Consider the following 230,686-nt stretch of genomic DNA (forward strand, 5'->3'; position numbering starts at 1 on the left):
CCTAGTAGTTTTTTTATACACCGATAAAAGGGAACGTAACATGGCAAATTCGTGGCGACATTCTGCACTTGCTGAGAAGCATCGAGCTCTTGGTTCAAAACTGGAAGATTGGAACGGTATGGGAACTCCTTGGAGCTACGATAGCGATTTATCGCTTGCTCATGAAGCGATCCGTACGAAAGCAGGCTTGATGGATGTATCAGGCTTAAAAAAAGTACACTTTGTTGGCCCCCATGCCGAAAGCTTACTTGAGTATACGTGCACCCGAGATATCACCAAGCTGTACCCCGGCAAATCCGTCTATGCCACGATTCTGAACGAATCCGGTAAGTTTGTTGATGACTGCGTTATCTACCGCACCGGCCCTAATGCCTTTATGGTGGTGTTTGGCGCAGGTAATGGCTATGAAATGCTGGTGCGCGCTTCCCAAGGCCGTCAGGTAAGCGTGTTATTTGATGATGATCTGCATGATCTATCATTACAGGGCCCTCTCGCGGTCGATTTTCTGGCTGAGCATGTACCGGGGATTCGCGAACTACCTTACTTCCACCATCTGCAGACCCGTCTATTTGGCTTGCCCGTGATGATCTCCCGCACCGGTTATACTGGCGAAAGAGGCTATGAAATCTTCTGTAAAGCCGCCGACGCCCCCGCTATCTGGGACACCATTCTGGAACTCGGTGCACCACAAGGTATCATTCCTTGCGCCTTTACCGCCTTGGATATGCTGCGTGTAGAAAGCTATCTGCTGTTTTATCCCTATGACAACTCTGAGATGTACCCTTTTGCCGATGAAGCGGCGGGCGATACTCTGTGGGAGCTGGGCTTAGACTTTACCGTCTCGAAAGATAAAACCGACTTCCGCGGCGCCAACGAACACTTTAGGTTAAAAGGTCAAGAACGCTTCAAGATTTTTGGCGCGCTATTGGAAGGTGATCAAGCCGCTCAAGAAGGTGATACGCTATGGGCCGATGGTAAGCAAGTGGGTGTTATTACCTGTGCTATGTATTCACGCTTGACTGAAAAATCGATGGCGCTAGTACGTTTTGATACCGACTATGCCGTGCAAGGTACCCCTTTGGAAGTTAAAGGCAGCTTGAGTGTTTCGGCGATTGCTCACTCATTACCCTTTGACGATCCCGATAAGAAAAAACGTACCGCTAAAGGCTGAGTCAATAAGCCTCATACTCATCTGTTCAATAGAGAAAGGGGCCATACTGATTCTCGCTACCAGGTCAAAGCCTTCAGCTGTTAATATGATTAGCTTTACAACGCTTAAAAAGGCTTTGACCTCTCTGTTATGATTAATGATCTACAACATCTACTCCCTACGAATAAATAGAAAATACCTAGAAGCCGTGCCCTCACGGCATTATGGCAAGCAACCATCATACGACCCACAACCTCAGCGGTGTATTTTGTTCTAGCAAGCCGTTATGCTCAGTGTAAAAATACCGACCAGCTTTTCAGCCAGCCTTGCGCTGATTTATAGCGGGTAAACCCCATTCATTAACAGCCAATAAAAAACCACCCTAGACCACAACAGAGAATTAGAGTGACGACAGCAATCGAATCCATTGACCCAAGCTTATGCCCTCTGTGCAAACAGGCTAACCACTGCGGCAACCGGTCAAGCTGTGGCTCGCAACCCGACTGCTGGTGCTACACTAGCGACATAGCGTTCACTCAACCGCTATTGGATCAGGTGCCACTAGAGGCCAAAGGGAAAGCCTGTATCTGCCAAGCATGCGCGTTAGCGCATACAGCCAATCACGACTAAATCACCATAGACGCGCAACCATACAAAGCTCTGCAAACCGCTATTGGCTAACGTGCTCTGCCTAAGATACCGGTGATACAAAACCTTTAGGTTTGATAGCCAACACCGAACAGCGTAACTGCGGCAAAACATTCTCCGCCGTATTTCCGATAATCACCCCCGCGATACCGGTACGCGCAATTGTTCCCATCACCACGAGATCAACATTAAGCTCATTCGCTAAGCGTGGTAGTTCTCGACCCGGAGGCCCCTGAACGATATGGGTTTGTGGCGATAAGTAATTATAAGATTCAACGCCAACCTTCGATTTCAAGCCATTCATCAGCACTCTCATTTTCTGCTGTTTATCACGGGATTCAGCATCAAATAATTGACTGTTCACTCTATCGGGCTGCTCTGCCCACAGGCTAATAAACCCGGCTTGAGGCACATCGTAGGCGCTCACAACATGCAGCATGGTAAATTCAGCTAATGACAGCGAACAAGCAAACTCGAGTATTTCTGAATTCAATTCATCGTTACAGCGATCGCTTTCATCGGTTAAATCAACCGCCGCCATAATATGTTTATATTGGGTATTATCATCTTTTTTCATCAACCATACCGGACAGGGGCATTTACGCAGCAAATGCATATCATCGCTCCCTAGCAAGCGATCGAGCCAATCGATATCCTCAATCTCTTTAATCACCAGATCGAAATCTTGCGCCTTAACCAGACGAATAATCTCAATGTATGGAGTGCCAATTTTCTGTTCCATTTTTAAACTGAAATCCACATCTAACGAGGCAATAAGCTGTTGCAGCGTCGCTTGTTCCTGCTGCAAAATTTTAGCGGCTAACTCATCAGCACCGCTATCAAGAGCTTGGGCGATAGGTGAAACATCAGGCAACATCTGTAACAGCGTAAGGTCTGCTTGATTCGACTTCGCCAGTGCTACAGCCCGTAAGAGTGATGCCGAAGACCGATGCGTATCATGATTGAGCACATAGAGAATATTTTTAAACTGTTTCATCGCGAGCCTCCGATGGATGTGGGAGATTGAAAAGAGGGGTTATCAATGCCTTCAAGCAATAACTCCGTCGCTCGGTCGGCGGCATCCTGAAAAGGCTCCAGCACTAGATCAATACCGAGCAGTTGTAACTCTTCGGTGTCTGCTTTACTGTGCGACACCGTGGCTAACTTGCCCGAAAAGCCTGCGGCTAACGTTAATTGAATAATTGTTTTGCGGGTGTCCTCTGACGACAGCCCAGTATGATGTTGTGGAATAGTGGAGACAATCCATTGGGTATGTTTGAGCGGCAGTTCGGCGATAAATTCAGGATCAGTCACATCACCGTACTCAGTCTCTAAGCCTAAATACTGCCAATGCTTAATGGCGGCAGGGTTGAAGTCTAATCCTAAAACACTCACGCCCTGCTCCTGTAAACGTGCAGCAATCTCAGTGCCCAGCCGACCTAAACCGAAGATAACCACTTGATAAGCGCTACCCGTATGGTGCTCCGTTGATTGCTCCCGCGGCGCACCCGTCCGTTCAAAGATGCCAATAACCGGTTCAAAAAAAGCATAGAGCTGATGGGAATAGGTAATCATGTAAGTCGATGCGGTAATCGTAACGATCCCAACGAGGGTGACTAAGCCGAGAATATCATGCTGCACATGGCCTAAACTGACTCCCATAGTGATGAAAATAAGTGAAAACTCACTGATTTGTGCAACGGTTAAGCCCGCGAGAAAACCGGTTCGTTTGCGATAACCCATCGCCCCCATAATCGCCAAAACAATCAGAGGATTACCGATAAGTACGAAGAGTGAGAAAATCGCAGCCCCTGACAGGTGCGATCCCAACAACGATAAGTCTAAGGTAGCGCCCAAGGCGATAAAGAAAAACAGTAATAAGAAATCCCGTAAGGGAGCCAACCGAGCAGCAATACTTTCACGATAAGGTGTTGAGGCTAATGCCACCCCTGCCAACAAACCGCCGACTTCCATACCCAAGCCAATAATATTACCGACTGCAGCAAACAGTGCCGCCTGAGCGATAGCGTAAATAACCAATAGTTCAGGTGTTTTGGCCAATTGCTGGGTCAGTGGATTAGCGATGAAACGCACAAAGAAGATCACAAATAACAGCAACCCCATGCCCGCCAAAGCCACCTGCCAGATGGAGCTATTCGCATCACCGCCATGTCCTGTGCCGATGCCAATGGTCGCCAACACAATCATCGCCACCACTACGACCAGATCTTGCACAATCAAAAAGCCGAGAGCGATTTTACCATGAAGGGAATCGATCTCTCGTTTATCCGAAAGCAGCTTGACGATAATAATGGTCGAAGAAAAAGTAAGGGCTACAGCAACATAGATGCTGGTGATGTGATCTAGGCCTATCCCAAGGCCGATGAAATAACCGACTATCGATGTAAAGGCTACCTGCCCAAGCCCGGTCATAATCGACACCGAACCGATAGAACGAATAAGCTTCACATCCAGCTTGATACCGACCAAAAACAGCAGCACTGCGATCCCTAATTCGGACAGTAGTTGGATCTGTTCTTTGGAGTGTACGATGTCTAAAACGGAGGGCCCCGAGATTAATCCCACGGCGATGAAACTCACGATAAGAGGCTGCCGCAAAAATAAACCCGCAAACCCCATAATGGCAGCCAGCACCAGTAGCGCAGCCACTTCAGTAAAAGATGACTGTGTGATTAGTTCTATCAATTGATGCTCCTTATCGGTTGCTTATAGTCCATTATTCATTGATCAACGCTTCTAACCCGCGGCCTCAAATGCCAGCCCGAGACACACATAGGTTTAGCGAATAAACAGTTCTGCTTTATTGTCAGTCTACCCAAGCCTCATCGGATTAAGGTTGATCTCTAGCAAAAGCCAAGGCGATGCCACCTGATAACACGAAGACTCAGTTGAGCACCACTTTAAACGCCATAAATATATGATCTTCTAAACTCGAAAAGATTCACTCATCGCTCAACAAATAGGCAACTATTTAGATTGTTTAGTAATGACACCATCGAGCAGTATTTGAATCTCATCTATCGGATGAATGAGAATGGATCAACGTCAAACTGACGCTCACTGTCTGACAAACAATAACGTAAAGCGAAGGCTTAGGCTGCAGAGAGAATAGGAAGTGTCGCGACCGCTGCCCACTCAACTCATATAACCTAACTGATAGACAAGCCTGACGAGTCGCTTGCTCGCATTACCCACTAAAGATCGTATCTAGAGCGACCACCTCCCCACAATCCTCCGGTGAATACCCTGGCAGTTGCTGTACGGCAGTCTGAAATACCTCACGACGAATACTGGCTAACAAACGCAGCATCGCCTCCTGTTTAAGGGTTTTATGGTGACACACAAACAGATAATACTCAGAGGATAACGGTATAAAATCAAGACCGAACTGGCTCGCTGCTGCCTTCACTCCCATGCCGACATCTGCCATCCCTGCACCGACGAAAGCCGCCACCGCTGAATGGGTGAATTCCTCATCGGCAAAACCGTTAATCCGCTTGCTGTTTACCCCCTCGCGGATTAATAGTTCATCAAGCAGTGCCCGGGTACCGGAGTCCTTCTGACGATTGATAAACTTAACGTCTTTACGTACTAAGTCCTGCAACCCGTTAATCTGTTTAGGATTACCGGGTTTGACCATTAGCCCCTGCTGGCGAGTTATAAATTTAACGATCTTATGCACCCGTGGTTTCAGGTGACGGCTATAGGTTTCATAGAGGGCATCGCTCATGCCCCCTGCCCGGCCATTTACCGGCACATGAAAACCCGCCACATCACAGACGCCCCGGTTGAGTGAGGCCAGTGCTTCTTCAGCACTTTTGTACTGCAGATCCAGTTGAATATCGCTGCTGAAATCGGGTAATAAAGCCACCGCATAACCGTAGCTCGCATGGACGCGTAGCAAGGGGTTAACCCCCTCCAGCGCTCGGTGGATCTCTAAATTAAGTTCGGAGGCTAAACTCTCTAATTGTGGTTCTAACCTTGCCAATACACGCTGTTCGGCCCAGAGCAATTTTTCACCTAAGGCCGATAGTGTCGCCCCCTTACCTTTTTTCATATCGACCAGCGGCAAACCAAAAAAGGCCGCCCACGTATTCAACAGGTTCCATCCATGGCGGTATGAGATGCCAATTTTTTTAGTCGCCGCGGTCAGCTTGCCCGTCTCATGTATCGCCCCTAACAGCGAAAATAATTGGGGATTCAACTGGTTACCGCCAGCATCGCGAAAAGACCAACTTGGAACAACTTGAATACGTTTCATATGCACAATATTTCATATTTCGTAGAAGACCAACTAATGCTACTTTAAACACCACTATAAAGCACATATTTTGGGCTTCTAAGACACTCGAATAGCAACATATGAACTCCACTTCATATGTTAAGTGAGAATAACAAAATGACCGCAGCCAAAGAGCAGTTATTATCGGTAGTAAACGACGCCATTACCGGTCTGAAACATAAACCGGGCGCTTTGCTGCCTATCCTTCATGAGATTCAAAATCGTTTGGGCTTTGTCCCTCCCGAATCAGTGCCGCTGATTGCGGAATCCTTAAACCAATCCCGCGCCGACATTCACGGAGTCATAAGCTTTTATCATCAGTTTCGCACCACAGCACCCGGTAAACATACCGTTGAAGTGTGCCGCGCTGAAGCCTGTCAGGCGATGGGGGCGCGTCAACTCGAAGCCCATGCCAAAGCGACTCTCGGGGTGGATTATCACGGCACCACGAGCGATCAGACGATCACCTTGGAAGAAGTTTACTGTCTAGGCAACTGCGCTTGCTCCCCTTCCGTGCGGATTGACGATGAGATCGTTGGCCGAGTGACCCCCGAAAAATTTGATCAGCTAGTTGATGGGCTGCGTTCACAAACGCTGGAGGTACACTGATGAGCGTAACCAAACTGTATATTCCGCGTGACACCACAGCCCTAGCAATGGGTGCCGATCAGTTGGCGCTAGAGATCGCTGCCGAAGCTAAGCAGCGCGGCGAAACCATTGAGATTATTCGTAACGGCTCCCGCGGTCTCTTCTGGCTGGAACCTTTAATCGAAGTTGAAACAAGTGCTGGCCGTATTGCCTATGGCCCAGTCAGCAGTGCTGATATCGATAGTCTGTTTGACCAAGCCTTCGTTAGCGGTGCGACTGACCACCCACTGTGTCAGGGGTTGACCGAAGAGATTCCTTATCTGAAACAACAGCAACGGCTGACCTTCGCCCGCGCAGGCATTACCGATCCCGTTTCATTGGATGATTATTGCCAGTTAGATGGTTTCAATGGTTTGAAAAAAGCCTTACAGCTGGATGGTCAGCAGATTGTTGATGAGGTCAAAGCCTCTGGATTGCGTGGCCGTGGTGGCGCAGCGTTCCCCACCGGCATCAAATGGCAAACCGTATTGGATGCAATATCCCCTCATAGCCCACAAAAATATATCGTCTGTAATGCCGATGAGGGCGACTCCGGCACCTTTGCCGACCGTATGGTGATGGAAGCCGATCCCTATATGCTGATCGAAGGCATGACCATCGCGGGTCTGGCGGTGGGTGCCGATCAGGGGTATATCTATCTGCGCTCAGAATACCCGGTTGCCTATCAGATTCTAAATGAAGCGATTGCCAATGCCGAAGCCGCCGATTATCTTGGCGAGAATATTCTCGATAGTGGTAAAACCTTTAAGCTTGAAGTACGCCTAGGTGCTAAAGCCTATATCTGCGGCGAAGAAACCTCGCTACTGGAAAGTCTTGAAGGGAAACGTGGCATGGTGCGAGCGAAACCGCCGCTACCTGCCATTGTCGGATTATTTGGCCAGCCCACCATCGTCAATAATGTATTGTCACTGGCAGCGATACCTTACATCCTCTCGCAAGGTGGCCAAGCCTATGCTGATTTCGGTATGGGCCGCTCCCTCGGCACATTGCCATTTCAGCTAGCGGGTAATATTAAACGCGGCGGCCTGATTGAGCTGGCCTTCGGTGTCACCCTACGTGAACTGCTGGAAGAATACGGCGGTGGTACCTTCAGTGGACGGCCAATGCGGGCGGTTCAAGTGGGTGGGCCACTCTGTGCCTATCTGCCGGAAAGCCAGTGGGATACACCGATGGATTATGAATCTTTTCAGGCCATCGGCGCGGGTCTTGGCCACGGCGGTATTGTGGTGTTTGATGACACCGTGGATATGTCTGCCCAAGCGCGCTTTTCCATGGAGTTCTGCGTCGCTGAATCCTGCGGTAAGTGTACCCCTTGCCGTATCGGCTCTACTCGCGGTGTCGAGGTGATCGACCGGATTCGTAATGATGAAAACCGCGCTGCCAACATGGAACTGCTGAGCGATCTCTGTGACACCATGATCGATGGCTCACTCTGTGCTATGGGCGGCATGACCCCGTTCCCCGTACAAAGCGCCGTTAAACACTTCCCGGAAGACTTTAATCAACCTGCGCAAAACAACAAGGGAGCCCGGTCATGATTCAGATCTTTGATCCTAACAGCACCGATTATCATAAAGATTATGGCACCCCCGCGAGTGTTTCCGAAAACCTGATCACCCTTGAGATCGATGGTAAATCAATCACTGTGCCTGAAGGTACTTCGGTGCTGCGCGCTGCTGCCGAAGCCGATATTAATATCCCTAAGCTCTGCGCTACCGATAACCTTGAAGCCTTTGGTTCGTGCCGCATCTGCGCGGTTGAGATCGAAGGCCGCCGGGGGACGCCAGCATCATGCACCACACCGGCTGAAGCGGGCATGAAAGTCACCACTCAGAATAAACGGTTGGGTAAGCTACGCCGTAATATTATGGAGCTGTACATCTCCGACCACCCGCTGGACTGCCTGACCTGCCCGGCCAATGGTAATTGTGAACTGCAGGATGTGGCGGGTGAAGTCGGCCTGCGAGAAGTGCGTTACGGCTTCGAGGGAGAGAATCACCTCGACGCAGAAAAAGACCATTCCAACCCCTATTTCAGTTTTGATCCGAGCAAATGTATCGTCTGCTCCCGCTGTGTGCGAGCCTGTAGCGAAGTGCAAGGCACCTTCGCCCTGACCATCGATGGTCGCGGCTTCGATTCCAAAGTATCCCCCGGACAAAACAGAAGCCTTTCTTGATTCAGAATGTGTCTCTTGCGGTGCTTGTGTGCAAGCCTGCCCCACCTCAACACTGATGGAAAAATCAGTCATTGAAGCGGGCCAACCGGAACACAGCGTGGTGACAACCTGTGCCTATTGCGGTGTCGGCTGTCAGTTTAAAGCCGAAATGAAAGGCGCTGAAATCATCCGCATGGTGCCTTATAAAGGTGGCCAAGCGAACCATGGTCACTCCTGTGTTAAAGGCCGCTTTGCTTTTGGTTATGCCACCCATGGCGACCGCATCACCAAACCGATGATTCGGGATTCAATCGATCAACCTTGGCAAGAAGTTAGCTGGGATGAAGCGCTCACCTTTGCGGCCAACAAACTGCGCGGTATCCAAGCGAAATATGGCCGTGAAAGCATCGGCGGTATCACCTCATCCCGCTGTACCAATGAAGAAACTTATTTGGTGCAAAAACTGATTCGCGCCGCCTTCGGTAATAACAATACCGACACCTGTGCGCGAGTCTGTCATTCACCGACCGGCTATGGTTTGAAAGCCACCTTAGGGGAATCCGCCGGGACACAAACGTTTGATTCCGTGATGCATGCCGACGCCATTATGGTGATCGGTGCCAACCCTACCGATGCCCATCCGGTATTTGGCTCATTGCTGAAAAAACGTCTACGTCAGGGTGCCAAGCTGATCGTTGCCGATCCACGGCGTATCGACCTAGTGAAGACGCCCCATGTCGAAACCCATCACCATCTATCACTGCGCCCCGGTAGTAATGTGGCGTTTGTGAATGCTATGGCCCATGTCATTATCAGCGAAGGCTTAGAAGACAAAGCCTTTATCGCCGAGCGCTGTGCAACCGACGCCTTTAACGCTTGGCGCGACTTTATCAGTGAAGCGCGCCACTCACCGGAGAACACCGAATCCATTACCGGTATTCCCGCCGCCGAGCTGCGTAGTGCCGCCCGGATCTATGCCAACGCAAACAATGCAGCCATCTACTACGGTTTAGGTGTTACCGAACACAGCCAAGGGTCAAGCATGGTCATGGGTATCGCCAACCTCGCACTGGCGACCGGTAACATTGGCCGTGATGGTGTGGGTGTGAATCCACTTCGGGGACAAAACAATGTCCAAGGGTCCTGCGATATGGGTTCCTTCCCCCATGAACTGCCGGGCTATCAACATGTCTCCGACGATGCCGTACGGGCGCGCTTTGAAGCCGTCTGGGGTGTTGAACTCGATAATGAACCGGGCCTACGTATTCCCAATATGTTTGATGCTGCGATGGATGGCACCTACAAAGGAATGTATTGTCAGGGCGAAGATATTGCCCAGTCAGACCCGAACACCAACCATGTTCACGCCGCAATGCGGGCGCTGGAATGTCTGGTGGTGCAGGATATCTTCCTTAACGAAACCGCTAAATTTGCCCACGTATTCCTGCCCGGCTCCTCTTTCCTTGAGAAAGATGGCACCTTCACCAATGCCGAGCGACGCATCAACCGTGTACGCAAGGTCATGCCACCGCTAGCAGGCAAGCAGGATTGGGAAGTCACCCAAGCGCTGTCCAACGCCTTGGGCTATCCGATGAACTACAACCATCCATCCGAAATTATGGATGAGATCGCCCTGCTAACGCCGACCTTTAGCAATGTTAGCTATGAACGCTTAGAAGAGATGGGCAGCTTACAATGGCCATGTAACGACAGTGCCCCCGAAGGCACCCCGATCATGCATTTGGATAGCTTTCCGATCGGTAAAGGTCAATTTGCAATCACCGAATATGTCGCCACCGAAGAACGCTCTACCCGTAAATACCCATTACTGCTGACCACCGGCCGTACACTGTCGCAATACAATGTTGGCGCCCAGACCCGGCGTACCGAAAATCAGGTTTGGCATGATGACGATGTGCTTGAGCTGCACCCTCAGGATGCCGAAGATCGCGGTATCAAAGATAACGATTGGGTGGGGATCACCAGCCGTTCCGGTGAAACCGTGATGCTGGCGAAGATCTCCGACCGGATGCAACCGGGCGTCGTGTATACCACCTTCCACCACCCTCACAGTGGCGCAAACGTGGTCACCACCGACAACTCTGACTGGGCGACTAACTGTCCGGAATATAAAGTCACCGCGATTCAAGCGATCAAAGTGTCCGAGCCGTCCGAGTGGCAGCAGCGATATCATGCCTTCCATAAAGAACAGATTGGTCACCTCGATAGTGCCCGACAGGAAAAAGGGCACGGTAAACCGGCCTCGGCTGGAGGTTAATATGGCCTTGAAGCAGCCCAAGACAACCACATCCGACAACCTAACGCTGAAACTGGATGACTGTTATACACAAGCGGCGGTTAACCGTTGGCAAGAGGGTCAAACGCTGGATGCGTTAGATCAGATTGCCGATGAGATTCCTGTGGCCATGGTCTATAACGGCATCTCCCACGCGGTAATGATGGCCAGCCCCTGCGACCTCGAAGACTTCGCGTTGGGCTTTAGCCTCAGCGAAGGCATTATCAAAACAGCCGATGAGATCTACGGGCTGGAGTTGGTGATGGCTGAGCCGGACAACTTAGCCGCAGGAATCGAAGTTCAATTATCGATTACCACTCAACGCTCGATGCAACTCAAACAGCGCCGTCGTAATCTTACCGGTCGTACCGGCTGTGGGTTATGCGGCACTGAATCACTGCAACAGGCCATTCGACCGGTCAAAGCGGTGCCCATTCAGCCAGCCCCATCTGCCGCAGCGGTTGAACGGGGGTTGCAGCAACTGAAGAAAAACCAACCCTTGCAAGCGCTCACGGGTGCCTGTCATGGGGCCGCATGGTGTGATCAGCAGGGCAATATTCAACTATTGAGGGAAGATGTTGGCCGACATAACGCGCTGGATAAGCTAATCGGCGCACTTAAACGGGCTAAAACCAACCTGAATGAAGGCTTTGTGCTGGTTTCCAGCCGTGCCAGTTATGAGATGGTACACAAGGCCGCTAGCTGTGGCGTTAGTACCTTGGTGGCCGTATCCGCCCCCACGGGACTGGCCCTGACACTGGCAAAACAAGCTGGACTCAACCTAATCGGCTTCGCCCGTCCCGGCCGCCACGTTATTTATAACCGGGCGGTCAATACCGATTCAGCGCAACCATCCGATGGTTCAGAGGAATTATAAACATGGGAAATCATCAACTCACCAGTCTTATCCGCATGGCCAACCAGATCGCCGCCAATAACACCCACATCGGCGATGATCATGCTGAAGCCGCTATGGTCGCAGATCATATGACCAAATTCTGGGCCCGCACCATGAAAGCACAGATAAGGGAATATCTAGAGCAGGATGGTAGCGAGCTGCTGCCGATAGCCAAGCAAGCGGTGTTGATGCTGAAGCATTGAGTGAAATCCGTCGTTCAAAAAAGCCAAATGCCCAGCAGTGATGCTGGGCATTTTTTTACCCACAGCAACCAAACGAGCCGTTTACCACACCGAGTCCTCCTTGGTGTCGCTGCGCGATTAATTCGATAAAGCACCACGTTCAGGTTCGGATCTGTTTTAGTGACCTGTGTGAGTCAATCCTTCGATAGAATCACGACAGGTATGACCGCACCATGTAGGAGACATGCCCCCACGCCGATGCTTTCATTTACGGCGTTTATCGGCACAAGGGCGTGCTCGCTACCGAGATGAATCGCGACAGGTATGGCACTATCATGTAGGAGGTGTGCCCTGCGCCGATGGATGCCGTTTATACATTTAAACGAATCATCGGCACGGGACACAGCCTGTGGATAAAACCCTTAAATTGCCACCGAACCAAAACTGGGCTCTGCCTGGGCCGAATTAAGCACCGCCACCGAGCGCTTCATACTGGCAAAGAAACCATCACTGTGTTGTGGTTCGCTATCACCCTGCGCTGACACTGGTAATACTCCCTTACGTTCATCCCTAGGCGAGATACCGATATGTTTACGGTAGCAACGACTGAAATGGGGCGTTGAAACAAAGCCACAGGCGGTGGATATCTCAACAATGGGCATACCCGATTGCTTTAATAGCTGCCGAGCTCGATCGAGGCGCAGTTTGAGATAATAACGGGACGGCGAGCAGTTAAGATATTTCAGGAACATCCGTTCCAACTGTCGCCGGGAAACACTGACAAAAGCCGCTAGCTCATCCAAGCCTATCGGCTCTTCAAGATTATTTTCCATCAGTTCTATCACATCCACCAGCTTCGGCTTGCTATCACCACCGTTGTGTAGCTGACGCAGAGGCACCCGTTGTTGATCAAATTCGCTACGAATACGATCGCAGATAAACATATCTGAAACCGCCATGGACAACTTTGGCCCATGCTGCAACGACACCATATGTAACAACATATCCATGGGCGAAATTCCCCCGGATGAGGTCATACGATTACGATCGATAGTGAATAGCCGATTATTGCAGTTCACCTTAGGGTAATGCTCTTGCAATGATGCCATGCATTCCCAGTGGGTGCTGCAGTCATAACCATCTAACAGCCCGGCATGGGCTAGCAGATAAGCGCCGGTACAGATACCGCCAAGCGTGACGCCACGGCGGCTCATTAACTGTAACCAGCTCACCTGTTTAGGTGTAAAGCTGCGGGTGATATCCACGCCACCACAGACAATTATGAGATCCAACTCCGGCATATCGGCAACCGAGAAATCCGGGGCGAAGCTGAGACCGTCGCTGGCACTCACCGGCGTACCCGTCTCTGAAATCATATGCCAGCTATACAACTCAAAGCCAGACAACTGGTTCGCCATACGCAGTGGTTCAATGGCCGATGCCACCGCAATCATGGTGAAGTTATCCAGCAGTAAGAATCCCACCCTAGTTACTTTTTGGTAGTCTTTAATTGGCGCGAACGCAGTCGAAGATGTCATGATAGTGCCCCTTTTAACGCATAATCAATACTGGATGCAAAGAGCTAAGCAGCGTCGCACCGATGCTAATTACTCACGTTATTTTTTATTTTTTTGGACATTTAAGGGAGGCCAGCGAACCCACAGAGAGTTAATTCACAGACCATTTTTATCGTTTTTATTCAGTCGTTTTTATGACCTAAGTCTGATGTTGTTAACCGAACGATGGGATCAATATTATTTGATTTATATCAAAGGAAGAATACCTAAAAACGACTTAAGGAGTTTTTTATTTATCTGTAAACGACGCGCTTTTTTGTCTTGCCTCTTCACCTGCACGCGCGTCCTTAGGCCCTACCAAGTAGTACCCTTTGCTAGCGTCACTTAAACCCGGATATCAGCGTTCAATAAGCTGAATTATGTCGGTTATGATCAATTCCTGCGCGGTGCTAGGCAGTCACCACCCTAACCACAAGCCTACTATGTCCTGACACCCATTACCGGGTGAGACGAATACAAAAATAACAGGAGTGTGACCATGTGTAGCAATCATGCCAACCGTGGTGTTGTTTATAAAGGTGCGGGCGAAGTTGCGATTGAAGAGATCGCCTTTCCAGAACTCTCTTTGGGTAAGCGTAAGTGCAACCACGGCGTTATCTTGCGGGTACTCACCACCAATATCTGTGGTTCCGATCAACATATGGTGCGAGGCCGTACGACTGCTGAAGCCGGTTTGGTGCTCGGTCATGAGATCACCGGACAAATTATCGAATGCGGCAACGATGTCGAATTCCTCAAGCCCGGTGATATCGTTTCAGTTCCCTTTAATATCGCCTGTGGCCGTTGCCGCAACTGCAAAGAAGGCAATACCGGCATCTGTCTCAACGTTAACCCTGCCCGTCCAGGTGCTGCTTACGGCTATGTGGATATGGGCGGCTGGGTCGGTGGTCAAGCAGAATATGTGATGGTGCCCTATGCTGACTTCAATCTACTGAAGTTCCCCGATTCTGATCAGGCGATGGAGAAGATCCGCGATCTGACTCTACTATCCGATATCTTCCCTACCGGCTTCCATGGCTGTGTCACAGCGGGCGTTGGCCCAGGTTCCACTGTCTATATCGCCGGTGCCGGCCCAGTTGGTTTGGCTGCCGCCGTATCTGCGCAGTTATTAGGTGCCGCCTGTGTGATAGTCGGTGATATGGTTGATGAACGTTTGCAGCAAGCGCGCAGTTTTGGCTGTGAGACCATCGATCTGCGTCAAGATGGCGATATGGCCGATAAGCTGGAAGTGATTCTCGGCGAACGTGAAGTCGATGCCTTTGTCGATTGCGTAGGTTTTGAAGCCCATGCCTGTGGTTGTAACCATGGTGCAGAAGCGCCAGCGACCGTGCTTAACTCGGCGATGCAGATGACCCGTGCTGGGGGCGCAATTGGTATTCCTGGTCTGTATGTAACAGAAGATCCTGGCGCCATCGATGATGCGGCTAAACAGGGTGCGCTGAGTATGCGCTTTGGCTTAGGCTGGGCGAAATCCCATTCGTTCCATACCGGTCAGTGCCCGGTGATGAAATATCATCGACCACTGATGCAGGCGATCCTGTTTGATAAAGTGGATATCGCTAAAGCGGTTAATGTGCAGATGATTTCACTCGATCAAGCACCTGAAGGCTATGCCGATTTTGATGGTGGAGCCGCGAAGAAATTTGTTATCGATCCACACGGAAGTGTTGCCGCTTAATGAGGCTAATGATTAGCTAGCAGCTTAATCATAAAAACCACCAGATCACCTGGTGGTTTTCTCTTATTTAACGATTGCTCACCCGTCACCCTATCGCCCACTAAACCCTTCAATTATTCTTAAGTCGTTAATCAATCAGATCCACAATTCACTCAACTGTGTCGCCTCACTGTAACGGTGCAGCACCTGTGCTTGCAGCAACTCTGCCGTGGCAATGGCATCGGTCAGCGCATGGTGTTGACCATAGTGTGGCAGGTGATAACGCAACCGACTATCGCCTAAGCGAATCGATTCTAGCCGCCAACCGATCAAGCGTTTCAATCGATTCAAGATACCGCGACGATACAGCATCGCTTCTAGCTCCATCGTATCGATCATTGGAAAGATGATCCCCTCCCCTAAGCGTTTTTTAATCGCGCTATCGAGGAACTCTCGTTCGATATTGCGGTAGTGTACCACCACAATTTTGCCAGCAATCTCGTCTAATACCGCTTCTAATATCAGGTTTAAATCCGGTGCCGCAGACAACTGCGAGTGGGTAATACCATGAAAAGGCACAGAGGTTTCGGTCAGCCCTTCATTCGGTTTAAGCAACCAATAGCGGCTTTCTCGCAACCGTATCCGATGCAAATCAAAAGGTACTAAACCAATACTGATGATCTCGTTCTTTTTGGCGTCTAGCCCCGTGGTTTCAAAATCCAACGCCACAAAGGGGACATCCACCAATGGTGTATCCGCGCCAACGACACCCTGCTGATAGAAATGCTTTAACCGCTCATCAGTGGCTTTTTCCGCCCGCTGCCGAAACAGCACCGGCCAATTGACGCTATGACTACCGATCATAGACACCCCTAACGGCCCGCAAAGGGATAACGGAATTTAAGAAAGCGCTGGCTATTACTCAATACCTTGAAAGCCTCTTTCAGATTACGCCGATCAAAATCCGTCAGCGTTTCCGGTTTAATACTGTTAGAAGGCTCTCGACCCGCTTCCACATCTGCCGCCTGATGACGAATACGCACCATCGAAATAAATTCTAACGCATCGCGCAAATCAGCGGCCCGGCCCGGCGGTAGAATGCCCGCTTCAGAGACATCATTGAGGCGCTCAAAAGAGTTTTGTACTTTGGAGCCAACCGCTAACGCATGCACGCGGATGAGATCCGACAGTGGCGCCGTTCCTCGACGCTTGAGATTGATCGCATTACCGTGCTGCCCATCCTTCTCCATCACGAAGTCTTTAAAAAAGCCCAATGGCGGGGTGCGATTCAGCGCATTACGGGCCAAGCTGGCTAAAAACTTAGGCGAACGCTGCGCTTTATGCGCCACAAAACTATTCAGCTGGGCGGCCCAGTCCACTTTGCCCCAGACACCGTCCAGATCAAAGAAGATTGAACAGTTCAACAATGCATCCGGGGATGGGTTCTCGATCCAGTCGGTAAAGGTTTGCTGCCACTCTTTGCGGGTTTTACGCCATGTTGAATTGGTTGCCATAATATTACCGGTACAGTACACATAGCCGCAGCGATCCAGCCCATCACTGACAAACTTGGCTAGCTGAGCAAAATATTCACCATGTTGCTCTGGCTGATAGCGGTTATCCAAAATCAAAGCATTGTCCTGATCGGTCACCACTAATTGTTCATCCCTCGCCATCGAGCCCAAGGCAAGAAAACAGTAAGGCAGTGGTGCAGCCCCCAGCTCGGCCTCTCCTAACTCAAGCAGACGCTGTTTAAAGGTGCGCCCAATCACCGACATCGCGCTGCCGATCATATGAGAGTTAGCACCCTCGGCCACCATGCGGACAAAACAAGCGTTGATCTGCGGTTGTAGTTCCGCCAGCTCATCAATACTGGTTTGACGCATAATGGTGCTAACCATATACAGGCTACTCTGGGATTCGTAACGGATAATATCCGAGGTCGCTAACACCCCCACCGGATAATCATCCTCGAGAATGGGCAAATGATGCAGGTTATAACGCAACATGGTCAGCATCGCCTCAAAAGCATAGGCATCGACATCAAGGCTGACCGGTTCAGTGGTCATCACCTCCGTCACCGGAGAATCCAGATCCAGTCCCGGTGCAACCACTCGGGTACGTAGATCCCGATCGGTAATAATACCGGCAAGCAGTCGGTCAGAGGTATCACTCAACTCATCACCGTCAGGCGACACCGGTCGGTTTAACAGGTTCTCGGGAGAGTGCATAATCAGCAGCGAAGAAACCCCCGCTTCGGTCATCTTCTGCGCCGCTTGGCGTATTGTCGCCGAGGTATCGGCCATTACCGGGGTGCGTGAAATCAGGGTAGTCACTTTAGACACCATCAGATCACTTTTTTCCTGCTTATCAGACACCGCCTGATGCAGCAGGTTATCATCCACCTCAACAAAATAAGCGAAGGAATCGTAACGTTCACACAGTGACATAAACAGCGCTTCGGGGATAAAGTAGATCAGCGAATCTTCGATCGTCCGCGCCGGTAAGCGAACCTTCTGACTCATCAGCAAGCTTAACTGACCAAACACCTCGCCCTCACTCAGCCGATTATAGAGGTCTCCATTGCGACGATAGATCTCTACCGCCCCGCTGCGTATAACACTCAGCTCATGGATTTCATCACCAAAGAGGTAGATATCGGTACCCGCACGAAAATAGCTGATCTCCACCTGACAGGCGATTTCATCCACCTCCGCTTCCGGTAACTCATCAAAGGGGGGATATTGTTTCAGAAATCCTGCAATCTCAACCTGTTCTGCCTGCATCGGTCATTCCGTTTATGTCTGATGGCACTATTATGAGCGTAAAAAACAAAAAAATCGCCCATAACGGCCCCTAAACAAGACCCTGTCAGTTACGTTGACAGAGCTTATTTAGACGGCGATTACAGGCGATTTTATCGGCGTACGCAGCGCTTAGTAATCAATCACAACATCGGTCACCGGCACGCTACAACAGGACAATACATAGCCTGCGGCAACATCCTCCTCGGTAATACCACCGTTGTGCTCCATATTGGTTTCACCGGCTTTGATCAGCACTTTACAGGTACCACAGATCCCCATACCACAGGCTTTCGGAATCAGCAGATCTAGCTTAGAGGCGGCGGCGTGTAGCGTTTCACCCGGTGCGATCTGAATACTCTTACCTTTCCCAGCAAACTCAACTCGCAACATATCCGCCTGAGTCAGCGCATCGGCTTCTTCCTGAGCGATTTCCGCATTTTCAATCGCATCTTCTTCCACCTCAACCGGCGTCGCACCAAACGACTCCTCATGATAATGGGACATATCAAAGTTATTATTCTGCAGCAGTGTTTTAACCGCATTCATATAGGGTGCCGGGCCACAACAGAACACTTCACGCTCCATAAAATCAGAGGCGATAATATCGAGTTTCGTCTGATCGAGATAACCCCGATAACCATGCCACGCCTGACCGCTTTCAATTTTCTCGCAAATCAGATGCAGACCAAAGTTACCCACCCGGGAAGACATATGATCCAACTCCCTAGGGTAGATGATATCTTGCGGGGTACGAGCGCTATGAACAAAGGTGATATCCACATCGGCATTGGTATCAAACCACCAGCGCGCCATCGACATCATCGGTGTGATACCCACGCCACCGGAGAGCAGTAATACTTTTTTAGCCGGAAAATCAATACAGTTAAATAAGCCGACCGGGCCATGCACCGCCAGCTCATCACCTTCTTTCATGTTGTCATGCAGCCAACTTGAAACCAAACCGTTCGGGTCTCTTTTCACCGTAATCGAAAAGCTATAGGGCACCGAGGGTGAGCTAGAAATGGTATAGGAACGCATCACCATCTCACCGTTAATCTCCAGCTCTAGGGTGACAAACTGGCCCGGTTTAAAGAAGTACATCACTGGCTGTTCAGACATAAAACAGAAGGTGCGCACATCCCAAGTTTCTTGAATCACTTTGACACAACGGACATTGTGTCGACCATTAACCCAGGTTTGGGTATTAACCGGAATAAAACTCTCGGAACCAACGGTAGCAGGAATGGTAGTCGTCATGGTGTATCTCTCATCAGTGCGCGGTAATGCATCGGTTCAGTTACTGACTCAACTGCTTGCCCCCTAATGCCATTACACGGCGGTGACAGAAACAGTGACTCATCATTTCATATTCATTCATTGCATTGTCTGCCGACACTGCCTCGCGCTATTAACCATAAACGACACTTAATTGCTTAATGCGACCATATCCATGACAAAGCTAACGCTAGCGGCACAACAGCGCCTGCAATAGGTCGAAAAAGGTACTGAATCCTGTCGCGAATAGTCAACCTCGGAAACACAGCTAGGTAGAAGATGACTCCATGCAATACCTCTACTCCGGTCAGGGTTAATCCTGATCAACTATTTAAGCAGCACAGAGTGCTTTGAAGGAAGATCCAACTGATGAACCAAAATGACCTACTCAATACAACCTGCGCGACGATCCATGAAGCGCGTGAGGAAATGGCGAATCTACTTGAAGCACGGCCGGCAAACTACTCACTAGCCCAACCATTGTATAACGATCCGCTGATGTTCCGGATTGATGTGGAAGAGGTGTTCCAGAAAGAGTGGCTGTTCGTTGGCATGACCAGCGAAATCCCGTCCCGTGGGGACTACTTGACGGTGGAGGTTGCACAAAATCCGGTGCTGGTTATCCGCGATGCTGACGGCAGCATCAACGCCTTTCATAACACCTGTCGCCATCGTGGATCACGCATCTGCACCGAACACCGGGGCAAAGTCGCTAACCTTGTGTGCCCTTACCACCAATGGACCTACGACCTAAAAGGTAACCTGCTGTTTGCCGGTACCGAAATGAATGAAAGCTTTGACAACAAAGAACACGGCCTGAAAAAAGCCTTCTGTAAAACCGCCGGTGGCTTTATCTTTGTTTGCTTAGGAAAAGACGAGCCCGAAGGCGACTTCGATGATTTTTTAGCCACCCTTGAAGAATATATGGCCCCTTATGATGTGGAAAACACCAAACTAGCGGTGGAATCTAACATGTATGAACAAGCCAACTGGAAGCTGGTGCTAGAAAATAACCGTGAATGCTATCACTGTGTCGGCAACCACCCTGAGCTACTGAACACCCTGCTCGAATGGGATGACACCAATGACCCCCGTGCCTCACAAGAGTTTATCGATCACTGCAAAGAGCAAGCTGCCCGATGGGATGCCGAAGGTATTCCCCACGAACACCGCAGTTTCGGCCCCGGTCTGCGCAACCGTATTGTGCGTATGCCTCTGAAAAAAGGCACCCAAGTGATGACCTTAGATGGCGAAGCCGCCTGTAACAAACTTCTAGGGCGCATTAAAAACCCCCAGCTTGGCTCCATGCGTATTCTGCATCTACCGAACTCTTGGAACCATATGCAGTCCGATCACTTTATTGTATTCCGCGTCTTGCCGATCTCGGCTCAGGAATCGATTGTGACCACTAAGTGGTTTGTCCATAAAGATGCCGTAGAAGGGGTTGATTACGATCCAGAACGTCTCCGGCAGGTGTGGGATGCGACCAACGATCAAGACCGTATTCTGGGGGAAGAAAACCAGCGCGGTATTAACTCTATCGGCTATCAGCCAGGCCCATACTCAGAAACCTACGAGTTTGGCATTGTTAACTTTATGGAATGGTATAGCGACACCGTGCAGAGCAATTTAAAGCAGCGTTAAGTGGGCTTACACTCAGCCTTTACGTTAATGATAAAAAAGAATACCCGCATTGTTTGCGGGTATTCTGATCTTAATCGTGTCGTAAACCTGTTTACTTGGCTCACTTAGCATAGGCTGACTCTACCGCCATCATCGGCGCCCACCAATAGGCAAACGTATGCAGCTCACCCACCACCATCCGTTCACCAATTTTAGGCACGGCTAACGCAACTGAAGCATTCCACGCCAGTTCGCTTATGCGCTCCAAAGGTTCATACCAAGCATGCATAGCCAAATCAAAAGTGCCGTTATGCACCGGCATCATCACCTTGCCCTGCAAATCTTTATGGGCTTGCAGACTTTCCTCCGGCGTCATGTGTACCTCGGACCAAAGCTCATTGTAGGCCCCGTTTTCAATCATCGTCAGATCAAAGGGACCGAAGCGATCACCGATCGCCTTGAAGCCGGCAAAATAGCCACTATCGCCACTGAAAAAGAGATTGTGCTGCGGCGTTTTGATCACCCAAGATGCCCATAGCGTTTTATCGCGATCATTAAGCCCTCGGCCAGAAAAATGCTGTGCAGGCGTTGCGGTTAACTGTACCGCACCTAACTGCACCGATTGCCACCAATCCAGTTCGGTGACTTTTTCAGTGGTTACTCCCCAGCGAGTCAGGTAGTCTGCCAACCCTAAGGGAACAACAAAATAATCTGCCTTGCCAGCCAACTGGCGAATACTCTCTTTATCCAAATGATCATAATGATCGTGGGAGATCAACACCCCAGCCAAGGGTGGTAGCTCCGCAATCGTGATCGGCGTTTCATGGAATCGTTTTGGCCCGGCCCAATTCACCGGAGATGCCCGCCTTGAAAAAACCGGATCAATGAGCCAATACTTCCCCTGCACTGCTAGTAGTAGTGTTGAGTGACCTAAGCGGTAGATAACCGTGTCGGCGTATTCCTGCAATAACGACTGAGAATCGATGGGCACGATCGGCATCTCGGTCGATGGGGTCGCTTCGGCATGTTTCTCAGTCATAAAACGCCAAGCAATTTTAGCCACTTGCATCACACCGTCTTGGCGAATGGGGGTCAGATTATGAAAACGCCCTGTCTCAAACTGAGCTGAATCAGGGTAGCTCCGCTTCGACTGACTCAATGAACAACTAATACCCGCCATCATGATTCCTCCAATAAGAACTAACACAAGCCCGCGCATAACTCGGCACCAAAAGTAAACTATACGGTGTAGTTTATATTTATATCTTTAAAAGTAAACTACTTAGTGTAATATTTAAAATATCATCACTCATCTATCACTCTTTTAAGTAGCTATCGATGAATCAACGCGAACGTAAACAAGCGGCCATTCTTGCCGCCGCCATCAGTGAATTCCAGGAAAAAGGCTTTCAAGGCAGCAGCATGGATGCTATTTCATTGCGAGCAAAGGTATCCAAGCGAACGGTCTACAACCACTTTGAGAATAAAGAGGCGTTGTTTCAGGTGATGGTTCAGCAACTATTTGAACTCAGTGCCGAACAGCAGGACTATCGCTACTATGCCGACCAGTCACTCAAACAGCAGCTCAGCACCATTGCGGAACGTAAAATCAAACTGTTTAACGATCCGCATATGAACAACCTTGTTCGGGTTATTTTTTCTGAATGCATCCACTCGCCAACATTAGTACAAGATGCACTGCAGAAATTTCAACAACAGGAGTTGGGATTAGAAAGCTGGATTAGCGCGGCGATTGCAGATAATCGGTTAAAAGAGGTCGACCCCCACTATGCCTCAGAGCAGTTTATGGGGTTAATCAAGAGCGTCACCTTCTGGCCTCAACTACTGATGAACCAGCCATTACCCGAAGCGCAGCAGTGTCAAAAAATTATTGATGACTCGGTGAGTATGTTTCTCAATTTTTATCAGTGTTAATTCACTACGCTCAGCAAGCCCTAAGCGCTTTCAAGTAAGCACAAGGCCTCTTGCACCACCGGCAACATAATCGGACGCTTCGCATTAAACTCAGTAAATGCTGCTCTAAACTCGGCACGTATCCCATCATTCTGAGCCTCAAGCCAGCGCAACGCCACCTCGCTACATTCGGCCGGTGAATCGATCTCTGCCGGTAAGGGAATGCCTACCTGCATCAACCAGTCACGATAATCATCTTGGTCGATCAATTCGGTAATCATCATAGGATATCTCCCGTTAAACTCGATTTAAAAAGGTTTATAGCACGCGATTAAAACAAAAAAAGCTGGCACATCGCCAGCTTTTTAAAACATTAAAACAGGCTAACAAAAACCGTCTTAGAGCTCGGTTTTTAAACCTTTGTAAATACTAAAACACATCAATAACAGAATCGCCGTAAACGGTAACCCTGTGGTCACAGCACCGGCTTGCAAAGCTTTGAGCGCTTCAGCACCACCGCCATACAGTAGTACTGCGGCAATCAAACCCTGTAATACCGCCCAGAAAATCCGTTGCGGTACGGGGGCATCCACTTTACCACCGGCGGTGATCGAATCGATCACCAGTGAACCGGAGTCCGATGAAGTGATAAAGAATACCAACACCAGAATAATTGCCAAGGCTGAAGTAATCGCCGTAAACGGCAGGTTTTCCAACATCTGGAACATCGCCAGTGACACATCGGTCAAGCCGTTCGCCAAAGCACCCGTACCACTTTGTACTTGATCCAACGCCAGTGCGCCAAACGCAGCCATCCAGATGGCGGATACAATCGTTGGAATCAACAGCACAGCGATCATAAACTCACGTACTGTACGGCCTCTAGAAACCCGCGCGATAAACATACCGACAAAAGGAGACCAAGAAACCCACCAAGCCCAGTAGAAGACAGTCCAACCGTTATAGAACTTGTCATCTTCGCGGCCAACCCAGTTACTCAACGGTACAATATCCGTAGCATAGTTGGTGACCGTCATGACCAAGTTGCTAAAGAACCCGGTCAGTGACCCGGCGAGAATCACAAACAGCAACAGCACGCCGGCGATCCCCATATTGATATTACTCAATACTTTTACGCCGCCTTCCAAACCACGAATAACCGAGAGAATGGCAATCCCTGAAACCGCGGCAATGATAATAATCTGCGTGGTGATATCGTTATCGACCCCAAACAGAAAATGCAGACCGGCAGAGGCTTGAGACGCGCCCAACCCCAGTGAAGTAGCCAGACCAAAGATCGTTGCCAGCACCGCCACTATATCGATAACATGGCCGATAGGTCCCCATACGCGCTCTCCCAAGATGGGATAGAAAGCAGAGCGGATCGTCAGTGGTAAACCTTTATTGTAGGTAAAGAAAGCCAAGGCCAGTGCGACAACACCATAGATCGCCCAAGGGTGTAGACCCCAATGAAACAGGGTTGCGCCCATCGCAGCCGCAGCACCTTCAGGTGTATTCGGTACCGCATTTAACGGTGTGCCCCACCAATCGGTATAGTAAGCCACCGGCTCGGCAACACTCCAAAACATCAAACCAATGCCCATACCCGCAGCAAAGAGCATAGAGAACCATGACATGCGGTTAAAATCGGGTTTGGCATCATCGCCACCCAAACGAATACGGCCCACGGGCAGCACAATCATCAGTAAGCAAAACAACACAAACACATTACCACCGATCATAAATAACCAGTCGAAGGTTTCTGTTGACCAAGTACGTGCGCCTTCAAGCATCTCTTTCGCATCAGCAGGGAAAACCAGGGTTAGCACAATAAACACAATAATAGCCAACGCGCTGGTGGTAAACACGGGGTTGTGGATATCCATTCCCAACACCTGAACGTTATCCTGACCGGCCTTATAATCAGAGGTGTATTCCGCTGATTTCGGACCGCTTTGAACTTTATGGTTCATAGAATTACTCCAGATTCTTTTTTATAGAACTGTCAAACAGGGTGCAGAATTACCAGTAAACCATCAGAGCCAACAGGTTCCATACTCAGCAACCTCACGCAACAGTGCCTGGATCAATCTCAGATTAAGAAGACAGTTATTACCTTCAACGAAAAAGAGATCGCAGGTTGCATCGATATTACGAGTATTGGCCGATTGACAACTGACTCGTTACGACAGAAAAAACGACAAAATGCCTGTTTTCGACAGCGCGTTATACTAACGGAAAAAGGGGGTGAATAATGATGAAAAGCAAAAAAAACCACTTCGAAGCCGTGAACCCTCGAAGTGGTGAACAATAACCTGATGATCAAATTTAATTACAGATTCGATTTTGGGTCAGGCGGCGGTAAAAAATCACCAATAATGAAGCATCCTCATCATATAAAAGTCGTTCTCAAGACACTCCTCATTTAGCGGCATTTTTTAACGTATTAACGACATTTAACCGCTTATTGACTGCTGATAGCATCACGAGGATTAACGTAACACACCCTCTTCTATTAACAGATCAACAATAGCCTGCGCTTGTTCACCGGCGGATTCCTGCTTCATTATCCGGCCCCCTTCAGATTGAGACTTAGCCGTCGCCGCTTTAAATCGTTCAGCTGCCGTTTTAGCCTTAATCACCTTCAATCGTTTAGGCCGTTTTTTGGCCACCGCTTCATGCCACGATTGACGTAACGTATCGGTTTCAGCATCGACAACCGTGACCGTCATTGCCGCTCGTTGAGCCGGACCGAAAGCGCTTTGACGTGCCATCGGTGCGGCCGTATCAATGCTAGCAATAAAGGGGAGTCGCACCTTGACCGCACGGCGCTGGCCCCGAGGTAACGCCTGTAATACTTCGGCGACGCCCTCTTTAACAGAGACAATATCCGCGACGCGAGGGACAATAGGCCAACCGAGTTTTTCTGCCAATTGATATGGCAGCATACCCGAGCCTTCACCGCTTTCGGCACGCACGCCGGTCAGGACAATATCCACATCGGACTGCTGTAGCTGTTCCCCTAAAGGCGCGACCGCATCCGCCACCGGATCAAGCTGTAAAACATTAATCGCGGTCAGCCCCATGCCAGCATAACTTCTCAAACTTGGCTCGTTGGGATCACCGGCATGCAGCACCACCAATCCATCGGCATGATCCGCCGATAGTCGCAGGCCTAATTCGACCGCTCGACTGTCTTGATCAGCACGCCGCACCCGACCCGACTGTGGATGTTTTCCCACCGACACTAAGGTGACAATTTTTAGCTGTTGTGATGAATTAGGCTGCATCCTGATCTCCCTCTATCGATGGCTGTGCACGAAACGCCTGCACCCGCTTTATCAGTTCACCTAGAATCTCTTCACTATCACCGATAGCACTGAGCGACGCGCGTTTAACCATATCGCAGCCGGCATCGGTATTGATCGCAATGACCTTATCGCACTGCCCGATACCCTGCATATGTTGAATCGCACCGGAGATACCCACCGCCAGATAAACCCGCGCGGTCACCCAAGTACCGGTCGCGCCGACTTGGCGGAAACGTGGCATAAAGCCATCATCCACCGCCACTCGGCTGGCACCTTCTGTCGCACCCAACACCGCCGCCGCCGCATGAAACTGATCCCAGTCATGGATGCCATTACCGGCCGACAGAATAAATTCAGCCTCAGCTAATGCAACCGCATTAGGATCAACAGCCACGGGCCCTTGATCGTGCAACTGCGACATTACTAACGGCCTTGACGTCAATGTCACCGGCAGGGCTTCATGTCGAGTTTCATCGATCTGATCCGCACACTCCTCAGCTAACATCAGTAACCGTGGCGTGGCACGGGTAATATCCATCGTGCCACCAGCACCACGACACACCGCTGTTTGATGATCCACCTGCCACGCCTGTACTGCTGGGCGTTCATAAAGTCGCGCCGCCAAACGAGACCCCAGATCAGTGCCACCATTGACACTATCGGGAAATAACCAGTGGCGCGGCTGATACTCGTTTTCGACCTGTAGCAGTGCCGCAAGACGCTGCTCTGGGCAATATCCCTCATAAATATCGTCATCGAGCAGTAACAGTCGATCCACACCGGCGGTATCGAAATGTTCCTCTTTCGAGGCCCCAAAGCCGACGGTTAATACTGCGCCGGCACCTTCAATGCCTGCGGTCAATTTATGTGCTTGGCCAAGCACATCTTTATCATGGCCCGTGAGCCGGCCGCCCACCATATCCGCCACAACAACGATATAGAAATCAGGGTTTTCAACCCGGTGTAACGGCAGCTGAACCTCTTGGGAAGCACTGCGTCGTCCTTTACCAGAGGCCGCGGCATTACCTTTCAGGCGATCGATACGCTTAATACCGTTCGGCCCAATAAAGCCGACACGATGAGGGTTTTTACGCAATAAACCACTTGGTCCACGTACCTCAGCGGCATCATCACTCACCAGCGTGCCATGTAACGGATGTAACCGGTTACGGGCAATCCATTCTGCACGAGGGTCACGTCGCACGATATCTAACAAATTATGATTGGACATCAGTGCACCTCCTTAGCTAAGCCGTTGGCAGCAGGATCAACCAACTGATCCACTAGGATCTCAGCAATATCTTTCACCTGCGGACGCGGTTCAACCACCCCTTCGAGCATCGCTGTGCACTGTTGACAGCCTACCGCGACAAGCTCGGCACCTGTCTCATTCACATCTTCCATCCGCATATCGGCAATACGACGATCACCCGGGATATCCGTCACCGGTGCGCCACCGCCGCCGCCACAACAGCGGGAACGGAAACCGGAACGCTCCATCTCCGCGATTTCAATACCCATCGAACGCAGCAGTTCACGGGGCGCTTCATATTCACCGTTATAGCGTCCCAGATAACAGGGATCGTGATAGGTCACTTTGCCACCGATGAATGGATCTAACTGTAAACGCCCCTGTTGCACCAATGAATTCAGGAAGGTCGTATGGTGGAACACCTCAACCCCCTCTAATGCATCCGAGCCGAAATCGTTATATTCATTGCGTAAGCAGTGAAAGGCGTGCGGATCGGTGGTAACAATTTTGCTGAACTTATATTGAGAGAGTACCGCTAGGTTACGCTTCGCCAGATTTTGGAAAGTCGCATCATCACCCAAGCGACGAGCAACATCGCCGCTATCGAGTTCTTCATCTCCGAGTACCGCAAAATCAACCTTCGCTGCTTTCAGCAATTTCACGAAGGCCCGCAGAATACGCTGGCTGCGCATATCGAAAGCACCATCGGACACCCAAAACAACACCTCAGCTTCACGTACCTCTTTCATCAATGGCAAGTTTTGATCCGCCGCCCAGTGTGTCCGACTCGCGGGTGCATAACCGTTCGGGTTATCCGTGGCAATAATGTTATCCAGCACTTCAGCGCCCTTGTTGGGAGTGCTGCCCTTTTCCATCGTTAGGAAGCGGCGCATATCAACAATGGCATCGACGTGCTCGATCATCATCGGACACTCTTCCACACAGGCACGACAGGTAGTACAAGACCAAAGTGTTTCTGGGTCTAATAAGCCTTCCGTAATGATCTGATCCGGCCCACCTTGGGCATGACCTACCTCTTTCCCAGGATAGGGACTACCGGCATACTTCGCATCGCTGCCACCCGCTAGGCCAACCACCATATCTTGAATCAGTTTCTTCGGATTCAATGGCTGACCGGCGGCAAAAGCAGGACAGACCGCTTCGCACTTACCGCACTGCACGCAGGCATCAAAGCCGAGCAATTGATTCCATTTAAAATCGGTCGGTTTAGCGACACCCAACACACCACCAACCTCAGTGGCCAGCGATAGATCTACCGGTTTCAAACCCGTTGAACGACCACCACCAAACCTTTCTTGCCGCCGATGGAATGCCAAATGTAACGCCCCAGCAAAGGCGTGCTTCATCGGACCACCCCAGGTCATGCCAAAAAACAGCTCGCCCATGCCCCAAATAATCAGCGCCGTCAGCACCAGCGTTAATAGAACCCCACTGGTCTGTGCCATAAAACCATCAGACAGCACACCGGCCGCCGGTAGCGTCAACACAAAGAACCCACCGGCAAAGGCCAGCAAGCTTTTCGGTAGACGCATCCACGGACCTTTGGAGATCCGACTAGGCGGATTCAAACGACGTTTAAAGACAAACAGCGCGCCGACAAACATCAACGTCAGCGAGGCCAGCAACGCCCATGCCAATAGCTGGCTATCGACACCTAGCAGATGTACCAGCATGATCAACAATGCCGACAAGACAAAACCGCCGCCCGTGGCCGCATGGGTTTTAGACATGTATTTGTCACGTTCGACAATATCATGCAGATCATGCAGGTAACGTCCAGGCATCGCCATCAAGCCCGCCATCAGATCAATCTGATCTGGCTGACCCGCACGCCATAACTTAACCCGACGTACAGCACCGATCACTGCCAGCAGCAGTGCCGTTGCAATCAATAAAGGATTTAACCATTCGAAACTCATACTTCACCCTCGTAACTCAGGCGGAGAGCAATGACTACTCTCATAATCTGACATACCCGTTTTTTCGAACTGAAACCGTAACGTTGATAAGCGTCATGAGCGCAGTAAGAGCAAGGTAAACGTCGGCGGCGGAGCTGAGCATAGCCCTGCTATCTAAGCAGCCACCGACCTTTAACACAGCGATTACAAACGCAATAGCTCAAACGGATTACAAGTCCTTGCACAATCTCAAGGCATCATACATCGCCGCATGAACGTTACGCTGCGACACACAATCACCTAAGCGCCACAGAATCATGCCGTCGCCAGATTCACTCAATACCGGTTGCGGTTTGATATCAAACAGCGCCTCATTATTGATCTGCCCCTTGTTGCGAGACGCCTCTTTCAGGTCGTAATACAGCTCTTCATTCGGGCGAGTACCGTTTTCAACTACCACCTGATCGACCACACGTTCTTCACGCTGACCGGTGTATTCGTTCTCCAACACCGCCACTAAGCTATCCCCTTCGCGATAGACTTTTTCCAGCAAGAAATCTGAGGTCATAATCACCTCTTTCTCATACAAAGAACGGTAGTACGTGGGGAAGGTGGTACCGCCAATACCGACACCGGGCTTAATATCATCGGTGACAATCTCTACTAACGAGCCTTTAGCCGACAGGTAATCCGCCGCCGACAGACCCGAAAATTCGCAGATAGTATCGTAGATCAACACGTTCTTACCCGGTTCAACCTTGCCACTAAGAATATCCCAGCTAGACACAACCAAGCCCTCTGCAGCACCCCATTCAGGGTTCTGATCGATAAATGGCCGACCGCCTGTCGCGAGAACGCAAACATCCGGCTTTAGCTCATTAATCAGCGCTTCATTGGCGGCCGTGCCTAAACGGACATCCACACCGAGACGCTCAAGCTCCATTCCTAACCAACGGGTAATACCGGCAATTTGATCCCGCTGCGGTGCTTTAGCCGCTAGGGTAATTTGTCCGCCGAGTTCGTCAGCTTTTTCCAGCAGAATAACCTCATGGCCCCGTTCCGCCGCAACCCGAGCAGACTCCAATCCACCTGGCCCACCACCGACCACGACGACCTTACGAATCGGCCCAGTGGTTTTCTCGATAATATGTGGCAAGCCCATATATTCACGGGACGTTGCCGCGTTCTGGATACAGAGCACATCGAGGCCCTGATATTGACGGTCGATACAGTAGTTAGCACCGACACACTGACGGATCTGATCCACCTGATCGTTTTTGATTTTGGCGATAATATGCGGATCGGCAATATGCGCCCGGGTCATACCGACAAAATCGACATAACCGGCTTCAATAATACGTTTCGCCTGATTTGGGTCTTTAATGTTCTGGGCATGGATCACCGGCACATCAACGACTTCTTTAATACCGGCGGCCAGATGTAAAAACGGCTCCGGTGGATAACTCATATTTGGGATAACATTGGCCAAGGTATTGTGCGTATCACAACCGGAGCCGACCACGCCGAAGAAATCCAGCTCGCCAGTCGCATTGTAATAGACGGCTATCTCTTTCATATCCTCATGGTTCAAGCCGTCGGGATGGAATTCATCACCGGTGATACGCATGCCCACGACAAAATCACGCCCTACTTCGGCCCGCACCGCTTTGAGCACTTCCATACCGAAACGCATACGGTTTTCAAAGCTGCCGCCCCATCGGTCGGTACGTTTGTTAACCCGTGGTGACCAGAATTGATCGATGAGGTGTTGGTGTACGGCAGACAGTTCAACACCGTCTAGGCCACCCTCTTTAGCGCGACGTGCTGCCTGAGCGAAATCACCCACCACCCGCCAAATCTCTTCTTCTTCAATCACTTTGCAGGTGGCACGGTGAACCGGCTCACGAATACCAGAAGGCGACATCAGGTTGGGCCAGTTTTCACCATCCCAACGGGAACGGCGACCCATATGGCTAATCTGAATCATGATCTTACCGCCGTGCTTATGCACCGCGTCAGCTAGATTCTGGAAATGTGGGATAATCCGATCTGTCGATAGGTTAACCGAACTCCACCAGCTTTGTGGACTGTCGATGGACACCACACTGGAACCACCGCAGATACAGAGGCCACAGCCACCCTGGGCTTTTTCCTCATAGTATTTAACGTAGCGATCCGTGGTCATACCGCCGTCGGTCGCATACACCTCGGCGTGAGCCGTACTGACAATACGGTTACGAATAGTCAGATTATTAATCTTTAAAGGCTCAAACAGAACATCAAACTGGGACATGATATCTCACCCCGATTACCATTAATTAGGAAGGCTCAACTAGCCCATTGGCGGACTAATCGATCCCTTATGCTAGGCATAATCATTGTTATAAAAAGCAGTGCAAAGGCCGCTCAACTCGGTGAGATCTGTTGCACCGAGCCGATCTTGTTATTAACCGTTAGCTACAGCGGTTTGACCTCAAAATAACCCACCTCGCAACCCTCTTCGGCAGCGCACTGTGTTTGTTCAGATTGCGTGCGAACCGGATAGCCTAAACTCTCGGCAACCTGGTCCAGCGCACCGGCAAACCAACCGGTAAACATATAGTCCACCTTACGATTCACCTGACCGTACTGATAAACGAAGCAAGAGTTTTCCAACCGAACGGTGGCCGTGCCCGCTTCAACATCCAGCGCTTCAGTGATAAAGAATCCCCACCCCCGCTGAGACAAACGCTTCAGATAGTGATGCCAAATATCCGCACCTTCGAGACCATGCTCTTCGGCCTCCTTTTCACACCAGTAATAAGCTGATTTGTAGCCGGCTTTATAAAGAATATCGGCATAACGTTCGGCGCCGATCTCCTCTTCTATACCCATATGGTTGTTAACGAAGAAGTGACGCGGCACATATAGCATCGGCAGTGCGTCGGTGGTCCATACGCCGGTTTCATCATCAACAACAATTGGCATTTCGGGTGCGTGTCCACTCATGATTCTCTACCTCAAAACTCTCTATCAATTCTGTTTATCTCAGCCGATCAAATCGGCTGAAAAGTCTAATAATGGTGTCGATTGGGTAAGGTCAGCCGGTAACTAATCTTGGCTACAATTACTCGCCCCAAACATCTTTCAGCAGGGTTACCCAGTTCTCACCCATAATCTTGCGTACTTGGGTTTCAGAGAAACCGTGGCGTAACAGCGCTTCAGTCAGATTAGGAAACTCTCCGACCGTACGAATACCCTTCGGGTTGACGATTTCGCCAAAGCGAGTCAAACGACGGGCATAACCTTTATCGTGGGTTAGGTACTCAAAGAAATCGTGGCCGTGGCCTTGAGTGAAGTCAGTGCCGATACCGATCGCATCTTCACCAACGATGTTGTACACATATTGAATCGCTTCGACGTAATCATCGATAGTGGCGTTAACACCCGCCTTCAGGAAGGGGGTAAACATGGTGACGCCGACAAAACCGCCTTTATCCGCAATATACTTCAGCTCTTCATCGCTACGATTGCGCGGGTGTTCTTTCAAACCCGATGGTAGGCAGTGGGAGTAACAAACACGTTGCTTGGATTCGTCGATCACCTCTTTTGCGGTATTCGGGCCAACGTGGGATAGATCACACAGTAAACCATGCTTATTCATCTCAGCGACGATCTCTCGACCGAAACCGGACAAACCACCATCACGCTCATAGCAGCCGGTGCCAACGAGGTTCTGGGTGTTGTAGCACATCTGTACAATGCCCACGCCTAGATCTTTAAACGCCTTAACGTAGCCGATCTGATCTTGAAACGGATTGGCATTCTGAAAGCCCATCATCACACCGGTTTTACCTTCCCGCTTGGCGCGTTTGATATCTTCGGTGGTGCGCACCTTGATCAGCAGATCACTGCTCTCTTCGATCAGGTTATTCATCTCAACGATATTTTGTACGGTGCCTTCAAAGTTTTCCCAGAAGGCCACGGTACAGTTCGCCGCCGTTAGGCCGCCTTTGGCCATATCTTCAAACAGTGCGCGCTCCCATTTGGCGCAGATCAAACCGTCGATAACAATGGCGTCTTTGTGTAGATCAGCTGCATTCATTGTCGATATCCTTATGAATCAGAGTTAAGGCCCCGGCACATCAAGCTCAGGCCCTCAGGTAAAAAGACCTTTGGCGGCCTTTCATCATTAGGATCAGTGTAGTTTTTCATGAAGAATCAAAAGGGGCTGGAAACGACTTACACGCTACTAAAAGCGACGGGGGAGGGTAAGATTGTCCGCAGAAGCTCAAAGGTAAACTAAAAAAGTTAAGCTCACTTAACCTAAAAGCCGACGATCGCTTGCACTACTTGCACTAAACGGTATCGACATTTCAGGCTTTGCTGAACAAGTCTTCGATGCCAGATCAACGTAACGCCCGCTAAGCTATACAATGGGCATGTATTTAGCGATCAGAAGCAAGAAAGGTTATTTTACACATGAGCATCTGAGATTTTTATTTAACTATTCCTTTTTTAAGAACTGTAGAATTTCAAAGGCGCTATCAATCAATTAAACTTCAGGCCAACTATTTTTATGAATACAGCATCCATTCCATCTCAGTGGACTTAAGCGCCTCTTCAACTTCAGTGAAGTTTGTAATTAGATCACCCAAGCTTTCAGGATTCATAATCGATGTATTGGCTCTCATTTTTTTTGTATCAACCGAAAGAAAATCGGTTATTTTTCGTTGTACTGATGATAAGGGATCAACAAGATCTTCGTAGAAGATTTCTAGCACCTCATGATCTGAAAACAACTCATTGTAGCGCGACCTTCGGTGCTCGTATAAATTTGATAGATTTACCACCTCATCGATACTTAAACCTATCTTCCTAGTAGAAATATCAGGCCTTTTTGCCTCACTCTTTAGCTGAAAAACCCTTGTTTTTTGGGATATAATTTCGGAAACATGCGACCTCAAAACATTGCGGCGATGCAAGTGTATTATTTTAATATCAGAATCAGCTTTAATAAGGTCCCAAGTGATATCGTGATTCGCACCACCAGGGTGATTGTAGTGCAACTTAAAACCAACAGCTTTAACATGCCGATACTGAGGTGAATAGATATTATTTATTTCATCTCTAGGCTCACTATCCGGATCTTTTAAAATCTCGCCTTTACATTTTATCTGAGAATGTGAATCGAGCATTCTCGTCAACATAGAAGAACCCGTTCGTCCTTTGCAGATGATAACAAACTTTTGAAAAGACAGGTTTCGCTTTAGTATGTCCATTTTCTCACCAAGTAAATATCAAACAAAAACTTTTCACAATAGTGAGCAAAAAACATGCTAAAAAGTCATTATTTATGGGAATGATTAAAGCATATCTGAAATAATTAGATCAAGCGTTGCAACACGCTCTCCATTGTTATTAGTGACTTTTCTTCCTGATACAATATTTTGTACCTCCAACACTAATAACCAGCTCGTAATAACCTTCATAACAGTAACACTGATAAACGGTTTAGGAGCGTGTAGGGATACAAAAGCCTTGCTAATAGTTACAGCGGCGAACCTTCAGCAAAGCTCGTCCAGAATGATCACAACCAATCGCTTAGTTTAACCCCGACACCTAGGCTATTCGAGTAAGCGTTATAGTCTATCAAGCTTTCACCATAACCATTGAACCACTGTACATAGCCACTCAGGTTATCCGTTAACGGGAAGGTCCAGCCCAATTCAGCCGCACCATGGCTATCGCTAAAATTGAGATTATGACGGGTTTTCAAACTAAAGGAGTGTGTGCCCCATTTATAAATACCGGTCAGTTCAAAGTTGCCCATATAATCTTCAATATCAGGATTATCATCATCGTCGAAGTCTTCAGATAAACGGATCCAAGGTTTAAACGAAAAATAGGCATTCCCTTTTTCAATAATAAAATTAGCATAGACTCGGTTCCAGCTGCGAGATAGCGACCCCGCCTGACCGTTAGACTGGTGGACTAAACCCGCCATGATGAGTGAATTACGAAAGTCCCATAACTCAGCATCATTATTAAAGGCGATCCACAGCTCCGGTTCATGATCGGTTTCACGAAACGGTGACGAGCTACTTTTATTAAACTGCTGCCAGAAAAACCGCCCTGTATAGGCTGCATACAGATCCCCATTTCCATCCCATAGCCCTTTAGCCAAAGGGACTTTCACACTGATCTGAAACTTAGTTTCCAAGGGTTCAAGGTTGATATCGCGATTAGGGAAAGCGTTTTTAAACGGCTCGTCATTCGGCTCAGCAAAGTTATGACTGACGATAATATAGTTTGGGTTATGGGGAATAAGACTAAACATCGAGTCTTCATAGTGCGCTTCAATCTCTAACCGATTTTGCACCGCTGATTCTGGATTTTCCCCGGCAAGCGAAGTATCGCCGAATACTGAACCAGCAGACACTAAGCCATTATCCTGATCATCGAGCGATCGTTGACATACGGCTTTGAGTTGTCCTACTGTCTGATCATCCGCCGCATGCGCTAGCTGCTCTTGCAGACACTGCGTCAGTGCATCAGCAGCCGTTGCACTCTGCCAAGGCAACTGGACTAAGCTTGCCACCAATATGCTTAAAACCATTTTCATCGAAATATTGTCTCGCCTTAGACTAAACAGTGCGTTACCTAACGTAGTGAGAAGCTTATTGGAATCTTCGCCAAACTGAAACCCAAATTATAAACGCCACTGCCGACCGATGGACCACGAGGTGCTCTACTAGCCCCGCCAGGTTACTTTTTACCCTAGTGCATCGGCATAGCAGTGAAAGGTATTACGCCCCGCTTCTTTTGCCTGATACATCGCTTTATCGGCACATTTTAGAATGTCATCCACCCCAGTCTCGTGACCGAGAAAAACAAACACCCCAATACTGGCTGAGCAATGATGCTCAACCCATATCTCAGCTTCATTCTCACGACTCACATGCAACTGGTACAGTTCGGCTAGCCTAACACGTATTTTTTCAGCAACCCTCTTAGCATATACGGTAGAGGTCTCGCGATCCGCCACGAGATCACCCAATAGCACGATAAACTCATCACCGCCAAAACGAGCCACCGAATCCATCTCACGCACACTGGCCGTTAATCGATTAGCCGCCTCAATAAGCAACAGGTCACCCACAAAATGCCCTTGTTGATCATTGAGCGGTTTAAAGTTATCCAGATCGACAAACATTAAGGCGCTATAGTGACCCGTGCGTTGGCTAGCAAGTTGCGCTTGAGTCAGGCGATCAATCAGTAAACGACGATTAGGAAGTTGGGTGAGTGTGTCATAAAATGCCAACTGTCGGATCTGGTCCTCCATCTGCTTACGTTGGGTAATTTCCCGCGTAATGCCATGAAAGCCGGTAATATGCCCCTGCTCGTCCAATACGGTGTTTGAAAACACCTCACCCCAAATAACGCTGCCATCCTTACAGCGATGGGGGGCCTCAAATTGAGCAAAACCCTCAACATGACCCTCACGCTCAGCTTGCTGTCGTTGGCGAAGAACCTCGGTGACGATGGCCACGCCCTCTTGACTGAATAGCTCAAACACATGATGCCCAATCACCTCCTCGGCCTTAAAGCCTCGATGGAACTTATCGGAGGGGCTGATATAGGTGATGCGAAGCTCCCTATCCGTACGCCAGATAACATCCATCGCATCTTCCGTTAGCAGTCGATAGAAAGACTCCCGTTCATTTAACTCTCGAGTCCGTTGTTCAACCAAGGCTTCCAGTGCCCGATTACGCTTTGACAGATTAGTGAGTGGATAAACTTCGCTACCCTGCACTAAATGATAGGGAATGGAGATGCCACTATGGACAATTTTCCACGCCTTACCTTCAAGGCGAAAGATCAACACTAATCGTGCCACTTCATGGGATAAAATATGTTCGGGAATCGGCAGTTGAATATTGAAAAAAGCGGTCACCGCGACAACCGTCTCGCTCAAATCCTGTATGGCAATATCCAGCAGGTCGATATGTATTCGCCCAGAGACCTCAGCAAAGTCTTGCCGGGTGATTTTGACCCACTCATCACGATCAGTGATTAGCGTTGTACCGCCCCCCGCATAGCCACTGAAGTCGTCGCTAAAAAGGCTAGTTAAACGATCATCGCGAGCAGCGTAAAGCTCGATATACTCATCAAACAGCGCACGAATGAGTTGTCCGCGGTCCGAGTGAACAACGATCTTGGTCATAAAAAGTACCCAAGGCTTTATACCAATACATCATTACGACACCATTGGCTTGTGCCTACAAGTGTACTTGAATCACTAGCCGTTAAACTACGCACGGAGATCAAGTGATATAAGCTATTTTGACTCTTTTTTATCACCAAGGTTAACCGAGCCAAAAGTGGACTCAGTACGCGCGATAGACAAGTTATCCCGTGGTGTTTCTCGAGCAGGCAGCTCATCAACAGTACTTGGATTCTGCGCATTAAGCGGCTTTATACCGGCATCGTCGATGATTTTTCCATCCTGCTGGCGCAGCATGGCGCGTTCTTCTCGGGGAGGAATCCCCATCTGTTCACGATAGCATTTACTGAAATGCGGGCTGGAAACAAAACCGCAGGCGGCAGCAATATCAATAATCGACAGTGTGCTTTGTTTCAACAGTTGTCTGGCGCGGAGCAACCTTAGGCGCAGATAGTAGCGTGAGGGAGAGCATTCGAGGTATTTCTGAAACAACCGCTCCATCTGCCGGCGAGACAGATTGACATAACCAGCTAGCTCATCCATCTCGATCACTTCTTCAATATTCGCTTCCATCAATGCCACGATTTCCAGCAGCTTTGGCTGGGTCGTCCCGAGCACATGCTGTAACGGAACCTTTTGCTGATCACTCTCGTCGCGAATACGATCACAAATAAACATCTCGGAGATCGCGGTCGAGAGCTGATAGCCATGCTCTAGCTTGATCATGTTCAGCATCATATCCAGCGGCACTGTGCCACCGGTACAGGTCATCCGGTCACGATCAAAACTGAATAGGCGGTTAGAACACTTCACCCGGGGAAACGCTTCCTGCAACGCGGCAAGATATTCCCAGTGAGCGCTACATTCATAACCATCCAATAAACCGGCATCACCTAATAGATAGCTACCGGTACAGATCGCCCCGAGTTTAGTGCCTTGACGGGCCACCAGTTGTAACCAACTGATGTGCTCTGGCCCATAAGCCCGTGTCACATCCAAACCACCGGCAACGATCACGGTATCAAATACGGGGCAAGATGAGACACTCATATCTGGCGTGATGGTGATCCCATCACTGGCGCTCACCGGCTGACCATCCAACGTCAGAGTATGCCAATAATATAACGCTTCGCCGCTCAACTGATTCGCCATCCGCAGCGCTTCAACCGCCGACGCCAACGAGATCATGGTGAAATTATCTAATAGCAGAAAACCGATAGCACGGGACTGGCTACCGTTCACTTCATCGATCATAAGGAGACACGCACCTACATCAGTTGTGTGACATTGTTAACTAGGTTATTCATGAAGTCATTTGAAACAGCCAAGCCAAAAAGGCGCTATGCCTAGTCGTAAAAGACGGTCTAAAATACAGCCCTAAAAGACATCGGATCTCTTATATCGGCCTAAGCTCATTTTTACCATCAATTGCGGGGAATGAGAACACTTTATCCACTACAGTCCACTGTAAATAGGTGTCGCTAATGATTGCGCTAATCAGCGCAGTCTAACAAACGACTCTAATTCACCCATAATGCTAAAGCCATAGTGCTGCCCCCTTGATCCTTTCACAACCGGCCTCTCTGGACTCATTTGCACCGTTTTAAAAGTCTAAACATGTAAAACCTTGTAAACAATATGTAAACAGACTTGCCAACACCCCCTAAAAAGCACTACTTTCAGGGCACGAGTTCATCTTTACCCGAGAGATTATAAAAACAATCAGGCACAGAGGTATTACCCATATACCGGTGCTGAGGAAAATACGCTTTTATGAGCACAGATGCCCGCATTCTTGTAGTCGACGATGAAGAGCTAACCCGGCACTGCCTGAGAAGTTATTTCGAAGAAGAAGGCTACAATGTGTTTACCGCAGACACGGCCGAACAAGCTGAAGCGATTCTTCGCAGCGAAGCGATCGACGTCTTGCTGTTAGATATCCGCCTACCCGGCAAAGATGGCCTCACCCTCACCCGAGAACTCAGAGTCAGTACCGAAGTTGGTATTATCCTAGTCACGGGCCGACAGGATGAGGTCGACCGTTTAATCGGTTTAGAGTGCGGCGCCGATGAGTATGTCACCAAACCCTTCAACCCCCGTGAAATCCTTGCCCGCACGAAAAACCTCGTACGTCGGGTGCGCCACTGCACTGATCAGAAACCCACCGATTCCCTCCCCCATAGCTTTAAAAGTTTCGATCGCTGGAAATTAAACCTAGACCGACGTCAACTGATTGATGAGCAACAACAGACGACACAGCTGACCGAAGGCGAATTTCAACTGCTCAACACACTGATGGTTAACGCCGGTAAAGTGATGAGCCGGGTACAGATATTGGAACAGATCCGCAATCGCGAATGGATTCCCAGTGATCGTACCGTTGATGTGCTCATTGGTCGGCTGCGACGCAAACTCAATGACGATCCCGCTAACCCCAGAACGATACTAACGGTGCACGGTACCGGCTACCTATTCACGCCCAAGCCTGTCGATATGTCATGATGTATCGTGGGTCGATATTACTGAGCGTGTTACTAAGCGCGGTACTAGTGCTATTACCCTCCAACAGTCATAGTCGCACCCTAAAAGCCTGCGGCCACCCCTTTTATCCACCGGTCTCTTGGATTAACGATAAACGCTTAATGGGACTTGCCCCCACGGTAACTCAGCAACTCTTTGCTGAATTGGGTTACCGGGTGGAGCTAAGAGCAGGCTATAACTGGAAACGCTGTCTACTGGAAGTGCAACAGGGTAATGCAGATATCGTGGTCGCCGCCTATCATATTCCTAGCCGAGACTCTTATCTCTGGTTTAGCCGTGTACCCGTGATTGCCGACCCCATCACCCTGTTTGTTAACCGTCAAAACCCAATCGTGTATACCAGTCTCGATGATTTACGGGGGAAGGTGACCGGCTTGCTTCTCGGTGATAGTTTTGGCGAGGAACTAGACCAATTCCTATTAAATAACACCCGTATTGAGTATGTGTCCCGTAATCGACAGAACTTTGACAAACTTGTCCACCAAAGAATCGATTTTATGCCGATCGGTTTGCTCAGTGGCCGCCTACAAAGTCGAAAAATGGGTTTTCATGAGCTGATCATGCCGCTGGAAGAAAAAGTTAGCACCGAGCTCTACTTTCTGGCAGTCGGTAAGAATAGTGGTTTGCAAAAGCACCTACCCTTTATCAACGATCGATTAAAAGAGCTGCACCAAAATGGCACAATCAAACGATTAACCAATCAATATAGCCTGCAATATCTCGACCAAATAGCCACGGAGCCCAATCAATGATCCAGCCTAAAGGGCTGATACCGAAAATAACCCGCTATTCCAGTCAACACCCTCTGGGATACCGCATTATGTTATATGTCTGTAGCTGCAGCTTTTTATTCATCCTCTTTTCCACCGCCCTACAACTGACCCTCGATTATCGCCGTGAGTTTCGCGCCATTGATCAACAGGTACAGCTGATTCGCAGCAGTTACCTTGCCAGTCTGGCGAAAAGTCTTTGGGATGTGGACCATGCGCAAATCGCACTGCAACTCAAAGGAATACATAACCTCCCAGATGTTAGCTACTTAGTGCTTAAAAATACCGATACCGGCGAATCTATCAGCGAAGGGGACGCTGATCTCTTGTCCGACAGCCCATTACAAACTCAAAGCTTTGATCTCATTCACCAGACGCCAGAACAACAGCGCAAACTTGGACAGTTAGAAGTTAGCTTCGACCTAAGAGCCGTCTACCAAGGGATCTGGAGCCGAGGCTTTAGCATTCTGCTTACTCAGACCCTCTTGGTCATCCTGATTGTACTGGTCATATTGATCATCTTTCATCGGCAGATCACGCGCCACTTGGAAGCGATGGCCAACTACAGCCGAGATATCGGTGCCGGACAACTAGAGCACAGCCTTACCCTCGACCGACAACCGCCCAGCAGTAGTGACGAATTAGATCAGCTAGTCACCGCCCTGAATGAGATGCGTCAGTCTATTCGTCAAGAGATTGATCACCGCGAACAGGAACAGCGAGAACTTCGCTACAACCGAGATCAACTGCAAACGATGGTTGAACGACGCACCGCTAGCCTATTGCAAGCGAAAGAGGCGGCCGAAGAAGCCAGCAATGCAAAATCCCGTTTCCTTTCAACGATGAGCCATGAAATCCGCACGCCTATGAACGGCATGTTAGGAATGATTCAACTGTTAGAAAGCTCCGCCCTAAATCCGAGTCAGCAGCAACATATACAGGTACTCTTCGATGCCACTAATGCACTGCTGGAAACCTTTAATAATATCCTCGAATATGGCCGATTAGTTGAAGGCGCTTACAGCATCAGTCCGTCTCACTTTTCTCTCAAACACTTACTGCATAACCTAACCGCCCTGCTAACCCCCGAGGCGAACCGTAAACAACTCAACCTCCAGTTAAAATACGGCCATGACATTGCCGAACAGTTTTATACTGAAGAGAGCAGCCTACGACAGATCATCACCAACCTACTCAGCAATGCTATCAAATTTACCGACCAGGGCGATGTTATCCTGAGCGCAAAATTAGTTTCTCAGGACGCGAACCAACAACGCATCAAATTCAGTATCCGCGATTCAGGTATTGGGATTGAACCCGAACTACAACAACATATTTTTGATCGTTTCACCCAGGCCGATGAAACCATTACCCGTCGTTTTGGGGGAACCGGCTTAGGCTTGGCCATCTGTAAGGAGTTGGCAGAGCATCTCGGAGGAGAGATTGGAGTCTCCAGTAACGTGGGCACGGGCAGTACCTTTTGGTTTGAATTAGATCTGCCGATCGCAACGCAGAGAACTTCAGTCGCGACAACCGAACCTGTATGGCAAGACAATACAGGGTTACATATCCTAATGGTTGAAGATGTCGATATCAATCAACAGGTCGTACTGGGATTATTGGCTGACACTCCCCATCAGGTAACAATCGTCAGCGATGGTATCAAAGCCCTCGAGCTTGGCCGGAGTCAACATTTTGACCTTATTCTCATGGACATGCACCTACCGGGACTCAGCGGTCTGGAAGTCAGCGGCCGACTCAATAACGACCCCGACTGTATTAATTACCATACCCGCATCATCGCCTTAACCGCCAGCGTCAGGCCGGAAGATATCCATCGTTATCTTGAAGCAGGTATTAGTAGTGTCATCGCTAAACCTGTACGCAAAAAACAACTACTCGACGCGATTTCAGGCGGGCAACAGATTACCGTCGCGCCAACACCAACAGAGACACAACCGTTACTCGATCAGGCTGTTATTCAGGTTCACCAACAGATGCTCGGACCGGAAAAACTCGCCACTCTGATGCAGGGCTATTGCAAAGTCCACTGTGATCTCTGGCCGACACTGCAACAAAGCCTGCAAGCCGAGGACGACTATGAAATTTCGCAGCAGGCACATAAGCTCGCAGGGGCTTGCGACACCATCGGTTTTACCCATGCTAGTCATCTACTCCGACAGCTTGAGGAACTGGCTGAAAACGGTGACATAGCACTCCCTTCATTCCTCGAAACACTCCAGCAGGTGATGGCGGATACCCTCAAACTAGCGCAACAGTGGAAAGCTTAACTAAGCACTTACTCCTCCTGTATCCCGCTAGTCTATTGATGCCTAAACCCCATCAGTCTTAAAAACCTACAAAAAAGCCCCTAAGTTAAACACTTAGGGGCTTTTGTTTTGCTCTCATGGCCCATGGCCTAACGGGAACGATTAACCAAAGAGCATCTCCGGTAGAAAGAGTGATACCTGTGGAATATACGTAGTGATAATCAGTGTTGGAATCCAGGCAAACAGAATCATAATCAGTGTCGGTTTGAGCATCGCACTGACTCTAACACCTGTAACCCGAGAGCCGAGATAAAGAAGTGGCGCAGTCGGCGGTGTGATATTACCCATACCTAGATTCACCCCAACAATCGCCGCAAACTGAATCGGATCAATACCCAACTCAACTACGATCGGGAATAGCAACGGCGATGCGAGCAGTACACCGCTGACATCATCCATCAACATACCAATCAGAATCATCACCACGTTGATCATAATCAGCACAATTATAGGATTATCCGATACGGAGAAGATCAGCTCTTTAGCTAGATCAGGGATATCTTCAAAAATCAGCAGACGGCTGACAATCATCACCATAAAGAACATCACCATCACCACACCGGTGGTGGTCGCTGACTGTACTAATGCTTCTTTAAAGTTAGCTATATTCAAACCACGGTAGATAAAGAAACCTACTGGGATAGCATATACGACTGCGATACCTGCCGCTTCAGTCGGCGTCATGATACCACCGTAAATACCGCCCAAAATCATAAACGGCATCAACAGAGCAGGAAAGGCAAAACGGGTTTTCTTGGCCACCTCTTTAGTGAAGTTATCGGATTTTGGCAGCACTTTAATATCTTTGTGTTTACGTAACAGCACGTAGTTAACAACGCAGAGCAGGAACACCAAAATCAGACCCGGAATAATCGTCGCTAAAAAGCACTTGAGTACCGATTGCCGAGTGACCCACGCATAGATAATCTGAATAGCACTGGGAGGAATTAACAAACCCAATGGTGCAGCATTGGTGATCAACGCCGCTGATAGCCCTTCCGGATAGTTGGCTTTGCGTAGTTGCGGCATCATAATGCTGCCGATACAGGTGAGCGTAGCCGTCGCACTACCAGCAATCGAGCCGAAAATGGCACTCGCACCCACCGCAGTATAAGCAATACCGCCTTTGAAACGACCGACAAACAACTCAGCCAACTCAACAAGGGGCTCAGCAATCTTACCCCGTTCCATAATAGTACCCGCCATAATAAACAGCGGAATAGCCAGTAGCACTAGAACATTCATACGCCAGTGACCGGACGTCAGAAAACCAGCCGGATCATGATCACCGGTCATAGACATGTAGATCAATGCCAAGCCAAAGGCGAAAGGGACGGGAATACCCACCGCCAAAGCAACACAGATCACTAAAAGTGTCAGTAAAATCAACATAAGGAATACCTAAATTAGATATGGGGTGGCGCTTCGTCCGAAGCCCATTCTTCGGTTGGTCCATCCCGTAAACCGCTCCAAAGATGCAACGCGCTGTAGAATGACATCAGGACAAAACCCAGAAAGATGCCTAGCTTAGGAATAAAAAAAGGCAGTTCCAGTCCGGTGGTACGTTGCCAATCTGGGTAAGCACTAATCTCTTCCCACAACATCAGCCAGCCCCAGTAACAGAGGACGATACCAATCATGATTTCCAAGAGCAGCGTACAGTTCACAACAATCCATTTAGTACGCACATTGTCGATCACCGATAGCAAAAAATCGGCTTTTACATGGGTGTTTTCATAACTACCCATTGCTCCCCCTAGGAAATAAACCCAGAAGGCGATCATTAACACCCATTCTTCGTAGGCAAACAGATCAGCCTGAAACCAATAACGAAGGATGACGACAAAGAAAAAGACAAAAGCCATGATCAAACTGGCCGCTGCTAATATATATCCTTGGCAACGGATCATCACATTGACCAACGAGCCCAATGGGCGAGGTATATTTAGATGCATAAAATTACACTCTTATTTTTGAATATATCGACGACAGGTAAAATTCTTTTAAAAACATTTTTTCATATGTATTAATAAGAATATTAAATAGTATCGACGTAACACTCCCCACTGTAAGGCGGAGAGTCAAGAGTAAAACTTACAGGTCGGCTTTTACTTTTTCTAAGATATCTTTACCTAATCGATCTTCCAGTTTAGGCCAAGTTTTAGCACGAATTTCAGTGGCAATCGCACTTCGTTCAGCATCGGTCAGCGGTAAGATCTTAACGCCAAACTCTTCAAGCTTTTTCAGGTTAGCGGCATCGTTTTCACGGCTCCAGTCAACAAAGCCTGCTGCTGCTTTGGCAAACACTTCGGTAATCACTCTACGCTGCTCTTCGTTTAGCTTTTTCTCCCAAGTTTTCTTACTGGCATAATAAGCGTAGTTTTCAACAAAGGCGTTGTAAGGAATATAGTTTTCTATCGCTTCTTTAAAGGTTGTGTAAGCGGCTTCAGGTGTTGCACCAATCATGCCGTCAACCACGCCCTGTTGAATCGCAGGAAACGCATCACCCCAATCGATGGTAGTGGTGTTATAACCCATATCTTTAGTGGCTAACTTAGCAGACTGAGCACTCCACACACGGATATTCTGGCCTTTAGGGCCGATGGTTGTATAGTTCTCCGGCATAGAAGAGGACATCACACCGATAAAGCCTTCGGCCGTCACGCCCAGCAATTTCAAGCCCATCTTATCCATACGCTGATCGAATATACCGTAGAAATTAGAACCGGGGCTAAATACCTTCTCCATTTCATCGTAGTTAGATACCAGATATGGCAGCGAGTTAATCTCCAACACGGGGTCTTTATGGCTATAAACAAATGAGTGAACAATATCGATACTGCCACGTACTGCTTCACCGATCAGTTGCTCACCAGAGCCAAGCTGACCTGCCGGATAGAGTTTGATTTTCAAATCAACGCCGGCACCTTCCAAGTCGGCTTTAATCTGACGTAATACTTGCGATGCATATTGATCGGGCGCGTGCTGACTAGCAATACGCAGGGTGGTAGCAGAGGCAACAGGTGTCGCCAATACAGCGCCTAATACTAGGCTGGAGGCGATAACTGATTTTAAGCTATAGCGACTATTGATTTTTTTCATTGTGGTCTCCGCGTTTTTATAAGCAGGTTATTTTTATGTATTAATTAACATAGACATCAAAAAAGCCATCAATTTATCGTCGGCCTTAATCAGTCTTTTAAAAAACGAACATCTATTTTATACAGGGTTAAAACTCAGTTAAAAAGCCCCTAAAAAACCACAAAAAATGCATGAAATTTATTCATAAAAACAAATGTAAACCAAAAAAAACAAAACTATTCCTAGACGACCTAAACGGCTAAATCAACCCAACAACAGTTATATAAATATTACAAATAACAATGAGATTCACAGTATAAATCTATCAAATAAATAGCTATTAACATCTATTTACAATCTTTTACACTATTAGAAAAAAAACACATCATCTAATTATCACCACGAGGATAAAGCTGATATAACACAGACATAATAAAAGAGTTAAGCCATGACCATCATAAAAGACAAACGACATTTTAGTGCACTGATGCGTGATACGAACAGTGCTTTTCTGCCACCAGACAGACAGGATGAAGCCACCGTAGAAGTTGGTTTTATTCTTCAACAGCACTTCTCTCTCGCCAGCTTTACCGCCGCGGTCGATACACTGGTCACCGCTAACCTCGTCTGTACGACACCGTTATTTCACTATCAAACCTATGCTGCTGAAACCTCTCCGGTGTTGAGTGACCTTGGCATCGAGATAACCTCTCAGGGGTCGCTCAGCACCCTGATTAACCAGCCACTACCCGACCTGTTGATTATCTGCGGTGGTTACCGTTGTTCAACCCAACCGGATGCTACCCTCACCCGCCTACTTAAGTTAGCCGATAGCCAAGACCGATTGATTGGCGGCCTTTGGAATGGCGCGATTGCGTTGGCTCATGCCGGATTATTAGATCAGTTAAGCTGTGCTTTACACCCAGATAATCATGCCTATATGCGCGAACAGTTTCCAAAGGTGAAGGTCAGTGAACAGGTGAGCATCATCGAAGGAAAACGCCTTAGCAGTGCTGGACCGATGAGTGCAATGGGGATGATGTTACAGTTGATCAGCCAACTGCGGGGCAAGGATATCACCCGCGCTATTCGCGAGATTATCAGTTGTGATCAGCTCTCAGAAAGTAGCCATGTGCGAATTAATCAGCCAGGGGACAACCCCTGTTTGCCGCAAAACTTACGCGATATTATGGCGTTAATGGCGGCTAATATTGAAGAGCCGATGAGCGTTGAAGAGTTAGCCGCTTGTACCGGCATCTCACGTCGACAAATCGAGCGTTTATTCCAGAATCACCTAGAGACATCGCCGGGACGTTACTATTTAGAGCTGCGCATTACCCATGCTCGTCGTTTACTCTTACAGAGCAATGAATCAATCACCAATATTGCGCTAGCCAGTGGTTTTGTCAGCACCAGCCATTTCAGTAATTGTTACAAAGACTATTTCGGTGCCTCCCCGAGTCATGCACGGGAACAAGCCAAACGCAGTCATGGCGTAACAACCATGATGCCAAAGGCAGCCGTTAACCTAGGTGATTGACATCGATTAGCAGCGTATCAACTAAAACGCCCCTAAAACTTCAATGCCTTAGGGGCGTTTTAATTGGTGGTATTAAACAACACTCACTACCAATCAACACTCAATCGCGTTAACCGCCAGTCCTCCCCGCGAGGTTTCTTTATATTTGTCCTGCATATCCATGCCGGTATCCCGCATGGTTCTAATCACCTTATCCAGAGAGATAAAGTGTTTACCATCCCCACGCAAAGCCATCTGAGCGGCATTGATCGACTTCATCGCACCAATCGCGTTACGTTCAATGCAAGGCACTTGCACTAAACCGCCCACGGGATCACAGGTCAGCCCTAGGTTATGCTCAAGACCAATCTCAGCGGCATTTTCAACCTGCTCTGGGGTACCGCCAAGTACTTCACATAAGCCCGCAGCAGCCATGGCACAGGCAGAACCCACCTCGCCCTGACAACCCACCTCGGCACCCGAGATCGAGGCATTTTTTTTGCACAACGCCCCAATCGCAGCGGCGGCTAGCATAAAATCAACGACATTTTCTTCGGTGGAGTGCGGGGTAAACTCGGTGTAGTACATCAACACAGCCGGTAGAATGCCCGCTGCGCCATTGGTGGGTGCAGTCACCATACGACCACCGGCGGCATTCTCTTCATTCACCGCTAACGCATACAGATTAATCCAATCCATCGCCCCCAATGTAGACGAGATAATATTGGGTTTAGTCGAGCGGATCAGTGATTTATGCAAACTCATTGCCCGACGCTTAACGTTTAAACCACCCGGTAGAATGCCCTCGCTATGCAGACCATTGGCGATACAGTCTTTCATCGCCGCCCAGATATCCATCAGGCCATCACGGATCTCCCGCTCTGTACGCCAAACCTTTTCGTTCTCCATCATCAACTGACTGACCGAGAAATGATTCTCTTCACAAAGCTTTAGCAGCTCTACGGCATTATTAAACTCATAGGGTAGATCGACTTGCGGCACCAGATGCGCATCGGCCGTTGCCTCGCTTTCGTCAATCACAAACCCACCGCCAACAGAGTAATAAACATTGTCATACAGCAGCGCTTCATCGACACCAAAGGCACTTAGACGCATGGCATTCGGATGATAGGGTAGGTTTTCTTCTAGCAGATTCATATCTCGCTGCCAGATAAACTCGATGGGGTATTGTCCCAGCAGTTGAAGTGTATTGCTCTCTTTCAACGCAACGATAGCGGGTAGAATCATCTCCGGATTAATGGTCGCAGGACGCTCCCCCATCAAACCGACAATCACAGAGTTATCCGTGCCATGCCCAATACCGGTAGCACTTAGTGAGCCATACAGATCAACCTGAATATGGACTACAGCAGATGCCAAGCCCTGCTGTGCTAAATGCTCCGCAAAGTTAGCCGCGGCGACCATCGGGCCAACGGTATGGGAACTGGACGGACCAACGCCTATTTTAAAAAGATCAAAAACAGAGATAGACATAGAGGCTCCACCGCGCATTCTGTGCGCTGTATTTATACTTAAAAGAAACCATTATGGGCTGATATCAGTGTAGCTGTATGTCAGTTTACGACCTGATATTTTCCAACAGCGTTTTATATCAGTTTATGTCAGTAACAACAGCAAAGAAAAAGAGGTTGGCCAGGATGAGCCACACACTCATACCTCTCTGGAAGAAGTAATCCCGACGAACCTCGAAAAGGATACATTACTCAACAGGGGAAATGCTGAGTAACGCGATAAACGTTAACCTCTAGCTAGAAAACACCACCGTACGGCCACCATTAAGAAACACGCGTTTTTCAATGTGATAACGGATAGCGTTAAACAGTGTCACCCGCTCAACATCCTGCCCTTTAGAGATCAGATCTTCCGCATAGAGTGCATGATCAACGGTCTGAATACCTTGGGTAATGATAGGCCCTTCATCGAGATCATTGTTGACATAGTGCGCGGTTGCCCCAACCATCTTCACGCCTTTTTCCCAAGCTTGATGGTAGGGTCTAGCGCCTTTAAAGCCCGGCAGCAGTGAGTGGTGGATATTGATCGCTTTACCGTTTAGCTTGTCGCACATCCAAGGCGAGAGCACCTGCATATAACGGGCTAATACGGTCAGTTCAATATCATACTCTTCCAGCAGCTTAACAATCTCAGCTTCCTGTTCCGGCTTGGTCTCCGGCGTAATCGGCAGGTGGTAATACGGAATATCATGCCACTGTGCCAGCGACTCAAGATCCGGGTGGTTAGAGATAATCACTGGCACTTCGATATTCAACTGGCCGGTACGATAACGGTACAGTAGATCGTTAAGACAGTGATCATATTTGGATACCATAATCGCCACCCGAGGGCGGTGGTCAGGTCGAGTTAGCGTCCACTCCATGCCAAACTCAGTGGCTCGCGGGGCGAACTCAGCATCGAATTTAGCCTCACTAAAGTCATCACTAATGGGCTGAAACTCAATACGGATAAAAAATTGCTTAGACACGCGGTCATCAAATGAATGAATCTCATCAACATAGTAGCCCGACTCCGCCATAAAGCGGGTGACTACGTCCACGGTGCCCAACATACTTGGACAGCTTGCAGTAAAGATCCAGGGTTTTGATTTTGTTATCGTTGTCATAAAAGACTCCTGATCTGTTGTATAACGCGAAAGAAACATTTTCATGTGTTTATCAAGTAAACACCCGAGTAAACAAACAAAGCCAGCCCCTTTCAGGACTGGCTTTTACTCAGTTAAACCAGTCGAGTGTTAGGCTTCAACGACTAGACCAAACTCAAGGCTAGCGTCTTGAATCCAGAGCCAGATATAGTCTGAAAACGAGCGACGAATCACCAGCTCAAAGCGTTGTTCACCGGTACGGCGAATGGTCGCGGTGCTTTTAGCAAACAGCGTAGACACCACCTTACCCACCGGAAACGATTTAGCATGCAGATCAACCGATGTGGCTTTTTTCAACAACTCCACCGCATTCTCACCGGACAGCTCTAATACCGTTGAACCACCGCTGCTGTTAACCAGCGAATAGTGATCAGGCATCTCATCACGGAACTTTGTTTCAATGTCGAAGGTTTCTAACCCCGGCACCAGAATCAACCACTCATCCGGTGACATCCAACGAATCGAGTAATTACCGTTTTCGGTAGAGGTCAATGGTTGTAGCGGTAACGCTACCCCCAATACACGCTCCACCGCGGCTAACTGATCAGCATTAGCGGGATTGCAACGCAGCGTCAAGTGACCCAACAGCTTAAGCTCACGCAGATGGACACCGCCCGTTTTAGGCCCCTGCTTCGCAAGGCTGGCAAAATCCGCATGATGCAATGGCGACTGTCCCTCAATTTCAGGACCCGGTACCTGATTCATCACCGCGGCTTTGGTGGCTGCACTCTCTGCAGCCGTCATGTTATTTAGATCAGACATTTTGACGCTCCCCTTTCGGATCAAAGAAGATCGGGCTGCAAATTTCAGCTTCAATCACACTGCCATCGGCCAATGGGTAATACACCGTTTCACCCATTTTATCGAGACCGCCTTTGATAAAGCCCATGGCGATCGAATGACCCAATGTTTCACTCCAATAACTGGAACTAATATGCCCTTGGATTTCCAGCGGCTTAGGCCCATTAGGATCCAATACCGCGGCGGAGCCTTCCGGAATCACCTGCCGAGGATCTTTGGTTTTCAGACCTACTAACTGTTTCCGATTAGCACGAGTGCAATCCGAACGATTCATGCCCCGCTTACCAATATAGCTGAACGGTTTCTGGTTAGAGACGCACCAACCCATACCCAGATCATAAGGATGAACCGAACCATCGGTATCCTGACCGGCAATGATAAAGCCTTTCTCGGCACGCAGGATGTGCATGGTTTCTGTACCGTAAGGCGTCAGACCATATTTAGCTCCCGCTTCGATTAGTTGCTCCCATACAGCCATGCCGTAGTTCGCCTGCACGTTGATCTCAAACGACAGCTCGCCGGTAAAGGAGATACGGAATACCCGAGCAGGAACACCCGCCACGGTAATCTGTTTCCAATCCATATAACGGAAGTTGTCATTACTCACATCAAAGTCAGTCAACTCTTCCAACAACTTACGGCTGTTAGGGCCGGTGATTGTCGCAGTAGACCAATGATCGGTGACGGTGTTGAAGTAAACTTCCAGCTCTGGCCATTCAGTCTGATGGTAAATTTCCAACCATTCATACACATGTGCCGCACCGCCGGTTGTGGTAGTCATGACAAAGTGGTTTTCACCGAGACAAGCGGTCACACCATCGTCAAACACCATGCCGTCTTCGCCACACATCAGGCCATAACGACATTTACCGACGGCCAGCTTAGCCCAAGCATTCGAGTAAACACGACCGAGGAATTCACGCGCATCTTTACCCTGAATATCGATCTTACCGAGAGTTGATGCATCCAAAATACCAACAGAATTACGCACTGCCATACACTCACGATTAAGTGACTGCTGCATGCTTTCACCTTTCTGCGGGTAGTACCATGGACGTTTCCATTGGCCGACATCCTCAAACATGGCGCCTTTCTCGACGTGCCATTTGTGCATCGCTGTGTAACGTTCAGGTTCAAATAGCGCTCCGCAGTTACGGCCAATAATCGCACCGAACGCAATCGGCGTATAGTTTGGACGGAAGACGGTGGTGCCGGTTTCAGGAATCGACTTATTTAGCGCTTTGGCCGCAACCGCCATGCCGTTGATGTTACCCAGCTTACCCTGATCGGTACCAAAACCCATCGCGGTATAACGTTTCACGTGCTCGATCGCTTCAAAACCTTCGCGGCAAGCGATTTCAATACCCGCCGCCGTCACATCGGTTTGATAATCGACAAACTGCTTAGGTGCCTGAGAGGTCGGTTTTATATGAGGAATATGGAACAAGCTCATCGGTGCAGCGACTTTCAGGGTTTTCGCTTCGGGTAGAACCACATCAGCAGCCGCTAGGCCTACTTCAGCTAACGCTTTCTGACCGGCATCTAAGCCTTCTTGTAAAGCGATCGCCGTTTCATACTGGCCATTAATGCCACCCGCGGTCAGTTGTTTCTGCACAGTCGGTCCCGGCAGGAAACCGACGACGGAATCACTCCAAACAGGGCGACTACCGGTATGACAAGACAGGTGAATAACCGGACTCCAACCGCCAGACGTTGCTACTGTGTCGGCTTTAAGCTTCGTCACGGAACCGATCACTTTCGCGCCACTAGCACTCAACCCTGCGACCGATACACCAGTTACACGTTTAGTCCCCTGCACTTCAATAACTGCAGAGCCAGAAATAATATTGAGACCACGCTGACGCGCCGCTTCAGTACGATCACCGACCGCCGCTTCACGGGTATCAACAATAGCGACAACTTTACGCCCTGCATCAGCCCAATCTAACGCCGCTTGATAACCATAATCGTTGGTGGTCATCACCACCAACTCGTTACCCGGGACGACGCCATAACGGTTGATATAAGCTGATACCGCACCGGTAATCATGCAGCCAGGCACATCATTATTGGCATACACCAGAGGACGTTCATGGGCGCCGGTTGCCAGTACAACCCATTTAGCCCGTACCCGGTGAATCCGTTGACGAACCGTATTAACAGGGGCGATATCCGCCAAATGATCAGTACGACGCTCATGAACGGTGAGGAAGTTATGATCGTGATAACCGTTTACCGTTGAACGCGGCAACAGCAAAACATCATCGTAAGTGCTGAGTTCTTCAACCACGGCACGAACCCACTCAGCGGCAGGCTTGCCATCAAGCTGTTCTGTGCTATTTAGCAGGCTACCACCAAACTCATTCTGCTCATCGGCAATAATCACCCGAGCACCACCACGTGCAGCGGTCAATGCAGCGGCCAAACCGGCAGGCCCGGCACCGACAATCATCACATCGCAGTGCTGATTGATGCTGTCATAAGTATCGGGATCTCTTTCCCGGGGTGCACGGCCAATACCGGCGGCTTTACGAATCATAGATTCGTAGGTATCCCACAGGGATTCAGGGAACATGAAGGTTTTGTAATAGAAACCCGGTGGCATCATATTGCCACCCATTTTACCGATCATACCCATCACATCGGTATCAACACTCGGCCAACCATTGGTTGATGCTGACACTAAGCCATCAAACAGCTCCTGCTGTGTGGCGCGTACATTAGGTACCTGTGTCGCTTCAGTCGCACCCAGTTGCAGGACCGCATTCGGCTCTTCTGCACCACAGGCAACGATGCCGCGAGGACGGCTATATTTAAAACTACGGGCGACCACGTCGATGCCATTTGCCAGCATCGCTGATGCCAGCGTATCACCCTTAAAGCCTTTATACTGTTTACCGTTGTAGGTAAACGTTAGCGGTGTGGAACGGTCAATACGACCTCCGCTACTGAGGCGGTTCTGCTGTGTCATGATTCCGCTCCTGTTACTCAGCGACTACAGATGGCTGTTCGCCGATCTTGTAGACTTCTTTAATTTCGTAGCTCTGGGTATCGCGAGTCATATTGAAAAACTTCCGACAACCGGCCGCGTGCACCCATAATTCATGATGAAGACCCCGTGGGTTCTTACGGAAAAACAGATACTCACCCCACTCCTGGTCAGAACAAGCTTCTGGATCTAGCGGGCGGGCGATATGTGCCTGACCAGCGCAGTGAAACTCATCTTCTTCACGGTATTCCGCACAATGCGGGCAGTAAATATGTAACATGTTAAGCCCCTGTTAGTGTGCGACGCCGGCAGCGCCATGTTCATCGATCAATGCTCCGGTATGGAAGCGCTGCATGGAGAAAGGTTCAGCAATCGGATGTGGCTTACCATCAGCCAAGGTATGTGCAAACAGATTGCCAGAACCCGGCGTCCCTTTAAATCCGCCAGTTCCCCAACCACAGTTGAAGAACAGGTTCTTAATCGGTGTTTCAGAAATAATCGGGCTCGCATCTGGGCACGCATCGACGATACCGCCCCACTGGCGGTTCATGCGTACTCGGCTAGTGCAAGGGAACATTTCCACAATCGCTTGAATGGTATGTTCGATAATGCCGTAAGAACCGCGCTGACCATAACCGACCCAGCCATCAATACCGGCACCGATAACCAAGTCACCCTTATCAGACTGACTCATATAACCATGCACATGGTTGGACATCACTACGGTATCAAGGAAGGGTTTGATCGGTTCAGACACCAACGCCTGTAGCGGATGAGATTCAACCGGCAGTTCGAAACCAGCCATTTTCGCCAGTACGCCACTGTTACCCGCGACAACACAACCGACACGATCGGCTTTCAGTACACCGTACTGCTTGGTTTTAACACCGGTGATTTTGCCGTCACTGATCTCCATATCGACCACTTCACAGCTTTGAATCAGATCGACACCTAAAGCATCTGCGGCACGGGCATAGCCCCAAGCCACCGCATCATGACGTGCGTTACCGGCACGACGCTGAACCGAAGCACCCATAATGGGATAGCGGGCATTTTTAGAGCAATCTAGCGAGGGAATCTCTTTTTGCAGCTGTTCGGCATCTACCATTTCGTTGTCGATACCCTGCAAACGGTTAGCCGCGACCAAACGCTCGTTGCTGCGCATATCCTGTAAGGTGTGACAGGTATGATAAACGCCCCGCTGAGAGAACATCACGTTATAGTTCAGTTCTTGCGCCAAGCCTTCCCACAGCTGCATGGAATGTTCATACAGTGCAGCAGACTCATCCCACAGATAGTTAGAACGTACAATCGTGGTATTACGACAGGCGTTACCGCCACCCAGATGACCTTTTTCGAGCACCGCCACATTGGTGATACCGTGCTCTTTCGCCAAATAATAGGCGGTCGCCAAACCATGGCCACCACCACCGATGATAATCACGTCATATTTTTTCTTTGGCGTAGGGTTGCGCCACACGCGCTGCCAGTTTTCATGATGCGTCAGACTGTGTTTAAACAGCCCGAAACCTGAATATTTCTGCATAACATCAGCTCCAATTTAATGGGCGGCCAGTCACTCAAACAGGGGCCGCCGGGTGTTTAAATCATTACTTATAAACCGGGTATTCAGCGCACAACGCCTTAACCTGCTGTTTCACTTCAGTGATTTTGGCTTCCAGCGCTTCAGGCTGACTCAGTACATCGAGCAGATCAGCGATCCAGCCGGCGAGTACGCGGCACTGCTCTTCTTTAAAGCCACGGGTGGTAATCACAGGAGAACCGATACGCAGACCCGAGGTTACAAACGGTGACTGTGGATCGCCCGGTACCGCATTTTTATTAACGGTGATATTGGCAAGACCCAGGGCTGCATCGGCATCTTTACCCGTCAGGCCCTGCTTGATCAGGCTCAACAGGAATAGGTGGTTTTTAGTACCGCCGGAGACAATTTCATACCCACGCTCGGTCAATACATCAGCCATCACACTGGCATTTTTGATCACCTGCGCTTGGTAGACTTTAAATTCAGGTTCTAAGGCTTCTTTAAAAGCGACCGCTTTCGCTGCAATGACGTGCATCAGTGGGCCGCCTTGGCCACCGGGGAATACCGCTGAGTTCAGTTTCTTTTCCAACTCATTGTCACGGGACAGAATCAAACCGCCACGGGGGCCACGCAATGTTTTGTGTGTTGTCGTGGTAACGACATCGGCAATCGGTACAGGGTTTGGATAAAGACCCGCCGCCACTAAACCAGCCACGTGAGCCATATCAACAAACAGATAAGCCCCGACTTTATCCGCGATTTCACGGAAACGGGCCCAGTCAACAATCTGTGAATACGCCGAGAAACCGGCAACGATCATTTTCGGCTTGTGCTCTAACGCCAGACGTTCAACTTCATCGTAGTCGATCTCGCCGGTCGCTTCGTTTAGTCCATATTGAACCGCATGATAGATCTTGCCGGAAAAGTTAACATGAGAACCATGGGTCAAGTGGCCACCGTGGGCCAAGCTCATACCTAGCACCGTATCGCCCGGAGCACACAACGCCATATAAACGGCAGCATTCGCTTGAGAGCCTGAGTGTGGCTGAACATTGGCATATTCGGCACCGAACAGCTCTTTAGCACGGTCTAGCGCCAGTTGTTCGACCACATCAACATATTCACAACCACCGTAATAACGCTTTTCAGGATAACCTTCGGCGTATTTATTGGTTAAAGCAGAGCCTTGCGCCTGCATTACCCGAGGGCTGGTATAGTTCTCAGATGCGATCAACTCGATATGATCTTCTTGACGCACTTCTTCGTTACAGATCGCATTCCACAATACGTCATCATACCCTTGGATCAAGTCATCTTTCTTAAACATCTGAACCTCCACGCCAGACCAAAGCAGGCGAGCCTTAATATCAATTTATCGTTATGTCTGCGAATACCCTGCATGGCCATCATGCAAATTAAAGCCGAACTAGGTTTCTTAAAATTGATAGTAGCGGGTCTGCTTAAAGGCGCTATGCTCGAACACGCCTCGGGAATGTCCAATTACGACAGAGAAAAGAAAAGTGACTTTAGCGACCCAAGTCTAAGGCCTTATAAGGGATTCCCGCAAAGATAAAAGAACGGGGCGGGCCGAAAACATCCTCTAGCGATAGAGATGTACCGCACCGCCGAATTTGATACGACAGGTTAATCTATCGTGAACGGCTCGCGTTCAAACTGCCAAGTGGCGGGGTTCATGCCATAACCACTATGAAACACTCTAGGCTGCTGTGTCACTGGGTCGATAAAACGTAGCTGTTGTGCCAAGAGCTGCAAAGGCTGAGCAAGATTATCGGCAGACTCAGGCTGTAAGCTGGGGTAATAACGATCATGCAAGATAGGCCATCCCAGCGTTTGCATATGCACCCGCAGTTGATGGGTCTTACCGCTCACGGGGTTTAGTTCAAATAACGCTTTATCCTGACAGCGATCGATACAGCGAATACGGGAGTGGCTGTTCGGCTCGCCGTCAACAACCGTCATCAGAAAACGTGGCTGTGACGATTGCAACCGATTGATCACCTGCCATTGTTGACCGATCTGCGGTTCATCAGCCTGCGGATCTATTTTAGCGATCGCTTGATAGGTCTTATTGACTTGTCGGGTCTCGAATAGCCGATGATAGAGGTGACAGGTTTGCGGATTAACCGAAAAGATCACCAACCCCGCCGTCACCCGATCGATCCGGTGTACCGCCTGTAGGTTGTTTAGGCCGGTCGTCTGGCGCAACCGATTTTGCAGACATTGACTCACATATTTACCACCGGGGGTGACCGGAAGAAAAGACGGTTTATAGGCCACCAGAATATCCGCATCTTGAAACAAGATGGTTTCAGCAAACGGAATAATCGGTTCACACTCAACCTCGCGATAATAATACACTCGCTGCTGAGGCCGGTAGAGGGATTCTGAATGAATGAGCGTGCCGTCATGCCAATGCAACTTGCCATCGATCGCCCGTTGTCGCCATACCTGAGCATCGACCTGTGGAAACTTGCTAATCAGATACTCTAATACCGTCTCAACCCCAGGATTAACCTGCGGCAAAGTTAATTTAGATGGCGATTTAGCAATAGCCATTCACGCCCCCTAAGGCTGAATAATATACGTTCAACTTAACTCCCTACTCAACGCTAGACCCACCCCTACTCACATGCGCGCCATCGCTGCGATTCACCTCCGAGCAACAGACGCCAACGACTAACGGTGCTAACTGGTCAGATAGCGCAATAACCACAGACAGATCATGCCACCCGCAACGGGCCAAAAAACACTGCGGCTAAACCGAGCAATTAAGATAGCGATAAGGGCAGCGATCCATTGAAAATAGTCCGGCTGATACGCCGTTAGGGGACGGGTAAAAACAATCGCCGGAATACAGAGCGCGGCTAAAATCGCCGGAGGTAACAACGTTAAAACATGCTTACTGCGGGCGATCAGCGCCTCAGCACTACCATGAAATTGAATAAAAGAGAGCCGGATCAAAAAGGTACCCAAGCCAACGGCCACAAACAGTAACCAGAGTTGCAGGTTATCACTCATGGGTCCCCCTCATTTTCAACCAACCCGGTAACAACCAACCCCCTAGCACGCCTGCCACCACAGCAACAATAAAGCCGCTATTAAAAGGCAACAGCTGAAAAGCGATGGCACAGCAGCCGGAGAGCACGGCCACCATCAATAGCAGACGACTCGTAATGGTGGTGACCAACATCGCCAGAAAAGCCAAGGGAATAGTAAATTCTAGCGACCAATGGGCAGGAATCCCCGCGCCTAATACGATCCCCAGTATCACCGATATCATCCAAGTAACGTAGAGCGCTAATGCCACCCCGGCTAAATACCAAATCCGTTCCGAGCGATTCTTAGCCATCTGCACCGGCATTGAGCAAAGCCCATAGACCTGATCCGATAAGATATAGGCTAACGAAAAACGGTAGCGTTTGGGCAACGGCCCCAGTATCGGGGCAAAAGAAGCGCTATAAATCGCAAACCGCAGATTAATCACCATCGTAGTCGCCACGATAATAATGAATGGCGCATTGTCTTGAATCAGTGAATAAGCCGCCAATTGCGCAGATCCCGCAAAGAATAGCGCCGTCATTCCCACCACCATCCCAGGGTCCATACCTAATGACATCCCAGTAGCGCCGGTAATCAAACCGAACGGCAGCACCCCTGACATCAATGGCAGCAGATCCCGCACGCCCAACCAAAACTGTCTACGATCGTTCTTCACACTTAATCCCTTAAAGCAAAAACCTTAAAGCAAAAACAGGGCCGAAGCCCTGTATTGAAGTAGCGATTATTACACTAGATGACGAAATTAGTAATCAATTTCCATATTACTCTGTACTTGAGTACAGCAAGACAAAACATATCCCTGAGCAATTTCCTCGTCCGTAATGCCACCATTCTGTTGCATATCATATTCGCCGGAGATCACTCTCACTCGGCAAGCACCACAGATACCAACACCACAAGCCTTAGCGATATTAACACCCGCCTCGGCTGCCGCTTCATTCAGATTGACCCCAATAGCAACGGAGGTCGATTTGCCCGCATCGGTGAAACACACTTCAACGAGGTCTTTAGGCTCCAACGCCTCAACTTCAGCTTCATCAGCATGTTTTTCGGCCCGTTCGACATCCTTAACAGGGGTCGCACCAAAGGATTCTTCATGGTAATGATCCATGTCGAAACCGGCCTCCTGCAACATCGCTTTAACCGCCGCCATGTAAGCTTCAGGGCCACAGCAAAAAACCTCCCGTTGCAGAAAATCCGGCGCAATCAAGTTCAGCATCGGTAGATTAAGATGACCTCGATAGCCTCCCCACACTTGGCCTATTTCTGTATGGGCACTGATGAGATGTAAACGGAAGTTTTCCACCCGTGTGCTCATATATTCCAACTCACGGGCATAGATAATATCTTTTGGTGTTCGGGCGCTATGGGCGAACACCATATCGACTTCAGAATCCGTATCAAACCACCAGCGTGCCATCGACATCACCGGCGTAATCCCCACACCGCCGGAAAGTAGTAACACTTTATCGGCAGGGAAATCCATACTATTAAATTGCCCTACTGGGCCGTGAATCGCGACCTGATCACCTGATTTCAGGTTGTCATGCAACCAATTCGATACGGTACCGCCCGGTACTTTTTTAACCGTAATCGAAAAACTGTAAGGGATCGATGGCGAACTCGATATGGTATAAGAACGCATTAAACGCTCGCCATCGATCTCCAGCTCTAGGGTCACAAACTGACCGGGTTTAAAGAAAAACAATACCGGCTGATTCATACCAAAGGTAAAAGTTGTGACGTCATGGGTTTCAGCAATCACTTTAACGCAACGCACCAGATGACGACCGTTAGACCAGGTCTGAGTCATCATTGGGTTCATAAAATCACTGGTATTAAATTCACTCATCAGTTTCTCCCATCCAGTTATTGGCTGGTGTTTATCATTATTATTTAAACGCTGTTCGGGATATCCCTTCAGAGTTCAGTACCGGCCATCCACTCTTTCCAGCGCATGGTCACATTAGCCCCTAACGATAAAAAAGGTTCAGGGGGTAAACGTTTAGGCTGTTGATGATCAAGATAATCGGTTAACAGATCTGAACGGCCTAATACCGCTATCTCCGCTGCCATCATGCCTGACAATGTGCCTTTAACAGTACCGAGCCCGTTCTGACAGCAAGCCGACCAGACCCGCTCTTCAATCTCGCCAAACGCGGGCATGGAGTTCAATGACAAACAGAGTCGTCCACCCCAGCGATACTCCATCTCCACCCCTTCAAGCATCGGAAAACGATTAGCAAAGGAGCGATCCTGTAAGCCCGCTGCCCGCTTCATATTGTTAGGGCTGACTTCAATCGACTGATTCAGGGTTGCATGGTTACGGATCACTATCCGGTTGCCACTGCCTCGGTAATCTGAGCTGCGCCGAACCGTGGTGCCCATCGGATCGGCAGGTAAAATCCCCCAGTCTTCCACGCCCCCCAAACGGGTGACTTCCTGCGGACTCAGCGCCCGAGTCATCGATGCATAGGTAAACACATGCAACAACCGGCTAGGGAAAAAGCCAAAGGATTGAATATGCCCATTGACCGCCAGAATCACCCGCTTAGCACGTACACTTCCGCCCGGTGTGATTAAACGATGCTCCACCCCAAACTGCATCGACGTTACCGGGCTATTCTCATAGATAGATACCCGCTCACTCATGCCTCTCGCCGCTTGTCGCACAAAGGCGGCGGGCTGAATCATCACCGCCCCAGGGGTGAATAATCCCTGTTGATAAAAATCGCTACCGGTCCAATCTTTCATATCGGCGGCACTTTTCAGTTCATAGGCTTCGCCCAGAGCATCCAAGTGGCCGCGATAACTTTCGATATGCGCCATACCTTTGGCTGTGCCTGCGGCGGTCATTTTTCCGCACGGATCGAATACCTGACGCCCCATGCCGTAGGCTTCTGCCGTTTCACGGGCAAACTCAATCGCGGCACGGTTAAGACGAATCTGTTGTTGATCCTGATGCTGAGTGCCAGCATAAGTATCCGAATTTAGCTCATGGGGCAGATCAATCATAAAACCACTGTTACGACCAGCGGGGCCATCGGCTATCCGGCTGGCTTCCAGTACCACTATGGATTCATCCCCCACTAACTGACTGAGACGACGTGCCGCCGCTAATCCGGCAAATCCGCCGCCGATCACCACCCAATCCGCATGAATATCATCCTTCAGTGTCGGATAACCGGCGGATGATGGCAGAATACGATTCCACGCGGCGGGACCTGGGTCTTTCGGCAATCGTTTTACATTTATCGTGTTCTTCATAACTTTTTCCGCCCCTATCATCAGGCAAGCGCCTCCCGTGAGCGAACCCCTTTACAGTGGTTCGCCCTGAATTTTTTACCTGAATATAGGGTGCTTTAGCTGTCAATCAGCGCAACGATCTACGCTTCATCACCGAGATCGACCCAGATTGTTTTCAACTGCGTAAACTGATCATGGGCATGAATGGAGTTATCACGGCCACCAAAACCGGATTGCTTGTAGCCACCGAATGGCGTGGTGATATCACCTTCACCAAAGCAGTTAACCGTAACCGTACCCGCCCTAAGTGCCTGAGCGGCACGCATAGACTTACGCGCATTCGCCGTAAAGACAGAGGCGGCCAGACCATATTCAGTATCATTGGCAACGGCGATCGCTTCTTCATAACTGCTCACGGTGATGACCGAAAGCACAGGGCCAAAAATCTCTTCTGTGGCTAAACGATCACTGTTTTTAACACCGTCGTAGATCGTCGGCAGAACATAGCAACCATCAACAGACTCGCCACCCATGATTAGCCGGTGCCCGTCTTGTTTTGCGATGTCGAAATATTCGGTAACCTTATCGAAATGACCTTTATCGACCAGCGCACCTAATTGATTGCTAGGATCGAGGGGATCACCCGTTTTCCACTCTTTGGCATGTTCTACAATTTTCGCCAGCAGTGCCTCTTTAACCCCTTCCTGCACTATTAAGCGAGAACCCGCAGAGCAGTTTTCACCCATGTTCCAGAAAGCCGCAGCAACCACTTGCTCGGCAACGGTATCGAGATCTTCCGCATCATCGAGCACTACACAGGGGTTTTTACCGCCCAATTCCAGCACGACTTCTTTGATATTAGAGTCCGCAGAATAGTTAAGGAAACGGCGTCCAGTGACGGTAGAGCCCGTAAAGGTCACCATATCAACATCCATATGACGGCCAATCGCCTCGCCTACGACACGACCCGAACCCGTCACCACATTGAACACGCCCGCAGGCACGCCCGCTTCGGCCGCCAATTCAGCCACCCGAATGGCTGTCAATGAGGTCTGCGCAGCAGGCTTCAACACCACTGAACAGCCTGCCGCCAGTGAAGGGGCCATTTTCCAAGCGAGCATCAAAATGGGGAAGTTCCACGGCAACACCGCACCGACCACACCGACCGGCTCACGCACTACCATAGCCATCGCACCAGAGCCAACAGGGGCCGTCTGATCATAAATTTTATCGATCAATTCCGCATGCCAGCTAATGGTATGCACCACTTCAGGAATATCGATGGTAACGCAATCAGAGATGGGCTTACCCGAATCGATAGATTCCAAGACCGCCAGTTCATCACCGTGCTGTTCGATCAACTGAGTTAGCTTAATCAAGATGCCTTTACGTTCAGACGGATGCATCTTGCTCCAGCAGCCACTTTCAAACGCCGCACGCGCACTTGCGACCGCATAATCAACATCCTCAGTGGTGCAGGCGGCAATCTCGGTAATCCGCTCGCCGGTCGCTGGATTGGTCACCGCAATGGTGCCGCCATCACTGGCTGGCCGTAAGCTACCATTAATAAAACTCATAGACGGCGGCGTCAGCTGAGCCGCAATCGCTTTATATTCATCATGTGTCAGTAAATCAGCCATCGCTTAACCCTCCGCAACAATGTTGGCAATATTCTCTTTTAGTTGAGCGACAACCTGAGCCATCGCCTCTTTCTCTGCATCATCTAGCCCCAGCAGCGGCTTACGCACTTCCCCGCCAACACGACCGTCCAGTGTGACACCATACTTAACGCTCTGGATAAACTTGCCACCCTGTTCCAACACATGCATCAGCGGCATCATCTCAGCCATAATACGACGGCCTTTGGCAAAGTCATTATCGACAACACAGGCTTGATAGAGAGCCTTATGTTCCTGCGGCAAGAAGTTAGATCCAGCACACACCCAGCTTTTAGCGCCCCAAGCGAAGAACTCCAGCGCCTGATCATCCATACCACAGGCAACCTGAATGTTTGGATAGTCATTGATCAGCATATGCAGACGGTTGATGTCGCCTGAGCTCTCTTTAATGCTGCAAATATTGCTGCAGTCGGCGATGCGATCGAAAAACTCAGCTTCCATATTCACACCCATGCGATCTGGGTAGTTATAAAGCATCGCGGGTAGGTTAGCGGCCCGGTCAATGGTCAATGCATGTTCAGCCAGCTCTTTCTGAGTTGGCAAAGAGTAAGGCGGCGTAGAGATAAGAATCACATCGGCCTGATACTTAGCGCCATCTTCGGCTAATTTGATCGACTCAAGAGGATTAAGAGAGCCGGTACCAAAAATAATTTGTAGCTTATCACCGCAGATCTGGCGCGCTATCTTCAGCAACTCAACCCTTTCCGCATGGCTCTCAACATAGTATTCACCCGTGGTACCACCAATCATCAGGCCCTGAACGCCGGAATCAAGCAGATACTGTACATGTATAGCATAAGCATCATAATCAACCGTATAATCTGCTTTAAATGGCGTAACAACTGGCGTATAGATCCCTGCAAAATACATTTCATTTACCTTCGTTATCATTGTTATATGACCGGATTCTTCCTACTGAATGGGCTATCCGAACTTACTAAAATGGTAACGACAGGGCCGATATCTCCGCAATCAACCTTTTTTGCGCGCTATTCATAACTTTAGGTTATGAAAATAAATGATAAATCAGCTGACTAATGGCACCACGGAGAACGAAAAAAAGCGCTAGGTCGCCGATAACTTCTCTGGAAACACAGCCTCCCAATACCTATACTGTTGCTCAATAAATATTCTAAAAATAAAAAGAGACCTCACCATGTGCCATATATTTGCTGGTCAGAACCCTGAGAATTATAAATTCATATCCCGCTCACTCCGTCTAGCTGGCCACTCGACAAGCGTTAAGTTGGAAGCTAAATTCTGGAATATTCTCGATGGGGTCGCCGCTGAGCAGGTCATGAGTACACCGCAATTTCTCTCCAAGATTTATGATGAGGCACTGGTTATTAATGGCGATGTCCCTAATTTCGCTTCATTGTTACGTTGTGCCTGCGCCCTCTACCTAGAACAACCCGACGAAGTCATGACAACCGCCCACGAGCAACTGTCGGTAGCGAGCTAAACCATCTTTTTTCTGACTAACCTTCCCTGTGGTACTCCAGTACCACCAAGCTTGCGCGGAAAGAATTAACCTCTACTGTATCAATCAGATGAGGTTTATTCCGCCATGGCAAAAGCTATCCACTCAATGATCCGAGTGTTCGACTTAGATCGCTCACTCTCTTTTTACCAACAGGCGCTAGACCTGAATATCGCAGAACGTCTCGATTTTGACGATTTCACACTGGTGTACCTGCGTAACGACGAAAACGATTTCGAATTAGAACTCACCCATAACCACAACCAAACCGAACCCTATTCCCATGGCTCCGGCTACGGCCACCTCGCCGTCTGTGTTGACAATGCCGCCGCCTCGCAAGAGAAACTCACAAAACTAGGCTATCAACCTGCTGAGGTAAAAGAGTTTCACCGTGATAATCAATTATTAGCGCGTTTCTTTTTTGTCACCGATCCAGACGGTTACAAAATCGAGTTTTTAGAAAAACATGGCCGCTATCAATAGAGACCCGTTACACCATTCCGAAAGACCACAACAATAAAAGTCCGGAGTTGAGTATGAAAAAGCAAAGCTTGAGCCGTAGAAGCTTCTTAAAAAAAGGCACGATTACCGCGGCAAGTGCGGTTGCGCTCGCCCTATCAGGCATCAGCATTAGTCCCAGTGCGTGGGCAATGACGCTGACAACCATCGATAATACAACCGGCAAGAGCCTCTCGGCTTTCTGTCGAACGCTATACCCTCACAGCCAACTGACTGACGTCTACTATGACGCTTGCGTTGAAAGTCTGGATGCGAAAGCCAAAAACGACCCTGCATTGCTGAAATTGCTTAACGAAGGCGTAAAAACCCTCAATTCACACAGCCAAGACAATTTCTTAGCCTTGTCTGCCGAGCAGCAACTTATTGTCGTAAAGCAGATCGAAGGCAGCCCTTTCTTTAATCAGGTACGTAGTCACATCGTGGTGGCACTGTATAACAATGACAAGATCTGGAGCCTATTCGGTTATGAAGGCCCATCCTTCCCTTACGGTGGTTATCTAGAACGCGGTTTCAACGATATCGACTGGCTGCCAAACCACTAAAAAGATTGAGGATAATAACAATGAAAAAATTTGATCTAAACGATAGCGGTGTTGTGGTTGTCATCGGCTCCGGTGCAGGTGGCGGTACACTCAGTAATGAATTAGCACAGAAAGGCATTAACGTTGTCTGTCTCGAAGCAGGTAAGCACCTCGATTTTAAAACTGATTTCGTCAACAAAGAGTGGGAAATGTTTTCCAAAGAAGCATGGCTGGACAAACGCACCGCGTCCGGCGAATGGCGAGTGGCTAAAGACTTTCCTAACCTACCCGCTTGGATCTGTAAAACCGTCGGCGGTTCGACGTTGCACTGGGCAGGCGCCAGCTTGAGGTTTCAAGAACATGAATTTAAAGGTCTTAGCACCTATGGCCATGTTGAGGGCGCTAACCTATTAGATTGGCCTATTACGCTTCAAGATCTAGAGCCTTATTATGATATGGCCGAAGATAAAATGGGCGTCACGCAAACCAACGGCATTCCTGCACTACCCGGCAACAATAACTATAAGGTGATGGAAGCCGGCGCAAAACAGCTTGGCTACAAAGAAGTTCACACCGGACGTATGGCCATCAACTCACAGCCCCGAGATGGCCGAGCATCATGCCGCCAGCTAGGGTTTTGTTTTCAAGGTTGCAGAATGGGCGCGAAGTGGTCAACGCTTTATACCGAGATTCCTAAAGCACAGGCTACCGGCCATTTTGAACTGCGAGCCGAAGCGCATGTATTAAAAATAACCCATGACAAGGCGGGTAAAGTCGACGGCGTGATTTACGTCGATGCTAACGGTCAGCAACACAACCAGAAGGCTCGCGTTGTCTGCGTCGCCGGTAACTCAATTGAAAGCCCACGCCTATTACTCAATTCCGCCAGCGCATTATTTCCAGATGGACTGGCTAACAGCTCAGGTCAGGTAGGCAGAAACTATATGCGCCATGTGACCGGCTCCGTTTATGGCGTATTTGAGAAACCCGTCAATATGCATCGCGGCACCACCATGGCAGGTATTATTCAGGATGAATCCGAACATAATCCAAAACGGGGTTTTGTCGCAGGCTATGAAATGGAAACCATATCACTCGGTCTACCCTTTTTAGCCGCTTTCCTGAACCCAGGTAGTTGGGGCAAAGAGTTTACCGGCGAATTGGACAACTATGAAAATATGGCCGGTATGTGGCTCGTTGGTGAAGATATGCCGCAAGAAACCAACCGTATTACCCTAAACCATGAGGTCAAAGACCAATATGGCCTACCGGTTGCCAATGTTCATGTGACCGATCACCCGAATGATGTTGCCATGCGAGAACATGCTTACAAGCAAGGGGCCGCGGTATATGAATCGATTGGTGCGCTCAATACCATTCGAGTGCCTCCATACCCTAGCACCCACAACCTTGGCACCAACAGAATGAGCCTCAACGCCAAGGATGGAGTTGTTAATGGCTGGGGACAGAGCCACGATATCGATAATCTTTTTATATCCGATGGTAGTCAGTTCACCACCGGGGCGACTGAAAACCCAACCCTCACCATTGTCGCGTTAGCCATTAGGCAATCTGAATACATTGCCCGTGAAATGGCAGCCACGAATATCTAAAGCTCGCTTCACTCGATCCTGACTGATCGCCATTCGGCGCAGTGCTTACTGTGAGACGATTGGTCAGCGATCTAATCTAAGTGACTTCCCCCCGTTTCGGGGGGCTTTTTATCAAAGATGATAGACAAGTAATGTTTGAGTGTTAACTCAGCAACTTTACTCACCCACCCAAGTTTCTTCTGCTTGGATAACCTCCAAAAACCAGTCTCTGAATGAACGAAAAGCGGGATTATCCTTTCTACTTTCGGAGTAGGTCAAATAATGAAGCTTTTCTCGATAATCCGTATCAAACTCACCGACCCGTACCAGCCAGCCCTGCTCGATCATCGGTTTCACTAACTGATTCCAGCCGAGGCTAACACCTTGATGGTTGAGCACCATCTGAATCAGCATATTGTAATCATTGGCATTGAATACATGCCGACGGCCATCGGCATCAATGGACACCCCTTGACTAGCCAACCAGACTTCCCAATCAACATGCTCGGCAATCTGAGAACGGCCATAGGGGCTAAGATTGAGTAAAGTGGTATTTAACAAACCATCCAGCGTGACAATATCCGGGTTCTGTTTCAGAAACAGAGGTGAACATACCGGATAGATCAGATCATAAAACAGGGGGATCGAATGATAGCCTTCGCGGGGGTCACTCACTTTATTGATAAAGATATCTGGATGAACACCCGGCTCCATCTGTAAAAAATTATTGGTGGTGACAATATTCACATCAATTTCAGGATGATCCGCAAAAAAACTGGGTAAGCGACTCGATAACCAAAACGCCGAAAAGGCAGGCGAACAACAGATAATAAGTTCCTGTTTACGTTTATCGCTATTTTTAATCCGCTGGGCTGCCTGAGCAATGTTAACGAACGATAGGTAGGCCGCATCATAAAAAATGGTGCCCGCTTCGGTTAGTTCAACGGCTCGACCTGCTCGTTTAAATAAACTAACCCCTAGAGAGGCTTCCAACTCTCTAATTTGACGACTGATTGCCGCCTGAGTAACACACAATGCTTCTGCTGCACGGGTGAAGTTTTGATACTTCGCGGCTGCAACAAAAGACCTAACCGCTCGCAACGACGGCATCTTCACCAAAATCTGATCAGGCTCTACATGTTTAACCATAACGTCAGGTATTCAATTCTCTTAATAAAAAGTCGCTTTATCGGTTTCTCACCCGGCCATAAACTGAGATCACAAATATAAACAGGTTTCAGTTTACTAACAGCAGTTTAAACCGTGCTGCAGCTTTCGTCACTCAGCCTTACGACACCGGCATGAACGTCAACGACAGCAGCACCAGTGTAACTTCGGCGGCCGATAAAGCCATAACAATAAAAACCTACCGCAGTGTAGGGTCATAGGAACCATAGTAATGACTAGCAAAACCAAAACTCTGGCGCTCATCAATCAACGTAAACCTCGGCACGCACTGACCCGCGAGATCTATCGTGACGAAGAGGTCTATCAGCAAGATCTAGAACAGATCTGGCATAAAGAGTGGATTTTTGCCGGTCATACTTTTGAGATCGAAAAGCCTGGCGAGTATTTGACCATTCAGGTGGGTGATTACCCTGTCGTTATTGTGCGTGACGATCAAAATAATGTGCGCGCCTTTCATAATGCTTGTCGTCATCGGGGTTCGCGCGTTTGCTCTGAAGCCAAAGGTAAAACCGCTAAATTAGTCTGTCCTTACCACAAATGGACGTTCGGCCTCGATGGTAAACTTCTATTCGCGGGTAACATGGGTGAAAAATTCAACAATGATGATCACGGCCTGATGCCGGTACACTGCGAGATCGTCAACAGCTTCATCTATATCTGTGTTGCAGAGCAGGCTTCGGATTTCGAGCAGTTTCGTCAGGATGTTTCCCCCTTTATTGCGCCACACAACTTAGAAAACTGTAAAGTCGCCCATGAAGCCAACTTGCTTGAAAAAGGCAACTGGAAACTGGTATTTGAAAACAACCGCGAATGTTATCACTGCGACAGTAACCATCCAGAGCTGCTAAATTCATTCGTCGAAAACCTCTCGGTTGCCGGTGTTGGCGGTAGCGATGATCCAGAACTGACCGCTCATTGGGATAAGTGCGAAGCAGCGGGTTTACCAAGTCGTCTAGTGATGGATGAAGCGGGCCAATACCGCATGACCCGCATTCCACTGGCCACCAAAGCGGTGAGTTACACTATGGACGGCAAGCCAGCGGTCAACGGTCGTTTAGATAATACCGATGTTGAAGATATCGGCGCACTGCTCTATTTCAACTACCCATCCACCTGGAATCACTTTTTGGGCGACCATGCACTGAGCTTCAGGATATTACCGCTATCTTCCGGTGAAACATTGGTCACCACCAAATGGATCGTGCCGAAAGATGCCGTTGAAGGTGTCGATTATGACCTCGACACACTCACCAAAGTTTGGCTGGCCACTAACGATCAGGACCGTCAGCTCGTCGAAGAAACCTTTAGAGGTGTTAGCTCGCCCTCTTATATCCCTGGTCCATTCTCTGAAGTTGCCGAAAATGGCGTATGTCAGTTTGTCGATTGGTACTGCGATACGATGAAAAGCAAGTTGAGTTAAGCAACAACTGTCCACCACCCAGCCTGTTTCTGCAGGCTGGGTATTTCTGTTTATACTCTTCAAGATAGCCCTCAAGACAGTCCTTAAATAGTTCTAAATACCGCATTCGCCACACTCACGCCCTGCATATGACGATAGAGCTGATTCACCCTCTCGCCCCTGCTTTCCCCCATTTTTAGTTATTAATACAGTTTTAAGCTGCATTTTTATCATCACTGATAACCAAACGTTATGGTTTTTACGGAAAATTAGTCGTTGGACGATTTTTCTTAAACCCCTTAACTTAAATGGGGTGAACAACGAACAATAAGAAAAATGCTGCACCGAAAATTGATCATCGAGACGATCACCTGGCGGTACAGCCATTAAAGGACTGACGGAGACGCTCACCGTAGTTCATAAAGATAACAATCATAAAAATTGATAGAGGGCAGCATGACAGACTCCACAAATATTCTGTCTATCAGAAACGTCTATAAAGTATTCGGCGACCAACCGGATACGGCAATGCAGATGCTCCGTAACGGCGAAAGTAAAGATCAAATTTTTGATAAAACGGGTCAGACGGTCGGTGTTTTCGATGCGTCATTTACCGTTAAGAAGGGTGAAATTTTTGTCATCATGGGCCTTTCAGGCTCAGGCAAATCAACCATGGTCCGGTTGCTCAATCGGCTGATCGAACCCACCGCTGGCACCATTGAGTTAAACGGTAAGGATATTACCGCCCTAGGTGATGCCGACCTGCTGGATGTTCGCCGTAAAGAGATGAGCATGGTGTTCCAGTCCTTCGCACTGATGCCACATATGTCAGTGATGGAAAATGCCGCTTTCGGTCTGGAGATCTCAGGTATCGAACGCCACGAACGCGAACGCAGAGCCCTTGAAGCACTCGAACAGGTGGGCTTAGGTGAACATGGCTCGAGCTTCCCACACCAGTTATCCGGCGGTATGCAGCAACGCGTAGGCTTAGCACGCGCGCTGGCAAATGACCCGACCATTCTCCTGATGGATGAAGCCTTTTCGGCACTCGATCCATTGATTCGCTATGAGATGCAAGGTGAACTGATCCGGCTGCAGAAAGAGCAAGAGCGCACCATTATTTTCATCTCCCACGATCTCGATGAAGCGATCCGTATCGGCGATCGTATCGCCATTATGGAAGGCGGCCGAATTATTCAGGTCGGTACCCCGAAAGAGATTATGAGCAACCCCGCTGATGAGTATGTTGAAACCTTCTTCAAAGGTGTCGATGTCAGTAAGTTTCTTAAAGCCGGCGACATTGCCTGTAAAGAAAGCAGTTGCACCATTCGCATCAATGGCGCTGTACAGCCGTTTAATCCAGCCAATAGCCAGTTTGGTTATCTACTGGATGGCCAGGACAAGTTACAGGGAGTTGTGCCGCTTAACGAGGTTGACGCCTCCGATAGTGTTGATGCCCTCCTCTCCCGGCAGGTCAAACAGCATCAATCCATTTATAGCGACGACATGATCAAAGATGTGATCAAAAAAGTCGCCAATTCTAGCTATCCGGTGCCGGTCATCGCTCGCAACGGCAGCTTCTGTGGTGTGATCTCCAAAGATTTACTGCTGCAAACACTGAGCCACAGCTAATCACTCTTTAATAACAATAATTCGGGGAAGAACTATGTCAGAATTTAACCTGCTAGACCCTTTTCAGTTTCTCACTATCCCGCTGGGTGACTGGGTCGAGAGCATTCTTAACTATTTAGTACAAAATTTTCGTGAATTTTTTCGCGCTATCCGCTGGCCAATTGATCAGGTCTTAGAGTTCTCCGAAGCGATATTACAATCGATTCCACCACTGATCGGTATCATCTTATCGTCACTCTTGGGCTGGCAACTCGCCGGCAAAAAAATGGGGCTATTTTGCGCCGTTACTCTTTTCAGCCTCGGTTTGATCGGTGTCTGGTCGGAATCAATGACCACCCTCTCACTGGTGCTCACCTCACTGTTTTTCTGTGTTGTATTCGGCGTGCCACTGGGCATTCTGTCAGCCCGTAGCGACCGCGTAGAAAGAATCGTCCGTCCGTTGCTCGACGCTATGCAAACACTGCCCGCATTTGTTTATCTAGTGCCGGTCGTCATGCTGTTTGGTATTGGTAATGTGCCCGGCGTATTGGTCACCATCATCTTTGCCCTGCCACCGCTGGTTCGTCTTACTAATCTCGGTATCCGTCAGGTGCCCGAAGATAAGATTGAAGCCGCCCGCGCATTCGGCTGCACACCCAAACAGATGCTCGTGAAGGTTCAGCTTCCCTTAGCCATGCCCACAATTATGGCTGGCGTAAACCAAACCCTAATGCTGTCACTCTCAATGGTTGTTATCGCTTCAATGATTTCGGTCGGCGGGCTTGGGCAGATGGTATTACGAGGTATCGGTCGTTTAGATATGGGACTGGCAACCGTTGGCGGAGCAGGTCTGGTACTGCTGGCCATCTTCCTTGATCGCTTAACACAGGCAATGGGCGAACGTTCCGATACAAGCAATACCTTGCACTGGTACGAAACCGGTCCCGTTGGTTTTTTCGTGCGTGGCTATCGCAGCATGCAAACCCGCTAATCCGTTAGCTAAATGATACTCAACTTAAAAAAATAAATGAGGATTTAAACATGATCCAGTCACACCTGAAAAAGCTCAACCGCTCTATGGTCAAACTGACCGCAACCGCTGCCCTCGCAGCATTGACCTTCAGTGCGACCAGCCAAGCGGAATCCATGCCGGGTAAAGGCGTTGAAGTCACCCCCATCTTTCCCAGTATTGCCGAAGAACGTTTTCGTGGCGAAATAGCCATTGCCGGATTGGAAGCCCTCGGTTACGAAGTTGAAAAGCCTAAAGAAACCGAATATGCCACCATGATGCTGGCGCTGTCTTATGGTGATGCAGACTTCAGTGTACACATGTGGGATATCCTCCATGACAGCTTTTATCAAAAAGCCGGTGGCGATAAGTACATGGTTAAAGCAGGGGATATCATTCCCGGTGTTTTACAGGGTTACCTGATCGATAAAAAGACCGCCGATAAATACAACATCACCAAGCTGACCGATCTTCAAAAGCCGGAGATTGCCAAACTATTCGATGCCAACGATGATGGTAAAGCCGATCTAACCGGTTGTAACCCCGGCTGGGGCTGTGAACTGGTGATTAACCATCATATGAAAGCCTATGATTTAGAAGACACCGTTAGCCACAATCAGGGATCTTACTTTGCCTTAATGGCCGATACTATTACCCGTTATAAAGAAGGGCAGCCAGTATTCTACTTCACTTGGGTTCCACAATGGATCGCTGGTGTACTGGTAGAAGGTGAAGATGTTGTTTGGTTGGAAGTGCCTTACACCTCACTCCCCGATGGCAACAACGATGTTAACACCAGCTTCGAGGGTAAAAATCTTGGTTTTGCTGTCGATCAGGTGAAATCTGTCTTGAATCGCGAATTCGCTGAAGAAAACCCAGTCGCCACTAAGTTCCTATCATTGGTACAGATCTCGGCTGGCGATGAAAGTGCACAAAACTTGAAGATGCAAAATGGTGAAAAATCCGTTGCTGATATCAAGCGTCATGCGCACGACTGGATTGCCGCTCATCAAGCTAAGTTTGATAGCTGGTTAGCCGCTGCCCGCGCCGTGGCAAAATAATCTCACCCTACGCTAAACAAAGGCACTTTCGAGAGACGCTTTCGAGAAGCTCTTTCGAGTGCCTTTTTTACCCTCTACTGAGTCTTTATCAGCAGGATTACTTGTCATGAATTTGTATCACTTTGTGCAAACGCTGAGTTTTTCTAACCTACCTGAAGCAACCCGTCACCGTGTCAGCACCTCATTGCTGGATATCATTGGCGTGCTAGCGGGCGCCATCAATAACCAAACCAGTCAGAACATCCGCAACTATGCCCAACAACACTACCCTGGCGTCAATCATAGCGCTCGGCTACTGTTTGACGGACGTTCAGTCCATCCTCTCGGTGCAGCCTGGGCCGGTGGTTTCAGTGCCGATAGTTTGGACGCCCACGAAGGCCATTTCACCTCTAAAGGTCATGCTGGCGCGACGGTCGTACCTGCCCTACTGGCACTGGCCGATGCCTATCGTCAGCAGGGTCATGAGATCAGCGGTGAAACTTTCTTGTCCGCGTTGACCGTGGCCTATGAAACCGGACTGCGTGCCGGTGTTGCACTGATGCACAACGCCCCTGTTTACCATGCATCGGGAGCATTTTCCGGGATCGGCGTGGTGTGCGGCGCAGCCCGTCTATTGAACTTAGATGAAGACACCTTTATGCACGCATTGGGAATCGCCGAATACTTTGGCCCACGCTGCCCAATGATGCGTTTAGTTGATTTTCCATCCAACCTGCGCGATGCCCATGGTGCGGGTGCCTATGCCGGTCTTAATGCCGTTTTTATGGCGCAATCGGGTATTACCGGCGCACCAGCAGAAACCGTTGCAGACGAGACGATCGCCCACTGCTGGGATGACCTAGGTGAACGCTGGGAGATCGATGCCCAATACTTTAAGCCTTGGCCCGTATGCCGCTGGGCACAGCCATCACTGACCGCCGTTACAGAACTACTGAACGAGCATCCAGAGATTAACGGCGACAGTGTCAATAAGATCGAAATTGAAACTTTTCACGAGTCGATGCGACTCCAAGGGCATTTCCCGCAAAATGCCGATGAAGCGCAATATGGGCTGGCCTTTCCGGTCGCCGCCTTAATTGCCAGGGGTCAGGTAGGCCCGTCTGAAGTAACCGGGGACGCTATCTTTGCCGATGATATTCTAGCGATCAGTGGCAAGATCGAGATTAAAGAAGCGGCTGACCTGTCTGCACGGTTTCCGCAAGAGATCCTGTCCCGCGTTACCCTAACGCTGAAAGACGGTCGCTGTTTCACTAGTCCGATCACCCAGGCCAAAGGTGATCCAAACACACCGATGAGTGACCTCGAGTTTAAAGAGAAGTTTGCCCGACTCGCCGGTGTTAACCTTGACCTAGCCCGATGCCAGCAGATAGTGGCCGCGGTTGAACAATTGGATAATGCCCCACACTGTAACACGCTATTTAATCTAATTATGCAACCCTAAAAAGGTTGTTGGAACGTTTTTCCAACCCCACACAACCCGTTGATAAAGCGAGATAAAAAGCCGTTAAGGTCGCAATGACTACATCTATTGTTAAAAATAACAGTACAATTACCTCCTTAAACGGCCCATCTTTTCATCTATAGAGACGCGATCAATGACAGACTCACCGACCAAACGAGACTTCAGCAAAGCGATCAGTGATACCAACAAGGTATTTTTAAACGAAAATAACGCTGAGCAACAGCTGGTTAAAGTCGGTTTCATTCTGCAGAAAAACTTCTCGATGGTGGCCTTTACTGGGGCGGTCGATGTGCTGGTAACCGCCAACCTCGTACTGCCGGGGCAGCGCTTTGATTATATGACCCTCGGGATCGATTCCCGTATGGTCACCAGTGATCTAGGTATCGATATCGCCACCGGCGGCACCATTGAAACCCTGCCTATTCAACATCGTAATGAGCTGGACATACTGGTTGTCTGCGGCGGTTTTCGCTGCTCACTGGCCCCCAATGCAAAACTTACCACCTGCCTAAGAGCGGCTGATAAACTGGGCATCACCTTGGCTGGCCTATGGAACGGCGCCATTCCACTGGCCCATGCCGGCCTAATGACACAACAAGCGTGTGCCGCCCATCCAGACAACCATGCTTATATGCGCGAACAGTTCCCTAATACCAAGGTGTCCGACAAAACGCTGGTGATTGGTGAAAAACGCGCCACCTGTGCCGGGCCCGTCAGCGCCCTAGAGATGATGCTGAAACTGATTGCCCAACGGCAAGGTAATGACATTGTTCGTGCCGTAAGAGAGATTCTGAGCTGCGATCAGGTTGCCGAAAATCAAGAATCAATTCCGTTACAGGTCGGTGATAATCCAACCTTTCCAGAAACGCTGCGCAATATCATGGTATTGATGCGCAATAATATCGAAGAGCCTCTCAGCCTTGAAGAGCTGGCTGATTGCATCGATATCTCCCGCCGCCAGATGGAACGTCTGTTTCAATCACACTTAGAAACCAGTCCATCACGCTATTATTTGGAACTACGTATCACCCATGCCCGCCGCTTGTTGCTACAGAGCAATGAGAGTATTACCAATGTGTCACTAGCCTGCGGTTTTGTCAGTACGAGTCATTTTAGCAACTGCTTTAAAGACTATTTCGGTTTATCACCCAGCGCTGCTCGACAAAAGCAGAATAGCTGAGCATAAAGAGAGGTGCGGCCTTGAGTATCCATGTTAGCTTTATACTACTGCCAGGGTTCGCCCTAACCTCCTTTTCACTGGCGATTGAAGCCCTCAGCGTTGCTAATCAACTCAGTGGTGAAGCGCTATATGAATTCACTATCTGCTCTCCTGAAAGCAGCCCTCACCTCAACCATATTATCAGCTCTAATGGTGTACCCGTTGAAGTAACGGCAAGCTTAGATAGCAGCTATCAAAGCGATCTTGTCTTTATTGCCGGCTATCAACATTGCGCCCGCTATCACAACGACGCGTTAACCCATCTGCTCAAACAATTAAACCGACAGGGTCGTCGAATTGTCTCGTTGAGTAGCGCCAGCTTTATTCTTGCAAAATGTGGTTTATTACAGGGTAAGAGCTGTACCTTAGTGCCTGAACATTTGAATATTTTTGCTGAGCTTTACCCGCAGATTGCTCTACAGGAAAATCTCTATACGGTCACCGATAACATTTTCACCAGTGCCGGTGGCACTGCCACTCTCGACCTGATGCTCTACCTTATCGGGCAAGATCAGGGACGCGATTTTATTTATCAAGTCTCGCAGCAATTTATGCAAGAAAGAGTCCGTAGTAGTGCTGAGATGCAGACCACTTGCCAGCAAGTCAGCTTGCGAATTAAATCACCCAGCTTAGGGGCGGCGGTCGAACTCATGAAGAAACACCTTGATAACCCCTATCCCATTGCCACACTGGCCAAGCGGATAGGCACGACGCAGCGCAATTTAGAAATGGTGTTCCAAAAATATGAACAAACAACCCCCGGCCGTTACTATATTCAACTGCGTTTACAGCAAGCCAAACAGTTACTGGAAGAAAGTCACCTGAATCTCAGTGCCATTGCTCAGGCCACCGGATTCAGTTCACAAAGCCACTTTGGCAAATGCTTTAAAGAACGCTACGGCTGTTCCCCCTCGGCCCTTAGAAAACATTAATTTCTCGCTTTTACACGCTATTATTTCGCTTTGGTGATAGTTCATACACCCCCTCATCACTGACACTTAAGATCACAGAAAAAAACAATTCAGACCATCATTTTAGGGGTGATATCGTGTCTACTGCAGCCGCCATTCAAATCGATCCAGCACTACAAAGTAAAACCACAACCTTCAACGAAATACCGGTCATCGATATAGCTCCTCTGATCGATGGCAGTAACCCTCAGCAAGTCGCCGAAGAACTGGCCTTTGTCTGTGAACATGTCGGTTTCCTCTATATCAAAAATCACGGTATTGATAAGCAGCTTATCTCACAGATGTATGCACAAACAAAAGCCTTCTTCGATCGCCCCATGGAAGAGAAGCAGAAACTCAATATTATTCATTCAGGGCCAACATTACGCGGCTATATTCCCATGTATGGTGAAAATGTAGATCCAGACAATACCCGTGATTATAAAGAAGTCTTTGATTTTGGCTTGCACGAGAATAAGGTCTCGCCCTTCTTCGGCCCAAACCTTATGCCCGAAAATGACCCCGACGGTTTTCGCATCATCACCGAACAATACCATCAAGCCATGATGACGCTAGGGCGAACCTTAGTCAGTGGTATCGCATTAAGCTTAGGCCTACCGGCTGATTATTTTGAAAAGCTACAACAAAACCCCATCACCATTCAACGCTTACTCCACTACCCTCCGCAGGCAGGCGCGGTGAGTCAGCGCGAGATTGGTATCGGTGCACATACCGATTATGGTTTTCTCACCATACTGTCGCAGGATAATGTTGGCGGACTTCAAGTACAGAATGCCCATGGCGAATGGATCAGTGCGCCCCCAATTGACGATACCTTTATTGTTAATATTGGTGATCTAGTGCAAACGTTTACCAATGACCGTTATATCTCTACGCTTCACCGAGTGGTTAACACCAGTGGCCAAGAACGCTACTCAATCCCCTTCTTCATGGATCTGGATTTCAATGCTGAAGTGAAAGTGATTGATCAGTGTCAGGGGGTAGATAACCCACCACGCTATCAGCCCTATACCTGTGGACAACATAAGTACCGCCGCTTTGTTGATAGCTATGAACACCTTAATGACTATCAAGCACACTGATCGATAGGCATAAATCAGGGCGGGTCCGCTTTTTAAGCGGACTCGCCCAACGTTGATGTGAGCCAAGCATGGTCGAGCGGCTCACATCTCAAATCATTAACATCGATCACTCAAGAGCTATAATACAACTGCCAGACTCTCTATCCCTTATCGATAAACCCTCCAGATAACCCTCTCATTGAGACTGACGATTAAGCCCGAATGTTAACGCCAGAGCATTCAGCAACGTCTTCGCCCAGATATTCAACGATAAGTCGCAGTTAAAAACCGTCAAACGACATGAATCAGAAACGACATATCCCCTAATAGTCAATATACCGGCGTTAAAATCACTGACCGTTCACGTCATGAAAATATCTTTTTGCGACATTTCGCCTCTATCAGCTAAAAATCAACCTAAAAACCTAAATAAATTTATTTCTTTAAAATCATGCATTTATTTTAAAAATAACGACTACTGTTTAAAAAGAACACACTCACTTATTGTCGATTAAAAAATTTAAGTTCTAAAAACGACACTTTTCACTTTTGACATTTGCTCACTAAATAGCCAGTATTATTTTTAATTAAACGATCAATCAATAAAAAATGATCGTTCCTGACAACGCTAACAACAGCCTTTTTCACCGGGTTCGTTGTACATAACCAATGCCTGTCCCCATTAATGGCATCGTATAAGCGAGACTAAGCCCCATGCAAACAGCTCTATATATTAACGGTCGCTATCAAAACGCGACCTCCGGCGAAACCTTTAACAGCATCAACCCAGCCACGGGTGAGGTGCTTGCCGCGGTGCAACAGGCTTCTCTCGCCGATGTTGATCTAGCCGTTACCGCCGCCCAAGCGGGCTTCAAGGTGTGGTCGGCAATGAGTGGGGCCGAACGGGGCCGAATTCTTATGCGCGCAGTAGCTATATTACGTGAACGTAACGATGAGTTAGCTTTGCTGGAAGTGCTCGACACCGGGAAACCACTGCAAGAAGCTAACTGTGTTGATATCGCCACCGGCGCGGATGTGATCGAATATTATGCGGGTTTGGCAGCAACCATTCATGGACAACAACAGGATCTAGGCGGCACAAACTTCTTTTATAGTCGTCGCGAACCGCTCGGCATCTGCGCCGGTATCGGTGCATGGAACTACCCTATTCAGATTGCCATGTGGAAATCAGGCCCAGCGCTCGCTGCCGGTAACTGCATGATTTTTAAACCATCTGAAGAAACGCCGCTGAGCGTACTTAAACTGGCGGAGATCTTTAGCGAAGCGGGCTTGCCCGATGGCGTGTTTAATGTTGTGCAGGGTGATTATCGTGTCGGCCAAGCACTATCCCGCCACCCTGATATTGCCAAAGTATCCTTCACCGGTGAATGCGGTACGGGCAAAAAGGTTATGGCCGATGCTGCCGGATCACTCAAAGAGGTCACCATGGAGTTAGGCGGTAAATCACCTTTAATCGTGTTCGCCGATGCCAATATTGAAAACGCCGTCGCCGGTGCCATGTTGGCGAACTTTTACACTCAGGGCGAGGTGTGCACCAATGGTACGCGGGTATTCGTCCACGAGAATATCTATGATGAGTTTGTCAGTAAGATCGCTGCTCGTACCGAGCGAATGATTATTGGCGATCCTACTGACCTCAATACTCAGGTCGGAGCGCTGATCTCAACAGACCATATGGAAAAAGTGCTGGGATTCATCTCTGCGGCTAAGGCCGCCGGTGCCCGCCTTGTATGCGGTGGTGAGCGGGCCACTGAAAACGGCCTTGAGAAAGGCTGCTTTGTAAAACCAACCGTGTTTGCTGACTGTACCGATGAGATGCCAAATGTCAAAGAGGAGATCTTCGGGCCGGTGATGTCGATTCTACGCTTTAGCGACGAAGACGAGGTTATCCAGCGGGCCAACGATACCGAATACGGACTAGCAGCCGGGGTTTTCTCAACAAATTTCTCCCGTGCCCATCGAGTCATTGCACGCCTTCAGGCAGGTATTTGTTGGATTAATACATGGGGCGCTTCGCCCGCTGAGATGCCCGTCGGTGGTTATAAACAATCTGGGGTTGGCCGGGAAAATGGGATTGAGACCCTCAATCATTACACCCAAGTTAAGAGCGTCTATGTTGAGTTGGGTGATGTCGAGTGCCCTTACGAATAGCGCTTCCCCATCGTTCTTAACAATCGTCCTTTTAAACAGAAAGGGCGTCACGAAACGATGAAATGGTATGGCACCGAGTGGCCAGTATATTCAGCTTATTTTTCAGCGGTAGACCTATGACAGATAAAAAACAGTACGATTACATTATTGTTGGCGCAGGTTCTGCGGGTTGCGTTCTAGCCAATAGACTGACCGAGGATGGCAAACACAGTGTGCTGATCCTTGAAGCGGGCGGTAGTGATAAAAGTATCTTTATTCAGATGCCCACCGCGCTATCCTACCCAATGAACACCCCCAAATACGCTTGGCAGTTTCATAGCGAGAACGAACCGCACCTCGGTTATCGTTCGATGCACTGCCCTCGCGGTAAAGTGCTCGGGGGCGGCTCGTCTATAAATGGCATGGTGTATGTCCGTGGTCATGCCTGCGACTTCGATGAATGGGAAGCTCACGGTGCGGCTGGCTGGGGTTATCAACAGTGTCTGCCCTACTTCAAAAAAGCAGAGAGCTGGGATCATGGTGGCGATCAATACCGAGGCGGCAACGGCCCACTCACCACCTGTGGTGGTAATGATATGCAGCTCAACCCCCTTTATCAGGCCTTTATTAATGCTGGAGAAGACGCAGGCTACCCCACCACTGACGATTACAATGGTTATTGTCAGGAAGGCTTTGGCAGCATGCATATGACCGTTAAAAACGGTGTGAGGGCGTCCACGTCAAATGCTTACCTGCGTGATGCCATGAAACGCAGTAACTTGACGCTGCTCAGCGGTGTATTGACCCGCAAGGTGGTTATGGATGGTAAACGTGCCGTCGCCGTCGAATATGAACAAGATGGTCAAATCACCGAAGTCAGCGCATCTAAAGAGATTATTCTTGCAGCAGGTTCCGTCGGTTCACCTCAACTGCTGCAACTGTCCGGTATCGGTCCAGAAAAAGTGCTTCAAGACGCTGGCGTTGAGGTGATACACGACCTACCCGGTGTTGGCGAAAACTTACAAGATCATTTGGAAGTCTATTTCCAATATCACTGCAAGCAGCCCATCACCCTAAACGGCAAACTGGATTTAATCAGCAAAGGGTTGATCGGCGCCCGATGGATGCTATTTAAAGATGGCCTAGGAGCAACCAATCACTTTGAGTCTTGTGGTTTTATCCGTTCGAGAGCCGGGCTGAAATGGCCCAATGTGCAGTATCATTTTCTACCCGCGGCCATACGATACGATGGCGGCAAAGCAATTGATGGACATGGTTTCCAGGTGCATGTCGGGCCTAACAAACCCGAAAGCCGTGGCCGAATTCGAATAACATCTGCCGACCCTAAAGCAAAACCGAGCATCCTGTTTAACTACATCAGTACCCCACAGGATAAACAGGACTGGCGCGATACGATTCGCCTAACCCGTGAACTGCTTAACCAGCCGGCGATGGACGCTTACCGGGGCGATGAGATTCAGCCCGGCACTGACATTGAATCCGATGAAGCGATTGATCAGTGGGTGCGGGAAAACGTAGAAAGCGCCTACCACCCATCCTGTAGCTGTAAGATGGGGGCGGATAACGACCCTATGGCTGTACTGGATAACCAGTGTAAAGTCCGAGGAATCGAAGCCCTGCGGGTGGTTGATTCATCAATCTTTCCCACCATTCCCAATGGCAACCTCAACGCCCCAACCATTATGGTGGCCGAAAAAGCAGCAGACCTCATTCTCGGTAAGCAGCCATTACCCGCGGCCCATGTTGATGTCTGGATTGATGATGAATGGCAAAATCATCAACGTCTAGGTAACGCCAAAAGGCCGCTCATAAACGCTCATTAATCGACACCGGCAGAATATTGTTCTGCCTTGCTGCACAGGGACTGTTGCAGCGTTCAAAGAAACACAACAGAAGAGAACACTAGCGCATCTAATTTAATGACAACAAAGGTATTCACGCATGAATGTACAACGGAAAAACACCAGTTCAACACCGATGCTTAACCGCTTCACTCGCGTATTAGGGCTTACCGTCGCCAGCCTAACAGCCTCCACTGCCTTTGCTGGACAGTGCGATAATATTCGTTTCTCAGATGTCGGTTGGACCGATATCACCGCCACCACCGCCGTCGCAAGCGAGGTTGTTACTGGCCTAGGTTACACCCCATCGACCCAACTGTTGTCCGTACCCGTCACCTACACCTCATTAGCCAATGGTGATATCGATGTCTTTCTGGGTAACTGGATGCCCACCATGGAAGCGGACATCGCCAGCTACCGTGAAGCAGGCACCGTTGAAACCGTTCGCGCTAACCTAGAAGGGGCAAAATATACCCTAGCCGTGCCAAAATATGCTTATGACGCTGGTCTAAAAAGCTTTGCCGACATTGCCAAATTTAAAGACCAATTGAAAGACCGTATCTACGGGATTGAACCGGGCAACGACGGTAACCGTCTAATCCAGAGCATGATCGATGATGATGCCTTCGGTCTAAAAGGCTTCAAGCTGGTTGAATCCAGTGAAGCGGGTATGATCTCCCAAGTCAGCCGTTCGGCAAAACGTGAGCAATGGGTTGTCTTCCTAGGCTGGGCACCACACCCGATGAACGCCAATATTGATATGGAATACCTGTCCGGTGGCGACGACTTCTTTGGGCCAAACTATGGTGGCGCCAGTGTGTATACCAATGTACGCCAGAATTACACCCAAGAGTGTCCTAATGTCGGTCACCTGCTAAAAAACCTCTCTTTCAGTCTAGAAATGGAAAACCAGATCATGGGCGCTATCTTAGATGATGGTATGAAACCTGCTGCCGCAGCCCGTGCTTGGTTAAAAACCCACCCTGAAGTACTGAACAACTGGCTTGACGGTGTCACCACACTGGATGGTAAAGCGTCATTGCCTGCTGTGCGCCAATATTTAAAACTTTAACACGCTGGGTCTGTAACACCTGCAACACTCTTCAAGCCCTATCGGATTAAGTATCAGCATACTTAATCCGATAGTCAGGTGATCTTTACCCGTCGGTATTCACAACGCTAACCTGAATATCGGCAACCCAACTATAAAAAGGCAGTCGTATGAACTGGATTACAGAACATAAAATCCCTCTGGGTAGCTGGATGGAAGCTTTTGTCGACTGGCTGACGTTTAATGCAGCTGGATTCTTCGATGCTATTTCGATATCCCTCGAGTGGTTGATCCTCTCGGTGGTGGATATTTTTCAGTGGTTCCCACCCTATGTGCCGATGATCATGGCAGCAGCGGTTGCTTGGGCGATACACCGCAGTATTCCACTGGTGATCTTTGTCGTGGTTGCACTGCTATTAATTCTCAATTTAGGTTATTGGCAAGAGATGCTAGAAACCTTTGTGCTGGTGTTAACCGCCACCACCATTTCGGTCGTAGTCGGTATTCCTATCGGTATCTTGGCTGCACACAACCCGAGACTCTACACCTATCTGCGGCCCATCTTGGACATGATGCAGACTATCCCCACCTTTGTTTACCTAATTCCAACCTTGGTACTGTTTGGCTTAGGTGTGGTACCGGGACTGATCTCTACCATTATTTTTGCCATCGCCGCACCGATCCGACTCACCTATTTGGGTATCAGCAAAGTACCGGACGACCTGATCGAAGCGGGTAAAGCCTTTGGTGCGACGCCGTCGAAACTACTGTTTAAAGTCGAACTACCGGCGGCGATGCCAAGCATTATGGCAGGCATCACCCAATGCATCATGCTGTCACTATCCATGGTAGTCATTGCAGCATTGGTCGGCGCAGATGGTTTAGGCAAACCAGTCATTCGAGCACTCAACACTGTGAATATTTCACAGGGATTTGAAGCGGGCCTCGCAATTGTCTTGGTGGCGATCATCCTCGATCGTATCTTTAAAAATCCCGGTTCTAAAGAGGAAGGCTAAACATGTCGGCTATCAGTATTCGTAATTTAGATGTGGTATTCGGCGACAATGTCGAAACCAGCCTAACGCTACTGGATCAGGGTAAAACTCGTCAGGAGATCATCGACCTAACGGGCAGCGTTGTCGGTGTTCATAACGCCAATATCGAGGTCGCTGAAGGCGAAATCTGTGTTCTAATGGGCCTTTCCGGCTCAGGTAAATCGAGCCTGCTGCGGGCCGTCAACGGCTTAAACCCTGTAAGCCGTGGTGAGTTGCTGGTGCAAGATGGCGATCAAATGGTCGATATCGGCTCTTGCGATGAAACAACCTTGCGCCATATGCGTACCCGTCGTGTCTCAATGGTATTTCAAAACTTCGCCTTGATGCCCTGGTTAACCGTGTTGGATAACGTCGCTTTTGGTCTAGAGATGCAAGGGATGGGCAAACAAGCACGTCGCGCCAAGGCGATGGAAAAACTAGAAATGGTTGGACTACATGAGTGGAGCGATAAATATGCTCATGAGTTGTCCGGCGGTATGCAGCAACGGGTTGGTCTTGCCAGAGCCTTCGCGATGGACAGCGACATCTTACTGATGGACGAACCCTTTTCGGCGCTAGACCCTCTGATTCGTAGCCAACTTCAGGATGAGCTGATTGAGTTACAGCAGCGGTTGAATAAAACCATCCTGTTCGTCAGCCATGATTTGGATGAAGCGCTAAAGATCGGCACAAACATCGCCATTATGGAATCTGCGGAGATTATCCAACATGGCAAACCAGAAGATATCGTGCTCAACCCCGTGAATACCTATGTGGAAAACTTTGTCGCCCACACCAACCCTCTCAATGTTCTCAAAGGCCGCTCGCTTATGACCGAGGCGGCAACACTAGAACGCCTTGACGATATGTTGATACTAAGTCGCAATGACAACACCCGCATCAGCGTCGATGGTTCAGGGCAAGTATCCTCAGCCCTGCGTCAAGATAAACCGCTAGTGTTACATCATTGGCAGACGGGGCAAGAGATTGAGCAACTAACGGAGGGAATGCTGGTCATTGCCACCCCTGAGATATCGATGCGCGATGCGATAGAGATCCGCTACCACACAGGGCTCCCGGTCTTGCTCAACGAGCAGGACCGCCTGGTTGGCATTCTTTCCGATAAAGACTTCTATCATGCCCTGCTGGGCAAACACTTCACCACAACAGAAGCCGATGCAATGGACCGCTAACCCAAACAGATAAAACGGCACGCTGACCCGCACCACGTTCAATCGTTTAAAACGCTGTTTAGTCACTACCTGATCCGTCAGGTAGCGACCAAGCGCGCGCTAAATTCGGCAAAATACAGCTGAACAGTATAAAGATAACGACAAAACCCTTTTAATCTCGGAGATTTAACATGTTGAAAAAAGCACTCTATACCGCTCTGGTTGCCTCATCCGCCAGCTTTGCATTACCGGCTCAAGCAGATGTTTCAGCCACCGTCTCACTGGTATCTGACTACGTCTATAACGGTGTTAGTAGCACCGATGGTGATGCGACTCTGCAAGGCAGTGTCGATTGGTATAACGATGCCGGTTTCTATGTCGGAGCCTGGGCTTCAGGCTTAGATGATGTTGGCTACAGTACCGCTGAAGTCGAGATCGATTATTACGCAGGCTATGCCGGCAGTATCAATGACGACTTCGGCTTTGATGTAGGCTATGCCTTCTATACCTACCCCGGTGCCAACGATGCCGGCGGAGAGTTCGATTACGGTGAACTCTATGGCGCCATTACCTATAAAGAAAACACCTCCGCTAAAGTACTCTATTCTGATGATTATTTCGGTGAAGTTGGTAACTCAATCGTTATCACCCTGAGCCATACCATCAACCTGCCAGCAGACTTTGCACTGACGCTGGACGCTTCGCACACCAAATTATTAGAAGACGGTGGAGACTACTATTTCGGTTCTAATGTCGATGACGATTCCTACAATCATTGGGGTATCTCTGTCGCTAAATCTCTTGCAGGATTTGATCTAGCGCTAGGTTATACCGACACGGATATCGAAGATAACTACTGGGGTGACACCGCTGATGCACGGGCAGTCTTTAGCATCAGCCGTACGTTTGAATAAACCTACCAAGAATACGGCAACGTAGATATAAAAGCCTATAAGCGCCGTGCGTGCTTTATATTGAAGCCAAAAAAAAGCCCTAATTAACGCTGGGGCTTTTTATTCAACGCACCTAAAGCTACACCATTTTATCAAATACTTACGAATTCAACTCGAAGTACGACACACAAAAACGTGCAAAGTTATCAGACTAACTGACGTGTTAAATAATCAGAAATCATTCGCTGCGCCAATTCAGCATTAATACCCTCAGGCGACAACGCGCCTCGCAACCAGATACCATCGATCAATGCCGCAATCCCCTGCGCGACAAAAATCGCTTTCTCCGCAGGCAATAGCTTTTTTAACTCTAGTTGCAGATAGGAAAGCAGCCGCTTTTCGTTAACGCGCTGTAAGCGAAACAGCGCGTCATCGTGCATCGATTGAGACCAGAATGCCAACCAGGTTTTTACAACTTTACTCTCCATCTGATCCGACGAAAAATTACCGCCAACGATCGCCTGAATCCGCAATACCGCATCATCGGGGTCGGTGTTTTGTAAACGGGTTTTAACGCCTTCGGAAAGTTGTTTCAAAACTGAGCGCATCGTCGCTTCAAGCAAACCACTTTTGCCACCAAAATAATGGTTAATAATGGCGGGGGATACGCCGGCATAACTACTGATCATCACTACACTGGCTTTATGTAAACCCACCGCATTAATCGCATCCATCGTGGCATTGATTAACTGTGGCTTTCTTATTTCAGACATTCCCACTTTAGGCATTAATCGAAATCCGTATACTTAAATAGTCGTTTAATTAAAAATGCTCTTCTGACCCTAGACTGTCAACCCATAATCAGGCGCTATCACCGCTAACAGACAGAAATAAGTAATGATCTACCAAAGTGAGTTACGGTTTAAGCGGCAATAACTTTTTAACTTGCGCCTGTTCCGAGGCACTCAGCTCACCGTAAGGTTTCAAATAGGGCCAACCATAACCCCAGCGAAACTGAGTCGGCCAAAAAGGACTGCCACCCACTCTGACGCCCGCCAGCATTAATAGAGCGACTTCCGGCTTACCAACATCAGCCACACAGGCTTTTAACGCCTTATCCGCCTCTAGGCGCTGTTGATAAGTACCGCCTTGCCAGTAAGCTAAATCATGTTGCTCACAACAGGAAAGCCAAAGCGTATTCTCAGCCCGAGTGCCATTAGGGAACGAGCTGCAGCCATCACTGGTAAAGGGTTTCAATTCTTCGCTGCCGGAACACCCGGACAACACCGCCATCAAGACCAACACCATCAGATGCCTCATCCTTGAAATCTCCTTTCGCTAAATTAATTAACCGCACCAAGCCAATGTATGAATAAGAATAGCCCCACTTGAGTCTAACGCTCGTTTAATTGGCTATTTTTTAAGCAAAGCAAGAAATATTGCCTATACTTCGGTATCCCTGAACTAACAACCAGCGAGCAATTAAGATGAAACCCCTGCGTCAACGAAATATTCCTAAGCCACCTGCCGCCCATGAAACCCACGAATCTATTCGCCAACAAACTCACCAGTTTTTACAACAAGGTGGCGTGGTGACAGAGGTGCCATCCGGGTTTAGCGGCATCCCACACATGCAGAGTGCGCAGCAAAAAGACAATAGCCACTAAGCAAAGCAGAAAACATTATTTAGTCCGCCAGTTTTGCCTGTAACTCAGCAACGGTTGCTTCAAGTGTGGCGAGACGCTCTTCCAGCGCTTGGATCGTATCGGGACTCACTCGGATATTTTGCGCTGGTGCGTTATATTCCGCTGGATCAGCGGCTTCCACTGTCCCACTGAACAAATGAGCATAACGAGATTCCCGCTTACCCGGCTCTCGCGGCATACGCACCACCAACGGATACTCTTCCCGTTCACTCATTTTTTGCAACACAGTCTCTGTTTCATGCACATCACGAAAACTACATAAACGATTGGTACGACTACGCAGTTCGCCGGGGGTTTGTGGTCCCCGCAGAAACAGCGTACAGATAATCGCCAGCTCTTGTTCACTTAGCTTCAATTCAGAAAATTCGGTATTACAAAAACGGTGTTTATATTTCGCTACCCGACTGCCAAAGCCGGTTTCTTCACGCACCAGACGCTTCTGACTCAACTCATCAATCACCGTCTGCACATCCGTATCCGACAGATCCATCACCGGATCACGATTACTTTTCTGATTACAGGCCGTAGTCAAAGCGTTCAGCGTGAGAGGATACTGATCCGGCGTGGTTTTCTCTTTCTCAATCAGACAACCAATCACTCGGGTTTGCAAAAGACTCAGATCCATATCCATGTTCTACCCTCATTCAGTAAATTATTAGCACTTTCATAAGGTTACCCTATTTCCAGCAAATGGCATCCAAATAGTTTGAAATACTCAGTTCTTGAAGAAGGAGGTTCTTAAAGAAAGTTCCTAAAGAAGGACAGGCTCGCTTAAAAAAATCAATAAACCATTGAATTAGTATTCAGATATTTATATCTGATAGGTTTACGTTTCGGGTTAGTAACTTAAAAATCAACCCCATAATCGGGTGTTATCCGAAATTTTCTGATGTTGGAGCCTCAGTACAATAACTGATCATTAATTAGCAAAGATAGCTTTTGGTGAGCCTTAAGCAGTCAGCCTTGACCGTCGCTTAGGTCGTCTTTTGGCTGCAAATTTCTTCGGATAGAGTTGTTCAAATTCAGTGGCGTTTCTAAGCCAATTTTGTGAGTCTAGCCTCAGTCGTTCGAGGATAGGAGGGTGATGCAGTGGGATAGCACCTCGTTTGTTATTTTTGACCACACGGCCGGTGCTGTCGACTAGCTCGAGGTAGTCTTTTAAACAGCATGAAATGCCCATCTGTTCATCATTCTTGATGCACTCTTCAAACACTGCAAGGGGCTTTATTGGATGTTTAAAGCGTTGCAGAGACTTCTGTTCTTGTTGTGATGTAATCGCGTCATGCTGATTAAATTTTGATTTGATTCGTTCTTTAATACTGGTATGTGCTGAATCTTCCGGCGTTTCTGCTATTCCGGATCGTATCGGATTTAGATCCACATAGGCCATGCAGGATAGCAGGGCTTCTTCACTTAATAAGGCCTGGGATTTGAAACGTGATTCCCAGAAATGGCCGGTGCATTGGTCTTCCTGATTGGCTTGTCGGGCAATAGGTTCATTTAAGCATTTCATAAACCAACTAAGGCTGCTCAACCGCTCACGATAAACCGAGATGATATGACTAACGGTTTCTGCTTCTGAAGCGGTTAAAGGCTCACCAGACATCCACTGACGTACCAGTAGTGGGCCTTTGAATAAACTAGTCCAACGGCTTGCAACATCAGTATCCGTCCAGGACAGGGCTTGATCAGAGCATATCTTCACGACCAGATGATGGTGGTTAGACATCACCGCATAGGCACAAACATCAATCGCAAAAAGAGAGGATAGGATCCGGATACGATCTTCGATCCATTGACGCCGGTGTTGATAATCTTTACCGGAAATAGGATCAACACCGCATAGATATGAACGGCGCACGCAGCGGGAGACGACATGATAATAGGGAGTGTCTTGAAGAGATACGAGTTCCTGTCGAGGTCGAGTCATCGGTAAAGTCCTTTTAACGATGTGTGAATCAATGCTGATTTTGAGCTTAGGGTTGGCATATCGAGTTGTCAATTTTACAGCGCCTGTCCATTTTGAAAGCCATGTGTCAATTAAGGGTGCCTGTCCCATATAAAGAACTTGAGTCAATTAAGTAGTGCCTGTCCCTGTTTAAAAAAGCGGAAGTGCTTGGGGTGGTGATTTGAAGCACGTAACTTTAGAATGATTGTCTTATAGTAAGTCATGGGTAATGAGTGATGGATAATAAAATAAAGCAACTAAGCTCTCCTGTTGAAGGCCTTTATATTGGCCAGTTATCGACTATCGGCCCGGCAAAGACGCCTACCGGTATTGTTAAAATTCATTCAGACATAACCCATGAAATTAGTGAGATGGGGTTGAATGGTGATATCCAGGTGGATAAACGGGTGCATGGTGGGCCAGAAAAGGCGATCTATCATTACCCCGCTGAACATTACTCACTGTTACAAGAAGCACTGCCCCATCTCAGTGATAGCTTTATACCGGGCTCTATCGGGGAGAATATATCGACCCATGGGCTAATCGATACCGAGGTTCATATCGGTGATACCTTTCGGCTTGGCAGTGCTATTGTGCAGGTATCCCAACCTCGCCGCCCCTGTTGGAAGGTCAATCATAAATATGGCAATGCACATATCGCCTCATTGTTGATGTCCGAAGCGATTTCTGGCTGGTATTACCGAGTATTAGAAGCCGGTCAGCTCCGTCTTGGAGATAACATTGAGTTTCTCGAGCGGCTGGATAACAGTATCCCGGTGGCAGAGATCTGGCAGATATTGTTGCAACGCTTGAATAAACAACCGGGACCTTTAGTGAATGCTAAGATCCCAGGGCTGTCGGATGAGTGGCGTTTTGAATAGAAGCGTTTAAGAGTCGGTAAGCGCCCCTAAAAACGCCCTATTATTTAACTAAGCATCGTCGAGTTGCTTAAGTTTGCGATACAGGGTTGCTCGGCTGATACCGAGTTCTGTGGCGGTTGCCGAAATATTCCCCTCATGCTGTTCTAGCACCTGTTGAATAGTTAACAACTCGCTGGTTTTCAATGTGCCACCGCTCTGGTGCTGCCCTAAGCAGCCCATCGCAGCGCCCTGCCCACTCAGCTCTTCAAGAAAGTCATCACTGATATGACTACTATCGATTTTCACCTCATCGGGCTCCATAAAGGCGATCGCCACTCTCAGCGTTGTTTCCAACTGGCGGATATTACCCGGCCAATGATAATTCAGCAGTTGCGCCATCATCTCTGCATCGATATCTATCTGGCGGCCATCAGGTGTCAATTGCTGCAAGAAATAGCGAATAAAGTCTTCTTTGTCAGTGCGATCACGGAACGCCGGAATACGCAGACAGACACCATTGAGACGGTAATATAAATCTTCGCGAAACAGGCCGTCCGCCACTAAGGATTTTAGATCCCGATGGGATGCACAGATCACCGCGATATCCAATGCAATCTCATCCCCCCTCCCAATGGAGAAATAGTCCGTTCCTGCAAAACCCGCAACAACCTCGCCTGCAATGCCAGCGGCATATCGCCGATCTCATCGAGAAACAGTGTGCCGCCCTGAGCCTGTTCCAGACGCCCAACCATGCCGCCTTTTCGTGATCCGGTAAATGCACCTTCACGATAGCCAAATAGCTCCGACTCTATCAGCCCTTCGGGAATGGAGGCACAGTTAACCGCGACAAACGCTCCTCGGCTGCGGCGGCTATCAAGATGCAGAGATTTAGCCATCACCTCTTTACCGGTACCGGTTTCCCCCTGAATCAAGACTGGCAGTTCATGGGACAGTGCTCGGCTGCCCATCCTGACACCTTTCTGTAACCGTGGATCTTGGCCTGCCAGTTCGCTCAAAGGTGGTGCATGCAGTGGCGCCGGTGAGGCTTTATGGCGACTCGGCTTGAGTGGAGCGTTATAAGCGGTCGGTAAACTATTGGGGAAATGCAGTAACTCACAGTAGAAATCACCACCTCGAGTGCGCAGCTGACCACGCCCCTTACGGTGTAGATCGGTGAGTAGCACTTCAGCGCGCACACCAAACAGCTCTTCGAGATTGCGTCCTACCAACTGTTCCCGTTTCCGGTTAAGTAATTGACAGATCTGCTCGTTAGCCGCTTGAATATGACCGTCCAATTCCAGCGCCAACAAACCTTGCCAAGACGAACGAAGGTATTCCGGTCTTGAATGTACACTCAGCACAATATGCTGTTGAAATTGACCGCTAAAGATACGGTTTTCGATAGACCGTATCGCCTGCTGTACGAGGCTGAGGTTGGGCGGTAAATTTTGGTAATCCGTTGGTGATGTCAGATCGAGTACGCCGAGAAGCTCCCCTTTAGGATCAGAAATAGGGGCTGAGCAGCAAGAGAGATAACCAATAGAGTCTAAGAAATGTTCATTGCCGCGAATCATCAGCGGTGAGCGATTCACCACCGCCGTGCCTGGGCCGTTCGTGCCTCGTAACTCTTCCCCCCAGTTGGCACCAGGAGCTAAAGCATAGCGGGTGCTGCTGTCCAGATGACGGGTTTCGCCTTTGACTTTAAGAATGGTAGCCGACTCATCGGTCAGCATGACCAAACCGCCATCGGAACGAAAATATTCGACCAGTTGTTTAATTTCGGGATGCGCGGCTTCAATCAGCCGGCGATTTTTATCTCTCAGGTCATCGATACCGTCTTTGGACAGGTTTTCTAGATCTAACGGCGCATCGCAATTAAGCCCGGCATTGACACTGCGTAACCAAGAATCTTCTATTTCGCTACGCAATACCCCACTGGGCACCTCACCCTGCTCGATAAGGCGACTGCGCGCAATTTCCACCGTCTGAAGTTGATCGGTCGTCGGGGCTGTAACGGCTGTTTTTTTCATTATTATAATCACTCACCACGTCTAGACTTAACGAGTCACATACACACCATCTAATTTTTTACCGTATCACCTTAACGATAGCAACCCAAGCGTCTTCATACGAACCGGCCAACATCTGCTGATGGCTCATATAAAATGCCCGTCTATAACAGACTAAAAAACCCACGACACTGAAACAGCGCGTGGGAAAGCGATATCGAGGCAAGCAATAAAACCTGTTATCGCGGCTGAAGGAGTAGGGCCTCCTCAATCATGAATAATAAACACTCAATAGAAGTACATCAGCACCGCTTGCATATACACATTGCTGTCATCATTCGCCTGATTCGCTACCACAGCGGAACCATCCGGTGTGTAATAACCAATCAACGGACTAAAGACAAAGTTGTCGTTAATCGACCAGAGGGCATACAGATCAACTTCATGGCCGGACATATCCCCAGCATCATCCTGTTTGCCAAAATCCCAATACTGCATACCGAGAGTCAGATCGTCCCGAGGTTGCAGCAGCAGCTCTAAACGATCAACATCATTACCGCTGTTCGCAGGCCCGGCATAGTTAGAGGCCACTTCACCCTGAAACCAAGTACCAAAGCCACGGGTGAAACCGAAAAATAGTGGATCGAAGGCTTCATTATCGCTGGTAGCGCTATCATCACCAGAGAACTTCGCATGACGATAATTAAGCGTTGGCGACCAAGGTAGATCGGCAAAGGTCCAACCGCCTTCAACATACCAAGCATTCGCATCATTTTTAACCGCCGTATCGCCACCCTGCTCATCGACATATTCAAACGATAGAAACAGGTTCTCAACCCCGGCATTCCCCTGTCCACGCAGGCTGACCACATCCATCCCCTTACGCTGATCCCAAAGACCAAAACCAGCGCCTTGATCGACATCCAGCACCGACATATAACTCAGCCCCAGTGTGCCATGAGTCTCATCGACCCACTCAAGGTTAACCCCAGCAAGCTCGGTATCCTGATGATAGGGGTTGTCTGACTGTAACCAAAATAGATCACTGCGTAATGGGCCTTCCGGGTCAACTTTGAGTATGGCGGTTTGCTTAAAGCTTTTTTGACCCGCTAAATAGTAAGCACCACCGCGATCCACATCCACACCGGAGATCCCCATATCCCCTAAGCTGATGGCATCGCCGGCTAAGATAAAGCCATCGCCAACGGTGAAGGCTTGACGTCCGATAGAGAGATCAAACAGACCGGTACGGCTCTGCCAACCGACGAAAGCGTTCTCTACCTTCACTTCACTCTCACCACCGCTGGTATAGCCTCCCGCATCGCCATCACCACCGGTACCCAACGCAATCAACCCTAAGCCGCTGTAAATCGTGCCATTTGCGGTCGCCTGACGGCCAACCAGATCCCCTTTGATATAACCTTCTTGCCAATCGTTACCGCCATTATCGACGCCATCATAGTTTTCGTTGGTGGAAAAAACACCCGCCATCCCTTCCACATTAAACTCAACCGTTTTGCCATCTTGTTCATATACCGTGGCCGCGTGAGCCATGCCGGTGGCGAACAGTGCGCCAACCAAGGCATTCACTTTAACAAAGTGTCTTTTATTATTTTTCATCATCAAATCCCAGACAACGCGGTGCCAATAGCCTTGTTAAAGCTTCAACAAAGCGCCCATACACACCGCTGCGATAGTTTTCAGGCAAAGCTCCCCCAAAGCCGCTCATCAAGAGCGCACAAAGGGGAGTTACCGTATTAGAGAAATCGTTTAGCGAATAAACACCTGAGCCGTCGTGGTAGACATATCGCCACCCGGTAGATCAATGGTATTTAAACGTTCAAGGGAGTCAGCATCAAACACCGCCACATGATTGGAAGTACCCGCTAGATAGACTTTGCTACCGGTCTGGTTGACCGTTACGCAATAGTAGGAGTGCTCCAGCTCGGCCGCTTTAACCAGCGTTTGTTTCTCAATATCATATTTGGCTAACCGGTTGAGTACACCATACATAATATTAGGGTCTTTAGGTGAACGAGTACCGGTAAAATAGATCTCCGTTAATGGGCCAAAATCTTTGGTTTCGGTAGCACCGGTTTCCAAATTGATATTGAAATAACCATAGATCCAATCCGCCGTATTCAGATCATCAGAACCTTTCTGAAAACGGGCCGTGGTGTAGAGAATGGTGAAGTCTTGGGTCGGCGTTTGCACCGCCCAGACGTTCAACACATCCGGCTGAATATAGCGTTCCCGTTGCCAGTTACGACTTGGCACCGCGACTTCATACTCACCGGTTTGTACATCCATTTTATAAATATCGGCACCGGCCAAGTATAAGCCACCATCTTTACCCATCTGCATCGCCGTAACCAGTCGAGGAGTTGGTAGCATCCGGGTTGGCTTAGCATCCAAACCAGCATCGGTGTTGTAAACCGCCAACCGGGTTGGCTGCACAACATAGTGATCTCGCTCCATCAGCGTTGGATTTTGCACCGCGTATAGCTCTTTACCATCATAACTCAGGGCAAAGGCATACATAGTCTTCGTCCGCTCTTTGTGGCTCTGTGCCATTTTGGCGTGGAACTTAACCTCGCAAGTATCCATATCCACACCGTAGATATCTTCATAGCCATTATTAAGGATATAAGCGGTTTTTTTATCCGGAGCCACCTGCAGTGCCCCCGGGCCAAACCGCCCGGGCATATCACAGGTTTTGTAAACACTCTCGGTTTGCAAATCCAACACATGCATCTGATTAGGGTAATTAGCCACTACCATATATTCGTTGCCTGGCTTCAGTGCAGGCCCCTTGGCAGCAACCGCCAAACCACTGGTTAAAGTTGTTAATCCCAACGTTAACGTCGTCAGCATGATGGTCATACTGCGAGGAAGCATCGTTCTTTTTCTCATCGTAAGCATCCTGTTCGGTTAGTCTTTATCAGCAGGGAACACAGTTCCCAAGTTGCGCCAGTTTTCGCCGGAGCTCGCTGCTTTCTCATTCCAGTCCGGATAGGTATTCATCATGTCGGGCACCTGAGCAGGCCACCAGCATGGATCGGCACAACCATAGAGGTCGGATTCCATCGGCTGACACAGGGACGTTACGCCCCCAAAAGCATCGATTTCCCAACCTGGATCGGTGGTCGCGGTACAGCCCGCAATCGATTGCATCGCCACGACTTCTTCGACCTGATCGTCGGCTACGGCTTTAGTGAGAGTGTGTGCTTTGTTATTAACAGGCTTGAGATGTTTCATATCAATGAGCCCTCCGGGGAGATATGTAGCTGTCGATAAAGGCCGGATTTTCGGCCATGATGCGGCTGTAAACTTCGATACCGAAGTCCACCCAGTCGCGCATCAAATCGCAGTAGTGATAAACAGGTTGAGTGGGGTCTTCAAAACGGGCGTAGCTTTCGTGATAACAGCCGCCGGAGCAGAGGTTACGAATACGGCAACTAGAGCAACCGGTGTCGGTGCGATCCAAACGCTGTTCAAGGAAACCGCCGAGGCGCTCCTTATCGATACCGGTCTGCACATCACCAAAGGTATCCAGCCCTGATCCGGTAAAACGGTGACACAGGTTTAAACCGCCTTCATGATCGACCGCCAGTAAAGCAACACCGGCACCACAGGGTAACGCCTTCTTGTTGCCTTCATGGAGATCCGTAATCAACTGATGCATATTAGAAAAACCAATATTTCGGTGCTCCAGTGCCGCTTCAAGATACTCTTTACCAAGCTCTTTCATGTTGTGGAAAACATCCACCAGCTCGGCATCGCTCAGGTTGTAATAACTGATATCACCTGAGGTCACTGGCGCAAAACCCACCTCGGCAAAGCCCAGCTCGTTGAACAGGTGATGCCAAATCTGACGCACATCGGTGATGCCCTTAGTCAGCGTCACACGGGCACCGATGGGCCGGGCACGGAAGCGAGATAGCAACATTTTGGCTTTGCGACTGACCACATCATAGGTTCCCTGGCCACCCACGGTGATGCGGTTTTTATCGTGAATCGCTTTAGGTCCATCCATACTGACGGACAGACCAAAACGATGTTCATTAAGCCAGTCGGCGATATCCTCTGTCAGCAAAGTGGCATTGGTGGTCATGGTAAAGTCCACCGGTTTACCTAGCTCGGCAAAACGCGCTTCGCAATAGGCCACCACATCTTTGATAAGCCCCAGATTCGACAGCGGCTCACCACCGAAGAAAACGATGTTATAGCGCTGCTCTTGAGGGGATTCTGCAATCAACATTTCGATCGACTGACGCGCCGTATCGAACTGCATCTTCTTACCTTCAGAGGGCTTATCCAGATCTTCTTTATAACAATAACTACAGCTGAGATTACAACCGGTGTTCACATTCAATACCAAAGTATTTAAGGGAAACTCGGTGATCTTTTTCAGCGCAATTTCAGGCGTTAATGGCGAACCATCACTCACCAGTTCCAGTGCAATCAGCTCTTGCAGCGTTTCCGCCACCTGCGCAGTGGGATACTGGTTGGCCAGCTCACCAATCAACTGCTCTGCAGTCTGCTCTGGCCGGTTACGCAGTAACTCAATGAGCTGTGCGGTCAAACCATCCAGCTCAAACAAGCTGCTTGATGGAATATGGAACAACATCTGCCGCGAACTGACGGCGACGAGATGCAAGTTTTGCTCTACCAGATTTAATTGGGCGCCCATAGAACGACCCTCCTCACTATTATTATTTTCAGGATGCTGCCGGGTTCACAACATCGCTTATCTGTTAGTCAGGAACGGCTTATGGCAGTGGTGGATTATTCCAACGCTGCACCGTCACGATCATCTGACCTTCGGCATTCAGCGCCTTGTCCCCATCCATTACTTCAGCAATGACTTTGAGATTACCCGCATTATTGGTCGACATACGCCGTTCAGGGTTGGGTCCTGCCCCGGCGGTGATGAAGACACCGGTTTTCTCATTCATACGGCCGGTAAAGTGAACATCCCGATCCGCTTCAGCCTGCTCATTGAATGCTTCAACATGCCATTTAGCCGGTAGATAACCGATGCGCATATCATCCGCCGTACCCGGCTGACCATCGGCACCATTCATCCAGGCTTCCGCTTGAAAATAAGCATTATATTTCGGCGTTGAACCGCCATTGCCACCGACACGCGCAACCGTGAAGTCAGGCACGACATTGATGCGATCAATTTTGTTATAGACGTTGAGTGTGGCGCCTTCCGCTTTACCCGCATCCACCTTGCGTGGGCCCGGTTGTGCCTTATTGTTAGCCGTGGCTTGCACCACCACTTTGTTATCATCACGATAGATTTCACTGACTACGCTCACACCATCGCCGAGAGAGATCTGCTTGCCTAAGCCGGTTCCCACCAGCGTTAACACCTCTGTGCTACCTGCGCGGATATAGTTAGGCTGCACCGAGAGCAGTGTTGGTGTGCTACCGCTACGCACCGCGGAGAAATCCATACCGGCTTCATCATGCACCGTTTCAAACATACGGCCGGTGAGTTCATCACCATCGGCAGACAAAGCAAACACCTGGCGCATTTTGACACCATCGACGGTCAAGTTAGCACGCCATTCATAACCGGTATAAACCACTGCGCTACCGCTACCCTTCAGTGCCGAACCATCCGCATACTCGCCATCAACACTGACTTTATACTGATCCCCTTTACCGCCAGAGATCGTCATCACGCCACGGGCATTACCTTTGACAGGCATCTGTGCACTAAAACTCCAGCGACCACTCACGGGTACCTTAGTGACTTTTTGCCAGTTATCCCAACTGGTTGATTGCAGAGGGAAATTGCTGGCGAGTTCCGGCACCATCTTATTCAGTGCCAGCCCCATCCAATCACGGTCCCGTGCCTGGGCTTGATATTCAAGACTCGGCCACTGGCCTAAATGGAAGTTCACCAGATGGGTCCACTCAGACGCCGAACGGCGCTGTAACTGCACCCGCGCACCTGAGTGACATCGGGCACACATCTGTTCAAAGTCAGTCGATTCAAAGCTTTCCATGGTAGTCAGACGACGTTCTAAGGCATAACGAGAACCTTCGGTCTCCTCGGGTGCCAGCCCTTGCTTATCAGCAAAGTATTTCACCAAGGTTCGCCGCTCATCATCGGTGACCTCAAGACCATGCATCACCTGCATTCTGGCGATGGTCATCAACCAACCCTCAGGGGTTTTCCGTTGATGGCTCATACGGCTCATCTGCAAAGGTTCAGCTTTCTCTTGGGTATGGCACGCCACACACTTCGTTTGAATAATGGCTTCAGCATCAGCCGCCTGTATGGCTCCTGTTGGTAACATCAACCCCAGCAGAAACCCACCCGTCAACCGGGGTAGTTTAAAATTCTTCATCAAGGCCAGACTCCTTTGTTGTTAATTTAATTGGGCAGCCTCACACCGCTCATAGTTCTAACCTGTGAAGATATGTAGCACGGCGTGTGCCAAGAGAAATAATTCTATATTTTTCAATCATCTAGCTAGAAATAAGGGTAAACCACTAGGAATAAACGGCTTGGCGAGTGTTTTATTACGTAACACCGCTGTACAAAAATGTAACAGTATCGAGATACCCCTTGCGCTTTTCACCGCATCGTTGATCGAGAAAGCAACCCTTAAAAGACAACCCACCTCAATACAGCGCCCTCTCTGCCCCCTCAGCCCATGATCCGCCCGATATAGGGCGCTTATCTCGCCTATACGCTGACCGCCTCCATGAACAGCAGTCGTACAAACAAGCCTGCCAACTGACTTATTTTTTAACACTCTGTCTCAGAGTAAAACAGTTGGACGCTGTCAAAGCTCGCCTAAAAATCATGAACAAATGCATATAAAACAATCAGTTAATTGCATTTAATAACTCTGGCACAGCCCTTGCGATAGCAACTCTACTGAATAGCCATCCCACTGAGTTGCGGATTGTCTGTATAGGATTTCAGACCTCGGTCACAAAAAACATAACGATAATAAGGTTTATAAATATGAGCGAAACACAATTCTCCCCTTCGACAGCAGCGCTAGATTTTATTCAACGTCAGCATAAATTTTTGATCGGCGACCAATGGCTTGATGCCGAAGATGGCCGCACTCTACCGGTTATCAACCCTGCCAATGGCGAACAGATGGCCACCGTACCGAGTGGCAGCAAAGCGGATATTGATAAAGCGGTCGCTACAGCCCGTAAAACGTTTGAAGATTCAGAATGGAGCCGTATCAAGCCCGTCGATCGTCAAAAACTGTTATGGAACTTCGCCGATCTGATTGAAAAAAATGCGGGCTTGCTGGCTGAAATCGAAACACTGGATAATGGTAAAAATGTCGCCGTCGCAGAACATGTGGATATCCGTCTGGGTATCGACTTCCTGCGCTATATGGCTGGTTTTGCCACTAAAATCGAGGGGCGTAGTGTTGATGTTTCCGTGCCCTTTATGCCGGATGCTCAGTTCCATGGCTATACCCGTCGGGAAGCGGTCGGTGTGGTCGGCGCTATTGTCGCTTGGAACTTCCCTCTGCTACTCGCCTGCTGGAAACTCGGCCCAGCACTCGCGTCAGGTTGTACCGTGGTACTGAAACCAGCTGATGAAACACCACTCACCGCCCTGATGCTAGGTAAACTGGCACTGGAAGCGGGTTATCCACCGGGCGTCTTGAATGTTGTTACCGGCACCGGTATCGAAGCAGGTTCAGCCCTATCTCATCACCCCGATGTGGATAAACTCACCTTTACCGGTTCGACAGAGGTCGGCAAGCTCATCGGTAAAGCCGCGATGGATACCATGACACGGGTGACACTGGAACTCGGTGGTAAATCCCCCACCATCGTTTTAGAAGATGCCGATATCCCTACTGCAGCGGCCGGTGCAGCCAATGCCATCTTCTTTAACCAAGGGCAGGTATGCTGTGCCGGTTCACGTTTATATGTGCACAAAAAACACTTCGATAACGTCGTTGCCGATATCTCAAGCATTGCCGAAGAGATGACCATCGGAGCAGGCCTAAACCCTAATACGCAGATGGGCCCACTGATCTCGGCGAAACAGCAACAACGAGTGTGTAACTATATCGATCAAGGACGTCAGAGTGGTGCCACTATTACCACCGGTGGCGGTGCCGTAGATGGCCCGGGTTTCTTCGTTAAACCAACAGTGATGGTGGATGTCGACCAAAAATCTGCGGTGGTACAGGAAGAGATCTTTGGCCCGGTACTGGTCGCGATGCCTTTTGATGATATTGAAGAAGCGGTACGTATCGCGAACGACAGCCAATACGGCCTCGGTGCCAGCATCTGGTCAAACAACCTCTCGCAGGTACACCGGATGATCCCGCGCATCAAATCCGGTTCCGTCTGGGTTAACTGCCATACCGCACTCGATCCGGCCCTACCGTTCGGTGGCTATAAACAGTCAGGCCTAGGCCGGGAGATGGGCAGTGATGTGATCGAACATTACACCGAAGTAAAATCGGTATTGATGAGCATCTAAACCCGATCAGCACTTAACAAAAAGAGTAGCGGAGTGATCTGTTGCTCTTTTTTCACCCTGACCATAGTGCAACGACGCTTAACACGACTATCCACTTTCACTTTTCCCCCTTTGACAACGAATCCTCTCGCCTGACAAAGCAACCGTCACCCCACGTAAAAACAACGCTTTCCCTCAAGCAGAAAAACCGCTAATTTAATACTTTAATTTAGTCAGTTAAGGACTCTAGGCTAACCGCTAATCAGCCTTGAAATACCCACTCGACGACTCACTCAGCCTAATGCCGCTAATCCTACTGCTGTTAGGTAAACACCGTTAGTCACTTGGAAAAAACATGTTTTTTAAACCGAAAGAAGAGAAAAAGCGCCTAACAGTCAACCGCGGTGACCCGAATAATCCACTGGCATCATATTCAAAACACACATTTGAATTGGATGGTTATGAATGGCCTTCGGTAGAACACTATTATCAGGCAATGAAATTTGGTGATGCGGAGTATGCTAAGCAGATTCGTCAGGCGGCCACACCGACAGACGCGGTGAAGCTCGGTAAAAGCAGACAACACGATAAACGCAAAGACTGGGATAAGATTAAGGTCACCGTCATGACCCGTGGTACTTACATCAAATGCCGTACCTATCCCGATATCGCTCAAACACTGCTCGATAGCGGCGATATCGACATTGCTGACCTTAGCCAGTACGACTATTTCTGGGGCAGTGGCCGCGATATGCGAGGTCATAATGCCTACGGTCACATGCTGATGGATATCCGTAACAAGCTAGCCGAAGAGGCGCAACAAAAGAAGTCTTAGCCTCACTCACCGACAGCCTAGAATAACGAGTTTTAAGCTCAGCTTACTCTACCGCACGGATGCTAGCCAACTATTCTGATACAGCCAGCGGGTCAAACCTTCTGCCGTGGACGGTGCCAGCCCTAATGTTTGTTGCAGACAGTCCTGAGGATTCTCATCCGCCGCGCGCTGTTGCAAAGCCCGCACCACTGGCGCCATCGCTAAGCCATTCAAATGCCAAATACCGAGAGGTTGATCATTGGTCGTGACCACTTCTTGAGCGGTAATCAAGCCGTTACTGACTACGGGTAATGTCTCAACCTTTAAGGACGCGGGATCGGTTTCCTGATGTAACGGTTCGCTATCGGGCCAGTTTCGTCGAGTGACCCAGAATGGATTATCCCAACGCGCTTCAGAGGCATAAAAATCTCGTCCAATACGGGCAAAACGGTAAAACAGATGGTCGACCCGTTGTTGATAAAACTGCTTCGCTAACGCGGCACGTTCTGGTTGCTGTAACAGGGTGTTGATCACTGCAGGGGCTTGTAGGGCACTGGAAAGCGCTTGAAAAATACCATTACCCGAGAGTGGATCGACAGCCATCGCGGCATCCCCCACCCTGATCCAGTTCCCCCCCACCGCTTCCTTGCAAAGTACCGGCGTACTGGTGCGGGCATGGATAATCCCGCTTGGCTCGGCACTATCTAAAAAGGGCCCGGCACTCGGTAGCGTCCGTAAGATGCGATTGCAGTGATCAATTAACTGGGATTTATCCGGCAGATTAGCACTAGCCACATCAAAGGTCAGCTGCAGATAGCGTGTGCCATCGGACCAAGCCGCCATCCACGCCCAGCCATCCTGAAAGCTCTCAGCGGCGGACTGTGGTTGACAGGGCGCACCCTGCCAATATTGCAACAATGACACCGCTTCACTGCCGCGTAAGCGTTCAAGACCGGCACCGGGCGCACTGCGACCCCGCGCTTCCACCAGAAAATCAGCGGTGATCAGTTGTGCGGCAGCAACATCCCCATCAGTCTTAACCGAAATAGCATAACCGTCATCGTTCGGGTTAACCCTGTCCACACGACCATCAATAACCGTAACGCCCGCGGCCTGCAAATCCAACCCGATCCCTCGGTCTAACTCACTACGATTAATCAATCTTTCGGTATTGGCGCTATTGGTTTCACCGTTCCAACTAGCCATCCGTGGAGACGCCGCTGGTAAATTGGCGAGAGCCTGTTGAAAGCCCGCATTACGTAAACCTTCCAACACGCGTTCTGAGATCCCCTCAACCGCTTTAAAAGGTCGCGGCTGAGTGATGACGGTGACTTGATAACCCAGTTTTTTTAACCCTAATGCGGTGGCTCCTCCAGCAGGGCCGCCCCCAAGCACGACAATCTTTGCCATGCTCTGTTGGACACTGTTCATTATTCACTCCCTCCGTTGCGGGCACCTTCCGCCGCGGGGAAGCGCACTTCGACGCCAAAGTAACCGGCCTGACTTTCCAGCCAGTGATCGACCGCCGCCTGCTGAGCCTTTCCACCTTCGCTCAAATAGCGGCCAATATGACCGGTCAACTGAGCACAGCCGGCACTGGCACCGATCACCCCGTTGGCGGCTTTTACATAACCACCAAAATCCGCATATTGGGTTTTCAAACAGGATAACTGAGTAACGTTTTCACAACGGGCATCGCCGGTCATACGAAACACACCGGGATAAGCCGAAGGGTAAACAGGGTCCCCTTTAGCAGGCGACGAGGCACAGATGATCACCCCAGCAGCAACCGCCTTTTCACAGGCACGGCGTAACACCTCTCGGTCATTACGAAGCCCTAAGCTCAGATTGATAAGATCAACCTTCTGTTCCACCAACCAATCGATGGCGGCGGCCACTTGTGCCGGTGTTGTGCTTAAACGCTCGTGGAAGATCTGGGCAATAGCAAAGTCTGCTGCCGGTGCTTGGGTTGCCATCACCTCTAACAGCGCAGAACCATGCCCAAGTTGATCATCACCGGCCGGTGTTAAGACGACACCCTCATCATATTTAAACCCCTGCGCGGCAATCACCCGCTCGACGCCGGTCTTTGCCGATCTGGCAAAACCACAACCGCTATCAACAATACCGATTATCACCGGGTTGGATGTTGTTAATCCCATGTTACTCAACCTCCGACACTGAGTTTTCTACCACCAGCTGGCCACCTTTTAATTCAATCCGCAGATCAACCCCACTGAGCGTCGAGGCCCGATGGCTGATCAGGATCCGGGTTTTACCGGCAAACACCCGGTTAACATTGGCAATCACTTCGGTTTCGGTGGCTTCATCCACCGCCGAGGTCGCCTCATCTAAAATCAAGATCACCGGCTGCTGCAAAATCGCCCGAGCGATCGCCACCCGTTGTTTCTGGCCACCAGACAGCTGACTACCACGTTCACCCAACGGGGTTTCTAAGCCCAACGGCAGGGACTCAATTAACGCCGACAATTGGGCCTGTTCCGTGGCGGCTAACACCTCGGCATCGGTCGCCTCTGGCGCGGCATAACGGATATTCTCCATCAAGGTGCCGCGAAAGATAGTGATATCTTGGCTCACCAACGCCACCCGCTTACGCAGTTCCATTGGTGCCAATTGCTTCAAATTAATACCATCGATCAAAATACGCCCCTGCTGCGGATCGTAATAGCGCATCAGCAGATCAATCACAGTGGATTTACCCACCCCAGAGGGGCCAATCAAGGCGATACTGCCGCCAGCAGGCAGCACAACACTGGCATGATCGAGAATCGTTGCGCGATCTTGATAGCGGAAGCACACCCGATCAAACTGAATTTCACCGCGCATATCATCGGCCAGTGTGGTGGGGTTCTCAGGTGCAGCGATATCCGGCTCTGCCCGACGCAAGTCCATGACCCGATCGAGGCTGACCGACATCCGCTGAATCGCCACATACAGCCCCAATAAACTTTGCACTGGGCCGGTGGCCATCCCCAAATAGGTCGAAAACGCGATTAAAGAGCCCAATTGCCACTGCCCTTCAATCACCCAATAACCGCCGATCAGAAATGCTGTGGCGCGGGTCAGTGAGGTCAGGGTGCCGGGCACCGCTTGAGTGAAAAATTCGGTGACCTGTAGTTTAAGCAGATCGGTAAGATAGTGATTACTCAGGTTATGCAGTTTACTGGATTCCCGTTTTTCTTGGGATACCGCCTGAATAAACTTCATTGCAGGCAGGGTTTCCACTAAAAAAGAGCTAAGATCGGCCGAACGTTCGCGAATAATCCGCGCTTGGCGCTCAACTTTACGGCGCATCCAGCGCAGCCAAAGCACTTCTAAAGGAATCAGCACCAACACTAATAACGAGAGCTTCCATGAAAGCGTTATCAAGAGTGCGAACGCGCCAGCCAAACCCAACACACTGCTTAATGCCGAGAACATACTATCAACGGCAAAGCGCTGAATCTGAGACACATCCCCATCGAGACGGGAGAGAATATCGCCGATCCGTCGGCCACCATAAAACTGCGGCGACAGGGTTTGTAAATGCTCATACAGATGTTCGCGCAGGGCAAACAGAATTCGACCCGATAAACGGGTGTGTAGATAGCGGCTAATACCCGACAAGCCGGTGCTGAAGATACCGACGAAAATCATCGTTACCGCCATGGTGACTAACATGCCGTAATCTTTCGCCAGCAAGCCCTCATCAATCAGCAACTTGGTTAGCCAGGGTTGCAGCAACACTAACGCGGAGGAACACACCGACAGCAGCATTAAGCCAATTATCGCTTTTGATTGCGGTCGAACAAAGGTATAGAGCCAACGAAACGCCTCTTCTAACCGCTCTCGATCCTGCCCATCAATTGCTGCACTTAACCATCTGATCATGTTGACTCTTTTTATTATTCGCTTTAAATACAAAAAAGGCTGTCACCGGACAGCCTTTTACTTAACAGAACAACAATCGTCAGCTTACTTCAAAAATGCGATCCGCATGGCTGAGGTAGACTGATCACCCGGTAATTTGATTGAACCAATTTTCTCTAATGTATCAGGATCGTGGATCGAGATATCACTCGAAGTACCACCCACATAGATGGTCCGGTTTTGCGTCATATTTAGGTCGTAATAGGTATGTTCCATATTATGCACTGCGAGGGTCTTTTTCTCGCTAATGTCATGTTTGGACAGCGTATTAAACGCTCCGTAGAGTATATTACTATCGGTCGGATCGGTAATAAAGTTGAACACGATAAACTCAAACGGCAATATTTCGCCCTGTTCAACCTCACCGGTTTTAAGATCTACCCGGCTCATACCCCACCAGAACTCAGCTTTCTCCATATCACCCGGATCACCGTTCCACTTAATGGTGAAGTACGGCAGGATAAACTCATCTGCTTGCTCCCCTAAGGTGTGCATGGCAAACGCGTCAGGCTGTGTCCAGCTATCGCCCCGCTTCCAGTTTTGTAACAACGTCAGTACACGAATATCACCGTTTTGCGGATTAATCGCCTGCACATCATTACCACCGAGAATGACTTCACCGGTATCCATTGCCATGATCTTGGTGATCTGACGATCGACCGGGAAAGTTCTGATCGGCTTAGCATTAAGCCCAGCACTGGTGTCATATACCGCCAGTTGAGGTTCCATCACTTCATAGCGATCATTCAACTTACGGGTTGGGTTTTGCACCGTGTACAGCTCTTTACCATCTCGGCTAACCGCCAGTGACACAAAGCTTTTAACGGTAACGTTGTCATAAGATTGCTTCGCCGAGAAGACGATATCGCAGTTGGTAATATCAAAGCCAACCACATCTTCCCATTTATTGGTGCCGACATAGGCAATACGGCCATCCGGAGACGGTTCAACCGTCCCCTGACCAAAGGTGCCTGGCACATCACAGCTGCGCACAATTTTATTGGTTTCAGTATCGATCACATGCAACTGATTCGGACGGGTCACCGTCAACAGATATTCATGGCCACCGCCTTTCATACCGTTGAGATCCGCCGACGGGCTCATCGCACAACCAGACATCAGGGCAACAGTACCGGCGATACCAACCAAGGCAGCGGCTTTTATTGTATGGGTAAATTTCATCTGTGCCTCCTTCACTTCTGCTCTTCAGGGAAAATGCCGTCCAGCTTGCGCCAGTCTTCATCCGCCTTCGCCACATCCTGAGACCAATCAGGATAGTTACTCATGGTGTCAGGCACCTGAGCAGGCCACCAGCAGGCATCAGCACAACCATATAGATCAGATTCCATCGGTTGACACAGTGAACCCAAACCACCGAACGCATCGACTTCCCAGCCTGGATCATTAGTGGACGTACAGCCCACGATGGTTTGCATAGCAACGACTTCTTCGACATCACCGGTCGATGTTGCCTTGTCGATCATTCTTGCTTTTTTATTAAACGACTTAAGATGTTTCATTTTCAAGCTCCTCGTCGCGGAGTCACATGGGCATCAAAAAAGCCCGGATTTTCTAGCATGATGTGGGTGTACGCTCTAACACCGAAGTCGACCCAGTCACGCAGTAGGTCGCAATAGTGATAAGAGGGTACGGTCGCATCACCGTATTTGGCATAACTCTCGTGATAACAACCGCCAGAACAGATATTGCGGATTCGGCAGGTTTCGCAGCCGGTATCGGTACGATCTAATCGGGTTTCAACAAATTCAGCTAATGCCGGTTTATCCAAGCCTTCGCTCACATCGCCAAACAGAGGCTGATCCGAGCCGGTAAACCGGTGACAGAGGTTAATACCGCCTTTAGTATCAACCGCAAGCAAGCCAACACCCGCACCACAGGGCAATTGTTTCTTATTACCCTCGTGAATATCGGTCATCAGCATATGCATATTGCCGTAGCCTAGATTTTTGCCCTCAAGAGCCGCATCCAGATACTTTTGGCCTAACCGCTTCATACCCGCAAACACCTCAACCATCTCTTCACCGGTGAGGTTGAATGAGGAAATATCGCCTGAGGTCACAGGGCCAAAGCCCACTTCGGCAAAGCCGAGATCGTGATACAGGTGATCGAATATAGCTTCTACATCGGTGATACCTCGCGTCAACGTCACCCGACAGCCAACAGGGCGGGCGTTGTAGCGTGCTAACACCATTTGCGCCTTACGTTTAACGACATCGTAAGTGCCTTGGCCACCGACACTGATCCGGTTTTTATCGTGCATCGCCTTCGGCCCATCCATCGAGATGGTTAAGCCAAAACGGTGCTCGTTAAACCAGTCCACCAGCTTTTCGTTCAGCATGGTGGCGTTGGTGGTCATGGTGAAACTCACCTCTGCTTCACGGGTCGAAAACAACTCTTCACAATAAGCCACGACATTACGTATTAACGGCATATTGGTGAGCGGTTCGCCACCGAAGAACACCACGTTGTACTGACGCTGATCCGGAGACTCTTTCAGCATCATCTCGATCGACTGAACCGCTGTTTCAAAGCTCATCTTGTCACCCTCAGATGGGGTGGTCAGATCTTCTTTATAACAGTAAGTACAGCTGAGGTTACAACCGGTATTGGTGTTCAAAACAATGGTTGTCAATGGAAACTGGTCCACCGGTTTCGGATCAATATTGATCTGCTCCCGGGCACCCTTTTCAACCACAATTTTCAGTGTCTTTAACTCATCCAGAGTATCAACCACATCACCGGCACTGAACCGACCATCAAACCGTTCACGAATTTGAGGAGCAGAGACCTCCCCCTCTGAGGTAAACAGTTCAATAAGCTCACGGCCCAGATCATCCAGCTCAAACAGACTGCTGGTTGGCACATGGAACAACATCCGTCGTTCCTCCACATCTACGAGGTGTAGATTGGGTTTTACCAGAGTTAAAGATCCCATATTCAATTTCTCTTCTTGTTATTGGTAACAGCGGTCATTAACAATTGTTATCGGTGCCAGTCTTACTGAATGGCGCGTTTGATATAACTCGGCACTGCCACCAACAGATCCGCTTCACCTTCAACCGCTTTACCACCCTCTTTAACCGTCGCTACCACCGTCAACATACCGACGTTATTGGCAGACATGCGACGTTTAGGGTTAAGACCCGTATCGCCCGGAGTGAAGATACCTTTGCTATCGATGGTGCCAGCATACTCAAGATCTTTATCTTCAGCCGCCACTTCGTTTTGAGGTTTAAGCGACCAGTTAGCAGGCATATAACCGAGGTTTAAATCATCCTCAGTGCCTGGTTTACCGTCAGCACCCGCGGCAAAAGCGATGGCGCGGAAGGTTGATTTGATCTTAGGAATCTTGCCGCCATTGCCACCGATACGTGCCAAGCCATGCATAGGAGAAACCTGCACCGCCGCCACTTTATCGTACACCGCTAGCTGCGCTTTCGCCTTGGCCGAACCAACGGAAACATCACGCATACCCACAGCGGCAGAACCCGACGCTTTCGCTAACACCACAACACGATCCGCATCACGTGACAGGACTTTAACCACCTGAACACCTTTGCCTAGTTTCACCGCACCGTTGAGGTAACCACCTTTAATGGTGATTTGAGTTTGCTGGCCTTGCTTAATCGCCGCCGGAGACAGAGCAACGATACCCGTTCCATTGACGGCTTTCAGTTCGCCACCGATTTCGTCATGGGCGCTTTGATACATCCGTCCAGTCAGCGTAGAGCCATCTTCAGAAGCGGCCATGACTTGACGTACACGAACACCATCAAGGGTCAAACCGGCACGCCATTCAAAACCAGAAAAGACTTTAGCACTACCCGTACCGCGCAGTTCAGAGCCATCGGCATAATGCCCGACCATGGTGACGGAATAGTTATCTTTTGAGGTTTGAGCGGCCGTCAGCACAGCACTGTAATCACCTTTTTCTGGCATGAAGCCAGAAACAGACCAGCTACCATTAAGCACAGGCTTGGCTGCGTTTTCCCACTTAGCCCAAGCTGCATCATTGAAGGCATAATCCATCGCCAGCTTAGGGGCCGTTTCATTCAGCGCAATATCGTACCAACGACGATCTCGCGACAAGGCGTGTAGTTCTAGGGTTGGATGCACCGCCATATGGGTGGTTACCAACTCTTTCCACTCGCCTTCAGTCCGGCGCTGCAGACCAAAGCGGGCGTTTGAATGACACCGGGCACACATTTCGACATACGCTGGATCAACGTCTTCAACAACATTTGGCTGTTGTTCTAACGCATAGCGATGCTTAGCGGTTTCGGACGGCGCCAAGCCTTGAGTATCAGACAGATACTTAATCAGTGTCTGTTTTTCTTCGCTGGTTATATGTAAGCCATTAAGATGCTCCATACGTTGCAGCGTCATCTGCCAGCCTTCCGGCGTTTTGCGTTGTTCACTGATTCTAGAATAAGGTTTGTCAGGATTATCGGTCTGAGTATGACAAAGAAGGCACTTAGCCTTAATGATCTCATCCCCACCCATAGCCCAACTCGCCCCAGGGGTTAGCATCGTCCCCACCAGCGCCAGTGCACTCGCATTGAGTAGTGCATACTTGGATTTATTATTATTCAAGGCCAATCACTCCTGTAAGAATTATTTTGCAGCACCGGTATTGTCAATTAAATACCGGCGCAGGCCCTCATCTTTCATTATTAGATCGCTGCTCACCAGCTTCACCCAAACTAACGGTCAGGTGTAAATGAATTTCCGGGGATTTGTGTTAAGTTGTCCGTTAATGTAACAAGATGTAACGATTACCGATTAATAACAAATAAACTTATTACGTTACAATTAGTTACCCTGAAAACGATCTACACCCGGGTTTCGCATGAATCACTGTTCCGACAGCGAAGTGCTTGGTAGACTCGATGGTGACGAGTAACCACAAAATGATAATAGTTGCAGACCATGAATCTATCCATTGAACAGCCACACATTCTGATTGTTGAAGATGACTTTGCCTCCCGTGCGCTGCTGGTCAGCTATTTCGAAAGCGAAGGCTACCGGGTCAGTGAGACAGATCATGGCGAAAGCCTAGTACAACGGGTATTGGATGAAACCATCAACCTCGTGCTGCTCGATATTAACCTGCCGGGTAAAGATGGCTTATCCCTCACCCGGGAACTGCGGGCGCATTCCAAAGTGGGCATTATTCTGGTCACCAGCAAAGGCGATGAGATCGACCGTATTGTTGGCCTCGAGCTCGGGGCCGATGATTATGTTACCAAACCCTTTAACCCTCGCGAGCTACTGGTGCGGGCCAAAAACCTGCTCTGGCGGGTGACCGATCAGGCAACCCCAGAAAAAAACAACAGTCGTCATCTAATCCAGTTTGAAGGCTGGACCCTCGACTGCAGCCGCCGCTTATTAGAAGGCCCCGATGGTTCGGAGCGGCTGCCAGAGGGTGAGTTTAAACTCTTTCATGCACTGATCAGCAGCCGTGGACAGGTGCTCAGCCGAGACCAGCTAATGGATGCGATCCATGACCGCGAATGGACCCCCAATGACCGCTCGATCGATGTTTTAGTGGGTCGCTTACGGCGTAAACTCAACGACAACCCTCTCGACCCTCACTTTATTTTGACCGCCCACGGAGCCGGTTACATGTTTGCCGGTGAGGTAAAATAACCCATGGGGGTCTTGCCTGGGTTTAAACTACTGAGCATCATCCATCGGGGTAAACACTGCACCATCAGACGGGCCATCAGAGAGAGCGATCAACGCCTCGTCATCATCAAACAGCTGAATAACAGCACCAACACCCCGGAAGAGTTACACCGTTTCGAACATGAAGATGAGTTACTCAGCGCCTTAAATATTGATGGCATCGTCGCACCGCTAATGTTCGCCAGCGTGAACACTCGCCCGATATTGGTATTCCCCGACCGAGGCGGTCTCTCCCTACGACAAACATTGCAGCAAAAAGAGGCCCATTGGCATGAGATACTGCCGATGGCCATTGCCATCAGCGAGCTACTGGGCAGACTTCACAGTGAACGGGTGATTCACAAGAAACTATCACCGGATAATATTCTCTGGTTAGCCGACAGCGGCACGGCTCAGTTGATCGACTTTTCGCTAGCCACCCGCCTCACCCGCGAACAGGCTAGTTGGAACTCACAACAGATCTCGATTGATGATCTTCGTTATATCGCCCCAGAACAAACCGGCCGTATCAACCGTCATATCGATTATCGCAGCGATTTCTACAGTCTCGGCGTCACCCTATATGAAGCCTTTTGTGGCCGCCCACCCTTTCGCAGTGACGAACGCCTAAAGCTTATTCACAGCCATATTGCCAAGCACCCGAAAGCACCACACAAAGTCAATCCAGCAGTACCAGAGATGCTGAGTCGTATCGTGCTAAAACTGATGGCCAAAGATGCCTCAGAGCGCTACCAATCCAGTTTTGCTCTATCGCAAGACCTGAAAAAATGTCTCGACCTCTGGCATCAGTTAGCATCGATCCCGCTATTTAACTTGGCCAGCCAAGATATTTCTGAACACTTTTCGGTGCCCCAGCGACTCTATGGCCGCGCCGCGACCATCCAAAAGCTGCGTAACAGTTTTGATCAGATGATGATGCGGCGCCAAGAATTGATCCTTATCACCGGTTATGCGGGAGTCGGTAAATCGAGTCTGGTACATGAATTACGGCATTATATTCATGAGCAAAACGGACGCTTTATTAGTGGCAAATTCGACCAATTTCGTCGAACACGCCCCTATTCTGGTATTTTTATCGCGTTACAAGCGCTCATCCGGCAACTGCTGACCGAGAGCGAACAAGAGATCTCGTTATACCGGGAAGCCATTCTTAAATCACTGGGCCAACATGCTGGTGCACTGGTGCGACTGCTGCCCGAACTGGAACTGGTAATCGGCAAGCAACCGAGCGAAAATCGAGTCTCGGTCTTGGAAGAACAAAACCGTTTTTCCCGTCTGGTCAAAGCACTGCTGCAGGTGTTCGCCACCGAAGAGCAGCCACTGTTACTGTTTCTTGATGATCTCCATTGGGGCGATCTAGCATCCTTTAACCTAATTACCTCACTATGCGAAAACGGCGATATTCCCAATTTATTACTGGTCGGTAGCTATCGCGACCAAGAAGTCGGCCCGACCCATCCGTTAACACTGGCCATCGGGCGTATCAAAAAAGGCGGCTGCCACCTCAGTGAAATATTGCTTGAGCCGCTGAATAAAGCGCAAATTATCCGCCTCATCGCCGACACCTTGAGAACCGAACCGCAACGCTGTACCGCGCTAGCACAGATCTGTCTCGAAAAAACCCAGGGTAACCCTTTTTTCCTGATTCAGTTTCTCTACTCGCTTCACGATGACGGTTTAATCAGTTTCCATGAAAACCGCTGGCAGTGGGATGAGCAGAAAATTCAGTCGCGGGAGATGAGCGACAACGTTATCGATTTGATGGTCAGTAAGATTCAGAAACTGCCTAAAAATAGCCAGAACGCCCTGCAGATGGCCGCCTGTATCGGTAGCCCCTTCGACCTTAACACCCTTTCAACGGTCCTCGAGTTAACCATTCCGCAGCTGACTGAAGGGCTTTTTAACGCGGTGCGTGAAGGGCTATTGATTCCTCTGAATATCAACTACCCAAGCCTTTCGGGACTCACCTTTGAGCGACACCGCTACCGGTTTGTCCATGACCGAATTCAACAGGCCGCTTACTCACTGATCCCTGAAGCGCTGCGACAACAGCTCCACCTACAGATTGGTCGGTTATTACAGCAACGTTTCGCCGGCCAAAGCAGCGCCCCAATATTTGAAATCACCAACCACCTCAACAGTGCTCGCTCACTCATAGAATCGACTGCCGAACTCACCGAGCTGGCATCACTCAACTGCCAATCCGGTATACAAGCACTCGATTCCGCCGCCTTTGATGCCGCTCAAGATTATTTTGAAACCGGTATCGAACTGCTGCCTGAGGATTGTTGGCAGCAACACTACGAACTGACCTTAACACTCTATAAAAGTGGCGCTGAAGCCGCTTATATTCGCTCGCGGTATGAGCAGATGGACACTCTGATCGATCAGGTCATTGCCAACGGCAATAATGTCCTCGACCGTGTCAAAGTCTATGAGATCAGAATTCAATCCTATATCGCCCGCAACAAATTTGATCAGGCGATGAATGAAGCCTTACAAGTACTGCCGATGCTCGGGGTCGTTTTGCCGCAGAATCCCGGCCGAGTGCATATTTGGAAAGGCATTCTGCGTACCCAGTGGCTGTTACATCGGCGCACAGCCGAACAGATACTCAGCGCTCCACCGATGCAAGATCCCCATGATTTGGCGGCCCTGTCGATTCTGGCAAGTATGTTTGGCGCGGTAAAATTCTCCAGTTCGGCACTGCGACCACTGGTAATGGCCAAAGAGGTCGAATTAACCCTAACGCGGGGCATAACCGCCCATTCGGCGATGGCCTTTGCCGGTTATGCCGGCACCCTCTGTGGTAAGTATTCCGCCATTGAACAGGGTTATCGCTTGGGCTGTGTGGCAATGGAACTCGATCAGCGACAACCCGATCGTCTGTTACATCACCGCACCACCTCCCTGTTTGACTCCTATGTACGGCATTGGAAAGAGCCATTGAAAAACTCTATCGACTCCCTGTTAGAGGGGCATCAACAGGCCATTAACTGCGGTGATGTGGAATGGGGTAGTTATTGCCTCGCCGCCTGGATTCAATATGCCTTCACCCAAGCGGATAACTTCGCCGAGATTCAACCAACCATCGAGAGTTATACCCGTTCGTTGCAACAATACGGTCAGAAACCCTCGATCCAATACTCGTTACAAGCATTGCAGGCCATCGATAATCTACTGGGGCGAAATGCCAATCCCAATGGCTTTTTCGGCCGCTTCTTCACCCAAGAGATGCTCGATCAAAACCATCGTGAAGATCACCGCACCGCCATCGCCACCTACCATTATTATGCGGCGCTGTTCTGCTATATCATCGAAGACTACCCTCAGGCACTACAACATTGTCAGACCGGTATGCCCTACCTACCCCATATTGTCGGCACCTATACCTCGGCCTGTTTAGAGTATCTGACCGCCCTATCGCTACTGGCACAGCTCGATGAGTTCAGCGTGTTGCAGCAGCGACAAAAGTTAACAACGGTACGACGCATTATCCGCCGGGCTAAACGCTGGGCCTATCACGGCCCGGAGAACCATCAGTATTTCGCCGATCTACTGCAGGCCGAATATCACCGCGTCTGCCACCGCTATAGTCAGGCGATGGACTTTTACGATGCGGCTATCCGTGAAGCGCAGAATAACCACTTTCATTTGATTGCCGCATTGGCCCGGGAAGTGGCTGGCCGCTGCTATCTCGAATGGGGTAAGGATAATATTGCTAGCACCTATTTAAATGAGGCGTGGAGCGATTATCTGAAGTTACAGGTCAAGCCTAAACTGCAGCAATTACAGCAACAATACCCCGAGATGTTTGGTGACCGGAACATCACCAGTAACCACAATAACAAGACCGTCATTAGCGTCGATGACTCCGCTAATATTTCCAACCAACATCTGGATATTATCTCGGTGATCCGTTCTTCTCAGGCGATTTCCGATGAGATCGAACTGGAAAAATTGCTCGGTCGATTGATGACCTTGGCGTTAGAAAGCGCCGGTGCTCAGCGCGCCATTCTGATCCTTAAAGACAAAGAACATCTGTATATCGAAGCGGAAGCCGAATCCGACCGGACGCCCCACTTCTTTAACGGCCTAGCCTTGGAGGATAGCAACCGCTTACCCACCAGCATTATTCACTATGCGGCCCGTACCAAAGAAACCGTGGTATTGAGTAATGCCCACAGCCATGAAATGTTTATGCAGGACAGTTATATCCGCAAACATAAACCACGTTCACTGCTGTGCAAACCTATTTTATATCATGGCGAACTGACCGCGGTGCTATATCTCGAAAACAATGAGAGTCGCAATGTCTTTGACCCGTCTCGTTTAGAAACGCTGCAAATCCTCTCGGCGCAGGCAGCGATCTCCATCGAAAATGCCAAGCTCTACTCCAGCCTAAAACATTCAGAACAGGAATACCGTTCACTGTTTGAAAACACCGTCGAGGCGATTTTTAGAGCCAGCCCTCAAGGACACTTTATCTCCGCCAATCCAGCGTTGGCCGAGTTACTTGGCTATTCCTCTCCGGCAGAGTTTCTTAACGCGATTACCGATATTGCCAGCCAGTGTTTTGCTAACAGCCATGATTTGCACAGTTTTCTACAACAGCTGGCTCAGAACAACCGTGTCACCGATTTTGAAACCGAATGGTTGCGCCGGGATGGCTCCAGCGTCAATCTATCGATCTCGGCCCGACGTGAATTGGATAATCGCGGTAATGCACTCTATTACGAAGGCTCGCTTACCAATATCACCGAGCGCAAAGCCAAAGAGCAGGCCCAACTAAACCTACAGCGCTCAGAAGCGTCCAGTCAGGCTAAATCAGAATTCTTGGCCACCATCAGCCATGAAATCAGAACCCCGATGAATGGTATTCTAGGTATGGCGCAGCTGTTGGAAACCCAGCAACTGCAACCGGAGCAACGTAAACATGTACAGGCTATCTACCAGTCGGGACAAACCCTGCTTTCCATTCTTAATGATGTGCTCGATTTCACCAAGGTTGAAGCCGGGCAGACCGAACTCGATCTAACCCCTTTTTCAATCCAGCAGGTGTTGGAAGAACTCGAACTGATTCTTCGGCCGATGGCGCACAATAAACAACTGCAATTACAACTTACGATTAACGACCCATTGCCCGAGGTGGTGATCGGTGATCGGCGCAGCTTAGGCCAGGTGCTGATGAACCTCTGCGCCAATGCGATTAAGTTTACCCAGCAAGGCTATGTGACCATCACCGTGTGCTGTGAAACCAGCGGTGACACTATCGGACTCCATGTCACCATAGAAGACAGCGGCATTGGCATTCCCAAAGAATCCCACCATCGAATTTTCCAGCACTTTTCCCAAGCCGATTCCTCGATTACTCGCCGTTATGGGGGCACTGGACTCGGGCTGGCGATCAGTAAAAAAATAGTCGAGCTGCAACAGGGAGAGATCGGCTTTGATAGTGAAGCCGGTAAAGGCAGCCGCTTCTGGTTTAGCCTACCCTACCAGCGGCCCACTGAAGCGACACAAAACCCTGCCCAGCCCGCCAAGCAAATCAAAGGTCAACCGCTGCGTATTCTACTGGTTGAAGATACTGAAATTAATCAACAGGTGGCGACCGGTTTACTGGAAAGTGACGGGCACTCGGTGGATATTGCCGCCAACGGCTATCAAGCGCTGCAACTGCATGATCAGCATGACTATGATCTGGTATTAATGGATATCCACCTGCCCGATATGGACGGTATGGAAACCACCCGCCGGTTGCGCCAGCATGCTCAGTCAGCCAAAGCCCATATCCGGGTGATCGCTCTCACCGCCAGCATCACCGAAGCAGAGATCAATAACTACTATTCCGCCGGTATCGATGCGGTGATCGGCAAACCGATCCAATTCACCGAACTACAGCAACTGATTGGTAAACAACAATCAAAATTAGGTAAGTCAATCACTACCATGGATACGCCTGCGAATAACGCACAACCCACCAGTGACAATCACTACCTAAACCCCTCACTGGTGCAACAGCACGCCGATATGCTGGGAATGGAAAAATTCGCACGTCTGATCGGCCAGCTTGAATCCCAATGTGAACAGCTGATCAGCGAATTAAAACACGCTCAGCAACAAAACAATCTGACACAACTTCGCTCGATCGCCCACCAACTTAGCGGTGCCGCCGCCAATTTTGGTCTGCTGGCTTTAGCCAGCCAGTGTAAAGCCTTAGAAGAAAACCGCGAGACCCCAACGCCAAACACCTATGATGCACTGCGTGACCTGTTACTGACCAGTCTGACTAAGCTGCGGGAATTTAATCAACAACACGGCGCTAAACCTTAACCGCTAAGAATCGCTAGCCCTCGGCCATTAAACGAAAAAAGCCCCTCAATGAGGGGCAAAACGGTAAAACAAAAGGAGATCACCGGATAACCCTCCGGCAGGGTAGAAAAGACAAGCCTGCAGGAATACAGGCTCACATGGCTGTCATCTATCGAGTGACAGCCATGATGAGAGGCATAAATCAGCCCCTATTTATTGATATTAAGCACCTGAATTGAGGTATATTCCAGCAGACCTTCTTGGCCAAATTCAACACCAAAGCCAGACATCTTACAGCCACCAAAGGGAGCATAAGGCAGCAACTCGGAATGACCATTGACCCACGCGGTGCCACACTCAAGTCGGGCTGCAACCAGCGCTGCTTTGGCCGTATCCGAAGACCATACCGAACCCCCTAAGCCCTCATCAGAGGCGTTGGCTCGCTTAATCGCATCATCAACATCGCTATAACGGATCACCGGTAAGACCGGGCCAAACTGCTCTTCATCCACCAAACGACAACCATCGGTTACATCAGCAACAATGGTCGGTGGATAGAAGTAACCAGCACCTTCGATCGGTGCACCACCACACAGAATCCGCGCGCCATTAGCCCGTGCATCTTCGACCAAATCATTCACTAAGCTAAACTGCTTACGATTTTGAATAGGGCCAAAAGTAACGCCCTCGTCCAAACCATTACCTACGGTTTGCTTCGCTGCTTCATCGGCCAGCTTCTCGCACATCTCTTCGTAGATAGAATCATGTACATAGAGACGTTTTAGCGCCGCACAGGTCTGTCCCATATTAAGGAATGAGGTCTGGAAAACCGCTTCCGCAATCGCCGAAGGATCAGCATCGGGCAACACAATACCCGCATCGTTACCGCCCAGTTCCAGCGTCAGACGCTTAAGGTTTCCAGCGGCGCCACGCATAATATTTTGACCGGTCGGGGTCGATCCCGTAAAGACGATTTTGCTAATCCCTGGATGACCAGACATACCACTACCAATACCGGATTCACCGGTAACAACATTCACCAGCCCTGCCGGTGCGACTTCATTGATAATCTCAACCAGACGAATCGTGTTGAACGGCGTCAAACCGGACGGTTTAGATACCACCGTATTACCCGAACGGATCGCTGGCATAATATGCCAAACAGCAATCATCAGCGGCCAGTTCCAAGGCGTGATCGAACCCACAACGCCCAATGGCTTACGGTGTACTTCAACCCGTTTAGCCTCGCCATCTTCGAGCACTTCAACCGGCATCTCTAACTCAGCGGTAGCCCGAGTCCAAGCAACGGCTCCGCCCACTTCCATCTGTGCCAAAAACAGCGGTTTACCCTGCTCTTCAACGACAATACGTGCCAACTCATCGGCATTCGCTTCAATTCGATCAGCAATGCTATGTAACAACGCCTTGCGTTCTTCAGTGCTGGAATACTGCCAAGTCTCAAAACAGGCCTGTGCTGCAGCAATCGCATCGTCGAGCTGTGCCAAACTCGCTTCAGGGCAGTGCGCAACCACATCTTCCGTGGCGGGATTTAAAACCTCAAACTGGCCAGCAGCGCCGGCCACTTTCTGACCATTAATAATTAACGAGTAGTGTTTCATGCTCATATTCCTTTGTTACCGAAATGCCGTTGCCCTAACCGAGGGCAACGGCTCATTTATAATTATGCTGTGCAATCAGAACGGTACGATCGCAATAACCTGTGCGTAAAAGTTATCCGACTGAGTATTCTGAGTTTGGTTGCTATTATCCGGTGAATAAACACCAATTAACGGGCTAATAATCAGGTGCTCGTTAACCACCCACTCCGCGTAAAGATCCACTTCTTGGCCTTCCGAGTTAGCACCAAAGGTCGATGAATCACTGAAATCAAAATACAGTGCACCGATCGATAACATCTCGGTTGGAGAGGCTTTCAGAGCGACATGCTGAATCGTCGCAGATGAACCGAATGGTCCAGCATAGTTAGCGGCGACTTCACCTTGGAACCAAGTGCCGTAGCCACGGTTGAAACCATAAAACAGTGAATCAAAACCTTCATCATATTTGGTATAACGGTAGGTCACTTGAGGTGACCATGCGACATCAGCAAAGGTCCAACCCGCCTCAGCATACCAAGCATTGGCATCATCGGAGTTATCACCTTGGCTCTGATCAGCATATTCAGCCGACAGGAACAGGTTCTCAACACCGGCGTTACCCTGATAACGCACACTCATGGTTTTTTGGCCATCACGGGCGGTATTATTCACCGCGTCCAGACCTTTGATATAAGTACCACCAAAGGTACCTAACTCAGTAATATACTCAATATTAGCCCCGGCTAGCTCCATTTCGGCCTGTCCGGTGTTATCAGAATGTAGATAGAACAGATCCCCCCGCAGGCCATCATCTCCGCCAATACGGGCAATCGCTGTCTGGTCGAATGCCTTACGGGCAGCCAGCCAGTAAGCACCACCACGGTTAGAATCGGGGAACACACCTTCACCAAAATTCAGTGCATCGCCATTAATCAAAAACCCATCACCGATGGAAAAGTTTTGACGACCAAATGAAAGGTCTAGGGTATCGGTACGAAAGCCGATATACGCATCTTCGAGGGCTGTCCGACGTTCACTACCATCGGTATTACCGCCGGCATCACCGTCGCCCCAAGTACCGGACGACACAAAATTGATGCCGCCATAGACGGTCGCGGCTTCGGAGATCGCTTTACTACCGCTGAACCCGGCCTTCAAATAGCCTTCCTGCCAAGTAGAGCCGTTACCCGCTTTACCAAAGTAGTTTTCATCACTGCTGAAGGTACCAAGCACCGCTTCAATATCCAGATTCAGTTCGGCGCCATCTTCGGCATAGAGGTTATAAGCCTGTGCTGGCACGGCCATAGCCGCCGTGACTGCCGCCACTGCTGCAGTCAGCATGTAGCCTGAAAGCTTATGGCTGGTAAATTTTTTCATCGATGTGATCCTCCGCGAAGCCGCGATTTTTTTATAATATTGGGGTGCTGCAATCACTGAATAACCCAAGATTGCTATCGATTAGCCGGCTGCGAGATAGGGGAAACCTCGGCCGGTCAAACAGATACATTAAGCACTGAGACCAGACTAACCGTGGCGTGTAAACCAGTTTCCTGAAAAATGTGTAATGTTGTGCAGAAATGTAACGAAATAAAACAAACGGAGAAAACCAGCAAGCTACCTGGCTTTTGTACTGTTAAGCGAAAGAGCCCTTCTCTAAAAAGCGTCTTCAATAGTAATGGCTAAATCAGCGTGCTGTAGAGGATGGCAGGCAAAAATCGGGTTAGAGTGTTCGTTTTCAACACAAAGCAAACATGAGATCAGACAAACGAAAAGCGCCAGAGGCCCCCTCAGGGCGCTTTTCTATATCGGCAACATCAGTGACACAAAAACGTAATGACTGAACGAATGGGCCTGTGTTTAAAAACAGGCCGGAACAACTAACCGCTAAAACCGAGTGTTCATGGGAGCGGTGCATCCAGTTAAATAAATATGTACGAGGTAACGAAACCGGTTTCACCGCCCAATGGTGGGGATGGAGACGTCAGAAACTACTCCGTGAACAGTGTGATGCAGAGGCCAATTGCATTGAGTTTGCCTTATAAATGAAAAAGGCTGCTCCAAAACCCAACAGTAAAAAGCCTGAGACTAATGGCAGCACCGTATCATTGAAAAGCTGACCAACTATCGTGCCAAAAACAACCGCCAACAGAGTCGAAAGATTACCAATAACCGCAGAGGCAACACCGGCAATTCGGCCAAAAGGTTCCATCGCCATGGCATTTAAATTACCAAACTGCAAACCAACAAAAAACAGTATGCTCCAGAGATAGGTCATCAACAACCATAACGGTGGAACGCCCTGTAATCGCCAAGAGAGTAGCAGCATGATGCACGACAATCCCGCCACCGATAGCGCCGCCGTCAACGCTAACCGCGGTGCTCCCCAACGCATCACTAGACGTGAATTCAAATAGGAAGCCCCCGCAAAACTGACCGTGAGTGTCGCGAATAGCGCTGGGAACATATCACCCATCTGATAAACACCCTGCATCACCGGCTGAACGGAATTGATAAAACCAATAAAGGCACCAAAAATAAACCCCAACGCCAGCACGTAATACACCGCCGCCCGTGCTTGCAAGATTGATTTAAAACTTTTAACCGTCTCACTAATCGAAAACGGCACTCGGTCATGCTCGACTAATGTCTCTGGCTGTCTTAACCAAAACCACAGCCCAGCTATCACCGCCAGCGCCAACAGAAAGATAAAGATTTCCCGCCACCCAAACAGCCAAAGCACTCCCTGTCCAATTAAGGGCGCAACCACCGGCGATAAAATAAACACCGTCATCACAAGGGACAGCACGTGCGCCATCTCATCGCCTTTATATTGATCTCGAATAATGGCCAAGGTGATCGTTCTTGGGCCCGCCGCTCCCAGACCTTGTAGAAAGCGCCCCACTAACATCATTTCTAAGCTATCGGCCCAGAGCGCAACCAAGGTTCCGCACAAGAAGATCCCAAGACCTAAGTAGATTGATGTTTTCCGGCCTTTAGCATCGGCCAGAAAACCATAAATCAACTGTCCAACCGCCATGCCCGCGAAGATAGTCGAAACAACTAACTGAATATTATTCGATTCACCGACATCTAAATCGGCGGCCATCGGGTCGAGGGCCGGTAAAACCGCATCGATCGATAGCGCAACCATGCACATCAGCAACGCCATCAGACCAATAAACTCGACCGACACCCCTTGTTTAAGCGCTTTCATGCAGCATCCTAGGCTGAAAACAGGGGGCGTCTTAGCTCGCCCCTGCCTCACTGTTTATAACTGAATACACTCGGTGAGTGTTAAGCGTGGCTGGCCATAATGACTTTCAAGCCATTTTTTAGCTGTAAGGATTGCTCTTCAGATAGCCCCATAAGCACCTGCGCTTCATGTTGCTTAGCCAGTGCCAGTAGTTCATCGGCCCGCCGCCGCCCCTCGGGTAATAAAGCCAGCGTATTGTCTTGTAGTTGCACCAGCCCTTTATCGACCATCCAGTCAATGGTTTGTAGTAGCGCAACCTCGGGCTGCATTACGATCGGCGCAAGCGCCTCGAGGGTAATTGCTCCCCTATCACGCACCATCGCCAGAATACGCCACTCTTCCGGGTTAACATCGCCTTTGGCTTGTAATAAAGGATATAGATCCGCACTGAAACGGTTATAGGATTCACGCAACATATACAACAGATAGTCGGAGATAAAGGCACCGGATTGATCCGGTTTTTCATAGGTCACGGTTGAGGGATGCTGGCTCGATACCGAATAGCTGCCCCGGGTAAACACCAAGGGTAAATTACTATCCCGGTAGCGGTAATCGATAACTTCACCGACTAAAATCAGATGATCACCACCTTCATAAACAGCCCAGGTTTTACATTCAAACTGGGCCGAATAATCACTCAGCAACGGGCTGTCCCCTACCCCTTGGGTATACTCAACATCTTTAAATTTATCTTCGCCCCGACTGGCAAAACGGTTAGAGGTCTCAACTTGATCTCGGCTGAGTACATTAACGGCAAAGAATTCAGCATTTTCAAAGGTGGCTAAGCTATGCGCCCCTTTATCGATGCTCCACAAAATCAAAGGGGGTCGATCGACACAGAATTAAAACTGCTGGCGGTTACACCGACCGGCTCACCCTGTTCATCACGGGTTGTTATAACGGTTACCCCGGTGGGGAATTGCGATAGCGCCCGTCGAAAATCACGTATATCTAAATTTTGCATACTCATCTTTATCACCCTTTATATTTGAAACACCAGCATCTATATCGACTGCTTAACACCTAATACCTACATCTATCAGCTTGCACTTCTAAATCACTGTTTACCGGCTACTCTCAGGTTAATACCGTCAGAAACCGTTCATTCAGCACCCGGTCGTGATAGAAAATAGCTTTGCCTAGATCTTCAACCTTCCAAATGACCGGTTGATGATCGGGGTAGTGATAATCGCCGCCACAGAACACTTCATTACGGTTGCCCGAGGGGTCAAAAAAATAGATGGTCTGACCGTGGGTTAAACCATGCCGGGTAGGCCCGATATCGATCGGGGTATCGGTCATCGAGATCAGATCACCGGCTCGCAGGACCGCCTCCCAGCTATCGAGGAAAAAAGAGGCATGGTGGAATTTATTCGGTTCGGGACAGTCGATAAAGGCGACATCATGGGATTTCATCCCCACGGTCATAAAGATACCGACCTTCTGATTTTCAGGATCAACCACTTGCTCGGCTAGTTCAAAACCCAGTACATCGCGAAACAACATATGGGTCTGTTCGATATTTGGACCATATAACAGACAATGATCAAAACGGGTCGCCTTCATGCCCTTCAGATTGCGAGGCCAAGCGTCAGGGTTAATATTAGATATGCCCCACTTGCCGGTTTGTTGCTTGTCCGCATAGAGCTCAAAGTAATGACCCGTCGGTGCCTGAAAACGAATTCGACGACCGCAGCCAAACAACTCATCAGCGGGAATATGTTCAACCTCACAGCCATAGGCGATTAAATCCCCTTCAAGCTGCTCCAGCACGGCATTATTGAGCACTTTAAAGCCCATAAAATCCATGCCTGCCGTATCGGCCTGCCGAAGCACAACAGAAAACTTATCCACTTCGGTCCAGCCCTTAAGATAGACCCGCCCTTGAGCATCTCGGTCCACCTCAATTAAGCCCAACAGTTCACTATAATGGCTGACCGCTTCAGCCAAATCTAAAACCCGAATCTGCACATGACCCGGCCGCATAATACCTTTTCTCATCGTGACACCTTCTTTCTTATTATTGTCTAAGTGACAAGCAACCCAACCGGTCATCGGTCCATTCGGGGATGCCGTGCCAATGTGTTATTCGCAGACCGCCATATCACTCTTTAATCGGCACAATCAGCACGGGGCGATCCGATAGCTGTAATACCGCTTGGGCGGCAGAGCCGAGAAAAAACCGCCCCAATAACGAATGAGTTCGTGTGCGCGAGCCCATCACGATCAGATCAGCCTGCAGCTCATCGGCCACCTTAATGATGGTCTCAGCGGCGGGCCCTTCTTCTAGGCGCGTGATAGGTTGCTGTTGCAGCGGCTTATCCATGAGCTCCTCAAGACAAAACGTCTCGATACGATCAGTCATCAAGGCTTTCAGTTTATCGATACCCTCGGCACGCATTTCCGCCAACCCGGGGGAGCTCAGATAGCCTTCGACCAGTGTTTTGGTCGCCGCATTTGCCGGCTCGACCACATGTAAGAAGATTAATTGAGCATTATGTTTAGCAGCTTCATTAACCGCCATATAGAACGCTTGCTTAGAACTTTCACCTAGATCCGAGGCATATAGCACCCGATTAATATCCTGAATCATCATTACCGCCTTTTCAGTCGCGGATGCGGCCTGCAGTGCAACGCACCACAGACACGCGACCCATCAAATTGTGCTAGCCAACCATGCCAGGCAACAGCAGTGAGATCGCCGGGATCGTTGCAATCAGCACCAGTCGAATAATATCGGCAATCCAAAAGGGCGTGACGCCTTTGAATATAGTGGCGAGCCTGACATCCGGTAACACCGATTTGAGCACGAACACATTTAAGCCCACCGGCGGCGTAATCAAACTGATCTCGGTGACCACAACCACCAAAATACCGAACCAGATCAGATCGAATCCCAATGCTTGAACCAGTGGAAAAAAGACTGGCACCGTCAACAGAATCATCGACATACTCTCGAGCACACAGCCTAGTAACACATAGATAGCAATGATCGCCATAATCACCCAGATCGGGCTGAGGTTCATTTCCAGCACCATATCGCGCAGCGAATCAGGCAATCCGGCGAGGTTGATAAAGTTAGAAAACAGCACCGCACCAATCACCAAGAAGAACAGCATCGCGGTAGTTCTCACCGTACCAACGAGGGTTTCAACCAGACTTTTAAAGGTCAGACGACCACGCAGCAAAGCGATAAAAAAAGCCCCCGATGCGCCGATACCCGCCGCTTCGGTTGGCGTGAACACACCGCTATAGATGCCCCCCATCACCACCACAAACAGCAAGCAGATCGTCCAAACGTTTTTAAACGCGACTAGTCGCTCAGTCCAGCTGGATCGCTCCCCTGCAGGGCCTTTTTCCGGCTTCAGTTTCACGGTGACGGTCACCGCCGCCATATACAGAATGATGCCGAGTAAACCAGGCAACAGTCCGGCGATAAACAGCAAGCCGATATCGGTTTCCGTGATAATGCCGTACACCACCAGAATCACACTGGGTGGAATCAGAATGCCCAGTGTGCCTCCGGCAGCAATCGAACCGGTGGCCAATTCATCGGAGTAGTTGTATTTGCGCATCGATGGCATCGCCACCTTTGACATGGTTGCCGCTGTAGCCATAGAGCTACCACAGACCGCCGAGAATGCACCACATGAGACAACCGTAGCCAAGGCCAAACCGCCTTTGAAATGCCCAAGAAACGCATTGGAGGCACGATACAGCTGCGAGGATAGTCCCGCCTCCGTGATGAAATTACCCATCAGGATAAACAGCGGCACCACCGAAAGGCTATACGATAAGCCGGTTTCAAAGGACACCTGCGAGATCATATTTAACGCCGCATCCCAGCCCCGTGGATTACCAAACTCCACCTGCTGCACATAGGCAAAGCCGCACACCCCGACCAGCGCCATCGCGAAGCCCAATGGCACACGGGCGAAGATGATAAGCAACAAAACGGCAAAGCCGATCAGACTAATCTCCATAAATCACTCCACCTCGGGGGTTGGTTTATCAGCATGACGGGTAAACAGTTTTTTACCCCGTTTAAACAGCAGCATCAGCAGCAACGCCCAGGTTGAAAGCGAACAACACACCGCCATCAGAAACACCAACCCCGCGTAGGGGATTTCTAACATCGCGGTGGTGTCTTGATATTCATAGGTGCGAATCGCCAACTTCCACATCATCCAGGACATCACACCAAAGACGATGACGTTTACCAAGCACACCGCTATATCCTGCACCGGCTTGAGAAAAGCCGGCACCGTGGAGTCCATGAGATCAACGTCCACATGAGAACCTTCGGCCGTGACCATCGGCAAACCGAGAAAGATCAGCGCGGCCAACAAAAGTTCAGTCAATTCAAAGCCGCCGGGTAACGGCGCAGCAAACAGATCCCGGCCAATGACGTCCACCAATGTGACCGCCATCATTAAAAACATCGCCAACGCGGCGGTGTAAGCCAGCACCCGCTCGAATAAGAATTCGAGCGGACTGATCCATACCTTTGCCTTAAACACAGCGATAAGGATATTCATAACAGCCTCGCTTACTGAGGATAATCAGCAGTGATCTGACGCAGTTCGGCCAATGCCGCTGCCCCATCAACACCCTTTTTCTTCGCAGCTTTAATCCACTCGGCTTCGAGGGTTGAGGTGCGCTGTTTCACGTCGTTGATAAAAGCAGCGTCTGCCGTCGTGATTTCATTACCGTTGGCTTTCATCGCCGTTAGCGCTTTAGCATCGGCAGCATCCCAAGCGCGACCCGCTAGTTTGGCAAAGGCTTCACCGGAAACACTCATGATGGCAGCCTGATCTGCTGCAGAAACACTCTTGAAGCGATCCCGATTCATCACGAGGAAGAAACTAATGTTATATAAGCCACCGGGGACAACCGTGGTGTGCTTAACAATATCTTGCACTTTAAACGCCGTGACGGATTCCATCGGCAGCAATGTGCCATCGGCCACACCGTGGGACAGCAGTTCATAACTTTTCGACGCGGGCTTCAACAACGGCACGGTATCAAGCGCTCTGGCAACATCATTCACCACACCACCACCCACTCGCAGCTTCATCCCTTTTAGATCGGCCACCGTGGAGACTTTTTTCTGGCTGTTATGAATTTGACCGGGGCCATGGGTAAAGACACTCAGCAGCTGTGTACCTTTGTGTTCATTCGCTTGCGCCAAGTATTTTTGATGTACACGCCAGTAGGCCACCGACAGCGCTTCTGCACTGTTGCCACCAAAGGGAAACTCAACCACTTTAGTTAAAGTAAACCGGCCCGGGGTATAGCCGTGAACGCTATAGGTAATATCCGCCAGACCATCACGGGCGATATCATAGTGAATCTTTGGATGTCCCAACCCTTTGGCCAAAATATTGATTTTCACCCGGCCTTCGGTCACCTCTTCAACCTGTTGTGTCCAGGGCACAATCATCTGCGCCACCACTGGATGGGTCGGTGGAAGCCAAGAAGATAACGTCAGTGTTGTATCGGCATTGGCCATACCGGTAGAGGCGAATAACACGCCAGCAGCAACTGTTTTAAGATAATTTTTCATTGTTATAATCTCCGTTTATCGCTTTTTTATCTGTTTTTATGGCAAAGCTTTATTCACTGATACTGCGTTTTTATGCCTCGTTAAGATCATCACCCCTGTCTAGTTGACCTGTTTTTTTTATCGCTATATCGCCGCCTTTAATAATTGAAAATTCAACTTTTTAAAGACAGACTCACCCCGGTTTAATCGCCCTGCATCGGCTGCAGGCCTACCTAATAGCGAAGGCCTGATAAGCGATCCCGCAGTTAGATATCTAACACCAACCGCTTACTTTTCGAGCGAGAACAACACAAAATAATCTGGTCGTTATCGTCACGCTCTTCATCGGTCAAAAACTTATCTTTATGATCCGGTGTGCCTTCCAAAACATCACACAAACAGGTACCACAAACACCCTGTTCACAGGAAACATCAACGGCAATACCGGCGGCGGATAACGCCTCAACAATGGTCTGATCTTCGCCGACCATCACGGTCACACCGCTTTGCTCGGCCACCACTTCAAACGCCGTTCCACTGGTATCAATCTCGGCGTTAAAATATTCAAAGTGGACATTATGTTTGTCATAGCCGACCGTCTCTGCGGTGCCAATCACCCAATCCATAAAGCCAGATGGGCCACAAACATACACATGGGTATCCGCTGCTGCCGGGGCTAATGTTTGCTGAGGATCGAAACGTTGCTCATCCGCTTCATCATCAAAATGCAGCGACACATGGGCATCGAACTCGGCAGCCAGTTCATCGAGAAACGCAGCACTGGCGCGACTACGACAGCAATAGTGCAGTTCAAAGGCTTTACCCGCGGCTCGTAAGCTATAGGCCATGGTTAGCATCGGAGTGATACCGATACCGCCGCCGACCAAGACCGTGCGCGCGGCGCTCAGATCCAGTGGGAAGTGATTACGCGGCGCACTGATTTGCAGTGTTTTACCGACGTTAAAATCATGGTGAATCGCCTGCGAGCCACCACGGGAATTGGGATCGTTAAGAATACCGAGTCGGTACCGGTCACTCATACTCGGATCATTACTCAAAGAATACTGACGCACGATGTCCGGGGTGACATGCACATCAATGTGGGACCCGGCATCAAATCCAGGCAATGCGGTGCCATCTTTAGCCTTAAGTTCAAAGACCGCCACCGCGTCAGCCTGATCTTCACGCTGGCTAATAACAACATCGATTAGTGGTTCACTCATCATCTCACCCTTTAAAAATATATGACTGTCGGGCCGTACCCACGGCCCGTCTTCGACGCCGACCTAATCGGTCATTACGCCTTAGCGCATAAAGATGCCGCCATTAACATCCCAGGCAGCACCGGTAACAAACGAAGCCTCGGGGCTAGCCAAACGGGTCACCGTATCGGCGACAAAATCGGCATTACCCAACGCTTTAACCGGAATCATCTGATCGATAATTTCAGCTAATCGCTCTGGGGGCACCAGCGCCCGTACCGATGGTAGGTCGATAGGTCCCGGAGCAACGGAATTAACCGTGACACCCGCTTCGGCTAACTGACGAGCGAAGATTTTAGTCATGGTCAAAATGGCCCCTTTACTGGACGCATAATGAGCCCCCGATGCGGTGCCACCGTTTTGCCCTGCCAGCGACGCCATATTGACGATGCGACCGTAGCCGTTATCGGCAAAATACTGCCCAAACACCTGGCAACCAAAGAAGGTGCCGCGCATATTCACGCCGACCACTTGATCGAACTCTTCGGCGGTGATTTCCATTACCGGGGTAGTGGGTGTCATCGCCGCATTGTTCACCAGTGCATGCACCTGACCAAAGCGAACCACCGTCGCCTCGAGTGCCGTGCTGAAATCGGCCTTGTTAAGCACATTCAGTTGTAGCGCCATCACCCGCTGCTCACTTGCATCAATCTCTAACGCCGTCGCTTTAACTGCCGCTTCGTTCATATCGGTTAACACCACCCGAAAGCCGGCCTTAAACAGGCTTTGAGCAATCGCTTTACCCAAGCCTTGCGCCGCGCCAGTGACTAACGCCACCTGATCGTTATGCGTTTCCTGATTCATCTAAGCCTCCTTAAAGGATGTAACCAATACTGCTGAGATATGCATCGGAGTTTTGTAAGCGGATAACTTTCTGTTCGATCTTGAATCCGTCCCCCTCCTTTAACAGCGTATAGGTCACATCTGCCGGATAGCTGCTCAGCTTGCCGTAGCGACATTCGCTAAGAAACATGGCGCAACGCACTGTCACCTGCGTATCGCTATCGTCAAGAATGCGAAAACGCGACACACTACGGACGGTTTTATCCGTAGTCTGGGTCGACACCGCTTCACCACTGAGCAAACGGTTCACCCGTAAACGACGCATCTCAGCTTTGTCATAGGCATAATTAAGGCTGTTCGCGAAGTCGGTTTCGTCGGGATCAATCGGCACCACATACATACCGTTCTCGCTCCACAGGGTTAACCACTGTTCATACTCTCTGAAATCGAGCATATCGGCTTCGATACTGATAAAGTCAGTCACCTGATTCAGCAAACTTAAATCTGTCATTGTTATTTCTCCTCAAAGCCGATCAATCAGGCAATCATCATCTTTTTCCACTGCTGATAAGCAGCGCGCATACCGGTTTCAGAGCACACCGCACCAGATACATTGCCATCTGGGCTCGTGGTCAAATTAGCTTGACCCCGATTCAGCAAGATCCACTCATCGGCACCCGCTTGAGAGCCTTTCTGTACCCGCTGCCATGCTTCAGCATCATCCGGTGTACCAAAGCCCATAGGCCCTTGAAAATGTTCATGTAAACGCAGACGAGTTTGGTTAAATGCCGCCGGCGCACCCTCGCCACCGATGGCAACATGGTGAATCTCGGTCTCGGTCACAGAAACCGGTGCCAGTACCCGGAAAAACGCCATCGAACAGGCCACATTAGGGAACAGATTCAGGTTGAAGCCGGAACCACCCACGGCACGTACCATACGGCGCACTTCAAGATCACTATGCCCTTCAGCCGCCAGCTCATCGGCCAACGCCTGAAAACGGCCCGGAATCGGCGCGTCTAGATCCTCTTCAAGATCCACCAGTTCAGGGATCATCACCATCACACTGTGACCATTGCCCAGATCTTCTACATGTCCTTCACCATCGAGGAAGTCGAAGATATCTGCGGTCTGATCATCAACCGAAGAGACAAATGATTTATGCACTATCGGGAAGTGATAAGCATCGGTGGTATTTTCTAACTGAATTTTCCAGTTACCCGGGAAACGGAAACGGTGATCGCCTAACACTTTTAATGGATAGCCACCGCCCTGTTTAACAAACAGGTCGATCCATTTTTTGGCTCCGCCAAGGAACTCTTCCAGCGGTTCAATATCATTTTTGAAGGTAGCAAAAATCAGCCCTTGATAGGTTTCATAACGCAGACTGATCAATGGCAGTTCAGATTTGTCCAACACGCCGTCATACTCTTCCGGCTTCGGAATGGCGCGCAGCGCACCATCGAGGGAGTAGCCCCAGCCGTGATAAGGACACATAAAGCTTTTAGTATTGCCCTTCTTCCCTTCACAGACGGTGGCCGCCCGGTGACGGCAGCGATTCAGCAGGACATGGATCTTCTTCTTGCGATCACGACTAACAATGACCGAATGGCGACCAATCATGGCGGTTTTGTATGAGCCTACGTCTGGCACTTCACTTTCGTGTCCAACCCACACCCAGGTGCTGTTAAAAATCTTATCCAGCTCTTCTTCAAAGATCTCGGGGTTTGAATAAAGAGCACTGTGCACCTTGTCCGGCTTGACCATATTTTGGTAATCCGCCGCTATATTTTTTACATCAATCATTTTGCTCATGGGGCTCCCCACTATTTTTTGTTATTAACGTCATGTACTTAGTTGGCCGGGTATTCAATCAGGCACCGGCAGGTCCGCCGGCTGATCCCAAGGCGTTGACACGGGCCGGTTAAATAAGCTCTCGGTCTGGAAATGGCTAATACGCCACTGCCCGTGATCACAACGAAAGGACACCGTTAGCCGAGCACTACTCAACTGAGATTTGCCGCTACTGAAAGTCGAGGTTTGTAACAACACCCAACTGCCCTGCGCATCACGCTCAGCCACCTCAATCAACTCACTGGTAAGAAAGTGAACATTGGTTTCAAAATGGGCCGGTGGTTGGGTATATTTGGCAAACATCGCCCGAATCGCCTCGGCTCCTTGGTGACAGCCGAAGGTTTTACCGTAACGACCACCACGACCTTCCCAGACGGCATCGTCAGTGAAGAGCACCATCAGATCATCCAGCTCAAAGCCGGCATCGAGTCGATCACAGAGGTACATATACCGGTTCATACAACGGCGAACGGCCTTTTCCGCTTCAAACGCCGCTAGACGTTTAGATAAAGAGGCAACGGTTTCTCGGCTAGCCATGGTGAGTCTCCCAACAGGTGATCAGGCAGGTACAACAAGTTCGCGACCGATACGGGCCTCAACTTTGCAGTATTTCCATAGCTTGTAAGTGCCATCGCCCACCGGCGTCGAACGAAACAGATCACAACCTTTAATCACCGTTTCCAGATCTGGCACATCGGCCATAATATAGGCGGTCCAAGGCGCACTAGTCGAAGGGCCGACTTGCAGACGGTCGTCGTCCATAATGCCCAGTACATTCACCCCCGGCAGATCAGCAATGCCTTTCATCATGCCGCTAAAGGCTTGCCATACATCCCCCATCTCACTTTGCGGCGCATCCATAAAGTTTTGGTTAACGCCAATACAGAAAAGAACTCGGTGCATCGTAGTTTCGCTCATAACAATCTCGCTTAAATTAGTGTTGGTTAATGTAAGGTGTGCCGCGGATCACAGATATCCAGGCAATGGTTTATGATCAAACAGCATCGCCCCGGCATTTTTATAGGTGATCGCCCCCATGAAGGCGTGCTGTGTGCACATCATGGAATCACGCATAATGCGCGACAGTGGGTGGTCGTTATAGGCACCGGTCATACCTGATACCTGATAAGCAATACGAATCGCTTCGGCGCATTCGTGGGTTAAATTGGTGGCGGATAAACGCAGCATGCTGATCTGCTCTGGCGTAGGCACCTCACCGTCAAGAATGCTGGCCCAAGCCTCATCGGTAGCTTGATAGAAAAAGGCCTTGGATGAGCGTACTTTTGCTTCAGCCTTAGCGATCTCCATCTGCACATATTCGCGCTCACCGAGGTTAGGGGCACCGGTAACGGAGCGTCGTCCAGCGGCCATACCGCGCACCACATCAATAGCTTCACGGGCCAGTCCTAATGTCGTTACTGCCAGTACCTGTGCCGCAAACGCCAACGATGGATATTTAAAGAATGGGTCATCTAAATTCGATTTTCCGCCCCGCGTGAAAGTCCATTCTTCCGGCACTATCACGTCATCAACCACCAGATCGTGGGAGCCTGTCCCAACCATGCCGACAACGTTCCAAGTCATATCGATGTTCACTTGTTCTCTTGGCATCACCGCCATACGCGGTAAGGATTCGCCATCATCCGGCAGAATACCCACGCCACAGAGAGAAGCGCCCATACAGCCACTGCCAAACTGCCACCGGCCTTTAACCTTAAAACCACCCTCGACCCGCTGTGCCGGTTGCGGCGGAAAAATACCGCCGGCAAACACGACATCAGGACTATCGGCCCAAACTTTTTCAATGGTCTCAAGGGGAAGGCTGGCTAAATACACCGGGTTCATACCAAAGCTGGCGACCCAGCCTGCCGAGCCATCCGCAGCCGATAGCGCTTCAACCATCTGCAAAAACTCAGTTGGCGATTTCTCATCACCACCAAAACGTTTAGGCACTAGCGCACGGTAGACACCGATCGCCTTAAAACGCTCGATGATGTCTTGTGAGATATATTTTTGTTGCTCAAACTCCTGGCGGCGGCTACGGATATCAGCCAGCAGAGCATCAAATGTTGCTGCTCCACCCCAGGCGTCTTTATTGATGACGTTGGCAGTCATGACTCAAAACTCCACACGGTTATTATTTTGATTAGGCATAAACTCACTCAACAACCGGGCAAGTTCACATAAACGTTCGTCGTCACCTTTACGGCCGACCAACTGCAAACCCACTGGGCGCTGGTCTGACGTTTGTAGGGGAATCGATATCGCCGGGTGGCCCGAAAGATTAAAAGGCCGCACAAACGTCGAAATACTCAGATCGGTTTTACCTGCCTGCGCATCGGCAAGGCTCATCGGAAAAGCAGGAAGCGTGGGCAAGACTAACGCCGTTACCTGCGCTAACGCGGCATCAACCTGTTGACTGAATTGCGTACGGATTGACTCGGCAGCCGCGACCTGCTGATCAGTCGTATGGGCAGCCTGAGCTAAGCGGGCCGCCACATCATCGCCAACCTTGCCGGTGTCGAGTAGATGACCACAGGCATGCCAAGTTTCAGCATTAATCAACACCATGCCGGCCGTAAAGGCATCATTAAAGGCGGCTAACGTCAGCGGTTGTAACTGAAATGGGGTACGTTGTAGGCATGCGGAGATACACGCATCGATCGCCTCATCGGCGACGACCTCGATCACACCGAGGCGAATATCACCTGATAGCGGTGCTGTTTTGAAACCGGGCTCTATCGCTTGCATCGCCGTTATTAACATATCGGCGGAATCAGCGAGCACGCCGACGCAATCAAGGCTGCTTTGTTCAGGCATCACCCCCCGGCGACTCAGCCGACCAAAAGTGGGTTTAAAACCAAACACACCGCAGCAGGCTGCCGGTACACGAATAGAGCCACCGGTATCGGTGCCGATAGAGAAATCGGCCTCAGCGGCGGCGACAGCCACTGCTGAACCACTAGAGGAACCACCTGGAATAAGATCGGGATAACGAAAGTTAACGGGGGTGCCACCCCACTGATTGAGGCCCGTCATGCCGTACGCTAATTCATGCAGCGTCGTTTTACCGACAATCTGACAGCCGGACTGTAACAGCATCGCGACCACATCAGCATGCTGACTCGCAGGTAGTGCATGCTCTAACGCTCGGCTGCCACAGCGCGTTGGCAACCCTTCAATATCGATGCTGTCCTTTACGGCAACCCGTAAACCATCACCTAGTGACACCCGTTGAGAGAAAATTGGCATAGTCCGGTCACTCTTATCATTCTTATTATTGGCCGCTGATCGCTTAACCCAACGCCCTTGTCATGGACTAATAATTCTACTTAAAGGTTGAATTGTCAACTAAATTTACTTGAATATTCAACCTTTAACATGCATCTTAAATGAATAAAAAGGACTCTAACCCAATAAAACAAAAAACATAATTAATTTAAAATCAATGACTTAAATGAAGACAAAAGTGATTAGCAGATTCAGCTGGGAGATTTTTTATAGACGTGTAAATATCAATTTATAAAACAAAAATTCAGATTTAACTCTATGAAAAATATAAGAAATCGAAATAGCATTAAAAAAATGGCCAGAACAGCCAAAAAATTATCGCGAGGGGCGGCGAATAGAGGTCAATCCTCCGATAAGTTAACAAATAATCGTTTGAGCAGCTCATTCGTTTTTTTAATCTGAGGCTCAGAAAAGCCTTTAAAGGCCCGAGAAAAAACTTTCTTCGTGGTGGTTTGAAGCACTGCATCCACCTTCTCATGCCCCTCTTCAGTGAGGGAAACAATCGCCACCCGGCCATCACTCTCGCTGGCATTCACCTCAACCAGTCCAGCATCACGCATCCGATAGACGATTTTGGTAATCGTCGGCAGTTTGCCGATCGCATGTATCGCCAGTTCAGAAATGCTCGATGGACCGTTAAATTGCAGTATCGCTGCCACCCGCCAGCGGGCGATATCCATGCCCATCGGTTTGAGGGTCTTTTCCATCTCTACCGAATACAGTGCGTTGACCCGCGCTACCCAATAAAAGGGAAATTCGTGAATATCAAAACATTCACTGGCTGGATTATATTTTTCTAACTTTTTAGACTGAGTCGCCATAACACCCCCTGAACATCTCTGCCTCATGCACGAGATACCCAATCCTAATTTCGGCGCAACCATAACAAATAAACGTCAGACAAACGAGTACAGCCGCCCGCAAAACGGTGAATTAGTGGCATTTATGCGCGGATAAATGCGGTAAATCAATAGTGATTAAGCTTACAACGGCGCCAACGCCATGCCTAGCCGTCTAAACGCACCTCCAGCATATCGTAGTAAATACAACGATTAAGAGAACCTAACAGGCAACGTTTTCGATAAGGCCAGAAAAAGGGATTCAATGACCCCTATTGGCAAGTGATTAAGCGATAGTTATTGGATAACAAAAAGCCACCTAACCGTGCCCTTTGTAAACACAAAGAAGACGTTTAGGTGGCTTTTAAGTCTATTCGCATCTACCTAGGTTGGCAGAGCGATGCGGTTAGCGGTTAGCGCTGATCGAAATCGACCACCACAGTATCGGTGATTGGGTGTGCCTGACAGCTAAGGATATAACCCGCTTCGATTTCATGCTTTTCTAAACCATGAGAAATATCCATATCGACCTCGCCTTCAACCAGCTTACATTTACAGGTTGAGCAAACCCCCGCTTTACAGGAGTAAGGAAGATCCATGCCATTGTGCATACCGGCATCTAGGATATTTTCACCCACGGTCGCCAAATCGAACATCACCGCCCGTCCATCAGCCCGCACGGTCACTTTAGAGGTTTTCTCTTCACCAAACTGTTCTTTACGTTTAGCCGCTTTTTCCAGCATCTCTTTCGAGTCAGCGGATGAGTTAGCAAACAGTTCGTAATGGATCTGTTCATCGCTTAGGCCTTCCAACCGGAAGCCCCGTGAGATTTCCGACATCATCGCTTCAGGACCACAGATAAAGGCGTCATCTACATTTTTGATATCGATCAGACCCGCTTTTTGCAGTGCATAGCCTTTAGCATTATCGATGCGACCATTGAGCAGATCCGCGCCCTGATCTTCATAATCCATGATATTGATCCAATGGAAGCGATCCATAAAACGGTTTTTAACGAAGTTCAGTTCCTCTTTAAACATCACCGAGTTGCTGCGACGGTTACCGTAGATCAGAGTCACTTTGGAACCCGGCTCGGTATCAAGAATCGACTTCATGATGGAGATCATCGGCGTAATACCCGAGCCGACGGCCAAGCACATATAGTTTTTGCTGTTAGCCGGGTTCAGTTCGGTATAGAAACTGCCCTGAGGCGGCATCACATCCACCGACATACCCGGTTTAAAAACATCATTGGCGTAGTTTGAGAAGCGCCCGTTCTTAACTCGTTTGATGCCGACCCGCATATGGCCATCATGAATACCGGAGCAGATCGAATAGGAACGACGTACTTCTTCACCATCAATGGTCGCTCGCAGGGTCAGAAACTGCCCCTGTATAAAGCGGAACTTATCGGTTAGGTCGGCCGGAACCGCGAAGGTTACGCAGATCGCTGTATCCGTTTCGGGCTGTACATCGGCGACTTTCAGCGTGTAAAAATTGGTGTCAGACATGCTTCACCTATTGTTTTTATCAGAGCTGATACGAGATCAGATCTTTTTGAAATAATCGAACGGTTCACCGCAATCGTCACACTGAAACAGTGCTTTACAGGCGGTTGAACCAAACTCACTGACTCTGCGGGTATTGCGTGATCCGCAGTGGGGACAGGCGGCGTGCGCATCGGGCGTCAGGCCATCCGCATCCAGCTCCGCATCTTCCGGCGGGGCGATACCATATTGGCGCAACTTGATGCGTCCCTCGGGTGACATCCACTCGGAACTCCACGCCGGCGACAGTGACATTTTCACCGTCACATCGGCGTAGCCATGTTCGTTCAGACACTGAACAACATCGGTGCTGATATTATCCATTGCCGGGCAACCGGAGTACGTCGGTGTAATGATGATCACAATTTGATCACCATTACGTTGGATATCCCGCAATATGCCCAGATCCCAGATGCTTAACGCCGGCACCTCGGGGTCTTTAACCGCATCCAGAAGATCCCAGAGCACTTTAACGTCATCAGCATTACGCTGTTGCAGACGCTGGTAGTGCTCTTCAGCCATCAGAGAGATTTCATTCATAGCCCTTACCACTTACAGCCGGGGTGAGAACGGTGCACAATCTGCATTTCAGTCAGCATGTGACCTAGATTTTCGGTATGATAACCAATACGACCACCACGCACGGCCCAACTATCTTCAGGCACGCTCAAGGTCGCGTTAGTGATAATCTCAGTCACCATCGCCAGCCAATCATCCCGCAAAACCGACACATCGACACCGATACCGGCATCTGCCAACAGTTGTTCAGTTTCATCCATATCGAACAGTTCATGGGTGTAACCCCATAGCTGATCGAGGGCTTTCTGAGCCCGTTGATGACTCTCTTCAGTGCCATCACCAAGACGTAGCACCCAGTCACGGCTGCGACGCAGATGGTATTTGGTTTCTTTAATCGCTTTGGCGGCGATCGCCGCTAACCGTTCATCTTTAGATTGCAGTAGCTGTGGCAACATCAGGGTGTAATACACATCAGCAAACAGCTGACGGATCTGCGAATAGGCAAAATCCCCTTTCGGCAGTTCCAACAATAGCAGGTTGTGATATTCACGATCATTGCGCATATAGGCGAAATCGTCTTCGTCACGGCCATCATCAGCCAACTCGGCGGCATAGGTATAAAGCATCCGGGCACGGCCAATATAATCGAGGGCCACGTTACCGTAGGCGATATCCTCTTCGAGGAAAGGCCCATAGCTCACCCATTCAGAAATCCGGTGGCCAAGTACTACCGCGTCATCGCCCAGACGGGTCGTGTATTCCAGCAGTGCATTTTTCATTTGATCACTCATGCAGGCTCTCCCCAATTACATGTTGTTGACGGGGTCAGGCAAAACATAATACGTTGCATGACGATAAGGTTTGTCATCGCTCGGATCATAGAAGCAATCTGCATCGTCTTCCTGAGAAGCGCAAATATCATTGGATTTAACAACCCAGATACTGACACCTTCACTACGGCGGGTGTAACAGTCGCGGGCATATTCCAGCGCTTGTTCATGATCTTCGGCATGCAGGCTGCCGATATGCTTGTGGTCCAAGCCACGCTTGGAACGCACAAATACCTCAAACAGTTCCAGCTTTTCAGTTGTCGTTGTCATCTCAGTTACCCCTTATGCCGCGTTCTGTGCTTTTTGGGCACGTTTCTTTTCGTTATAGGCGGTGATCGCATCACGTACCCACTCACCTTCTTCATGAGCCGCTACATGGTGTTCAATACGTTGACGGTTACAGTGGCCGTTACCGTTGATAACACTCCAGAACTCATCCCAGTTCAGATCACTGCTATCGTAGTGACCCCGCTCTTCATTCCATTTAATCGCTTTGTCTGGATGTTCCAGACCCAGCACTTCAATCTGCTGCACCGTTTGATCGATGAACTTTTGTCGCAGATCATCGTTGGTTTCACGTTTGATTTTCCATTCCATCGATTTCTGCGAATGCGCGGACTCCGAATCGTGTGGTCCAAACATCATCAAGGCAGGCCAGTAAAAGCGATCGAGGGCATCTTGAGCCATCGCTTTCTGTCCTTCAGAACCTTTCGCCAGCGCTAGCATGGCTTCATAACCTTGACGCTGATGGAAGGATTCCTCTTTACAAATACGAATCATGCCCCGTGAATATGGGCCGTATGAGGTACGCTGCAAAGAAACTTGGTTCACAATCGCCGCACCATCAACCAACCAGCCAATCGCGCCAACATCCGCCCAAGTAAGGGTCGGATAGTTGAAGATTGAAGAGTACTTAGCGGCACCCGTTTGTAGCTGCTCGATCATCTCAGAACGGGAAATACCCAGCGTTTCACAGGCACTGTAAAGATACAGACCGTGACCCGCTTCATCCTGAACTTTGGACAGCAGTACCGCCTTACGACGCAAAGAAGGTGCCCGAGTAATCCAGTTTCCTTCTGGCTGCATGCCAATGATTTCAGAGTGCGCATGCTGTGAGATCTGACGAATCAGGTTCTTACGATAGGCATCCGGCATCCAGTCTTTCGGCTCAATTTTCTCTTCGGCCGAAATCTTACGCATGAAGTTTTCTTCTTGAGGTATTGTCATTTCAATCGTCTCCACTTCGGTTTAAGACCCAAACAGGTCTTTCGCGATGACATGTCGTTGGCGACCCCACAACAGGGCACCCGTGTTATTTTATTTTAGGGCGGTTATCAAAAACCCGCTTGGCCTTACCTTCGGAGCGAGGAATAGCTCCCGGCTGCAAAATATCGATCTTGGTAGAGATACCAACCACCGCTTTAATATGGTGAGCTAGTTCTTTCGCCACTTGATCCTGATGTGCACTCAAGCCGCCCTGGGTTAGCTCGACCTTGATCAGTACGGTGTCGAGGTTGCCCTGCTTCTCAACCACAATTTCATAGTGCGGAGCCAGAGCAGAAATCTTCAAAATCTGTTCTTCGATCTGGGTCGGGAAGACATTCACACCACGGATAATCATCATGTCATCGGAACGGCCGGTAATTTTGTCGATCCGGCGCATTGGACGCGCAGTACCCGGCAATAGGCGGGTCAAATCACGGGTACGATAACGAATAATCGGCAACGCTTCTTTGGTCAGAGAGGTAAACACCAGCTCGCCGTACTCACCGTCTGGTAATACTGCACCGGTATTCGGATCGATAATTTCAGGGTAGAAATGATCTTCCCAGATAGTTGGACCATCTTTGGTTTCGATACATTCTTGTGCCACACCAGGTCCCATCACTTCAGACAGACCATAGATATCCACGGCATCAATACCTAAACGATGTTCGATGTTTTTACGCATCTCATCGGTCCAAGGCTCGGCACCAAAGATGCCACAACGAAGCGCCATCTTATGAGGATCTAATCCTTGGCGCTCCATCTCATCGATAATGTTGAGCATATAAGAAGGGGTCACCATGATGATATCGGGATCAAAATCGTTCATCAGCTGAACCTGTTTCTCCGTCTGGCCGCCCGACATCGGAATAACAGTACAACCCAAACGTTCAGCACCATAATGAGCACCCATCCCACCGGTAAACAAACCGTAACCGTAAGAGATATGGACTTTATCGCCGGCATGACCACCCGCCGCACGGATTGAACGCGCCACTACATCAGCCCAGACATTAATATCATTCTGGGTATAACCGACAACGGTTGGTTTACCGGTCGTACCGGATGAGGCATGCACCCGCACAACGTCATCCATTGGCACGGCGAAGGAATCAAACGGATAAGCATCGCGCAGATAAGATTTGGTCGTGAAAGGAAACAGACTCAGATCTTCTAGCTGTTTCAGTTCAAAAGGGTGAACCCCAGCCTCGTCACATAGACGCTTGTAGGCCGGCACATTGTTATAAGCATGGGCGATACTCCACTGCATACGCACGAGCTGCAGGGCACGAAGCTCATCAATACTGGCGGTTTCAATCGGGTCTAAAGCCCGGCGGGGATGCTTCTCATATTTCATAATTTTGTCGTCCTGTATTTCTTATATTTCAGGCATTCAGCACAGGGTAAATAGCAGCTCGGCAAACATTCGGTTCTGCCGAGCTGATGAACAGTCTTACACGCGTTCGATGATCATCGCGATTCCTTGTCCGACGCCAATACACATGGTGCACAGCGCATAACGGCCACCGGTACGGTGCAATTGATACATCGACGTCATCACAAGACGCGCGCCACTGGCTCCCAGAGGATGCCCTAATGAAATAGCACCGCCGTTCGGGTTCACATGCGCGGCATCATCTTCCAAACCTAAATCTCGCATGACCGCTAAGCCTTGAGCCGCAAACGCTTCATTCAGCTCAATGACATCCATCTGATCTAACGTCAGACCGGTTTGTGCCAGTACCTTTTTGGTCGCTGGCGATGGACCAAAACCCATAATCCGTGGCGCGAGACCCGCCGTCGCCATACCGACGACTCGAGCTTTCGGGGTCAGGCCGTATTTATCTGCTGCGGCTTTCGAGGCGATCAGCAATGCACAGGCACCATCATTAACGCCAGAAGCGTTACCCGCTGTAACCGAACCTCCGGCGCGAAAAGGCGCTTTCAATTTAGCGAGATCTTGCAAGGTTGTTGATGCGCGAGGATGCTCATCGGTATCAACCACTAATGGTTCACCCTTACGCTGAGGAATAATGACCGGCACAATCTCTTCATCGAAAAGACCTTTTGCCATCGCGGCGGCGGTTTTTTGCTGACTACGCAGCGCAAACAGATCCTGATCTTCGCGAGAGATGTTGAACTCTTCAGCGACGTTTTCAGCAGTCTCCGGCATACTATCGACGCCGTATTGCTCTTTCATCTTTTTGTTGATGAAACGCCAACCGATAGTGGTGTCATACAGTCCATTCGGTGTGCGACTAAATGCAGCTTCTGCTTTACCCATCACGAACGGTGCCCGTGACATCGACTCACAACCACCTGCAATCATCAATTGAGTTTCGCCGGCTTTAATCGCCCGCGCTGCCATACCAATGGCATCCATACCTGAACCACACAGACGGTTAACCGTGGTGCCTGGCACCTCGGTTGGCATCCCCGCCAGTAGCGCGGACATACGTGCAACATTACGGTTATCTTCACCCGCCTGATTGGCATTTCCGTAGATAACATCATCTACCTGAGACCAGTCCACCTGTGGATTACGATCTATCAATGCCTTCAAAGGCACCGCACCCAGATCGTCAGCCCGAACAGCAGAAAGACCGCCACCGTAACGCCCAAAGGGGGTACGGATAGCATCGCAGATATAGGCATCTGTCATTATTATTTCCTCATTTCTATTTTCCTGAGAACGCACAACATAGCGTCAATCAGTGTGGAAAACTGTGGTGACAATAAAGTCCGTCATTCCCGGATTGAGTTAATATTACACAAATCATCATGATTGACAACTTTTATGTATCACTTTAAGACCAATGGAAATGCCGCCTAGATGAAATATATTCATTACTAATCCCACATCAGCTCTTATTTATGAAACTTAATTCAGGCACATTAAACAAAAAATGTATCAATCAACATCACTTATAAAAGTATAGATGGCGATCAGAATAACGCCTGCTAATATCCAGCATAATTAACCGGCCGCCATCCTGCCTGCGTCATGCGAACCGCAATAAAAAGGCTGACAATAATGGCAAGCCGACTAGACTTAACAGGGTAAGATGTAGAGGAAGCAACAATGGAAAGAATCACCACCCAAACGCTTCTAACAAGCTGCGAATTAAGTCAGCTTGCCAACGCGTCGGTGTTTGGGGCACTGCCGGAAAGCGCAATCCGCTGGTTATTAGATCATGGGGTGATAAGGCGTTTTAATGCCGCAGACGAACTCTTCAGTCCGGCACAGCCAGGCAATAGTTTTCACATTATTCTGCAGGGCTCGGTGGCCTATTATAAATTTCATGACGGTCGCTATGCCTATATCCGCACCTTCAACCCCGGCGAGCAGATCGGTTTTGTTAGCATGATTGCCCTTCATGATCGTGTCGGTCGCGCCGAAGCCTGCGAAGCGGTGATCTCATTAGAGATAGACTCAGACACATTTCATGATTTTCATCTGAGTCAGCCTATGGAGTTCGGTATCTTGATGATGAACCTAGCCCGCGAGATGGCCCGAACATTAAGAAAGACCAACAATATACTGGTAGAACGCTCCTAAAAGCAGCAAACTCAATCTGATGAAGGCTGTATAGCACCAGAGAGTGCACTTTTGTGGCCGGTCAGGTAGGCCCAAAAACGATCACAGTAAGAAAAGTGCCACCACTCTTGCTGATAATTAACCAAGCCGACCGTGCTCATTACGTTGGCAAGCAAGCGTCGGTTAGCCATCGCCTGCTCACTGAGCGTCGAACAATGACTTAAACATAGGTCTGGGTCTGGGTCAGTTTCATTCCAACGATAGATATCCATACCAAAATCGAGCATAGCGCCCTGCTCATCTATTAAGAACAGATCCACCGCTGCACCGCTATTATTGGGTGGCAGCTGCGTTGAGCCATCAGGATAGGTCACCGCTGACACCATTCGGGTAGCGGCAATAAATAATGCAGCATCATCCAAACTAGGCTGACAATAGCGCAGTCGCGCTAGTTCATGGTCGAATAGCATTTACTGCACCGTCAGGCTGCGATAACCTTCATACAATTTCAGCCGGATACCCTCAGGGAGTAATGACTGCGCATGCAACAAGCGAAGATCGGTCCCATGACGGCCAAAGGTATAGTCGTTGAGGGTGGCTGGACACTCCGGAGGGGGCCATATTCGAGACCTCCCATTCGGCGAATATCCACCAACGGTTCACCACACTCCACAATGGGAACGGCCAATACCTCAGCAGAGGAAGGGGTAAAGCGGGTCATCAGCCTCTCCAGACACATGCCGATAATAAATAACTGACTATAACAGGCGCTGACAGAGACTCATGGCTATCGACTGATAGCACAAGAATGCACAGCCTCGGGGGCTGTGCATAAGATAGGATATTTACCGCAAGGCCAATTTTCGAAAGGCTTAGCTAGCGGTGATCGGTGTGATATTAACGGCGTGTATACCCACGTCTTTGGGTGCAGCTTCAAATTGCACAGACTGCCCTGTTCTAAGACTTTTATACCCCTCGGTAACGATCGCCGAATAATGGACAAATAAGTCCTCTTCAAAATCAGGCGATACTATAAAGCCAAAGCCTTTAGCGTTGTTAAACCACTTTACTGTTCCCGTATGCATCTGATGCTCCTTAATATAATGCGCTACTACAGGTCTCAGAGTATTTTAACGACCATTAGATCCACTCGACCCTAGGACTATTCTCAGAAATCAGAGCGACGGGGTATATAAGAAAAAATCCTATAATGCGGTTTCAGTATGATTAAAACTGTCTCAAATCAAAAAAAAGCAGGCGATGCCTGCTTATGGGAATTATGCCCGGTCTTGTCGGTCGATATCACCGAAGATATCTTGCCTCAGCCGCTGCCGTTCTAAACGGTCTTCAATATCGCGTCGACGGCTATGAGATTTACGCCCCAGCTCTTCTGGAAGCTCATCATCGGCCTCGTCCCAATAATCGTCAGCGATAAACTCTACCGCTCGTGCCGAGCGCGCTCGACGCTTGCTGCCTTTATAACTCTCGTCACCCCAGTCTTCCCAGCCATCTTGGTCGTCTGAGTAGTTATTGAAACGCTGCTTGTTACTCATAATGCTTCTCTTTAATACCTTAAGGGCGTTGATAAGAAAGTGCTGTTAGCGCACTACTCACCTGATCAGGCATCAAAAGCCATCCATAGGCATCATAAAGCCTGACCATAAAAAATATTGATCTACTATTGTTTGTACTGTTTGAAGTACACTTTGATTATTATCAGACTTTTAAGCGCTGTAAAATGATGCTTTTTTATGACTTCGATCGAAATTACTAATCGAAGTAATGATCACACTGCCTCCTCAGGCTCCTGATCAATACCCACCCTCCAAGCAGATGGCCTACACCATGGAAATAGGATTACTACGCACCTTTCTGGAAGTCACCCGTACCCGCCACTTCGGCAAAGCGGCGCAGAATCTTTACCTTACTCAGTCAGCGGTTAGCTTTCGTATTCGCCACTTAGAAGAGTTGGTAGGCGTCGCCTTATTCACTCGCCAACGCAACAATATTCTCCTCACCAGTGCCGGTGAGCGGCTGATTCCTCATGCGGAAAATATTATTAAGAACTGGCAGATGGCTTTACAGGATGTGGCTATATCGGAAGAACAGGAACGACAATTAGTGCTGGGGGGCATTTCCAATCTCTGGGGCACCTTTCTCCAATCCACCTTGCCAAAATTGGCGGGGAGCTTTCCCAATATGATTATCCGGACTGAAATTAATAATCATCTGGAGCTAACCCGATCACTACTCTCGGGCACACTGGATCTCGCCATTGTGCTCGATCCCCCCAATCTCGATGAATTAGATCATGCAAAAATTGGTCAGATCGAACTGGTGTTGGTCAGCAATCAAGCAGGCCTGACACCCGAGCTGGTGCAAGATAATGACTTTGTCTTTGTCGACTGGGGAGTGGCATTCAATATGCGAACAGCTAAGCTGTTCAAAAAAACTCTGACGCCGATTTTACATACTGAACAGAGCCAGATCGCACTGGAATTTATTCTCAGTCACGGCGGCTCGGCCTTCTTACCGTTAGTATTGGCTGGCCCCTATTTGGCATCCGCTCAGCTCCACCGGGTCAATTCAATTAAATCGGTTAAACGCTCGGTGTTTGCGGTATACGTGAAAGACTCTGAACGCCAGTTTCAGGTGCAGGCCATTATTAAGAAATTAGGTGAGTATGAACTCAAACCCGAAATGACGCTTTGAGCAAACGCCCCCAACACCTGTTGGGGTAGCAGCATAGATGTTTGCTGATGCTAGGCCGATAGTATCTGTACGATAGAAAAGCTCAATTATCCAACAGGATAGAAAGCGCCTCTTTTATTTCAGGCTGCATCGCCTGATCTTTGTCCTGTAACTCGGTTACCGAAACGGCGAATTGGGTACGGATAATATCATTTTGATCGACTAACCAAGCCAGGGCGGCTTGACTACATTGTTGCGGTGTCCATGTTTGCTTAAGAGGTACACCTGATCCCTTGAGAAAAGCAAAAAAATCATTCTGGTCCTTCAAAACAGAATTCATGTGCGCTCGCTCCTGCAACAGTTCCGGTTGCTTTATTATTATCGTTATCCCTGACAGCTATAATAATAGGGACGAAAACCAGCGCTGGGCTGGTTTATCTTTATACCTTAGTTGTATACCAACAAACTCTATTGATCAACTTTTTATCGCCTCTGTGTAATAAAAAAACACCGTTTAAAAAGCCTTATCTGGGTTACCACCGGCCAGCAAACAAAAATACCGTGCGACAGCAACTAAAACTAAGATTTCCGTTAAGGGATCACCGTAAACTTAACCTCCTGCCATACCCCTTGCTGATCGACTACCCGCAACAGGTGTTTACCCGGCGAAAGCGTTTCACTCAACTCATGGAAGGTGCGTGTAGCGCCTAAGTAACGTTTATCAAGGTGCCAAAATAGCTGCGCTGAATCCTTTTTCGCCGTCGCGCGAAAGATCACCTCACCTTGCTGGCCATTCATATAGCGTGGCAAGCTGATAATCTGGCCGACACGGGGATAGGTCACTTCAAAACTGCCCCTGAGCGCACGTCTGTCAGGCGTGCAATTTGGCTCAAAATCTGGCACCGGACGATAAGAAGCATGCGCGATACGATAGAACGCCGCCTGTGATGGGGGTAATTGGAAATAAGTTTTACTAATAATACTGCCGCTAGGGTTGCAAGCAATGCTGCTGCGCAAACCACTGTTACGATCCACCGTTACCTGAAAATGGTGCGGACTAACCTTCTCAAACTGCGTCGCCACCGGAATCAATACACTTTCCCGGGGACAGCCAAACTTCGGTAAAAAACCATTCTCGCGGCAGACTTCAATCGACTTCAACGCCGCACTAGGTTCTTCTGGCCACCCCAGATCATTAATTACATTTAGGGTATCAAACAATAGCGGCGCCGCAGCACGGGTGCCGGTCAGTAATTGCCGCCCCTCGCCATTGGCATTACCGACCCATACACCAACCGTGACGTTAGCGGTGGTACCCACGGCCCAGCCATCTCTTAGGCCATAGCTGGTGCCGGTTTTCCAAGCCACCCGGGCTGATCCAGAAAACAGCCGATGAATCTTATGTAACCCCGGACGGGTAACATCCGACAAGGTATCAAGTGTCAGCCACGCAGCGCCCTGACTAAAAGGGTATGGCGGTGCATCAGCCGCACCCGATTCACCGTAGCGCAGCGGTAGCACCGTCAACGCTTGGGCGGTTTGCGCCCGACGACTCAGGTTCGCATAGGCCGCAGTCAGGTCCGTTAAACTCACTTCCGCGCCGCCCAATATCAGTGATAAGCCATAGTCGTCCGGCGGCCGAAACAGGTGACTAAAACCGAGCGTCTGTAAACGTTGATAGAACGCCTGATAGCTATAGCTGTTTAACATCCGCACCGAGGGGATATTCAGCGACGCGGTAAGCGCTGCACGGGCGGTCACGGCCCCCCGAAAACCTTCATCATAATTACTCGGTTGATAACTGCCATAGGCGGTCGGCACATCGGGAATCAGTGTTTGTGGGGTAATATCGCCATTATCGAGCATAGCGGCATACAAAAACGGCTTTAAAGTGCTGCCGGATGATCGGGGTCGACTGGCGATATCAACATGGGCAGCATCTTCAACCCGTTGACTATAGGCCAGATTACCCACGTAGGCCTTCACCTGCATAGTGGCATTATCTACCACCACGAGCGCTAAATTATGAATCCCGATCGCCCCGAGGCGCTGACTATGTTGCCGAGCAATAAAGCCAATTTTCTGACTTAAACGACGGTCGATCTGAGTCTGAAATACCGCCTGATCCGGAGACTGCTGACTCAACCGATCCAACAGGTGCTGAGCATAAACCGGCCAGCGCCGCGGTCGCGCAGGTATCGTTTCTAACAGTGAAAGACGGTAATCCTGCTCAGTTAATACCCTCTGCTGCCACAGTTTATGCAGCAGAAAATCCCGTTTTGCGCGTAGTTTATCTCGACTGCGAGAAAGGTGCATCGCCGCCGGGTTATTGGGCAGCACCGCCAACAGTGCGGATTCGGCCCAGCTAAGTTCCGCTAATCGCCGGCCAAAATAACGCCAAGCCGCCGCTTCAATCCCCACCGTATTCCCTCCCATCGGCGCATTGGCGGCATAGTAATTAAGGATTTCCGTTTTGCTTAATTGGGTTTCAAGCCGCAGTGCGAGATGCAATTCCTGTAATTTTTGCCACACCGTTCGGGCTCGATTGCCATACACCATACGCGCCAACTGCATGGTAATGGTGCTTCCACCACTGACCACCCGACCGGATTTCAGGTTGAGATACAAGGCCCGAATAATCGCGACAGGGTCAACCCCGGGGTGCTGCATAAAACGCTTATCTTCATAGGCGATCAAAGCGGTTTTATAGGTTTTAGATAGAGGTGACATCAAAGCGAAACGCCACTGCTGATCAGTGGCGATGCGGGCACTCAGCAATTGCTGATTTTCATCCAACAACTGCCGCGAAAGCGGCTGATTAAACAACGGCTCGGGCAGCGGCCACCACAGGGTAGCGACCGCCAGTAATAGCAGTAAGCCCGTTAGGGCGATGCTACGTTTACTGAACAACCTCAACACTTAGGCCTTTTCGTTGCGCTTTAATCGTTTCGTCATACATCGCATAAGCAGAGATAGCTGGCAGGTAAAAACGACCGACAAAAGAGGCATTCAACTGCAGTGTCAGATTTTTCTGTTCGCCAGCCTTGAGGGCCATGTAACCGCTCACTCGATCATCGCGGATATCAACATAATCAAACTGACAGGCAGCCTCACTGCAAGCCTCACGCTCATTATCGATCTGCCAACCACTCGGCGCCCTAAAGTTCAGCGCCACATTGGTCATATCGTTACGGCTGGTATTACGCAACCAAATCTGAGCAGTGATATTACTCCCCTGCTTGAGTGAGCGGATATTCGCTTCATCACCCTGGCTATCGAGATAATCAACCTGCAACTCTAACCCCTCAGCATAGCTCTGCTCGGAGCCGGGGCCTGCAACGCCGCTCTGCGTTAGGGTTAGCCAGACCGGTGCATCGCCGTTATTAGCAATATTAAGCGCTTCGGCGACATCACCACTTTGCAGCGCCGCTTCGACGACCTGTCGACCAACACTCAAACGCTGTTGCGCCTGAGCTTGCTGTAACAACACCTCGGTAGGCGCCACCTCATTGGCCTGATCACTCAGCGCCAATTGCTGATAGTTCGCCAACGCCACCAAGGCATAAGCAGCGCTCTGAGTGCTATACCAGCGATTTTCGGCCAGCTTGTCAGCCACTTCATCCGCCAGCTTTGCGGCACTCTCAGGATCAGCCATATTGGCATAGAGCATCAGGAATAACGCTTTATCCCGCAGGGCTGAACCGAAGCTTGGTGAGTTAACATCATAAGCGTCCGCAACCGTTAGGCCATCGTCAATCAGCGTCCGAGCTATATCATCCTGCCCGGCATACAGATATGCCAATGACAGCATCGCCCGGCTTGCTCCATCATCAATCTGCAAGGCTTTCAAACGATACATGGCAGACCAGTTAGGCGTACCAGCGAGACTCAATGTAAATAAACGGTACGCTTGGGCTCTGATTTTTTCGCTATCACTGCTATCGACAGCTAACTCCGACGCCTGATGCTGATATGACAACCACTGTTGTAACAGGTTTTCCGGCACATCATAGCCGGCCTGTTTCGCCAGCAAGAGGAAATGCCCTGCATAACTACTCCCCAAGCATGGCTCTGAGTCTGACCCGGCCAGTAGGCAAAACCACCTTCTAGGGTTTGAAATGACTGCAAACGATCGATCGCCGCGCTAATGTTCTGTTGCACCTGCTGCTCTGTTTCACCGGCCAGATGACTCAGCTGATTAAGGTAGAGCTGAGGAAACACTGACGAGGTAGTCTGCTCAAGGCAACCGTGAGGATATTTAACCAGATAGTCCAACCGTGACCTTAGGTGAATCGGTTTAAACTGACTCAGCGCGATGGACGCACCATTACTACCGGCAATACCAAAGGGCTGCAGATCCAGCGCCAAGGCCGCCTGACTATCCAAACGATAGGAGGCTGTGCGAGTCGATGGGCTATTAGGCGCGTTTATATCCAAATAGAGTGTCTGACGGCTTTCCCCTGAGGCGGATTGTGTCGTAAAGGTGAAGGCCACTTTACCCGCCAACGCACCGGTCTCAATGGCAAACTCGGTAATTGCCGATGAATACGCTCCCACAGTGACACGCTTTAAGGCTTCAGCAATCTTCACCTGTTCGCTATCCACCGCCAACGTCACCTCAACTTCAGCTGCTTCAGCCGTATTATTAAATAGCTCGACCGGCACACCCGCTTGTTCACCGATTCTCAGCACTCGAGGTAGCGTTGGGAACATGGAGATATCATCCCGTACGACCACTTCCTGCTCCGCTTTACCGTAGGCCCCACCATCTTCAGCAACCACCATCACCCGCACGGCACCCAGATACATCGGCAGGGTCACCTGATGGTTGCGCGTTTCGCCGGGCTGTAATTCAAACCGGCCAATATATTGCACCAAAGGAGGAAAACGTCGATTTTTCTTACTCTTATCGTCATCCTTCTGGGCGTCACTACCACCGACCGGTAATAGGCCGTGTAGCTCACCGCTATAGGCACCCACGACATCTTTATAGAGATCCCAAGTTTTCACCTGCAATGCCTGACGACGATAGAAATAACCAAAAGGATCAGGGGTTCGGTAGTTAGTCAGCCCTAATAATCCCTCATCAACCAACGCCAGGGTGTAAGCCATCGGACGGCCATCGGCCTCGGCAACTTGAATATCAAAGCTGGCACGGGAACGCACCTCTTGTTTCGTGGTAATCAACGGATGAAGATGGTTTTCAGGGTTTTCAACGGCTATTGGGATAATGCCCATCAGACGCATCGGCCGATCATTGTCGCGTTTTTCATGGGGCTGCAGGTAGGTCACACTGACATACACATTCGGCGTCATCTCCGCGGTGATATCGAACGTAACTTGCTGTTGTAACAGCGGCGTTGCCGAAGCGTCAGCTTGTTCGCTCTTCACCCAGAATTGCTGCAACACCTGATTAGCCGATTCAACCGTAACCAACGCCCGACCATGCTGCAATTCAGGCAGGGTAACCGTGGCGATTTCACCCACCTGATAAGCTTTTTTATCACTGAATAGCGTTAACCGATCAACATTATCGCCCTGTGACTCCTGTTGCCGCCCTGCCCAACCGGGCCAGTCGATATAAACAACTTTACCGGTGCAATGACTATCTTCGCCGGCAATACAGCCGCGCACAAGATAACGGCCCCACTGGGGATAATTAACCCGCAATGGCCATTCAGCCATGCCGTTCTCATCGGTCGCAACATGGCCCGAGGCAACCACACTACTATGTCGACCATCGGTATAACGCGCTAACGATTCGCTGCTTTTTTCATACCACCACTTCCAATCGAGTTTATACACCGTCACCTCGAGATCGGTATTGCTCACCGGCTGGCCAGTTTTATCCAATACCACGAGACGGGTTTTATGATCCTCATCGGTCAACAACATCCCCCGTTCCGCATCACCTTTAGGCAGTTGCAGCCCGAGGTAACGCTCGTAGTAATCAAACGGCCGGCTAAAACGATTGCTACTAAACTGACCACTCGGCTCAAACACCCGATTCGTAAACACGGCTTTAAGCATCCCCGGTGGCGGGGTTTTACTTTCGATACGTAAATCAAACTGGGTATTGCCCTGCTTATCCAATGAACCTTCAAACAGTTTTGTTTTGCTCGCGCGATAATCCCGCGCGGGATCATCGAAGGTATAGTCAGGAAATTTACCCGCAAAGGCTGTTTTTACCGGCACCAGCGTCACCGAAACATCCGCCTCTAAACCGCTAGCGGGGGCTCCGTGCAGCCATTTTGACTGCAATCCAACCGACCGCGTAACACCGTTTTCTAAACGAGTATCCCGGGGGATATCCAACTCCACTTTAAGGCGATTCGGCACTACAGTTTCGATCCGCAGAGGATGATGAAAATCCTGTCCCCCGACACGGACAATCGCTTCCCAATTACCGGTCGGCGCGCTTTCCGGCGTAGCCAGTTTAAAGCTATATAGCCGTCCAACCGGCTGATTACTGTAAATCGATTCCACCAACTGACCCGAGGGGTTATAGAGGTCGGCCACCACAGGATGTTCCGCAGGCAGTTCATTAAGCTTATCTTTGAGGATAAAGGTCAGATAAATATCATCGCCGGGACGCCAAACATCCCGCTCACCAAAGATAAAGCCGTCGATATTACTTTGCAGATGGGTGCCGCCGATATCAAACTGACTGGTGGTTAACGCCCCAGCATCATTCAGCTTGAGGTAACCGACCTGCTCACCGGATGTCGCTTGCAGATAAAAAGGCTTGCCTTTGAGTTCAACCATCGTAAAGCCATCATCATCGCTGACCCCTTTACCCACCGACTGACCTTGGAAATTGAACAGCTCAACCGTGCTGCCCACCAGCGGCTCCGCGGTTTTTAAGTTGGTAGTGATCACTCGAGCAATCTTGCCCGCCGGAGTTTGTTTAACAACGATGCCAATATTCGAACGCAGCAGGTTTTTCGCGTCTTTACTCTCCGCCGCATAACGATAGTAACGATCACTGCAGGCACTTAAAGAATTTGAACGGGAAGAGCCTGGCTCTAGATTATCCCAAGAACTGTAACCGCCACTGTAATCGAGCGCCTCACTATTAGCGGGAAGCTGACGGGGCGGCACGGGTATCGCGTTTTCGGCGTCGCTACAGGCGATCATCGAATCCCCTCGATCCAATGAGAGATAAAGACGGATAAGACTACCGCCCTTTTGGGCCATCAGTTCGGTGATATCTAACCGATAATCTTGCCAGCTGCGCAGATTATTATCCTTCAGCGGCACTGATTTCTGCCAAATAAAGCGCCCGACTTTATCCAGTTGGCGGGCTTCACCTAAACGATTTTCTTGTAAAAACTGATGGATATTATCATCGAACACTTCAAACGCAGTGACCGTTACCGACTTTGCGCTGACGGCCTGGAACGGTAACTCGATACGGGCAGCATCCGGCAAAATAACACCACTGCCGGCAAACCGTACCGCTGGATTATGCGGGGCAATGCTGAAGCTTTTCTTAAGACTGGTCGCTAAGCCAATATCACACCGGTCCTGTAACTCTTTATGGATGGTGATATTCAGCTTGTCCGCGGCCGAGTTATTCAAGCCTAACCGCAGGGTATTGCCGTCCACCTGATAATGAGTAAAGCGATACTGGCTCGAAATTAGATGTTTAAGGGCTTGGTTCTGTTTGAGTTGACGATTAAATCGTAATGCCAGCACACCGCTATCAGCCACAATCGCACCGGAGATCAGTTCTAATGGTCGATTATCGGCACCGTCCATGGTCGGCACAGTAAAACCTTGTTGCAGCCCTTCACCCCAGCTAACTTCCACCTCTTGAGCACAGCTATCGGCTCGGCGAATATTACTGATAATCAGCTGTGGTGCCTGTCCTTCCTTGGTCGTAACGGAGACACTGGCATCACTATCGGACACCTGAATTAAGGAGGTTAAGCTTGCGGCATCAAGGCCCTCGGCACCGCTAATCTGAGCATGAATTTCAACTCTATCGGCCTCACTATCGCGGACGATCGGTTGATGATTGAAAACATCCTGCCACTGCAGGTCGATTTGTGGATTGCTGGCAATAACCAGACTATCAGTTGGCGGAGCCGCCTGAGAGGAATTTGTCGCATCGATAGCGGCCGCATCGGCCCCCGTGGCGCTTGACTGAATAGCCTCTACAGCATTCGCCGCAGTGACTTGCTCTGTAGAATGACTTGCAGTATCAGCCTCGTCGCTGCACCCCAGAACCAAAACCACTAAACATAAAATTGACGCCCGCAACATATTCAAATCCCTTTCTCCAGCGAGCCATCAAGTAACATAATTACTCGATGGACGGCCCCGCAAACATTTCATTATCCTGTTATATACCACTCAGCGATTATCTGACACCTTTCGTGGCCCGCTCTGGTGAAAACCTGCGCGATAAAAACGTTTTTGCTCAAAAAGCCCGCACCACCGCGAGCCAAAGTGCAACTCGCAGCGCTCCGCTATCCAGACTTAGACTTTACTTCGATTTTTTCTTCGTCGTACGACCTGCCGCCGGTTTACTACGAATAATCTTCGTCCGTCCGGCCTTATTGGTGCGTGGACGATGCACCTTCTTACTCATCTGCTTACGCAGATTATCGCGACTACCGACCTCATAACCTGGCATATAAACCCGCTGAATCCGGTTACCGATAAGGCGTTCGATATCATCCAATGCCCGCTCTTCTTCACGGCTGACAAAAGAGATCGCTTTACCTTTCGCACCGGCACGCCCGGTACGGCCAATACGGTGAACATAATCTTCAGCTAGATAGGGCAGGTTAAAGTTAACCACCAGCTCTAAGCCTTGAATATCCAAGCCACGAGCGGCAACTTCAGTCGCCACCAACACCTGAATTTTACCCGATTTAAAATCGGCAATAGCGCGACGACGAGACCCCTGTGACTTATCCCCATGGCAAAGCGCCGCACGAATACCGTCGATTTTCAGGTCAACCATCAAAGAATCGGCTTGAGCTTTAGTACTGGTAAACACCAGTACCTGAAACCACTGATGCTTATTGATCAGTTCCGCAAACAGATCAGCCTTACGCTTCTCTTCTACTGGATAGACCACATGTTCAATGGTATCGGCGGTCGCGTTCAGTTTTGCCACCCGCACGGTTTCGTAAGGTGTCATCAACTGTTTAGCCACGGTATTAACCGTCGGCGATATCGTCGCTGAAAACATCAAAGTTTGATGTTTTTTCGCAGTTTGCTGCAACAGAGTGCCAACATCGGTGATAAAGCCCATATCAAGCATACGGTCGGCCTCATCGAGCACAACAAATTCAGCTTTCGCTAAACTCACATTGCACTGCACCACATGTTCTAGCAAACGGCCCGGGGTAGAGATAAGAATATCGACGCCCGCTTTAAGTTTTTTCTGCTGGCCATCCATATTGACGCCACCATAGAGGGCCGTCACGGTTAGTGGCATAAACTGAGCATAACGCTTAATCGTCTCGGCCAGCTGTTCGGCCAATTCGCGGGTAGGGGTCAGGATCAATGCGCGAGGACAACCGGGTTCTGTCGGTTTAGGCCGGTCGCTCATCTGTTGTAGAATCGGCAGACTGAATGCAGCGGTTTTGCCGGTGCCGGTTTGGGCGTTGGCAAGTACATTCTTACCCCGACGGGCGGGCACTATCGCCTGCTCCTGTACTGGGGTCATCTGACTATAGCCACAGGCATCCAGCGCCTGCTGAATCTCTGGAGCAAGATCTAATGCTGAAAACTTCATGATAAATCCTCTGTATACCGTGCTATAGCAAGGGCAGGTGTAAATAACGTCACTGTTTTAACTTAACAGGCATCAACTTCACCCGCCCTATTTCTCGGGCGCATATAATAAAGGATTTTAAACACATTAGTGAGGCTGATTACAGGTGATTACGGTTATCCAGTGAATCAACGCTGCACAGAGGTCATAATCGCCTGTAAGCCGGGTTTATTGGCAAAGATTTCTGCCTCGGTTAAACCCACCATTTCATAGGGTAATACCAACCATTTATCGGTGGTATGGGTATAGAAATCGGGAGTTCTATCGGTGCGATTATGGGACGGTTTAAACCAAGGCACCGCCACTTTGACATCCTTTGGCATATTCCGCTTAGCTCGCTGCGACAATTGCGATAGCACCGCATCGATACTCTTGCCAGAACCAAAAACATCATCCACGATCAATAACTTATCGTCCCGGTTAAGGTTTTCCAGCAGATAGCGCAAGCCGTGGGCTTTGATACTGTTTTCACCTTCAATCATCGATTGATAACCGGGTAAGCCACGATAGGAGGTGCGAATAGAGATATGATCGGTTTTCACGCCGAGGTATTGCAAACACTCCTGCACGTAAATACCGACGGTGCTACCGCCCCGCCAAATACCGACAATAAAATCAGGCCGATAGCCGCTTTCAAAAATCTGCGCCCCTAAACGAAACGAATCGCAGATCAGTTCCTGCTCTGTAATAAAATGTTTTTCCACAATCTTCACCTTCCCCATAAGAGTAGTCACTGTTGCCGATCAATCAGCCCGCATCAGGCACTAGATGACCGATAATGCTGAACAGTTCCGGGCGATGCTGCTGCAGCTCATCAACCGTTAGTCCTTCCAGTGAGTGCGGGTATTTCAGCCACGCTTCAGTCTCATAGAGATAATATTCAGGATCGACACCGGTCTTATTACGGGTCGGCTTAAAATACGGCACCGCTATACGGATATCCTCAGGGGTATTTAAACGACACTTGTCTCGCAGTTCGGCGATCACCGCTTGAATAGTGAGACCGGTGTCATACACATCATCAACAATCAGTAGACTGTCAGTGGCTTGGATATTCTTGATCAGATAATCCATACCATGAACATTAACCTTCTTAGCCTGTTGATCAATCCCATCACTATAGGATGAGGTACGAATGGCAATATGATCACTGTGTATATCGTAGTAGGCGAGAAACTCCTGCACCGCTACACCAATCGGTGTGCCGCCACGCCAGATAGCAATAATATAGGTCGGCTTAAAACCGTCATTGACTATTTTTGCCCCTAACCGGAATGAGTCTTCCAATAACGTCTGGGCATCGAGGTATGTTTTTTCCATCGTTTTATGCTCTGTCTATAACGCCTGCTATCATAACAACCGCTAATACATTTCTACATCTCAATTTCAACTTAACAACGTGATTGCCCGCCTATTTCAGCATCACAGCAAAACGCAGCGGGCAGTAACGCCGGTTAACTCACCGCCAAGCGGTGCGCCAACGCTTTCTGACGTTGAATCAATTGCGCAATATCGAAATCAACAATGGCGCCGTCGAGCACCCGCCATTGACCGGCAACCATCACTCTATCGGCCTGATGAGCACCACAGAGCACCAGTGCCGCCAACGGATCACCAGCACCGGCAAAGCGCAGCTCATCCAGTTTAAACAACGCGATATCCGCTTGCTGCCCCACTTTAAGGGAGCCAAGATCATCCCGACCGAGACAGCGCGCAGACCCTTCGGTCGCCCAAGACAGCACCTTTTGATGGGTGATTTCAGCGGCATCATATTTAAGCCGTCCTAAGAGAAATGCCTGACGCACTTCCTGAATCATATTCGAGCCATCATTAGATGCAGAGCCATCGACCCCCAGCCCTACTGGACTTCCGGCTCGCTCAAGATCCAATGTTGGGCATAAGCCTGACGCCAGCAACATATTGGACGATGGACAGTGACAGATACCCGTACCGGCAGCCCCCAAACGACGAATTTCATCATCATTAAAGTGAATACCATGAGCCAGCCAGACTCGATCACTCAACCAACCGACTTTCTCCAGATAATCCAGCGGCCGCAGCCCAAACATCTTAATGCAGAAAGCCGTTTCATCATGGGTTTCGGCCAAATGAGTATGTAAACGCACATCATATTTCTGTGCTAGTTCGGCACTGGCCCGCATTAAACTCTCACTTACCGAAAAAGGTGAACAGGGCGCCAAGGCAACCCGGCTCATGCCCCCCGCTTCAGCCTGATGATAGCGACTGATTAGCCGTTCACTATCATCCAAAATAGTCTCTTCATCCTGTACGGTAGATTGGGGCGGCAACCCGCCGTCATCCTCCCCTAAGCTCATTGAACCACGGGTAAGATGCACTCGAATACCGAGTTTATCTGCCTGCGCCATCTGAATATCAATGGCGTTTTCTAACCCTTCAGGGAACAGATAATGATGATCGCTGGCGGTGGTACAACCGGATAACAACAGCTCGGCTAATGCCACCTGAGTGGAAACTTCAATCATCTCCTCACCCAGCTTTGCCCACACCGGATAGAGACTTTTTAACCAGCTAAACAGGGATTTATTCAACGCCTGAGGAAAAGCCCGCGTCAGCGTCTGATAAAAATGGTGATGGCCGTTAATTAGTCCCGGTAACAACACATGTTCTCGTGCATCAAACACCTCATCCACCGGCTTAGAAGGTTGCGCCCCGGCGGCCAGCACCTCGACTATAAGCTTGTCTTCAATCACGACCCCGCCAGCAGCATCACTGCTGAGTGTCGCCAGAGGCGTCTTAATCCAGATACGACCAGAACTGTTCAACTTAGTAACTCCGTTAGTCAATAATGTCTTAATTAATGATCTGGCTAATATCTAGCCATTTACATTTGAATCCACGCTGTTAATCCGTGGCGAATCGATACTCGTTTTCAGCCCTTTAGGCATCAAGTTTGCCAATCCCAACACGCTCAAAATGCCTGTGCTCGGCACTCGTTGGCCGTTTAAGCAGCATGAATGCCGGCAACGATGGCGCTAATGCTGGATGATGGGCTACAAAAATAATAGAGGAGAAGCTAATTGTCTACAAAACAGAAAATATATGTATCCATATTACGAAAAAGATTAGCGTCGATAACCGGTAATATTAACAACCACTATCACGCTCACAACGCTCAGTTTGAACACCATGACCCTCAGCCCACTGAACTGAATCAATGGAAAATCACCGCAACTTAAGTGTTTTAGCATAATAGAAAGGACTCAATAGACCAACATATCGATCCAAAAGAAGGCTGTTTGAATTGTATACAATAAATCTCTAAATAAAGGGATACACCGTAAAGATGCGGAGATCAGCAGAAATTAACGCCAAACAACCCAAAAAGAACAGAGTAATTTAGTGCATTAAAACGGTAGAGTAGATAAATAGCGTATAGGTAATGATCGGTTTTAGTAACTGAGGACCTAAAATAAGTTGACTAAAAAGTCAGGTTTTAATTTAATGATTGAAATCCGAACTAAACTCCAAGATAGATAACCATAATAACAGGAGGTCCACCTTGATCAGGTTCTTACTCAACAAGGAGCTTCGCGTCGAGCAGCAGTTAGACCCCAATATGACGGTACTCAACTATCTCCGCGACGAACGCAGTAAAACCGGTACCAAAGAGGGTTGTGCTTCGGGTGACTGTGGCGCCTGTACCGTAGTACTAGGCGAACTGGATGGCGATCGAATCCGTTACAAAAGCATCAACGCCTGCCTCACCTTCATCGCCACCCTCAACGGAAAACAACTGATCAGCGTTGAAGACCTCAAGCAGGGGTCAACTTTACACCCCGCTCAGCAGGCGATGGTTGACTGTCATGGTAGTCAATGTGGCTTCTGTACCCCCGGCATCGTGATGTCGATGTTTGCCCTGGGAAAAAATATAACCCATCCCAATAAAGAAGAGATTAACGAAGCATTGGCAGGCAACCTCTGTCGCTGCACCGGCTATCGGCCGATTATTGAAGCCGCCGAAAAGATGGCTAACGATGTAACCCCGGATAGCTTCACCTCGGAAGAGGCAGCCACAGTGGCAAAATTACGGCAGATACAGCCACAACAACAAGTGGAACTGTCGGATGGTACAAAACGGGCTTTCAACCCCACCACTATCGCAGAACTAGCTGACCTCTTAACCGCCTATCCAAACGCTCGACTGCTTGCCGGCGGCACTGATTTGGCACTCGAAGTAACCCAATTTCATCGCCCCATCGAAACCCTAATTTACATCGCCGATATTCCCGCCTTAAAAGAGATTCATATAACGGATCAACAGTTAGAACTCGGCGCTAGCGCCTCATTGAGCAACTGCTACCAGCGTTTAAACTACGATTACCCCGATGTTGGCGCACTGTTACACCGCTTTGCGTCACTGCAGATCCGTAATCAAGGCACCTTAGGCGGTAATATTGGCAACGCATCCCCTATCGGCGATGCACCACCGATGTTAATTGCTCTGGATGCAAAACTGGTGCTAAGAAAAGGTGAGCAACAACGCACCCTAGATCTGCAAGATTACTTTATCGATTACAAAGTCACCGCTCAGCAACCGGGGGAGTTTATAGAAAAAGTGATCGTGCCCCGCGCCGCCGATAACGGTGAGTTTCGCAGCTATAAAATCTCCAAGCGGATCGATGACGATATCTCCGCTGTATTAGGCTGTTTTAATCTTAAAATCAGCAATGGTGTGGTTGAATCCGCGCGGATCGCCTTTGGCGGTATGGCGGCAATTCCTAAACGGGCCAGCTACTGTGAACAGGCACTCATCGGTGCTCCTTGGACAAGGACCAGCATTGAACAAGCTAAAGCAGCACTGCAACAGGATTTCAATCCTATCTCAGATTTTCGTGCCTCACGAGAGTATCGCCTATTGGTCGCCACCAATATGCTGACCCGTTACTTTATTGAGATCGAAACGCCAGACGTCGAAACACGGGTAACTGCCTATGTCTAATCATCAAAAAGCCAGCAGTTATGCAGCGATGCTGGAAAAAGTTCAACAGGATATCACCACCGGCGTAGGCCGTAGCGTTAAACATGAAAGCGCAGCGAAGCAGGTCAGTGGTGAAGCGATCTATATTGATGACCGCTTAGAATTCCCCAATCAACTGCATATCTATGCACGTATGTCCGACAACGCCCATGCTCGCATCACCCGTATCGACACAACCCCCTGCTACGCATTTCCCGGTGTCGCCATTGCCATTACTGCAAAGGATATTCCCGGCATCGTCGATATTGGCGCACTCAAGCCTGGCGACCCGTTACTGGTAGAGGAGTTAGTTGAATATGTCGGCCAGCCACTATTAGCAGTGGCCGCCGATGACCATGAGACCGCCCGTAAAGCCGCAATGGCGGCTATCGTAGAGTATGAAGCGCTCGAACCGGTGCTCTCAGTAGAACAAGCATTTAACAACAAACACTATGTTAGCGAGCCACACACCCATAAGCGGGGTGACTCCACGGCGGCATTGGCTGGCGCGAAGCACAGCGTATCCGGCAGCGTTCATATCGGCGGTCAGGAGCACTTTTATCTGGAAACCCAGATTGCTTCCGTAATGCCCACCGAAGACGGCGGGATGATTGTTTATTCCTCCACCCAGAATCCTACCGAAGTGCAGAAACTGGTCGCCGAAGTACTGGATATCCCGTTTAACAAAGTGCAGATCGATATGCGCCGCATGGGTGGCGGCTTTGGGGGTAAAGAAACACAGGCGGCAGGCCCTGCGTGTATCGCGGCAGTGGTTGCTAAGCTGACGGGGCGTCCGGCCAAGATGCGACTCCCACGGATGGAAGATATGATGATGACCGGTAAACGGCATCCTTTCTTCAATCAATATCAAGTTGGCTATGACGATAATGGCAGAATAACCGGTTGTGAGATGAAGCTAGCAGGCAACTGCGGCTACTCACCGGACCTATCAGACTCGATCATTGACCGAGCAATGTTCCACAGCGATAACGGTTACTACCTCGGTGATGCCACCATCACCGGCTACCGCTGTAAAACCAACACCGCATCCAATACCGCCTATCGTGGTTTTGGCGGACCTCAGGGTCTGATTATGCCGGAAATTATTCTCGATGAAATTGCCCGAAAACTAGGCAAAGATCCCTTAGAGGTTCGTAAACACAACCTCTATGGCGAAGCAGGCCGGGACACCACCCACTACTACCAGAAAGTGGGAGATAATGTTCTCCCTGAAATGCTTGATGACCTTGAACGCAGTAGCGATTACCAACAGCGCCGCCAAGAGATTAAAGCCTACAACGCCACCAGCCCGATTCTTAAAAAGGGATTAGCACTGACACCGGTGAAATTCGGCATATCCTTTACCGCCAGCTTCCTTAACCAAGCCGGGGCGCTTGTTCATATCTACACCGACGGCAGTATCCATCTTAACCATGGCGGCACCGAGATGGGCCAAGGCCTCAACACCAAAGTGGCTCAAATTGTTGCCGAAGAGTTTCAGGTGGATATCGACACCATCCAAATAACCGCCACCAATACTGAGAAAGTACCGAATACTTCACCAACCGCGGCATCATCTGGGACAGATTTGAACGGTAAAGCCGCCCAGAACGCAGCCCGCACCATTAAACAGCGATTGCTCGAGTTTGCTGCCAATCACTTTAAAGTGACGCCTGAGGATGTTGAGTTCCGCAATAACCATGTGATGATTCGTAATGAGTTGATGAGCTTCGCTGACTTTATCCAGCTGGCCTATTTCAATCAAGTTTCACTCTCAAGCACCGGCTTCTATCGCACGCCGAAGATCTTCTATGATCGTGAAAAAGCCAGTGGTCGGCCGTTCTACTACTTTGCCTATGGCGCCGCCTGCAGTGAGGTAGTGATCGATACGCTAACCGGCGAGTATAAAATTCTGCGGGTTGATATCCTCCATGATGTCGGCGCATCACTGAACCCAGCGATCGATATTGGTCAGGTCGAAGGCGCATTCGTACAAGGCGCAGGCTGGCTCACCACGGAAGAGTTGGTGTGGAACGATCAAGGCCGTCTTATGACCTCCGGGCCTGCTGGTTATAAAATCCCGGCGATAACCGATATGCCAATCGATTTCCGCGTCCGCTTGGTCGAAAACCGTAAAAACAAAGAAGACACCGTATACCACTCCAAAGCCGTAGGCGAACCCCCCTTTATGCTCGGTATCTCCGTCTTCTGTGCCATAAAAGACGCCATATCCAGCATTGCCGATTATCGCAACAGCCCTGCATTAGATGCACCCGCCACCCCAGAACGGGTGTTGTGGGCAGTGCAAGAACAGCAGGCTGCAGCAGCAAAATGACTCTCAAGTTTTCGCTAACCGCACTGTTAGGAGCCCTATCATGAATACTCCGTGGATCGCAGCGCTAAGCCAAATTGAAGCCGATGCTACCCCGGCCGTCATGATTACGGTGGTCGAGGAACGGGGTTCAACACCGCGTAATGCCGGAGCTAAAATGATCGTCAGTCAGGTCCAGCAGTTTGACACCATCGGCGGTGGGCATTTGGAATATAAAGCGATCAAAATTGCCCGTAAACTATTAGCCCAAGGCCAAACCCAACCACAACTAGAACGCTTCTCCCTCGGCGCAAGCCTCGGACAGTGTTGCGGCGGGGCCACCACGCTATTGTTTGAGCCACTGAATACCGACACCGTCAACATCACCCTCTTCGGCGCAGGCCATGTTGGCCGGGCGCTAATTCCCATACTCGCTAGCCTGCCCTGCCGAGTGCGTTGGGTCGACGCCCGTGAAGATGAGTTCCCCGATCATATTCCTGAAGGGGTGGAAAAAGTAGTCAATGAATACCCGGTGGATGAGATAGAGAAACAACCCAGCGGCAGTTACTTTATTGTCATGACCCACAACCACCAACTCGATCAAGAACTCACCGAAGGCATACTCAAACGGAATGATTTTAGCTATTTCGGGCTGATTGGCTCCCTCACCAAGCGCAATAAATTTATCCACCGGCTGCAAGCAAAAGGCTTTACCAGCGAACAGATTGCTAGGATGACTTGCCCTATGGGGATCGCCGAAGTGAGCGGCAAGCTCCCCGCCGAGATCGCCGTATCGGTCGCAGGGGAAGTCATTGCCCACTATAACGCCGGATTTAACGCACAACGAAAAGGCAGCAGCCATAGCACCGTTGCCTCCGTGGTTGATCGTTTGGCGATCTAAATCGACCCGGCAAGAAATAGAACACACCTTGAAGTAAAACTGAGAGCCCGCATGACACATAACACTGTAACCGCTTACCGCGCAGCGATTCTAGATAGCCTTGGCGATCCCGCAGAGATCGGCTTAAACAACAGTATCCGCTATTTTGAAGATGGTCTGATGCTGGTTGAAAATGGCACAATCACGGCTTTGGGCGATGCCACGGCACTGTTACCCAACCTACCTCAGGGTTGTGAAATCAAACACTATGAAGACGCCCTGATCGCACCGGGCTTTATTGATACCCATATCCACTATCCGCAAACCGGTATGATCGCCTCCTATGGCGAGCAGCTGCTCGACTGGCTCGAAAACTATACCTTCCCGGCTGAACAGCAGTTTGCCGACCGCCAACATGCTGATGAGGTCGCCGATATCTTTGTCACCGAACTGCTGCGTAACGGGACCACCACTGCGCTGGTGTTTGGCACGGTTCACCCTGAATCAGTGGATGCTTTTTTTGCCCGTGCAGAGCCACAAAACCTGCGCATGATTGCCGGCAAGGTGATGATGGATCGTAACGCTCCAGCCGCGCTCACGGACAGCCCACAAAACAGTTATGAAGAGAGTAAAGCACTGATCGAGCGCTGGCACGGCAAGGGCCGATTACATTATGCCGTTACGCCTCGCTTCGCCCCTACCAGCTCACCAGAACAGTTAGCGATGGCCGGTCAGCTGTTGCAAGAGTACGACGGCCTCTACATGCATACCCACTTGTCAGAGAATAAGAGTGAAATCGAATGGGTTAAAGCACTGTTCCCAGAACAAAAAGGCTATCTCGATGTGTATGACCATCACCAGCTTTTAGGGGAACGTTCAGTGTTTGCCCACGGTGTGCATCTTTGTGATGAGGAGTGCGCGCGGCTAGGTGAAACCGGCTCTGCAATCGCCTTCTGCCCTACCTCGAATCTATTTCTCGGCAGCGGCCTGTTTAACCTACCCCAAGCAGAGCAACACAACATTAAGGTTGGCCTAGGCACCGATGTCGGCGCTGGCACTAGCTTTTCAATACTGCAAACCTTGAATGAAGCCTATAAAGTGATGCAGTTACAGGGGGTCAAGCTACACCCCTATAAATCCTTTTATCTAGCGACCCTCGGCGGTGCCCGAGCGCTGCAACTGGATGATAAAATCGGCAACCTCGAACCGGGTAGCGAAGCTGACTTTATCGTCTTGGATTATAAGGCGACACCACTGTTGAGCTATCGCATGGCCCAGACAAAAACCATCGAGGAGCGGCTATTTGTGATGATGACCCTCGGGGACGACCGGATGATCAAACATACTTTTGCCATGGGTAAATCGGTTTACGATCGCAGTTAGGCCCTTGGACAATAGGGCTTATCAAATATATCAACTGTAAAAATAATCATAAAAAAAGGCTGATCCTATCAAGATCAGCCTTTTTTATGACCCAATGGGTACTCCAACATCGCTATTTCGTTCTATTCTCGACGACCGAGATCAGCGGGGATTGCGCACATGGGAGAAGATAGCTCGTAAATCATCGGTGGCAATCTCATCATCCAAACTGAGTTTTTCTTCTATATGATCAAGATGGTGCATCATCAAACTCACTGCACGGGGTTTGTCTTGCTCCGCAATCGCATCGATCAGTTCAAAATGTTCATCATAAGAACAGTGGGATTTAGCTCCGCTTTCATACTGCGCAATAATCAGTGAACAAAGAGATACAAGGCTGCGCTGAAAACTCAACAGAGGAGGGTTGTTTGCAATTTCAGCCAGCAACAGGTGAAACTCTCCGGACAGTCGGATACCCGCACCACGATCACCACGGTCAAAACACGCCTGCTCATCACGAACCATCTGTCTAAGCTGTTCCAACTGTTTTTTCTGAGCATGATCACAGACCAGTTCAGTGACTGATTTTTCCACCACCCGGCGGGCAAACACGATCTGCCGAGCTTCTTCTATCGTTGGTGAGGCGACTACCGCTCCCCGGTTCGGCCGCAATACCACCACCTGTTCATAACCTAAACGCGATAGGGCTCGACGAATGATGGTACGGCTAACACCAAAGATCTCACCCAGCGATTCTTCATTGAGTTTAGTACCCGGGGCAAGACGCTGCTCTAGGATCGCATCGAAAATATATGCGTAGACAATATCATCTTGGGTCTTTTTACCGTCCCGTTTGGTATCACTCTTTTTTAACTCAGATATCTGACTCATAAAGCCTCATTAACACCGACTCACCGGCCAAAAGCTAATGGAAAAACAGCCATAACTTTTTGATTGAAAACGTCATTAATTATACATATAAGGGTATATTTTGTACACATATTCACCGGTCACAAAAAATACTCGCACTCCCGGAAATTCTAACAAAATAAGCGATATCATCGGCCATAACCGAGACTCTACCGGCGTTCTTTGTCATCAATAAACAGCCATTCAAGAAGACACTAAAATCGTCAAAACTCAAAAACCTGACTTTTGGGTTGACTTTTTTGTATACAATTATAGTATGAATAAAACACAATGCTGTTTAGGACACGTCACATTTCCAAGGAATGAAACACAACAACCCGGCGGTCAATCTACCCAATGGCAGCCTTAATAACAATAATATGGGTGAGACCCCAAATCAGGAGTTAAAGTTGTGGATAACATACAACTTGATGCAACCAAGACGGATTCGCCATCGTCGCCAGGCAACCGTAGCGTTGTAGATCGTTTTTTTAAACTCAGCAAACATAAAACCAATGTGCGCACAGAGATCATCGCAGGCCTCACACCTTCGTGACCATGTCCTACATTATGTTTCTCAACCCCATTATCATGTCTAAAACCGGCATGCCCTTCGATGGCCTCTTTCTCGCGACCTGTATCGGTGCCGCCATCGCCACCATTTTTATGGGCATCTATGCCAACTGGCCGATCGGCTTAGCACCGGGCATGGGTCTAAACGCCTTCTTTACCTTTACCGTCGTGCTAGAGATGAACTACAGCTGGCAGATCGCACTGGGGGCCGTGTTTCTCTCCGGCATTCTATTTGTACTGATGAGCGTCACCCGCTTACGAGAATGGATGTTAGAAAGTATTCCCATGAGTATGCGTCTAGCGATGACCGCTGGTGTCGGCCTCTTCCTCGGCTTTATCGGACTACGTTTTACCGGTTTGATCGTACCTAACCCCGACAACATGCTCGCCTTAGCCGATCTAACTCACTTTGGTTTCGGCCCGTTCGGCCCTGAAGCGCCAGCCCTAGGGTTACTCAGTTTCCTGATTATCAGTGTGCTAAGCTATCTCCGAGTGTTTGGTTCGGTGATTATCGGCATTGTCGTGACAACCGCCATTGCCTTCCTAATGACCGCACTACTGCCTGTCGATTTTTTCACAGTGACCTCCGATAGGGCGCCACTGTCTGGTTTTATGGCTTGGCCCGAGAATGGTCTCGTCGCCGTGCCTAACTTTGCCGACCTCGCTCCCGTCTTTATGCAGCTCGATATCATGGGCGCATTGGATGTTGCACTGATTCCAGTGATTATCACCTTTCTGTTTGTTAACATTTTCGATACCGCAGGCACCCTAATGGGGGTCGCTCAACGGGCTAACCTACAAGATGAAAACGGTAAGATCGAAGGCCTGGATAAGTCCCTCAAGGCCGACTCAATCTCCTCCGTTATCGGTACCGCCTTCGGTTGCCCTCCCGTTACCTCCTATGTTGAATCAGCCGCAGGTGTCGCCGCCGGTGGCCGTACCGGTTTAACCGCTGTCGTCATTGGCATCATGTTCTTGCTAGGCGTGTTCCTACTACCTCTGGCGCAGATGCTGCCCGGCTTTGCCGTGGACGGTGCATTGATCTATGTCGCCATGTTAATGATGGGTTCCCTAGCCAGTATCGACTGGGATGATCTTACCGAGTTTGCCCCCGCCCTGATGACCACCATCATGATGCCACTGACCTTCTCTATCGCTAACGGTATCGCTATCGGCTTTATCACCTATACCGTTATGAAAGTCACCACCGGTAAAGCATCATCCATCACTAGCGGTGTATGGGTGCTAACCGCTATCTTTGTGGCTAAGTTTATCTTTCTGCCCTAAGCCTTAAACACGTCTTAGAACGGACGTTTTAGTACAACTCTCAAGCCCTCCTCTGAGGGCTTTCGTTTACCAGCCGCTAAAAAACCCTCACTTTACCCACGCTCCTGCTTGGCATATTCTTGCTTAACGGCTGTAGACCGTAAAACCCAACGACCGCGATCTATTTAATCAGGAGATATAGATGACTTATCCAATTGAGGGTGCCTGCCAATGTGGCGGCGTAACTTATAAGTTATTATCAGCCCCGCAGTTCATTTTGGCCTGTCATTGCATCGCATGTCAGAAGCTATCCACCAGCGCCTTCAGCATTACCGCCATCGTTGACGCCAGCGCCATTGAGTTTAAAGGTGAGATGAAAGAATGGAGTCGTCCCGCCGACAGCGGTAATATCTCTGCAGCCAAATTTTGCCCTAGCTGTGGTAACCGGATCTACCATTTCGACCCGGCTACACCCAACGTTATCAAACTCAAACCCTCTACTCTGTCCGACACCCGTATTTTAAAACCCACTCGACATATATGGGTTAGCCAAAAACAGGACTGGTTTGAGATTCCCGAAGGTGTCGAAGTGTTCCAAAAACAAACCTCATAAAGGATTAGGAATCGTCGAGCGGTTATTACCGCTTGCGGCAATCACTCAGTCAACTATCACTCAGCCAGATAGGCCATAGCCAATGGTTAGTTGAGCCTACTGGCGAATGTTGATAGCGCACAACACTTCAGGGACTTCAATATGATCAATCTAAGCACACCTATTGCGTTCAATGACACACTCCCCGACGCGGTCGATGTGGTGGTTATTGGCGGAGGCATTATCGGTATCTTCTCCGCCCTAAATATTGCCCGCTCGGGTCTCAGCGTGATGGTGATCGAAAAAGGCCGTATCGCGGGGGAACAATCATCCCGCAATTGGGGTTGGATTCGCCAACATGGCCGTGATGCGGCCGAATTACCTATTATGATGGAAGCCACTCGGTTATGGGAAAACATTGATCAAGAGGTCAAAGGCCGCACAGGGTTCAAGCGTGTCGGCGTGATGTACCTCTCACAAACAGAAGAGGCCCAGGCTCAGCGCGAAGCATGGCTTAGCACTGCCGCTGCACATGGTGTCGATACCGTGGCCCTATCGAGTGCACAAATAGGGCAACACATACAACTGGATGCACACTCGAAGAATCCTTGGGTTGGTGCAACCTATACCGCCAGCGATGCGCGTGCCGAACCTTGGCAGGCGATCCCCGCGATCGCCGAACTGGCCCACAGTGAAGGCGTGCTGATTAAAGAAAATTGCGCCGTGCGCACATTAGACATTGAAGCCGGCCAAATCACCGGCGTTATTACCGAGGCGGGACGCATTAAAACAGCGCAAGTCGTGGTCGCCGGAGGCGCTTGGTCATCGTTGTTTCTACGCCGTCATGGAATCACTATTCCCCAGTTATCGGTACGCGCCTCTGTGGCCAGAACCGCGCCTATTCAAAGCATTACCACCACCAGCTTTGCCGATAAAAAACTGGCGGTGCGTCGACGCAATGACGGTGGTTACTCGCTTGCGCTCACGGATTCCCATGATCACTTTATTGGTCCGGATTCGTTTCGTTTGTTGCCTAAATGGATAAAAACCGGGTTGCAAAATATTCATGAAATCCGCCCTTGGGTCAATGAAATAGCCAACTCTCCTGATGCGTGGCGGGTTGAACGTCATTGGGCTGCGGATGAAATTAGCCCCTTTGAACTAACCCGCGTTCTCGACCCAGCGCCCGCTAAGGGCAAGGTAAAAGTGATGCAACAACGCTTTGCGCAAAGGTTTCCACAAATAGGTGAGCCTCAGATTCTGGATGCTTGGGCTGGCATGATCGATGCCATGCCTGATATTGTGCCTATCGTTGACCGAGTGCCCAATTTTGCAGGACTCATTGTGGCGACAGGGATGAGTGGCCACGGCTTCGGTATCGGCCCGGCGTTCGGTAAAATCGTGGCACAAATGGTGAACAAAGAAGATAGCGAACATGATTTATCACGCTTCCGCTTCTCTCGTTTCAGTGATGGCAGCACCTTAGATATTGGGCCCAATATCTAAATAGAACATCATCTTCCCTGCGTGGTTACTGACGCTGTTCAACAACAATAACAGCGTCAGTATCAAAGCCTCTAACCTTAGCCATTTTCATAAATTTCTGCATGACCTCAGGTTTAACGTCAGGCGTTCGGGACAGCAGCCACAAATAAGAGGTGTCAGGCCCAGAGACAAATGCATACTGATAGCCTTCGTGGTCCAGTTCAAACACCACATACGAGCCGTAGAATGGCCCAAAAAAGGAAACCTTCAAATAGCCTTCATCGCTTTCGTTAACAAAATAAGCCTTCCCCTCTGCTTCCTGCCATTCTCCTTTTGCCGTTGAAAAACCCCGATTGAGCACGGCCACGCCACCATCCTCTCGCCGAGTATATTCAGCCAAAACCTGGGTTAACCCTCGTTCAAATGAGTGATCGAGTCGAGCAATTTCATACCACTGACCTAAATATCGCTCTAGTTCAAACTGATCGACCGGTGTCACTGACTTCGGCATGCCTAAGCAACCATTCAGTAACAGTGCCATCATCAGCGTTAATAAAATGTTCACCGCCACTTGAAAGACCTTATGCTAAACGTTTAAAGCATCATACGTCGCGCTTGCCATTCAGATCATTACCGCTGTAATACTGGAACAACACCCTAAAACATATCCTTGTCAGCCTGCCTGAGATCTAACTCAAGCACCTGTCGCATACGACAGTTGTCTATCACCACCACTGTCTCTAGAGTGTAGTCTGATAACTTTAATAAAAAATCTATCCATTTGAGCGATGATGTTGGCTTAAGGATAACAAGACAGGTAGCGTCATGAGCGATAAATATCTAAAACAGAATTTAACCACGCCATCACCACCTCTTAGGTCGAGCCTAAAAAGCACCGTGATTAAATCATCAATCACGCTCTCTTTACTGCTGACCTCGTTGGTCAGTTATGCCGATGAGAACGTGTTACTCGAGCGGGTACGCTACTGCGATTTTCGTGGTATTAATAATGTTTGCGCCGGCACAGCCTCCACCCCATCAAAATTTCAAGCTTGGAATGATGCAGGCGTTTCAACCGAGGGGCAACGCAACACCTATATCGCGATCGTTAACCAGCCACCAAAAGATCAGGTCCGTAAGGTTGTGTTTATCTCAGCAGGACAACAAACAGACCCCGGTGGAGAGAAAAAAGGCAAGTTTGGTAAGGGCTATCCTAACGTACTAACGGGGCAACCCAACGATTATAAAGATGGCTGTATGAACGCCACCAAAAGCTGCACCCGTACGATTGACGCTCGGTCAGTCCTCGGTCGCTTGCGGGGGGATGGTAAATTTAGTGATAACGACACCCTGTTTATCGCCGCGTTTGATATGCGCTTTGGCTACTATCGATCCACCGCCGAAAAACAGAAACGAGAAAACGCTTATTGGGAGTTTCTCACGTCAAAGTTTGATCCTAAAAAAGTGGAGTTAATCGTCTTGGCGGGGCAAAGCCGCGGGGGCTGCATGATGTTCCGACTCGGACAAAAGCTGCGGGCAACATCCACCTATGAAAATATCCCCTTAATCGTGCAAGGCTTAGACCCTGTTTGCTCCACCACCGGCACCCCAAATGTTGGCCGGGAACTCCCTCCGTTAAGTGGCGTATATAAAAACCCACTCAATAGTGGTTATGAATCCTATCCTATCGATATGGATCAAGTTTTCCCCAGCGACCACCGTAACAAACTGGCGGTTCTGGATATTCACGGTGGCGGTGAAGTATGGGACCTAGAACCGGACATCCGTTCATTCACATGGAAGGCCAGCGATACCGACCTCGGCTGGTGGAAACAAAAGTGGGTGAATGCCGGTCATGAAGATATGGGGGGGAAATATGAACACTCATGGCAAACTGTTGACTTAGCGGTTACCCATATTTACGACTCGATGTACCTATTTGGCAGCACCCATTTCAAATCAACCGCTCAACATCCGGTTGATATCAATGGCGATGGCTTAAGTGACATAGTGCTACGCTCTCGAAACCCGCAACAAGGGCTCATCATTCATACAAAATTATCCAACGGCGATGGCTCATTCACCGATAAAGCGTTTATCTCCGGTGATGGTGCAGCGGTAGACTTACTACCGATGCTCTCCGGTTATTTCAATGCCGACAACAAAACAGATCTACTGTTACGTTATTACCACCCACAGAAAGGCTTAATGCTGCGCACCAAGTTTTCCAATGGTGATGGCAGCTTCACAGAAAAAGAGTATCAGGCTGGCGATGGCCATAGTGCAGCAGAAAAACTGGCGTTTATCGGTGATGTCGATGGCGATAAACTGTCCGATCTCATCTCACTGTATCAGCACCCCACCTCTGGGTTGCACATCCGCGTTAAATACTCGAATGGCGATGGTACTTACCGAGAAACTGATCACCGCTCCGGTGATGGCGCCATGGGTGACTCTATGCGTATGCATGCCGCCGATGTTAACGGTGATGGTAAAACCGACCTAATCTACCACTTCCAAAGTGGTTCAAATAACTTCCAAATACGAACCCAAATCTCTAATGGCGATGGCAGCTTCACCTATAAAAAACTGATCCCCGGTGGTTGGTGGCATATGAATAATATGCAAAGCTTTGTCGGTGATGTGAATCGCGATAAGAAGTCTGATCTCATCCTAATCACCCGTGACCATGGCACGAAGTTATTACGCGCCAATACTTATCTCTCTCAAGGGGATGGTACCTATCATCGAGTCATACAGGATCTCGCCGAAACCGCCGACGTTGATAAACTGGAAACCTTAGTCGGTGATTTCAATGGTGATCGCAGAACTGATATTCTGCTACGTAAGCGTGACCCACAACAAGGTTTGATTCTGCGGCTTAAACTCGCCAAAGGTGATGGTCATTATACCCATGTTCAACATATCGCCGGAGACGGGCCTCAAATCGATAATTTTTCTGCTTTGATCGGTAATATCGATAAAGGACAAACAGCTGATCTTATCCTGCGAGCACGCACGGCTAATGGCATATTAATACGCTCCAAGCTAAGCAAAAGCGATGGTAGTTTCTCCGAAGCGCAATACAACGCAACCGGTGATACCCTTATGTTGATGCGATACCCCGCCCTTAGCGGTGCGATGAGATGGGCCGGCGGCGGAACCTTTCACCCCTGCGGCGGCTGTGCAAAGACCACTTCCGCTGCAGACAAAGTAGCCGTCAAAAAAGCGACCGTACTGCTAACAAAACCATCCATACCCGGCGGGAATGTAGTACATAAAGCGGTTCAGGTGCCGCAATTAAAGCAATAAATAGCCCTATTTATCCTGCAGACTGAGGGGCTACACAGCCCCTCAGCGATGGAGGCTTAGTAGCCTTTTCGGTTAACCCATTAGGCTGAGATAAACTCAACTAAAATCGGTGATTGATATTTTAGCCAGTACCCCTCTAACGACCGGCCCGAGTAACCCGCGATGATCAACTGCATCAAAGCATGCCTATTTATTACCCTCTTGATCGGTAATAGCTTTGCTGTGGCAAATGATGTTCAGCTTAAAAATAACTGGTTGTTTCAACACGGCGATAGCCCAGACTGGAGCCAACCCTCATTCGATGACAAGCCATGGGAAACCGTTGAAGTCCCTAAACTGCTATTTCAAGGACATAACACCCCGGTCAAAGGCTGGTATCGAATCCATTTCGATTTTCAAACATCAAACCAACAAAACTTAGCTCTTTTCATTGAAACCATCCGCCACGGCGATGAAACCTGGCTCAATGGCACTCGTATCGGCGGATTGGGAGAAACCTATAATGCTTGGGATTTTTTACATACAAACCCACAAAGTTTACCGCGACTGTATAAAATACCCGATCAGTTGCTACAGCCGCAAAACAATGTTTTAGCGATCAAAACCAATGTCGGTTTCGGCGCCGCCTGGGGGGCGATGTTTCCCGGTGGGGCTGGCATTACCAAGGGCCAAGTGGTTATTGGTCAATACGATGCATTGCTCGAAAAAGTCCATAAAACAACCCTTAAGATCATCACCCTAGACACCGTCTTTGCGGTCTTAGGGGTCATCGAGTTTGTTATTATTATTGTGCTGCTGAAAACAGCCTTAGGCCCAGTACCTGAATTCAAATGGCTACTCGCCTGTAGCTTTTTCCTGCTATTAGGGGCGGCTGCCCACGATATCAACTACATCTATTCGATTAAATTCATCAGCGCCAACCTTGCCATGGTGACGGCAATGCTGGTGCTGCCCTACACCACCGCTATGTATTTTTGGAGTCAGTACCGGGATATCCCCGGCAAGCTCATCACCGTTTTTTCTGTGACCTGGGCAGTCAACGTTGCGGTGATTTTATTACCCAACATCTCATTCGAGCTGAAAAATCTCTGCTGGTATCTCTGGAACCTACAGGCGGTGGCGTTTTTCCTTTATGCTATCTATGCCGCGTTTAAAGGGCTTATCTATAAACGTGTCGGCGCCTACGCTCAGTTTTTTGGCATTATCATTTATGTCTTTTCTATTCGTAGCCAATGGCTTCCCGATGATTTCTTTGGCCACCGGAATATTCAATTCGGTAGTATCATCTATCGCTATGCACTGCTGTTCGCATACTTTCAGCAGCTAACCCATATCCGCATGGACTTTAAGAAACTCTCTATCAGAATCGTCGATATCACCGACAATGTTCGCCATTCAATTGCTCGAGAACTCCATGATGGCATTGGTCAGCACCTTGCCTCAGCGAAACTTCAGACAAATTTAGCATTACACACCGAAGATAAAGACAAACATCTAGAGTATGTCAAAGCGGAGTTAGAAAGAGCTGTTCAGGGGTTAAGACGCCTGATCAACGGCCTACACCCCGTGATTATCGATCAGACTCCCATCAAGGGGGCGCTCGAAACTGAGTGCAAGAATATTGAAAAAATATATGGCATTAGCACCCAACTCAACGTCACCGATATCGACCTCGATAAACGCACCGAGATTCACGTATTTCGAATATTTCAGGAGTGTGTCGCCAATGCGATCAAACATGGCTTGGCGCGTCAGGTTGAGATCCAGTTAGCGACCAAAAAAGGCTATGTCTTTCTCTCGATTAAGGATGATGGCGTGGGCTTTAACAACAACGTCAAACAGGAATACCGCGACGATGGCGGTTATGGCTTTGTCAGCCTGCAGGAAAGAATCACCCTGTTAAACGGTCATATCGATATCACCAGCAATCAGGGCACAGGCTGTCATATACAGATTAAGTTTCCTGCTGCAGGTATTGCTGCTTAACGAATATAGCCCTGTTTGAGCGCCTCAGCGACCGCATTGGCACGACCATGTGCATTTAATTTAAGGCAGGAGTTAGAGATATGAAAGCGCACCGTGCGTTCAGAGATATCCAACTGCCGTCCGGTTTCCTTATTGGAAAGCCCTTGAGCGGCACAGGCTAACACCTCGATCTCCCGTGTGGTTAAGGTCGCATTGCCATCGGTCGACTCAAATATCGAGAGCGCTTCAATCATCCCGGGAGATAAAAACTGCTCTCCCTGCTGCACATTTTCGATCGCATCGCTCAACTCTTCAAATGCGCTCTCTTTGAGTACATAACCGGATAAGCCTAAGCCCAATAAAGTTTTAGCCAAATGCGCTTCAAGATGCATGGTTAATGCAATCAGTTGAGTAGCCGGACTATGACGCTCGGCAAATTGAAGAATCTCTTCGGTTTTAGCTCCCGGCATCGACAGATCGACTAAGGCAATAGCGGGGCTAAATTGTTTAATGAGCTCAATCAATTCATCGCCATTACTGCCTGTGCCTAATAATTGAAACGTCGGCGATTTACCAATCAAACTACTGAGCCCTTCCAAGAACATTGAATGATCATCAGCCGCAACGATTGTGACAATCTCTGACATAACTGGCTTCCTTATAAGGCGAACAAAATAGGGCTAACGAACGACTCGCGGCGGGGTAATATTAGGCCTTAACACAAACATACACCGAGTTAGTCGATTCATCACTCTGAAACGGGTTATAAAAAGACACCACATGGGCATCGACCCGCGCAAAGACCGTTTTCAACAAAGCCTCAAAGGGGGCTTCCGGCAAATTTTGTGACCACATAGCAAACACACCACCGGGTTTAAGCTGCTCAGCCATTAATGACAGATTTTCGGTGGTATAAAAGCTCGCATTGGCTGAATTAAGATACTCCGTGGGGGAGTGATCAATATCCAATAAAATGGCATCAAACTGTTTCCCGGCGCACTTCGGATCAAAGCCCTTACTCGGCTCAGCCGCTAAATCGAAGAAGCTACCATGCACATAGCGATTGCGGTTATCGGCATTGAGTATTTTACCCAACGGAACCCGTTCATCTTGATGCCAACCAATCACGGTATCAAGCGCATCAACCACCAGCAACTCGGCAATACGTTGATCTTTTAAGGCTGCCACCGCAGTATAGCCGAGCCCCAACCCTCCCACTACAACACTACACTGTTCACCCTGAACGGCGGCTAAACCTAGATCCGCTAATGCCTCTTCCGCCGCCACAAACATACTCGACATCAAAAACTCTTCGCCGAGCTTCACCTCATAGATCTCACGCTCACCAAATGCGGGCATTCGCCGCCGACGCAGAGATATCTGCCCTAAAGGCGAGGCTTGGCTATCGATTTCTTCAAATAATGGCATGGCAGAACAATCCTAGCGTGATATGCGGGCGATCATCATACTTGCTTCGCGCGAGGTTGGAAAATATCCAGACATTTGAGACCCGCCCCATATAGAGGATCGCCTTTATGCTTACCTGACAGCAAAAGGATCCAGCAACAGCATTGCGCCGTACAACAACACAATCAACTTACTCGAGAAACACTGATGTTTTCTATCTTTAAGTCCAACCCTAGCAAAAAGCTGGATAAGCAATACAAATCAACCCTAGAAGAAGCCATGCAGGCCCAGCGAAATGGCAACATAGAACGCTATTCTGAACTCAGCGTTGAGGCAGATAAGCTCTACCAACAGATTTTGGCGATGGAAAAGAAGACATAATAATTGAAGGGCATTATTGCCACGAAGACGCACGGCAAGATTGCGTTAAGCGAAACAGACAAGCCTAGAGGCATTAAATCTTAGATAGGCTTCACGTCAGTAACAAAGCCCTAGACGTGCTGACTATATTCTCTAAAAGCAGTTTAAGCTATAAAACAAGTTCAACTCTCGAATAACATGCCCCTCGAGTAACCAGACACCACTGTTTAAATCGCTCCTCATAAGGAGCGCCTAAGTAGAGTGCCCTAGATACCGCAAGACCACGCCTAGCAGGGATTAAAACGACATCAAGCGACTGACATTATGATCCGCGATAGGTCGAATAACTATATGGCGAAATCAACAACGGTACATGGTAGTGCTGATCTTCGTCGGCGATGCCGAAGCGTATCACCACATCATCTAAGAAAGCCGGCTCTGGCAGCTCGATGCCACGGTGACGATAATAGTTGCCAACACTAAAGGTCAATTCGTACACCCCCACTTTAAAGTCTTCACCTTCCAATACTGGCTGATCGCAGCGGCCATCATCATTGGTCAGAGTGGTATGAATCTGTTCGCGATAGTTATCGCTGATACGGTAGAGTGCGACCGGTATGTTGCTGCCGGGGCAGCCATGCGCTGAATCCAGTACATGTGTTGTCAAATAACCCATGGAGTGTGCATCCTCTAGCTTATATGTATAAAGATCAGACTAAACTGATCTGCAGTTGACTACACTATAAAACAGTAAAAAAAACACTTAAAGACAATTTTAAACTTTATTGTATACATTATTCTGTTCATATTTTCCTGCACTATCATCACCAGTTGAATCCATTGATACCAAAGGCTTTGTCCGCGACTTATGAGAATCCAACGGTCGAAAGGCAGGTTTTTATCGATACTTGACCCTTGTTAATCACAAAAAACATTGTATACAATGATTGCATACCGGTTTGGATTGATTCATTATCTAATCCAATACAGGCTTTTAGTATCTTTAAGGAGTGCCCCGTGAACAATGAATATCCTCGTGATCTGATCGGATATGGTAGCAAGCCACCCCATCCGCACTGGCCTGACAAGGCCCGTATCGCTATATCATTTGTTCTGAACTACGAAGAGGGCGGTGAGCGCTGCACCTTACATGGCGATAGTGAGTCCGAAGCGTTCCTGTCAGAGATGCCCGGTGCTCAGGCACTACCCGGTGTACGGCACATGAGCATGGAGTCCTGCTATGAATATGGCAGTCGTGCGGGTGTCTGGCGGGTGCTAAAACTGTTCAGTAAATATAACGTCCCCCTCACCATCTTTGCCGTGGCAATGGCCATCGAACGGCACCCCGAAGTAGCGCAGGCGATGGTCGATGCCGGTCATGAGATCTGCAGCCACGGCTATCGCTGGATTGATTACCAATATTTTGATGAAGCCGCAGAGCGCGATCACCTTCACCGCGCAATCGATGTCATTACCCAGGTGACCGGTCAGCGTCCACAGGGATGGTATACCGGCCGTAATAGCCCAAATACCCGTAAATTGGTGATGGAAGAAGGCGGCTTTATGTATGACTCCGATGCCTATGACGATGACCTACCCTACTGGGTAAATAATCAGGGCAAAGGACATCTGGTGATCCCCTATACCCTCGATACCAATGATATGCGTTTTGCCACACAACAGGGCTTCAATAGTGGCGAACAGTTCTACGAATATCTAAAAGATGCTTTCGATACCCTGTATGCCGAAGGGGCCGATGCACCAAAAATGCTCTCTATTGGTCTGCACTGCCGCCTAATTGGACGGCCGGCACGGATCGCGGCACTCGAACGCTTTATCCGTTATGCCCAAAGCCATGAGCAAGTGTGGTTTAGTCGCCGTATTGATATTGCCGAACACTGGCACCGCGAGCATCCCTTTAACCCGGAGGCCGCCTCATGAGTAGCCCACAGTTCAAAAGCTGTACCCCAAGCCAAATGAGCCGTGAAGCCTTTGTCAGCACCTTTGGCGATGTTTATGAACACTCCGCTTGGGTAGCAGAACAAGCCTATGACCTCGGACTCGATAGTCGTTACGACCAGATCGAGACGCTGCACAAGCGCATGGCAAAGATCTTGCTTGATGCAGATAAACAATCTCAACTGGATCTTATCAATGCCCACCCGGATCTTGCCGGCAAAGCCGCTATCGCGGGCGAGTTGACCGAATCGTCAACCTCCGAACAGGCCGGTGCCGGTATCAGTGAGTGCACCGCGGAAGAGTTTACTCGTTTTACCGCACTAAATGATGCCTATAAAACGGCCTTTGGCTTTCCGTTCATCATGGCGGTCAAAGGCAGTAACCGGCACCAGATACTGGCCGCCTTTGAAGAACGCATCCATAACAACCCCGAGCAGGAGTTCAACCGCGCCCTGCAGGAGATTAATAAAATAGCCCAGTTTCGACTGGATGCTATCTAATACATTTTTGCCAGAACGAGATAAATAATGACAACAACATTTGAGAAACACATCAACCTGGCTGACGCCCGCCTGGGCAGTAAAGCAATTTTTGTAACCGACGACTGGTTTGCCGCCGTCGACCGAATGCTACAACCGGAAGCTCCCGTTTGGAAAGATGGGGTCTTTGACGACAACGGTAAATGGATGGATGGCTGGGAATCCCGCCGTAAACGTTTTGAAGGCTATGACTACACCATTATCCGTCTCGGTGTCCCCGGCATCATTAAAGGTATCGATATTGATACCGCATTCTTTACCGGAAACTTTCCCCCTCAGCATCGCTAGAAGCCTGCTTCTGCGACAATGGCGACCCGAGCGACGATGCCGAATGGACTGAGCTACTCGGCGCCGTTAGCTTAAATGGCGACAGCCAACATCTCCACGCCATCGATGATGAACGCCCTTGGACCCATATTCGCTTTAATATCTTCCCCGACGGCGGTGTCGCGCGTCTAAGAATATATGGCATCCCTTACCTCAACTGGTCATCCATCAGCCGTGATCAAGAGATCGATCTGGCCGCTTCCCTCAATGGCGGCCGTGCGCTAGCCTGCAGTGATCAACACTACGGCACCATGAGTAATATTCTCAACCCGGGTCGCGCTATCAATATGGGCGATGGCTGGGAAACCGCCCGTCGCCGTACACCGGGTAACGATTGGGTGATTATCGCCTTAGGCCATCCGGGTGAAATCAGCCGTATCATCGTTGATACCCTGCACTTTAAGGGCAACTACCCCGATAGCTGCTCCATTCAGGCGGCCTTTGTTAAAGGCGGCACCGATGAGCAGATCGAAACCCAGAGTTTATTCTGGAAAGAACTATTACCTTCGCAGAAACTCGAGATGCACCAAGAACATGAGTTTAGCGAGCAAATTAGCGCCATTGGCACCATTACCCATATCCGTCTGAATATCTTCCCAGACGGTGGTGTCAGCCGTCTAAGACTGTTTGGCAACATTAGCAACTGAGGAGCCTTTAGATGACGCAACAAACGACGCTTATCCTCACACCGGAACCACTGACCGCCGCCGCCTTTGCCCCTTATGGCACGGTGATTGAGACCCAGGATCGTGACTGTTTCATGATCAACAACGGTTCGACTCAGCGTTTTCACCGCTTAGCCGAAGTCATGCTGGGTAAAGCCGGCGACCGCGGCATCATGAGTATTTTCCGGGCACAGGGATTAGCTATGCCGCTGCGGATCAAACTGCTAGAGCGGCATCCGTTTGGTAGTCAGGCCTTTATGCCCCTCAAGCAGAACCCGTTTTTGATTGTCGTTGCCGAACCCGGTGATAAACCGGCGTTGGAAAAGATTCGCGCCTTTATCACCGATGGCCGCCAAGGGATCAATTATCACTCCGGCGTATGGCACCACCCGGTTTTAAGCTGCGTTCCAGAAGATGACTTTCTGGTTGTCGACCGTGAGGGTGAAGGCAACAATTGTGATGAGTATTTCTTTGCTGAAGAAACCAACATAGTGCTCGAATTTAACACTCAGCAGCAGTAGCGCCACTGCTAAACACAACATGAATATCGTTGGCCTTTAGCGAAAGCGATGAGTGTCACTCTATGAGGAGTAAACCATGGATCCCCATATCACCGAATGGTTAAACCTAGCCGTGCGCTGGGTTCATATGATTACCGGAATCGCCTGGATTGGCGCATCCTTTTATTTTGTCTGGCTGGAAAACCACCTCGACCGCCGCAATCCACGGGAAGGCTTATCCGGCGACCTGTGGGCGATCCACGGCGGCGGCATCTACCATTTAGAAAAATACAAACTGGCGCCCCCAAAAATGCCAGAACAGTTACATTGGTTTAAATGGGAAGCCTATACCACCTTTTTATCCGGCTTTAGCCTGCTAGCGGTCGTTTATTACCTTAACGCCCAGCTCTACCTCGTGGCTCCCGGCAGTGATCTTAGCTCTACCGCAGCTATCGGCATCAGTATTGCCAGCTTAATTGCCGGTTGGTTTATCTATACCACCCTGTGCGACTCACCGTTGGGTAAAAAACCCGCACTGCTCGGTTTAGTGCTATTTGTTTTACTCGTCACCGCCGCCTGGGCATTCACCCTAGTCTTCAGTGGCCGGGCAGCCTTTATCCACATCGGTGCAGTTATCGGTTGCATCATGGTAGGTAACGTCTTTTTTGTCATCATGCCGGCGCAAAGCGCTATGGTAAGTGCCATTAACGCCGGCCGCGAACCCGATCCGTCACTCCCCGCTAAAGGGCTGTTACGCTCTCGGCATAACAACTACTTCACCCTGCCGGTGCTGTTCATCATGATCAGCAATCATTTCCCTAGCACCTATGGATTTGAGTACAACTGGCTAATTCTCGCCGGCCTCGCCGTGCTGAGCGTGTTGGTACGTCACTACTTTAACACCCGACACCAATCTCAGAAGTATGTCTGGACACTTCCCGCCGCCGCCTTGGGAATGATCGCCCTAGCGTTTGTAACGGCGCCCAAAACTGCCGCCACCTCAGCTACGCAGGTGAGTTTTAGTCAGGTCAAACAGGTTATTGATGAGCGTTGTTCGGTATGTCATTCGGCAACACCAACCTTTGCTGGCTTCAACGCGCCACCACTGGGTGTGGTCATGGATACCCCGGAGCAAATTCAAATGCTAGCACCAAGAATTCAGGCGCAAGCGATCACAACGCAGGCGATGCCACTTGGCAATATCACCCAGATGAGCCAACAGGAGAGAGATCTGCTTGGAACATGGATCGCCCAAGGCGCTTTAACAAAGTAGCCTGCTCGCTTCCCTAAAGCGAAGGCAAACCCGCGACTAAACGGTGTTTGCCTGAGCCTGAGCCATCAATTCTCGGCCCCATAGCCAACAACTATCCGCTGTATATCTAAGCTCCTTTCTTTGCAACGGGGCTTTTTTGCCTCCATTCAATCCCATATGCTAACTTGAGCACGGCTAACGCCGGGTGATACCATTGCCCCGCAGTAAACTCATAGCATGAAAATAATAAGAAAATAGGTAGCAAGGTAAACCGATGGCTAAGATAAGGGAGCGGAATCGAGAGCGGATTATTCAAGCCGCCAGTGAAGTATTTGCCGCCCGGGGTTTTGCCGCGACCAAAACCATTGATATTGCCGAGCATGCAGGACTACCAAAGGCCAACATTTACTACTATTTCAAAAGCAAAAAAAACCTCTACCACAGTGTCATCGAAAGCGTTATTGAGCCGCTATTAGCAGCAGCAACGCCCTTCTACGAAAATGATGACCCGGTAACCGTGCTAGAACAGTATATCCGTGCCAAGATTCGCGTGTCTCAACAGTACCCCCATGCCTCGAAGGTGTTTGCCAGTGAGATCATGTATGGTGCACCACACTTACCCAACGATATCGCCGAGCAGATGATGACACAGACACGCCAAAGCAGCGGTAAAATTCAAGCCTGGATCGATCAAGGTCTGATGGACCCCGTTGACCCAAACCACTTACTGTTCACCATCTGGGCCTCCACCCAAACCTATGCAGACTTCGACTGGCAGATATCCCGTGTGACCGGCAAGCAAAAGTTAAGTCAGCAGGACTACGACCTTGCCGCCAATCAGCTTATTCAGTTAATCCTCAAGGGCTGTGGCGTCAAAGCAGCAACAACCGCTTAAGCGGCCGATTAAACGCAGATCTAAATAACGACAAGTATTCTATCCCTGACCAGCTATACGACCCGGAGCATTAATGAATACCGCATTTTTTGACCTTGATGGCACCCTGATCGACTCTCAAAGGGGAATTGGTGAATCGATCCAAAGCGCTCTGCTTGCGCTGGGTTATCCACAAGCGTCAGCGGCCCAATTACAACGGTGCTTTGGGCCACCCATCCGTGACAGCTTTGCACGGCTGATGAATAGCCAAGAAGCAGCCCTTATCGAACAGGCTGTGGATCTATTTCGCCAGCATTATTTGCAACTGGGTATCAAAAACTATCGCGTTTACCCGGGCGTAAAACATTCACTAAAACAACTATCCAGCGCGGGCTTTTGCTTACGCGTACTGACCATTAAACCTCAACCGCAGGCTGAATGGTTACTGCAAGATGCTCAACTAGCTCATCTATTCGCAAGCGTTCACGGCAGTGAACTCAGTGGACATAAGAGTGATAAAACGGCCCACCTCGGTGAGCTTATCAAGGATCACCCACGTCCTTATAACCGCCACTGGATGATCGGCGATCGAGCTAATGATATTGATGCAGCCAAAGCACACGGGCTTAACTCCGTTGCGGTTAGCTGGGGTTATGGCGAAACAACAGAGATCCACAACGCCAATAGTGACTTTGTTATTCACTCCGCGGATCAACTCATTCCCCTATTGCTAAAACAGTAACTCATACCAGCCAAAATGCATTTTCATAATATGAAAAAAGTCTGTTAGTTATTACAATACGGTATCTTCAAACCATTCTGTTCAGGTGCCTTATGCCAACCAGCCCCACCAAACCTGGCGAGTTAAACGCTGACCCAGCAAGTAATAAGCCATCAGCAGCCGATACTAAACCGGTCAGTGGTATACAGGTTATCGATCGGGCCGCCCATATTCTGGATGCCATCTCTCGTTATTCGCAACCAGTCACACTGAAAGTGCTTAGCGCCGAAACCGGCTTACATCCCTCAACCACCCACCGGATACTCCGCTCACTGATCGATAACCGTTTTGTGGATCGAAATGAAAATGGTGAATACTGGCTGGGCAATCGGTTGCTACAACTAACCAATAAACGCCGAACCGATGTAGACCTCCGTGCCGTTGCCCTGCCCTATATGGAACGATTAAGAGACACCTTCGGTGAGAGTATCAACCTCACCGTGCGCGAAGGCGACGTAGTGATCTATTTTGAACGGGCGATTCCGAACCGCATGATGCACGTCCATCAATTAGTCGGTAGCCGTGCACCGCTACATGTCACTGGGGTAGGTAAACTGATGTTGGGGATGGGCGGCGAAACGGAAATTCTTCGCTACGCACAACGCACCAACCTGCCAACCTACACCCAAAATACCTTTTCGTCACTGCCAGAGCTGACCGCCGAATGCTTACAATCCGTCGAACAGGGCTATGCATTGGATAATGAGGAAGCCGAAATGGGTGTGGGCTGTATCGGAGTACTGATTTACGATCAAACTCAACTTCCCGTTGCTGGGTTATCGATTTCAGCCCCCATCGAACGACGCAGCCTGGAGTGGATCGACGCCCTCAAGGAGACCGCTAAAACGATCTCAGCACAATTAGGCTATGCCCGTTAATGGGCTGCCTGGCTCTAGCCTAAAACGCCCCTTAAGTACTTAGCGCACTGCGGTAAGATCCAGCTGCGATAACTCTTCTAACAACCAACTTCCCGCCGTGCCTAAAGAGCGGCTTTCGGTCCAAACCACATCAACGCCCTGCAAGGACGCCGCCGCCTGAAAGTCCCGCTGCAAGACTAATAGCTCACCGCTAGCCAATTTTTCCTGTACCACATTACGATGAAGAAAAGCCCAGCCCAAACCACTACAAAGCAGCTCAAGAATAATATGGGGACTCTCCGAAAACCAAACACTCGGGCTAAACATTAAGCGTTCATGGCTGCGATCCGTTAAATCTAAACTGCGCAACACGAGCTGGCGATGAGCTCTAAAGTTTGCATGACTGACCGGTTGTTTATCAACTATCGGGTGGTCATGACGACACACAGCCACCAGTTCAGAATACCCAATACCGCGAAAGCCAAAGCCCTGTGGATAATACTCCCGCTCTAACATCATGCCGATATCGGCCCGATTGGTGCGAATCAACTCGGCAACATCACTGCCGCCGGGATCGAGTAACTCCAACTGAATGTGGGGAAAACGTTGCTCAAAGCGGTGTAGAATATCCAATAACGGCTGACTAGAAATACTCTGCTCTACCGCCAAACAAAGTTCCACCTCATCACTCTGACCCAAGGCTTGAGCATGTACCCTAAATTCATGTTGCGAGTGTAATACCGTGCGAGCGTATTCCAATAGTGCCTTGCCACTGTCGGTCAAGACCGGATTACGGTGGCTACGATCAAACAGCGCCACATTGCTATCCAATTCGAGGTTACTAATCGCGGTGCTCACCGCTGACTGTGCTTTACCCAAACGCCGGGCGGCCGCAGAGAATGAACCGGTTTCGGCGGCAATCACAAAGGCTTCTAATGGATCAATACCGGCCATAATTCCTCTCAACAACCTATCTGATTTTTAGATAGTATCTAACTTTTTCCTATCGAAATAAAGCCTAGAATAGCCCCATCTTCAAAACATCATTAGCTGACTAAGCATCGCAAATAAGCATCGTAAGGAGCCATCATGAATCAGCCAATTATTACCCGTACCCCGCTCGACCGTCTGCGTCACACCCTGATGTTCGAACTATTACTGCTAACACTATTAGCACCGATGATGGCGCTACTACTCGACCGAGATATTGTCGAAGTGGGTATGTTATCCGTGGTGATCAGTCTTAAAGCGATGATGGTCAATCCGTTTTTCAATTATCTATTTGATCGCTATGACGTTAAACAGGGTCGAATTCCCACGGAACGGAAATTTGTTGCTCGATTGATTCATGCAGCTGGACTAGAAGTAACGCTGATTGCCACCTCGCTACCGCTGATTATCTGGTGGCTTGATGTGACCTTTATGCAGGCCTTAATGGTCGATCTGATCTCGATCTTTCTGGTAATGGCCTACACATTCGCCTTTAACTGGGGATATGACCGAGTATTTCCTGTTATACAGCAACCTGCAGCGACAACCGATACTCTAGCAAGCGAATTACAACCATAAGAGAACTTATGCACAGTTGACCCGTTATTGGCCGAATGCAATTGAATAACCGATGAGACGCGATACCACTCACACTCATCGGTTTTTTCGATGATGACCACACCCACTCAACGTAGCCCCCAACCGTAACAACCATCCATTACCCTAGATCACATAGCTGTCGGCATCAGGATTGATCGGTAACTCTGCGTCCACCCCCAAGGAACTCTCAGCCGCGATGTCAGCCGCTGGAGCCGTCAATGCATCGGCCGGCAAAGGTGACTCAACATACTCTAAATCATTGCGGGTCCACCAATAACGGAAACCATTATCCACCATCCACTGACCGATCCGGTCGAGCGTAGACCATTCACGACAATCACCCCGAGCACTGTTAAGCCTCAACGGTAAACCATCCACATAGACGATAGCCGCCCAAGCATATGGATGTTTATCTGGGTCGCCGAAACCACCACCCTGTTTATTCCTAAAGATGCGATAAGCAACCGCATAATCCCCTAGTAATCCCTTCTCTCGGCAACCCGGCAGCTCCGCCTGAGTCACACTTCCGGCGATCTCTAGATAGACTTCTAAACTCTCATTTGTAAACATCATGAACCATAGTGTTGCTTTTTTTAAAATACAGACATACATTATGGTGCATGATGAAAGGTTCCACAACGATTAAGACATGCCTAAATTGGCCTAAAACAGGCTCTATTCGGTCATTTTCTAGAACCTTAAAAAAACCGCCTAATGCAATAAGGAATTCAGATGAATTCAGATAAGAAAACTGCGATTGAACTACTTGAAGATCTGCGTGCTCAACGAATTACCGCCACAGACCTGCTCGAACAAACGATCCAGCATGCTGAATATGTCGCCGAAACCTACAATCCGTTTTCCGTCAAACTGTATGATCGCGCCCGTCAAGCCGCTGCAAAAGCCGACGAACTGCTGGCCCAAGGTCTAGGCGGGCCACTGTGTGGCTTACCAATCACCATCAAAGAATCACAGTGGTTGGCCGGCATCCCCCTAGCCAATGGCTCTCGTACCGGTGATATGATTCCGCAGGAAACCAGTGCGGCAGTGCAACGCTTAGAAGATGCCGGTGCGGTTATTTTTGCAAAAACCACCTGTCCCGAATTCTGCCTTACAGGCACTACCTCATCAGCACTGTATGGCACCACTACTAACCCTTGGAACCGGGAACGCACCTGTGGCGGCTCTTCCGGTGGTGCAGGCGCAGCCGTTGCAGCGGGCGCCGGCACCCTCTCACTGGGCGGCGACGGTGGCGGCTCGATCCGCATTCCAGCCGCGTTCTGCGGTATTGTAGGCTTTAAGCCCTCTTATAAAGCGGTACCAAGAGAGCCTTGCAACCCCTCTTGGAGCACTATCGTCTCCTATGGCCCGATGGCCCGTACCGTTGCCGATGCACGGCTGATGTATTCCGTCATTGCCGCCAATAATGATGAACACGCTTATGTGGATTCACTGCAAGCCCATCGTCTACACCCCTTACCCCTCTCCGGACAAAAAGTAATTGTCTCTGAAGACCTCGGCATCGCACCGATCGACGATGATGTGCGAATGACTTTCCGTTGGATCATTGCTCAGCTACAGGAAGCAGGAGTTGAGATTATTCATGACCATCCTCACCTGCCCTCCTCTGTGATCGCTTGGGCTACCTCGGCGATGTATGACACCTGGAGTTTTCAGAAAGACAAAGAAAATCCACTGGACGGACTCGAACAGGGAACATTGGATTCAATGAATTTCGGTGCCAGCATTACCGAAGAGGAATTTAATGCCGCGGAAGACCATCGAGAAGCTATTCATGCTGCCTATAAAGCGATGTTTGATCGGCATAACTGCTCAACCTTTATAACCCCAACCTTAGGGGTTGAAGCGTTCAAACACACTCTGCGCCACCCTAAATATGTTGGTTCGACCCGGATTACCTATCCTTGGTTGGACTGGGCAACCTTTCTATACGATGCTAATTTGATCGGCATGCCCGCCTGCGCTCTGCCAATGGGACTGGGCAATGAGGGTTTGCCCCTCTCAATTCAGGTTCAAGGTCCACGGGGCAGCGATGCTGCCGTACTCGACTTTGCTGAACATTTAGAAGCCATTATTGGCTGGGATCATGCCCCAAAAGATTCCGCTAGCGAACCCAAGGCAAACACCGATGACGATGACTTCGATGAAGATGAAAGCAAAGGGATCATTAATCAGATGAAACGTGCTCGAGCGCGTCTGCTGCAACTCCGTGGGACGACTTCCAAGTGAGAACCCTACAGTTCGACTTCATCAGTGAACTCGCGCCCGGCGAAAAGCTGAGTCAGTTGTTCCACCGCACCTGGCCCGCTTACCGCGCTTGGTATCTGGATGAGGGAGAAGCCGCACGGCCCAGCTATCTAGAGTGTTTAAACGCCCTTAAAGAATATATGCCCGAGTTGCTGCCGGTATATCAACAACTCTCCGTTCTGCTCGGCTGTGATGACCTGCAGGCACGCTTTCTTAGTCTATATTGCCCCCCAACATTTTATTCAGCCTGCTCCCAACTGATCTATAAGAAAGAACGTACCGCACTGATACGCAACTATGATTTCCCCGCGTTTCTCTGCGAAGGCACTATTTTGCAAAGCCAATGGCTGGATAAAAAAGTAATTGCCACCGCCGATTGCCTTTGGGGCGCGTTAGACGGCATGAATGACAGCGGTCTCAGTGTGTCAATCAACTACGGTGGCCGCCTAGTTGAAGGCAAAGGTTTCGGTATCACCATTGTCATCCGCTATATATTGGAGACCTGCAGCACCGTTGATGAGGCGATTGACGTCCTCAAACGCGTCCCGGTACATCTCGATTACAACATCGCCCTGCTCGATAAACAGGGCCAACACGCGACTGTCTTTATCGCGCCCGATCGAGATACCTGCATCACCTTGGCCACCACGTCAACCAATCATCAGGGCGCCCCAGAACCGGGAAAACCGCTACTATTGGATGACACACTGATCCGTCTAGATGCACTCAACCTATTGGCGGCACCAAGAGAATCAAACTTAACCGACACCGTCGGCCACTTTCTGCGCCCACCGCTCTACCGGCCCCATGACATTTACACCTCAGGAACGCTATACACCGCGGTTTATCTGCCCACAGAGGGGATCGTCAGCTTTGTCTGGCCGCATCATAGTGTTGATCTGAGCTTCGAACAGTTTCCCGAACAAATTCTGGATATCCGTTATCTTTAACCAACCTAAAACGAGGTGCATACCTAAGGAATGAAAACACAAACGAATAAGTTCACCTCACTACTCTGTTGGTTATATAAAGCCATTTTTGCGCCGACATCCGAACAGAGTGAATCAGCCATAACAGCCCCGACTTTAGATAAAGATAAAAATACTGAGGAAGTTACTATGACTACACCCGATACTAAAACTCCCGAAAAGCTTCGCAGCCTGTCTGATATTTATCGTTTCTTTCGCAATACAACAACGCCCATCTATTTTGTGTCACCAACGGCCTATAACATTCTCGGATTGGGCCAGTGGATTCAGGGCTTTAAATATATCTCCCATTTTGATTCCTTCGATGGCGGCCACTTTCGGGTAACCAACGTTGAACAAAATACCGAACGAGAGTTTCAATCGATGGAAGATATGGTCAACTACCTGTTGAGCCATAAACAATCGGTTGAGCTATTCGAAGCCAATGGCAGCAAAGGTAAAATTCTCACGGTGATGTTTGATGAAGAAGCCGAAAAGATCGCCAAAAGCCTCGGCATGGAACTCGCCCTGCCCTCGGCTGAGCTTCGCTCCCGCATCGACTCGAAAATCGTCACCACCCAATTGGCTAACGAAGCAGGTGTTCCCAGCGCCCCTAACATCGTTGATGTTAAAGCCAATGACTACCCAACCCTACAGGCCCTAGCGGCGGAGAAAAATCTGGGCGACAAACTGGTCGTACAGACCCCCTATGGAGACTCGGGTAAAACCACTTTCTTTATTAGCAGCCAAGCCGATTGGGATAAAAATGCCGATAAGATCGTCGGTGAAACACTGAAGATCATGAAATACATCAACCATATCCCCGGTACAGTTGAAGCGGTTGCCACTCGCTGTGGCACGATGGTTGGGCCGTTACAAACCGACATTACCGGCTATGAAGAGCTAACACCTTACAAAGGTGGCTGGTGTGGTAATGATATTTTCCCTGAGCTGCTACAAGGAGAGCAGCGGGAGAAAATCATTGCGATGGTTAAAGCCATGGGGGATAAGCTCTACGAAAACGACTATCGCGGCACCTTCTGCTTCGATTACCTGGTGGATACCGATGATGGTGAAGTCTATCTAGGCGAGATCAACCCGCGCATCAGTGGTGCTAGCCCACTCACCAATTTGATCACCTCTAAATACGGCGGCATTCCACTGATGCTGTTTCACCTGTTGGAGTTTATGGATGTCGATTTTGATATCGATATCAACGAAATACAGAAGCGCTGGGAAGATTTTGATACCTGGACCCAGCTAGTACTCAAACATACCGAAGACCATGTGCGTATGATCACCAAAGCACCACAATCTGGTATCTGGCGCATGCAAGACGATGGCAGCATCGAATTTGTGCGTCAGAGCATCGACTGGGGTAACGTCAGTGATAATAACGATGCATTCTATCTGCGAGTCTATGGCGAAGGTGACTACAGTTATCTAGGCGCCGATATGGGTATTCTGGTTGCCCGGGGGCGAATGCAATCCGATGACCGTCAACTACTGCCGCGCGCTAAACAATGGGTAAACGCGATCAATGCACAGTTCGAATTCAAAGAACTCGATGAGCTAGAAGTGCCATATATCCCAACCGATAACGTCCGAAAAATGCTCTAACCACGCATTCTTACTGACACATAAAAGCAAAAAGCCCCCTCAAGAACACACCTTGAGGGGGCTTTTTTAGAGCGGTGCCGTTAGATTAACTTAAGCGACGCGTGAAGCATTGGTTTGATTATCCAGATACTCATCGAAGGTGCCGGGGAAGTGAATCACTTTATTATCTTTAATCTCGATAATATTGTTCGCCAGCGAAGAGATAAAGGCACGGTCATGGCTGACAAAAATCAGCGTACCGTCAAAGTCTTCGAGGGCGAGATTCAATGATTCAATCGCTTCCATATCCATATGGTTAGTCGGCTCATCCATAATCAGCACGTTGATATCCATCATCATCAACTTACCAAACAGTAGACGGTTCTTTTCCCCACCTGAACAGACCCGCGCTTTCTTATTGAAATCATCCGCAGTAAACAGCAAACGTCCTAACATCGCCCGCACTTTCAAATCATCATGCTTGGGCGTGCGCCATTGTGACATCCACTCAAACAGGGTCAGATCACAATTAAAGTCTTGGGTACTATCCTGAGGGCAATAACCAATAGACGCATTTTCAGACCACTTGACGGTGCCCTCTTTGGTTTCTAATTCATTCATCAGGCAGCGCAAAAAGGTAGTTTTACCGGCACCATTTTCACCAACAATCGCCAATTTAGCGCCGGCTTCCAGAATCAGATTACCATCACGGAACAACATTTCACCGTCATAACCATGACCCATATCTTCCAGAATAAGCGCCTGACGGTGCAGTCTCTTATCCTGTTTATAGGTGATAGAAGGAAATTGACGGCTAGAACTTTTAACTTCATCCAGCTCGATCTTTTCCAGTTTCTTAGCTCGAGAACTCGCCTGTTTTGCTTTCGAAGCGTTAGCCGAGAAGCGGTTAACAAATGACTGCAACTCATCCATCTCGAGGCTCTTCTTCGCGTTCGCAGTCAATAACTGTTCACGAATCAACGCCGAAGCTTCTAGGTAATATTCATAGTTACCCGGGTAGATACGCAGCTCACCATAATCGATATCCGCCATGTGCGTACACACTGAGTTCAGGAAGTGACGGTCGTGGGAGATAATAATCATGGTGCTCTTGCGCTGGTTAAGCACATTTTCCAACCAGCTGATGGTATGAATATCCAAGTTGTTGGTTGGCTCATCCAGCAACAATACATCAGGGTTAGCAAACAACGCCTGCGCCAACAGCACCCGAATCTTCCAACCTGGGGCAACCTGACTCATCAAACCAAAGTGATACTCTTCAGCGATACCCGCTTCTAGCAAAATATCCCCAGCACGGCTTTCGGCACTGTAGCCATCCATCTCGGCAAATTCGACTTCCAGATGGGCCACCTTCATGCCGTCTTCTTCAGACATCTCCGGCAGCGAGTAGATCCGCTCACGCTCCTGCTTAATTTTCCATAACTCAGTATCACCCATAATCACGGCATCGATAACGGTGTACTCTTCAAAGGCAAACTGATCCTGATTAAGGATGCCTAGCTTTTCCCCCGGTGTCATAGAGACATTACCGGACGTTGGCGTCAGCTCACCACTTAAAATTTTCATAAAGGTGGATTTGCCACAACCATTCGCACCGATCAAACCATAACGGTTGCCGTTGCCAAATTTAGCAGAAATATTTTGGAACAGCGGCTCAGCGCCAAACTGCATGGTGATATTCGCGGAGGAGATCAAAGGATAAGTCCTGAAAAGATAGTTCTGGAAAGAATGTACTGAAAGAGAATCCTGATAAAGAGCCCGGAAAAGTACAGGTTACACAGTGCCAAACCGGCATTGTAAAAGAATGCGCCACTTTAAAGAGTTAAGCCCCTAAAGTCGAGTGCGTATTGTACATTTTTTAAACAAAAGCTGTTTTTTGCTCAAGGGTTACCCGTCATTTAGCCTCTACAGCAAAAACAGCCTCTTTTCCTTAGCGAAAAGAGGAAGTAAGCAAGCAATCGCCCAGCACGCCAATAAACCTAAGCGCAGCGTTTCATCCATATTAACGGGTATAAGAGATCGAGGAGTTCGCAACATCCTGCAGTAATCGTTCATATTGTTGTGCCATATTCCCCCAGCTTAACCCCGAAATATCGGGCGCTGCCGGCGGGTGGCCCTGCTGCTTTGCATCCGCATAATTAATAACGGCACTCACCAGCGCTTGGCTTTCAGCATCACCACTTTGATAACAGCACTCTTGTGGGAAAAGCTCAGGATAAGCTAGCCGATTTGGCACTAACGGTAGCGCACCCGCCGCTGCCCCTTCGAGTACCGCAATACCCTGATAATCATGTAGCGCCGTTGAAAGTACGATATCCGCCTGTTGCAACAACAAACGGTATTCAGCCACCGACTCAACAAAGCCCCAGTGCCCTGCCCGCTCCGCCAGTAAAGTTTTAAGTTCTTCAAATACCGGTGGTACACGACGGAATTGCTGTCCAACCACGTCTAAACGAAAATCCACACCGGCATCACAGAGCCCCTCTACCGCCCTCAGCAAACGGTCGGGGCCTTTATCAAACTCCCAACGGTGGTTCCAAATAAGCCGTACAGCGCCACACTGAGGATTATGAGGCTGGTAAGCCGACGATGGCAGGGGCACTTGCAGCACCGATGAACGCTGCTCCAGCTGTTCAACCACACCAACCGGCACCTGATCCGGCAATTTTTTCAATAAAGCGCGACAGCCCGTTAGAAAAGTCTCTCGATTGTACGCAGTGTTAAAACAGATATGGTCGGCGACGAGTGCCGTATATATATTGAGAATCTTCGGCTCAACATTACCGTATTCACGACCGGATTCCGGGTAAGCAAACTGGTTCTCGTGAAAATACACCAGCGTCGGGATGCTCGCCAAATGGGGCACAAATCCTCTTAGCGCTGATAGATCCGTCATTGAAGTAGCGATAATCAAGTCGTAAGGCTGTTCGAGAGTCTCTCGCTCATTCATGGCCCAACTCAGGCTGTTACCGCGAATGCGCCAAGAAAAGTAACGTGGAGGCAGTGTGAGCACCGTCCACTGATGCTGATTGAGATTACTCACCAACCCCTGATGCCAATAACGATGACTAGCGGCATCATAAGCTGAAAGTAGCAGTATCTTCACGCGTTTTAAATTCCTAGTATCGAGTTATTTTGCATACAGGGAGCGATAACTACGAATCCAAGCCTCATGAGTTAAGGTCGAAGGGAGTTTGGTTTTATAAGTACTTAAGGCAAGGCTTTTATCGGCAAAGCTATCCTTTAACAGCACCACATAATCATCCACGGCAAGGCTTACCGCATAGGCTTGCCTCTCTAACTGGTATTCATGAATAAAGCGCAACGCACCTTTTTCACTCGTCAATCGAGCCAGCTGCACCGTAAACAATCCGGGAGGTTGCTGTTTCAGCCAATTTAGATTTTGTACCACAGCATTAATTTTTCCAACAGCCTGAACAGTATCAGGCTGACTCGGCGAAACCACAACATTAACCCTCTGCGATTGATACAGATCCGTCTTTTGGATGCGAGTTAAAATCGCATCATACAGCGCCTGAGTACGATGATTACCCAACTCAATACTTCGATCAGCATAGGCCAACGCCTGTAATAGATCGGTAGGGATTGCATGCCCTTCAGAATACACCAAAGCGAGATTATGTGCGGCATAAGCATTACCTTTCACAACGGCACGGTTATACCATTTGATCGCACCGGCAGGATCAAAGTCCATTAACATAACACCCAAGACTAATTGTGCTTTATCATTCCCAGATTCAGATGATTTCTCAATCCAGTCTCGCCCGGCCGCTGCATCCTTAACAATACCCTCGCCCTGTAGTAGCATCAATCCGGCCTTTAATTGACTATCCGGCAACCCCGCTTCTGCAGAACGCAGATAGAGTAAAAATGCTTGGTTAAGATCCTGCTCAACAGCCTCACCTTTTTCATACAACACCGCTAGATTACGCATCGCCTTAGGGTTTCCCAATGCGACCGATTGACGGTAATATTTAAGACTATTCGGTAAATCAATCGGCGTGCCCTTGCCCAACTGGTAAGCAATAGCGAGATTATAGGCGGCTTCAGCGTGATCTCCGGCAGCCGAAATCGTCAACCACTCGATCACTTTTTCCCAGTTTGCAATACCTCCATCTAACCCAAGCGCGTACAAACGCGCCAGAAAAAAAGCAGCCTGGGGATCACCAACCTGTGCTAACGGCAAACAGCTATCATAAGCCTTATCCACCTTACCTTCACTATAGGCTCGCTGACACTGTTGGATATCTGCTGAAAAAACCATATTTGAAAGTAACATAACTGTTACGGCTAGTAGCAGCTTAACTCCCTGAAACATTTAGAATCCCTTTACTTAAATAACAACAGTGAATTAACACCATTTAGATAATGGCAAAACAGATAATCCTATTAAACGCCTCTGATCCACCATCTGAGCCCATACTTAATCAACTGGTTTATAGGCACGCTGGATAGCCCGGTAGGTTCTGTACCACACCATACCCGATAAATCTTTAGGCAATTGAGCGGCAGCAATACCTTTAGCTTCAACTAACGAGGCTGCCGACTGCGCATACAGCACCACATACTTATTACCGCCAGCGGTCACCGCCCTGAAATAATTGACCTTACCTTTCAGTTGATGATTAGCAATATAGGCCTTCACTGAGTCATCACTGCTCAATTGCGCTAGCTGTAGGACATAACGTTTTCCAGGCTGTGACTTTAACCAAGCAAAATCATGTAACCCCACCGCTGCACCATCGACAGTTTGCTTGGTTGCGATAGGGGCGGTCTTCGCTTTTTCATCCGCGGCTTGTTTAGCTGCGATAGCTTCAGACTTGGCTTTCTCGTCCGCTGCTTGCTTGGCAGCGATAGCGTCGGCCTTAGCTTTCTCATCCGCTGCTTGCTTGGCTGCGATAGCTTCAGCCTTAGATTTCTCATCCGCTGCTTGTTTAGCTGCAATTGCGTCGGCCTTAGCTTTCTCCTCCGCTGCTTTTTTAGCAGCAATCGCGTCAGCCTTGGCTTTCTCATCCGCAGCCTGTTGTGCTGCGGCGGCTTTCTGCGCAGCCATTTTTTCTGCTGCAACTTTCAACGCTCGTTCGTTAAGCTCAGCTTTCTGAGCTTCGGCATTTAGCGCCACTGTATTTAATTCGCGCTTCTGGGCATCCGTTTGCTCAACGGTGTTGGATAACGGCTCCACCACTGTGGCTGTTAATGCCACCGAGGCAGACTCTGGCAGTTCAGTATCGGAGACTAACGCCCCCCCATGCTCGGCAAGTGCGATCCGATGAGCCTCTTCCAATACCTGCTGCTGTTTAATACTTTCAACAAGATCGACTGCTGGAGCATAACCTAAACGCTCACTTTCGGACGCATAATGAAGCGCTTGCGGCAGATCCTTGGTCAAGCCGGAAGGTGGCTCACGGTAGAGCAGCGCTAACTGATAAAAAGCAAAGTGACTCCCCCTGTGCGGCTTCGCAAAAGAGTTTTACCGACTGCTCTGGCTCCGTCGCCTTAAGTAGTGTCGCGAGGGTGATCTTAGCACTCTGATCGCCTCGATCAGCCGCCATAGTTAACCAGCTTTTAGCTTCGGCATAATCTTGGTTAGTGCCGTTACCTTTAAGGTAAGCAATACCCGTTTTTAACTGACTCGCAAGATGTCCTAATTTTGCACCTTGAAGATACCACCGAAACGCAACACTGAGGTCCTGCGCAACCACATCTCCCCGTTCATAGAGTACCGCCAAGTTGTAACAGCCCGGTGCATAACCCTGCTCGGCAGAACGAGTTAGCCAGCGCAATGCCTGCTGCAAATCTGACGACCCACCTTCAAACCCCTGACTATAAAGACTAGACAGGATGAAACTAGCTTCACCATCCCCTTGTGCCGCCAATGGCATACAGTGATGCAGCGCTTCTCGGGTTTGTTGGTTTTGATAAAAGGTGCGACAACTCTGATCTTCAGCACGCACAGCTGTCGAATAGAAGAGAAAAAGGCTCAACAGAGAAAAAACAATACGGGCCATATATCATCCGGATAACAAGGCTAAAAGTGGATCAATTTAAAACAGGCCTCTTCGAGGCCTGTCATCATAACGCTGTCGTTTTGAATACCGCTATCCAATTAGGGAGCAACGTAGAGCTCCTGTAACCGTTTAAATTCACGCATCCAATGATTCTTACGAACCGCTTCAGGAAGTTCTGCTAAGGCAGCACGGGCCTCGGTGATAGTGCTGTAGTTACCATACACCAACACATAATACAGCCCCGCCTCCCGTTGGGTGCGGAAATAGCGAACACTGTCCGGCAACTTATGTTTTTCAATATAGTTAAGAACGCCCCGTTCATGGGTGCCATAAAGCAGCTGAATAGTGAAATGAGGGGTCGGTTGATCCATCACCCAGCCATCAGGCAGTGCATATTGATTGCTGGGCTCCCATGGCGTTTTCGGCTTAGTCGCGACTGTTGCGGCGCCATCTTCGACTACAACGCTCGGCTGGTCAGAAGAGACGGTAGCATCCGCTTTGGTACTGGTTATCGCCGCTTGATCTGCTTTAGCGGCCTCCGGCAAAACGCCATCAACCTCTAAGGTTGCCAATAATAATTGCTGCTCACCGGAGCCATTGTCCGGGATAGACTCACGAATCTGTCGGGTTAACTGTTGCTTCTCAGCTCGAAGCTCAACCACTTTTTTCTGTTCTGTTTCGAGGCGAATCAGATTTAATAACGAAGCCGCCTCAGTATTTCCAGCATCTAATGCCTGCTGCGCTAAAGCGGCCGCCTTCTCATGATCAGCATCGACCCCTTGACCGGCGTAATACACCAGGGCCAAATTTTGTAATGCTAAGCCATTACCCTGATCGGCTGATTGTTGGTACCAGCTAAGGCTTTCATCGGGATCCACTTCCGCCAGAATAACCCCCATCGCGACCTGAGCATTGGAATTACCCGCCTCAGCAGCCTTACGGATCCAGTGCTGAGCCGATGCCCGGTTTGCTTCAACACCGCGTCCTTCTAGTAACATGGTGCCAACCTTCAGTTGTGCGCCCATAACCCCCTGTTGGGCGGCTTTGAGATACCACTGATAGGCCCGGTGTTGATCTTTTTCGCCTGCTGAACCGGATTCAAACATTGATCCGAGTAGCTTTTGTGCTTTGGCATGTTGCGCCAGTGCGGCTTGTTGATACCAATGGCGAGCCAAGCTATTACTCTGACTAACCCCTTGGCCAATTTGATAGGCGAGTCCCAAGCGATAAGCAGACTCTGGATGGCCTTTTTCTGCCGCCACTTGATCCCAGAATATGCCCCGTTGGTCATCACGGTCAGTACCCAGTGCTTGGTAGTACATCGTCGCTAATAAGAATGCGCCCTTGGCATCACCGAGTTCGGCAAGTTCCTGACACTGACTGCGGGCTTCTTCATACTTTGCTGCGGCAAAAAGCTGATAACAGTCCTGATTGGCGTCATTTGCGGTAGCGAGAGGTGAAAAGAGCAGCGCGGAACTCACGCCAAGGAGAGTGGGTAAACGAAAAAACAGCTGTGATCGTGTTAAGTTCGGTTTTATTAACATAGTCCCTACCGCGAGCCAGAAGCGTCTTTTAAAAGCGTCTTCATAACATTTGTACGACTTAATTCCCCCCGGAATTAAGCGAAAGCTGGCGACCATAACAATCCACTGTCGAAAGCTATAAATCAAACCGGCTTTAATTCTACTGACAATAGCATTAGAACAGGCGGAAACAAAAGTTATACCTGCTCGCAAGCTACAAGGAATCAGCATCCTAGTTGCTAATTTACCAAATTGTCGCCCATGGAATAAGTGACAATGCTCACTATTTGCTGCAAAAACGAAAAAACCGGCCATTATAGGCCGGTTTTTGATTGTAGAGCAGTGATTAACCGGCGGTTACAGCAACACCGTCTTCCTCTTTACGGTTATAACGGCTGTAGATAAACAGCGCCAGGAAGATCAACAGGCCCACCGTGCTAATCATCCATTCACCATGAGGCCACAGCATTAGCATCCCAGCCACACCCGAGATCAACCGAAGCAGCAGGTTAAGCGGACTTTCGAGGTAGCCTTCCATAAAGCCAACCAAAGCGTATATGCCGAACACCGAGAAGAAGAAAATACTCATTACTTCTGCCGTGGTGCCACCGATAAAGTTAGTGTAAGCAAACAGCAACGGTACGATATACAGCCCCTTGGCTATTTTCCAAGCGGTAAAGCCGGTCGCCATCGGCGGTGTTTTAGCGATCGCCGCGGCAGCAAAGGCTGTTAAGCAAACAGGAGGTGTGACATTGGAATCCTGTGATAACCAGAAGATGATCATATGGGCTGCCAACAAGATCATGGCCAAACGGGCGGGATCAATCGCTTGTTCGAGTAGCTGACCTTTGAAATCACCGGGAACCATCGCCAACAACTGCTGAGCATCGATTTTACTCATCGGCTCTGCCAGTAACGCCGCTTTATCCATATCGACCAACATGAAGATCGTCCGAGCAACCTCAGGCAAGGTGCCATCAACCATCATCTCAATCAATTGCATTTCAGCAATCAGGTTATAGAGCGCTGGGGCCGATAGCGTTGCCAATACGATATATGCAGCAGTAACCGGCAAGCCCATTCCCAGCACCAATGACGCCAGCGCCACCAACAAAATCGTGATTAACAGACTACCATTCGCCCAATCAGCGACCATCAGCGAGAAGGTATTACCAATACCGGTCATGGCGACCACATTGACCACCAAGCCGACGGCAATCAACAACATCGCCGTTGTCGCCATATTCTTGGAACCCTGCGCGAGAGCATCGAAGATATCTTTAATCCCCATCGGGTGCTTCGATAACCAAGAGGCGGCGACGACCGAAATAATAGAGATACCGGCAGCATAGGTTGGCGTAAAGCCATAGATAAGCAGGCTCACCAAGACCACTAGCGGCAATAGGTAGTGCCAACCATCACGGAATACTTCACCGATCGGGCGCGTATCAAGCTCGACCGCTTGAGCTTGGCTACGCATCGCTTCCACCCGGACAAAAAAGCCCACCGACAGGAAGTACAACAGCGCAGGCAGCGCAGCAACAGAGATGACATCCACATACGGGATCTGTGTATAAGAGGCCATAATAAAAGCCCCGGCACCCATCACGGGGGGCATCAACTGACCACCGGTAGACGCGGCAGCTTCAACACCCGCAGCAAAACGCGCGGGAAAACCGGCTTTCTGCATCAGCGGGATAGTAATAACACCAGTGGAAACAGTATTGGCAACCGATGATCCTGAAACAGAGCCCATCAAACCAGAACCGAGTACGGCAACAAAACCGGGACCGCCCACCATCCGTCCCGCAGCACAGCGAGACAGTTCAATAATAAAATCGCCGGCACCGGATTTCACCAAGAAAGCGCCAAACAAGATAAACATAAACACATAGGTCCAGGAAATTCGCGCGATCTGGCCGAACATCCCTTCCGAAGAGAAGTAACTACGATATAGCAGGGTTTCCAAGCTCAGGCCGGGAAAACCAAAAATTCCGTCGATGTACTGTCCCCACCAAAACACGTAGGTCAGTGCAAACAAGATCATACAAGGGATAAACCAACCGGTGGTACGACGTGCCATTTCCAATGCGATAAAGATGGCACACAGCGAGAACACCCAGTCGAGATCATCAAACTTAACGCCACGGGCGTACAGTGCATCCTCAAAGCCGATCAAATAGAGGGTGCAGAGAATCGCCGCACAACCTAATAAAATATCCAGTATCAGAGCTACCCGACGGCCCGCCGCAGTATTGCTGCGTATCGCTGGCACCATCAGGGCACAAAGCATCGCAAAACCGCCAAAATGGATGGCAGACACCCATAGTTCAGAAACGGTACTGAGGGTATTAAAATAGATATGTGCCAGTGCAAATATTACACCGATCCAGTAAATAAAACGGCCTGTCAGTGAATGTTCCGGACGCTGAACCAGCTCCAGACTCTTCAGCTTTGCAGCCGTTTCCTGATCAGTATGGGTATCAATAGAACTCATAACGGTATCCCGTTGACGGTGAACGTAAAACGTAAGCCGGGGCCATAATCGACCCCGGCAGGTTCGCTGAACGATTCAGCGACGCTGATTACTCAGCGATAAGGTGTGCAGGGATAGTCAGCCCTACTTCTTTGTAGTAACGCGCAGCACCTGGGTGCAGTGGTACAGGCAAGCCGGCAATCGCTTTTTCTAGCGACATCGCTTTAGTGGCTTTATGGATACCATTGAGGAATGACAGGTTTTCATAGATTGCTTTGGTTAGCAGATAAACGTCGTCTTCTGACAGGTCATCACGTACCGCCAAGAAGTTAGGCTGAGCCATGGTGTTGATATCTTTAACCTGACCTGGGTATGTATTCGCAGGGATCACATAACGAGTCCACAGCTGGTAGTTACCGTTCGCTTTCTTGATCTGCTCATCGGTAAAGTCCAACACGGTCATATCACTACCCAGCGCAGCATATGCACGGGTAATCGCCGAGGTTGGCACACCCGACGGAATGTTCATACCCACGATGGTGCCGTTTTGCAGTGCGTCTGCACTTGGGCCATAACCCATGTAAGCCATATCTAGACTATCAGCGTTAACGCCTAAGCCACCCAGAATCTGCAGACCGGAGCCTTCTGTTCCTGAGTTTTTCTTACCGATAGAGAACTTCTTGCCATCAAGGCCTGCAATATCATCAATCGTGCCGGTTTTTGCTAGATCAGTTTTAACCGCAAACTGCTCAACGTTCTGCCACAACATAGAGACTGAACGGATATTTTTCTTCGCACCGGTGGCCGCAAATGCGCCTTCACCGTTCCAAGCCCAAGCGCCGTAAAGACCTTGAAGGATGGCAAACTGAGCTTCATTTTCGCTCAGCAATTTAATGTTTTCACCGGAACCGGCAGAGTTAATCGCGGACAGCGACACTTTATGTTTAGGTTCGAGTTTTACTTTAGTCAGTGTTGCCAGCGCCACACCGACAGGATAGTAGGTTCCACCGGTAGAAGCGGTTGCAAGAATATAAGAGCGATTATCTGCTGCTTGTACCATTGTAGCACCGCCCAAAGCGGCACTTAATGTCACAGCAAGGCCAATACCTTTAATCAGAGTTCGTTTACTACTTTGCATGTTGGATTCCTTCACTCGGGATTTAAAATTTATTGTTAGTGTTGTTACTGTATAAGCAATGCTAATGCCAACTTCAAATAAAAAATATAAATCGTTGATAAATAATAGTTATTTATCAACCGGCAATTTAATAAAGAAGTTCAATAAGCAAAATATTGCCTATAGCGACGATCAAGCATAAGCAATATATTGCTTATAACCCGGTACATTGAGCGCCTGAGCGACAAAATCCGCGACTTAATTCGTGCTTCACCCTGAAGTTAAGCACAGATTTGTAGCAATGGAGGGGCAATAAGCAATTTTTTGCTTATTGAGGATGATTCGGTGTAACAGAGCCGTCACACCGTTCTTATTCTTTACTATCGTCGATAAACTGAGCGCGGTCGATTTGATATTTAACCATCTTTTGATTCAGTGTTCGCCGCGGTAGATCAAGCACCTCCATCACCGCCTTGATATTGCCATTATGTTGCCGCAACGCATCACAGATCACTTTATACTCAAAATTAGCGACCTGAGCTGCCAGTGGTAACCCACTTTCCATCCGCTCACTACCCATCGGTTCGATCGCAGCCTCAGGATAGATCAGGTCCGCCACCGGCAAGGTGTCATCGATTGCGTAACGCACGGCAATATTTTTCAGTTCCCTAACATTACCCGGCCAAGGATACTGTTGCAGATTGGTCAGATCCTGTCGGGTGATCGCTCGTAATTCCCGGCCATGCTGGGTCGCCGCTTGACGAGCATAGTATTCAAATAACAGTGGTATATCTTCGGTGCGCTCACGCAGCGGTGAAAGATAGAGGCAGGAGACGTTCAGGCGATAATACAGGTCTTGACGGAAATTCTCTTCCACTGAGAGGTCGGCTTTAGACGCCGCGATAATCCGTAGATCCACCGGCACTTGTTTGTTTGATCCTAGCGGTTCAATCATCCCCTCTTGAATGCTACGCAGGATTTTCACCTGTAAGTTGGCCGGCATGCTCTCGATCTCATCCAATAGCAGGGTGCCACCATCTGCGTGTTGAAACTTACCGGTACGTTTTTTCGCAGCGCCAGTAAAGGCCCCCGCTTCATGGCCGAACAGCTCCGTCTCAATTAAATTTTCAGGAATAGCGCCGCAGTTAATCGGCACAAAGTTGCGTTCACTGCGCAAGCTAAACTCATGCAGACACTGGGCCACCAGCTCTTTACCACTACCTGTTTCGCCATAGATAATGACATTGGTATTCAGCGCCGCATATTTAAGAATATCCCGTCGCAGCTTCTGAATAGAGGGTGAGATGCCAATAATCTTACCGTCGATGCCGCTCCGAGATGCTAAGTCTTGCTGTAAGCGCAGGTTTTCTAACACCAGCAAGCGTTTTTCACAGGCGCGATTAATGGTTTCGACTAAACGTTCAGGGACGAAGGGCTTTTCGATAAAATCATAGGCACCATCACGCATCGCGCCAATCGCCATATCCACATCCCCGTGGCCGGTGATCAAAATAACCGGCAATTCTGGAATGATCGAACGGGCCTGCTGCATAAATTCCAGACCATCCATCTCTGGCATTTTTACATCACTGACCACCACGCCGGGAAAATGCTCATCCAGATGGGTTAAGGCTTCGACGGCACGATCACAGGTAATCACGTCAAAGCCTGCCATTTGCAACCATTGAGATGTTGATTGGCGGATCAATGGATCATCATCCACCAGCAAAACCTGACCTCTCTTCATGTTCACTCCTCAGCCAAAATTAATGGCAGGGTCACGGTAAAACAGGTGTGCCCTGGCTCGCTACTGACGCGAATATCCCCCTGCAGATCGCGGATAATCGAGCGAATAATCGACAACCCTAATCCCAGGCCCTCACCAATCGGCTTAGTGGTAAAAAAGGGTTCAAACAGTTGTCGCTGATCTTGCTCATTGATACCCGCGCCATTATCCGCCACCTCAATACTGACCGTGTCGGCATCCTGACGGAGATTAATCGTCAACTGTGCTCCGCTGACACCCGCCAGTGCATCACAAGCATTACTAATGAGATTAACAAAAATCTGCTCTAGCCGAGCACTATCACCACTCACCTGCACCTGTAGATCGGTGTTGGGGTAAAGCAATTCAATATGCTCTCGCTCCATCCGTCCACGGAACAGATTAATCACCTGATCGAGAGCCAATACCGGATCAACCGGCGAGAGATGCTGCGGCTTCTGATAGGCAAAGGTTTTCAACTGTCGTGTTAGCACCGTCATACGGCTGATCAGATCGTTAATCAGCTGTAGATTACTATCTAGCTGTTCAGTTTCCTGCCGTTCAATCAATTTACGACAGATCGCAATATAGGTTCTCAGTGCAGTGAGAGGCTGGTTTAGCTCATGCACCACCGCAGAGGACATACGCCCGAGCGCCGCCATTTTTTCGGCCTGCACCAACTCATCCTGCGCTTCTCTAAGCGCCTGCGTCCGCTGTTGCACCTGATGTTCAAGTTCATCATTGGCCTTGCGTAATGCGCGTTCGAGTCGTTTACGCTGGGTAATATCGATCACCGTCACCAGATAGTGTTCGGTTGATTCCCGCTTCATCTGTTTAATTGAAAACAGCATTGGGAAGCTATTGCCATCCGAACGCTTCCCCACCGTCTCCATCGCTGTCACCTGAGCAAAACCCCGGGTACCCAAGCGGCCCAACACCCGCTTCATCACCCCTTGAAAAACTTCCGGCTCAATCAATTCACCGATATAGGTACCAAGAATGCGCGGCATCGAAACGCCAAACTGCTGCATCGCCATGGGGTTAATAAACAGCACTAATCCCTGGCTATCCAGGGTAATCATCCCCACATGGGCATTGTTAATAATATCCCGTTGGCGCGCTTCACTGCGTTCCAGCGCCTGCTGTGTTTCCCGCCGAGAGATATGTTTAAGCTGTCGCTCGCGCAGCAAAAACCACTAGCGAGACAACAATACAGAAAGCGATCGTAAACAGGCTCGCATTCCGTTGAATCCGAGTCACTTCACCCAGATCATTAAATACCGACACTTGCCAACCAAGGTCATCCAAGGTGACCGTTTGCAGAATGCCTTTATCTCCCGTCTCGAGTTCGACTAGCGTGATATCAGAACCATCGTAAAGCTGTGATGTTTGCCGTTTAACAAACACATCGCGCAACTGCTTTTGCGACTGAAAGGGCTGACTCGCCATCAGGATATGTTCATTGCGACTAAACAGATACTGACTGTTCTGCTCCAACCCCGCCTGCAAAAGCGCCAAATTGATCCGCACGGTAGCCACCCCCAGTAACTCCCGCTGCACATAAACCGGGGCTGAAAGATACACTGCGCCGTCGTTGTCGGCCGAGGGAAGCACCACATGCAAGCCCTGCAACCCTTCTAATGCTTGGAGAAAATAAGCCTGTTGATCATGGCTAACCGAATAGAAATCCTGTTGCGCTCGCCAGTGACTAAATGCTTGAGGACGCCCTTCCTCATCCAAAACAAACAGTGCCGTAGTACCGGCCACAAGGTTCGTTTGTTCAAGGTAACGGCTTACCCGCGCGGCTTGATCAGCGGAAGGTTGCTGTAACAGTTCCGCCACCTCTCGACTCTGCGACACGAGAAAAGGCAAATATTGATATTCTGCTAATTCCGAGCGAGTTTGACTGATAATCCCCAGCAGCTGGCTCTCGCCACTCTCCTGCAAATCATTCAACGCCCAGTTGCGGACAAACTGTGTGACCAGCGTGGTGCCAATCAAAGACAGCAACAGCATCAGCAGGGCAAGTGGGAAAAAACGCGGAAACTGCACTCACTCTCTCCGATTATAGGCGTAGGGGGGTCATATCAAACGAAGCGAGTTGGCAACAGCGAGGCCAATAGGCCTCAGTAGATAAACTCACGGGGAATAAACTCAGGCTACCACTGCCGTTTCGCCGCTAGTCCCTCACGGACCGCTTGATACCACGCAGGCGCATCCTGTAACGCTAGCAACTCATCCAACGGCGGATAGTCCAAACCTTTTTTATGGCAGAAATCAGCCAACTCAGGAAAACTCCACTCAAACAGAGTATCGCTATATTCCTGAGGGTCAAGCCTAGACTGCTCATACAAGCCCGCCTGCAAACGTTGATTCTGCGCCTCAACCAGAATAATACCCGCCGCCGTCGACACATTCAGCGAACCAACCATGCCCATCATCGGAATCAAGATATGCTCATCTGCCAATGCGGCACCGGCATCGCTCACACCATCTTTTTCGGCCCCCATCAATAAGGCACAAGGAACGGTAAAATCCACATCCCGATAATCAATCGCCCGATCGGAAAAGTGCGCGGCATAGATTTTCATCCCTTGGGCCTTAGCCGCCCCAACCGCTTCACCGATACTGTTATGGTTTTCACTGGCGACCCAACGATCACTGCCCCGCGTGGTGCCGGTAAACTCATACCCCTCTTTTGGACTAACGGTATGAATGCGGGAGATACCAACCGCATCACAGGTACGAATCAGCGCCGCGATATTGCGAGGCTTATGCACCTGATCGGTAATCAGGGTCAAATCAGGCTGCCGCCGGTTTAGGGTCTGAATAAGTTTAGCGGTGCGTTCCGGAGTCATCGAGCTCTCACATTAAGCGGGTAAAATTAAACGGGCAAATTAGTTGCCGCCATATTACTGAAAAACTTCGGTCGGCTCACTGCAAATATTAAAATCTATGACATAATTACCGCCTTATTAATATCGACAACGGAATCCCCATGTCATCTGCACCTAACATCATCGCGTTTCAGGGCGTCGAAGGCGCCTATTCTCACCTTTCTTGTCGCCGGGTTTTCCCGGAGATGGAAGCGTTTGCCTGTGAAACCTTTGTTGAAGCAATGCTGATGGTAGACCAAGGCAAATCTAAGCTAGCGATGATTCCGTTGGAAAACTCCACCGCCGGACGGGTCGAAGAGATCTATCGGTTGATGCCCAAAAGCCAGTTACACATTATTGGCGAACATTTCGAGCCAGTCAGCCACTGTCTACTAGGGGTGAAAGGCGGTTCAATCGAGCAATTGAAAACGGTTTCATCACACCCTCAAGCTTTGGCTCAGTGTGACGGCCATATCAAGCAGCTGAATATCGAACCCATTGCCGGCTTTGATACCGCTGGTTCTGCCTATGAACTATCGCAAAACCCCGATCCAAGCCACGGCGCCATCGCCTCCAGCCTCGCAGCAGAACTGTACGATCTTGATATCCTACAAGAAAATTTTCAAGATGTTACCGGTAATACCACTCGCTTTCTGATTCTCTCCCGAGAACAGGGCATCCCGGAACGCAAAGCCGATACCGCCTACATCACCTCTCTGATGTTTACCGTGCGCAATATTCCAGCCGCACTCTATAAAGCGCTGGGCGGGTTTGCCACCAACGGCATCAATATGGTGAAGCTGGAAAGTTATATCCGTAACGGGCTGACTAAAGGCGCGAGTTTTCACCTAGATGTTGAAGGTCACCCGGATGATCGTATGATGCAGTATGCACTTCAGGAACTGGCCTTTTTCACCAAAGAGATGCGTAACCTTGGCACTTACGAAGCCCACGAATTCCGTACCCAAAACCAGTTTTTGCAGGAATAAGACCATCCACGCTCTTGGGCTGCCGAATCACGATAAGAGATTCGACAGCCTTTAGCTTTGCAGACTAAACACAACCGCCGGACTAAAGAAAAGTAATAGCATCCCCAGACTCAGCAGATTACCTTTCAGCGGGTTAAAATCTTCAATAATGTTAGCCCAGCTTAATTTAAACACCTGCTTGGCGAAATAGATTTCCAGCAATAACATCATCAACAGCCAAACAAGACCAACACGATAACAATCGGTAAAATCCCTCGGTGATACCCAAGGCAAGGTAAACCAGCAAAGAGTATAGATCAGTGCCACACCGGATAAAAAACTCAACTGCTTGGCCTGCTGCTTACCGAATTGACGATGCCACAAACGAACCCGAATGTTGCCGTTAATGACTTCTGCAATCAACAGCAACAACCCAATCAGCAGCGCTTTTAATAGCATGATATCTACCTAACTAAAAAGATGCTAAGCAATCGTACGAGCCTTTAACCGCTCAGCATTAACTTACCGGTTCTTTCAACTTCACCGCAATACGTCGACTGTGTATCAATGTATACACACCACTCAGAACAACCAATAAACTGCCCAGCAAGGTCATCATGTCGAGACGTTCACCAAACACAAACACCCCTAACAGCAGGGCAAACAATAGACGCGTATAACGGAACGGGGAGACCACCGAAACATCGCCGGTGCGCATAGCAATAGTCAGCGCGTTATATGCTAATACACCAAACAATATAGCGCCCCCCACTTGGACTAACCCCATACCATCCAGTTGTAAAGTATCGCCACTATAGAGCTGTAACACGAAGCCTGTGGGGATCAAGACAAAAAAGCCATACACACCCAACTGCATATTCGATAACACCACGGGGGCTGCCCGAGTAGATAGGTCTCGACCCGCGAAACCGAGTGTTGCCACCACGGCAAATAGCGAGGCGGCTTCAAAGCCTTCCATTCCGGGACGAATAATCATCAACACCCCGGCAAAGCCAACTAACACCGCTAACCAACGTTTTAAACCGATCCGCTCACCAAAAAACAGCGCGGCTCCGAGCATGGTGATTAATGGGGTCGCCTGAAGAATAGCGGAAGCATTGGACAAGGCCGTGAGGGTAATAGCCAGTGCAAAGCTCATACGTCCAACGACTTCACAAACCGCCCGCATTAAAATCGGCCGAGACAGGATAGCGGGATGAAAAATCGCATCTCCACGACGCCAGGTCAAAAAAATAAAAATCAACATGCCACCTAAACCGAATAGCATCAATATCACACCAATTGCCATAGTATTGGCGGCAGCTTTTATCAACATATCTTCAACCGCGAATGCCGCCATTGCGACCACCATGAAGATACTACCTCTGGCATTATCCAAACAACTTCTCCTTTTGAAACGGCATCGCGATTAATGCGTATCAAACCTGTTTAAATCGATCTGCTCTGCAGCAACGCAACCCAAGTTCAATGTAGATATAAAACGATGGCCTTTAACAGGCTCACTGCAATAACGCTGGATTATGCCATGCCTATGTAATCTCGGCGGAATTTTTTCCATCGGTGCCGATAACGCGCCTCGTGTCTATCACCTTAGACACAGCTATAAAATGAGTGATATGACGAGTACTGATGACGGCTAAGTCGAGCTGATGAGGACTGGATTGAATTGAATTGACCGACCCAACTGCGAACGAACATCTTTAGAACTGCCCGTTTGCGGGTAACGGATGGAGGCTAGATTAATATTAACTTGGCTACTGTTCTCGATCGCGACACCGCTCGATTTTATTTCTACCGCTCTTTTTCGCCCGGTAAAGCATGCTATCGGCCAGACCAATGAGCTCACGTTCATTGCTGCCCTCTGTAGGAACACTCATTGCCAGTCCAATGCTCGCCGTCAGGTAATTTTCGGTAGGCGATCCCTCATTAGGAATACCCAGCGCTATGATGTTGCTCAGCAGTTCATTTGATAATCGTTCCGCCTGCTCTAAAGGGGTATCACTCCAGATCAGAGCGAACTCTTCACCACCATAGCGAGCGCAGATATCACCGGGACGACTGACAAACTCTTTAAGCAGTTGACCAATCTGAATCAAACACTCATCGCCAATCTGATGTCCATAGAGGTCATTGAGTAATTTGAAATGGTCTAAATCGAGAATCGCGAGACAGATAGGCTTATTGAGCCGCAAACAACGCCGCCATTCATTATGTAAAAATTCGTCAAAGGTACGACGATTAGGGATATCGGTGAGTCCATCGAGTCGCGCAAGGTTTCGCACTTCCTCTTCGGCTAATTTCCTTTCGGTAATATTTTGATGGGAGATAACGAAGTAGTCTCTCTCAGCCATTTTCAACGCGGTGACACGCATCGTGAACCAACGCTTCTGATCAAGACTATGGCAGGGGTATTCAAAATAAAAAAACGGCACCTTATTCTTGATAACGCTTAAAATACCTTTTTTCGCCTTAGTGCCAAAATCATCCCCCATAACGGACGCTTTATCGCACTCTTCGATGTAATTCACGCCCCGCCAGTCACCGCTAATAGCACAGGCGTTGCTATTGCCAAATTCAGACCAGCTTTTATTGGTGTATTGAATAATGCCGTCATCATCGATCACCACAAGATGCTCAGTGATTGAATCTAAGATCAAACTTAAGGCTTCATACGAATTTTCCATAAACCTCTTCTATTTATAATTATAGTTATAGGCAAAAATCATCATATACAACCGATATTGACCTGTGTTTCTCTAGCCTAGCCTTAAAATGTACAACTCTCCATGAATGATTGTCTAGCGTAGAAGGTTTCAGCAGATTCAAGGGTTTCACCCATCGCGAATGATCCGCGCCAACCTCGAAGGATCTTAACGATTATCACCACATCAAAGACAGCCAAGTGATGACTAAATGCAAATTACGAATCATTCGTTTGAGCGTGAACACGACGCTGACGCTCTTGCGCCATCATTTGCGCGTGGCGCTGCTCTAATGAGTTCAGCCCCAGTGCCGCGCGCCGTTCATTCACCTTCTCAACGGCGTCAATTGGGTAAGGAGTTGGCCAACCCTGTTCATCAACATCAAATTGAGTGCCGTAGCGCTGTGGTTTACCCGATAATGTCAGCACTCGATCCTGCAGGAAAGCCAATTGCCACGCCTCGATATCCTCTCGGGCAACCGCCGCTTGCAATAGCTCAACGCAGCTGGACATAAAGGCTTCATCAGAGACTGAATGTTGCACCACCAGCCATGCCGCTTTAGCCCCTTCAGGACCGACCAATGCGATCCCTGGCCAACCATCGCGATGGATGATCGTTTTTAGTCGAGCAGTGTGTTGCTCATGTAACGCTTTTATCGCGGGGTGATAGGAATGAGTGGGCAATTCACCCGTCTCAAACAGCTGTTGCAATAGGCACTGATCATCATTCATCATGCTGATCAGCTCATCAGCAAGTGACTGATTCATAGACTCAGCCATGTATTAGAGCAAAACATCCTGCGGTTCACCTAGATCACACTTTTTACACTTCAAACAAGCCCCAAGCCTATCAAGCCGCCCCGCTTCTGTAACCACCCAAGGCCGGTTAATAAAAGGCGGTTTATGCCGAACATGTTGAAAATGGCCACACGCTAATTCAGCGACCCAGTCATCTTCATCATCTTTATGAAAGCCAACCATTGCTTGAAGCATAAAAACCAAAATACCTGTGAGAAAAAGCCATTATAGCGCGCCATTGATCTGCTCAGCCTATTTATTCATAAACCAAGCAAGGAGCAAAGCAACACTAAAGTAACGGCTGTCCTTTATCACTCACAAGCTTTATTTACGATCACTGTGCAGGTTCAGCAATATTGAGTTTGGTGGCTTTTTTGGCTTCCAACGCCGACGTTTTTTCAGCCCGGCCCACCGCACTCATCGGCTTTTTAACCGCGATACTACCTTCTTGCCTCATCAACGGTTCATTCAATGCGTCTTGCTTATCTTGATCAGGACCGAGGATGTAGTAACAACCATCACTTTTCATACGATAGTGACCACCATTATACTTATCCGCCAGATAGCTACACTCAGCTTCAGTACAGGTACGACAACGCATTGCATTCGCCACCGAAGGGATAACAATAGCGCCAATCAGGCTGACCATCAGGGTAATTTTAACGACTTTTTTGCTCTTACTATTCATCATCAACCTCATCAATGTTTGCGATTCCATTAGCGCACGCTTAAACCTGCTTTTCTTGTATTATCAACAGGTTTAATCCGCTATTGATTAGGCTGTCAGAATAGCCGCCGACCCGTTAAAAAATTTACTGGCGCAAACGACAGGTAGCCGATTTAGCCGCGGGGCTCAGACAAACACCGGCACATCAAAATCAACGCTCTCATCGGTATAAGCGGTCACCAGCGCATCTTCGACAATCCCGGTATCAGCCTGAACCTGGCTTGTAAAAAAGTCTTGAATCTGTTTCCGTCTACCGTGAGCAGCCCAAGCATCGGCATCTCGCCAAATTTCATTGAACACAATAGGGTAGTCATTGCGCGTCGCACTCGGGTGATCAATTTGACGGGTTACCCGGTATTGAACACACCCCTCTTCTCGGTAAGCATCAGGCTCCAGCGCCTTTAATACTTCAAACAGCTCGGCTTCTTTACCCTCTTTCGGCTTGAATTGCGCTAATACATACACACGGCTAGACATAGATTTTCCTCAATGATTAAGTCAGTTGGCTGATAGTCGATGAAAACAGCGTTAACAGCCTGATTTTAAATTAGCGATAGCTCGGCTCTGTCCTAGCACCTGCTCTACGTGCATCTCCCTTAGCGAATATGCATAGCATGAATCACCGCTCTGGCTGCCAAGTGGCGTGACAGGGAATATTATCAGGTTCAAGCCAGGTAACATCCTCCTGCTGCCAAATATGAGCCTGCGGTTTAACCCCGGGATCGTCATCCAATGTCGCCACTCGCAAAATAATATGTGGCTGCCCTAACCGCTCCGCAACTAGGTGTGAGCCACACACAGAACAAAAACGTCTTAGTTTCCCGGGACTCGATTCAAAACTCGACAGTTTATCTTCGCCTTGTAGCCAACGAAAGTGCGATTTCATTACCCCTGCGGTCGCTGTATACGGCGCGGCATGAGCTTTACGACAACGGTGGCAGTGACAGAAGATGATCGGCATATCTAAAGCCGATAACTCATATTGAATGGCTCCACACAAGCAACTTCCTTTCATGCAGCGCTCCTAAGACAGTGATTAATCGTATTCCAGAACCATTTAGCCGATGCTAAACCGGCTCGACGCCAGCGGTTATCTGCCATATTGATCGACTCGCCCAAGCTTACCCGATAATTTCATAATGCCTAATGGCATGGGCACTCACCGCGCCCCAGCGAGATTGTTTAACTCTTTGTTGATGTAAATCGAAAGCCGCTTGACTAACAAATTCCTCATAGACATCAAAACGGTATGGGTCACTGGCGTAAGGCTCGACCTCAAACAGTAAACAGCCGGGCTCATCACGGGTAAGTTCGGCGTGCTCCGGCAGTGCTTGCTTCAGCGCCGCTAAATCCTCTTCTGGAACGATAATAAAACCTTGCAGAATAACCTTCGACATCCCCCCCTTTCAATCATCCCATTGGCCATCAACCATAAAGACTATCAATCCACACCGCTAGCTGGCGCCGAGCAACCTAGCACATGAAGCAGCGAGTAAATATTTCATCGCCTCAATGTAGCGATAACATTCAACTAATTTAAGATAGCTGCAGTAATAGCTGCAATAGTTAAGATTATCGTTCTATTATTAACAGGTTACGAATGTTTTTATATTATGTCCGTGCTTTGCCAACCTCACAAAAGGCCAAAATCATGCGTTACCTTCTCTGTCTGCTATTACCCCTATTAAGCGCCTGTGATGGTAACTCGCAGCCTCTAGCTCTTGGCACCTTAGAACGCGACCGTATCGCCCATACAGCCACCACCAATGAGATCGTTGTTGAGCTGCCCGTTGCACCCGGTAGTCATGTTTCTAAAGGCACCATTCTAGTTAAACTCGATAACACCCTGCAACAAGCTGAAGTGGACAAAGCCACAGCTGAGGTTGCCCGGGCGCAGGCGAACTTAGAAAAACTCAGAAACGGAGCACGAGAGGAGGAAGTCGCGGCCGCCACGGCTCGAGTTGCCGGCACTAGAGCTGCGCTGATCGAAAGCCGCGCTAACTACCGGCGCATTCTTAGCCTCAAGCAGCAGCAACTGGTGAGTCAAGCGGAACTCGACCGGGTACTTGCCGCTAAAGATGCCGCCCAGGCAAACTTACAAAGCGCTCAAGAAGCGCTATTATTACTCACCAATGGTACTCGAGAAGAAGATCTTCGGGCGGCTGAAGCCAGTTTAAAATCGGCCCAAGCAAGCTTGACGATTCAAACCAAGCGGCTGGCCGATCTTACCATTATTGCCACCCGTGACGGTATTCTCGATAACCTTCCTTGGAACCTCGGCGAACGGGTCACTGCCGGCAGCCCTCTGGCGATTGTACTGGCCGGTAAAGCGCCCCATGCACGAGTGTATATTCCCGAGCCCTATCGGATTAACCTTAATGTTGGCGACTCGCTAACAATTCATGTGGATGGTCTTGAAGAAGCGATCACCGGCACATTAAGCTGGATCGCCACCGAACCTGCATTTACCCCCTACTACGCACTCAATCAGGAAGAGCGGGCACGATTGATGTATCTCGCAGAAGTACAACTCCCTGATAGCCAAGCGAACCTCCCGAATGGCATACCGACTCAGGTTGAACTGCCATGACCGCAGCCCCAAGCTATGTGATTCAGGCGGAAAAACTAAGCCGCCGCTTCGGTGACTCACTGGCCGTACAGGACCTCGACCTAGCCGTTGAGAAAGGCTGTATCTACGGTTTTCTCGGCCCCAATGGTTGTGGTAAAACAACCACTATTCGTATGCTAACCGGTCTATTACAACCCAGTGCGGGCCAAGTTCGAGTACTCGGCTATAACCTCCCCGATGATGCTGAAAAGCTGCGACTACATATTGGCTATATGACGCAGAAATTTTCCCTCTACGATGATCTAACCGTGCTGGAAAACCTAAAATTTATTGCCAGTATTTACGGTCTCAGCGCGCGTCTGCAAAAACAACGCACTGAAGAACTGCTCAGTATTTATGGTCTACAAGATAAAGCCAAACAGCTGGCCGGTAGTATGAGCGGCGGACAGCGACAGCGGCTCAGTTTAGCCGCCGCTACCCTGCACAAGCCCGAACTGCTCTTTCTCGATGAGCCCACCTCAGCGGTCGATCCGGAAAACCGCCGTGAGTTCTGGGAGCAACTGTTTGATCTCAGCGATCAGGGCACCAGCATTTTGGTTTCAACTCACTATATGGATGAAGCAGAACGCTGCCATCAACTGGCCATTTTAGAAAACGGTATCAAACGAGCCGATGGCAGTCCCGCGCAATTAATGCAGGACATGGGGGCCAGCGTTGTGGAAATTAGCTCGGCAAATCTACGGCAGTTGAAACAAAGTCTCATCGCGCTGCCTGACGTTATCTCCGCGGCGCAGCTTGGGGCCCGTTTACGGGTGCTGATTAAAAACTCAGTAGCCGATCCAATCCAGTTTTTAACACAACAGCCGGCCATCAAAACACAGGACCAACTCTTACAGGTGCGCCCAAGTTTAGAGGATGTCTTTGTCACCTGCACCGGCAGCGGGAGACTGAAACAATGAACCCTTTCGTTCGGGTCAAGGCCATTGCCGCTAAAGAACTGCTGCAACTAAAACGGGATAAAATGACTTTCGGTATGATCGTCATGATTCCGCTCATCCAACTACTGCTGTTTGGTTATGCCATCAATACCAATGTGCGACACCTGCCCGTGGGGGTTATCGATTACAGCCAAACCAGCTTGAGTCGCGTGCTGATCCAAACGATCAGTGCCACACAGGTGGTTAGTTTTACCCACCATTTCAGTAATCTGCCCGATGCGGAAACCGCAATCGCCAGTGCCGATGTTCGCGCCGTGTTGATTATTCCAAAGGATGTTAGTCAACGGCTCGTACGGAGTCCCAGTGTCGGTCTAGGCTCACCATCAGCCACCGATGCGGAGACCAGTCGCCCGGTGGCACAATGGCTCGTTGATGGATCAGACACCATTGTTGCCGGTGCGATCAAAGGTCTACGAGGCATGCCTTTAACAGAACTGCTGGATAAACCCAGCAACCGCCAAACACCCACCTTTGAAGTCACACTGTTATACAACCCTGAACAGCGCTCCGTGGTTAATATTGTGCCGGGATTAGCGGCGATCATCCTCACCATGACGATGATTATGTTTACCTCTGCCGCGATCGTGCGGGAACGAGAACGGGGCAATATGGAGATGCTGATCACAACCCCGGTAAGACCCATCGAATTAATGGTCGGTAAAATCGTCCCCTATATTTTTATCGGAGCCATCCAAGTCGGCATCATTCTCGGATTAGGCCGCTTACTCTTTAATGTGCCGATGAATGGCAGCCCTATACAACTGGCGGTGGCCACCTTACTCTTTATTACCGCTAGCCTCACACTGGGGCTTATTATCTCCACTATTGCCACCAACCAACTGCAATCAACACAGATGACGATCTTCGTGCTATTGCCCTCGATCCTATTATCGGGCTTTATGTTTCCCTATGAGGGGATGCCACTGGCGGCGCAGTATATTGCCGAGGCACTACCGGCGACCCACTTTATGCGGCTGGTTCGCGGGGTGGTATTGAAAGATGTCGCCGTCACTCAGATGAGTGCTGATATGTATTGGTTGACACTGTTCACTATCGCGGGACTAACGGTGGCATCATTGCGTTTTAAGAAGCGGCTCGATTAGCGCTTCGCCAAGCAATACTGGTAACGTTGCTGCGCATGCAAGCAGCATTGCAGACCTGCGAAGGTTATCGCGTTATACAGCGGTCTCGGTTAAAGGTTATGCTAGCAAGCTTAAGGCAAATAACCTTAGCGAAGCTCATACAGGACTCAATCCTGTTTTGCGTTTTATCCACGGTTCCTTTTTAATAGCCGACCGTTCATTAACCCCAAACAGTTTATGCGGCCACCTATGACGCTATCCGTAAATACGACAGACCCTGGCGCTATCTTTCGCCATAGCGGCTTCATGCTTGTACTACTAGTAGTACTACTCATCAATACCGCCCAGGCTGCCGATCAAGATCGGGTGATCCGGGTAGGCGGTGATTATAACTATCCCCCCTACGAATTTATCAATGAAGCCGGTGAACCCGATGGTTATAACACCGAACTCACCCAGGCGATTGCCGAAGTCATGGGCATGAATATCGAGATCCAACTGGGGGATTGGGATGCCCTGCGTAAACAGTTTGAAAAGGGTGCAATCGATACCATGCAGGGGATGATCTACTCCGATGATCGGGCGAAAAAATATCGCTTCTCGCCTCCCCATGCCATCGTTCATCAATCTATTTTTGCTCGCAAAGGCACGCCAAAAGTCTCTCAATTAGCCGAACTTCAAGGCTATGAGGTGATCGTTCAGCGGGGTGGCATTATGCACGATTACCTACGGCAAAATGATGTCGGCGCTAAGCTAATACTGGTGGATACCCATACGGCAGCGTTGCGTCTACTCGCCTCAGGGCAACACGACTATGCTCTCGTGGCCAATCTACCCGGCCTCTACCTGGGTAAAGAGTTAGCACTATCGAATATCGTTCCGGTTGGCAAACCCTTCGGAGCACAACACTATGGTTACTCGGTGCTGCATAACAATGAAGAACTGCTATCCCAGTTCAGTGAAGGCCTCGCCATTCTAAAGAACACCGGCCGACAGCAGGCTATCTATGATCGCTGGCTCGGCCCACTGGAAAATACTGGCTTACCCTGGAAGCGAATTGGTCAGGCGGCAGCGCTGATCTGCGCCCTGCTATTGATCGTGCTCGGCGGGATTGTTATCTGGAACCGCATGTTAACCCGGCAGGTCAGCCGTCGTACTGCCGAGTTGAAACTACAGCAACAGCAGCTATTACAAGCCGACAAAATGACCTCATTAGGGATTTTAGTTTCCGGTGTCGCCCATGAGATCAACAATCCTAGCAGTCTATTGTTATTAAATCTGCCGGTGCTCAAAGAGGTCTATCAAGACTTAGAAGAGATTCTCGAAACCCACTACCGCACCCATGGTGATTTCTATATGGGCGGGCTGACCTACAGCCGTATGCGTGATGAAATTACTCCGATGCTCGATGATATGCTGGCGGGGACACAACGCATTCGCCGGATCGTCGATGATCTGCGGGATTTTGCCCGACAAAGTCCTGCCGACTTAAGCGAAACCGTCGACCTAAATGAGGTGCTCGCAACGGCGATCCGTTTGGTGGATAACACCATTCGCAGCTCAACCAACCATTTTAGCGTCGCCTATGGCGCACAGTTGCCACCCTTTAAAGGCAATGCGCAACGGATCGAGCAAGTAATTATTAACCTGATCGTTAATGCCTGTCAGGCGCTCGATTCAACCGAGCAAAGTATTAGCATCAGAACCTTTTACCGCAGCAAAGAACAAACCCTGTGCCTCGAAGTCCGAGATCAAGGCTGCGGTATCGAGCCAGAAAATATGCCCCGCCTGAGTGATCCCTTTTTCACCACCAAACGTGAACAGGGCGGCACTGGATTGGGCCTATCGGTTTCAACCAGTATTATTCAAGAACACGGCGGCAACCTGATCTACGATTCAACCCCCGGTCAGGGTACGCTGGTCACTCTACTGATCCTCTCAATCCAGGAGCCAACAGCCTATGAATAACCGTCGCTACCCCAGCTTTGGCGTGTTACTGGTGGATGATGAAGCGTCTTTTTTGCGTAGCTTGAGCATTGCCCTCGAACGCCTCGGCGGAATCAATCATATCTACCGTTGCGAAGATAGCCGACAGGTGATGACCATGATTGAGCAAGAGCCTATCGGCCTCGTACTGCTCGATCTAACCATGCCTCATCTATCCGGTGAAGCCTTGCTGCAGCAGATCGTCGAAGAACACCCGGAAGTCGGGGTGATTATCATCAGCGGTTTAAACCAGTTGGAAACCGCCGTTCAATGTATTCGCCTTGGCGCCTTTGATTATTTCGTTAAGACCACCGAAGAGGGTCGACTGATCGAAGGGGTGCGACGCGCGATTCAGTTGCAAGAGATGCGCCACGAAAGCCAAGCCATGCGGCAACGCTTTCTCACCGACACCTTAGAACGACCCGAAGTATTCGCCGATATCATTACCCAAGACAAAGGGATGCGTTCGGTGTTTCAATACCTCGAATCCATCGCTGCCAGCAGTCAGCCGGTGCTGATTATGGGGGAAAGCGGCACGGGTAAAGAGCAGATAGCCCATGCCCTGCACACCCTAAGTAACGCCAGTGGACCATTAGTCAGCGTCAATGTCGCCGGGCTAGACGACAATGTCTTTGCTGACACTCTGTTCGGTCATCAGCGAGGCGCATTTACCGGGGCCGATAGTGCCCGGGCGGGGATGATTGAACAAGCGGCGGGAGGCATCCTATTCCTCGATGAGATTGGTGATCTGAGTCTAGCATCTCAGGTAAAATTACTGCGCCTCCTACAAGAGGGAGAATACTATCCTTTGGGCAGCGATCGACCCAAACGAATTCGCGCCCGCGTAGTGGTCGCCACCCATCAAAACCTAGAAGCTAAGCAGCAATCCGGCGAGTTCCGTAAAGATCTCTATTACCGTTTGCGTATCCATCAGGTTGCTATTCCCCCACTACGGCAACGTAAAGGCGACATCGCCCTACTGCTAGAATATTTTCTCGCCCAAGCGGCCGAAGAGCTACAAAAGAACAAACCCACCATTCCCAAAGAGCTGCCGGTATTACTCGCTAATTATGATTTTCCGGGCAATATTCGCGAGCTTCGGGCGTTGGCCTATGACGCCATGACGCAGCACCGCTCTAGAATGCTCTCCATGGATATCTTCCGTCGGGTTCTCAACCAAGAGATTACCCCAAGCGAACCGGATAGCGATGCCGGTAACCCACTGTTTAATCCCGATCAACCCCTGCCCACGCTACAACAAGTGGGAGAATTACTGGTCGAAGCGGCCATGGAACGGGCCCAAGGTAATCAATCACTGGCCTCACGATTATTGGGCATTTCTCAACCAGCCCTCAGCAAACGGTTAAAAAAGAAACAACTTTAAACTGCCTTCCTCGCTCGTTGATACACCGCTTCGCACACCGTGATCGAAGCGGCTTCCCTCTTATTAATGGCTCTTAAACCCCTATAACCTTCGCTATGGTTATAACCCAGATTAACAGCCTTAACTATATGATTTATATGCATTAGCCATCCATCAAAGTCTAATTCTATGCCTTTCGTTATACCCCTTCGAGGTTTTAATCGCCGATAAAAAATAAAATTTATACCCTCAAAAACAACGTGTTACAGAAATTACGCCCTGTTGGCATCTTCCCTGCTATGTAAGACCTATCAATCGTTGTGCATCGTCCCGCACTTGTACTGTTGAATCGACGGTACTGCGGAATTGATGGTAATGGTTTGAATTAAACAGAACGAATTAACAGACATTGTAAGCACAGGTGCCATTAGGACACCGGTTACAGAATAAGAATCCTCGAGGATAGCAACATGGCTGAAACCATACAGGTACTCCATCAAGAAAATGGTCGCCGAGAGAAAGATCTACTAGGCGAAGCGTTGGTTCCTACCGACGCCTATTATGGTATTCAAACCCAACGAGCGCAGAAAAACTTCGACCTTAGCGGCATTCCCGTCAGCCACTTCCCTCAGCTCGTTGAAGCCTTAGCATTGGTCAAACTGGCCTGCGCCAGAGCCAATAATAGCCTCGGACTGCTCGATGATAAAAAAACCTCGGCAATAGAGAATGCAGTGAAAACCGTATTGGCCGGTCAACATCATGATCAGTTCGTGGTTGATATGATTCAGGGCGGTGCAGGCACCTCCACCAATATGAATGCTAACGAGGTCATCGCCAATATAGCGCTCGAGCAGATGGGCCATGCCAAGGGCGAATACCGCTACCTACACCCCAACAATGACGTCAATATGTCGCAATCGACCAATGATGCCTACCCTACCGCGGTACGATTGTCGATTTTGCTAAAGCACGGTGTATTGGTGAAAGCACTGGCCTCGTTACGGGATGCCTTTGCGGCCAAAGGTGATGAATTCGCCGATGTCATTAAAATGGGGCGCACCCAACTGCAAGACGCGGTGCCTATGACCCTCGGGCAAGAGTTCAAATCCTACGCTAGCACCCTGAGCGAAGATATTGACCGCATTGCCGGCCTATCTGAACTACTCAAAGAGATTAACCTCGGCGGCACCGCGATCGGCACCGGCATCAATACTGACCCCGAATACGCCAAGCTTGCCGTCAACAACCTCTCCGAACTTAGCGGTTTCGAATTCAAACGCGCCTCTGACCTAGTAGAAGCCAGCTCTGATATGGGTGCCTTTGTTCTGTTTTCCGGCATGCTGAAACGTCTGGCGGTAAAACTCTCAAAAATATCCAACGATCTACGCCTGTTGAGTATGGGTCCACGTTGCGGCCTGTCAGAAATTAACCTGCCCGCACAGCAACCCGGCAGCTCTATCATGCCCGGCAAAATAAACCCCGTTATTCCCGAAGCGATGAACCAAGTCGCCTATCAGGTTATCGGCAATGATCTGGCCGTCACCATGGGGGCTGAAGCCGGTCAACTACAGCTTAACGCAATGGAACCGCTGATCACCTATAACATTCTCGAATCCATCCGCATGCTAACGCAGGCGATGGATATGCTGAAAAACCGCTGTGTGCGAGGCATCACCGCCAACCGCGAACGCTGCCAAGAACTGGTTGACCAAAGCATCGGAATAATTACCGCCGCTGTGCCGTACATCGGCTATGACAATGCTACCCGGATTGCCAAAGCGGCCCTCGATAGTGGCCGTGGTGTGCTGGAACTGATCAGAGAGGAAGCCTTAATGAGTGAAGAAGCGCTGCACGATCTACTTACCCCGAGCAACATGATTAACCCACAACGTCGGCAAAAATAACCTAACCCACGACATAAGCCTAAGGCGCTTCATTGCGCCGATACAATAACTATACAAAGGATAAGACTCATGCCAAATAGCAACACGACTGACAACCGCGCTGGATTCTGGAGCGGCCTGGTTCTATGGAAAAAAATACTCGTCGGAATGATACTCGGCGTTGCCGCAGGTGCGATCATGGGACCCGATGCCGAGATGCTTAAACCGATCGGTACCCTGTTTATTAACGCCATTAAAATGTTGATCGTACCACTGGTATTCTGCTCTCTGGTGGTCGGTGTAACGTCCATGCAAGACACCCGTAAAATGGGCCGCATCGGTATTAAATCAGTCATTCTCTATTTGGGCACCACTGCTGCCGCGATCACTATTGGACTTGGCCTAGCCACTATTTTCACCCCCGGCGCAGGGCTCAATATGGTCATCACCGATACCGCTGCCGTGGGCAAAGAAGCCCCGACACTGGTACAAACCCTACTCAATATGATTCCGAAAAATCCGGTTAACGCACTGGCAGCCGGTAACATCCTGCAAATTATCGTCTTTGCGCTGGGATTAGGTATCGCCCTGACCATGAGCGGTGAGAAAGCGGAACCCGCTATTAAACTGTTCGAAAGTCTCGCAGAAGCGATGTACAAACTGACCGAAATGGTGATGAAATTAGCCCCTTACGGCGTATTCGGCCTGATGGCTTGGGTCGCAGGTAAATACGGCATGGATATTCTCTTGCCGCTGATTAAAGTAATTGCCGTGGTCTATATCGGTTCAGTGATTCATGTGCTGGTGTTCTACACCGGCTTGGTTAGCATCGTCGGTCGCCTTAGCCCTATGCCCTATCTGCGTGGTTTACTCAACCCTGCGGCGGTTGCTTTCACGACCACCAGTAGTTCAGGCACCCTACCTGCTACCATCAAAGCCTCACAGGAAGAGATGGGCGTTTCCAAAAGCATCTCAAGCTTTATTCTGCCCCTTGGCGCAACCATTAATATGGATGGCACCGCGCTCTACCAAGGTGTTTGTGCACTCTTTATTGCCCAAGCGTTTGGTGTGGATCTAGCGCTTTCTGATTATGTGTTAATCATCATGACCTCAACGCTGGCCTCTATCGGCACCGCTGGTGTACCAGGCGCAGGCCTGATCATGCTGTCATTGGTATTAACCACTGTTGGTTTGCCCATCGAAGGACTTGCCATTGTCGCCGGTATCGACCGCATTTTAGATATGGCACGCACCAGCGTGAATGTCTGTGGTGACCTGATGGTTTCGGTTCTCGTTGGCAAAAGCGAAAATGAGTTAGACGAGTCGGTCTACAATAAATCGACTGACGCGGATACCGCTCGCATCTAAATCAGCGGCACAAGCACACTAAAATCCGGTCGACCCAATGGCGACCGGATTTTTTTGTTTTATAGCTTATCCCGCCCATGGGCTGCATTAAAACCAAGCTCAGGCCCTAACGGCACCACTCTAGTAGGATTAATCGTCGGATGACTATAGTAATAGTGCTGTTTAATCTGCTCAATATTGACCGTCTCGGCGACCCCCTCCAGCTGATACAACTCACGCATATAACCACTGATATTGACAAACTGCCGTAACTGTTTGAGATTGCATTTAAAGTGGCCGTGATACACCGCATCAAAGCGAATCAAGGTGGTAAATAAACGCCAATCCGCTTCGGTTAACGAGTCCCCGGAGAGATAACGTTTGTGCGCCAATATGGTTTCGACCCGCTCCAAACCATCAAACACGGCTGTTACATTATGCTCATAAGCGGCTTGAGTCGTGGCAAAACCAACCCGATAGACGCCATTATTAATATCGTTGTAGATCCATTCATTCAGTTGCTCAATCTCAACCCGTTTCGCTGCTGGCCAATAATCTAGGGTATTCCCCGTCAGCTCATCGAATGCCGAATTAAACATACGGATAATCTCCGCTGATTCGTTACTCACAATGATTTGTTGCTGCTTATCCCATAACACCGGTACTGTTACTCGACCGGTATAATCTGGCTGCACCCGGGTATACAGTTGATGCATAAAGGCCGACTCATAGAGATCATCACCGCTAGAACCACTGGCGCGATCAAAACTCCAACCCTGATCCAGCATATGCGGGCTGACCACCGACACACTAATCAGCGTCTCTAACCCTTTAAGTTTACGAAAGATCAGGGTCCGATGAGCCCAAGGGCAGGCCAATGACACATACAGATGATAACGCCCCGGCTCGGCTTTAAAGCCGGCTTCTCCGGAAGGGCCTGCGCTACCATCGGCAGTAATCCAATTCCGAAAGCCCGCCTGTTCACGCACAAACTCGCCTTTTGAATTCTTAGTTTCATACCAACGATCATGCCACTTGCCTGCGATTAATAATCCCATCTCTATTCCCCCCTCACTTGTCGCCGACCACTCAAACGGTTTTTGCCGGTGATGACTATTCTGTTAACAACGATGCGGTTAATGACGATATCGCCGATCAAACAGCCTATTAGCACTTAAGCCTTAGTGCTCTGTCGCCAGTGATCAACACTGTACGCACCTGGTCCATGGGCAAGCAGCAGCAGAAAACCACCGGCGATGGCCATATTTTTCCAAAACATAATGGATTGAGTTTGATCCGTCAGGTCAAAGTGAAACAGCAGTGCTGATGCCAGGGTAAAGAGCGCCATCCCAGCCGCGGCAAAGCGGGTCAGCAAGCCCAATAAAATCGCCAATCCGCCAAACACCTCAGTTACAATCACCAGCGGTAACAGCGCACCGGGCACCCCGACACTCTCCATATAGCCGACAGTGCCTTCATAGGCTGTGAGTTTGGCTAATCCCGCCATAATAAAAATAGCGGCCAGCCCTAAACGAGCGAATAGTGAAGCGGTTGCGGAGTAGTTCATGAGTCATCCTAAGCGTCTGTGTTAAGTAATGCCTCCATATTAGCTTTCTGTTTTTTAAAATAAAATTACTTAATTTCGGACTTTGTGTTCGATAAATTAGAAACATCTTCCTCGCAGCACTGATGTAATAGCTCGGCAATTCGCTGCAATCCGGGGCCTTGATCATGTTTGGCATAGTAAAGTTGTAAAGTTATCCGCCGACGACCACCGACGGCTAACGGTATCGGCCGAAGTACCTCTTGGCTCAAGAGACAACTGATACGCGTCACCGGCACCCAAGCAAACCCCATACCCCGGCAAATCATCTCAATAGAGGTCGCAATATTACTCACCGTCCAGCGCTCGTCAGCTTGCAGCCAACCGGAATCAACCTGCTGCTCCAGCGCCGAATCTCGGGTGACCAGTTGTCGATAATTCATTAGATCGTCGAGCTGTAGTGGCTGAGCTTCGCTATAGCGCCTAAAGATAGGATGTTCGGGTGAGGCAACCGCCATAAAATCCACCGTAAACAGCGGTTCGGCCATAAAGTGGGCAACCCCGGCCCCCGCAATGGCCAAATCAACCTGCCCCTTGGTCAAGGCTTCTGCAGCACCGGAAAGGACAGTTTCATAGAGCTGAATGCGAGTGTTTGGATATTCATTAGAAAATCTCTGCAGCACAGTGCCGATATATTCCGGCGGAAATATTTGATCCACCGCTATCGATATTTCCGCTTCAGCGCCTGCATGTAAACTGGCCGCTAACGAGTCAATATTAGCGGCAGATTCCAACAGATGCTCCGCCCGGTGCAACAGTAAACGGCCAGCATCAGTCAAATAAGCTTTACGGCCCTTCACTTCAAGCAGCTTTACATCCAGCATCTGCTCCATCTTTTGAATCGCATGATGAATGCTCGACTGACTCTTATGCACAACCGCCGCCGCATGGGCAAAGCCACCATGATCAACCACCGCTTTGAGCATACGCCACTGTTCTAAAGTTACTTTCACACCAAATCCTTTCTAATAAATAGAATATATAACGCTATTTATACCGATTTTTATTCCATAATAAAGGATTATTATAAAGCCATAGCTTGATTTGATTCGACCGATAGCAGCATCGCAGGAGACCCCATATGCCCATTCACATCATCCCGAGCCATCCGTCATCCGACGGTGCTGGCGTCAAAATACAGCGTGCTCACGGCTTTCGTGATAACGGTCTCGATCCTTTCTTAATGCTCGATGAAATTCGTTCGGATAATCCGGATGACTACGGCTCCGGCTTTCCCGCTCATCCACACCGGGGCATCGAAACCCTCACCTATATGCGTCATGGTGGCTTTGTACATGAAGACCATCTAGGCAATAAAGGCGCAATTATAAGCGGTGGGGCACAATGGATGTCTGCCGGACGGGGCATCATTCACTCAGAGATGCCGCTGCAGCAAGATGGCTTAATGCACGGTTTTCAGCTGTGGATAAACTTACCCGCCGAACAAAAAATGAAACCGGCCGACTGGCGGGATATCAACCCTGAACAACTGCCTTGGCAGCCCTTAACAAAAGCCGAGCTAAAAGTGATTGCGGGGCAATACCGCGTTATAAGCGCCGTAGATGACACAATAGCAGCCGACCGACAGTCCCAAACGTTCAGCGGGCCATTACAACAGCTTCCCGGTGACGCCGCCGTGGCCGACCTGCGTCTTCAATCAAACAGTGATATTCGCCTTGAACATAGCGCCGAGCGAATCTTACTCATCTATGTTTATCAAGGTGAGATGAGTATCAACGGCCAACCACTGGCAACCTCGCAGATGGCCAAGGTAAGCGCTGCCGACAGACTGCAACTGTGTTCAGCGGAAGGCGCCGGGGCGTTGTTATTAAGTGGTCAGCCATTAAATGAACCGATGGTTCATTACGGCCCTTTTGTGATGAATACTCAGGCGGAGATCGATCAAGCCATTCGTGCGTATCAACAAGGCACCCTGACCGATTAAAAGGACAAATTCACCGCCGGATAGACCATCCGGCATCCCCCCTTGGCTTAAAACATGTTTCTGCGCTTATGCTGACTAAAAACTTATTTACCAGCGTATCAAAGTACTTACCAAAGAGCTTACTAAAACCCATCGGCGATCAATTTCACACCGATAATCAGCAACATCCATAAAATAATTCGGTAAAACAACTGATCATCCAGCTTCTTATGGATGACTAACCCCAATCGCGTGCCGATCCAAGCAATGGGCGCCAACACGAGCCCAACTAACAGGTTGTCCGTATTGATCTGCCCCAAGGCGCCATAGGCAAAAAGTTTAACGAAATTAACAGTCGCTAGAAAAACCACCGCAGTACCTAAAAACTGCTCTCGAGGGAGTTTCATTGGCAGCAGATAGAAGTTCATCGGCGGCCCACCGGCATGGGCGACAAAACTAGTAAATCCCGCAACTGTGCTGGCAATATAGCCGATCACCGGTGAATTACTGCGCCCCAGCCGTGAACCTTTAAGTAAGCCCCAGAGGGCAAAACCAATCGATAAAACGCCCAATAACATGCGCAAAATATCATCGTTCAGATAACCGAACAGCCAATAACCGACCAAAATACCCACGATCGCCCCAGGCACCATAACCTTCAGTAGATCAACCCGTTTACTGTGCCACCAGGCTCGTACACTGAAAAAGTCCATTAGAATCAGCAACGGTAACATGATAGCCGCAGCCTGCACCGGCCCGATATACAACGACATCAATGGCACACTAATCACCCCAACACCACCAGCGAAGCCGGATTTAGAGATCCCAGTGATTAATACGCCCAGCCCGGCTAACAACCAAAAAGCGGCACTAAAAGATAACAGTTGTTCCATATGATTCCCCATAAAAACAGCATTTTATCCTGATCGGTAACAAGAGAAAACTCATCACCGTATTTACAGCCCGGCGCTGACAGGGTAAAACTAACGGGAACTGTTTCGACTTGCGAACCCACATGATCAGAATAAAACGCGCTTCAGACCGGGGATATGCCCATTTCGGCTGGCTTGAATCTCGACATGTTTTCTCTTTTGGTAGTTATTTCGATCCAGACTGGATGGGCATATCCGAGCTACGGGTCGCCAATGAAGACCTCCTTCATCCCGGCGCAGCCATCGACCCGAGCACCCATGTCGATATGGAAGTTATCTCTGTTATTTTAGACGGTAAAAACCTACACACAGACTCCCTTGGAACTCGCAAGTTACTCGAAGGCCGCAGCCTACAACTGCTCAGCACCGGCACGGGCACTGAATTCATAGAGCAGAACGCCTCCCTCGAAACCACTCTTAAAATGCTGCAATTCTGGGTCGTACCTGAAAAAACCGGTCAAACACCGCGCTATCAATGGCGTAAACTGCTTAGCCGTGAAGGTGTGCAACTGATTGTCTCAGCCGATGGTCGGGAAGACTCCCTACAAATAGGCCAGCAAGCCGAGATGTATCAATTTCGCTTGCAGCACAAAAGTTATGGCTTACCGACCTCTGAATACGGATTTCTATACCTGTTTCGCGGCCAACTAGAAGTGAATGGCAGTATTTT

At 49.4% G+C, this 230,686-nt stretch carries 194 protein-coding genes and 4 pseudogenes (1 of these 198 only partly in view); 73 read left to right on the top strand and 125 right to left on the bottom strand.

Annotation, left to right across the window (positions count from 1 at the left end):
• Positions 1-40: 40 nt before the first annotated feature.
• Complete coding sequence (locus tag AC0L4K_RS12785; protein ID WP_417224094.1) at positions 41-1,171, top strand: aminomethyl transferase family protein; 1,131 nt, start codon at positions 41-43, stop codon at positions 1,169-1,171.
• Positions 1,172-1,555: 384 nt separating this feature from the next.
• Complete coding sequence (locus tag AC0L4K_RS12790) at positions 1,556-1,780, top strand: cysteine-rich CWC family protein (protein WP_473266485.1); 225 nt, start codon at positions 1,556-1,558, stop codon at positions 1,778-1,780.
• Positions 1,781-1,841: 61 nt separating this feature from the next.
• Here the strand turns inward: AC0L4K_RS12790 and AC0L4K_RS12795 are convergent, their stop codons facing one another.
• The 3 genes from AC0L4K_RS12795 to AC0L4K_RS12805 form a co-directional block, all read right to left on the bottom strand.
• A complete protein-coding gene (locus AC0L4K_RS12795) occupies positions 1,842-2,795 on the bottom strand; it encodes a universal stress protein (protein WP_473266486.1) in 954 nt (317 codons plus the stop codon).
• A complete protein-coding gene (locus AC0L4K_RS12800) occupies positions 2,792-4,504 on the bottom strand; it encodes a cation:proton antiporter (RefSeq protein ID WP_417224100.1) in 1,713 nt (570 codons plus the stop codon). The genes AC0L4K_RS12795 and AC0L4K_RS12800 overlap by 4 nt, the downstream gene beginning before the upstream one ends.
• Before the next feature lie 502 nt (positions 4,505-5,006).
• A complete protein-coding gene (locus AC0L4K_RS12805; RefSeq protein ID WP_473266488.1) occupies positions 5,007-6,080 on the bottom strand; it encodes a substrate-binding domain-containing protein in 1,074 nt (357 codons plus the stop codon).
• 138 nt (positions 6,081-6,218) lie between these two features.
• Between AC0L4K_RS12805 and AC0L4K_RS12810 the strand changes: the two genes are divergently transcribed.
• The 5 genes and pseudogenes from AC0L4K_RS12810 (at position 6,219) to AC0L4K_RS12830 (ending at position 12,301) form a co-directional block, all read left to right on the top strand.
• Positions 6,219-6,710 carry a formate dehydrogenase subunit gamma gene (locus AC0L4K_RS12810; protein ID WP_417224103.1) on the top strand — a complete coding sequence of 164 codons (492 nt, stop codon included), beginning with the start codon at positions 6,219-6,221 and terminating at the stop codon, positions 6,708-6,710.
• Positions 6,710-8,287: a formate dehydrogenase beta subunit gene (locus AC0L4K_RS12815; protein ID WP_473266490.1), complete on the top strand. Its 1,578-nt coding sequence runs from the start codon at positions 6,710-6,712 to the stop codon at positions 8,285-8,287. Before AC0L4K_RS12810 ends, AC0L4K_RS12815 begins: the two co-directional genes overlap by 1 nt.
• Positions 8,284-11,182, top strand: a pseudogene (fdhF, locus tag AC0L4K_RS12820) (formate dehydrogenase subunit alpha). Before AC0L4K_RS12815 ends, fdhF begins: the two are co-directional and overlap by 4 nt.
• Before the next feature lies 1 nt (position 11,183).
• Complete coding sequence (fdhD, locus tag AC0L4K_RS12825) at positions 11,184-12,077, top strand: formate dehydrogenase accessory sulfurtransferase FdhD (protein WP_473266491.1); 894 nt, start codon at positions 11,184-11,186, stop codon at positions 12,075-12,077.
• 2 nt (positions 12,078-12,079) lie between these two features.
• Complete coding sequence (locus AC0L4K_RS12830; protein WP_473266493.1) at positions 12,080-12,301, top strand: formate dehydrogenase subunit delta; 222 nt, start codon at positions 12,080-12,082, stop codon at positions 12,299-12,301.
• A gap of 401 nt (positions 12,302-12,702) precedes the next feature.
• Here the strand turns inward: AC0L4K_RS12830 and gbdR (AC0L4K_RS12835) are convergent, their stop codons facing one another.
• Positions 12,703-13,818 (bottom strand): choline metabolism transcriptional regulator GbdR, encoded by a 1,116-nt coding sequence (gbdR, locus tag AC0L4K_RS12835; RefSeq protein ID WP_417224113.1) that lies wholly within the window; start codon positions 13,816-13,818, stop codon positions 12,703-12,705.
• 517 nt (positions 13,819-14,335) lie between these two features.
• Between gbdR (AC0L4K_RS12835) and fdhA the strand changes: the two genes are divergently transcribed.
• A complete protein-coding gene (gene fdhA, locus AC0L4K_RS12840) occupies positions 14,336-15,535 on the top strand; it encodes a formaldehyde dehydrogenase, glutathione-independent (protein ID WP_417224115.1) in 1,200 nt (399 codons plus the stop codon).
• Positions 15,536-15,670: 135 nt separating this feature from the next.
• Here fdhA and AC0L4K_RS12845 read toward each other — a convergent pair whose 3' ends face one another.
• The 3 genes from AC0L4K_RS12845 to AC0L4K_RS12855 form a co-directional block, all read right to left on the bottom strand.
• Entirely contained in the window at positions 15,671-16,378 is a 708-nt protein-coding gene (locus AC0L4K_RS12845) for a 3'-5' exonuclease (RefSeq protein WP_473266495.1), read from the bottom strand.
• A gap of 8 nt (positions 16,379-16,386) precedes the next feature.
• Positions 16,387-18,300, bottom strand: a complete 1,914-nt coding sequence (locus tag AC0L4K_RS12850; RefSeq protein ID WP_473266496.1) for a putative nucleotidyltransferase substrate binding domain-containing protein — start codon at positions 18,298-18,300, stop codon at positions 16,387-16,389.
• 150 nt (positions 18,301-18,450) lie between these two features.
• On the bottom strand, positions 18,451-19,578 hold the full coding sequence (locus tag AC0L4K_RS12855) for an FAD-binding oxidoreductase (protein WP_473266498.1): 1,128 nt from the start codon (positions 19,576-19,578) through the stop codon (positions 18,451-18,453).
• A 387-nt stretch (positions 19,579-19,965) separates the two neighbouring features.
• Between AC0L4K_RS12855 and AC0L4K_RS12860 the strand changes: the two genes are divergently transcribed.
• A complete protein-coding gene (locus tag AC0L4K_RS12860; RefSeq protein WP_473266500.1) occupies positions 19,966-21,240 on the top strand; it encodes an aromatic ring-hydroxylating oxygenase subunit alpha in 1,275 nt (424 codons plus the stop codon).
• A 100-nt stretch (positions 21,241-21,340) separates the two neighbouring features.
• Here AC0L4K_RS12860 and AC0L4K_RS12865 read toward each other — a convergent pair whose 3' ends face one another.
• Positions 21,341-22,402, bottom strand: a complete 1,062-nt coding sequence (locus tag AC0L4K_RS12865) for an MBL fold metallo-hydrolase (RefSeq protein ID WP_473266502.1) — start codon at positions 22,400-22,402, stop codon at positions 21,341-21,343.
• Between the two features lie 155 nt (positions 22,403-22,557).
• On the opposite strand from AC0L4K_RS12865, the gene AC0L4K_RS12870 reads away from it, so the two are divergent.
• Positions 22,558-23,154 carry a TetR/AcrR family transcriptional regulator gene (locus AC0L4K_RS12870; RefSeq protein WP_473266504.1) on the top strand — a complete coding sequence of 199 codons (597 nt, stop codon included), beginning with the start codon at positions 22,558-22,560 and terminating at the stop codon, positions 23,152-23,154.
• 20 nt (positions 23,155-23,174) lie between these two features.
• Here the strand turns inward: AC0L4K_RS12870 and AC0L4K_RS12875 are convergent, their stop codons facing one another.
• The 12 genes from AC0L4K_RS12875 to gbdR (AC0L4K_RS12930) form a co-directional block, all read right to left on the bottom strand.
• Positions 23,175-23,417: a hypothetical protein gene (locus AC0L4K_RS12875; RefSeq protein ID WP_473266506.1), complete on the bottom strand. Its 243-nt coding sequence runs from the start codon at positions 23,415-23,417 to the stop codon at positions 23,175-23,177.
• Between the two features lie 114 nt (positions 23,418-23,531).
• Positions 23,532-25,106, bottom strand: coding sequence for a BCCT family transporter (locus AC0L4K_RS12880; protein ID WP_473266508.1), 1,575 nt, complete (start codon positions 25,104-25,106; stop codon positions 23,532-23,534).
• A 519-nt stretch (positions 25,107-25,625) separates the two neighbouring features.
• Positions 25,626-26,423 carry an electron transfer flavoprotein subunit beta gene (gene etfB, locus AC0L4K_RS12885; RefSeq protein WP_473266510.1) on the bottom strand — a complete coding sequence of 266 codons (798 nt, stop codon included), beginning with the start codon at positions 26,421-26,423 and terminating at the stop codon, positions 25,626-25,628.
• Positions 26,413-27,675, bottom strand: a complete 1,263-nt coding sequence (gene etfA / locus AC0L4K_RS12890; protein WP_473266512.1) for an electron transfer flavoprotein subunit alpha — start codon at positions 27,673-27,675, stop codon at positions 26,413-26,415. The genes etfB and etfA overlap by 11 nt, the downstream gene beginning before the upstream one ends.
• Complete coding sequence (locus AC0L4K_RS12895; protein ID WP_473266515.1) at positions 27,675-29,636, bottom strand: (Fe-S)-binding protein; 1,962 nt, start codon at positions 29,634-29,636, stop codon at positions 27,675-27,677. Before AC0L4K_RS12895 ends, etfA begins: the two co-directional genes overlap by 1 nt.
• 208 nt (positions 29,637-29,844) lie before the next feature.
• Positions 29,845-31,908, bottom strand: coding sequence for a dimethylglycine demethylation protein DgcA (gene dgcA, locus AC0L4K_RS12900; protein WP_473266517.1), 2,064 nt, complete (start codon positions 31,906-31,908; stop codon positions 29,845-29,847).
• 164 nt (positions 31,909-32,072) lie between these two features.
• Positions 32,073-32,603, bottom strand: a complete 531-nt coding sequence (locus AC0L4K_RS12905) for a DUF5943 domain-containing protein (RefSeq protein ID WP_417224138.1) — start codon at positions 32,601-32,603, stop codon at positions 32,073-32,075.
• Positions 32,604-32,721: 118 nt separating this feature from the next.
• A complete protein-coding gene (locus AC0L4K_RS12910) occupies positions 32,722-33,699 on the bottom strand; it encodes a dipeptidase (RefSeq protein WP_473266518.1) in 978 nt (325 codons plus the stop codon).
• Between the two features lie 472 nt (positions 33,700-34,171).
• Positions 34,172-34,876 (bottom strand): Stf0 family sulfotransferase, encoded by a 705-nt coding sequence (locus tag AC0L4K_RS12915; protein ID WP_473266520.1) that lies wholly within the window; start codon positions 34,874-34,876, stop codon positions 34,172-34,174.
• A 308-nt stretch (positions 34,877-35,184) separates the two neighbouring features.
• Positions 35,185-36,219, bottom strand: a complete 1,035-nt coding sequence (locus AC0L4K_RS12920; protein ID WP_473266522.1) for a phospholipase A — start codon at positions 36,217-36,219, stop codon at positions 35,185-35,187.
• A gap of 150 nt (positions 36,220-36,369) precedes the next feature.
• Positions 36,370-37,821 carry a diguanylate cyclase domain-containing protein gene (locus AC0L4K_RS12925; protein WP_473266524.1) on the bottom strand — a complete coding sequence of 484 codons (1,452 nt, stop codon included), beginning with the start codon at positions 37,819-37,821 and terminating at the stop codon, positions 36,370-36,372.
• Positions 37,822-37,935: 114 nt separating this feature from the next.
• Positions 37,936-39,075 (bottom strand): choline metabolism transcriptional regulator GbdR, encoded by a 1,140-nt coding sequence (gene gbdR, locus AC0L4K_RS12930; RefSeq protein ID WP_473266526.1) that lies wholly within the window; start codon positions 39,073-39,075, stop codon positions 37,936-37,938.
• A 519-nt stretch (positions 39,076-39,594) separates the two neighbouring features.
• Between gbdR (AC0L4K_RS12930) and AC0L4K_RS12935 the strand changes: the two genes are divergently transcribed.
• Genes AC0L4K_RS12935 through AC0L4K_RS12945 form a run of 3 tightly spaced genes read left to right on the top strand, consistent with a single transcriptional unit; the run spans position 39,595 to position 43,423 of the window.
• Positions 39,595-40,323 (top strand): response regulator, encoded by a 729-nt coding sequence (locus AC0L4K_RS12935; RefSeq protein WP_126159538.1) that lies wholly within the window; start codon positions 39,595-39,597, stop codon positions 40,321-40,323.
• On the top strand, positions 40,320-41,114 hold the full coding sequence (locus AC0L4K_RS12940) for a substrate-binding periplasmic protein (protein ID WP_473266529.1): 795 nt from the start codon (positions 40,320-40,322) through the stop codon (positions 41,112-41,114). The genes AC0L4K_RS12935 and AC0L4K_RS12940 overlap by 4 nt, the downstream gene beginning before the upstream one ends.
• A complete protein-coding gene (locus AC0L4K_RS12945) occupies positions 41,111-43,423 on the top strand; it encodes an ATP-binding protein (RefSeq protein WP_473266530.1) in 2,313 nt (770 codons plus the stop codon). Before AC0L4K_RS12940 ends, AC0L4K_RS12945 begins: the two co-directional genes overlap by 4 nt.
• Positions 43,424-43,564: 141 nt before the next feature.
• On the opposite strand, the gene AC0L4K_RS12950 is transcribed toward AC0L4K_RS12945, so the two are convergent.
• From AC0L4K_RS12950 to dctP, 3 genes are all read right to left on the bottom strand, one after another.
• Complete coding sequence (locus AC0L4K_RS12950) at positions 43,565-44,854, bottom strand: TRAP transporter large permease (RefSeq protein ID WP_473266532.1); 1,290 nt, start codon at positions 44,852-44,854, stop codon at positions 43,565-43,567.
• A gap of 14 nt (positions 44,855-44,868) precedes the next feature.
• Positions 44,869-45,417 (bottom strand): TRAP transporter small permease, encoded by a 549-nt coding sequence (locus AC0L4K_RS12955; RefSeq protein ID WP_417224152.1) that lies wholly within the window; start codon positions 45,415-45,417, stop codon positions 44,869-44,871.
• Between the two features lie 139 nt (positions 45,418-45,556).
• Positions 45,557-46,564 (bottom strand): TRAP transporter substrate-binding protein DctP, encoded by a 1,008-nt coding sequence (gene dctP / locus AC0L4K_RS12960; RefSeq protein WP_417224153.1) that lies wholly within the window; start codon positions 46,562-46,564, stop codon positions 45,557-45,559.
• Between the two features lie 427 nt (positions 46,565-46,991).
• Here dctP and AC0L4K_RS12965 point away from each other — a divergent pair, with 427 nt between their 5' ends.
• Complete coding sequence (locus AC0L4K_RS12965; protein ID WP_417224154.1) at positions 46,992-48,083, top strand: GlxA family transcriptional regulator; 1,092 nt, start codon at positions 46,992-46,994, stop codon at positions 48,081-48,083.
• A 93-nt stretch (positions 48,084-48,176) separates the two neighbouring features.
• Here AC0L4K_RS12965 and AC0L4K_RS12970 read toward each other — a convergent pair whose 3' ends face one another.
• The 14 genes from AC0L4K_RS12970 to AC0L4K_RS13035 form a co-directional block, all read right to left on the bottom strand.
• Positions 48,177-49,556, bottom strand: coding sequence for an L-serine ammonia-lyase (locus tag AC0L4K_RS12970; protein WP_417224156.1), 1,380 nt, complete (start codon positions 49,554-49,556; stop codon positions 48,177-48,179).
• A 271-nt stretch (positions 49,557-49,827) separates the two neighbouring features.
• Positions 49,828-50,700: a formyltetrahydrofolate deformylase gene (gene purU / locus AC0L4K_RS12975; RefSeq protein ID WP_417224158.1), complete on the bottom strand. Its 873-nt coding sequence runs from the start codon at positions 50,698-50,700 to the stop codon at positions 49,828-49,830.
• A gap of 129 nt (positions 50,701-50,829) precedes the next feature.
• On the bottom strand, positions 50,830-51,501 hold the full coding sequence (locus AC0L4K_RS12980) for a sarcosine oxidase subunit gamma (RefSeq protein WP_473266536.1): 672 nt from the start codon (positions 51,499-51,501) through the stop codon (positions 50,830-50,832).
• The gene (locus tag AC0L4K_RS12985; protein WP_473266538.1) at positions 51,494-54,511 is read right to left on the bottom strand and encodes a sarcosine oxidase subunit alpha family protein; all 3,018 of its coding nucleotides are present in this window, start codon (positions 54,509-54,511) and stop codon (positions 51,494-51,496) included. Before AC0L4K_RS12985 ends, AC0L4K_RS12980 begins: the two co-directional genes overlap by 8 nt.
• Before the next feature lie 13 nt (positions 54,512-54,524).
• Positions 54,525-54,809, bottom strand: coding sequence for a sarcosine oxidase subunit delta (locus AC0L4K_RS12990; protein ID WP_215951682.1), 285 nt, complete (start codon positions 54,807-54,809; stop codon positions 54,525-54,527).
• Between the two features lie 12 nt (positions 54,810-54,821).
• Entirely contained in the window at positions 54,822-56,075 is a 1,254-nt protein-coding gene (locus tag AC0L4K_RS12995; RefSeq protein ID WP_473266540.1) for a sarcosine oxidase subunit beta family protein, read from the bottom strand.
• A 64-nt stretch (positions 56,076-56,139) separates the two neighbouring features.
• Complete coding sequence (glyA, locus tag AC0L4K_RS13000) at positions 56,140-57,402, bottom strand: serine hydroxymethyltransferase (RefSeq protein ID WP_473266543.1); 1,263 nt, start codon at positions 57,400-57,402, stop codon at positions 56,140-56,142.
• A 317-nt stretch (positions 57,403-57,719) separates the two neighbouring features.
• On the bottom strand, positions 57,720-58,652 hold the full coding sequence (locus tag AC0L4K_RS13005) for a pseudouridine synthase (RefSeq protein ID WP_473266545.1): 933 nt from the start codon (positions 58,650-58,652) through the stop codon (positions 57,720-57,722).
• Between the two features lie 129 nt (positions 58,653-58,781).
• Positions 58,782-59,114, bottom strand: a complete 333-nt coding sequence (locus AC0L4K_RS13010; protein ID WP_215951686.1) for an AzlD domain-containing protein — start codon at positions 59,112-59,114, stop codon at positions 58,782-58,784.
• Complete coding sequence (locus AC0L4K_RS13015; protein ID WP_473266548.1) at positions 59,107-59,811, bottom strand: AzlC family ABC transporter permease; 705 nt, start codon at positions 59,809-59,811, stop codon at positions 59,107-59,109. Before AC0L4K_RS13015 ends, AC0L4K_RS13010 begins: the two co-directional genes overlap by 8 nt.
• An 87-nt stretch (positions 59,812-59,898) precedes the next feature.
• Complete coding sequence (locus AC0L4K_RS13020; RefSeq protein WP_473266550.1) at positions 59,899-61,008, bottom strand: FAD-binding oxidoreductase; 1,110 nt, start codon at positions 61,006-61,008, stop codon at positions 59,899-59,901.
• 68 nt (positions 61,009-61,076) lie between these two features.
• Positions 61,077-62,423 (bottom strand): NAD(P)/FAD-dependent oxidoreductase, encoded by a 1,347-nt coding sequence (locus AC0L4K_RS13025; RefSeq protein WP_473266552.1) that lies wholly within the window; start codon positions 62,421-62,423, stop codon positions 61,077-61,079.
• Between the two features lie 119 nt (positions 62,424-62,542).
• Positions 62,543-64,042, bottom strand: coding sequence for an aldehyde dehydrogenase (locus tag AC0L4K_RS13030; RefSeq protein WP_473266554.1), 1,500 nt, complete (start codon positions 64,040-64,042; stop codon positions 62,543-62,545).
• Positions 64,043-64,045: 3 nt separating this feature from the next.
• Positions 64,046-64,951 (bottom strand): dihydrodipicolinate synthase family protein, encoded by a 906-nt coding sequence (locus AC0L4K_RS13035; RefSeq protein WP_473266556.1) that lies wholly within the window; start codon positions 64,949-64,951, stop codon positions 64,046-64,048.
• A gap of 286 nt (positions 64,952-65,237) precedes the next feature.
• Here AC0L4K_RS13035 and AC0L4K_RS13040 point away from each other — a divergent pair, with 286 nt between their 5' ends.
• From AC0L4K_RS13040 to AC0L4K_RS13055, 4 genes are all read left to right on the top strand, one after another.
• Positions 65,238-65,543: a ribbon-helix-helix domain-containing protein gene (locus AC0L4K_RS13040; protein ID WP_417224180.1), complete on the top strand. Its 306-nt coding sequence runs from the start codon at positions 65,238-65,240 to the stop codon at positions 65,541-65,543.
• A gap of 105 nt (positions 65,544-65,648) precedes the next feature.
• A complete protein-coding gene (locus AC0L4K_RS13045; RefSeq protein WP_473266558.1) occupies positions 65,649-66,044 on the top strand; it encodes a VOC family protein in 396 nt (131 codons plus the stop codon).
• Positions 66,045-66,097: 53 nt separating this feature from the next.
• Complete coding sequence (locus tag AC0L4K_RS13050) at positions 66,098-66,622, top strand: twin-arginine translocation signal domain-containing protein (RefSeq protein WP_473266560.1); 525 nt, start codon at positions 66,098-66,100, stop codon at positions 66,620-66,622.
• Between the two features lie 20 nt (positions 66,623-66,642).
• A complete protein-coding gene (locus AC0L4K_RS13055) occupies positions 66,643-68,214 on the top strand; it encodes a GMC family oxidoreductase (protein WP_473266561.1) in 1,572 nt (523 codons plus the stop codon).
• 156 nt (positions 68,215-68,370) lie between these two features.
• On the opposite strand, the gene AC0L4K_RS13060 is transcribed toward AC0L4K_RS13055, so the two are convergent.
• Positions 68,371-69,342, bottom strand: a complete 972-nt coding sequence (locus tag AC0L4K_RS13060) for a LysR substrate-binding domain-containing protein (RefSeq protein ID WP_473266562.1) — start codon at positions 69,340-69,342, stop codon at positions 68,371-68,373.
• A gap of 250 nt (positions 69,343-69,592) precedes the next feature.
• Here AC0L4K_RS13060 and AC0L4K_RS13065 point away from each other — a divergent pair, with 250 nt between their 5' ends.
• From AC0L4K_RS13065 to AC0L4K_RS13130, 14 genes are all read left to right on the top strand, one after another.
• Positions 69,593-70,801 (top strand): aromatic ring-hydroxylating oxygenase subunit alpha, encoded by a 1,209-nt coding sequence (locus AC0L4K_RS13065; protein WP_473266564.1) that lies wholly within the window; start codon positions 69,593-69,595, stop codon positions 70,799-70,801.
• 435 nt (positions 70,802-71,236) lie between these two features.
• On the top strand, positions 71,237-72,412 hold the full coding sequence (gene proV, locus AC0L4K_RS13070) for a glycine betaine/L-proline ABC transporter ATP-binding protein ProV (RefSeq protein WP_473266565.1): 1,176 nt from the start codon (positions 71,237-71,239) through the stop codon (positions 72,410-72,412).
• Between the two features lie 34 nt (positions 72,413-72,446).
• Positions 72,447-73,382, top strand: coding sequence for a glycine betaine/L-proline ABC transporter permease ProW (gene proW, locus AC0L4K_RS13075; protein ID WP_473266567.1), 936 nt, complete (start codon positions 72,447-72,449; stop codon positions 73,380-73,382).
• A gap of 50 nt (positions 73,383-73,432) precedes the next feature.
• On the top strand, positions 73,433-74,461 hold the full coding sequence (gene proX / locus AC0L4K_RS13080; RefSeq protein WP_417224194.1) for a glycine betaine/L-proline ABC transporter substrate-binding protein ProX: 1,029 nt from the start codon (positions 73,433-73,435) through the stop codon (positions 74,459-74,461).
• Positions 74,462-74,567: 106 nt separating this feature from the next.
• Positions 74,568-75,902, top strand: a complete 1,335-nt coding sequence (locus tag AC0L4K_RS13085; RefSeq protein ID WP_473266569.1) for an MmgE/PrpD family protein — start codon at positions 74,568-74,570, stop codon at positions 75,900-75,902.
• A 154-nt stretch (positions 75,903-76,056) separates the two neighbouring features.
• Positions 76,057-77,103, top strand: a complete 1,047-nt coding sequence (locus tag AC0L4K_RS13090; protein WP_473266570.1) for a GlxA family transcriptional regulator — start codon at positions 76,057-76,059, stop codon at positions 77,101-77,103.
• 20 nt (positions 77,104-77,123) lie between these two features.
• Positions 77,124-78,074: a GlxA family transcriptional regulator gene (locus AC0L4K_RS13095; RefSeq protein WP_473266572.1), complete on the top strand. Its 951-nt coding sequence runs from the start codon at positions 77,124-77,126 to the stop codon at positions 78,072-78,074.
• A 116-nt stretch (positions 78,075-78,190) separates the two neighbouring features.
• The gene (locus AC0L4K_RS13100) at positions 78,191-79,195 is read left to right on the top strand and encodes an isopenicillin N synthase family dioxygenase (RefSeq protein ID WP_473266573.1); all 1,005 of its coding nucleotides are present in this window, start codon (positions 78,191-78,193) and stop codon (positions 79,193-79,195) included.
• A gap of 693 nt (positions 79,196-79,888) precedes the next feature.
• Complete coding sequence (gene betB / locus AC0L4K_RS13105; RefSeq protein WP_473266574.1) at positions 79,889-81,346, top strand: betaine-aldehyde dehydrogenase; 1,458 nt, start codon at positions 79,889-79,891, stop codon at positions 81,344-81,346.
• Positions 81,347-81,462: 116 nt separating this feature from the next.
• The gene (betA, locus tag AC0L4K_RS13110; protein WP_473266576.1) at positions 81,463-83,169 is read left to right on the top strand and encodes a choline dehydrogenase; all 1,707 of its coding nucleotides are present in this window, start codon (positions 81,463-81,465) and stop codon (positions 83,167-83,169) included.
• 154 nt (positions 83,170-83,323) lie between these two features.
• Entirely contained in the window at positions 83,324-84,259 is a 936-nt protein-coding gene (locus AC0L4K_RS13115) for a choline ABC transporter substrate-binding protein (protein ID WP_473269225.1), read from the top strand.
• Between the two features lie 149 nt (positions 84,260-84,408).
• Entirely contained in the window at positions 84,409-85,254 is an 846-nt protein-coding gene (choW, locus tag AC0L4K_RS13120) for a choline ABC transporter permease subunit (protein WP_417224205.1), read from the top strand.
• 2 nt (positions 85,255-85,256) lie between these two features.
• Complete coding sequence (gene choV, locus AC0L4K_RS13125; protein WP_473266578.1) at positions 85,257-86,465, top strand: choline ABC transporter ATP-binding protein; 1,209 nt, start codon at positions 85,257-85,259, stop codon at positions 86,463-86,465.
• 170 nt (positions 86,466-86,635) lie between these two features.
• On the top strand, positions 86,636-87,358 hold the full coding sequence (locus AC0L4K_RS13130) for a TorF family putative porin (protein WP_473266579.1): 723 nt from the start codon (positions 86,636-86,638) through the stop codon (positions 87,356-87,358).
• Between the two features lie 185 nt (positions 87,359-87,543).
• On the opposite strand, the gene betI is transcribed toward AC0L4K_RS13130, so the two are convergent.
• Together betI and AC0L4K_RS13140 are read right to left on the bottom strand one after the other, a co-directional pair.
• Complete coding sequence (gene betI, locus AC0L4K_RS13135; RefSeq protein WP_417224211.1) at positions 87,544-88,125, bottom strand: transcriptional regulator BetI; 582 nt, start codon at positions 88,123-88,125, stop codon at positions 87,544-87,546.
• A gap of 127 nt (positions 88,126-88,252) precedes the next feature.
• Entirely contained in the window at positions 88,253-88,657 is a 405-nt protein-coding gene (locus tag AC0L4K_RS13140; RefSeq protein WP_417224212.1) for a hypothetical protein, read from the bottom strand.
• 167 nt (positions 88,658-88,824) lie between these two features.
• On the opposite strand from AC0L4K_RS13140, the gene AC0L4K_RS13145 reads away from it, so the two are divergent.
• Positions 88,825-89,004 carry a hypothetical protein gene (locus tag AC0L4K_RS13145; protein ID WP_473266581.1) on the top strand — a complete coding sequence of 60 codons (180 nt, stop codon included), beginning with the start codon at positions 88,825-88,827 and terminating at the stop codon, positions 89,002-89,004.
• A gap of 19 nt (positions 89,005-89,023) precedes the next feature.
• Here AC0L4K_RS13145 and AC0L4K_RS13150 read toward each other — a convergent pair whose 3' ends face one another.
• Both AC0L4K_RS13150 and AC0L4K_RS13155 read right to left on the bottom strand, forming a co-directional pair.
• Entirely contained in the window at positions 89,024-89,674 is a 651-nt protein-coding gene (locus AC0L4K_RS13150; protein ID WP_417224214.1) for a YceH family protein, read from the bottom strand.
• Positions 89,675-89,992: 318 nt separating this feature from the next.
• Positions 89,993-90,973, bottom strand: a complete 981-nt coding sequence (locus AC0L4K_RS13155; RefSeq protein WP_473266583.1) for a transposase — start codon at positions 90,971-90,973, stop codon at positions 89,993-89,995.
• A 254-nt stretch (positions 90,974-91,227) separates the two neighbouring features.
• Between AC0L4K_RS13155 and AC0L4K_RS13160 the strand changes: the two genes are divergently transcribed.
• Positions 91,228-91,872, top strand: coding sequence for an MOSC domain-containing protein (locus tag AC0L4K_RS13160; RefSeq protein ID WP_473266585.1), 645 nt, complete (start codon positions 91,228-91,230; stop codon positions 91,870-91,872).
• A gap of 48 nt (positions 91,873-91,920) precedes the next feature.
• Here AC0L4K_RS13160 and AC0L4K_RS13165 read toward each other — a convergent pair whose 3' ends face one another.
• The 7 genes and pseudogenes from AC0L4K_RS13165 to peaA (AC0L4K_RS13195) form a co-directional block, all read right to left on the bottom strand.
• Complete coding sequence (locus AC0L4K_RS13165; RefSeq protein WP_473269226.1) at positions 91,921-92,091, bottom strand: helix-turn-helix domain-containing protein; 171 nt, start codon at positions 92,089-92,091, stop codon at positions 91,921-91,923.
• 65 nt (positions 92,092-92,156) lie between these two features.
• A pseudogene (locus tag AC0L4K_RS13170) lies at positions 92,157-93,881 on the bottom strand (AAA-type ATPase lid domain-containing protein); the annotation flags it as partial.
• A gap of 267 nt (positions 93,882-94,148) precedes the next feature.
• Positions 94,149-95,483 (bottom strand): alginate export family protein, encoded by a 1,335-nt coding sequence (locus AC0L4K_RS13175; RefSeq protein ID WP_473266587.1) that lies wholly within the window; start codon positions 95,481-95,483, stop codon positions 94,149-94,151.
• A gap of 147 nt (positions 95,484-95,630) precedes the next feature.
• Entirely contained in the window at positions 95,631-96,773 is a 1,143-nt protein-coding gene (peaD, locus tag AC0L4K_RS13180; protein ID WP_417226953.1) for a quinohemoprotein amine dehydrogenase subunit beta, read from the bottom strand.
• An 18-nt stretch (positions 96,774-96,791) separates the two neighbouring features.
• Positions 96,792-97,118: a quinohemoprotein amine dehydrogenase subunit gamma gene (gene qhpC, locus AC0L4K_RS13185; RefSeq protein WP_417226951.1), complete on the bottom strand. Its 327-nt coding sequence runs from the start codon at positions 97,116-97,118 to the stop codon at positions 96,792-96,794.
• A gap of 1 nt (position 97,119) precedes the next feature.
• The gene (gene peaB, locus AC0L4K_RS13190; RefSeq protein ID WP_417226949.1) at positions 97,120-98,553 is read right to left on the bottom strand and encodes a quinohemoprotein amine dehydrogenase maturation protein; all 1,434 of its coding nucleotides are present in this window, start codon (positions 98,551-98,553) and stop codon (positions 97,120-97,122) included.
• A 79-nt stretch (positions 98,554-98,632) separates the two neighbouring features.
• The gene (peaA, locus tag AC0L4K_RS13195) at positions 98,633-100,228 is read right to left on the bottom strand and encodes a quinohemoprotein amine dehydrogenase subunit alpha (RefSeq protein ID WP_473266591.1); all 1,596 of its coding nucleotides are present in this window, start codon (positions 100,226-100,228) and stop codon (positions 98,633-98,635) included.
• 626 nt (positions 100,229-100,854) lie between these two features.
• On the opposite strand from peaA (AC0L4K_RS13195), the gene AC0L4K_RS13200 reads away from it, so the two are divergent.
• Positions 100,855-102,354 carry an aldehyde dehydrogenase family protein gene (locus AC0L4K_RS13200; RefSeq protein ID WP_473266593.1) on the top strand — a complete coding sequence of 500 codons (1,500 nt, stop codon included), beginning with the start codon at positions 100,855-100,857 and terminating at the stop codon, positions 102,352-102,354.
• A gap of 334 nt (positions 102,355-102,688) precedes the next feature.
• Positions 102,689-103,168, top strand: a complete 480-nt coding sequence (locus AC0L4K_RS13205) for an NADAR family protein (RefSeq protein WP_473266595.1) — start codon at positions 102,689-102,691, stop codon at positions 103,166-103,168.
• A gap of 48 nt (positions 103,169-103,216) precedes the next feature.
• On the opposite strand, the gene qhpG is transcribed toward AC0L4K_RS13205, so the two are convergent.
• From qhpG to peaA (AC0L4K_RS13240), 7 genes are all read right to left on the bottom strand, one after another.
• Positions 103,217-104,578 carry a flavin-dependent monooxygenase QhpG gene (gene qhpG / locus AC0L4K_RS13210; protein ID WP_473266597.1) on the bottom strand — a complete coding sequence of 454 codons (1,362 nt, stop codon included), beginning with the start codon at positions 104,576-104,578 and terminating at the stop codon, positions 103,217-103,219.
• Positions 104,578-105,309, bottom strand: a complete 732-nt coding sequence (gene qhpE / locus AC0L4K_RS13215) for a subtilisin-like serine protease QhpE (RefSeq protein WP_473266599.1) — start codon at positions 105,307-105,309, stop codon at positions 104,578-104,580. Before qhpE ends, qhpG begins: the two co-directional genes overlap by 1 nt.
• Position 105,310: 1 nt before the next feature.
• Positions 105,311-107,038, bottom strand: coding sequence for an ABC transporter ATP-binding protein (locus AC0L4K_RS13220; RefSeq protein WP_473266602.1), 1,728 nt, complete (start codon positions 107,036-107,038; stop codon positions 105,311-105,313).
• Positions 107,039-107,122: 84 nt separating this feature from the next.
• Positions 107,123-108,259: a quinohemoprotein amine dehydrogenase subunit beta gene (gene peaD / locus AC0L4K_RS13225; protein WP_320134604.1), complete on the bottom strand. Its 1,137-nt coding sequence runs from the start codon at positions 108,257-108,259 to the stop codon at positions 107,123-107,125.
• An 11-nt stretch (positions 108,260-108,270) separates the two neighbouring features.
• Positions 108,271-108,597, bottom strand: a complete 327-nt coding sequence (qhpC, locus tag AC0L4K_RS13230) for a quinohemoprotein amine dehydrogenase subunit gamma (RefSeq protein WP_126159490.1) — start codon at positions 108,595-108,597, stop codon at positions 108,271-108,273.
• Positions 108,598-108,599: 2 nt separating this feature from the next.
• Entirely contained in the window at positions 108,600-110,033 is a 1,434-nt protein-coding gene (gene peaB, locus AC0L4K_RS13235) for a quinohemoprotein amine dehydrogenase maturation protein (RefSeq protein ID WP_126159489.1), read from the bottom strand.
• A 62-nt stretch (positions 110,034-110,095) separates the two neighbouring features.
• Positions 110,096-111,691, bottom strand: coding sequence for a quinohemoprotein amine dehydrogenase subunit alpha (gene peaA / locus AC0L4K_RS13240; RefSeq protein ID WP_473266605.1), 1,596 nt, complete (start codon positions 111,689-111,691; stop codon positions 110,096-110,098).
• A 336-nt stretch (positions 111,692-112,027) separates the two neighbouring features.
• Here peaA (AC0L4K_RS13240) and AC0L4K_RS13245 point away from each other — a divergent pair, with 336 nt between their 5' ends.
• Together AC0L4K_RS13245 and AC0L4K_RS13250 are read left to right on the top strand one after the other, a co-directional pair.
• On the top strand, positions 112,028-112,747 hold the full coding sequence (locus tag AC0L4K_RS13245) for a response regulator (RefSeq protein ID WP_417226933.1): 720 nt from the start codon (positions 112,028-112,030) through the stop codon (positions 112,745-112,747).
• Between the two features lie 3 nt (positions 112,748-112,750).
• Positions 112,751-119,119, top strand: coding sequence for an AAA family ATPase (locus AC0L4K_RS13250; RefSeq protein WP_473266607.1), 6,369 nt, complete (start codon positions 112,751-112,753; stop codon positions 119,117-119,119).
• Between the two features lie 188 nt (positions 119,120-119,307).
• Here AC0L4K_RS13250 and AC0L4K_RS13255 read toward each other — a convergent pair whose 3' ends face one another.
• The 25 genes and pseudogenes from AC0L4K_RS13255 to pcaF all read right to left on the bottom strand — a co-directional run bounded on the left by AC0L4K_RS13255 (position 119,308) and on the right by pcaF (position 144,347).
• Positions 119,308-120,717, bottom strand: a complete 1,410-nt coding sequence (locus AC0L4K_RS13255) for an aldehyde dehydrogenase family protein (RefSeq protein ID WP_417226929.1) — start codon at positions 120,715-120,717, stop codon at positions 119,308-119,310.
• 75 nt (positions 120,718-120,792) lie between these two features.
• Positions 120,793-122,073 (bottom strand): alginate export family protein, encoded by a 1,281-nt coding sequence (locus AC0L4K_RS13260; protein ID WP_417226927.1) that lies wholly within the window; start codon positions 122,071-122,073, stop codon positions 120,793-120,795.
• A gap of 604 nt (positions 122,074-122,677) precedes the next feature.
• Positions 122,678-123,910 (bottom strand): multidrug effflux MFS transporter, encoded by a 1,233-nt coding sequence (locus AC0L4K_RS13265; RefSeq protein WP_473266609.1) that lies wholly within the window; start codon positions 123,908-123,910, stop codon positions 122,678-122,680.
• An 80-nt stretch (positions 123,911-123,990) separates the two neighbouring features.
• Positions 123,991-124,919 (bottom strand): annotated as a pseudogene (locus AC0L4K_RS13270) (flavin reductase).
• 107 nt (positions 124,920-125,026) lie between these two features.
• Positions 125,027-125,950 (bottom strand): catechol 2,3-dioxygenase, encoded by a 924-nt coding sequence (locus AC0L4K_RS13275; protein WP_473266612.1) that lies wholly within the window; start codon positions 125,948-125,950, stop codon positions 125,027-125,029.
• Between the two features lie 103 nt (positions 125,951-126,053).
• Positions 126,054-126,545: a universal stress protein gene (locus AC0L4K_RS13280; protein ID WP_473266614.1), complete on the bottom strand. Its 492-nt coding sequence runs from the start codon at positions 126,543-126,545 to the stop codon at positions 126,054-126,056.
• Between the two features lie 70 nt (positions 126,546-126,615).
• Positions 126,616-127,932, bottom strand: a complete 1,317-nt coding sequence (locus tag AC0L4K_RS13285) for a TRAP transporter large permease (protein WP_473266616.1) — start codon at positions 127,930-127,932, stop codon at positions 126,616-126,618.
• A gap of 3 nt (positions 127,933-127,935) precedes the next feature.
• Positions 127,936-128,487 (bottom strand): TRAP transporter small permease, encoded by a 552-nt coding sequence (locus AC0L4K_RS13290; RefSeq protein ID WP_473266618.1) that lies wholly within the window; start codon positions 128,485-128,487, stop codon positions 127,936-127,938.
• Between the two features lie 11 nt (positions 128,488-128,498).
• Positions 128,499-129,515, bottom strand: a complete 1,017-nt coding sequence (locus AC0L4K_RS13295; protein ID WP_417226913.1) for a TRAP transporter substrate-binding protein — start codon at positions 129,513-129,515, stop codon at positions 128,499-128,501.
• Between the two features lie 245 nt (positions 129,516-129,760).
• Positions 129,761-130,717 carry a PDR/VanB family oxidoreductase gene (locus AC0L4K_RS13300; RefSeq protein WP_417226911.1) on the bottom strand — a complete coding sequence of 319 codons (957 nt, stop codon included), beginning with the start codon at positions 130,715-130,717 and terminating at the stop codon, positions 129,761-129,763.
• Positions 130,718-130,798: 81 nt separating this feature from the next.
• Complete coding sequence (locus tag AC0L4K_RS13305) at positions 130,799-131,560, bottom strand: SDR family NAD(P)-dependent oxidoreductase (protein ID WP_417226909.1); 762 nt, start codon at positions 131,558-131,560, stop codon at positions 130,799-130,801.
• A 10-nt stretch (positions 131,561-131,570) separates the two neighbouring features.
• The gene (locus AC0L4K_RS13310; RefSeq protein WP_417226907.1) at positions 131,571-132,050 is read right to left on the bottom strand and encodes an aromatic-ring-hydroxylating dioxygenase subunit beta; all 480 of its coding nucleotides are present in this window, start codon (positions 132,048-132,050) and stop codon (positions 131,571-131,573) included.
• A 26-nt stretch (positions 132,051-132,076) separates the two neighbouring features.
• Positions 132,077-133,354 (bottom strand): aromatic ring-hydroxylating oxygenase subunit alpha, encoded by a 1,278-nt coding sequence (locus AC0L4K_RS13315; protein ID WP_417226906.1) that lies wholly within the window; start codon positions 133,352-133,354, stop codon positions 132,077-132,079.
• Positions 133,355-133,408: 54 nt separating this feature from the next.
• A complete protein-coding gene (locus tag AC0L4K_RS13320; protein ID WP_417226904.1) occupies positions 133,409-133,930 on the bottom strand; it encodes a nuclear transport factor 2 family protein in 522 nt (173 codons plus the stop codon).
• Positions 133,931-133,951: 21 nt separating this feature from the next.
• Complete coding sequence (locus AC0L4K_RS13325) at positions 133,952-134,311, bottom strand: IacB protein (protein ID WP_417226902.1); 360 nt, start codon at positions 134,309-134,311, stop codon at positions 133,952-133,954.
• A 48-nt stretch (positions 134,312-134,359) separates the two neighbouring features.
• Positions 134,360-135,508: an acyl-CoA dehydrogenase family protein gene (locus tag AC0L4K_RS13330; RefSeq protein ID WP_417226900.1), complete on the bottom strand. Its 1,149-nt coding sequence runs from the start codon at positions 135,506-135,508 to the stop codon at positions 134,360-134,362.
• Positions 135,509-135,511: 3 nt separating this feature from the next.
• Positions 135,512-136,645 (bottom strand): amidase, encoded by a 1,134-nt coding sequence (locus AC0L4K_RS13335; protein ID WP_417226899.1) that lies wholly within the window; start codon positions 136,643-136,645, stop codon positions 135,512-135,514.
• A gap of 380 nt (positions 136,646-137,025) precedes the next feature.
• Positions 137,026-137,505 (bottom strand): MarR family winged helix-turn-helix transcriptional regulator, encoded by a 480-nt coding sequence (locus tag AC0L4K_RS13340; protein WP_417226897.1) that lies wholly within the window; start codon positions 137,503-137,505, stop codon positions 137,026-137,028.
• 431 nt (positions 137,506-137,936) lie between these two features.
• A complete protein-coding gene (gene paaE, locus AC0L4K_RS13345; RefSeq protein WP_417226895.1) occupies positions 137,937-139,034 on the bottom strand; it encodes a 1,2-phenylacetyl-CoA epoxidase subunit PaaE in 1,098 nt (365 codons plus the stop codon).
• A gap of 36 nt (positions 139,035-139,070) precedes the next feature.
• A complete protein-coding gene (gene paaD / locus AC0L4K_RS13350; protein ID WP_417226893.1) occupies positions 139,071-139,610 on the bottom strand; it encodes a 1,2-phenylacetyl-CoA epoxidase subunit PaaD in 540 nt (179 codons plus the stop codon).
• A gap of 5 nt (positions 139,611-139,615) precedes the next feature.
• Positions 139,616-140,380: a 1,2-phenylacetyl-CoA epoxidase subunit PaaC gene (gene paaC / locus AC0L4K_RS13355; protein WP_417226891.1), complete on the bottom strand. Its 765-nt coding sequence runs from the start codon at positions 140,378-140,380 to the stop codon at positions 139,616-139,618.
• Between the two features lie 15 nt (positions 140,381-140,395).
• The gene (paaB, locus tag AC0L4K_RS13360) at positions 140,396-140,689 is read right to left on the bottom strand and encodes a 1,2-phenylacetyl-CoA epoxidase subunit PaaB (RefSeq protein WP_417226889.1); all 294 of its coding nucleotides are present in this window, start codon (positions 140,687-140,689) and stop codon (positions 140,396-140,398) included.
• Positions 140,690-140,701: 12 nt separating this feature from the next.
• Positions 140,702-141,646, bottom strand: a complete 945-nt coding sequence (gene paaA, locus AC0L4K_RS13365; RefSeq protein WP_417226887.1) for a 1,2-phenylacetyl-CoA epoxidase subunit PaaA — start codon at positions 141,644-141,646, stop codon at positions 140,702-140,704.
• Between the two features lie 85 nt (positions 141,647-141,731).
• Positions 141,732-143,042, bottom strand: coding sequence for a phenylacetate--CoA ligase PaaK (gene paaK / locus AC0L4K_RS13370; protein ID WP_417226885.1), 1,311 nt, complete (start codon positions 143,040-143,042; stop codon positions 141,732-141,734).
• Positions 143,043-143,138: 96 nt separating this feature from the next.
• Entirely contained in the window at positions 143,139-144,347 is a 1,209-nt protein-coding gene (gene pcaF, locus AC0L4K_RS13375; protein ID WP_417226883.1) for a 3-oxoadipyl-CoA thiolase, read from the bottom strand.
• A 420-nt stretch (positions 144,348-144,767) separates the two neighbouring features.
• Here pcaF and AC0L4K_RS13380 point away from each other — a divergent pair, with 420 nt between their 5' ends.
• Positions 144,768-145,244, top strand: coding sequence for a cyclic nucleotide-binding domain-containing protein (locus AC0L4K_RS13380; protein WP_473266625.1), 477 nt, complete (start codon positions 144,768-144,770; stop codon positions 145,242-145,244).
• A gap of 11 nt (positions 145,245-145,255) precedes the next feature.
• On the opposite strand, the gene AC0L4K_RS13385 is transcribed toward AC0L4K_RS13380, so the two are convergent.
• The 4 genes from AC0L4K_RS13385 to AC0L4K_RS13400 form a co-directional block, all read right to left on the bottom strand.
• Complete coding sequence (locus AC0L4K_RS13385; RefSeq protein ID WP_473266627.1) at positions 145,256-145,693, bottom strand: M15 family metallopeptidase; 438 nt, start codon at positions 145,691-145,693, stop codon at positions 145,256-145,258.
• A gap of 38 nt (positions 145,694-145,731) precedes the next feature.
• Positions 145,732-145,944: a hypothetical protein gene (locus AC0L4K_RS13390; protein WP_473266629.1), complete on the bottom strand. Its 213-nt coding sequence runs from the start codon at positions 145,942-145,944 to the stop codon at positions 145,732-145,734.
• A 151-nt stretch (positions 145,945-146,095) separates the two neighbouring features.
• Positions 146,096-146,308: a cold-shock protein gene (locus AC0L4K_RS13395; protein ID WP_417226875.1), complete on the bottom strand. Its 213-nt coding sequence runs from the start codon at positions 146,306-146,308 to the stop codon at positions 146,096-146,098.
• A 192-nt stretch (positions 146,309-146,500) separates the two neighbouring features.
• On the bottom strand, positions 146,501-146,776 hold the full coding sequence (locus tag AC0L4K_RS13400; protein ID WP_417226873.1) for a hypothetical protein: 276 nt from the start codon (positions 146,774-146,776) through the stop codon (positions 146,501-146,503).
• A 229-nt stretch (positions 146,777-147,005) separates the two neighbouring features.
• Between AC0L4K_RS13400 and AC0L4K_RS13405 the strand changes: the two genes are divergently transcribed.
• Entirely contained in the window at positions 147,006-147,935 is a 930-nt protein-coding gene (locus tag AC0L4K_RS13405) for a LysR family transcriptional regulator (RefSeq protein ID WP_473266631.1), read from the top strand.
• 82 nt (positions 147,936-148,017) lie between these two features.
• On the opposite strand, the gene AC0L4K_RS13410 is transcribed toward AC0L4K_RS13405, so the two are convergent.
• From AC0L4K_RS13410 to AC0L4K_RS13445, 8 genes are all read right to left on the bottom strand, one after another.
• Positions 148,018-148,254 carry a hypothetical protein gene (locus AC0L4K_RS13410; protein ID WP_417226869.1) on the bottom strand — a complete coding sequence of 79 codons (237 nt, stop codon included), beginning with the start codon at positions 148,252-148,254 and terminating at the stop codon, positions 148,018-148,020.
• 251 nt (positions 148,255-148,505) lie between these two features.
• The gene (gene pbpC, locus AC0L4K_RS13415) at positions 148,506-150,824 is read right to left on the bottom strand and encodes a penicillin-binding protein 1C (protein WP_473266633.1); all 2,319 of its coding nucleotides are present in this window, start codon (positions 150,822-150,824) and stop codon (positions 148,506-148,508) included.
• Positions 150,814-151,947, bottom strand: coding sequence for an alpha-2-macroglobulin family protein (locus AC0L4K_RS13420; RefSeq protein ID WP_473266634.1), 1,134 nt, complete (start codon positions 151,945-151,947; stop codon positions 150,814-150,816). Before AC0L4K_RS13420 ends, pbpC begins: the two co-directional genes overlap by 11 nt.
• A complete protein-coding gene (locus AC0L4K_RS13425) occupies positions 151,863-156,182 on the bottom strand; it encodes an alpha-2-macroglobulin family protein (protein WP_473266636.1) in 4,320 nt (1,439 codons plus the stop codon). Before AC0L4K_RS13425 ends, AC0L4K_RS13420 begins: the two co-directional genes overlap by 85 nt.
• A gap of 223 nt (positions 156,183-156,405) precedes the next feature.
• Positions 156,406-157,668, bottom strand: a complete 1,263-nt coding sequence (locus AC0L4K_RS13430) for a DEAD/DEAH box helicase (RefSeq protein ID WP_417226863.1) — start codon at positions 157,666-157,668, stop codon at positions 156,406-156,408.
• Positions 157,669-157,835: 167 nt separating this feature from the next.
• Positions 157,836-158,411: a phosphoribosyltransferase gene (locus AC0L4K_RS13435; protein ID WP_417226861.1), complete on the bottom strand. Its 576-nt coding sequence runs from the start codon at positions 158,409-158,411 to the stop codon at positions 157,836-157,838.
• 43 nt (positions 158,412-158,454) lie between these two features.
• Entirely contained in the window at positions 158,455-159,027 is a 573-nt protein-coding gene (locus AC0L4K_RS13440; protein WP_417226859.1) for a phosphoribosyltransferase, read from the bottom strand.
• A 134-nt stretch (positions 159,028-159,161) separates the two neighbouring features.
• Positions 159,162-160,511, bottom strand: a complete 1,350-nt coding sequence (locus AC0L4K_RS13445; protein ID WP_417226857.1) for an 8-oxoguanine deaminase — start codon at positions 160,509-160,511, stop codon at positions 159,162-159,164.
• Positions 160,512-161,248: 737 nt separating this feature from the next.
• On the opposite strand from AC0L4K_RS13445, the gene xdhA reads away from it, so the two are divergent.
• Genes xdhA through guaD form a run of 4 tightly spaced genes read left to right on the top strand, consistent with a single transcriptional unit; the run spans position 161,249 to position 167,280 of the window.
• Positions 161,249-162,688 carry a xanthine dehydrogenase small subunit gene (gene xdhA / locus AC0L4K_RS13450; RefSeq protein WP_417226855.1) on the top strand — a complete coding sequence of 480 codons (1,440 nt, stop codon included), beginning with the start codon at positions 161,249-161,251 and terminating at the stop codon, positions 162,686-162,688.
• Positions 162,681-165,041, top strand: coding sequence for a xanthine dehydrogenase molybdopterin binding subunit (gene xdhB / locus AC0L4K_RS13455; protein WP_473266640.1), 2,361 nt, complete (start codon positions 162,681-162,683; stop codon positions 165,039-165,041). Before xdhA ends, xdhB begins: the two co-directional genes overlap by 8 nt.
• Positions 165,042-165,081: 40 nt before the next feature.
• Positions 165,082-165,918 (top strand): xanthine dehydrogenase accessory protein XdhC, encoded by an 837-nt coding sequence (gene xdhC, locus AC0L4K_RS13460; protein ID WP_417226851.1) that lies wholly within the window; start codon positions 165,082-165,084, stop codon positions 165,916-165,918.
• Positions 165,919-165,969: 51 nt separating this feature from the next.
• Entirely contained in the window at positions 165,970-167,280 is a 1,311-nt protein-coding gene (gene guaD / locus AC0L4K_RS13465; RefSeq protein ID WP_473266642.1) for a guanine deaminase, read from the top strand.
• A 141-nt stretch (positions 167,281-167,421) separates the two neighbouring features.
• On the opposite strand, the gene AC0L4K_RS13470 is transcribed toward guaD, so the two are convergent.
• Positions 167,422-168,150, bottom strand: coding sequence for a GntR family transcriptional regulator (locus tag AC0L4K_RS13470; protein ID WP_417226847.1), 729 nt, complete (start codon positions 168,148-168,150; stop codon positions 167,422-167,424).
• A 430-nt stretch (positions 168,151-168,580) separates the two neighbouring features.
• Here AC0L4K_RS13470 and AC0L4K_RS13475 point away from each other — a divergent pair, with 430 nt between their 5' ends.
• The 4 genes from AC0L4K_RS13475 (at position 168,581) to AC0L4K_RS13490 (ending at position 172,105) form a co-directional block, all read left to right on the top strand.
• On the top strand, positions 168,581-168,724 hold the full coding sequence (locus tag AC0L4K_RS13475) for a hypothetical protein (protein ID WP_473266645.1): 144 nt from the start codon (positions 168,581-168,583) through the stop codon (positions 168,722-168,724).
• A gap of 2 nt (positions 168,725-168,726) precedes the next feature.
• Positions 168,727-170,028 (top strand): NCS2 family permease, encoded by a 1,302-nt coding sequence (locus AC0L4K_RS13480; protein ID WP_473266647.1) that lies wholly within the window; start codon positions 168,727-168,729, stop codon positions 170,026-170,028.
• Positions 170,029-170,209: 181 nt separating this feature from the next.
• Positions 170,210-170,620 (top strand): GFA family protein, encoded by a 411-nt coding sequence (locus AC0L4K_RS13485; RefSeq protein WP_417226845.1) that lies wholly within the window; start codon positions 170,210-170,212, stop codon positions 170,618-170,620.
• Positions 170,621-170,761: 141 nt separating this feature from the next.
• The gene (locus tag AC0L4K_RS13490) at positions 170,762-172,105 is read left to right on the top strand and encodes an NAD(P)/FAD-dependent oxidoreductase (protein ID WP_473266649.1); all 1,344 of its coding nucleotides are present in this window, start codon (positions 170,762-170,764) and stop codon (positions 172,103-172,105) included.
• Between the two features lie 25 nt (positions 172,106-172,130).
• On the opposite strand, the gene AC0L4K_RS13495 is transcribed toward AC0L4K_RS13490, so the two are convergent.
• On the bottom strand, positions 172,131-172,655 hold the full coding sequence (locus AC0L4K_RS13495; protein ID WP_417226842.1) for a lipocalin family protein: 525 nt from the start codon (positions 172,653-172,655) through the stop codon (positions 172,131-172,133).
• A gap of 254 nt (positions 172,656-172,909) precedes the next feature.
• Here AC0L4K_RS13495 and AC0L4K_RS13500 point away from each other — a divergent pair, with 254 nt between their 5' ends.
• Positions 172,910-175,396, top strand: a complete 2,487-nt coding sequence (locus AC0L4K_RS13500) for an FG-GAP repeat domain-containing protein (RefSeq protein WP_473266651.1) — start codon at positions 172,910-172,912, stop codon at positions 175,394-175,396.
• 162 nt (positions 175,397-175,558) lie between these two features.
• On the top strand, positions 175,559-177,382 hold the full coding sequence (locus AC0L4K_RS13505; RefSeq protein ID WP_473266653.1) for a sensor histidine kinase: 1,824 nt from the start codon (positions 175,559-175,561) through the stop codon (positions 177,380-177,382).
• On the opposite strand, the gene AC0L4K_RS13510 is transcribed toward AC0L4K_RS13505, so the two are convergent.
• Both AC0L4K_RS13510 and AC0L4K_RS13515 read right to left on the bottom strand, forming a co-directional pair.
• Positions 177,379-178,008: a LuxR C-terminal-related transcriptional regulator gene (locus tag AC0L4K_RS13510; protein WP_417226836.1), complete on the bottom strand. Its 630-nt coding sequence runs from the start codon at positions 178,006-178,008 to the stop codon at positions 177,379-177,381. The genes AC0L4K_RS13505 and AC0L4K_RS13510 overlap by 4 nt on opposite strands.
• Before the next feature lie 61 nt (positions 178,009-178,069).
• Positions 178,070-178,789, bottom strand: coding sequence for a polyamine aminopropyltransferase (locus AC0L4K_RS13515; RefSeq protein WP_473266655.1), 720 nt, complete (start codon positions 178,787-178,789; stop codon positions 178,070-178,072).
• A 186-nt stretch (positions 178,790-178,975) separates the two neighbouring features.
• Here AC0L4K_RS13515 and AC0L4K_RS13520 point away from each other — a divergent pair, with 186 nt between their 5' ends.
• Positions 178,976-179,149 carry a DUF6435 family protein gene (locus AC0L4K_RS13520; protein WP_417226832.1) on the top strand — a complete coding sequence of 58 codons (174 nt, stop codon included), beginning with the start codon at positions 178,976-178,978 and terminating at the stop codon, positions 179,147-179,149.
• 301 nt (positions 179,150-179,450) lie between these two features.
• Here AC0L4K_RS13520 and uraH read toward each other — a convergent pair whose 3' ends face one another.
• Positions 179,451-179,804, bottom strand: a complete 354-nt coding sequence (uraH, locus tag AC0L4K_RS13525; protein WP_417226830.1) for a hydroxyisourate hydrolase — start codon at positions 179,802-179,804, stop codon at positions 179,451-179,453.
• A 341-nt stretch (positions 179,805-180,145) separates the two neighbouring features.
• On the opposite strand from uraH, the gene puuE reads away from it, so the two are divergent.
• The 8 genes and pseudogenes from puuE (at position 180,146) to AC0L4K_RS13565 (ending at position 186,903) form a co-directional block, all read left to right on the top strand.
• Complete coding sequence (puuE, locus tag AC0L4K_RS13530) at positions 180,146-181,069, top strand: allantoinase PuuE (RefSeq protein ID WP_417226828.1); 924 nt, start codon at positions 180,146-180,148, stop codon at positions 181,067-181,069.
• Positions 181,066-181,587, top strand: coding sequence for a 2-oxo-4-hydroxy-4-carboxy-5-ureidoimidazoline decarboxylase (gene uraD / locus AC0L4K_RS13535; RefSeq protein ID WP_417226826.1), 522 nt, complete (start codon positions 181,066-181,068; stop codon positions 181,585-181,587). The genes puuE and uraD overlap by 4 nt, the downstream gene beginning before the upstream one ends.
• Before the next feature lie 126 nt (positions 181,588-181,713).
• Positions 181,714-182,600: pseudogene (gene alc / locus AC0L4K_RS13540) on the top strand (allantoicase).
• An 11-nt stretch (positions 182,601-182,611) separates the two neighbouring features.
• Positions 182,612-183,139: an ureidoglycolate lyase gene (locus AC0L4K_RS13545; RefSeq protein WP_417226823.1), complete on the top strand. Its 528-nt coding sequence runs from the start codon at positions 182,612-182,614 to the stop codon at positions 183,137-183,139.
• 76 nt (positions 183,140-183,215) lie between these two features.
• On the top strand, positions 183,216-184,391 hold the full coding sequence (locus AC0L4K_RS13550) for a urate hydroxylase PuuD (RefSeq protein ID WP_473266658.1): 1,176 nt from the start codon (positions 183,216-183,218) through the stop codon (positions 184,389-184,391).
• A gap of 253 nt (positions 184,392-184,644) precedes the next feature.
• Complete coding sequence (locus tag AC0L4K_RS13555; protein ID WP_417226820.1) at positions 184,645-185,265, top strand: TetR/AcrR family transcriptional regulator; 621 nt, start codon at positions 184,645-184,647, stop codon at positions 185,263-185,265.
• A gap of 73 nt (positions 185,266-185,338) precedes the next feature.
• Positions 185,339-185,986 (top strand): HAD hydrolase-like protein, encoded by a 648-nt coding sequence (locus AC0L4K_RS13560; RefSeq protein WP_473266660.1) that lies wholly within the window; start codon positions 185,339-185,341, stop codon positions 185,984-185,986.
• A gap of 92 nt (positions 185,987-186,078) precedes the next feature.
• Positions 186,079-186,903: an IclR family transcriptional regulator gene (locus AC0L4K_RS13565; protein ID WP_417226816.1), complete on the top strand. Its 825-nt coding sequence runs from the start codon at positions 186,079-186,081 to the stop codon at positions 186,901-186,903.
• A gap of 39 nt (positions 186,904-186,942) precedes the next feature.
• Here AC0L4K_RS13565 and AC0L4K_RS13570 read toward each other — a convergent pair whose 3' ends face one another.
• Positions 186,943-187,836: a LysR family transcriptional regulator gene (locus tag AC0L4K_RS13570; protein ID WP_473266662.1), complete on the bottom strand. Its 894-nt coding sequence runs from the start codon at positions 187,834-187,836 to the stop codon at positions 186,943-186,945.
• A 135-nt stretch (positions 187,837-187,971) separates the two neighbouring features.
• Here AC0L4K_RS13570 and AC0L4K_RS13575 point away from each other — a divergent pair, with 135 nt between their 5' ends.
• Complete coding sequence (locus tag AC0L4K_RS13575) at positions 187,972-188,451, top strand: PACE efflux transporter (protein ID WP_473266664.1); 480 nt, start codon at positions 187,972-187,974, stop codon at positions 188,449-188,451.
• A 144-nt stretch (positions 188,452-188,595) separates the two neighbouring features.
• Here AC0L4K_RS13575 and AC0L4K_RS13580 read toward each other — a convergent pair whose 3' ends face one another.
• Positions 188,596-189,045, bottom strand: coding sequence for a hypothetical protein (locus tag AC0L4K_RS13580; protein ID WP_473266666.1), 450 nt, complete (start codon positions 189,043-189,045; stop codon positions 188,596-188,598).
• Positions 189,046-189,204: 159 nt separating this feature from the next.
• Between AC0L4K_RS13580 and AC0L4K_RS13585 the strand changes: the two genes are divergently transcribed.
• The 3 genes from AC0L4K_RS13585 to AC0L4K_RS13595 all read left to right on the top strand — a co-directional run bounded on the left by AC0L4K_RS13585 (position 189,205) and on the right by AC0L4K_RS13595 (position 193,328).
• Positions 189,205-190,722, top strand: a complete 1,518-nt coding sequence (locus tag AC0L4K_RS13585) for an amidase (RefSeq protein ID WP_473266668.1) — start codon at positions 189,205-189,207, stop codon at positions 190,720-190,722.
• Positions 190,719-191,690, top strand: a complete 972-nt coding sequence (locus AC0L4K_RS13590; RefSeq protein ID WP_417226806.1) for a C45 family autoproteolytic acyltransferase/hydolase — start codon at positions 190,719-190,721, stop codon at positions 191,688-191,690. Before AC0L4K_RS13585 ends, AC0L4K_RS13590 begins: the two co-directional genes overlap by 4 nt.
• Positions 191,691-191,858: 168 nt before the next feature.
• Positions 191,859-193,328, top strand: coding sequence for an ATP-binding protein (locus AC0L4K_RS13595; protein ID WP_473266670.1), 1,470 nt, complete (start codon positions 191,859-191,861; stop codon positions 193,326-193,328).
• 90 nt (positions 193,329-193,418) lie between these two features.
• Here the strand turns inward: AC0L4K_RS13595 and AC0L4K_RS13600 are convergent, their stop codons facing one another.
• From AC0L4K_RS13600 to trmH, 12 genes are all read right to left on the bottom strand, one after another.
• The gene (locus tag AC0L4K_RS13600) at positions 193,419-195,023 is read right to left on the bottom strand and encodes an ABC-F family ATPase (RefSeq protein WP_473266671.1); all 1,605 of its coding nucleotides are present in this window, start codon (positions 195,021-195,023) and stop codon (positions 193,419-193,421) included.
• 307 nt (positions 195,024-195,330) lie between these two features.
• Entirely contained in the window at positions 195,331-196,434 is a 1,104-nt protein-coding gene (locus tag AC0L4K_RS13605) for a tRNA-queuosine alpha-mannosyltransferase domain-containing protein (protein ID WP_473266673.1), read from the bottom strand.
• A 24-nt stretch (positions 196,435-196,458) separates the two neighbouring features.
• Positions 196,459-197,628, bottom strand: coding sequence for a tetratricopeptide repeat protein (locus tag AC0L4K_RS13610; protein WP_473266674.1), 1,170 nt, complete (start codon positions 197,626-197,628; stop codon positions 196,459-196,461).
• 144 nt (positions 197,629-197,772) lie between these two features.
• Positions 197,773-198,738 (bottom strand): SPOR domain-containing protein, encoded by a 966-nt coding sequence (locus tag AC0L4K_RS13615; protein ID WP_473266677.1) that lies wholly within the window; start codon positions 198,736-198,738, stop codon positions 197,773-197,775.
• Positions 198,739-198,751: 13 nt separating this feature from the next.
• Complete coding sequence (locus AC0L4K_RS13620) at positions 198,752-199,357, bottom strand: tetratricopeptide repeat protein (protein ID WP_473266679.1); 606 nt, start codon at positions 199,355-199,357, stop codon at positions 198,752-198,754.
• 98 nt (positions 199,358-199,455) lie between these two features.
• Positions 199,456-200,901: a hypothetical protein gene (locus AC0L4K_RS13625; protein WP_473266681.1), complete on the bottom strand. Its 1,446-nt coding sequence runs from the start codon at positions 200,899-200,901 to the stop codon at positions 199,456-199,458.
• A gap of 325 nt (positions 200,902-201,226) precedes the next feature.
• Positions 201,227-203,377 carry a TRAP transporter permease gene (locus tag AC0L4K_RS13630; RefSeq protein ID WP_473266683.1) on the bottom strand — a complete coding sequence of 717 codons (2,151 nt, stop codon included), beginning with the start codon at positions 203,375-203,377 and terminating at the stop codon, positions 201,227-201,229.
• A gap of 88 nt (positions 203,378-203,465) precedes the next feature.
• Positions 203,466-204,494, bottom strand: coding sequence for a TAXI family TRAP transporter solute-binding subunit (locus AC0L4K_RS13635; RefSeq protein WP_417226217.1), 1,029 nt, complete (start codon positions 204,492-204,494; stop codon positions 203,466-203,468).
• Positions 204,495-204,843: 349 nt separating this feature from the next.
• Positions 204,844-206,220, bottom strand: coding sequence for a sigma-54-dependent transcriptional regulator (locus tag AC0L4K_RS13640; protein ID WP_417226219.1), 1,377 nt, complete (start codon positions 206,218-206,220; stop codon positions 204,844-204,846).
• Between the two features lie 2 nt (positions 206,221-206,222).
• A complete protein-coding gene (locus AC0L4K_RS13645) occupies positions 206,223-207,428 on the bottom strand; it encodes a sensor histidine kinase (RefSeq protein WP_473266684.1) in 1,206 nt (401 codons plus the stop codon).
• A complete protein-coding gene (locus AC0L4K_RS13650; protein WP_473266686.1) occupies positions 207,406-208,290 on the bottom strand; it encodes a cache domain-containing protein in 885 nt (294 codons plus the stop codon). The genes AC0L4K_RS13645 and AC0L4K_RS13650 overlap by 23 nt, the downstream gene beginning before the upstream one ends.
• Before the next feature lie 107 nt (positions 208,291-208,397).
• Positions 208,398-209,096, bottom strand: a complete 699-nt coding sequence (trmH, locus tag AC0L4K_RS13655; RefSeq protein ID WP_473266687.1) for a tRNA (guanosine(18)-2'-O)-methyltransferase TrmH — start codon at positions 209,094-209,096, stop codon at positions 208,398-208,400.
• 140 nt (positions 209,097-209,236) lie between these two features.
• On the opposite strand from trmH, the gene AC0L4K_RS13660 reads away from it, so the two are divergent.
• Positions 209,237-210,103 carry a prephenate dehydratase gene (locus AC0L4K_RS13660; protein ID WP_417226225.1) on the top strand — a complete coding sequence of 289 codons (867 nt, stop codon included), beginning with the start codon at positions 209,237-209,239 and terminating at the stop codon, positions 210,101-210,103.
• A gap of 51 nt (positions 210,104-210,154) precedes the next feature.
• Here the strand turns inward: AC0L4K_RS13660 and AC0L4K_RS13665 are convergent, their stop codons facing one another.
• The 9 genes from AC0L4K_RS13665 to AC0L4K_RS13705 all read right to left on the bottom strand — a co-directional run bounded on the left by AC0L4K_RS13665 (position 210,155) and on the right by AC0L4K_RS13705 (position 215,726).
• On the bottom strand, positions 210,155-210,541 hold the full coding sequence (locus AC0L4K_RS13665; RefSeq protein WP_473266689.1) for a hypothetical protein: 387 nt from the start codon (positions 210,539-210,541) through the stop codon (positions 210,155-210,157).
• A gap of 58 nt (positions 210,542-210,599) precedes the next feature.
• Positions 210,600-211,481 (bottom strand): DMT family transporter, encoded by an 882-nt coding sequence (locus tag AC0L4K_RS13670; protein WP_473266690.1) that lies wholly within the window; start codon positions 211,479-211,481, stop codon positions 210,600-210,602.
• Positions 211,482-211,857: 376 nt separating this feature from the next.
• Positions 211,858-212,787 carry a sensor domain-containing diguanylate cyclase gene (locus tag AC0L4K_RS13675; protein WP_473266692.1) on the bottom strand — a complete coding sequence of 310 codons (930 nt, stop codon included), beginning with the start codon at positions 212,785-212,787 and terminating at the stop codon, positions 211,858-211,860.
• Positions 212,788-213,023: 236 nt separating this feature from the next.
• Positions 213,024-213,572: a DUF6624 domain-containing protein gene (locus tag AC0L4K_RS13680; RefSeq protein WP_473266693.1), complete on the bottom strand. Its 549-nt coding sequence runs from the start codon at positions 213,570-213,572 to the stop codon at positions 213,024-213,026.
• A 15-nt stretch (positions 213,573-213,587) separates the two neighbouring features.
• Entirely contained in the window at positions 213,588-213,797 is a 210-nt protein-coding gene (locus AC0L4K_RS13685; protein ID WP_417226234.1) for a DUF3565 domain-containing protein, read from the bottom strand.
• Between the two features lie 139 nt (positions 213,798-213,936).
• A complete protein-coding gene (locus AC0L4K_RS13690) occupies positions 213,937-214,293 on the bottom strand; it encodes a hypothetical protein (RefSeq protein ID WP_473266694.1) in 357 nt (118 codons plus the stop codon).
• Between the two features lie 162 nt (positions 214,294-214,455).
• A complete protein-coding gene (locus AC0L4K_RS13695) occupies positions 214,456-214,806 on the bottom strand; it encodes a putative quinol monooxygenase (RefSeq protein ID WP_473266696.1) in 351 nt (116 codons plus the stop codon).
• A gap of 142 nt (positions 214,807-214,948) precedes the next feature.
• A complete protein-coding gene (locus AC0L4K_RS13700) occupies positions 214,949-215,344 on the bottom strand; it encodes a GFA family protein (protein ID WP_473266697.1) in 396 nt (131 codons plus the stop codon).
• Positions 215,345-215,450: 106 nt separating this feature from the next.
• A complete protein-coding gene (locus AC0L4K_RS13705) occupies positions 215,451-215,726 on the bottom strand; it encodes a putative quinol monooxygenase (protein ID WP_473266698.1) in 276 nt (91 codons plus the stop codon).
• 254 nt (positions 215,727-215,980) lie between these two features.
• On the opposite strand from AC0L4K_RS13705, the gene AC0L4K_RS13710 reads away from it, so the two are divergent.
• The 7 genes from AC0L4K_RS13710 to AC0L4K_RS13740 all read left to right on the top strand — a co-directional run bounded on the left by AC0L4K_RS13710 (position 215,981) and on the right by AC0L4K_RS13740 (position 225,578).
• On the top strand, positions 215,981-216,919 hold the full coding sequence (locus AC0L4K_RS13710) for an HlyD family secretion protein (protein WP_473266700.1): 939 nt from the start codon (positions 215,981-215,983) through the stop codon (positions 216,917-216,919).
• The gene (locus AC0L4K_RS13715) at positions 216,916-217,857 is read left to right on the top strand and encodes an ABC transporter ATP-binding protein (RefSeq protein ID WP_473266702.1); all 942 of its coding nucleotides are present in this window, start codon (positions 216,916-216,918) and stop codon (positions 217,855-217,857) included. The genes AC0L4K_RS13710 and AC0L4K_RS13715 overlap by 4 nt, the downstream gene beginning before the upstream one ends.
• Positions 217,854-218,999, top strand: coding sequence for an ABC transporter permease (locus AC0L4K_RS13720; protein ID WP_473266704.1), 1,146 nt, complete (start codon positions 217,854-217,856; stop codon positions 218,997-218,999). The genes AC0L4K_RS13715 and AC0L4K_RS13720 overlap by 4 nt, the downstream gene beginning before the upstream one ends.
• A 228-nt stretch (positions 219,000-219,227) precedes the next feature.
• The gene (locus tag AC0L4K_RS13725) at positions 219,228-220,946 is read left to right on the top strand and encodes a transporter substrate-binding domain-containing protein (RefSeq protein ID WP_473266706.1); all 1,719 of its coding nucleotides are present in this window, start codon (positions 219,228-219,230) and stop codon (positions 220,944-220,946) included.
• Positions 220,939-222,348 carry a sigma-54-dependent transcriptional regulator gene (locus tag AC0L4K_RS13730; protein ID WP_473266708.1) on the top strand — a complete coding sequence of 470 codons (1,410 nt, stop codon included), beginning with the start codon at positions 220,939-220,941 and terminating at the stop codon, positions 222,346-222,348. The genes AC0L4K_RS13725 and AC0L4K_RS13730 overlap by 8 nt, the downstream gene beginning before the upstream one ends.
• A 449-nt stretch (positions 222,349-222,797) precedes the next feature.
• Positions 222,798-224,231: an aspartate ammonia-lyase gene (locus tag AC0L4K_RS13735; protein WP_417226253.1), complete on the top strand. Its 1,434-nt coding sequence runs from the start codon at positions 222,798-222,800 to the stop codon at positions 224,229-224,231.
• Positions 224,232-224,300: 69 nt separating this feature from the next.
• Entirely contained in the window at positions 224,301-225,578 is a 1,278-nt protein-coding gene (locus tag AC0L4K_RS13740; RefSeq protein WP_473266710.1) for a dicarboxylate/amino acid:cation symporter, read from the top strand.
• Between the two features lie 59 nt (positions 225,579-225,637).
• Here the strand turns inward: AC0L4K_RS13740 and AC0L4K_RS13745 are convergent, their stop codons facing one another.
• From AC0L4K_RS13745 to AC0L4K_RS13755, 3 genes are all read right to left on the bottom strand, one after another.
• The gene (locus AC0L4K_RS13745) at positions 225,638-226,615 is read right to left on the bottom strand and encodes a glutathione S-transferase family protein (protein ID WP_473266711.1); all 978 of its coding nucleotides are present in this window, start codon (positions 226,613-226,615) and stop codon (positions 225,638-225,640) included.
• 116 nt (positions 226,616-226,731) lie between these two features.
• The gene (locus AC0L4K_RS13750) at positions 226,732-227,124 is read right to left on the bottom strand and encodes a DoxX family protein (RefSeq protein ID WP_417226259.1); all 393 of its coding nucleotides are present in this window, start codon (positions 227,122-227,124) and stop codon (positions 226,732-226,734) included.
• Positions 227,125-227,189: 65 nt separating this feature from the next.
• On the bottom strand, positions 227,190-228,113 hold the full coding sequence (locus tag AC0L4K_RS13755; protein WP_473266713.1) for a LysR family transcriptional regulator: 924 nt from the start codon (positions 228,111-228,113) through the stop codon (positions 227,190-227,192).
• 128 nt (positions 228,114-228,241) lie between these two features.
• On the opposite strand from AC0L4K_RS13755, the gene AC0L4K_RS13760 reads away from it, so the two are divergent.
• Complete coding sequence (locus tag AC0L4K_RS13760; protein WP_417226263.1) at positions 228,242-229,105, top strand: pirin family protein; 864 nt, start codon at positions 228,242-228,244, stop codon at positions 229,103-229,105.
• A 122-nt stretch (positions 229,106-229,227) separates the two neighbouring features.
• On the opposite strand, the gene AC0L4K_RS13765 is transcribed toward AC0L4K_RS13760, so the two are convergent.
• Positions 229,228-229,977, bottom strand: a complete 750-nt coding sequence (locus tag AC0L4K_RS13765) for a sulfite exporter TauE/SafE family protein (protein WP_417226265.1) — start codon at positions 229,975-229,977, stop codon at positions 229,228-229,230.
• Positions 229,978-230,099: 122 nt separating this feature from the next.
• Between AC0L4K_RS13765 and AC0L4K_RS13770 the strand changes: the two genes are divergently transcribed.
• Positions 230,100-230,686, top strand: partial view of a pirin family protein gene (locus AC0L4K_RS13770; protein ID WP_417226267.1) — the 5' portion only. Its footprint extends 94 nt past the window's final position; the window shows 587 of its 681 coding nt (coding positions 1-587); its start codon is at positions 230,100-230,102; its stop codon lies beyond the right edge, outside the window.

It is taken from the genome of Amphritea sp. GJ51-11, assembly GCF_055808735.1.

Coding starts and splice junctions, on each gene's coding strand:
- AC0L4K_RS12785 (WP_417224094.1), top strand. CDS start 41: ATGGCAAATTCGTGGCGACATTCTGCACTTGCTGAGAAGCATCGAGCT.
- AC0L4K_RS12795 (WP_473266486.1), bottom strand. CDS start 2,795: ATGAAACAGTTTAAAAATATTCTCTATGTGCTCAATCATGATACGCAT.
- AC0L4K_RS12805 (WP_473266488.1), bottom strand. CDS start 6,080: ATGAAACGTATTCAAGTTGTTCCAAGTTGGTCTTTTCGCGATGCTGGC.
- AC0L4K_RS12810 (WP_417224103.1), top strand. CDS start 6,219: ATGACCGCAGCCAAAGAGCAGTTATTATCGGTAGTAAACGACGCCATT.
- AC0L4K_RS12815 (WP_473266490.1), top strand. CDS start 6,710: ATGAGCGTAACCAAACTGTATATTCCGCGTGACACCACAGCCCTAGCA.
- fdhD (WP_473266491.1), top strand. CDS start 11,184: ATGGCCTTGAAGCAGCCCAAGACAACCACATCCGACAACCTAACGCTG.
- AC0L4K_RS12830 (WP_473266493.1), top strand. CDS start 12,080: ATGGGAAATCATCAACTCACCAGTCTTATCCGCATGGCCAACCAGATC.
- gbdR (WP_417224113.1), bottom strand. CDS start 13,818: ATGACATCTTCGACTGCGTTCGCGCCAATTAAAGACTACCAAAAAGTA.
- fdhA (WP_417224115.1), top strand. CDS start 14,336: ATGTGTAGCAATCATGCCAACCGTGGTGTTGTTTATAAAGGTGCGGGC.
- AC0L4K_RS12845 (WP_473266495.1), bottom strand. CDS start 16,378: ATGATCGGTAGTCATAGCGTCAATTGGCCGGTGCTGTTTCGGCAGCGG.
- AC0L4K_RS12850 (WP_473266496.1), bottom strand. CDS start 18,300: ATGCAGGCAGAACAGGTTGAGATTGCAGGATTTCTGAAACAATATCCC.
- AC0L4K_RS12855 (WP_473266498.1), bottom strand. CDS start 19,578: ATGACGACTACCATTCCTGCTACCGTTGGTTCCGAGAGTTTTATTCCG.
- AC0L4K_RS12860 (WP_473266500.1), top strand. CDS start 19,966: ATGAACCAAAATGACCTACTCAATACAACCTGCGCGACGATCCATGAA.
- AC0L4K_RS12865 (WP_473266502.1), bottom strand. CDS start 22,402: ATGATGGCGGGTATTAGTTGTTCATTGAGTCAGTCGAAGCGGAGCTAC.
- AC0L4K_RS12870 (WP_473266504.1), top strand. CDS start 22,558: ATGAATCAACGCGAACGTAAACAAGCGGCCATTCTTGCCGCCGCCATC.
- AC0L4K_RS12875 (WP_473266506.1), bottom strand. CDS start 23,417: ATGATGATTACCGAATTGATCGACCAAGATGATTATCGTGACTGGTTG.
- AC0L4K_RS12880 (WP_473266508.1), bottom strand. CDS start 25,106: ATGAACCATAAAGTTCAAAGCGGTCCGAAATCAGCGGAATACACCTCT.
- etfB (WP_473266510.1), bottom strand. CDS start 26,423: ATGCAGCCTAATTCATCACAACAGCTAAAAATTGTCACCTTAGTGTCG.
- etfA (WP_473266512.1), bottom strand. CDS start 27,675: ATGTCCAATCATAATTTGTTAGATATCGTGCGACGTGACCCTCGTGCA.
- AC0L4K_RS12895 (WP_473266515.1), bottom strand. CDS start 29,636: ATGAGTTTCGAATGGTTAAATCCTTTATTGATTGCAACGGCACTGCTG.
- dgcA (WP_473266517.1), bottom strand. CDS start 31,908: ATGTCCCAGTTTGATGTTCTGTTTGAGCCTTTAAAGATTAATAATCTG.
- AC0L4K_RS12905 (WP_417224138.1), bottom strand. CDS start 32,603: ATGAGTGGACACGCACCCGAAATGCCAATTGTTGTTGATGATGAAACC.
- AC0L4K_RS12910 (WP_473266518.1), bottom strand. CDS start 33,699: ATGAATGCAGCTGATCTACACAAAGACGCCATTGTTATCGACGGTTTG.
- AC0L4K_RS12915 (WP_473266520.1), bottom strand. CDS start 34,876: ATGGACATACTAAAGCGAAACCTGTCTTTTCAAAAGTTTGTTATCATC.
- AC0L4K_RS12920 (WP_473266522.1), bottom strand. CDS start 36,219: ATGAAAATGGTTTTAAGCATATTGGTGGCAAGCTTAGTCCAGTTGCCT.
- AC0L4K_RS12925 (WP_473266524.1), bottom strand. CDS start 37,821: ATGACCAAGATCGTTGTTCACTCGGACCGCGGACAACTCATTCGTGCG.
- gbdR (WP_473266526.1), bottom strand. CDS start 39,075: ATGATCGATGAAGTGAACGGTAGCCAGTCCCGTGCTATCGGTTTTCTG.
- AC0L4K_RS12935 (WP_126159538.1), top strand. CDS start 39,595: ATGAGCACAGATGCCCGCATTCTTGTAGTCGACGATGAAGAGCTAACC.
- AC0L4K_RS12940 (WP_473266529.1), top strand. CDS start 40,320: ATGATGTATCGTGGGTCGATATTACTGAGCGTGTTACTAAGCGCGGTA.
- AC0L4K_RS12945 (WP_473266530.1), top strand. CDS start 41,111: ATGATCCAGCCTAAAGGGCTGATACCGAAAATAACCCGCTATTCCAGT.
- AC0L4K_RS12950 (WP_473266532.1), bottom strand. CDS start 44,854: ATGTTGATTTTACTGACACTTTTAGTGATCTGTGTTGCTTTGGCGGTG.
- AC0L4K_RS12955 (WP_417224152.1), bottom strand. CDS start 45,417: ATGCATCTAAATATACCTCGCCCATTGGGCTCGTTGGTCAATGTGATG.
- dctP (WP_417224153.1), bottom strand. CDS start 46,564: ATGAAAAAAATCAATAGTCGCTATAGCTTAAAATCAGTTATCGCCTCC.
- AC0L4K_RS12965 (WP_417224154.1), top strand. CDS start 46,992: ATGACCATCATAAAAGACAAACGACATTTTAGTGCACTGATGCGTGAT.
- AC0L4K_RS12970 (WP_417224156.1), bottom strand. CDS start 49,556: ATGTCTATCTCTGTTTTTGATCTTTTTAAAATAGGCGTTGGTCCGTCC.
- purU (WP_417224158.1), bottom strand. CDS start 50,700: ATGACAACGATAACAAAATCAAAACCCTGGATCTTTACTGCAAGCTGT.
- AC0L4K_RS12980 (WP_473266536.1), bottom strand. CDS start 51,501: ATGTCTGATCTAAATAACATGACGGCTGCAGAGAGTGCAGCCACCAAA.
- AC0L4K_RS12985 (WP_473266538.1), bottom strand. CDS start 54,511: ATGACACAGCAGAACCGCCTCAGTAGCGGAGGTCGTATTGACCGTTCC.
- AC0L4K_RS12990 (WP_215951682.1), bottom strand. CDS start 54,809: ATGTTACATATTTACTGCCCGCATTGTGCGGAATACCGTGAAGAAGAT.
- AC0L4K_RS12995 (WP_473266540.1), bottom strand. CDS start 56,075: ATGCAGAAATATTCAGGTTTCGGGCTGTTTAAACACAGTCTGACGCAT.
- glyA (WP_473266543.1), bottom strand. CDS start 57,402: ATGTTTAAGAAAGATGACTTGATCCAAGGGTATGATGACGTATTGTGG.
- AC0L4K_RS13005 (WP_473266545.1), bottom strand. CDS start 58,652: ATGGCTATTGCTAAATCGCCATCTAAATTAACTTTGCCGCAGGTTAAT.
- AC0L4K_RS13010 (WP_215951686.1), bottom strand. CDS start 59,114: ATGAGTGATAACCTGCAACTCTGGTTACTGTTTGTGGCCGTTGGCTTG.
- AC0L4K_RS13020 (WP_473266550.1), bottom strand. CDS start 61,008: ATGAGTGAATTTAATACCAGTGATTTTATGAACCCAATGATGACTCAG.
- AC0L4K_RS13025 (WP_473266552.1), bottom strand. CDS start 62,423: ATGAAGAACACGATAAATGTAAAACGATTGCCGAAAGACCCAGGTCCC.
- AC0L4K_RS13030 (WP_473266554.1), bottom strand. CDS start 64,042: ATGGCTGATTTACTGACACATGATGAATATAAAGCGATTGCGGCTCAG.
- AC0L4K_RS13035 (WP_473266556.1), bottom strand. CDS start 64,951: ATGTATTTTGCAGGGATCTATACGCCAGTTGTTACGCCATTTAAAGCA.
- AC0L4K_RS13040 (WP_417224180.1), top strand. CDS start 65,238: ATGTGCCATATATTTGCTGGTCAGAACCCTGAGAATTATAAATTCATA.
- AC0L4K_RS13045 (WP_473266558.1), top strand. CDS start 65,649: ATGGCAAAAGCTATCCACTCAATGATCCGAGTGTTCGACTTAGATCGC.
- AC0L4K_RS13050 (WP_473266560.1), top strand. CDS start 66,098: ATGAAAAAGCAAAGCTTGAGCCGTAGAAGCTTCTTAAAAAAAGGCACG.
- AC0L4K_RS13055 (WP_473266561.1), top strand. CDS start 66,643: ATGAAAAAATTTGATCTAAACGATAGCGGTGTTGTGGTTGTCATCGGC.
- AC0L4K_RS13060 (WP_473266562.1), bottom strand. CDS start 69,342: ATGGTTAAACATGTAGAGCCTGATCAGATTTTGGTGAAGATGCCGTCG.
- AC0L4K_RS13065 (WP_473266564.1), top strand. CDS start 69,593: ATGACTAGCAAAACCAAAACTCTGGCGCTCATCAATCAACGTAAACCT.
- proV (WP_473266565.1), top strand. CDS start 71,237: ATGACAGACTCCACAAATATTCTGTCTATCAGAAACGTCTATAAAGTA.
- proW (WP_473266567.1), top strand. CDS start 72,447: ATGTCAGAATTTAACCTGCTAGACCCTTTTCAGTTTCTCACTATCCCG.
- proX (WP_417224194.1), top strand. CDS start 73,433: ATGATCCAGTCACACCTGAAAAAGCTCAACCGCTCTATGGTCAAACTG.
- AC0L4K_RS13085 (WP_473266569.1), top strand. CDS start 74,568: ATGAATTTGTATCACTTTGTGCAAACGCTGAGTTTTTCTAACCTACCT.
- AC0L4K_RS13090 (WP_473266570.1), top strand. CDS start 76,057: ATGACAGACTCACCGACCAAACGAGACTTCAGCAAAGCGATCAGTGAT.
- betB (WP_473266574.1), top strand. CDS start 79,889: ATGCAAACAGCTCTATATATTAACGGTCGCTATCAAAACGCGACCTCC.
- betA (WP_473266576.1), top strand. CDS start 81,463: ATGACAGATAAAAAACAGTACGATTACATTATTGTTGGCGCAGGTTCT.
- AC0L4K_RS13115 (WP_473269225.1), top strand. CDS start 83,324: ATGCTTAACCGCTTCACTCGCGTATTAGGGCTTACCGTCGCCAGCCTA.
- choW (WP_417224205.1), top strand. CDS start 84,409: ATGAACTGGATTACAGAACATAAAATCCCTCTGGGTAGCTGGATGGAA.
- choV (WP_473266578.1), top strand. CDS start 85,257: ATGTCGGCTATCAGTATTCGTAATTTAGATGTGGTATTCGGCGACAAT.
- AC0L4K_RS13130 (WP_473266579.1), top strand. CDS start 86,636: ATGTTGAAAAAAGCACTCTATACCGCTCTGGTTGCCTCATCCGCCAGC.
- betI (WP_417224211.1), bottom strand. CDS start 88,125: ATGCCTAAAGTGGGAATGTCTGAAATAAGAAAGCCACAGTTAATCAAT.
- AC0L4K_RS13140 (WP_417224212.1), bottom strand. CDS start 88,657: ATGAGGCATCTGATGGTGTTGGTCTTGATGGCGGTGTTGTCCGGGTGT.
- AC0L4K_RS13145 (WP_473266581.1), top strand. CDS start 88,825: ATGAAACCCCTGCGTCAACGAAATATTCCTAAGCCACCTGCCGCCCAT.
- AC0L4K_RS13150 (WP_417224214.1), bottom strand. CDS start 89,674: ATGGATATGGATCTGAGTCTTTTGCAAACCCGAGTGATTGGTTGTCTG.
- AC0L4K_RS13155 (WP_473266583.1), bottom strand. CDS start 90,973: ATGACTCGACCTCGACAGGAACTCGTATCTCTTCAAGACACTCCCTAT.
- AC0L4K_RS13160 (WP_473266585.1), top strand. CDS start 91,228: ATGGATAATAAAATAAAGCAACTAAGCTCTCCTGTTGAAGGCCTTTAT.
- AC0L4K_RS13165 (WP_473269226.1), bottom strand. CDS start 92,091: ATGGGCTGCTTAGGGCAGCACCAGAGCGGTGGCACATTGAAAACCAGC.
- AC0L4K_RS13175 (WP_473266587.1), bottom strand. CDS start 95,483: ATGATGAAAAATAATAAAAGACACTTTGTTAAAGTGAATGCCTTGGTT.
- peaD (WP_417226953.1), bottom strand. CDS start 96,773: ATGAGAAAAAGAACGATGCTTCCTCGCAGTATGACCATCATGCTGACG.
- qhpC (WP_417226951.1), bottom strand. CDS start 97,118: ATGAAACATCTCAAGCCTGTTAATAACAAAGCACACACTCTCACTAAA.
- peaB (WP_417226949.1), bottom strand. CDS start 98,553: ATGGGCGCCCAATTAAATCTGGTAGAGCAAAACTTGCATCTCGTCGCC.
- peaA (WP_473266591.1), bottom strand. CDS start 100,228: ATGAAGAATTTTAAACTACCCCGGTTGACGGGTGGGTTTCTGCTGGGG.
- AC0L4K_RS13200 (WP_473266593.1), top strand. CDS start 100,855: ATGAGCGAAACACAATTCTCCCCTTCGACAGCAGCGCTAGATTTTATT.
- AC0L4K_RS13205 (WP_473266595.1), top strand. CDS start 102,689: ATGTTTTTTAAACCGAAAGAAGAGAAAAAGCGCCTAACAGTCAACCGC.
- qhpG (WP_473266597.1), bottom strand. CDS start 104,578: ATGAACAGTGTCCAACAGAGCATGGCAAAGATTGTCGTGCTTGGGGGC.
- qhpE (WP_473266599.1), bottom strand. CDS start 105,309: ATGGGATTAACAACATCCAACCCGGTGATAATCGGTATTGTTGATAGC.
- AC0L4K_RS13220 (WP_473266602.1), bottom strand. CDS start 107,038: ATGATCAGATGGTTAAGTGCAGCAATTGATGGGCAGGATCGAGAGCGG.
- peaD (WP_320134604.1), bottom strand. CDS start 108,259: ATGAAATTTACCCATACAATAAAAGCCGCTGCCTTGGTTGGTATCGCC.
- qhpC (WP_126159490.1), bottom strand. CDS start 108,597: ATGAAACATCTTAAGTCGTTTAATAAAAAAGCAAGAATGATCGACAAG.
- peaB (WP_126159489.1), bottom strand. CDS start 110,033: ATGGGATCTTTAACTCTGGTAAAACCCAATCTACACCTCGTAGATGTG.
- AC0L4K_RS13245 (WP_417226933.1), top strand. CDS start 112,028: ATGAATCTATCCATTGAACAGCCACACATTCTGATTGTTGAAGATGAC.
- AC0L4K_RS13250 (WP_473266607.1), top strand. CDS start 112,751: ATGGGGGTCTTGCCTGGGTTTAAACTACTGAGCATCATCCATCGGGGT.
- AC0L4K_RS13255 (WP_417226929.1), bottom strand. CDS start 120,717: ATGAAACACTACTCGTTAATTATTAATGGTCAGAAAGTGGCCGGCGCT.
- AC0L4K_RS13260 (WP_417226927.1), bottom strand. CDS start 122,073: ATGAAAAAATTTACCAGCCATAAGCTTTCAGGCTACATGCTGACTGCA.
- AC0L4K_RS13265 (WP_473266609.1), bottom strand. CDS start 123,910: ATGAAAGCGCTTAAACAAGGGGTGTCGGTCGAGTTTATTGGTCTGATG.
- AC0L4K_RS13275 (WP_473266612.1), bottom strand. CDS start 125,950: ATGAGAAAAGGTATTATGCGGCCGGGTCATGTGCAGATTCGGGTTTTA.
- AC0L4K_RS13280 (WP_473266614.1), bottom strand. CDS start 126,545: ATGATGATTCAGGATATTAATCGGGTGCTATATGCCTCGGATCTAGGT.
- AC0L4K_RS13285 (WP_473266616.1), bottom strand. CDS start 127,932: ATGGAGATTAGTCTGATCGGCTTTGCCGTTTTGTTGCTTATCATCTTC.
- AC0L4K_RS13290 (WP_473266618.1), bottom strand. CDS start 128,487: ATGAATATCCTTATCGCTGTGTTTAAGGCAAAGGTATGGATCAGTCCG.
- AC0L4K_RS13295 (WP_417226913.1), bottom strand. CDS start 129,515: ATGAAAAATTATCTTAAAACAGTTGCTGCTGGCGTGTTATTCGCCTCT.
- AC0L4K_RS13300 (WP_417226911.1), bottom strand. CDS start 130,717: ATGAGTGAACCACTAATCGATGTTGTTATTAGCCAGCGTGAAGATCAG.
- AC0L4K_RS13305 (WP_417226909.1), bottom strand. CDS start 131,560: ATGAATCAGGAAACGCATAACGATCAGGTGGCGTTAGTCACTGGCGCG.
- AC0L4K_RS13310 (WP_417226907.1), bottom strand. CDS start 132,050: ATGACAGATTTAAGTTTGCTGAATCAGGTGACTGACTTTATCAGTATC.
- AC0L4K_RS13315 (WP_417226906.1), bottom strand. CDS start 133,354: ATGAGCAAAATGATTGATGTAAAAAATATAGCGGCGGATTACCAAAAT.
- AC0L4K_RS13320 (WP_417226904.1), bottom strand. CDS start 133,930: ATGGCTAGCCGAGAAACCGTTGCCTCTTTATCTAAACGTCTAGCGGCG.
- AC0L4K_RS13325 (WP_417226902.1), bottom strand. CDS start 134,311: ATGAGCGAAACTACGATGCACCGAGTTCTTTTCTGTATTGGCGTTAAC.
- AC0L4K_RS13330 (WP_417226900.1), bottom strand. CDS start 135,508: ATGACTGCCAACGTCATCAATAAAGACGCCTGGGGTGGAGCAGCAACA.
- AC0L4K_RS13335 (WP_417226899.1), bottom strand. CDS start 136,645: ATGCCAATTTTCTCTCAACGGGTGTCACTAGGTGATGGTTTACGGGTT.
- AC0L4K_RS13340 (WP_417226897.1), bottom strand. CDS start 137,505: ATGGCGACTCAGTCTAAAAAGTTAGAAAAATATAATCCAGCCAGTGAA.
- paaE (WP_417226895.1), bottom strand. CDS start 139,034: ATGTCTGACACCAATTTTTACACGCTGAAAGTCGCCGATGTACAGCCC.
- paaD (WP_417226893.1), bottom strand. CDS start 139,610: ATGAATGAAATCTCTCTGATGGCTGAAGAGCACTACCAGCGTCTGCAA.
- paaC (WP_417226891.1), bottom strand. CDS start 140,380: ATGAGTGATCAAATGAAAAATGCACTGCTGGAATACACGACCCGTCTG.
- paaB (WP_417226889.1), bottom strand. CDS start 140,689: ATGACAACGACAACTGAAAAGCTGGAACTGTTTGAGGTATTTGTGCGT.
- paaA (WP_417226887.1), bottom strand. CDS start 141,646: ATGACAATACCTCAAGAAGAAAACTTCATGCGTAAGATTTCGGCCGAA.
- paaK (WP_417226885.1), bottom strand. CDS start 143,042: ATGAAATATGAGAAGCATCCCCGCCGGGCTTTAGACCCGATTGAAACC.
- pcaF (WP_417226883.1), bottom strand. CDS start 144,347: ATGACAGATGCCTATATCTGCGATGCTATCCGTACCCCCTTTGGGCGT.
- AC0L4K_RS13380 (WP_473266625.1), top strand. CDS start 144,768: ATGGAAAGAATCACCACCCAAACGCTTCTAACAAGCTGCGAATTAAGT.
- AC0L4K_RS13385 (WP_473266627.1), bottom strand. CDS start 145,693: ATGCTATTCGACCATGAACTAGCGCGACTGCGCTATTGTCAGCCTAGT.
- AC0L4K_RS13390 (WP_473266629.1), bottom strand. CDS start 145,944: ATGACCCGCTTTACCCCTTCCTCTGCTGAGGTATTGGCCGTTCCCATT.
- AC0L4K_RS13395 (WP_417226875.1), bottom strand. CDS start 146,308: ATGCATACGGGAACAGTAAAGTGGTTTAACAACGCTAAAGGCTTTGGC.
- AC0L4K_RS13400 (WP_417226873.1), bottom strand. CDS start 146,776: ATGAGTAACAAGCAGCGTTTCAATAACTACTCAGACGACCAAGATGGC.
- AC0L4K_RS13405 (WP_473266631.1), top strand. CDS start 147,006: ATGATCACACTGCCTCCTCAGGCTCCTGATCAATACCCACCCTCCAAG.
- AC0L4K_RS13410 (WP_417226869.1), bottom strand. CDS start 148,254: ATGAATTCTGTTTTGAAGGACCAGAATGATTTTTTTGCTTTTCTCAAG.
- AC0L4K_RS13425 (WP_473266636.1), bottom strand. CDS start 156,182: ATGTTGCGGGCGTCAATTTTATGTTTAGTGGTTTTGGTTCTGGGGTGC.
- AC0L4K_RS13430 (WP_417226863.1), bottom strand. CDS start 157,668: ATGAAGTTTTCAGCATTAGATCTTGCTCCAGAGATTCAGCAGGCGCTG.
- AC0L4K_RS13440 (WP_417226859.1), bottom strand. CDS start 159,027: ATGGAAAAAACATACCTCGATGCCCAGACGTTATTGGAAGACTCATTC.
- xdhB (WP_473266640.1), top strand. CDS start 162,681: ATGTCTAATCATCAAAAAGCCAGCAGTTATGCAGCGATGCTGGAAAAA.
- xdhC (WP_417226851.1), top strand. CDS start 165,082: ATGAATACTCCGTGGATCGCAGCGCTAAGCCAAATTGAAGCCGATGCT.
- guaD (WP_473266642.1), top strand. CDS start 165,970: ATGACACATAACACTGTAACCGCTTACCGCGCAGCGATTCTAGATAGC.
- AC0L4K_RS13470 (WP_417226847.1), bottom strand. CDS start 168,150: ATGAGTCAGATATCTGAGTTAAAAAAGAGTGATACCAAACGGGACGGT.
- AC0L4K_RS13480 (WP_473266647.1), top strand. CDS start 168,727: ATGTCCTACATTATGTTTCTCAACCCCATTATCATGTCTAAAACCGGC.
- AC0L4K_RS13485 (WP_417226845.1), top strand. CDS start 170,210: ATGACTTATCCAATTGAGGGTGCCTGCCAATGTGGCGGCGTAACTTAT.
- AC0L4K_RS13490 (WP_473266649.1), top strand. CDS start 170,762: ATGATCAATCTAAGCACACCTATTGCGTTCAATGACACACTCCCCGAC.
- AC0L4K_RS13500 (WP_473266651.1), top strand. CDS start 172,910: ATGAGCGATAAATATCTAAAACAGAATTTAACCACGCCATCACCACCT.
- AC0L4K_RS13505 (WP_473266653.1), top strand. CDS start 175,559: ATGATCAACTGCATCAAAGCATGCCTATTTATTACCCTCTTGATCGGT.
- AC0L4K_RS13510 (WP_417226836.1), bottom strand. CDS start 178,008: ATGTCAGAGATTGTCACAATCGTTGCGGCTGATGATCATTCAATGTTC.
- AC0L4K_RS13515 (WP_473266655.1), bottom strand. CDS start 178,789: ATGCCATTATTTGAAGAAATCGATAGCCAAGCCTCGCCTTTAGGGCAG.
- AC0L4K_RS13520 (WP_417226832.1), top strand. CDS start 178,976: ATGTTTTCTATCTTTAAGTCCAACCCTAGCAAAAAGCTGGATAAGCAA.
- uraH (WP_417226830.1), bottom strand. CDS start 179,804: ATGGGTTATTTGACAACACATGTACTGGATTCAGCGCATGGCTGCCCC.
- uraD (WP_417226826.1), top strand. CDS start 181,066: ATGAGTAGCCCACAGTTCAAAAGCTGTACCCCAAGCCAAATGAGCCGT.
- AC0L4K_RS13545 (WP_417226823.1), top strand. CDS start 182,612: ATGACGCAACAAACGACGCTTATCCTCACACCGGAACCACTGACCGCC.
- AC0L4K_RS13550 (WP_473266658.1), top strand. CDS start 183,216: ATGGATCCCCATATCACCGAATGGTTAAACCTAGCCGTGCGCTGGGTT.
- AC0L4K_RS13555 (WP_417226820.1), top strand. CDS start 184,645: ATGGCTAAGATAAGGGAGCGGAATCGAGAGCGGATTATTCAAGCCGCC.
- AC0L4K_RS13560 (WP_473266660.1), top strand. CDS start 185,339: ATGAATACCGCATTTTTTGACCTTGATGGCACCCTGATCGACTCTCAA.
- AC0L4K_RS13565 (WP_417226816.1), top strand. CDS start 186,079: ATGCCAACCAGCCCCACCAAACCTGGCGAGTTAAACGCTGACCCAGCA.
- AC0L4K_RS13570 (WP_473266662.1), bottom strand. CDS start 187,836: ATGGCCGGTATTGATCCATTAGAAGCCTTTGTGATTGCCGCCGAAACC.
- AC0L4K_RS13575 (WP_473266664.1), top strand. CDS start 187,972: ATGAATCAGCCAATTATTACCCGTACCCCGCTCGACCGTCTGCGTCAC.
- AC0L4K_RS13580 (WP_473266666.1), bottom strand. CDS start 189,045: ATGATGTTTACAAATGAGAGTTTAGAAGTCTATCTAGAGATCGCCGGA.
- AC0L4K_RS13585 (WP_473266668.1), top strand. CDS start 189,205: ATGAATTCAGATAAGAAAACTGCGATTGAACTACTTGAAGATCTGCGT.
- AC0L4K_RS13595 (WP_473266670.1), top strand. CDS start 191,859: ATGACTACACCCGATACTAAAACTCCCGAAAAGCTTCGCAGCCTGTCT.
- AC0L4K_RS13610 (WP_473266674.1), bottom strand. CDS start 197,628: ATGTTACTTTCAAATATGGTTTTTTCAGCAGATATCCAACAGTGTCAG.
- AC0L4K_RS13620 (WP_473266679.1), bottom strand. CDS start 199,357: ATGGCCCGTATTGTTTTTTCTCTGTTGAGCCTTTTTCTCTTCTATTCG.
- AC0L4K_RS13625 (WP_473266681.1), bottom strand. CDS start 200,901: ATGTTAATAAAACCGAACTTAACACGATCACAGCTGTTTTTTCGTTTA.
- AC0L4K_RS13630 (WP_473266683.1), bottom strand. CDS start 203,377: ATGAGTTCTATTGATACCCATACTGATCAGGAAACGGCTGCAAAGCTG.
- AC0L4K_RS13635 (WP_417226217.1), bottom strand. CDS start 204,494: ATGCAAAGTAGTAAACGAACTCTGATTAAAGGTATTGGCCTTGCTGTG.
- AC0L4K_RS13640 (WP_417226219.1), bottom strand. CDS start 206,220: ATGAAGAGAGGTCAGGTTTTGCTGGTGGATGATGATCCATTGATCCGC.
- trmH (WP_473266687.1), bottom strand. CDS start 209,096: ATGACTCCGGAACGCACCGCTAAACTTATTCAGACCCTAAACCGGCGG.
- AC0L4K_RS13660 (WP_417226225.1), top strand. CDS start 209,237: ATGTCATCTGCACCTAACATCATCGCGTTTCAGGGCGTCGAAGGCGCC.
- AC0L4K_RS13665 (WP_473266689.1), bottom strand. CDS start 210,541: ATGCTATTAAAAGCGCTGCTGATTGGGTTGTTGCTGTTGATTGCAGAA.
- AC0L4K_RS13675 (WP_473266692.1), bottom strand. CDS start 212,787: ATGGAAAATTCGTATGAAGCCTTAAGTTTGATCTTAGATTCAATCACT.
- AC0L4K_RS13680 (WP_473266693.1), bottom strand. CDS start 213,572: ATGAATCAGTCACTTGCTGATGAGCTGATCAGCATGATGAATGATGAT.
- AC0L4K_RS13685 (WP_417226234.1), bottom strand. CDS start 213,797: ATGCTTCAAGCAATGGTTGGCTTTCATAAAGATGATGAAGATGACTGG.
- AC0L4K_RS13690 (WP_473266694.1), bottom strand. CDS start 214,293: ATGATGAATAGTAAGAGCAAAAAAGTCGTTAAAATTACCCTGATGGTC.
- AC0L4K_RS13695 (WP_473266696.1), bottom strand. CDS start 214,806: ATGTCTAGCCGTGTGTATGTATTAGCGCAATTCAAGCCGAAAGAGGGT.
- AC0L4K_RS13700 (WP_473266697.1), bottom strand. CDS start 215,344: ATGAAAGGAAGTTGCTTGTGTGGAGCCATTCAATATGAGTTATCGGCT.
- AC0L4K_RS13705 (WP_473266698.1), bottom strand. CDS start 215,726: ATGTCGAAGGTTATTCTGCAAGGTTTTATTATCGTTCCAGAAGAGGAT.
- AC0L4K_RS13710 (WP_473266700.1), top strand. CDS start 215,981: ATGCGTTACCTTCTCTGTCTGCTATTACCCCTATTAAGCGCCTGTGAT.
- AC0L4K_RS13715 (WP_473266702.1), top strand. CDS start 216,916: ATGACCGCAGCCCCAAGCTATGTGATTCAGGCGGAAAAACTAAGCCGC.
- AC0L4K_RS13720 (WP_473266704.1), top strand. CDS start 217,854: ATGAACCCTTTCGTTCGGGTCAAGGCCATTGCCGCTAAAGAACTGCTG.
- AC0L4K_RS13725 (WP_473266706.1), top strand. CDS start 219,228: ATGACGCTATCCGTAAATACGACAGACCCTGGCGCTATCTTTCGCCAT.
- AC0L4K_RS13730 (WP_473266708.1), top strand. CDS start 220,939: ATGAATAACCGTCGCTACCCCAGCTTTGGCGTGTTACTGGTGGATGAT.
- AC0L4K_RS13735 (WP_417226253.1), top strand. CDS start 222,798: ATGGCTGAAACCATACAGGTACTCCATCAAGAAAATGGTCGCCGAGAG.
- AC0L4K_RS13740 (WP_473266710.1), top strand. CDS start 224,301: ATGCCAAATAGCAACACGACTGACAACCGCGCTGGATTCTGGAGCGGC.
- AC0L4K_RS13745 (WP_473266711.1), bottom strand. CDS start 226,615: ATGGGATTATTAATCGCAGGCAAGTGGCATGATCGTTGGTATGAAACT.
- AC0L4K_RS13750 (WP_417226259.1), bottom strand. CDS start 227,124: ATGAACTACTCCGCAACCGCTTCACTATTCGCTCGTTTAGGGCTGGCC.
- AC0L4K_RS13760 (WP_417226263.1), top strand. CDS start 228,242: ATGCCCATTCACATCATCCCGAGCCATCCGTCATCCGACGGTGCTGGC.
- AC0L4K_RS13765 (WP_417226265.1), bottom strand. CDS start 229,977: ATGGAACAACTGTTATCTTTTAGTGCCGCTTTTTGGTTGTTAGCCGGG.